Here is a 226,358-nt window from a genome sequence, read left to right as displayed (position 1 = left end):
GGACGGTTGCCCACCTCGATCGTTTCCACACGATCGAGTGATCGGGCTTTGGCCCGGACGTGACCACAGGGAGCCTGCATCCCGCACAACGAGCGGCGTGGCACTTGGGTTACGGACGACGGATGATCGGATCGGGAAGTCAACGGACTTTCACTGAACGTGAGTTGGGTATCGCGGAGAGTGGCGTGCTCAGCGTGCGTCGTCCGGCAGGAGCCGGGCGAGCGTACGCACCGCCCGGTACTGGAGGGTCTTGATCGCGCCCTCGTTCTTGCCCATCACGCGGGCGGTCTCGGCGACGGACAGCCCCTGGAGGAACCGGAGCGTCACACACTCCTGCTGCTGAGGGTTGAGCCGTCGCACCGCGTCGAGCAGGGCGGTGTTCGACAGGGACTCCAGGACGGCGTCCTCGGGCGAGCGCTCGACCTCGTTGGCGTCGAGCATCTCGCCGGTCGTGACCTCCAGCCGGAAACGGCTGGACTTGAAGTGGTCGGCGACCAGGTTGCGGGCGATGGTCACCAGCCATGCGCCGAAGTCGCGGCCCTGCCAGGTGAAGGTCCCGATGCGCCGCAGGGCGCGCAGGAACGTCTCGCTGGTGAGGTCCTCGGCGGTGGCCTTTCCGCCCACCCGGTAATAGATGTACCGGTACACGGTGTCGCTGTACTGGTCGTAGAGACGCCCGAAGGCGTCGGCCTCGCCGGCCTGGGCGCGCTCGACGAGGTCCATCATGCGGGCGCTGTCACTGTCCGCGGCCGGGCGGCGCGCGGTGGTGGCGCCGGTGGTCCGCCCTCGTCTTCCGACGGCGGCGGTGCCGTCGGCCAGTGCGTAGCACGGGCCGACGGGGGTGGTGGCTACGGCAAGGGCGGGGACGGCGTACGCGGTGGGGACGAAGCCGCGCAACAGGTCTTGGACCGTTGCGCGCAGCGTAGCCAGGCCCGAGGCGTCAACCCCGACGTGTGGGTACACGGGACTCCCAGAGGCAGAGCTTCCATCACGTGCAGTGCGGGACCGTTCACCCGTCGTAGCGACGGAGGGGTACCGGTTTGCGTCTGAGGAGAATAACGCTTCGTGCAGGCGCTGCTACACCCAGTTGCTCAAATCATCGATTACGTCGCTTCTGTAACCGATTGACGCACGATCAAGTACCGCAGAGTGACCGGTTGTTGATCGAATGCGTTCATGTTCAGTCAGGGAACGGGGCGTGTTGTGGCCGTGTGCAGCCAACGTGACTGGACAGAGGGTTACGCGGGTAAGACCCGTGGATTGGCTGCGTTTGCCCTGTTACCGGCGCCGACGGCTCAATGCGATCGCCGCCGCCGTGCCGCCCGCCACCGCGCCGACGCCGGCCGCCGCCGGGATGCCGACCTTCGCCGCCCTGCGGGCCGTGCGATAGTCGCGCAGCCGCCAGTCCAGCTTGCGGGCGTGCTTGCGCAGCTTGCTGTCCGGGTTGATGGCGTAGGGGTGGCCGACCAGCGAGAGCATCGGGATGTCGTTGTGCGAGTCGCTGTAGGCGGCGCAGCGGGACAGGTCCAGGCCCTCCGCCGCGGCCAGCGCGCGCACCGCCTCCGCCTTCGCGGGGCCGTGCAGCGGTTCGCCGACCAGCTTGCCGGTGTAGACGCCGTCGACCGACTCGGCGACCGTGCCGAGGGCGCCGGTCAGGCCGAGGCGGCGGGCGATCACCGTGGCGATCTCCACCGGAGCCGCCGTGACCAGCCACACCTTCTGGCCCGCGTCCAGGTGGGCCTGGGCGAGGGCGCGGGTGCCGGGCCAGATCCGCTCGGCCATGTACTCGTCGTAGATCTCCTCGCCGATCGACTGCAGCTCGGCGACGCGGTGGCCCTTGACGATCGACAGTGCCGAGTCGCGGGCGTCCTGCATGTGCTCGGGGTCCTCGGAGCCGGCCAGTCTGAACCAGGCCTGCTGCCAGGCGAACCGGGCGAGGTCGCGGGTCTCGAAGAACTTCCGCTTGTACAGGCCGCGGCCGAAGTGGAAGATCGACGCGCCCTGCATCACGGTGTTGTCGAGGTCGAAGAAGGCGGCGGCCTTGTCGTCGCCGAGCACCGGGAACTCCGGCTCCTCCACCGCGAGATCGGCGTCGGTGGCGTCTTCAGCGTGCTGGGCGTCCTGCGAGGACTTGCGGGCTGCCTCCGCCGAGGCCTCGCCTGCCAACACGCTTCGTGCCGTGGCGGAGCGCCTACGGGGGGTGAGCCATCCGAGAGCGGCCATGGCGTGAGCATAGCCAGTTTGTTCGGTGGCTTCGGAGTCGCGAGGTTTGGAGGCTGTGAACTCTCCGCGACCGGTCCGTTAAAGAGGGGTCACAATGGCCGACATGAGTCCCCTCTTCCGGCGCAAGGCCGATCCCGGCGACCGTTTCGTCACGCTTGTCCGCAAACCGGGTTGCCATCTGTGTGATGACGCACAAGTGGTGGTCGAGAAGGTCTGCGGCGACCTCGGCGTGCCCTGGGAGGCGAAGAGCATCGAGGCGGATCCGGAGCTGCACGACCAGTACTGGGAGCAGATTCCGGTCGTCCTGATCGACGGCGCGCAGCACACGTTCTGGCGTGTGAACGAGGAACGTTTGCGCAAGGCACTGACCGAGTAGTCCAAAGGCCCCGCGAAGTCGCTTAGGATCGACGGCGAACGGGTCTTGGGGGCGGGATTAGCGAGGAGCGTGTGCTGTTTTGCCTCCAAGAGAGAAGCGCGTGACGCCGGTCACGTTGGCCGGGCAAATCGGACACCATCTTTGTGCACGCGTTCACAAAGACATAGCCTGCTTTCGACGGGGCGGTCTGGGTTCGCGTGACCGCCTACAGCCCCGCTCTACCCGCAGGAGCACCGTGGCAACTGGCCGAACTCACCGACCGGCGACCCGAAGCCGAGGGATTCCCGAGGCCACCGTCGCCAGGCTTCCGCTGTACCTCCGAGCGCTGACCGCACTGTCGGAGCGCTCGGTACCCACGGTCTCCTCCGAGGAGCTGGCGGCCGCCGCGGGGGTCAACTCCGCGAAGCTGCGCAAGGATTTCTCCTACCTGGGCTCCTACGGAACGCGTGGTGTCGGCTACGACGTCGAGTATCTCGTCTACCAGATCTCCCGCGAACTGGGCCTCACCCAGGACTGGCCGGTAGTGATCGTCGGTATCGGAAATCTCGGTGCCGCGCTCGCCAACTACGGTGGTTTCGCCTCCCGCGGGTTCCGGGTCGCCGCGCTGATCGACGCCGATCCGGCGATGGCCGGCAAGCCGGTCGCGGGCATTCCGGTGCAGCACGCGGACGAGCTGGAAAAGATCATCGAGGACAACGGCGTGTCCATCGGGGTGATCGCCACCCCCGCCGGTGCCGCCCAGCCGGTGTGCGACCGGCTCGTGGCCGCCGGGGTCACGTCCATCCTGAACTTCGCGCCGACCGTGCTGACCGTCCCGGACGGCGTCGACGTGCGCAAGGTCGACCTCTCCATCGAGCTGCAGATCCTCGCCTTCCACGAGCAGCGCAAGGCGGGCGAGGAGCGCGCGGCCCAGGAGGCCGGACCGGCCGCCGCCACCCGCGGCAAGGCGTCCGCGAAGCAGGGGCCCGACGGGGACGTCCCCGCCGTGATGCCGGCATGAGTCTTCTCGTCGTCGGGCTGAGTCATCGCAGCGCGCCGGTCAGCGTCCTGGAGCGGGCCACGCTGCACGCCGACGCGCAGATCAAGCTCTTGCAGGACACCGTCGCCGCCGAGCCGGCCACCGAGGCCGCGGTCCTCGCCACCTGCAACCGCATCGAGCTGTACGCCGACGTGGACAAGTTCCACGCGGGGGTCGCCGAGCTGTCCACGCTGCTGGCCCAGCACAGCGGGGTCGGCCTGGAGGAGCTCACTCCTTATCTCTACGTGCACTACGAGGACCGGGCCGTCCACCATCTCTTCTCGGTGGCCTGCGGGTTGGACTCGATGGTCGTCGGCGAGGGCCAGATCCTCGGCCAGATGAAGGACTCGCTGGCCAAGGCGCAGGACCTGCACACCGCGGGCCGGCTGCTCAACGACCTCTTCCAGCAGGCCCTTCGGGTCGGCAAGCGCGCCCACTCCGAGACCGGCATCGACCGTGCGGGCCAGTCCCTGGTCACCTTCGGCCTGGAGCAACTGGCCGCCGGCGGCGACGTGCGGGACTGGGCGCGCGGCAAACGGGCCCTGGTGATCGGCGCGGGCTCGATGTCCTCGCTCGCCGCGGCCACGCTCGCCCGGGCCGGGGTCGCCGAGATCGTCATCGCCAACCGCACCGCCGACCGTGCCGAGCGCCTCGCGCAGATCCTCACCGAGGCCCCCGACCTGGACGTGGCGGCTCGCGCGGTACCGATGGATTCGGTGCCGCACGAGCTGACACGTGCCGACGTCGCGGTGTCCTGCACGGGCGCGACGGGCCTGGTCCTGGCCACCGAGACGGTCACCGGGGCGCTGGCGGGGCGCGGATTCGGAGGGCCGGCCGCCGTCGTGCCGGATGCCGTCGATGGTTCGCCGGCCGTGGAAGGCGCGGGATCCGGGGGTACGGCCTTGTCGGCGGCCCCCGTCGAGACCGGCCCGTCGGTGTCCGCCGAAGCAGCCCGCGAACTTCCGCCCACCAGCCTCGGTGCCGAGGACGGGTGTCCGCTCGACCTTCCCGGTGCGCCGGTCGATCTTCCCGCTGTGCCGGCGACCGCCGGGTTCTCCGTGCTCGGGGAAGCGGCCGTGGTCGGGATGGGCGCCGCCGAGCTGGAGCAGCATGCCGCCTGGGTGGACAACGCGCCTCGGCCGCAGAGCAGTTCCGCCCCCGGGCCGCAGGGCATCGTGCTCGACCCCGCCCGGGACGCCGACGCCATCGCGGCGCTCGCGGCCACGGCGGCACTGGTCGGACGGATCCCTGAGCGCCGTAAGCCCGAACCGGTCGTCGAGCCGCCGCGGCCCGCGCCCGTCCTCTTTCTGCTCGACCTCGCGATGCCCCGTGACATCGACGCGGGCGCGCACCGGCTGGCCGGGGTGCGCCTGGTCGACATCGAGTCGCTCGCCGAGGCCTCCGCGGACGCGCCGATGGCCGCCGACGTCGACCAGGTGCGGCGGATCGTTTCGGACGAGGTCGAGGCGTTCGGCGCGGCGCTTCGGGCCGCGCACATCACGCCGACCGTGGTCGCCCTGCGCACCATGGCCGCCGATGTCGTCGCGAGCGAGGTCGCGCGGCTCGAAGGACGGCTGCCCGGGCTCGACGAGCGGCACCGCGCCGAGATCAACCAGACCGTGAAACGCGTCGTCGACAAGCTGCTGCACGCGCCCACCGTGCGGGTCAAGCAGCTCGCGGCCGAGCCCGGCGGCGCCGGATACGCGGACGCGCTGCGCACCCTGTTCGACCTCGACCAGGAGACGGTGGCCTCCGTCTCCCGCGCCGACGAAGGCGCCGACGACGACCCCCAGTACAGCAAGAACCGAGGGCCAGCATGACTGACAAGGCACTGAGGCTCGGGACCAGGCGAAGCAGACTCGCCCTGGCCCAGTCCGGGCAGGTTGCGGACGCCGTGAGCCAGGTGACCGGACGGCCCGTCGAACTCGTGGAGATCACGACCTACGGCGACACCTCCCGCGAGCACCTCGCGCAGATCGGCGGCACGGGAGTCTTCGTGACCGCCCTGCGGGACGCGCTGCTGCGCGGCGAGGTCGACTTCGCCGTTCATTCGCTCAAGGACCTGCCGACCGCGCAGCCCGCGGACCTGGTCCTGGCCGCCGTACCCGAGCGCGAGGACCCGCGTGACGTGCTCGTCGCCCGGGACGCGCTGAAGTTCACCGACCTGCCCCGCGGGGCCCGCATCGGCACCGGTTCGCCGCGTCGCATGGCGCAGCTCAACGCGTACGCGCGCAGCCACGGACTGGACATCGACACCGTGCCGATCCGCGGGAACGTGGACACACGGATCCGATACGTGCACGACGGCGAGCTCGATGCCGTCGTCCTGGCCGCCGCCGGGCTCACCCGGATCGGCCGCATCGACGAGGCGACCGACTTCCTCTCGATAGACACGGTTTTGCCCGCTCCCGGCCAGGGAGCACTCGCGATCGAGTGTGCCGCGGACAACGCGGACCTCGTCGCGACGCTCGGCGAGCTCGACGACCCGTTCACCCGGGTCGCCGTGACGGCCGAGCGGTCACTGCTCGCCGCCCTGGAGGCCGGCTGCAGCGCACCTGTGGGTGCGTTGGCCGACCTTCTGGCCGACGGGCAGATTGTCAAGGAAATGCGCCTGCGCGGGATAGTCGGCACGACCGACGGTTCGCGTACGGTGCAGCTGTCCACCACCGGTCCCGTGCCCGAGACGCACGACCAAGCACTGGCGCTGGGTCGCGAACTCGCCGCCGCGATGCTTGCCCAGGGCGCGGCCGGTCTCATGGGGGAGCAAGCCAAGTGAGCCCCACCACTCTTCCCGCCGGTCCGGAACACGGGCACGTCACCTTCCTTGGTGCCGGACCCGGGGATCCGGGACTGCTGACTCTGCGCGCCGTAGAGGCGCTGACGCACGCGGACGTCCTGGTGGCCGAGCACGAAGTGCTGGCCGTGGTACGCACGCACGCCAGACAAGGCGTGGCCGAAGTGCACACGGACGGGGGTCCTTCGTCGGACCCGTCGCCGGGCACGGGCACGCCTCAGCTCACGGTTGTTGACAGTGCGTCAACAACCGCTGGGGTCCCCGCGGTACGGGATGCCGCACATCTTGTCATGGAGGCCGCACGGGGCGGCAGGCGGGTGGTACGTGCGGTGTCCGGGGACCCCGGACTTGATACGTACGCCGCCTCCGAAATGCTCGCCTGCGCCGCGGCCGGTGTTCCCTTCGAGGTCGTGCCGGGTGTCGCGACGGCCGTCGGCGTACCCGCGTACGCCGGTGTCCCGCTGCGCGACGCCGAGGGCGCGGACGTCCGGTTCGTGGACGCCCGCAGCGCCTCCGACCGGTGCTGGACGGAGGTGGGTGCCTCCGACGGGACCGTGGTCGTGTCGGCGACGCTCGACTCCGTCGGCGCCGCGGCCGGCGAACTGGTGTCCGCAGGCCGCAAGCCGGACACCCCGATGACGGTCACGATCGCCGGTACGACCACCCGGCAGCGGACCTGGTCCGCCACCCTCGGCACGATCGCGCAGACGCTGAAGCAGGCCAAGGCGCTGCCCTCGCCGGAAGGCGGGCGGCCGGTGATAGCCGTGGTCGGTGAGCGGTCCGCCGCCGCGCAGCGCGACCAGTTGTCGTGGTTCGAGTCCAAGCCGATGTTCGGCTGGAAGGTGCTCGTGCCGCGGACGAAGGAGCAGGCGGCTTCGCTCTCCGACCAGTTGAGGTCGTACGGGGCCGTGCCGTACGAGGTGCCGACGATCGCCGTCGAGCCGCCGCGGACGCCGCAGCAGATGGAGCGGGCCGTGAAGGGGCTCGTCACCGGGCGGTACGAGTGGATCGCGTTCACCTCGGTCAACGCGGTGAAGGCGGTGCGGGAGAAGTTCGAGGAGTACGGGCTCGATGCCCGTGCTTTCGCGGGGATCAAGGTCGCCGCGGTGGGGGAGCAGACGGCCAAGGCCCTTGTCGCCTTTGGTGTGAAGCCTGATCTCGTGCCGAGTGGTGAGCAGTCCGCTGCCGGGTTGTTGGAGGACTGGCCTCCTTATGACCCGGTCTTCGATCCGATCGACCGTGTTTTTCTGCCGCGTGCCGATATCGCCACCGAGACGCTGGTCGCCGGGCTGATCGAGCTCGGGTGGGAGGTGGACGACGTGACCGCGTATCGGACCGTGCGGGCGTCGCCGCCGCCGGCGGAGACTCGGGAGGCGATCAAGGGGGGTGGCTTCGATGCCGTTCTCTTCACGTCGTCGTCCACTGTGCGGAATCTGGTGGGGATCGCCGGTAAGCCGCACAACGTGACGGTGATCGCCTGTATCGGGCCGGCCACCGCCAAGACTGCGGAGGAGCATGGGCTGCGGGTGGATGTGATGGCTCCTGAGCCGTCTGTTCACAAGCTGGCTGAGGCGCTTGCCGAGTTTGGGTTGCGGCGTCGGGCGGCTGCTCTGGAGGCCGGGGATCCTGTTACCCGGCCCAGTGAGCGGCGGCCGGGGGCCAGGCGTCGTCGGACGACTTGAGGTGAGTGGGGGCGCGCGTCCGTGGGGGCTGCGCCCCCTCACCCCCATCGGCCCTGAAGGGGCCTCGTCCTCAAACGCCGGACGGGCTGGATTCGGCGGGCCTGCGCCGAGCAGCGCCGTGCCCGGCGGCTGGGGCGGGTGGGGAGGCGTGGCCCGCAGCTCGGTACGGATGTCGACTGGGCGTTGGCAAAGGTGCTCCTGAGCCCGGCGTAGCGTAGGAGTTATGACGAAGTACGGCTCTTTTCCCGGTGCCCGTCCTCGGCGGTTGCGTACTACGCCCGTCATGCGTCGGATGGTCGCTGAGACCCGGTTGCATCCCGCGGACTTCATTCTTCCGGCGTTCGTGCGGGAGGGGGTGAGTGAGCCCGTGCCGATCGGGGCCATGCCCGGGGTCGTGCAGCACACGCGGGACAGTCTGAAGAAGGCCGCCGCCGAGGCCGTTGAGGCGGGCATCTCCGGGATCATGCTCTTCGGCGTGCCGGAGGAGAGCAAGAAGGACGCTCTCGGGACCGCCGGGACCGATCCGGACGGGATTCTGCAGGTCGCTCTGCGGGACGTGCGGGCCGAGGTCGGTGACGAGTTGCTCGTGATGTCCGATCTCTGTCTCGATGAGACCACCGATCATGGGCATTGCGGGGTGCTCGATGCCGAGGGGCGCGTCGACAACGACGCCACCCTTGAGCGGTACGCCGAGATGGCTCAGGTGCAGGCCGATGCCGGGGCTCATGTCGTGGGCCCCAGCGGGATGATGGACGGGCAGATCGGGGTCATCCGGGACGCGCTCGACCAGATCGGGCGGGAGGACGTCGCCATCCTCGCCTACACCGTGAAGTACGCCTCCGCCTTCTTCGGGCCCTTCCGGGAAGCCGTCGGGTCGTCGTTGAAGGGTGATCGGAAGACCTATCAGCAGGATCCCGCCAACGCGCGTGACTCGTTGCGGGAGTTGGCCCTTGATCTGGAGGAGGGGGCCGACATGGTGATGGTGAAGCCGGCCGGGCCCTACCTCGACATCCTCGCCCGGGTCGCGGACTCGGTGGACGTGCCCGTCGCCGCGTACCAGATCTCCGGTGAGTACTCGATGATCGAGGCCGCCGCCGAGAAGGGCTGGATCGATCGTGATCAGGCCATCCTGGAAGCACTGACCGGCATCAAGCGGGCCGGGGCGCAGAACATCCTCACGTACTGGGCCACCGAGGTGGCGCGAAAGCTGCGTTGAGCAACGGATCGAGATCGTCCCGGCCTCGAATCGGTGACCGACCGGCAACGGAATGTGCTCGGTTGGGACACGAGGGGAACTCGGGTGGGGGTCGGAGAGGGCTCGGGTAGGGCTCGGGATGGGGAACCGTTGGTGGATCCATGGTGGAAGGCGATGGATCTGTCCTGAAATCGGTCAACCAAAGGGGGGTTGGGCGGGGTCGCGGACCCTGTTCGGCCCCTCCGGTCGTGGTGATCAACCGAATTGACGTGAAGTCAACGCCCTCCATACCTTCTGCGCCTGGCCTGATCCATTTCGGACGGCACGGACGTCGATCCCAGGGGGACGCAATGAGTTGGTTCATCGAGGCGCTGAAGAAGTACGCGGTGTTCAGCGGTCGCGCGCGCCGCAAGGAGTACTGGAACTTCGCCCTGTTCGTCGGGATCATCTACGTCGTGCTGCTGGTGATCGCCCTCGCCTCCAAGCAGTCGGCCCTCCTCGGCCTCGCGGGCCTCTTCTACCTCGGTGTCCTGATCCCCAGCCTGGCCGTCGCCGTGCGCCGGCTGCACGACACCGGCCGCTCCGGCTGGTGGATCCTGATCGGGCTCGTGCCGCTCGCCGGCGCCATCGTCCTGCTGGTCTTCACCGTCTCGGACTCCACCCCGGGCCCCAACCAGTACGGCCCGAACCCGAAGGAAGTCGCGCAGGGGTACGCCGCCGTCTGATCCTCACTCAGCGCCCAGAGGCCGTCCGGTTCATCGACCGGGCGGCCTCCTGCGTGTGCGGTGCCGGGTCCAGCCTCATCGAGGACTGCTCGGCCGAGCGGGACCTGGCCGGGCCCTCGTCCCGGATGCCCTCGCCGTCCCGGCAGCCCGTCAGCGTGAACGCGGTGAACGCGGTGAGCACGAGGGCGGTGGCGGCGAGACGGTGGGTGCGGTGGGCTCGGACGGACATGGCGGTACGGGCCTCCTGGGCGGTGGACTCGGGCTGAGCCCCCAGCCGGGGGGAGTCGGCTGGGGGAACTCCAGACTGCGTGGTGATCGGCCCCCGGCGCCATGATCCGCGGGCAACTCGGGACGCCCGAGCGGCGGGACGGGCGCTGACCTGCGGAGATGTCATGTCCCGGCGGTGCGGTACGGGACGCGGGAGACGGTGGGAGCCGGCGGGAACCTGTGAGATCCGGTGGGATTCGGCGGCGGGCACCATCAAGTGCCGGGCCGAGTTAGGTTGTTGACCGCTGACCGTCCGTGAACGTGTTGGACAACTGGAGACTCTCATGCCCGGTGACGCCCTCAGCCAGGACCCCGCGGAGCTGAGAAGGAGGATCGACACCACGAAGGCGCACTCGGCCCGCGTCTACGACGTCTTCCTCGGCGGCAAGGACAACTACGAGGTGGACCGCGCCGCCGCGGCCGCCGCGCTCGCCGCCAACCCGCGCGGCTACCTCGACGTACGGCACAACCGCGACTTCATGCGCCGCGCGGTGACCCACCTGGTCGAGGAGCGGGGCGTACGGCAGTTTCTGGACATCGGCACCGGTCTGCCCACCGGGGAGAACGTCCACCAGATCGCCCAGGGGATCGATCCGGGTGCGCGGGTGGTGTACGTCGACAACGACCCGGTGGTGCTGACGCACGCGCGGGCGCTGCTCACCAGCGGGCCCGAGGGGCGTACGGACTATGTCGACGCCGATCTGCGCGATCCGGCCCTGATTCTCGAACAGGCCGCCAAGACGCTGGACTTCGACCAGCCGATCGCCCTCGTGCTGGTGGCGATCCTGCACTTCATCGAGGCCGAGGAGGCCTACCCGCTGGTGCGGGACCTGGTGGCGGCGCTGCCGTCCGGGAGTCAGCTGGTGATCAGCCACCTCACCGACGAGATGCACCCGGAGCCGACGCGGGCGGTCCAACGGACGTACACCGAACGGGGTTTCACCTTCGTGTTCCGCACCAAGGACGAGGTCGAGCGGTTCTTCACCGAGACGCCCGGCATCACCCTGGAGGAGCCCGGTGTGCTGCCGGTCCACCAGTGGCACCCGAGCCCGGCGCCCGCCCCGCTGGCCGTGGACCCCGTGTTCTTCGAGGGGCTCGACGACATCGAGAAGATCCGCTACCGGGACATCAACGACGTCACCGACGACGACATCAATGTGTACGGGGCGATCGGCCGGAAAGACTGACGGGACGCCGTTGAACCGGGCCGCGGGGCCTCGCGTCGGTGCTGCGTGACAGCGAGTTGGATGTATTTGATCACGCAAACATATACTCGCGAGGCCATGCGGTCGGCGAGGGGGTTGCACACGCCGTTCCGTAGGGGTTTTGCTGTTTCCGCAGCGATATCGATGTCATCCACCCTTGGAAGGAAGTGCCGTGGCACCGGTGCTCGTTGGACTCGAAGGTCTGCTGGCGGGAGAGCGCATCCCGGTACTCGACACCCGCGTCACGTTCGGGCGCAACGCGGGCAACACCGTGGTCATCTCCAGCCTGAGCGTCTCTCGTTTCCACGCCGAGATCGTCTTCGACCAGGACAAGGGATACGTGCTGCGGGACCTCGGCAGCAGCAACGGCACGCTGGTCAACGGCGATGAGGTGGACTCCCGGCTGCTGCAGCCCGGTGACGCGATCACCATCGGCGACCAGGAGTTCCGCTTCGAGGTCGCGGACGCCATGCAGACCCTCATGGCGCTCAACCTGCCCCGGGCCGTGACGCATCCGGAGGAGAACGACGGGTCCGTCCTGCGGGTCACCGTCGTCGGCGGCGGCCCGGTCGGCCTGTCCATGGCGCTGCTGCTCGAACACTTCCTCGGGGCCCAGGTGCAGGTCACCGTCTACGAGGGCCGGTGGCGCAAGCAGGGCCGTACCGTCGTCTGGAAGGGCCAAGACGAGGGCAACGTACGGCGCCAGCAGGTCGTGACCGTGCAGAGCCGGCAGTACCTTGCGTGGCCCGAGGAGGTCCAGGAGCGGCTCTTCGTCCCGGAGCACTACACCGAGATGTGGCCGTCGGGCCCGGACTCGATCGGCGACCACCACCCGCGCAACATGCGGATCGCCTACATCGAGGACCGGCTGCTCGAACTGGCCAACGAGAAGCGGGACCGCATCCGCCTGATACCGGCCCGGTTCGACCCGGTGGAACAGCAGGAGGCCCTGGCCACCCAGCATGTGCTCGCGATCTGCGACGGCGGGCGCTCGCGCACCCGGGACCACTTCGCCGCCCGCTTCGGCAAGGCCGACGAGTCCATCTACTCCCTCGACGGTGTCCACCTGCGGGACGTCGTCCTCGGTCTGCGCGTGAAGTCGGGTCTGTCCGACCCGATGGCGATCCTGTTGACGGTCGCGCAGAACCGGTTCCTGCTCAACTCGCTGCGCGGTGAGGGCTTCCTCAACATGCGGCTGACGGACACCGAGTTGTCGGAGGTCATCGGCATCGACCCGGTCCGCCGGGTCTTCGAGGAGTGCATCGCCTCCCGGCCGTGTCTGATGAACCGCGACGAGCACGGCGACTTCCAGTGCTCCACGCACGGCACGCTGTTCCTGCCCGCGCTGGTCAAGGGCTCCGCGCTGTGGAAGCGCGTGCACGAGGGGCTGCGCCTGTTCGCCGTCGAGGACGGGGACCTGAGCGCGGTCACCAGCTTCCGGCTCGACATGGTGCAACGGCCGCGCTTCTCCGCGGAGTTGCTGCCGCCGACCACCAACACGCCTGGCACGTACGGCTTCCTGCTCGGGGACGCGGCCAACTCCATCCACTTCTGGCCGGGCCGCGGCCTCAACAGCGGTCTGGCGTCCGCCGTTTCGCTGGCCCGCTCGCTCAACAGCGCCTGGAACGGGCGGCCCTTCCGGGACGCGGACTTCCTGCGCCACGAAGCGGCCATGTCGATGCTCCAGTACCGGCACAAGAGCCGGGCCTGGAAGGCGATGGTCACCACCGACGACCAGGGTGTCACCTGGGCGATCAAGGACATCATCAACCACGGCATCGACGGCATCTCCGAGGAGCCGGACCGCGAGGCGGACACCAGGATCCTGCTGGAGCGCATGAGCACCATCCGCGACCGGCTCGCCCCGCGCCTGCCCGGCATGCCGGACGACGAGGCGATCCTGGAACGGCTCCAGACCCTGGAGTCCAAGACGCTGCGCATGCTCGTCCTCAGCGGCGCCTGGGACACCCTGACCATGGGCGGCGAGGAGGTCGACATCGACATCTTCTACGGCCAGGACTCCTCGGCCGCGGCCGCGGCGGTGGAGGCGCTGGAGCCGGCCGCGCAGCCGTGATCGGGTTCCGGCGGGTGGTTCCGTAGGCTGGAGACATGTCCGACAGCGGCGTCTTCGACCTTGACCAGTACCTCGCGCACATCGGGTGGGAGAGGGAGCGGCGGGCCGACCTGGCGACGCTGCGGGGTGTGCATCTCGCGCACATGCGGGGCATCCCGTTCGAGAACCTGGACGCGCTGCGGCGGACCGCTCCCTCGCTCGAACTGCCCGATCTGACGGCCAAGTTGCTGCACAGCCGGCGCGGCGGCTACTGCTACGAGCAGAACACGCTGCTCGCCGCCGCGCTGGAGGCGCTGGGCTTCGGGGTGACCCGGCTGACGGCCCGGGTGGTCGTGGGCGCGGGCCGGATCGAGGACCGCCCGCGCACCCACATGACCCTGCTCGTCGAGGTGCCGGGCGACCCGCAGCCGTACTTGGCCGATGTCGGGTTCGGGGCGATCGGGGCGCTGCTGGAGCCGGTGCCGCTGGTGATCGGCGTGGAGTCGCACGATGCCGGGCGCCGGCACCGGTTCGTGCACGTGCCGCACCGCGGGCCGCTGGAGCTGTGGATGCTGGAGGCGTACGTCGGGGAGAAGGGTGGCGGTTCGGAGGGCGAGGGCGGTTCGGAGGGCGGGGACGGTTCGGAGGGCGGTGCCTGGCAGGCGCAGTACGCCTTCACCCTGGAGCCCTTCGAGCGCGTCGACTTCGAGGTCATCAACTGGCACATCGCCACGAATCCGCGTTCCCCCTTCACCCAGCGCCTCTTCGTCCAGCGCGTCACCGCCGACCGCCATCTCCTGCTCCACGGCAGCCTGTTGACCGAGACGCGGGCCGACGGCGAGGTGAGCGAGCGGGAGGTGACGGACGAGGGGGAGGCGCGGAAGGTGCTGGAGGAGGAGTTCGGGATCGAGGCGCCGGACGGGATGACTCTGCTGAGCTGAGCTGAGCTGAGTTGAGCCGATCCGGTCGGCGGCTCAGCTCAGTCCCACAAGAAGCGCCAGGTCGGACGGTCGATCAGCTGCCGGGCGTAGGTCTCCAGGTCGCCGCTGTCGTCCGGGCAGAAGGCGAAGTGTTCGGCGGCCACTTCCTCGGCCTCTTCGAGGGTGGTGGGCGGGGCCGCCACCGACACGAGGAGCGAGGCGAAACCGAGGGCGACGAGCCGGACGCCGAAGCGGTCCTCCCAGGAGCGGAGGACGGCGCAGAGGCGGGCCGTGTCGTTCTCGTGGTTGGCGGGGCCCATCCAGCCGATGGCCGCGGGGATGTCGGCGCTGCGGCGGGCCGGTACGAGGGCGAGGTGCGGTTCGTGGACGACGGGCTCACCGTCGACCACGGACTCACCGTGGAGCACGGGCCCGCCGTCCGCCAGGGAGTCGGCGATCTCGGCGGCCCGCTCGTCGGGGTCGGCGGTCGGGGTGAGCGGTTCGGCGAGGCCGGGCCACTCGTCGCCCTCCTCGGTGTACTCCTCCCAGAGTTCCTTTAGCACCTCGTCGGCGTCGTGGTCTCCGGGGTAGGACATCTCGTCGGGCGCCAACTCCCACTTCTCCGGCCCGCCTTGGCCGCCGCCCAGGTCGAGGACGACCGGAAGCAGACCGGCCGACGGTGCCGTGCGCCGCAGTGCGGACCAGGCGCCCGGTATCGCCCGCTCGTCCGCGAGCCACAACAGCGGCTCGTGCCAAGGACCTTGGTCCGTCTCGTCGACCAGTCGGCCGGGCGGGAGTTCGAGACCGAGGGACGCGAGCCTCGGCAGCGGGTTGGGAAGTGTCGCCATGCCACCGACTTTAGAGCCGGCCACTGACAACGGGCCCCGAGGCCCGTGGACAGGGGGTTCGGCAGACCGGTGCGTGAAGGCTCGTGCACCGGTCTGCCGTGTTCCCCCGTTCCCCCGTAACGACCGGACCTGTTCGCCGCGTAGCGGGATCCGGTCGCTCTGTCCATAGTCCGTGGGGCGGGCGCGAGTCGCGATGGTTTCGGTTCTGGCCGAATCGTGTGGGATCCGGATGCCTACGTGTCCCGCAGCGCACCCGCGACGACCGCCGTCACCGTCCGCCGCACGGCCGCGCGCTCCGGGGGGCCCGCCTCCCGGTCGGCGAAGAGGAGGTGGGCGGCGCCCAGCAGGGTCGGGGCGAGGGTGGTGACGTCGGCGTCGGGGGCGAGCCGGCCCAGGTCGCGTTCCGCGGTGAGGTAGGCGGCGAGCAGCGCCGAGGCCTCGCCCATGAGCGGGATGCCGGTCGAACCGGCCGCACGCAGGCGGGCGCGGAGTTCGTCCCGCGAGATCACGAGGCTCACGACCGCGATCCCGACCGGGTCGAACACGTCGATCAGCGCGTCGGTGAGGTGATCGACCACGGAGCCGGAGCCGGAGCCGGAGCCGGAACCGGTGCTGGTGCCGGCGGCGGCTTGCAGGGTGTCCGACAGGGCGTCCAGCCGCGCGATCCGGTCGAGCACGAGGTCGGCGAGGAAGGCGTCGAAGTCCGCGAAGTGCCGGTGCAGGACGCCTTTCGCGCAGCCCGCCTCCGTAGTGACGGCCCTGCTGGTCAGCGCGGTCGGGCCGTCTCGCAGCAGGATGTGCTCGGCGGCGTCGAAGAGTTGTCGGCGCGGATCGCGCATGGCCACGCCTGTCGGCATACCGGATTCCGTTTCCTCGACGTTGACGAGTGGGCGCGTGCCCACCCATAGTGGGCGCATGCCCACTCTACCGTCTTCACCGTCTTCGGGGGATCAGCCTCATGCCCGCCGGGACATCGCGGAGTCCTTCGGCACGGATGCGGAACGCTATGACCGGGCAAGGCCGCGCTATCCCGACGCGCTGATCGATCGGATCGCCCTCGCGGGGGTGCGCGTGCTCGACGTCGGCTGCGGTACGGGGATCGCCGCGCGGCAGTTCCAGGCGGTCGGTCGCACTGTGCTCGGTGTGGAGCCGGATGCCCGGATGGCCGACCTCGCGCGGCGGCACGGAGTCGAGACCGACGTGTCCACCTTCGAGGAATGGGAGCCTGGGGGGCGGGAGTTCGACGCGGTGGTCGCCGGGACGGCCTGGCACTGGGTCGATCCCGTCGCCGGGGCGGAGAAGGCGGCGCGGGTGTTGCGGGGCGGGGGGTTGCTGGTGCCGTTCTGGAATGTCGCCCTGATTCCGTCCGACCTGGCCGAGGTCATCGCGAGCGCGTGTGAACGGGCCTTGCCGGAAGTGCCGTTCGACTTCCGGGCCGCCATGTCTCAACAGGCCGCCGAGCCGTATCAGCCGCTGCTCGACAAGGCGGCGGACGGTATGCGGGCTGCCGGTGGGCGGTTCGGGGAACCTGAACAGTGGCGGTACGACTGGGAGTTCACGTATACGCGGGACGCGTGGCTGGATGTCATGCCGACGCAGGGGGCGTTCACGCGGTTTCCTGCGGAGCGGTTGGCGCCGGTGCTTGAGGCGGTGGGTGCGGCGATCGATGTGCGGGGCGGGGCGTTTTCGATGCCCTACGCGACGATGGCGGTCAGTGTGCGGCGCAGTCGGCGGCGGTGAAGGCGGCCCACGCGGTGGGGGTGAGGTGGAGGGTGGGGCCGGTGTCCGCGGGGTTCTTGGAGTCGCGGATGTGGATGGTGTGGGGGCACGTGGCTACCTCGACACATTGGCCGCCCTCGCTGCTGCTGTAGCTGGACTTCCGCCAGGTGTACGCGACTTCCAAGCATGCGCCGCCTTCGCTGCTGCTGTAGGTCGACTTGAACCACTGACGTGCGGTGTTCATTGCTCTCCTACCAGACGGCCCAGCAGGCTTTGGGAGTCCTCGGTCGTGAGGGCCTGCGTTCGCAGCATCGCATACTTGCGGGCCAGGATGGACACCTCCTCTGGGTCGGAAACCCACTGGCTGCCGCGCTGCGACTCGGTGTACGCGAGCTGCTGGTGGTCGGGTGTTTCGAGCAGGGTGAAGGACCCCGCGTCTCCCGCGTGCGAGGTGCGATTCAGGGGCAGAATCTGCAAGGACAAGCCGGGGAGTTCGGACTGCTCGCGCAGAAATCGCAGTTGGGCCAGGTGCGTTGCGCGGCCGCCGGTCGGCATGAGTAGTGCCGGTTCCCAGATGACGAAACTGAGTGTCGGCGGGACCTTGCGTTGCAGGATCTCCTGGCGGCCGAGACGGGCCGCGATCTTCATGTCCAGCTCGTCGGGGTCGTACGCGGGGACGCGGCCGCTCAGCAGCGCGCGGGCGTACGCCTGGGTCTGGAGCAGGCCGGGGACGACCAGGGTGTCGTACCAGGACAGGGCGATTGCTTCGCGCTCGTGCTGCACGTACAACTCGGCGAACATCGGGAACTGGTCGATCTCCGGCAGGTTCTCCAGGCCGATGACCAACATGCCCTTCGCGTCCAGGATTTCCTCCAGCAGCACCGCGAGGTCCGGTTTCAGTGCTCGTCGGCCCTGCTCGATGGAGGCCATCGTCTCCTCTTCGACCCTCGCCAGGGCCGCCAGCTCACGCTGCGTAAGACCCGCCGCACGGCGCGCCGCGCCCACCTGCGCGCCCAGCATCTTCATCGCCGAGAGGTTCTTCTTCCGCGGAAGTTTCCTGGAGTTCATGCCGGTCAACTCCCCCTGCGTTCTCGTACACGACCTCGCACGAACCCGTACAAAAAATCTGTACGGGTTGACGCAGTGATCCACAGTAGTGACTCTGCGCGACATTCGTCCCGTGAATGCCGCAACCGAACTCCCCTACCAGCGCGATCAGTTCTACGCCCGCCATCGCCGCTCCGTCCCCGCCGCCCGGCACTTCGCCCGCTGGTCCCTGATCCACTGGGGTCTCGCCGCCTGGGCCCGCGCAGACGACCTCGTGCTGTGCGTCAGCGAACTGGCCACCAACGCCGTCCTGCACGGCGCCCCGCCCGGCCGCGGCTTCCTGCTGCGCGTGCGGTACGACGGTGACGTACTCCGGATCGAGGTGCACGACTCCGGGACCGGTGTACCGAGGGTCGCGGACGAGCCCGACGAGCCGGACGAGGGAGGCAGGGGGCTGTTCCTCGTCGCCGCGCTGTCGGACAAGTGGGGGGTGGGGCAACGGGATCTCGGCAAGGTGGTGTGGTGCGAGTTCGCGTGCGCGGGCTGAACGGGAGTTCCCCTGCGTACCCGCCTGCTTACTCGCCGCACCCTCGCGTCCCGATACCGTGGAGGCGTGGACGGACGAGGGGGACGGGGAGCGGGTGCCGGGATGGCCGACGGGCCGTTGCTCGAACAGCTGCACTTCGGGCGCGAGGATGCCGAACGGGACGTGACGGACGGCCTGTTGCTGCGCGGCGGGTTTCTGCCCAACGCCGCGTACCGGGGCGCGCTCAGTGGGCGCAAGATGCTGATCATCGGGCGCAAGGGGTCCGGCAAGAGCGCCATCTGCATGCAGCTCAAGGCGGACGGCGCCGGCCACTACGCCGGGACCGAACTGATCCCGCCGGACGAGACCGCGGGTGAGGAGATCCGGCGCTTCGAGTTGCAGGGGCTGCCCGGGGACTCGGCGAAGGCGCTGATCTGGCGGTACCTCTTCGCCGTATACGCGGCACGGCACTTGGTGGCCCACGCGAAGGACGTGCACGGGTACCGGCCCGACTCGGTGAAGGCGCTGGCACGGTTCCTGAAGCAGAACGGCGAGTCGGCGGACGGACGGTTCGGAGACCGACTCGCGCAGGCCGCGCGGGGGTTGCAGACCTCGCTGTCGCTGGAGGCGTTCGGGTTCAGGGCGGGGCTGGATCTCGCGCAGTCGCCGTTGTCCGAAGGGGCGCAGGCCACGCGGCAGTTGGACGTCGTCGAGCAGGGCGTGGCGCAGGCCTTCGCCGACCTGGGCTGCGGTGATCCCGACGGCGGCGCTGTCGACGACGGCGCCGAAACGCACGGACCGCTGCTGCTCATGGTCGACCAGCTGGAGTTGGTGTGGTCGGCCGAGACGGACAGCAACTCCATGGTGATCGGCCTGCTGTTGGCGGCCAAACACGCGGCGAGTCTCTACGGTCCCGCGGTGCGGGTCCTGCTGTTCCTGCGCGCCGACATCTATGACTCGCTGCACTTCGGTGAGGGCGACAAGTTCCGCGGCGACGAACTGCGGATCACCTGGACCGAACAGGCCCTGCGGGACCTGGCGTTGGCCCGGGCGCGGGCGTCCGCCGGGGCGGGGCTGACGGCCGAGGTGTTGTGGGGCGAGCTGTTCCCGGCGGAGGTGGCGGGGGAGGAGACGGCGGGCTACCTCTTCCGGCGGTGTCTGCCGCGCCCCCGGGACGCGATCCAGTTCCTCAACCTCTGCCAGGAGACCGCGTCGCTGCTCCACGGCCGGGACCGGATCACGGAGGCGGACGTCGTCCAGGCCGGACGGCAGTTCTCCGACTGGAAGTTGAAGGACCTGGCGCTGGAGTACTTGGTGGCGCACCCCTTCCTCAAGCACCTGTTCCCCCTCTTCCAGAACACCGGGTACGTGGTGACCCGGGCGGTCCTCGGGACGCGTTTCTCGGCGGCGGCCGAGTCGTTGCACCGGCTGTTCCCGGCGTACGCCGAGGCGTTGACGGCGCCGGGTGTCGTGGACGTCCTCTACGCGGTGGGCTTTCTCGGGGTGCGGCGGGGCGAAGACGTGGTGTTCGCCGGGGGCGACGACCTGCCGGCGCAGTTCCACGAGACGGAGTTCCACGTCCACCCCTGCTTCCGGGCGGCGCTCGGCGCCAACAGCGCGGTCGTCCTACGGCACTTCGAGCTAGGCGCGGCGGTCGACCGGGTCGTCCAGGGCGGCAACCAGGGTGGCGTCAACGACGGCGGGTTCACCTCCACGCCCACTCGTGACTACCGGCTCGTCGAGGAACTCCGCCGCTCCTGCCACTCGATCCTCGCGCAGACGAGCAGGGCGGTGAGTCTGGCGCAGGGGGCCCGGGACGAGATCACCCAACAGATCAACCGGGTTCTCGACGAGGTCAACGTCCTGCCGTCGGGGGCGGGTTCGGCTTACGACTTGGAAGACCGGGTCCTGGTCACCGCCCACTACTTCGACACGCTCGCTGCGCAGCTTCTCGCGGGTGGGCTGGACGACTCCACGGGGGCGGGGGATGTGGTGCGGCGGGTACGACAGGAGGCGGGGCGGTTGAGGCGTCAGGCGGGTGGGGCGTATGGGAGCTCGGGCAGTTCGGACGGGCCCTGACGGAACACCACGTGAGGCGGTTCGGCGGGCAGACCGGGCCGCCCGCCGAACCGGCCCACCGTCAGAGCTTCTCGGGCGTCCTGATCCCCAGCAGCGCCATCCCCCGCTGCAGCGTCCGCGCCGTGAGGTCCACCAGGAACAGGCGGTTTTCCACGACCTCCGGGGAGTTGTCCGGGGACAGTACGTGGCACTGGTCGTAGAACGTCGTCAGGACGGATGCCAGTTGGTAGAGGTACGCCGTCAGTTTGTGGGGGGCGTACTCCTTCGCCGCCTCCGCCACCACCTCGCTGAACTGGTCCAGGTGCAGGCCCAGCGCACGTTCCGCCGGGGCCAGTTCGAGTTCCGGGTGGGCAGACGGGCTTGCCTCGCCCGCCTTGCGGAGGATCGATTGGATTCGGGCGTACGCGTACTGGAGGTACACCGACGTGTCGCCGCTCAGGGAGACCATCTGGTCCAGGTCGAACTTGTAGTCCCGTACCGCGGACGTGGACAGGTCGGCGTACTTCACCGCGCCGATGCCCACGTAGCGGCCGTTGTCGATGATCTCCTGTTCCGTCAGGCCGACCTTTTCCGCTTTGTCCCGGACGACCGTCGTGGCGCGCTGAACCGCCTCGTCGAGGAGGTCCTCCAGCTTCACCGACACGCCCTCACGCGTCTTGAACGGCTTGCCGTCCTTGCCGAGGATCGTGCCGAAGGCGAGTTGGAACGCCGTGACGTCGTCGTTCAGCCAGCCTGCCCGTCGTGCGGTCTCGAAGACCATCTTGAAGTGCAAGGACTGGCGGACGTCGACCACGTAGAGCAGGCTCGTTGCCTTGAGGTTGAAGACCCTGTCCCTGATCGCCGAAAGGTCCGTCGCCGCGTAGCCGTAGCCGCCGTCCGACTTGCGCACGATCAGTGGGGTCCGGTTGCCGTCCGGGCCCTTGATGTCGTCGAAGAACACGCACAGCGCGCCGTCCGAGATCTCCGCGACCCCGGACTCCTCGAGGAGGCGGCACGTCTCGTCCAGCATGTCGTTGTAGCCCGACTCGCCGACGATGTCCGCGTCCCGGATCTCCATGTCCAGCTTCTCGAAGACGGAGAAGAAGTAGATCTTCGACTCGTCCACGAACTTCTGCCACGCGGCGAGTGTCTGCGGCTCGCCCGCCTGGAGGTCGACCACCCTGCGGCGCGCCCTCGTCTTGAACTCCTCGTCGGAGTCGAAGAGTTTGCGCGCGGCCTTGTAGAGGCGGTCGAGGTTCGACATCGCCTCCTCACCGGTGACCTCACCGTCGGCGTGGTCCAACTCGCCCGGGTGCTCGTCCAGATACTGGATCAGCATGCCGAACTGCGTTCCCCAGTCGCCGATGTGGTGCCTGCGCACCACCGACTCGCCGGTGAACTCCAGGAGTTGGACGAGCGCGTCGCCGATCACCGCGGAGCGGAGGTGGCCTACGTGCATCTCCTTCGCCACGTTCGGCTGGGCGTAGTCGATGACCGTCGTGCCGGGGTGTGCGGTCAGGGGCACGCCGAGGCGGGTCTCGTCCGCGTAGCGCGCCGCGAGGTTCTCGGTGATCGCCTTGTCGGTGATCGTGATGTTCAGGAAGCCGGGGCCGGAGACCTCGATGTCCTTGATCACGTCACCCGACTCGACACGTGCGACGACCTGTGTGGCCAGCTCCCGAGGGTTCGCCTTGGCCTTCTTCGCGAGGGCGAGGATGCCGTTCGCCTGGAAGTCGGCGCGGTCGCTACGTCGCAGCAACGGGTCCGCGTCCGCCTCCGGCAGGGTGGCCGAGAGGGCGTTCGCGAGGCGCTGGTGGACTAGGTCGGTGAGCGACGTGACCGAGGTCATGGGGTGGGAGCCGTTCTCCTCGTGGGATGCGTAGACACAGTCAGTATCCCATGGGGGGTAAAGCGGGTTTTCGGGTGCGGGCCCGGTGGGGGCTGGTCGCGCAGTTCCCCGCGCCCCTTGAAGGCGGCTGCGCCGCCATCCAAGCCTCAGCCCAGCGAGCCTTGAGAGGTGGCTGCGCCGCCATCCAAGCGTCAGCCGCGCGAGCCTTGAGAGGCGGGTGCGCCGGCATCGAAAAGGCGTTTTCGCGGATGTCGGGTCGCCTGGGACAATGGGGCGGTCAGCCGTGCGACCGTACCGGCTACCCCGCGCCAGAAAGAAGGACGTGCCGATCGTGGCTCAGAGCACCGAGACCACCGACTGGGTCTCCCGTTTCGCGGATGAGGTCATCGAGGAGTCGGAGCGTCGGGCCCCCGGCAAACCTGTCGTCGTCGCGTCCGGGCTGTCCCCCTCCGGTCCCATCCACCTGGGCAACCTGCGTGAGGTCATGACCCCGCATCTCGTCGCCGACGAGATCCGGCGGCGGGGGCGGGAGGTGCGGCATCTGATCTCGTGGGACGACTACGACCGGTACCGCAAGGTGCCGAACGGTGTCCCCGGGGTCGACGAGTCCTGGGCCGAGCACATCGGCAAGCCGCTGACGTCCGTGCCCGCGCCGAAGGGGTCCGCGTACCCGAACTGGGCCGAGCACTTCAAGGTCGCGATGGCCGAGGCGCTGGCCGAGCTGGGTGTGGAGTTCGACGGGATCAGTCAGACCGCGCAGTACACCTCCGGGGTGTACCGCGAGCAGATCCTGCACGCCATGAAGCACCGCGGCGACATCGACGCGATCCTCGACCAGTACCGGACCAAGAAGGCGCCGGCCAAGCAGTCCCAGAAGGCGGTCGACGAGGCCGAGTTGGAGGCCGCCGAGGGCTCCGGCGCGGCGAGCGAGGACGACGGGGCCTCCGGCTCCGCCGGCTACTTCCCGTACAAGCCCTTCTGCGGCGCCTGCGGCAAGGACCTCACCACCGTCACCGCGTACGACGACGACACCACGGAGCTGACGTACGTCTGCACCGAGGACGGCTTCACCGAGACCGTCCTGCTCAGCGAGTTCAACCGCGGCAAGCTGGTCTGGAAGGTCGACTGGCCGATGCGCTGGGCCTACGAGGGTGTCGTCTTCGAGCCCAGCGGGGTCGACCACTCCTCGCCCGGGTCCTCGTTCCAGGTCGGCGGCCAGATCGTCGGCATCTTCGGCGGCAAGCAGCCGATCGGGCCGATGTACGCGTTCGTCGGTATCTCCGGAATGGCGAAGATGTCGTCGTCGAGGGGCGGGGTGCCCACCCCCGGCGATGCCCTGAAGATCATGGAGCCGCAGCTGCTGCGCTGGCTCTACGCCCGGCGCCGGCCCAACCAGTCCTTCAAGATCGCCTTCGACCAGGAGATCCAGCGGCTCTACGACGAGTGGGACAAGCTGGACGCGAAGGTCGCCGACGGCTCCGCGCTGCCCGCCGACCTCGCCGCGCACGCCCGCGCGGTGCGCACCGCGGGCGGTGAGCTGCCGACCACCCCCCGGCCGCTGCCGTACCGCACGCTCGCGTCCGTCGCCGACATCACCGCCGGCAACCAGGACCAGACGCTGCGCATCCTCGGCGAGCTGGACCCGGCCAACCCGCTGGCCGACCTCGACGAGGTGCGGCCCCGGCTCGACAAGGCCGAGGCCTGGATCAACACGCACGTCCCCGCCGACCAGCGGACCATCGTGCGCGCCGAGCCCGACGCCGAGCTGCTGAAGTCCCTCGACGAGGCGTCCCAGCAGTCGCTGCGGCTGCTGCTCGACGGGCTTGAGTCGCACTGGTCGCTCGACGGTCTCTCGCACCTCGTGTACGGCGTCCCCAAGGTCCAGGCCGGCTTCTCCGCCGACGCCGGGCCCAAGGAACTGCCCGCCGAGATCAAGACCGCCCAGCGCACCTTCTTCGCCCTCCTCTACCAGCTCCTCGTCGGCCGCGACACCGGTCCGCGCCTGCCGGCGCTGCTGCTGGCGGTGGGGCAGGAGCGGGTACGGGCCCTGCTCGGGGAGTAGGCGGTACAAAAAGAGGCCCTCTCGGTGAGAGGGCCTCTTTTTCATGTGCTCAGCGCGGTTCAGGCGATGTGCTCGTCCGCCATTTCGGTGTTGAGCCGGTTGGTGAAGCGGGTCACCATGCGCTTGGCGTCGGCCTCGCCGAGCGTGACGGCGTGGGTCGCGTGGACGTCCTCGATGAAGCCGCGCGGGGTGGGCGCGCCGTTGCCGCCCTTTATCGACTCGCGGAAGACCAGGTAGTAGTCGTCCTCGGTCGGCTCGGTGCCCCCTCCCGCACCCATATCACGGGTACGACCAGGACCGGCCGGGATCGGGAACGTGCCGGTGTCCTCGGGCGAGGGCTCAGGGGCCGGGGGCTCCTCGATCATCTGCTGCTCGAAGAGCCGGCGCTCCTGGAAGCGCTGCTGCTCCTCGAAGCGGCGCTGCTCCTCGTACTGCTGCTCCTTGTACCGCTGTTCCTCGTCCCACTGGGCGTCCGGGTCGAAGTTCGGGTCGTAGCTGCCCTGGTAGGCGATGGACTGCGGGTCGCGCGAGTGCAGCCACGGGTTCTGCTGCTCGGGGGCTGCCCCGTCGGCGTAGGCCGGCTGCTGCGGCTGTTCGGGAGCGGGGAGTTCCTCGCGTACCGGTGCCTGGTTGTTCTGCACGACCGCCGGGGGCGCCGCCGCCTCCAACTGCGGGGCCGGTGGCAGGAGTACGGGCTCGATGCCGGCCGCGGCCAGACCCGCGGGGGCGGTCTCGGCCAGCGGGACGCCGTAGCGGGCCAGGCGCAGGGGCATCAGGGACTCGACCGGGGCCTTGCGGCGCCAGGCGCGGCCGAAACGGGAGTTGAGGCGGGCCTGGTAGACGAGGCGGTCCTGCTCCAGCTTGATGACCTGCTCGTAGGAGCGCAGCTCCCACAGCTTCATCCGGCGCCAGAGGAGGAAGGTCGGGATGGGGGAGAGCAGCCAGCGGGTGAGGCGGACGCCCTCCATGTGCTTGTCGGCCGTGATGTCGGCGATGCGGCCGATCGCGTGCCGGGCCGCCTCGACCGAGACGACGAACAGCACCGGGATGACCGCGTGCATGCCCACGCCCAGCGGGTCGGGCCAGGCCGCCGCGCCGTTGAAGGCGATGGTGGCGACCGTCAGCAGCCATGCCGTCTGGCGCAGCAGCGGGAACGGTATGCGGATCCAGGTCAGCAGGAGGTCGAGGGCGAGCAGGACGCAGATGCCCGCGTCGATGCCGATCGGGAACACGTACGCGAAGTTCCCGAAGCCCTTCTTGAGTGCCAACTCGCGGACCGCCGCGTACGAACCGGCGAAGCCGATGCCGGCGATGATCACAGCGCCGAACACGACCACGCCGATGAGAACGCGGTGCATCCGAGTCAGCTGCATTGGCGCGGCCACCCGTACTCCCCTCCCAGTGCGTGTTGTTGCGCGCAACAGAGTGGCACATGTGTGCGGCGCACGGGTTGCCGGTGGCCCCCGTCAGCTCTTCTTCGCAGCAGACTTGGACGGGGTTGCGGACTTCGCGGTGGACGGAGAGGCCGAGGTGGACGCGGACTTGGAGGGAGCCGGGGTCGTCGTTGCAGAACCGGAATCTGAGCCGGAGCCCGAACCGGTGCCCGTGCCCGCGCCGTTGGCCGCCGACACCGCGCCGACCGCCTCCGCGGCCGCCTTCTGCGCCAGCTTGGCGAGCGTGTCCGCGTTCGGCGTCTTCTCGCCGGCCAGACCCGCGCCGTTGTAGTCGAGCGTGACGACGACGTTCTCGACGCGCGTCACGATCGTCTGCTGCTTGAAGGCGCCTTCCTTCTTCTTCAGGTCGTAGCGCACGAGGGTCGCCGCGTCACCGATCCCGGTCACCGGCTGCGCCTTCGTGTTCTTCGCGCCCGGCGTCGCCTGGGCGTCCTTGACCTGCTTGTCGAAGTACGTCTGCGCCAGCTTGTCGCCCTCGCCGCGCGTGACGTCCGACTCGAAGCGCAGCAGCGAGACGTTCAGCCAGCGGAACTGCGAGCCCTTCACGCCGTTGTTGTCCAGGCTGTTCCAGGAGCAGCTCGCCCGCGTGCCCGTGTCGCTCGACGTGCCCTCCTTGCCGGACTTCGCGCCCTTGGGCACGAGCGAGGTCAACGTCTTCTTCGACAGTACGGCGCAGGAGTCCGGCAGCTTCTGGTACGCCGCCGCCTGCACGGTCGGTGCCGCGCTCGCGGAGGCCGAGCCGTCCCCGCCCGCCGCGCTGCTGCCGCCGCCGTCACCGGAGTCGGAGGAGCAGCCGGCGGCGAGCAGCAGTGCGGGGAGGGCGGCCGCGCCGACAAGGACACGGTGGCGCCGCTTCCCCCGTCGGTCTCGCTCGTTCCGTCGGACTGGCTGTGCTGGTCGCTGCATGGTTCCTTCACTCATGACGCTTGTGGTTCCTGCCGTCGGATCGGGTCCGAGGGGCCACGGTAGTCGGTGAAGAAGCTGTGCGGTTCGGCTTCATCCGCTTTGCGAACGGGCACGTGGGGGCGCCCGGAGGGGGTCAGCCGCTCAGTGTGTCGGCCAGTTGAGAGGCCAGTTTCCGGGCCTTGTCCTGCATTTCCTTGCTGTCCGGGGTGCTGCCGCCACCGGCCGGCTGCTCCTCGTACTCGATCGTCACGATGACGTTGGACGTGCGGAACACCACAGTCACCGTGCGCGGCTGGGCCGCTGAGGCGGAGCCGCTCAACGCGTCGTCGAGGTACGCCTCGTCGCCGAGGCCGTCCAGGACGCGGGGCTGGAGATCGGAGGGCGTGACGGAGCCGGAGGGGGAGCCCGAGGCGGAATCCGAGGGGTCGGCGGTGGCGGTGGCGGAGGAACTCGCCGTGGGGGACGCGGTGTCGCTCGCGCTGTCCTCGGCACCCGGGCTGGAGGTGGCCGGTTCAGGAAGGTCGGCGGCGACCTCCTTCTCCGCGAAGCGCTCCTTCGCCTGTGTGTCGTCGCTCACGGCGTTGTCGTAGGAGACGACCCGCTCGAAGTCGACGTGGAGGTGGTCGGTGGCGTCCGCGGACTCGACCTTCCAACGGCAGCCCACCTTGCGGTCGGTGTCGAAGGTCTGCGTGGCCTCGCCCGCGTAGGACTTGGTCCGCTGGTCCTCGTCGGTGATCTCCTTGGCGCCCGGCAGCAGCGAGTCGAGGTTGCCCTGGCTGACCGCGCCGCAGGCCTCCGGGAGGCTGTTGTACCGGCCCGGCTGGGCCGAGACCGTCGGCGCGTTGGGGTCACCCGGGTTGGAGTTGTCCGTGGAACCCGTGTCCCCGGACCCGCCGGTGCAGCCGGCCAGCAGCGCCGCGAGTAGCGCGGCGGCGCCGGGTACGTATGCCTTCCGCTGCACGGACGGGCTCCTCTCGACGGCGGCCCGGTGGCCGTAGACATGCCAGGTCTTCCAGTGTCCCCGCTGGTTAATCGCTTGCCGCACCGGGGCGTCCCCTGGAGACAATGTCTATCGCACGCATGGCCGTGGACGCCGGTCCGTTGTCTCTTTTGGCCCACCTGGCGTCGCTAATGCGATTCAAGACTTTCACTTGCTTTTGTTGCCATTCCGGGGGAATGAGGACGAGATGTCGTACGTAGAGCTGCCGGGGGCGAAGGTTCCCATCCGCATGTGGACCGACCCCGCCTCGGTCGACGAGGGCGCGCTCCAGCAGCTGCGCAACGTCGCGACCCTTCCGTGGATCAAGGGCCTCGCGGTCATGCCGGACGTCCACTACGGCAAGGGCGCGACGGTCGGCTCCGTCATCGCGATGCACGGGGCCGTGTGCCCGGCCGCGGTGGGCGTGGACATCGGCTGCGGGATGTCGGCGGTACGGACCTCACTGACGGCGAACGACCTTCCCGGGGACCTGTCGCGGCTGCGGTCGAAGATCGAGCAGGCGATTCCGGTGGGGCGGGGGATGCATGACGATCCCGTCAAGCCGGGGAGCTTTCATGGGTTCGCCACTGCGGGGTGGGACGAGTTCTGGGGGCGGTTCGACGGAATCGCCGACACGGTCAAGTTCCGTCACGAGCGCGCCGGAAAGCAGATGGGAACGCTCGGATCCGGAAACCACTTCATTGAGGTTTGTACGGATACGACCGGTTCTGTCTGGCTGATGCTGCACTCCGGTTCCCGGAACATCGGCAAGGAACTGGCCGAGCACCACATCGGCATCGCCCAGAAGCTCCCGCACAACCAGGGCCTGGTCGACCGCGACCTCGCCGTCTTCGTCGCGGACACCCCGCAGATGGCGGCGTACCGCAACGACCTGTTCTGGGCGCAGGAGTACGCCAAGCGCAACCGCTCGATCATGATGGCGCTCCTGAAGGACGTGATCCACAAGGAGTTCCGGAAGGCGAAGCCGACCTTCGAGCCCGAGATCAGCGCGCACCACAACTACGTGGCGGAAGAGCGCTACGAGGGCATGGACCTGCTCGTCACCCGCAAGGGCGCGATCCGGGCCGGCTCCGGCGAGTTCGGGATCATCCCCGGCTCCATGGGCACCGGCTCGTACATCGTGAAGGGCCTCGGCAACGCGAAGGCCTTCAACTCGGCGTCCCACGGCGCCGGTCGGCGCATGAGCCGTACGGCGGCCAAGCGGCGGTTCTCCACGAAGGACCTGGAGGAGCAGACGCGGGGCGTGGAGTGCCGTAAGGACTCCGGCGTCGTGGACGAGATCCCGGGCGCCTACAAGCCGATCGAGCAGGTCATCGAGCAGCAGCGGGACCTGGTGGAGGTCGTGGCGAAGCTGAAGCAGGTCGTGTGTGTGAAGGGCTGACGAGCCGGAGGTCCGGGGGTCGGTGGCTCAAGGCTGAACTGCGCGGTGCCGCACGCCGGTTGGCGTGCGGCACCGCGCGTCACAGTTCCCGGTGGACCTTCGTGTTGGAGGCCTGGGCGCGGGGGCGCAGGACCAGGAGGTCCACGTTGACGTGGCTGGGGCGGGTGACGGCCCAGGTGATCGTCTCGGCGACGTCGTCCGCGGTGAGGGGCTCGGCCACGCCCTGGTAGACCTTCGCCGCGCGCTCCTCGTCGCCGTTGAAGCGGGTCAGCGCGAACTCGTCCGTGCGGACCATGCCGGGCGCGATCTCGATGACGCGGACCGGCTGGCCGACGATCTCCAGGCGCAGGGTCTCGGCGAGGACGTGGGCGCCGTGCTTGGCGGCGACATAGCCACCGCCGCCCTCGTACGTGCCGTGGCCCGCGGTGGAGGAGACGACGACCACCGTGCCGTCACCGCTCGCGACGAGCTTGGGGAGCAGGGCCTGGGTGAGGTTCAGGGTGCCGATGACGTTGGTCTCGTACATCGTGCGCCAGTCGGCGGGGTCGCCGGTGGCTACCGGGTCCGCGCCGAGTGCTCCGCCGGCGTTGTTGACCAGTACGCCGATTGATTTGAAGGCCGTCGCGAACTCGTCCACCGCGGCTCGGTCCGTGACGTCGAGCTGGTACGCCGTCGCCGCGTGGCCCGCCGCGGTGATCTCTTCCGCCAGCGCTTCGATGCGGTCCTTGCGGCGGGCGGTGAGGACTACGCGGTAGCCGGCAGCCGCGAGTTGCCTGGCGGTGGCCGCGCCGATGCCGCTGCTTGCGCCGGTGACGATCGCGATTCGGGATGCCGTCGACGGGGCTGCGGTGGGCATGGGGTGCTCCTTGGGCGTGCGGTTGCGTGGCCTCGCCAGGATAGGTGGGGGCCTGGACGGGTCTCGCCGTGGTGGTGCCGTTGTATGCCGGGTGCGCGCGGTCTGTGGCTGGTCGCGCCCACGCGGCGGAGCCGCATATCGATACAGCCCCGCGCCCCTGGAAGCAGGTTGGTCAGCGAGCCCCTAATTCCTCGGTGCCCACATGATCAGCGCCATGCCTGCCAGGCACACCAGGGCCCCCGTGATGTCCCAGCGGTCCGGGCGGTAGCCGTCCGCCAGCGCGCCCCACGCCAGGGAACCCGCCACGAAGATGCCGCCGTATGCCGCGAGGATGCGGCCGAAGTGGGCGTCGGGCTGGAAGGTGGCCACGAAGCCGTAGGCGCCGAGGGCGAGGATGCCGCCGGTGATCCACAGCCAGCCACGGTGTTCGCGTACGCCCTGCCAGACCAGCCAGGCGCCGCCGATCTCGAAGACGGCGGCGACGACGAAGAGGGCTGCGGAACGGACGATCAGCATGTCCACCAGCTTGGCACGGGCGCTGTCACCTGTTGGACGGCGCCTGCCGATGGCGTGGCGGGGGATACATGCGTACGTCCGTGGCGAGTGAGGAGTGGGTATGCGCAGGGTTCTCGCGGTGGGGTTGGCCGCGCTGGCGGCGGTTGGAGCAGGGGGCGTACCCGCTGGTGCGGTGGGTGGGCCCGAGGCCGATCTCGCTTATCACGGGGCCGCCTCCATGGCCGACGGGCGCGTCGACGTCCGGTTCACCCCGCGCAATCACGGGCCGTCCGCCGTGCCGGACGCGACCGTGCGGCTGCGCTGGTCGGCGCCGCTCGCCAACGGGCAGGTGCTGCCGGGCGGGTGTGCGCGGTCGGGGCCGCGGGTGGTGTTGTGCCGGGTGGGGGCCCTGGCCGCGGACGATCTCGGGGCGCCGATCAGCATGCGGGTACGGCTGCGGGGGGCGCCGAGCGAGGTGCTGCTGGAGCTGGACACCGTCTGGAGCGGGGGCGCGGTGGACCACAACCGGGCCAATGACCAGCAGCGGGTGCTCGTGCTGGACAGTGGGGACGAGTACTACTTCTGAGGCACCGTCGTCTTCTCCGCCTGACCCTCCGCCTCGGCGTCGTAGCGGTCCCGCGCCTCGTGCACCTCCTCGATGTGCGTCTCCGCCCAGGCCTTCACCGCGGTCATCAACTGGGCCAGGCTGGCGCCCAGTTCGGTGAGTTCGTAGTCGACGCGGACCGGGACGGACGGGGTGACGGTGCGGGTGAGGATGCCGTCGCGTTCCAGTGAGCGGAGGGTCTGGGTCAGCATCTTGGGGCTGACGCCGGCGAGTTTGCGGCCGAGGTCGCTGTAGCGCATGGGGCCGGTCGAGAGCGCGGCGACGACGAGGCTGACCCATTTGTCGCTGAGCCGGTCCAGGAGCTGGTTGGTGGGGCAGGACCGGATGAACGCGTCGTACTGGACGCGGGCCTGCTCGCGTCGCTGAGCTGCGGTCGTGGTCGGCATGGCGGGCTCTCGCTCACTTCCGGGGTAGGTAGGCACTTTCAGGTAACTACTTACGAATCGATAGTAGCTCTTCCTAGGGTTGCTGACAGCTGCGGGGATACCCCGGCTGACCAGTAGGTATAGGGAGACAGTCGTCATGCGTGCAGTAGTCGTGAACCGTTTTGGTGGGCCCGAGGTCGTGGAGGTCGTGGAGACGGACGTGCCCGAGCCGGCGGCGGGGCAGGTGCGGATCAAGGTGGCCGCGGCCACGCTGAACCAGGTGGACGAGGGCGTGCGGGGCGGCTTCTTCGGGGGCGAGGGGGAGCGGATCGGGTTCGGGTGGGACGTGGCGGGGACGGTGGACGCCATCGGCGACGGCGACGGCGACGGCGGCGGCGGCGAGTGGAGCGTGGGTGACCAGGTGGTCGCGATGACCCCCGGCATGGTGCGACCGCTCGGCGCCCACGCCGAGTACGTCGTCGCGGCGGCCGACGCGCTCGCGAAGGCGCCGGTGACGGTCGACGCCGTGCACGCCGCGACCCTGCCGCTGAACGGCCTCACCGCCGTACAGGCCCTGGATCTCCTGGAGTTGGAGCAGGGGCAGTCCCTTCTCGTCACCGGTGCGGCGGGCGCCGTCGGTGGGTACGCCGTCCAACTCGCCGCGCACCGGGGTGTGTTGGTGACCGGGCTCGCTCGGGAGGGCGACGCGGAGCTCGTACGGTCGCTGGGGGCCGCGCACTTCACGAGCGGGTCCGTCGAGAACGGGAGCTTCGACGCCGTACTGGACGCGGCGATCCTCGGCGAGACGGCGCTGGCGACGGTGCGGGACGGGGGCGCCTATGTCGGGTTCCGGCCGGGCGGGCAGCCGGCCTCCGTGCGCGGGGTGCGGACCACCGCCGTGGAGGTCGCCGCCGACGGGGCGCGGCTCGCGGAGTTGGTGGCGCTGGTCGACGCGGAGGTGCTGAGCCTTCGGGTGGCCGAGACGTTCCCGCTGGCGGAGGCCGCCAAGGCGCACGCCCGGCTCGCGGAGGGCGGGGTGCGGGGGCGGTTGGTGCTGGTCCCGTAGGGCGGGCCGGCTCCTTGGGTCCCGGGGTGTCGATCAGGCCGGCGGTTGTGTGTCCGTCGTCTGGGCGTACGTCTTCGGCGGGACGCCCACCGTCGCCGTGAAGTCCCGCACCAGGTGGGCCTGGTCGGCGTAGCCGAGGTCCGCGGCGAGCGCGGCCCAGTCGACCTCGCGTCGGGTGCCGGCGAGTTCGAGGGCCTCGTGGATGCGGTAGCGGAGGATGACCCATTTCGGGGCGACACCGACGTACGCCGAGAAGAGCCGTTGCAGCGCCCGTACGGAGAGGCCGGCGGCCTGGGCGAAGTCGTCGACGCGGCGGATCGCGCGGTCGGTGCGGGCGCGTTCGACGAGGTCCACGGCGAGGTCGGCCTGGGGGTCGGGGGCAGGGGCGAGGGGGAGCAGGAAGGCGTCGAGGGCGGCGATGCGGGTGGCGTCGTCGGCCGGGTCCACGACGGCGCGGGCGGTGGCCGGCGATGCCTGTGCGAAGACGTCCCGGGCGTCGAGCACGCGGCCCGTCCAGTGGGAGGCCGGCAGTTCGGGGGCGTACGGCCGGAAGCCGCCGGGGCGGAACTTCACCCCGCACACCCGGCCCTTGCCGGTGATCTTCCTGGTGTAGAGGCCGTGCGGGATGCCGGTCAGTTCGGCGTAGGGCGGGGTGTCGTCCGTGTCGATGCCGTCCCACTGGAAGGTGAGGTTGACGGACGGGTGCGCGACGACGTGGGAGGCGTAGGGCTCGGGCAGGTCCCAGTCGATGAACCAGTACCGCTCGACGTACCGGCGCAGCGGCTCGGCGGGCTCGTGGCGGCGGAACCTCACCCGGGTCAGCAGCCCGGAGGGGTCGACGATCCCGCGGGTGTCGCGGCGGCGGGGGGCGGCCATGGCCGGATCGTACGACGCGCCGCGCCGAGCGGCGCGGGTCTTCGGGCGTCGCGTTTCTTCAAGAAGGGCCGGCCCCGGCGTCCGTACGGTCGAGGCATGGACACGAAGAGTGTGGCTACGTACGGCATCGGTGAGCTGCTGGCCATGGCGCGTGGGCGGGCGGTGGCGGTGGTGGCCGGCATTTCCGACGCGGCGCTCGTCGCGCCCACGCCCTGCGCGGAGTACGACGTGAAGGCCCTGGTCAATCACCTCTTCCAGGTGGTCGTGCAGTTCCAGTGGCTGGCCGTGAAGGAGGCGTCGGACTTCGGCGAGACGCCCGACCGGGTCGGCGAGGGGCCGGACTGGCGCGAGCGGTTCGCGGGCGAGGCGGACCGGCTGGTGGCGGCCTGGTCCGCGCCCGGCGCCGAGGAGGGCACCACCGGCGCGATGGACATGCCCGCGCGACTGGTGGGCTCGATGGCGCTGCTCGATCTCACCGTGCACGTGTGGGACCTGGCACGGGCGACGGGCCAGGAGTACCCGGACGCCGACGACGCGATCGTGGCCCAACTGACGGACACGGTGGCCCAGTTGGCCCCGACGGCCAAGAAGATGGGCGTCTTCGGGGAGCCGGTACGGGCGCCGGAGGGCGCGTCGGCGTTCGAGCGGTTGCTGGCGGGGACGGGACGGGATCCGGGGTGGGACGGAGGCGCGGTCGCCGGGTAGGGCGAGCCGTCGGACCCCCGGCCCCCCGGGGCCGACGTCAGGCCGTCGGTACAGGTGCGTCCGGTGCGATCAGGTCCTCCTCGCGCAGGTCCGTCCAGAACGCCGCCGGGATCCGCTCGCCGAGGGCCGCCACGTCCTCGGCGATGCGGCTGGGCCTGGTGGCGCCGGGGATCGCGGCCGCCGTCGCCGGGTGGGCGAGGGAGAACTGGAGGGCGGCCGACTTGATGCCGATGCCGTGCCGGTCGGCGAGCGCCCTGATCCGCGCGACCTTGTCGATGATGTGCGCGGGCGCCTGCTGGTACTCGAAGTGCGTGCCGCCGGCGAGGATGCCCGAGCTGTAGGGCCCGCCGACCACGATGTCGACGTCCTGCGCGGCGGCGGCCGGCAGCAGGCGCTGGAGGGCGCGGTCGTGGTCGAGGAGCGTGTACCGGCCGGCGAGGAGGAAGGCGTCGGGCTTCGGTTCGTCCAGGTCGAGGGTGAGTTCCAGGGGCTCCACGCGGTTGACGCCCAGGCCCCAGGCCTTGATGACGCCCTCTTCGCGCAGCCGTTGCAGCACACGGAACGCGCCGGTGCGGGCGCTCTCGTACACCGCCAGCCACTCGTCCCCGTAGAAGTCCTGGGCCACGTCGTGCACCCACACGATGTCGAGGCGGTCGGTCCGCAGGCGCTTGAGGCTGTCCTCGACGGAGCGGAGGGTGGCGTCGGCGGAGTAGTCGTTGACCATCTTGTTCGGGCGCCCGTGTTCGAAGAGGCCGCCCTTCTCGCCGAGGTCGCGGGCGGCCGGGTCCTCGATCTCGTCGAGGATGACGCGGCCGACCTTCGTGCTGAGGACGAACGCGTCGCGCGGGTGCCGCGCCAGAACCTCGCCCAGCCGGATCTCGGCGAGCCCGGCGCCGTAGAAGGGCGCGGTGTCGAAGTACCGGATGCCCTGGTCCCAGGCGGCTTCGACGGTGGCCGCGGCCTCCTCGTCGGGGATCGCGCGGAACATGTTGCCGAGGGGCGCGGTGCCGAAGCCGAGGGTGCCGGGGCGGACGCCGGGGGAGTGGGCGCCGGGAGTGCCGGGGGCGCCGGGGAGGGCGCCGAGGGTGCTGGGCAGGAGGTTCTTGATGCTCATGGTTCGAGGCTAGGATCCAGGGATGAGACTGTCCAAGACTCACTCGGACACACTTGAGTCCTCCGAGGTCCTACATGCTTGACCTGCGCCAACTCCGCTACTTCGTCGCCGTCGCCGAGGTCGAACACGTCGGCCGGGCCGCCGAGCAGCTGCACATCTCCCAGTCGCCGCTCAGCCGGCAGATCGCCCAGCTGGAGAAGAACCTCGGCCTGACCCTCTTCGAACGCAGCCAGCAGCGCATCCGGCTGACCTCCGACGGCCGCGTCTTCCTGACCGAGGCGCACGCCCTGCTGCGGCACGCGGACCGCCTGGAGAACCTGGGCCGCCGGCTCGGCCGGGGCGAGGAGGGCGGTCTGTGCATCGGTTACGTCGCCGACGCGATGTACACGGGCGTCCTGCCCACCGCGTTGCGCACCCTGCGCGATCAACACCCGGGCATTCACGTCGCGTTGTACGACCAGGAGTCGGCCGACCAGTTCGAGGGTCTGCGCCAACGCAGCCTGGACATCGCGCTGGTGCGGACGCCTCCGTCGGAGGACGACCCGGACCTGGACGCGGCCCCGTTGCTGAGCGACCCCCTGCTGCTCGCACTGCCGGCCGGGCATCCCCTCGTAGGGCAAAGGGAGTTGACCCCTGCCGCCCTGGACGGTCAGCCCTGGATCGCCGTGGGCGACGACTCCCGGGACGCGGCCTGGCGTGACACGTTCGTCGCGTCCTGCGTGGCCTCGGGCTTCACCCCGGACATCCGCCTCGACGCGGCCGATCCCCTCACCGCCCTGGGCCTGGTCGCCTCCGGCCTCGGCCTCGCGCTGATCCAGAAGAGCATGCTGCGCGGCACGACGGACGGCGTCGCGGTGCGCGAGCTGCCCTGGTACGGCGGGTCGGTCCAGCTGTGGGCGGCCTGGCACCGGGTGGATCTCCGCCCGGTGGTGGCCTCGTTCCGCGGAACGGTCCTCGCGGGCCGCGAAACGGCCATCGAGGGCCGGGGCGCCACCCCGGACCACTGACGGGAATAGCCGTACGCGGGCGACCGTTCTGTGGGTATAGTTGAACAGTCAACAACATGGAGGATGAGCGACCATGCAGTTCGGGATCTTCAGCGTCGGCGACGTCACGCCGGACCCGACGACGGGCCGGACGCCGACCGAGCGCGAGCGCATCAAGGCCATGGTCGCCATCGCGCTGAAGGCGGAAGAGGTCGGCCTCGACGTCTTCGCGACCGGCGAGCACCACAACCCGCCCTTCGTGCCGTCGTCCCCGACGACGATGCTCGGCTTCATCGCCGCGCGGACGGAGAAGCTGATCCTCTCCACCTCCACCACGCTCATCACGACGAACGACCCGGTGAAGATCGCCGAGGACTTCGCGATGCTCCAGCAGCTGGCCGACGGCCGCGTCGACCTGATGATGGGCCGCGGCAACACCGGCCCGGTCTACCCCTGGTTCGGCCAGGACATCCGCCAGGGCATCAACCTCGCCATCGAGAACTACGCCCTGCTGCACCGGCTGTGGCGCGAGGACGTCGTGGACTGGGAGGGCAAGTTCCGCACGCCGCTCCAGAGCTTCACGTCCACCCCCCGCCCGCTGGACGACGTACCGCCCTTCGTCTGGCACGGCTCGATCCGCTCGCCGGAGATCGCCGAGCAGGCCGCGTACTACGGCGACGGCTTCTTCCACAACAACATCTTCTGGCCGGCCGACCACACCAAGCGGATGGTCGAGCTGTACCGGGCGCGGTACGCCCACTACGGGCACGGCACGCCGGAACAGGCGATCGTCGGGCTGGGCGGCCAGGTCTTCATGCGGAAGAACTCGCAGGACGCGGTGCGCGAGTTCCGCCCGTACTTCGACAACGCGCCGGTCTACGGCCACGGGCCGTCCCTGGAGGACTTCACCGACCAGACCCCGCTGACCGTCGGCTCCCCGCAGGAGGTCATCGAGAAGACCCTCGCGTTCCGGGACTACGCCGGCGACTACCAGCGCCAGCTGTTCCTGCTGGACCACGCCGGACTCCCGCTGAAGACCGTCCTGGAGCAGCTCGACCTGCTCGGCGAGGAGGTCGTGCCGGTCCTGCGCGAGGAGTTCGCGAAGGGCCGCCCGGCGGACGTCCCGGAGGCCCCGACGCACGCGTCCCTGCTCGCCGCCGCCCAGAAGTCCCAGGAGTCCGAGAAGGAGACCGTGGCATGAAGCTCGTAGTCGTATCGGCGGGGCTGAGCGTGCCGTCGTCGACGAGGTTGCTGGCGGACCGGCTGGCGGCGGCCACGGTGGGGCGTACGTCGGCGGAGGTACAGGTGGTGGAGTTGCGCGACCTGGCCGTGGAGATCGCGCACAACTTCACCAACGGTTTCCCGGGCAAGGCCCTGTCTGCCGCCCAGCGGGCGGTGACCGACGCCGACGGCCTGATCGTCGTCACGCCGGTGTTCTCGGCCTCGTACAGCGGACTCTTCAAGTCCTTCTTCGACGTGCTGGAGAAGGACGCGCTGGAGGGCAAGCCGGTACTGGTTGCCGCGACGGGCGGCACGGCTCGGCACTCGTTGGTCCTGGACCACGCCCTGCGCCCTCTCTTCTCCTACCTGCGTGCCGTGGTCGTTCCGACCGGGGTGTACGCGGCTTCGGAGGACTGGGGAGCGGAGGGCTTGGAGGGCCGGATCGACCGGGCGGCGGGAGAGCTGGCGGCACTGATGACGGGCCTGACGGCGACGAGGCCGACGCCGAAGGCGGACGCTTTTGAGGTAGTTCCGTTCGCAGACCAATTGGCGGCGCTCGCGCCTACCAGCCCGTCCGGCGTTTGAGGACGAGGCCGTCCAGGCCGACAGCGGGGGTCTGGGGGCGGCAGCCCCCAGAGGACGGCACCCCAAGGGTGAGATCCGGGTAAAAAGGCTGATCGTAGGCCCACACACTCCGCCGATCCGCCGGAGGCATTGGCAGACTGGGGGACGTGTCCCAAACTGTGCTGCTCGCCGAAGACGACCGCGCCATCCGCCACGCCCTGGAGCGCGCCCTGAGCCTGGAGGGCTACCAGGTCACGGCGGTCGCCGACGGCGTGGAGGCGCTGGCGCAGGCCCACCGCACCCCACCGGACGTGCTGGTGCTGGACGTGATGATGCCCGGCATCGACGGCCTCCAGGTCTGCCGGGTGCTGCGCGCCGAGGGCGACCGCACCCCGATCCTCATGCTCACCGCCCTGGTCGAGACCGCGGACCGGATCGCAGGGCTCGACGCGGGCGCCGACGACTACGTGGTGAAGCCCTTCGACGTGGAGGAGGTCTTCGCGAGGCTGCGCGCCCTGCTGCGCCGCACCAGTTCGGGCAACGGCGCCCTGGTCGACGTACCGAAGGAGCCGCAGCACAGTGACCGGCAGATCGAGGCGGCCGGGCTGCGGATGGACATGCAGGCGCGGCGGGCCTGGCGGGGCGGGCGGGAGCTGGAGCTGACGCGCACCGAGTTCGAACTGCTGGAGCTGCTGGTCCGCAACGCGGGGATCGTGCTCGACCACTCCACGATCTACGACCGGATCTGGGGCTACGACTTCGGGCCCGGTTCCAAGAACCTGGCCGTGTACGTCGGCTACCTGCGCCGCAAGCTCGACGATCCGGGGGCACCCGCGCTGATCCACACGGTGCGCGGTGTGGGTTACGTGCTGCGGGAGGACTGAGTGGGGCGGCTGCGGCGCCTGCTGGTCAGACGGCGGCCCGGCCTGGTCTCCCTGCGCACCACGTTCGCGGTGTCCTTCGCGGCGGTGACCGCGGCCGTCACGGTGCTGGTCGGCGTGCTGTCGTACAGCGCCGCCGCGCGGCTGGTCCGGGTCGACCAGGAGTCGGTGTTCGACCAGGTCGTGCAGGATCTGCGCGACGAGGTGCGCCAGCACAAGATGACCCCCGCCGACTTCTCCTCCTCGGCGCCGGGGCACGACATCGTGCGCCCGGCCCGGACCGATGTGCAGGTGCTGGGGCCTGACGGTTCGGTCGTCGACTCCGGCAGTCCTGCGCTGCCGGTCACGGCCGCCGACCGGGGGATCGCGGCCGACCGGGCGGCCGGGACGATCGCCGAGCACAAGGAGGTCGACGTCGGCGCCGACGTCTACCGTGTCGCGACCGTCTCGCTGGGCGAGCGGCAGGGCGCGGTGCAGGTGGCGCAGGAGTTCAGCGACACCGAGGACCTGCTGCGGGCGTTGCAGCAGCGGACGCTGATCCTGATGGCCGCGGTGGTGACCGGCGCGGGTCTGGTCGGCTGGTGGCTGGCCCGGCGCATCACCCGCCGCCTGATCGTGCTCACCTCGGCGGCGGAGGACGTGGCCCGCACGCGCCGGCTCGGCATCGTCGTGCCCGTCGCCGGCTACGACGAGGTGGGCCGCCTCGGCCGCGCCTTCGACCGCATGCTGGGCCGCCTGGCCCAGTCCGAGGAGGACCAGCGCCGGCTGGTCCAGGACGCGGGCCACGAACTCCGCACGCCCCTCACCTCGCTCCGTACGAACATCTCCCTGCTCCGCCGCATCGACGAACTGCCCCCCGCCACGCGCCTCGAACTGGTCGCCGACCTCTCCCAGGAGGCGCGCGAACTGACCGACCTGGTCAACGAACTCGTCGACCTCGCGGCCGGCCAGTCCGACACCGAGCCGCCGCAGCGGGTGGACCTCGCCGACATCGCCGAGGACGTCGCGGGCCTGGCCCGGCGCCGCACCGGCCGCGAGATCACGGTCCGCGCGAGCGGCGACACGACCACCGACGGCCGCCCCGGCGCGCTGACCCGGGCGATCTCCAACCTTGCGGAGAACGCGGCGAAGTTCGACCGCGACGGCACGGAACCGATCGAGATCAACGTCGCCGGCCCCGCGCGCCCCGGCACGGTCCGCGTCGAGATCCTCGACCGCGGTCCGGGCGTCGCCGAGGCCGACCTCATCCGCATCTTCGACCGCTTCTACCGCGCCGCCGACGCCCGCTCCCTCCCCGGCTCGGGCCTCGGTCTCTCCATCGTCCGAGAGGTGGCGATGGCCCACGCGGGCGCACCGTTCGCCTACCGGCGGGAGGGCGGGGGATCGGTGATCGGGTTCACGGTGGGCGGGGCACCGACGGGTCCTACGAGGTGATGGGCAGGCGTGACGCAGGGACCGACGGGTCTTACGAGGTGACGGGCAGGAATGACGACGGGACCGACGGCCACCTGATCTGGGCCGCCCAGTTCCGCCCCGACGGTTCCCCGGCACCCGGCGTCCGCATTCACCGCCACGGCTCCGCTACGGCGGTGGCGAGCCCGGACCTCTCGGGGCGGGACCGGATCGCGGTGGCTGGGACGGAGGGCGACGCGCTGACCCTCGTACGGGATGTGCTGCGGGAGGTCGGACCGACGTATCGGCCTTTCGGCGAGGCGGAGTTGATCGACGGGCTGGTGCGGGGGATTCCCGAACTGGGGCGTGGGGGTGGGCCGTTCCTGTGGATGGAGACGGCGGTGCCGCCGGTGGTGACCGGTCCGGGAGACGCCGGCTGGCTGGACGCGCGCGGCGAACGGGACGCCGGGAACCTCATCACCCGCCACTTTCCCGACTCCTACGCCCAACCCGGCCGCCTCGGCGTCCGCCGCTGGGCGGGACTGCGCGACGAGGCCGACGGACGGCTGGTCGCCGTGGCCGCGGACGCGTGGTCGGGGGTCGGATGCGGGTTCCTGGCCGGAGTGGTCACGCATCCGGCGGCGCGGGGGCGGGGGTTGGGCGGCGCGGTGTCGGGGTTCGTGGTGGGGGCGCTCGTACGGGACTACGGGCGGGCCGCGTTGATGGTGGACGCGGGGAACGCGGGCGCGGTCGGGGTGTATGAGCGGGTCGGGATGAGGGGGCGGGTGTTCGGGGCGGCGGGGGTAATGGGGTTGGGGGCGACAGGGTCAACGGGGTTGGGAGCGGCGGGGGTAACTGGGTTGCGAGCGCCCTGAGTTGGCGGCGGTGCTGCTGTGACCGTCGTGGCCGCCGGAGTCGTATGTGACGCACGTCACGGGAACTCGGCGCTCCGGACGGTCAGTTGAGAACGTGACCACAGATATGCGAACCCGGATACGGGCCGGAGATCCGGACGCCTTCGCGGAACTCTTCGACGACTGTGCCCGCGCGGTGTACAACCACGCCTTTCGGCTGACCGCCGACTGGTCGGTGGCCGAGGACGTCATGTCGGCGACGTTCATGGAGGCTTGGCGGCGGCATGCGTCGATCGAGGCCGAAGGGGGCTCCCTGCGGCCGTGGTTGCTGGGCATCGCCACCAACGTCGCCCGCTCCCACTACCGCAGCAACCGGCGGTACCGGGCCGCGGCCACCGCCGCCGCGGCGGCGGGCGCGGGGGAGACACAGGTCGCCGACCACGCCGAGGAGACCGCCGGGCGGCTGGACGACCGGCACCGGATCACCGCCACGCTGACCGCCCTCGGTGCCCTCAGACGCCCCGAACGCGAGGTGTTGGTGCTCTGCCTGTGGGAGGGCATGGAGTACGCCGACGCGGCCCACGCCCTCGGCATCCCGATCGGAACCGTCCGCTCCCGCCTGTCCCGCGCCCGCGGCAAGCTGCGCAAGCTCGCGGACGCCGAGCTGAAAAGAAAAAGCGGAAAGAATCGGGAACTCACCTCCACGAACCGGCAGATAACAGGTGATCGCGGATACGCGGTCCGGTCCGCACAGGAAGGAAACCGATGAACGCCAGCCCCTCCCAGCCGCACCCGGCTGAGTGGACGGAGACCCAGGACCTCCTGCCCTCCGTCGAACGGGATCTGCCGGCGGGCCGCCACCAGTTCCACAAGGAGCAGATGATGGCCCAGATCCACGAGGACCTCCGCACCGCAGCCGACGCGCGTCCGGCCGCCCCGACGGCCGCCCCGCAGCGCCGCAACCCGTTCCTGCGCCGCGCGATCCTGCTGCCCGCCATGGCCTGCGCGTTGGCCGGCGCGGTCGTCGGCGGGCTCGCCCTGGCCGGCGGGAACGGCGACGGCAAGATGCCCCTCGCCACCGGCCCCGCGCTGACCACCACGATCGGCACCGCCGACGCCAAGGGCGCCCCCCAGCTGCTCGACCGCATCTCGCTCGCCGCCGCCGACACCTCGGGATCGGCCGTGCACGACGGCCAGTTCGTCTACATCGCCTCCAAGGTGGCCAGCACCTACCCCAAGACCGTCGACGACAAGACCACGATCGTCAGCCAGGAACTGCACGACCGGCAGACCTGGATGTCCGCCGACGGCAAGGACGGCTGGCTGATCGAGGCGGGCGAGACGAGCGACGAGGGCATGACCCTGGCCAGCAAGACCCCGATGAGCGGTGCGCACGACGCCCTGGTCAAGCTGCCCACCGACCCCGACGTGCTGCTGCGACAGATCTACAAGGAGTCGGACGCCGTCCGGGACCCCGAAGTCCCGAGCGACCAGGCGGCGTTCGTGGCCATTGGCGATCTGCTGACCGAGAGCTACCCGCCCGCGGACGTCGCCGCCGCCCTCTACAAGGCCGCCGCCAAGATCCCGGGGGTCGTCGCGGTGGACGACGCGGTCGACGCGGAGGGGCGCCACGGGATCGCGATCGCACGGCAGGACAACACCGGCGAGCGCACCGAGTGGATCTTCGACAAGAAGAGCCTGCGACTGCTCGGCGAGCGCGTCGTGGTGGTCGAGCCGCTGGCGGACAGCGAGTTCAAGGCCGGCACCGTCCTCTTCACCAGCGCGATCACGCAGCGCGCGGTGGTGGACGGGATGAAGCAGACGCCGGGCGGCACGGCGAGCTGAGCGACGAGGAGGGCGACGAGGAGAGCGCCGGGTCCCGAACTCCGGGGCCCGGCGGGCTCATTGTGCGAGGTCGTTGTGAGCGAGAGGCTGGGCGGATGAATCATGCGCACTCCGGCAGGCACCTCCGTTGATACCGGACCCGCCGCCCGAGCCCCTCGGTCCGTCGTCGTTGGTGTGGCGCTACTTCAGCGACTGGCGGAGCCTGCTGCTGAGCCTGTGGGCCGGGTCGATGCAGAACATGCACCCCGGTCTGGGCGCGGGCGTTCAGGAGCACTCGCACTTCTTCGAGGAGCGCTGGCAGCGGCTGTTCCGCTCGCTCTACCCGATCGCCGGTGTGGTCTACGACGGCCCGGACGCGGCCCGTACCGCCCGCCAGGTCCGCGACTACCACCTCGGCGTCAAGGGCGTGGACCGCCACGGCCGCCCCTACCACGCCCTCGACCCCGACACCTTCTTCTGGGCCCACGCGACCTTCGTCATGATCCCGGTGCTCGTGTGCCAGTACTTCGGCCGCCCCCTGACGACGGAACAGAAGGAGCAGCTCTACGCCGAGAGCCTCCAGTGGTACCGCCTGTACGGCGTCAGCGACCGCCCCGCCCCCGCCAACTGGCCGGACTTCTGCGCCTACTTCGACCGCATGTGCACCGAGGTCCTGGAGGACAACTGGCCGACCCGCGCGGTCCTGGACATCCGCCACATAGCCAAACCTCCCGCCCTACGCCGCCTGCCGGACCCCCTCTGGAAGCTCCTGCGCGTCCCGGTCACCCGCCCCATGATCTGGCTCACCGTCGGGATGTACCCACCGACGATCCGAGCCCGACTGGGCTACCGCTGGTCCCGCCGCAGCGCCCTCGCCCTGTGGCTGCTGGGCCGCACGGTCGCCCTCGGCTGGCATCTGGTCCCGTTCGAACGGCGCTACCACCCACGGGCGCGGGCGGCGTGGCGCCGTACCCGCGGCCTGTCGGTGGCGCGAGTGGAGACACCCCGCCGGAACCTGCCTAGTTGAGGTCGTAGGAGTCGCCAGAGTCGCCAGAGTCGCCAGAGCCGTCGGAGTCGTCAGAGTCATCGAGGTCGGTCAACAGGCTGTCGAGAGCGGTGTTGAGGGAGTCGACGTTGGCCCTGTCGAACCAGGTCGTACGGATGCGTTCGTTGCTCCCCCTCGGCGTCTCGTGATCGGCCGCGAGTTGGTGCAGAGTGCGGGTCTCGTCGCTGAGGGATCGGCCAACTCCCTGGAAGAGACCGCGGACGTAGCCGTCCGCCTCCTCGGAGGGGATGCCGTGGGCGACGGCCCATGACGTGAGCGTGGCGAGATACCAGTAGTGGGTGGTCAGGGTCCCCGTCAGCGCGGAGAAGACGTTGAAGGCCGCCTCGTCCGCGACCGGGAGCACCCCGCCGAGGCGCTCGAACAGGGCGTCCACCGCCGGGTGCGAGGGGTACGTGACGGTGACGGAACGACGTTCGCGTACGGCGGGCAGGGGGATGGCCCGTACGAAGGGGGCGTCGGTGCGCGCCAGCGTCGCGCGCAGGTCGTCATTGCCGACGCCCGCCATCACGTTGACCACGACCTTGTCCCCGCCCACCCGCAGACCGGCGAGCGCCTCGTGCCGATCCTGCCGCCGCACGGCGATGATCACCAACTCCGAGCGGTCGACGACCTGTTGGTTGTCGGCGCAGACGTGTACGCCGTCGTAGCGCGCAGCCAGCTCGGCGGCGACGCGGGCGCCCCGGGGCGAGAGGAAGACCTCCGGCGCCGCACCTTCCCCGTCACACAGACCTGTCACGAGGGCGCGCCCGATCTCACCTACTCCGATGACACCGACGCGTTTCACAGCAGCGACCTCACTCATACCGTCTCCCTACCCGTTGCCGTCGAAGGGGTCTTCCAGTTTCGGGACACACGGAGACAGCAGCCCCTCCGTGTGCTCGGTGACCGCGCCCCGAGCGAGCCTGAACACCCGTACCTCGTTCTCATGGCCCAGGTCCTCGTCATCGCGGACGTGGAGGAGCCCGTAGGAGCCGGGAGCGACCTCCGCCACATGCTCGAACAGGCCGACGACATCAGGCGATGAGCGGTGATTCGAGTGGCCTCCCAGGTGAATGAAGGGCTCGCCGTTCATCCACCTGAGGTCGAGGAGGTAGGGGCTGGCCATCTGGGCGATGCGAAGCCGAAGGTCATCGACGATCTGCCGCAGCCGGCTCTCGTTGTGGTCATCGACCGCGGTTTCCCTGAGGGTGATCCAGCCGTGGTACTCGAACACATCGCGATCTTAGTGAGGTTGGTCGTCTGGTCGTCTGCCAAAGCAGCTTCGTACCCAGCACCGAAGTCCGCCTCGCCGACGGCTCGTCCAAACCGATCAACAAGATCAAGGCCGTCGACACGGTCCTGGCGACGGACCCACAGACGGGCGTCACGGCCCCGGAGAAAGTCCAGAACATCATCGTCACGAAGACGGACAAGGACTTCACGACGCTGACGTTCGACACGGCGCCGGAGCGGGGACCGCCCTAGCACGGGAAGACCTGGACGGACGCCCACGACCTCACGGCAGGCACCGAGCTTCGTCAGCCGGACGGTACGACGGTCGTCGTTCGGGGGGTGCGCAATTTCCATCAGCAGAGCACTACGTACGACCTCACCGTTGGCACCCTCCATACGTACTATGTGCTGGCGGGTGCCACTCCGGTCCCTGTCCACAACTGTGGAACTTCCTCGGATGACCGCGGAGGAATGAATTTCACGGACAATGGGCGGCATGAAGTATACGATGCCGACTTGGAGAAGAATGACGAAGTCCTCAAGTGTGAATCGGCGAAGGCTGTTGCGCAATGGGACGATGAACTCCGAGAGTTCCTGGATCCGGAGGAATAGCCGTGACCGAGCCGAATGAGCGTCCCACCTCCGCGAGTGGTGCCAAGTTGTTCAAGGTTGCCTTTGATCTCGAGGTGGAGCGGCCTAACTGGCCTCCTGTGTCGGTCGAGCGACTCTGGGGAGAGAAGACGGACGTCAAGTTCGAGATCCGTGTAGTGAATACTCCTTTCTTTGTTCGTGGAATCGCGTTTGGTGACCTCATTCAGGTTCGCCCTGACAATGAACGACGCGACCTTGTATTTGAGAAGTTCACGCAAGAATCTGGGCATTCCACTGTGCGCGTCATCATCATGCGGGAAGACTCGCGTGAGAGGGTAGAGATCAAACTTCGAGAATCTGGGTGCGGTTGGGAATTGGCACGCGGCTTCGACAACTATTTGGCTGTTGATATTCCCCCGACGGTTGAATATCGGGAGATGCGTGATTGGCTCCAGGGGCGGTTCGCTGCCGGGGAAATCGAGATCCAAGAGAGTGCAATCTCAAAGGTGCACCAACGGCAACTGCCTCGATTTCCGTAGGTATCCGATGAGGTAGGTGCGACGCGGGTGTCGGAGCGGTCGTGCATCTGCCGACTGCCGCGCGTCGAGAAGGCGTCTCGACCTCCTCGACGAGCGGCAACCTGGTCGACACCGCCTACCCTCCGCGGTCGGTCTGACCGCGGAGGCGGTCGGCGGCTACTTCAGATGCCGGGCGAAGAACTCCGCCGCCGCGTCCCCGGCGAACCCCGGAACCCCGGTGTGGCCGCCCATGTTCGCGTGCAACGTCTTCTCCTTCGAGCCGAAGGCGTCGAACAGGTCCAGGGCTGCCTGGCGGTCGTTCCCCTCGTCGTCCCACTGGAGCAGGACGTGCAGCGGGATGGTGACCTGGCGGGCCTCCTCAAGGATGACGCGCGGCACGAAACTGCCCGCGAACAGCACCGCCGCCGAGATGCGCGGTTCCACCACCGCCAGCCTGGTGCCGATGGCGATCACTCCCCCCGAGTAGCCGACCGGGCCGTCGATCTCGGGCAGCGCAAGCAGCGCGTCCAGGGTGGTTCGCCATTCCGGGACCGACTGTTCGACCAGCGGGAGGACGAGGCGGTCCACGATGTCGTCGGTGACTGGTTCGCCGGCCTGCAGTGCGCGGCGCATGTCGGTGCGGGCCTGTTCAGCGGCGGGGAGACGGGGTCGGTCACCGCTGCCGGGGAGTTCGATGGTGGCCGAGGCGTAGCCCTGGGACGCGGAGTGCCGGGCCCGGCCCACCAGTCGGGCGTACATCTTGGGCAGTCCGCCGGGGTGGCCGAGCAGGATCAGCGGTGCCGGTGTGGATGCCGACGCGGAGGCAGGCGTCCACAGGGTGCCGGGGATCTCGCCGAGGGTGAAGTCGCGTTCCAGGACGCCGTCTTCGAGGTGTCGTTCGGAGGTGAAGTGCATGGTCGTGCCCTTTCGGGAGTGCGCAGAACGGCGCTCCCGGACGACCTATCGCCCGACCGTGACCCCGGAGGAGAGCACCCACGTCGATACTGTGATCACGGGTACCACCTCCTCGTTCTCTCGCACGGCCTCCGGAAAAGTAGCAGGGGGTGCCGTGGGCCGCCAACGGGTTTTGCGGAGGCGCCGGGTGGCGGTCAAGGTCGGCTGCCGGCCCATTCGCCGATCCGTGCCGCCTCCGCCTCCGGCTCGGGTGTCGGCTCTGTCTCGAGCGCCTCGGCATCCTCGAAGTGTTCCCCCGGCGGGGTGGCGTAGCCGGCGTACTCCACCGGGCGTCGTTCGGTGCGGTTGAGGAGGAGGCGGGTGACGTCGGGGCGGGCGTAGTGGCCGACCGGGTCGGCGGCGGCCTTGGCGAACGGGATCGCGGTCAGGTCGATGTCGGCGTACAGGATGCCCTCGGTGTCCTCGGGCAGCGGGTCGGCCAGGGGGCGGCCGTCGGGGCCGTAGATCCGGGCGAAGCCGCCGCCGGGCTGGAGCAGTTGCTGCTTGACGGGGGTGTCGCAGAACAGGTCGATGGCTGTCTCGCCGACCACGGCGCACGGGGCGAGGACGAAGACCTGGCCCTCGGCGGCGTAGATCTGGGAGGCGGCGGTGTTGACCTCCGGGCCGAGCGCGTAAGCCGCCCCCTTGTACACCGAGAAGCTGGGCCAGGCGGCCACGTGCACCTGCTCGTGCTGGCTGAACATGGCGTACTTGGTGAGCGGTTGGAGGTGCTCCCAGCAGCACAGGGCACCTACGCGGCCGAGTTCGGTGTCGTGGACCACCAGGTCGGAGCCGTCGCCCTCCCCGAACATGGTGCGTTCCACGTGGGTGGGCTTGAGCTTGCGGCGGGCCCCGACGAGCTTGCCGTCGGCGGAGATGAGCGCCTGGCCCATGTACAGGCTGCCGCCGCCGCGTTCGCTGAATCCGAGGGCCACCGCGATGGAGTTCGCGCGTGCGGCGTCGAGGAGGCGGTGGAAGCGCGGGCCTTCCAGGGTGAGGGAGTTCTCGTGGTAGCGGCCGACGAACTGCATGCCAGCGGCGGGGGAGTCCAGCCACAGCCACCAGGGGTAGCCGGGGACGAAGGTCTCGGGGAACGCGATGAGTTGCGCCCCCGCACGGGCCGCCTCCTCGATCAGGCCGATGCTCTTGTCGATCGTGGCGTCGGCGTCGAGCCATACCGGCTCGGCCTGGACGGCGGCCGCCTTGAACGCCCCTGTGTACTCGACCATGGTCAACTCTCCTCTGTTGTCAGGTGGTTGGGGACAGCGGCAGGAAGCCGGTGCGCGGGTCGCAGTTGATGTACTCGGCTGTCACCGAGCCGCTCGGCAGTACGGAGACCTCGTGCCAGAAGGCGACGTCCAGCGGGCCGTCGCCGCCGCCGACCATCCGGAAGAAACTGGCGTAGATGTCCAGATGCGTGCGGTGCGACCGGCACCAGGTCATCAGGTGTTCGAGCGAGGCGAACCAGGCGATGGTGCAGGCGCGGTCGAGCGGCGAGCCGTCGGCCGCCTCCTCGGTGAGGTTGCGGGCGGCGATACAGCCGGATCCGGCGTTCTCCGCCAGGAAGTCGACGCCCCGGTCCTTGACCGGTTTGACGTCGGCCAAATACGTCTCGCGGTAGAGCGTGCTGGCCGACCAGTCCTGGGCGGTGCGGATCAGCGCCACGTTTCCCGGTACGTCGACGCCGACGCGGCGGCCACGGGTCTCCCGGGCGGCGGGATCCTGCGGTTCGAAGGTCGGCAGCTCGGTCTCCAGCGCCTCGGTGGCCGACGCCGTGATGCGGTCACGGGCTGCGCCCCAGTAGTCGTGCACCTGCGTCTCGGGGAGTTCGAGGGCGCCGGACTGCGAAAGACCGCTGGTCGCGTAGTCCTCACTGCGGTGGGTGTGCAGTGTCTCGTTCCGCTCGACGGGGATCACCGACTCCTCGCGCCAGTGCCCGACCGGGCCCTGCACGGGCAGGCCGTCCCAGGTGGCGCGGACGGCCTCCGACTCCCGCCAGCGCCGGTGGCGACTCGGGTCGTACCAGTACGCCAGCAACGCGACGTTGTGCGCTCCGGCGGTGTCGTAGAACGATCCGCGGTCGACCAGGTCGGGTCCGTCCGGCCCGGTGAACAGCGCGGCGAGGCCCGCCGCGCCCCGCTCGGCCTCCTCCCGGGTCGGCGCCTGGCAGCCGTACTGCGCGAAGACGAAGGCGTCCGTGCCCTGCGGGAACCGGGCGCTGTAGGCGGTGAAACGAGGGGTGTGCCCCGGCGGGGCCGTTCTCGGCATGGCGCGCTCCTTCGACGAATTCGACGAACTGGACGAACTGTCCGTGACTCGAAGCGTGGGCCGCCCGGCGGCCGCGACTTGACCGCCGGCGCACCGGAACTTGCCCGAGAGGGAACTCGCGGGTTCGCGGGATCCGGGGTCGTAGGTTCGCGGGCCGGTGGGTCACAAAACCGATACGCGCACGTGACCTCGGAGAAGCGCTGGGCGAGGCTATATAGGACGAGCACATCGGTCATCCGGTGGAGGAGGCGCCGTGAGCCTTGTCCTTTCCACGGACTCCGTGCCCGCGGGCGAGCGGCGGGCCTACTGGCACGATGCCGTCTGGCGCACGTTCGTGCCCCTGGACGTCTCCACCCCGAAGGACCCCGCGGACGCGCCCTTCTCCGGAGCGGTCAGGACCGACCGCCTCGGCCACCTCCAGATCTCCACCGTGGACGCCGACCCGGAGCGGGTCTTCCGTACTCCGCGGCTGATCGCCCGGGACAGCGCCGAGTACATGCTCATCGGCCTGCAGGGGTACGGCCCCGCCGTCATCACCCAGGACGGCCGGGACGCCGTTCTGCGGCCGGGTGACTTCGCCTTCTACGACACGACCCGGCCGTACACGCTGAGCTTCCCCGACCGCTTCCAGATGAAGGTCTTCCAGCTGCCGCGACAGGCGCTCGGACTCCGGGAGTCCGACCTGCGGCGCATCACCGGCATCACCCTCCGCGGCGACGAGGGACCGGCCGCCCTGGTGGCCCCCTTCCTGGCCGGTCTCGCCGCCGGAGCCACCTCCTGCCGCCCCCCGGTCGGCGACATGCTCGCGCGCAACGCCGTGGACCTGCTCACCACCCTCATCGCCGAGCACCTCGGCCGGGACACCGCCGATACGGACGCCGCCCACCGTGCCCTGCTGGTGCGGATCCGGGCCTACATCGACCACCACCTCGCCGATCCCGACCTCTCGCCGGAGTCGATCGCCGCTGCCCACCGCATCTCCGTCCGCTACCTGCACCGGCTCTTCCAGGACGAAGGCCCCACCGTCAGCCGCTGGATCCAGCACCGCCGCCTGGAGGAATGCCGGCGCGAACTGAGCCGCCCCGGCCGAATGAGCCCGACCGTGACCGCCGTCGCCCACCGCTGGGGCTTCGCCAACCCCGCGCACTTCAGCCGGGTGTTCCGGGCGGCGTACGGGATGTCCCCGCGGGAGTGGCAGGGCAGGAGTGGCGGGGGCTGACACGTCGGCCGGCGCCGCCCAGTTCCACGACGTACCGCCAATGCGACCGGCAACCGTCAAGTGGCGGGAAGCAGGGGGCCGTTGCCGGTAGCGTCCCGTATCGACCGGGTCAATTGGGTCAATCGGGTCAATGGGCGTGGAAAACGATCAATGATCGTGGAAGTCGGATCACGGGGGCGGGAGCACATGACAAACCAGCCGGTATTCGTCCTGGGCGACGAACTACAGGCCCTGGAGCGGGCTGAGTTCGAGACCGAGGCGGAGTTCCAGGAGCTGCTCGCGCGTCATCCACGGGTGCTGGACTTCGGCTCGCTGGCCGATGGCCGACCGCTGCGGTTGGTGCTGGTGGCCCGGGAGATGGGGGTGCCGACGGGCACGGACAGTGCCCCGGCGTACTGGCTGGATCATCTCTTCGTCGACGCCGACGGCGTACCGACCCTGGTCGAGGTCAAGCGGGCCACGGACACCCGCATCCGGCGCGCGGTCGTCGGCCAGATGCTCGACTACGCGGCGAACGCCGCCCGTTACTGGCCGGCCGCACTGCTCCGGCGTTCCTTCGAGGACACCTGCGCCAAGGACGGCCGGTCGCCGGCGGAGGCGTACGGGGAACTCCTCGGCGACCAGGGCGACCGGTCCGCGGAGGAGTTCTGGACGACGGTCGAGGAGCGGCTGGCCGCCGGGCAGATGCGGCTGCTGTTCGTCGCCGACCAGATTCCGCTGGAGCTGCGGGCGATCGTCGAATTTCTGAACCGGCAGCTGCGGCAGACCGAGGTGTACGCGGTCGAGTTGACCCAGTACCGCGGTGGCGGCGACCTCCGCGTCCTCGTCCCCCGCGTGCACGGCGAGGTCGCCACCGCGGCGAAGTCCCCCTCGGGCCAGCGCACCACGCAGCGGACCACCCGCGCCGACATGGACGAGGCGATCGCGTCGCGCCCCGACCCGGACGTACGGCGGACCGCGACCGCCCTGCTCGATCACGCGGCGGCCGCGGGACGGCTGGAGTGCGGTACGGCCAAGTACCGGAGCATGCGCATCTATTACCGCGTCTCCGGACGGGACGTACCGGTCGCGACGCTCTCCCTGCGCGAGGACCCGGCGAAGGACGACCTCTCCTTCGCCTTCGGCTCGATCACCTATCACCTCGGTCATGAGCGGGCGGCGGCGTTCGCCGCGTCCCTGCCGACGCTCCCCGGCCTGGCGGAGAGGCTGGAGGCGCTGCCGGCGAAGGGCTACAACGGCTGGCCGTCCGTCCTGCTGACCGCCCTCGCCGCCGAGCCCACCGCCGTCGAGGAAATCCTCTCCGCGATTCAGCAACTCATCGACGGTCAGGAGTCGTCCGTCTGATCGTGTGCGCAGAACGGCGCCGACCACTTCCTACGGCGCAGCCGTCCTCATCGGCGCCCCCGTCAGCGCAGCGCCCTCCCGTCCGCGTGCAGCGGTGCCGACAGGCGGATGGTGATGAACTCGTCGTTGTCCGGCTGTCCTGGCGTGCGGGCCGAGGAGAACGGGAAGTTGTTGTCGTTCAGGACGGCCAGCGTGCGGTCGTCGAGGAGGACGACGTCCTCGATCGTCTGGAACGGGAAGCGGAACGTCGTACCGAAACCGCCCAGGCCCTTGGGGTTGGCGAGGTTCAGCAGGTCGGCGACCAGGGTCTTGTCGACCACTCCGTCGCCGTCGCGGTCACGGGTGTCGACCAGGTAGAGCCGCTTGAACTTGGCGGTGTCGCCCTGTCCGCCGTCGCGCTCGATGACCAGGAAGCGCTGCTTGTCGACGGCTATGGCGTCGCCGATCGCATTGTCGGTGGACTCCAGGCGGTACACGAAGCGCTTGCCGGTGTAGCTGCCCTTGCGTACGTCGAACTCGCTGAAGCGCAGGTCACCGGGGGTGTCGCCGACGACCGTGCCCTCGGTGAGCGGGTAGAGGTGACGGCCGTCGACGCCTCGGACCAGGCCCTCGAAACCCTTGCTGCTGTTGAGGGTGGGCTGGGCGCCGTTCAGGTACGGGTTCTCCGGCGCCTGTACGCCCGCCAGCGGGATCGGCGCCTGGAGCAGGCGGCCGGACTTGGAGAAGTGCAGCAGGAAGGGGCCGAACTCGTCTCCCGTCCAGTACGTGCCGTCGGCGGTCCGCACGATCGACTCGACGTCGAAGTCGGCGCCGGTGAGCACCCGGTCGGCCCGCGTCAGCGGGAACGCGACGCGGTGGTCCGGGTCGCTCAGGTCGAACCCGCCGACCACGGTGACCTTGCCGGTGCGGGTGTCCGGCTTGACGCGGTGGACCCGGAGCAGGAAGTCGGCGCTGTTGGCCTTGTTGCCGTAGCCGTTGTCGGACAGCACGTCGTAGGTGCCGTCGTGCCGGTTCACGGCACCGCTGAAGCCCTGCACGGGCTGGTGGGCGAACGGCGCCGTGACCCCGTTGAACGGGCCCGTGCCGATGGCGGAGCCGGACGGCTCGCTGCCCGGTACGAAGGTCGCCGCGGGCAGGGAGGCGAAGCCGGTCAGGGTGGCCTGGCCGTATGTGGGCCGGCCGTACGTGGCCCGGTCATGCTCCGTGGGCTCTCGGTCAGCCATCGCGGGGGAGGCGAGGCCGAGGGTCAGCGCCGTGGCGGTGACCATGATCGAAAGTCTTCTCATGGCGCGCACAGTAGGGATACAGGGTGACGGGGGCGCCAACGGCGGGCGACCGGTCAGTGCCCCGGCTCCGGTTCACGTGTTCTCGACGGCACCAAAAGGGCGAGGCCCGAAGACCCCGCCCGCTACAACCGAAAAACCCTCGCTCAGGGCCACACCAAGCAGTACGGCTGATGCCCCGCCTCGTGCAGGCGGTGGCTGAAGTCCTGCCATTCGTGCAGCAGTTGGTACACGTTGAACGCGTCCCGCGGACCGCCCCGGTCCGGGACCGTCGACCAGATGAAGGCCGCCGCGCCGACCGCTTCCTCGCCTATGCCGCGCAGCGGGTCGACGACGGTCATCGGGAGTTTGACCACGGCGTAGTCGGGGTGGAGGACGACCAGTTCCAGCGGCGGCACCTTGTTGAGGGGGACGCCCTCGATGCCGGTCAGGACCATCGCCGCCATCGTCTCCGGCTTGATCTTGGTGAACATGCCGTTCATCCCGAGCTCGTCGCCGCCCAGTTCCTCGGGGCGCATCGAGATCGGGACACGGGCCGCGGTCGCACCGTCCGGCGCGCCGAAGTACTTGTACGTCACCCCCACCCGACCACCATTCCTGCTCCCCGCCCTGAGGCGCTCACTGTGTGCCTGACGTGCGTCCGGCAGACGTGCTTCGTTCGAATCCTCCGCCTCGCGTCGGTGCTTTCCCCCTCGGGCACGTCGAGGACCCAGGTCGTCGGTCCCCTCGCCCAGTCCGCCACCGCGATGCATATCTCCACCCGACTGCTTTTCTAGGACGCGTGGCCCCCGCCGCGCAACCCGATCATCGTGTCAGTGACCTCCCCCACGGCCGCTCGCCGAAACGTGCGTTGAAACACCTGTCCGCAGGATCTTCGCAGCCCCCGTACACGATGGCATCTGTGAGCTGTGTGTATCACGTTCCAGTCTCGCAGATGGTCCGGGGGCGGTGGCCTGCCGATGGTCGGGGCATGGTCGGCCGATGGCCGAATAGTGGCCCAAGGGTGGCGGACCGGATCGTCGATCAGGTGGCCTGGCCTGCGGTGCGCGGGCGCGCCCCCGAGGCCCCACGCCCCCTGGCCTACCCTGAGGAGGCCACAGGCAAGCGGAGTCCGTGAAGTCGGAGAAAGACGGAGAAGGTCGGAGAAGTCGCAGGTCATGAGCGAACTGCCCTATTCATACGAAGCGCCTGTCTCACAGGCCCTGTTCGACCGTGCGGCCGTCGTCACACCGGGCGGCGTGAACTCGCCGGTGCGCGCCTTCCGCGCCGTCGGCGGCACGCCCCGGTTCATGGTGTCCGGTACCGGTCCGTACCTGACGGACGCGGACGGGCGGGAGTACGTCGACCTCGTGTGCTCCTGGGGGCCCATGATCCTCGGGCACTCGCACCCCGAGGTGATCGCCGCCGTGCAGCGGGCCGTCTCGCGCGGCACCTCCTTCGGCACGCCCGGTGAGGGCGAGGTCGCGCTCGCCGAGGAGATCGTCGCCCGGGTGGAGCCGGTGGAGCAGGTCCGTCTCGTGAGCAGCGGGACCGAGGCGACCATGAGCGCCATCCGGCTCGCTCGCGGGTTCACCCAGCGGGCCAAGGTCATCAAGTTCGCCGGGTGTTACCACGGTCACGTCGACTCGCTGCTCGCCGCGGCCGGGAGCGGGGTCGCGACCTTCGCCCTGCCCGACACCCCCGGCGTCACCGGTGCCCAGGCCGCCGACACCATCGTGCTGCCGTACAACGACCTCGAAGCCGTCAACGAGGCCTTCCACCGGCACCCCGGCGAGATCGCCTGTGTGATCACCGAGGCCTCGCCCGGCAACATGGGCGTCGTCCCGCCGAAGCCCGGCTTCAACCAGGGGCTGAAGGACGCGTGCGCGAAGAACGGCGCGCTGTTCATCTCCGACGAGGTCATGACCGGGTTCCGGACCAGTCGGAGCGGGTGGTTCGGGATCGACGGTGTCCGGCCCGATCTCATGACCTTCGGGAAGGTGATGGGCGGTGGGTTTCCCGCCGCCGCCTTCGGAGGGCGGGAGGACGTCATGGCGCGGCTCGCGCCCGCCGGGCCCGTCTACCAGGCCGGCACCCTCTCCGGAAATCCCGTCGCCACCGCGGCCGGCCTCGCGCAGTTGCGGCTCCTCGACGACGCGGCCTACGTCAAGGTCGACGCCGTGTCCGAGCAGATCCAGGCGCTCGTGACCGAGGCGCTCAGCAAGGAAGGCGTCGCGCACCGCGTGCAGAACGCCTCCAACATGTTCTCCGTCTTCTTCGTGGACCGTTCGGTGCGCGACTACGAGGACGCCAAGGCGCAGGAGTCCTTCCGCTTCACCGCCTTCTTCCACTCGATGCTGGCGCAGGGCGTCTATCTGCCGCCCTCGTCCTTCGAGTCCTGGTTCGTGTCCACGGCCCACGACGAGCGAGCCGTGCAGCGCATCGCCGACGCCCTCCCGGCGGCGGCCCGAGCGGCGGCGGAGGCCACCTCAGCATGAGCGACAGCAACAACACGGCCGGCAGCGACCTCACCGTCGTACACCTGATGCGGCACGGCGAGGTCGCCAACCCCGACGGGGTGCTCTACGGGCGGCTGCCCGGGTACCACCTGTCCGAGCTCGGGCGGCAGATGGCCGACCGGGTCGCCGAGCATCTCGCGCCGCGCGATGTGACGTACGTCGTCGCCTCGCCGCTGGAGCGGGCGCAGGAGACGGCGACGCCGATCGCCAAGGCGCACGGGCTCGACCTCGCGACCGACGAGCGGCTCATCGAGGCCGACAACGTCTTCCAGGGCAAGACGTTCGGGGTCGGGGACGGGGCGCTGCGCAAGCCCGAGAACTGGAAGCACCTGGTCAACCCGTTCCGGCCGTCGTGGGGTGAGCCCTACGTCGACCAGGTGGTGCGGATGATGGGCGCGCTGGACGCCGCCAAGGACCGGGCGCGCGGGCACGAGGCCGTCGTCGTCAGCCACCAGCTGCCGATCTGGATCGTGCGGTCGTACGTCGAGAAGCGGCGGTTGTGGCACGACCCGCGCAAGCGGCAGTGCACGCTCGCCTCGCTGACGACCTTCACCTACCAGGGCGACAAGATCGTGTCCGTCGGCTACAGCGAGCCGGCCCGCGACCTCGTCCCGGCCCATCTCCTGGCCGGCGCCAAGCCGGTGAAGGGGAAGAGCAAGGCCTTCGGCGCCTGAACCCTCACCGCGACCCGGGTACGTACGGAATGCCCTTTGCGTTCCATCACACGCCCGTGACATTTGTTTCGGAACGCGGATCGTCCACTCCGAACTTTCCCGTCCGACGCGTCCTCTCACAGGTTGACCACAGAGGACGCGACGGATGGGGAAGCAATGTCGAATCTCACGCGACGGGGAATGCTCGGGGTCGGTGCGGGCGCGGTGGCCACACTGGGACTCGCGGGATGCGGCTCGGTGACGTCGGACCCCTTCAGTCCCTCCGGCGGTGCCGGCGGGACCAAGAACAGCGGCACCAAGAAGCCGACGACCCACCCCGTCCGCCCTCTCGGTGACGGCTCGACCTCCTTCACCGGCAAGCAGCCCCACCAGCCGGCCAAGCCCGAGCCGTTGGAGCCCGGCCAGACCCCGCCCCAGTTCGTGATCTTCTCCTGGGACGGCGCCGGCGAGGTCGGCAACGGCCTCTTCCCGCGCTTCCTCGACCTCGCCAAGCAGCACGGCGCGTCGATGACCTTCTTCCTCTCCGGCCTGTATCTGCTGCCCGAGTCGAAGAAGCGTCTCTACAACCCGCCGAACAACCCGCAGGGCGCCTCCGACATCGGCTACCTCACCGACGAGCACGTCAAGGCCACGCTGACCAACGTCCGCCGCGCCTGGCTCGAAGGGAACGAGATCGGCACCCACTTCAACGGCCACTTCTGCGGCGGCAACGGCACCGTCGGCAACTGGACGCCCCAGCAGTGGAAGAGCGAGATAGACCAGGCGAAGTCGTTCGTGAAGGAGTGGCGCACCAACAGCGGGTGGACCGACCTGCCGAGCCTGCCCTTCGACTACGAGAAGGAGCTCGTCGGCGGTCGTACGCCCTGTCTGCTCGGTCAGGACAACCTGCTGCCCACCGCCAAGGCACTCGGCTGGCGCTACGACGCCTCCTCGCCCGGCGGCCGCCAGGTCTGGCCGCAGAAGAAGCAGGGCGTCTGGGACCTCCCGTTGCAGGCCGTCCCGTTCCCCGGGCACAGCTTCGAGGTCCTGTCGATGGACTACAACATGCTCGCCAACCAGTCCGTCAACTCGACCAACGCGCCCGCCTACAACTACCCGGGCTGGCGCACCCAGGCCGCGCAGGCGTACATATCGGGCTTCAAGCGGGCCTACGAGAGCAACCGCGCGCCCTTCTTCATCGGCAACCACTTCGAGCAGTGGAACGGCGGCATCTACATGGACGCCGTCGAGGAGGCGTTCAAGCACATCGCCCGGGAGAAGGAGAAGGGCGAGGACGTACGCATGGTCTCCTTCCGGCAGTTCGCCGACTGGATGGACGTGCAGAAGCCGGAGGTGCTGGAGCAGCTGCGCACTCTCGATGTCGGGCAGGCGCCGGCCAGTGGCTGGAAGAACTTCATCACCGCTCCCTCGGGCACCCCGTCCTCGAACAAGGCCGCCTGAAATGCGGGTTTCCGCCCGCAAGGCGCCTGTGAGGGGGGTGGGCAAGATCCCCAGAACGGGCATGCGAAACTTTTCACATGAGTGCCGCCAGCCGCGTCCCCCAGTGCTCGAACCGTAGCCGTGCCACCGCGATCGGCGCTGTGGCCGCAGCTGCCGCGCTGACCCTGTCCGCGTGCGGTTCCGGCGGCACCTCCGGCGGAGGCGGTGACACCAACTTCGTCATGGGCAAGGACGGCATCTCCACCGCCGAGCAGGGCAAGCGGGCCGACGCGCCCGACCTATCCGGCAAGACCGTCGACGGCAAGCAGCTCGACGTCGCCTCCTACAAGGGCAAGATCGTCGTACTGAACCTGTGGGGCTCCTGGTGTGCCCCCTGTCGTGCCGAGGCGCCGAACCTGGAGAAGGTCTACCAGGACCTCCAGACCAAGGGCGTCGCCTTCGTCGGCATCAACACCCGCGACCCCTCGACCTCCAACGCCATCGCCTTCGAGAAGCAGCACGGCATCACCTTCCCCAGCCTGTACGACCCGACGGGCAAGCTGATGCTCCGCTTCAAGAAGGGCACCCTCAACCCGCAGGCCATCCCCACCACGCTCATCCTGGACCGGGAAGGGAAGATCGCCGCCCGCTCGCTGGCCGCGCTCAGCGAGGACAAGCTGCGCAAGATGATCGCCCCGGTCCTCGCGGAGAAGTGACGTGAGCGCGGTCACCTCGGGCGCGAGCGCGGTCACCACGCTCGCCGCGACCGGATACAACGGCACGGTGCTCAACGGCGCCCTCCTCGTCGCCCTGCCCGTCGCCCTGCTGGGCGGGCTCGTCTCCTTCTTCTCGCCGTGCGTCCTGCCGCTGGTCCCCGGTTATCTGTCGTACGTCACCGGCGTCACCGGCACCGACCTCGCCGAGGCCCGGCGCGGTCGGATGGTCGCCGGCGCCTCCCTGTTCGTCCTCGGCTTCACCGCCGTGTTCGTCTCCAGCGGCGCCCTGTTCGGCTACTTCGGCGACACTCTCCAGGACAACAAGGGCGTCCTGTCGAAGGTGTTGGGCTCGCTCATGATCCTCATGGGCGTCTTCTTCATGGGCCTGATGCCCTGGATGACCCAGCGCGAGTTCCGCTTCCACCGGCGGCCCGTGGCCGGTCTGGCCGGCGCCCCGCTGCTCGGCGCGCTGTTCGGCATCGGCTGGACGCCCTGCATCGGTCCGACCCTCGCCTCCGTGCTCGCGCTGTCCTCGCAGCAGTCGAGCGCCGGCCGCGGCGCCATACTGACCGTCGCCTACTGTCTCGGCCTCGGCGTGCCCTTCGTGCTCGCCGCGGTCGCCTTCCGCAAGGCGCTGGGCGCCTTCGGCTGGGTCAAGCGCCACTATGTCTGGGTGATGCGGATCGGCGGCACGATGATGATCGTGACCGGTCTGCTGCTGCTCACCGGCGCCTGGGACAGCCTCGTGCAGGACATGCAGTCCTGGTCCGCCGGCTTCACTGTGGGGATCTGATCGATGAGCACGCCTTCCAAGACCCGGTCCGGCGCGAACCCCGAGCGCCCCGACGAGGACCTCGGCGCCGCCGGCTCCCAGCTGTCCACCGCGCCCAAGGAGGAGCTGCCCAACCTGCCCTCCCTCGGCGTCATCGGCTGGGCCCGCTGGTTCTGGCGCCAGCTCACCTCGATGCGGGTCGCGCTGCTGCTGCTCCTGCTGGTGTCGCTCGGCGCGATCCCCGGCTCGCTGATCCCGCAGAGCGGCACCGACGAGACCAAGGTCGCCGACTTCCGCAAGGCGCACACCTTCGTCGCGCCGATCTACGACCGGCTCGGGCTCTTCCACGTCTACAGCTCGGTGTGGTTCTCCGCGATCTACATCCTGCTGTTCGTCTCCCTCATCGGCTGCATCATCCCGCGCACCTGGCAGTTCGTCGGCCAGCTGCGCGGCCGGCCGCCGGGCGCGCCCAAGCGGCTGACCCGGCTGCCCGCCTACACCACCTGGCACACCCAGGCCGAGCCCGAGCAGGTCCGCGAGGCCGCGCTCACCCTGCTGAAGAAGCGCCGCTTCCGCGCCCACCTCGCCGGTGACGCCGTCGCCGCCGAGAAGGGCTATCTGCGCGAGATCGGCAACCTCGCCTTCCACGTCGCCCTCATCGTGATGCTGACCGCCTTCGCCTGGGGCCAGCTCTTCAAGTCCGAGGGCAACAAACTCGTCGTCGAGGGCGACGGCTTCTCCAACACCCTCATCTCCTACGACGACTTCAAGTCCGGCAACCTCTTCAGCTCCGACGACCTGGTGCCGTTCAGCTTCAACCTGGACAAGTTCACCGGCACCTACGAGACCAGCGGCCCCAACAAGGGCACCCCGCGCACCTACCAGGCGGCCATCACCTACAGCGAGGGCGCCTACGGCAAGGACCGCAAGACGCTCGTCAAGGTCAACGAACCGCTGACCATCGGCGACGCCAAGGTCTACCTCACCGCCCACGGCTACGCCCCCGTCATCACCGTCCGCGACGGCAAGGGCAAGGTCGTCTACAACGACGCCGTGGCCATGCTCCCGCTCGACTCCAACGTCACCTCCACCGGTGTGATCAAGGTCCTCGACGGCTACAGGAACGCCAAGGGCGTCACCGAGCAACTGGGCGTCTCCGCCTTCCTCCTGCCCACCTACACCAAGGGCAACGAGACGGCCTCGACCTTCCCGGCGCTGAACAACCCGGTGCTGAACCTGACGCCGTACCACGGCGACCTCGGCATCGACTCCGGTATCCCGCAGAGCGTGTACCAGCTCGACAAGTCGCACGTGAAGGAGTTCAAGGACGCCAAGGGCGCCCAGCTCCGGGAGAACCTGAAGCCCGGCGAGACCATGCAACTCCCGGGCGGCGCCGGGTCGATCACCTACACGGGCACCAAGCAGTGGGCCAACTTCCAGGTCGTCCAGCAGCCCGGCACCGACTGGGCGCTCGCCGCCGCCCTCACCGCGATCTTCGGCCTCGCCGCCTCCCTGTTCATCCAGCGCCGCCGGGTCTGGGTGCGGGCCGTGCCGGGCCCCGACGGCGGCACCGTCGTCGAGATGGCCGGCCTCGGCCGCAGCGAGTCCGCCAAGCTGCCCGAGGAGCTCGGCGACCTCGCCGGGATCCTGTACGACCGGACGCCGGGCCCGCCCGAGCCCCCGTCCGGCGACGGCGACAAGGCCGTCGCCGACTCCGCAGACCGACAAGACCCCACCACCCCCGAACCCGAAGCCGTACCTGCCGAAGGGGCTGAGACGTGACTCTCGCCGCCGGAACCGAGTTGGCCACCGCGACCAACGAACACCTCGCGAACCTCAGCAACACGCTGATCTACTCCGCGATGGCCGTCTACACCCTGGCCTTCTTCGCGTACATCGCCGAATGGCTCTTCGGCAGCCGCAGCCGGGTCGGCCGCACGGCCGCCGCGCTCACGCCGGAGGCCAAGGCCGCCGCCAAGGGCCGCCCGGCCGTGACCGTGCAACAGGCCGGCGGCACCGCCGTGCTGGAGCGGCCCACCGTCGTCGTACGCTCCGAGGCCGGTGCGCGGGACGTGCCGGACGGGCCCGGGGCGCACGGCGGGGACGCGCAGGGCGATCTCTACGGACGTATCGCCGTATCGCTCACCGTGCTCGCGTTCCTGATCCAGCTCACCGGGGTGATCGCCCGCGCGGCCTCGGTGGAGCGGGCGCCGTGGGGCAACATGTACGAGTTCAACATCACGTTCTCCACCGTCGCCGTGGCCGTGTACCTCACGCTGCTCGCGCTGAAGAAGAACGTCCGCTGGCTCGGCCTGTTCCTGATCACGACGGTCCTCCTCGATCTCGGCATCGCCGTCACTGTCTTGTACACCGCCAGCGACCAGTTGGTTCCCGCCCTTCACTCGTACTGGCTGTACATCCACGTCTCCACCGCCATCCTGTGCGGCGCGGTGTTCTACGTGGGCGCGGTCGGCACGGTCCTCTACCTCTTCAAGGACTCCTACGAGACCAAGCTGGAGAACGGCGGCAAGCCCGGCACCTTCGCCACCTCCGTCATGGAGCGGCTGCCCGCGTCCTCGTCCCTGGACAAGTTCTCCTACCGCGTCAACGCGGCCGTCTTCCCGCTGTGGACGTTCACGATCATCGCGGGCGCGATCTGGGCCGAGTCCGCGTGGGGCCGCTACTGGGGCTGGGACCCCAAGGAGACCTGGGCGTTCATCACCTGGGTCGCCTACGCCTGCTACCTGCACGCCCGCGCCACGGCCGGCTGGAAGGGCCGCAAGGCCGCGTACCTCGCGCTGATCGCGTTCGGCTGCTGGCTGTTCAACTACTACGGCGTCAACATCTTCGTCTCCGGCAAGCACTCGTACGCGGGGGTGTGAGCCGGGGAGCGGTCAGGACGGGGGCAGGCACTCCTTGCCGGGGGGCTTGCCCTCGGGCCAGGCGATCCTGACGAACCGTGAGTCGCCCTCGGGCGTGAGTTCCACGATCGGCACGGCCTTGTCGTACGGGTTGCCGTGCACGTCCAGGCAGATCCAACCGCTCGCCCCGCTCACCCGCAGCGAGCCCTTGACCTGCGGCCACTGAAGCCCCACGTCCGCGAGCGGCGGCGCCGTCCGCCCGTCCGGCGTCGCCTCACGGATGCCGTGCACCACCAGGGTCATGGCGTCATAGCCGATGATCAACTGCCCGTCGTCCAGGGCGACCGAGCCGATCGGCCCGATCGGCGCCCGCTCGCTCCTGGCCAGCAGATCGCTCAGCACCTTGGCGTCCCGCGCCGAGCCGCCCGTCTTCACGGTGTCCTTCGCCCAGGCGTCCGGGTGGGCGAGGGAGGTGTAGCGGACCGAGAGGTTGTGCCTCAGGGCACTGCGGTCCAGGGCCTTCTCGCCGGTCAGGTAGGAGCCCTCGTCGCCGGTCAGCAGCGTGAACTTCCGGTCCTGGCAGCCGCGTCCGCCCAGCGCGTTGATGAACTGCCGCAGCTGGGTGTGGCGTCCGGCGAACAGGATCGTGTCCGTCTCCTTCGAGGTGTCGCACACGAGGTGGGTGATCTGCCGGAAGGTGTTGGCGGTCGTGCCCTCCTGGGTGCGGTCGGCGGGCGGGGTGAACGGTTGCGGTTCGTAGGGCGAACCCTTGATCAGCTTCGCGAACGACGCCTGGAGCGTGCGGGTGTAGGGGTCGCCCGGCTTGTCGTACACCAGCAGCGCCCGCCCGGCACTGACCTTGGCGAAGGAGGCGAGAGCGCGGGCCTCGTCCGTGTTGGTCGGGGAGACACGGGCCAGCCCGGGGAACGGATCCTTGCCGCCCTGCCCGTTCGCGAGGTCGTCCGCGGTGATCGACGAGCCGACCACCGGGATGCCCCGCCGGGTCAGTTCGGCCACGGCCTTCTTGTTGTTGTCGGTACTCATGCCGACCCCGGCGACCGCCCGCAGCCGGTCGGCACTTCTCGTCATCGGCTCCAACTGGTCCACCAACCGCTTCCAGTGATCACTGGTCGCCCCCGGGTTGGCGAGCACCAACCGGATCGACGGGGACTGCCCGTTGGCGGCGTGATTGGCCTCCCACTGCGCCAAGTAGGCGCCCTGCAACTCGTGTTGTATGTCGCTCAGCGTGGAAGGGGTGGACGCCGTGTACGGCAGCATCACCGCGACAGTGACGTAGGTGCCCGCCTTGAGCGAGTCGTTCTCCCGGTCGATCGCCCGCACCGCGTCCCGGAGTTGGGGCCGCCCGAAGTCGTACGCCGTCGTCGAGACCCCCACGCAGTCGTCGCTGTCCTCCGGGTGGACCACTCCCGGGGCGCACGCCCGATCGTCGTGCGTGAGCGCGCGGACGGCGAGGACCAGGCCCACCACCAGCGCGGCGCTCACCACCACCGCCAGATACCGCCGCAGCGGAATCTCCCACACACCCTCCCGCAGCCACCTCCCGAAGCCTCCGCCGGCCATCACGCCACCCCCTCGTCATCGGCATCGGCCTCGTCGTCGTCCGGCACCCGCAGGGCCCGGCCCGCCGCCGCGTCCTCCGCCCAGTCCCGCGAGGCCCGCCACAGCAGCGCGTTACCGGCCGGGCGCAGGTTGGACAGCTGCTCCAGCTCGAACCGCAGCCGGTCGGCCACCTTCGGATCGGGCAGCGCGAGCGGGTCGGTCAGCCGCCACACGGCGTGCAGCAACCGCCGTACCCGCAGATGCAGTACGCCGTCCACGCCCGCCGGCGGTGGATGACCCGCGTCCGTGCGGCCGAGCGCCACGTTGGCCCGCCGGTCGTCCCGGCCGGTGAAGTCGTGGCCGTCGGCGTCGTGCGCGTGGAAGTAGGGCGCCGAGGCGATGAAGCGCAGGGAGCGCAGCCAGGTCGCGGCGGGCAGGGAGGGGAAGGCGTCCCGCAGGTAGGCGACCGCCGACTCGGCGTCGCCCAGGGCGAGTTCGTGGTGCAGCCGGTAGCGGGCGCGGACGGGATCGTCACCGCCGTCGCCCTCTCCGTCACCGCCGTCGTCGCCGGTCTCGGGTGGCGCGTAGTGCGCGATCAGCGTCTCGTGCGCCGTACGCCACTGGCCGTGGTCCGCGTCCCGGTGGTGCAGGGCGAGCAGCAGCAGGGTGCGGACGAAGGCGTCCCCGACGAACTGGCCCGGCACTTCGGGCAGTCCCTCCCGGGCGAGCCGGGTCTGGAGGGAGCGGATGTCCGCCGGGCCGAAGTCGTCCGGGAGCAGGGCCTGCGCGAGCGCGACCGCGGAGTCGTGGTCGTGGGCGGCGGCCAGCACCGTCAACTCCTCGCGGCGGTCGGTGGGGACGAGCCGGTCGAGGAGTTCCAGGTACGTCGGCGCGCCGTCGCTCTCCTCGTGCGGGCGGACGTCCGCGGTGAGCAACTCGCCGAGGGAGGCGGCCTCGGGGAGGTTCTGCGCGGCCGACTCGGCGAGCAGGGTGATGCCGAGCGGGTTGCCGCCGGTCAAGCGGTGGGTGGCGTGGGGGAGTTGGGGCGGCAACGGGAGGTCCGCGCAGGCCGCGCCGACGATGTGCAGGGTGTCGTCGGGGCTGAGCGGCGGCAGCGCCACGAGTAGCGCCCGGGAGGTGGGGGCCGCCGGATCGGGCGTCCAGCCGCTGCGCCGGGTCACCTCGGGCAGCGCCCGCCGTACCGCGTTGCGCAGGGCGGGGCGGCCGTCGCCGCGCAGGGCGCCGACGAAGACGACCTGGTCGGCGATGCCGTCGGCGCGGTCGCGCAGGACGGCGTCGGTGAGCCCGGGTCCCGGCGCGGACTGTGCGTTGTCGAGCAGCACCAGCGGCCGGCCCAGGCGCTGCATCCGCGGCAGCATCCCGGCGTACGCCTCGGTGAGGTCGGCGAGCAGGGCGCGCACCAGGTGGCGCTCGGCGTGCTCGCGGGAGGTGCCGCCGGCCCTGAAGTGGCCGGAGAGCAGCATGAGTCCGCGCCGGGCGTTGCCGGAGGCGTTCGGATAGTCGCGGTACCAGGTCGCGGCCTTGGCGTGCCGCCGGTGCACGAAGCTGTCGGAGATGGACTCCAGGGTCGCCTCGATGGACGCGGAGACCAGCGGCCCGGTGCCGGTCGCGGCGGCGACCACGTTGGCGGCGACCCGCCCCGCCCACCGCCCTGCGAACCCGGCGATCCACGACCCGCCCTCGTTCAGCAGCAGGATCCGCTCCACCTCGCGCCGGATCCGCTCCGAGTCGGCGTGGCTCCAGCCCCCGGCGGCCACCGCGACCAGGCCCGACATCAGCCGTGGGAAGACGATCCGGCCCGCGCCCGTCACCGGCTCCGCCAGCTGCTCCGCGATCACCAACAGCGCCTGCGACACCGGCGACCAGGCCTCGGCGGGCCGCCCGGCCGAGGGCACCGCGAACTCGGCGCTCGCGCAGTCGATCAGCGCGACCGGGGTGTGCCCCTTGTAGGCGGCCCGTAACTCGTCGAGGACCGCGGTCTTGCCGAGCCCGCGCGCGCCGGTGAGCAGGACGAACGGGAGCTCGCGCCGATGCTCGTACGGCGTGGTGCGGTGCTGGTGCGGGCGCAGACCCACGAGCCGCGGAACGAGACCGGCCGGATCGGCGTCGAAGAGCGCGCCGCGCCCGTGCAACCGTCTGCCCACCGCACCGCTCCCCCCGGAGGTGTCCCCAACTCAAGAGTAAGGAGGGTGAGTTGGTTCGGACTAGATCGCATGGTGACCGTTGGGTCACAAAAAGTGGCGACCGGTCACTCGCTGAACTCCGCCCGCTCAGTCGACGGTGATGGAGTCCAGCTTCTCCCGCAGGTAGACGTGCGAGTCCACGGCCTCGTACGCCACCCGCCCCACCGGCGCGGGCACGGACTCCACCACGGTCCCCGGGGTGCACTCTCCGAAGTAGACGAGGGACATCAGCTCCTCGGCCGGCGCGTCCGCGGGCGGCGGCAGCACGCGGTGCCTTCCCGAGCGCCACCGGTCGCCGGTCCAACGGGCCATCAGATCACCGATGTTGATGGTGAACGCCTCGGGATCGAAGGGCGCGTCCTCCCACCCGCCCTCGTCGGTGAAGACCTGCAACCCGCCCTTGCCCGCCTGCCGGTCGAGGATCGTCACCGTCCCGAAGTCGGTGTGCGGCCCGATCCGGAACTGCCCCGGCTCCGGCTCCCCGACCACCTCCACTCCCGGATACCAGTTGATGTTGAAGCCGTACGTCGGATGGTCCATGTGCCGGGAGAAGAAGTCGGGTTCGAGCCCGAGGGCGTCGCCGAGCAGCACCAACAGCTGCTTCTCCAGCTCGCTCATCCGGTCCAGGTACTCCTCGCACAGCGCCTGCAACCCCGGCACTTCACCCGGCCACACATTGGGCGCGTACCACTCCGCGTTGATCACGGGGTCCGCGAAGGGCCGGTGCGTGGCGAAGGTCAGCGACTCCTTCAGGTCCGGCGGGGTCTCGGTCCCCTCCGAGTACCCGTTGGCCTCGGCCCCGGGCCCGAGCCACCCCCGCCCGCCGACCTTGGCGGAGTAGGGCTCCTTGACGTCGACGGGAAGGGCGAAGAAGTCCCGCGCGGCCTCCCGGATCCGCGACCGCAGCCCGGGGTCCACACCGTGCCCGGTGACCAGGAGGAATCCGGCGGTCTGGAGGGCGCTGTCGACGGTACGGGCGATGTCCTCGCGGGTCTGCTCGTCGCCGTCGAGCCAGGGCCGCAGGTCGATGGTCGGAATACGCGGGGCGGAGGTGTCACTCACCAATGTCCTCGTTCCAGAGTGCCGGGTTGTTCTCGATGAAGTCGCGCATCAGGGAGATGCACTCGGAGTCGTCGAGGACGACGATCTCCACGCCGTGCTCGGCCAGCCAGTCGTGGCCGCCGTGGAAGGTGGCGGCCTCGCCGACCACGACCCGCGAGATGCCGAACTGGCGGACCAGCCCCGAGCAGTACCAGCACGGGGAGAGGGTCGTCACCATGGTGGTGTTCCGGTACGACCGCTGCCGTCCCGCCGCCCGGAAGGCCGCCGTCTCCGCGTGCATCGAGGGGTCGTCGTCCTGGACGCGCAGGTTGTGGCCGCGCCCCAGGAGGGTGCCGTCGGCTCCGTAGAGCGCGGCGCCGATCGGGATGCCGCCCTCGGCGAGGCCCGCGCGGGCCTCCTCGACGGCGGTGGCGAGCCAGGTCCGCGCCTGTGCCTGATCCATGAGCTCCATGGTTCTCACTCTCCAGTGGCCGAAACACGAGGGCAACGTGCGGAAAGTACTCTCCGGACATCCCGCCCCCGGACGAACTGTCCACGCCCCTGGAGGAGCCCGTGCCCGCACTCACCCTCCGTGAGGTCCTGGACCTCGATCCCGTACGGGCCGCCGAGCCCGAGCTGCTGGCCGGCGAGAGCGCCCTGGACCGCCCGGTGCGCTGGGTGCATTCGAGTGAGGTCTACGAGGGCGCCAACTTCCTGGACGGCGGCGAACTGCTGCTCACCAACGGTTTCGGTCTGATGGACGCCGAGGAGGAGGACCGGCGGCGGTACGTCCGTGAGGTGGCCGCCCGCGGCGCCGCCGGGCTCGCGGTGGAGATCGGCCGCTCCCTGCCGAGCATGCCGCCGGAGGTGACCGACGAGGCCCGCCGCCTGGGCCTGCCCCTGCTGGCCATGCGCCGGGTGGTGCCCTTCGTGCGCATCACGGAGGCCGCCAACCGGGCGATCGTGGCGCGCGGTCTGTCCGGGCGTTCGGTGGTACGTCCGTGGGGCGACGACCATACGGCGGCCCTGCTCGCCGACCTGGCCGACCGGGCCGCCCTGAACCAGCCCGAGGTGGAGGCGCGGTCGGCGCTCGCCGGGTTCCATCCGGGGCCGGGGGCGCGGCTGATCGGCGTATCGCTGCACGGGACGCGCGAGGTGGGGGCGGTGGACCGGGCGGTACGGCTGCTGGGCGGGGCGGGGTCGCTGCGGGCCGCGTTCCCGGGCGACGTACTGGCCCTGCTGGCCCTCCCCGACACCCGGGCCGGAGACCCCATCCGCGCGGTCCAGGAGGCCTTCCGCACGGCCGCCGAACCGGGGCTCACCGTCGCGGTCGGGCTTGCGGTCGCGGGCGGCAGCGGCTGGCTGCGCTGGAGCGACACGCTGCGCGCGGCCCGTACGACCCTTGAGCTGGCGCTCACCGTGCCGGCCGCCGAGCCGGGCGTCCCCGACGGCCCGCTGGTCACCTCCGCCCGCGCGCTCGCCCTGGAACGGGAGCTGACCCGCGGTGGCGTCGACGCCAACCGCGACCGCCTCGCCCGCCTGGTCCAGCACACCCTGGGCCCCCTCCTGGCCTGGGAGGCGGCCCACCCCAGCGACCTCGTCCGCACCCTGGAGGTCCACCTCCGCCACGGCTGCTCCCCGACCCGCACGGCGGCCCTGCTCCACATCGGCCGCCAGTCCCTCTACCAACGCCTGGAACGCATCGAGTCGTTGCTCGGCCTGGAGATCGACGACCCTGATCTGCTGGGGGAGTTGCTGGCGGCCGCCTGCGCGCATCGGGTGGTGCGGGGGATGGGAGCGGGACAGGTGCGGGGGCTGCGGACGGTGGCCTGATGGCCGGTCAGCGCAGGGTGACGCGGCTCGGGCCGTTGAACGGGGCATAGGACGTCACGGTGTCGGGCGTGCGCAGGCTGTCCTCCTCGGCGAACAGTTCGCGTGCGGCGGTGAAGGAGACGTCACCGCTCACGACCGGGGCGACACGGTCGAAGAACGCGCGTGCGGAGTCCGGGAGCGGCCCCCCGAGCTCGTCCCCTTCGTCCTCCGTTCCCCATACGTCCCACAGGAGCGTCTCCACCTTGTTGAGCGCGGCGAGGTCGAGCCGGATGTTGCCGGCGACGAACCACTCGCCCCAGAAGGGGCCTTCGTGCGGCGGGTGGAGTCCGAAGGTCTCCTGGTCGGCGCCGCCCTCCCGGATCGCCCGCCAGGCCTCGCCCGCGACGAGGAAACGGTCACGGGGTACGTCCATCGGGTCGAAGTCGATCTTCCAGTGGGCGGTGACGAAGGGGTCGGCGAGTTCGGCGTCGGCGAGGAGCCAGCCGCGCCGCTCGTCCCAGTACTCGGTGACGACGTGGTCGTTGTGGAAGGCGCTCGGACCGTTCGGGTCGAAGTAGTCGGCGAAGCCGGAGCGGATGCGGGCGGGGACGCCTATGTGGCGCAGGAACGAGCAGTGCAGGAGGGAGAAGTCACGGCAGGTCCCGACGAACCGGTCGGCGGGCTCGCGCCGTTGGCCGAGGGGGGCGTCGTTGCGCTCCACGATGATCCGCAGGATGTCGTCGACGTAGCGGGTCTCGGCGTCGTTGTGCAGGCGGTCGGTGGGGTGGGTGTGGGCGAAGAGCTCGCCCTCCATGCGGTGGATCACCAAGTCCCTGGATATGCGCGCGAGTTCGGTGGGGTCGTGCGGCAGGTCGGCGTAGTGGTGGGCCAGTTCGCCGGGGTCGGAGAACGTGCTCTGGGCCGCGTAGAAGTCGAGGGGCATGTCGCGTCACGCTGCCAAATTTCGGGGCGAATTGTCCAGAGGGTGGTCATGGCCGGGGGGCCGGAGGCCGACGGTGGCCCGGCGGGCGACTAACCTGTGCCGATCACCGTCGCGTGTGCGGCAGTTGAACCCCAGGTGTGGTGTGGAGGAACGGTCATGGTTGCTGCTCCGGTACTGGAGGAGCTGCGGGAGGTCTGCCAGCCGCAGGCCAAGCTGGCTAGCCGTAACGGCGAACACTGGGCGGGCCGGCTGTACATGCGGAGCGTCTCGCTGCGGTTCACCCGGCAGCTGGTGCGCACGCCGGTCACGCCCGACCAGCTCACCTGGACGATGGTGGCGTGCGGGGTGGCCTCCGGGGCCGCGCTGATGATCCCGGGTCTCACCGGTGCCGTACTCGCCGTGATCCTCATGCAGTTGTTCCTGCTCTTCGACTGCGTCGACGGCGAAGTCGCCCGCTGGAAGGGGCAGAACAGCGCGGCCGGCATCTACGTCGACCGGCTCGGCGCCTATCTGGCGGACGCGGCCCTGATGGCCGGTGCCGGCTACCGCGCCGCCGAGTCCGGCGTCGGCGGCTGGCTGTCGATCGGCATCGCCACCGCGCTGGGTGTCGTGCTGCTGAAGGCCTCCACCGACCTGGTGGACGTGGCCCGCGCCCGCCGCGGTCTCGGCGTCGTCGACGACGAGTCCACCCGCCCCCGCTCCCAGGGCGTGGCGAACGTCCGCCGCCTCGCCGCCGCCTTCAAGATCCACCGCGTGACCAACGGCATCGAGGCGTCCCTGGTCCTGCTCGTGGCCGCCGTCGCGGACACCCTGACCGACGGCATCGAACCCACCCGCTGGGCCCTGGGCGCGCTCGCCGTCATCACCTGGGTGATGGTCCCGGCCCACCTGCTGTCGATCCTGTCGTCCTCGCGACTGCGCTGACTCGGCCTCGGGTGGCGGGAGTTCAGCCGGCCACCCGCAGCAGCAGCTTGCCCGTGCTGGTCCGCGTCCCCATCAGGCGGTGCGCCTCCGCCGCCGCCTCCAGCCCGAACTCGGCGGTGACCGGCAGGACGACCGTCCCGTCCGCCACCTTGGCGAAGGCCCGCCCGGTCAGCTCCCGCAGCGCCGCCGGGTCGGTCTGCGCGAGGGTGAGGATCGAGAAGCCCGCGACCGAGAGGGCGTGCGGGTACAGGTCGGGCTGGCCGACCGTCCAGGCCGGTTCGCCGCTCGCGTTGCCGAAGGAGACCAGGCGGCCGAAGACCGCGAGGGAGGCGAGGGAGGAGCGGAGGGTCGCGCCGCCGACGGGGTCCAGGGCGAGGTCGACCCCGCGCCCGCCGGTCGCCTCCCGCACGGCCGCCTCGAAGTCGCCGACGAACACCTCGTCGTAGCCGTACTCCCGCGCGTACGCCGCCTTCGCCCCACTCGACACCACGCCGTACACCGCACCGGCGCCCGCCGCCTTCGCCAACTGCCCCACCACCGTGCCGACTCCGCCCGCCGCGCCCTGCACGAGCACCGTCTCTCCGGGCTGGAGCCGGCCGACCGCGTGCACGAGGGCGTACGCCGTCGGCAGCACCGTGGGGAGCGTGGCCGCCGTCCGCAGGTCGACGCCCGACGGGAGCGGGAAGACGGTCGCCGCGTGCGCGACGGCCACGTCCGCGTAGCCGCCGCCCTCGGTCAGGGCCGTCACCTCCTGGCCGACGGCGAGGTCCGTGACGCCCGCGCCGACCGCCCGTACCCGCCCGGAGACCTCGAGGCCCGGCCGGAAGGGCAGCGACGGCACCCGGTATCCCGTCTCCCGCGCCTTGAGGTCGGCGAAGTTGATCCCGGCGTACGCCACGTCGACGCTCACCTGGCCGGGGCCCGGCTCGGGGACCTCCGTCTCCACGACCTTGAGGACCTCGGGACCGCCGTACTCCTGGATCTCGACCGCGCGCATGCCACCACATCCCTCGTTGAGTGTTCGACGGTAGGCGAACACTCGGGAGTGTATGGTTTTCATCGAACACTCGGCAAGCGGGCACGGGAAACAGGAGGCGGGTGAGGGCATGACCGGCACCAGTCACCGCGCCGCCCCGGAGCACACCCACCCGGACGACGTCTCCGTACCGGCCGCCTTCGCCGCGCTGGCCGATCCCGTACGCCTCACCCTCGTGAGGGAGTTGGCGAACTCGCCGGAATGGGCGCGCAGTTGCGGCAGCTTCGACGTGCCCGTCGGCAAGGCCGCCCTCAGCCACCACTTCGCCGTCCTGCGCGCCGCCGGCCTGGTGGAGCAGCGTGACGAGGGGCCGCGGCGCGTCAACCGGCTGCGCCGCGCCGAGTTCGAGGCCCGTTTCCCGGGGCTGCTCGCGCTGGTCCTGCGCGACGACATCCGGCAGGGCTGAACCTCCCGCCCCCGTCCGGCGTCACAGTGGCGAGTCGGACGGAGTCGGACGGAGGGGGACGGACATGAGGAATCGTGGGTGGGCGGGCGTGGCCGCCGTGCTGGCGCTGGGCGCGGTCCAGGCCTGCGGCGGCGAGGGGCTGCGGGTCTCGACGGCGCCGGAGGCCGACGACCTCACCGTGTGCGTGGGCCACCGACCCGTGAACAGCCTTCCCGACCGGGACGACGGCACGCCGCTGATGCGGGTCGTCGTGCACGTCGAAGACCTCGCGCGGAAGCGGTACGGCGCCGTCTACACCGGCCTCTCGGTGGACGAGGACGACTCCGCCGCCGACATCTGGCGCATCCCGTCCGACGCCTTCGACACCGCGGTCTGCGAGGCGGCCGTGCAGGGGGTGACCCTCCGGCTGCACGACACCGACGTCAACGGACGGACGCTGACCAGGCTCGGGGACCGGATCGTCGACGACATGGACCGCTGGGACGGCAGGTTCCAACTGCGCGAAGTCGGCTCGGACGAAAGGGGGTTCGTCATGGTCGGCGTCGACGACCCCGCCACGGCCGAGCCGATCCTCAAGAAGGCGTACGGGGCGAAGAACGCCCCGTACATCAGGGTCGAGTACGCCGATCAGGCCGAACTGCTCGACGAGGGCTGAGACTTCGGCCGCCGCAGCACCGCGCACAGCCCGGCGTACACCGCCGCGCTCAGCACGAAGCCGACGACCGGCGTGATGTCACCGAACGACGGCCAGTGCTTCGGTACGTAGCCGACGTAGTCCTCCTGGTTGGAGAAGAGCGGGACGGACACCGCGACGCCGATCAACAGGGCTGCTACGCCGGGCCAGTTGGTGAAGGAGCGGTCGGTGAGGCGGGGGGCCAGTTCGGCGTCCGGGGTGCCGGAGCGGAGTCGGCGTTCCACCAGGACCACGCCCAGCCAGGGCGCCACCCAGTACGCGATGACCAGCAGGAACGCCTCGTAGGCCGCCCCCGCGTCCGACAGCGACGCCCATGCCGCCGCCGTACCGGCGATGCCGGAGACCACGACCAGGACGCTGCGGCTCAGCCACGGCGGGAGGTTCAGGCCGAGCGCGGTGATGGAGATCGCGCCGGAGTAGACGTTCAGGGCGTTGGCCGAGACCGCGCCCAGGATGATGGCGATCAGCACCAAGTCGCCGAGCCAGCCCGGGAGATGGCCGGTGAACGCAGCCGTCGGGGTGGCGTCCTTCGGGGCGATCAGGGTCGCCGAGGCCGCGCCGATCACCGCGACGAGGGTGACGGACACGAAGAGCCCGACGGCCGGGTAGAGGACGGTCTTCAGCCTGTTCGCCGTGCGCGGGAGGTAGCGGGAGTAGTCCGTGGCGTACGGGTTCCAGCCGGCCGCGTAACCCCAGGCCGCGCTGAACGCGAGCAGGAAGCCGCCGATGCCGCCGCCCGTGCCGCCCCCGGTGAGGTCCGCGTCCTTGAACGTCCACACGCCCGCGAGCAGGAAGATCAACGCGAGGGCGGGGAAGGCGTACTTCTCGAAGGTGTGCACGAAGTTGTGGCCGATGAAGCCGATCAGGATCTCGGCGACGACCACGAGGAGCAGCGAGGGCAACGGGCGCAGTCCGGTGAGGGTGTTGAGCGCGAAGGCCGCGCTCACGCTGTTCACCGCGAACCAGCCCACGCCCGCGACCAGGCCGTTGGCCGCCGACGGCAGGATGTTGCCGCGGAAGCCGAAGGAGAAGCGGCCGATCACCATCTGCGGGACGCCGAACCGCGGCCCGTCCAGGGAGAGGAAACCCTGTGTGATCGCGCCGAGCGCAGTGCCGAGCACGATCGCGCCGGTGGCCTGCCAGAAGCTCAGCCCGAAGAAGAGGACCGCGATCACGCCGATGTAGACCGTCGCGAACTCGATGTTCGGGGAGGCCCAGGTCCACAGCAACTGGAGCGGGCTGCCGTGGCGTTCGGCGTCGGGGATCGGTTCGGAGCCCGCCGTCTCGACGGCGATGACCTTGTCACCGTATTCGGGGGCGAGGGTGCCGGTGGAGTCGGCGGGTGCTGTCGTCATGCGAGGTAAGTGTCCGGTTCCGACCGGTCCGGGCACAGGGGCGCATTGTCCGCTTCGAGGGGCTCGGCGGCGTACAACCTGTAGGTCAGTCCGTCCGGCGGTCGTCCTTCTTCTGGTCGTCCTCGTCGAGCGACTTCAGGAACTCCGGGTTGTCGTCCGGCGCCACCCAGCGGCCCTGCGCGGGGCCCGCGCCCGGCGCGGTGCGCTTCTTGCCGGCCACCAGCCAGGCGACCGGGCCGACCAGGACCTCGCCGAAGAGCAGGATGACGATCACCCACGCGACCTTCGGCAACGGCTTGCGCACCTGGTCCTCGGGCGTGTTCAGACAGTCGATGAAGGCGTAGATCCAGAGCGCCAGGACCAGCAGGAAGGGCAGATACCTGAGCATGTTCGAGCGTTCTCCCTACGGGTGGGGCGGCCCCGGTGACGGGGTCAGGGTAGCGGGTGGCCGATACTGGGACGCATGGCTTACGACGATCTTCGCTCCCTGCTCAGGGCACTGGAACGCGAGGGCGACCTCAAGCGCGTCAAGGTCGAGGTCGACCCGTACCTGGAGGTCGGGGAGATCGTCGACCGGGTGCAGAAGGCGGGCGGCCCCGCGCTGCTCTTCGAGAACGTGAAGGGCTCCGACCTGCCCCTCGCGATGAACGTCTTCGGGACCGACCGGCGCCTCCTGAAGTCGCTCGGGCTGAAGTCGTACGCGGAGATCAGCGACAAGATCGGCGGACTGCTGCGGCCCGAACTGCCGCACGGGTTCGTCGGGGTGCGCGAGGCCTTCGGGAAGCTCGGCGCGATGGCGCACGTACCGCCGAAGAAGGTGAAGGACGCGCCGGTGCAGGAGGTCGTCCTGACCGGTGACGACGTGGACCTCGACCGGCTCCCCGCCCTCTTCACCTGGCCGCAGGACGGCGGGTCCTTCTTCAACCTCGGGCTCACCCACACCAAGGACCCCGCGTCCGGGATCCGCAACCTCGGCCTCTACCGCCTCCAGCGCCACGACAAGCGCACCATCGGCATGCACTGGCAGATCCACAAGGACAGCCGCAACCACTACCAGGTCGCGGCCCGGCGCGGCGAGCGGCTGCCGGTCGCGATCGCCTTCGGCTGCCCGCCGGCGGTGACGTACGCCTCCACGGCTCCGCTGCCCGGTGACATCGACGAGTACCTGTTCGCCGGGTTCATCGCGGGCAAGCGGATCGAGATGGTCGACTGCAAGACCGTGCCGCTCCAGGTGCCGGCGCAGGCGGAGGTCGTGATCGAGGGCTGGCTGGAGCCGGGGGAGATGCTGCCGGAGGGGCCGTTCGGCGACCACACCGGGTTCTACACCCCGCAGGAACCCTTCCCCGCCCTGAAGATCGACTGCGTGACGATGCGGAAGCGCCCGCTCCTTCAGTCGATCGTCGTAGGCCGCCCTCCGACGGAGGACGGACCGCTGGGGCGCGCCACGGAGCGCTTCTTCCTCCCCCTCCTCAAGATCATCGTGCCGGACATCGTGGACTACCACCTGCCGGAAGCGGGCGGTTTCCACAACTGCGCGATCGTCTCGATCGACAAGAAATACCCCAAGCACGCCCAAAAGGTGATGCACGCTGTCTGGGGGGCCCACATGATGTCCCTGACGAAGCTGATCGTGGTCGTGGACGCCGACTGCGACGTCCACGATCTGCACGAGGTCGCCTGGCGGGCCCTCGGCAACACGGACTACGCCCGCGACCTCTCGGTCGTGGAAGGCCCCGTCGACCACCTCGACCACGCCTCCTACCAGCAGTTCTGGGGTGGCAAGGCGGGGATCGACGCGACCAGGAAGTGGCCCGAGGAGGGCTACACGCGCGACGGGGGTTGGCCCGAGATGGTGGTGTCCGACCCCGAGACGGCGGCGACGGTCGACCGCCGGTGGAAGGAGTACGGCCTGTGAGCAGCGCCTCCGCCGCGATCCCGCAGCCAGGACGCACGAAAGCCTTTCTGCGGCTGGTGATGATCGAGCATTCGGTCTTCGCCCTGCCCTTCGCCTACATCGCCGCGCTCACCGCGATGTTCGAGACGGACGGCAACATCCACTGGGGCCGGCTGCTGCTGGTGACCATCTGCATGGTGGGTCTGCGGACCTTCGCGATGGCGGTGAACCGGATCATCGACCGGGAGATCGACGCCCGGAACCCGCGCACGGCACACCGCGAGCTGGTGACCGGTGCGATGTCGGTGAAGCACGCGTGGACGGGCGCGCTGGTCGCGGTCGTGGTCTTCCTGGGCTCGGCCGCTCTCCTCAACCCCCTCTGCCTGGCCCTCGCCCCCATCGCGGTCGTGCCGATGGTGATCTACCCCTACGGCAAGCGGTTCACGAACTTTCCGCAGGCCATCCTCGGCCTCGCCCAGGCCATGGGCCCGATCGGCGGCTGGCTCGCGATCACCGGTGAGTGGTCCTGGGACGCGGTGATCCTGGGCCTGGCCGTCGGCATCTGGATCGGCGGCTTCGACCTGATCTACGCCTGCCAGGACGTCGAGACCGACCGCGAGATCGGCGTCATGTCGGTCCCGGCCCGCTTCGGCATCCCGGCCGCGATCCACGGCGCCCGCGTCTGCCACGCCCTCACCACCGGCCTCCTCATCTGGTACGCCGTCGCCACCGAAGCCGGCGCGTTCTTCTGGATCGGCCTGATGATCGTCGCCGGCGCGTTCGTCTACGAGCACTCGATCGTGCGCCCGCACGACCTGTCCCGCCTGAACAGGGCGTTCTTCAGCGTCAACGGGTTCATCGGGATCGCGCTGTTCGTGTGCGCGCTGCTGGATCTGCTGGTGCGCGGGCTCACCGTATAAGCGCTGGAGTGGTGCGGGTGCGGCCACGGCGGCCCAGCCAGAACGCCGTGCCCACCCCCGACACCAGCCCGATCAGGTGCGCCTGCCAGCTGACGCCCGACTGGGTCGGGGCCAGGCCCAGCAGGATCGACGTGCCCCAGATCGCGCCTATGACGAGGCCGACCAGGATGCCCAGGGGCTTGCGCTCCACGAAGCCGGTGACCAGCAGGAAGCCGAAGAGGCCGAAGATCAGGCCGGAGGCGCCCGCGGTGTTGGTGTGGGCCGGGGCCACCAGCCAGACGCCGAGGCCGTCGGCCACGATGATCACCGCGCAGATCGCGGCGAACCGGCGCAGGCCGCCCAGCGCGGCGAGGAAGCCGAACACCAGCAGCGGCACACTGTTCGCCGCCACGTGGGCGAAGCCGAAGTGGATGAACGCGGCCGGTACGACGTCGATCAGCTGGGAGGGCTCGCGCGGCACGATCCCGAGGCTGTCGAGAGCATGGCCGGACGCCACGTCCACCACTTCCAGCAGCCACAACAGCGCGACCCAGCCCACCATCAGCTTCGCCGCGGTCTTCGCGCGGTCGCCCCGCGACCACTCCAACCCCGTACCGGACATGGCACCCCCACGGTCCGCTAGTCCCCACAGAACAACGCCCCAGCCCCCTTGGCCGGTTCCCGACCCGCGGTGCCGGATAGGCTCGGGGGCGTGAACCCAGTCAAGCCAGGAGAAGCGCCGCGTACGCCTTGGATCGTAGGGGTGTCCGGCGCCTCCGGCACCCCGTATGCCGCGTCCGTGCTGCGCGCACTCCTCGCGGCCGGCGAGAGCGTCGACCTGGTGGTCAGCCGGGCCTCGCGGCTCACGCTCCTGGACGAGACCGGGATCGCCTTCCGGGACGCGCACTGGCGGGACGACCTGCGGGAATGGCTGGCGCGGGGGGCCGACGGGAAGCCGGGTGTCTTCGACGCGGACCTGGAGCGGGTGCGGTACTGGGCCGCCGGGGACCTCGCCGCCGGGCCCTCGTCGGGGTCGTACCCGGTCAAGGGGATGCTCATCGTGCCCGCCTCCACCGCGTGCGTCGCCGGTGTCGCGCTGGGCCTCTCCAAGGACCTGCTCCAGCGGGCGGCGAGCGTCACGCTGAAGGAGCGCCGGCCGCTCGTCGTCGCCGTACGGGAGACTCCTCTGAACGGGCAGACCCTGCGTCATCTGGTGACCCTGGACGACCTGGGCGCCGTCGTGGTCCCCACCTCGCCCGCCTTCTACGCGGGCGCCACCCACATCCAGGACCTGGTGGACTTCGTGGCCGGACGGGTGCTCGACGCGGCGGGCGTCGGACACCAGCTGTACCGCCGTTGGGAAGGCGAGCTGGGCGGCGGGGGCCGTACCGGCTGAGCGACCCGCGGCGCGCACGTGGCAGTACCTCTCATCACTTCAGGAACTTTTCAGTGGAAGGCTTCGATCGCATGGACGCGGTGGACAGGCAGCTCATCCAGGCCCTGAGGGAGAACGGCCGGGCCTCGTACGCGGAGCTGGGGCGCCTCGTCGGACTGTCGGGACCCAGCGTCACCGACCGCATCAACCGGCTGGAGGCGGCCGGCGTCATCACCGGCTACCGCGCCACCGTCGACGCCGCCTCGCTCGGCCTCGGCGTGATCGCGCTGATCGGCATCTCGCTGTCCGACGCGGCCGACCACGAGGACGTGGCCCGGCGGCTGAAGGACCTCTCCGAGATCGAGGACTGCTGGTTCATCGCGGGCGACGACTCGTTCATGCTCAAGGTGCGCTCCACCAACGTGGACGGCCTGGAGAAGACCATCCGGCGGCTCAGCGGGACCAAGGGCGTCTCCCGCACCCGTACCACCATCGTGCTCTCCACCAAGTGGGAGAACCGGGTCGGAGAGCTGCCCGAAGAGGTGTGAGCGAGGGCGTGATCGGGGTGGGCGTACGGTTGGTTCGGGATTCTGAGAAAGGTGTGGGTATGGACGTCGGGCTCAAGCGCGAGCTGGAGGAGAAGGTCCGCTCCGGCGAGCGGCTGTCCCGTGAGGACGGCATCGCGCTGTACGAGTCGGACGACCTGGCATGGCTGGGCGGCCTCGCGCACGAGGTGCGGACGCGGAAGAACGGCGACGTCGTCCACTTCAACGTCAACCGCCACCTCAACATGACCAACGTGTGCACGGCGTCCTGCGCCTACTGCTCCTTCCAGCGCAAGCCGGGCGAGAAGGACGCGTACACGATGCGCATCGAGGAGGCGGTGAAGCTCGCCAAGTCGATGGAGGGCGAGAACCTCACCGAGCTGCACATCGTCAACGGCCTGCACCCGAACCTGCCGTGGCGCTACTACCCGCGCTCCCTGCGGGAGTTGAAGGCCGCGCTGCCGGAGGTGTCGCTCAAGGCGTTCACGGCGACGGAGATCCACCACTTCGAGACGATCAGCGGTCTGTCCGCCTCCGAGATCCTCGACGAGCTGATCGACGCGGGTCTCGAATCGCTGACCGGCGGCGGCGCGGAGATCTTTGACTGGGAGGTCCGCCAGCACATCGTGGACCACCGCACGCACTGGGAGGACTGGTCGCGGATCCACCGGCTGGCGCACGAGAAGGGGCTCAAGACCCCGTGCACCATGCTCTACGGCCACATCGAGGAGCCCCGCCACCGGGTCGACCACGTGCTGCGGCTGCGTGAACTCCAGGACGAGACCGGCGGTTTCCAGGTCTTCATCCCGCTGCGCTACCAGCACGACTTCGTGGACATGAAGGACGGGAAGGTCCGCAACCGGCTCCAGGCGCGGACGCAGATGGCGACCGGCGCCGAGGCCCTGAAGACCTTCGCGGTCTCGCGGCTGCTCTTCGACAACGTCCCGCACGTCAAGGTCTTCTGGGTCATGCACGGCGTCCAGACCGCCCAACTTGCCCTCCAGCACGGCGCGGACGACATGGACGGCTCGGTCGTCGAGTACAAGATCACGCACGACGCCGACAACTACGGCACGCCGAACAAGCTGACCCGCGAGGACCTGCTGGACCTGATCCGCGACGCGGGCTTCCGGCCGGTGGAGCGGAACACGCGCTACGAGATCATCCGCGAGTACGACGGTCCGGACCCGGAGCGTCGGGAGGCACCGCAGCCGATGCGGGTCTGAGCGGGAGCCCCACCCGCTGCAAGATCGCCCTGGGGGCGTGCTTCACTGAATGGTGCCCCCTTTGGGACGCCTTTTGGGACGGTCGGACAGTTCGAATCGGAAGAGTGGATTGAGATGTTCCGCTACACGTTGATGCGCCTCGGAGTCTTCGCGAGCTGCCTCGTGGTCGTCTGGGGCCTCGTCTACTTCGGCGTCTTCCCGCGCGGGCTCGGTGAGTCCAACGGCATGTGGGTCGTCCTGCTCGCCCTGCTCGTCTCCGCCCCGATCAGTTTCGTGGTGCTGCGCAAGGAACGGGACCGCGCCTCCATCCAGGTCGTCCAGCGGGTGGACCGGATGAAGGCCAACCTGGACGCGAACCGCAGCCAGGAGGACGTCGAGGACGACTCGGCGCCGGCGCAGGGCGCGCAGGGTCAGGCACCGCAGGCTTCGTAGGTCTTGTTGCGAGGCTCGCGGGAGGGTTGCCCGGCGCCGCCGCCAACTAGTGTGTGATGCATGGGTGCCGTGAAGACCAAGCGGATGCCGCGAGCGGTCCGTGAACAGCAGATGCTGGACGCCGCCGTTCGGACCTTCGGGCAGCGCGGGTACATGGCCGCGTCGATGGACGAGATCGCCGAACTGGCGGGCGTCTCCAAACCGTTGGTGTATCTGTACCTGAACTCCAAGGAAGACCTGTTCACCGCGTGCATCCGCCGGGAGGCGAAGGCACTGGTGGAGGCGGTACGGGCCGGAGTGCGGCGCGATCTGCCCGCCGACCGCCAACTCTGGGAAGGGCTGCGGGCGTTCTTCACGCACACCGCGCAGAACCCGGACGGCTGGTCGGTCCTGCACCTCCAGGCCCGCACCCACGGTGAGCCGTTCGCGGCCGAGGTCACGGCGATGCGCGAGGAGATCGTCGTGTTCGTCACGCAGCTCATCGTCGTCGCCGCCCGCGAGGCGCACCGTGACCCCGACCTGCCCGAACGAGAGGTCGCCGGTCTCGCGGAGGCCCTCGTCGGCGCCGCCGAGTCGCTGGCCGCCTGGGCCAACGCCACCCCCGGCGTCACGGCCCGCCAGGCCGCGGCCACGCTGATGAACTTCGCGTGGGCGGGCCTGGGCAACCTGATGGAGGGACGGCCCTGGCAGCCGCCGGCGGGCTCCACGGCTCAGTAGCCCCGTTCGCTCAGGACCCGAGCGGGGTCACCGTCCCCGACACATGCACCCGCTCCTCGTCACCCCGCAGCTCGAACCGCCCGCCCTCGGCCGCGTACGTCACCGTCCCCGGCAACAACACCGGCGCCCGGAACTCGGCCCGCACCCGCACCGCGTCCGGTGTCCCGTGCGCGGCCAGACAGCGGGCCACCGTCCACATGCCGTGCGCGATGGCGCGGGGAAAGCCGAACAGGCGGGCGGTGAGCGGGTGGAGGTGGATCGGATTCCGGTCCCCGGACACGGCACCGTAGCGACGGCCGACATCCCCGGCGAGCTGCCACTCGGCGACGGCGGGCAGGGGCTCGGCAATCGGGCCCTCAGCCGTGGCGCCGGCGGACGGCGCCCGGCCCTGCCCGGAGCCGGTGGCGGGCAGCGGCTCGCGCGCGTCCGGGGCGTCGTCGAGGGACCGGCGCCGCTCGCCGGCGGGCAGCGGCTGGCCAGGCCCCCGCGCGTACGGCGCCCGGTCGCCCGAGGCGCGGCCCTCGCCGTCCGCGCGCGACGCCGTCCGCTCGACCTTCTCCCCGTCCCCGCCGGAGCCCCGATGCCGGGCCAGGTACGTGCTCCGTGACCCCCACACCACCTCCCCGCCACCCCGCAACTCCGTCACCACCGTCGCCTCTGTGCCGCGGCGGTGCGGGGCCAACCCCTCGACGCGCACGGCGAGTTCGTACTCCCCGGTGGCCAGGAGGGGCCCGGGGCGGGTGATGTCGATCGAGGTGTGGACGAGGCCGAGCAGCGGCAGTGGGAAGTCCCGGCGGCTCATCAGGCGCATGGCCAGCGGGAAGCCCAGGACGTGCGGATAGGTGAGGGGCAGCGCGTCGTCGCCGGTCGCGAAGCCGCACACGCGCTCGTACGCCGCAAGGCGGGCGAGGTCGATGCGTGGGGCGGCCAGCACGAGGCGGTCGTGGGGGAACTCCGCGTCCGGGCGCGGCCGTTTGAAGGGGGACAGCAGGGCGCCCCGGGCGAGGAGCGGCGTGAGCGCGGGGGACTGCGCGAGGACTACGGACATCACGCCCCCAACAGGCTCTGGCCGCAGACCCGGACGACCTGTCCGTTGACCGCGCCGGAGGCCGGGTGGGCGAGCCAAGCCGTGGTGCGGGCGACGTCGACGGGCAGCCCGCCCTGGGCGAGGGAGTTCATGCGGCGGCCCGCCTCCCGGATGAGGAGCGGGACGGCGGCCGTCATCTTCGTTTCAATGAAGCCCGGCGCGACCGCGTTGACGGTGACCCCGTGCTCGGCGAGCGCGCGCGGCGCGAGGGAGCGGACCAGGCCGACGATGCCCGCCTTGCTGGCGCCGTAGTTCGTCTGGCCCGCGTTGCCCGCGAGGCCGGCGATCGACGCGGTGGCGACGACACGGCCGCCCTCGCGCAGGGTGCCCGCCGCGAGCAGCGCGTCCGTCGTCCGCAGCACGCTCGCCAGATTGACGTCGAGGACCGAACTCCATCTCTCCGCCGGCATGTTGACCAGTCGCCGGTCCCGCGTGATGCCCGCGTTGTGGACGAGGACGTCGAGACCGTCGGGGAGTGCTTCGGCGATCCGCTCGCCGGCGTCCGGCGCGGTGATGTCGAGCAGGAGCGCGCTGCCGCCCAGCCGTTCGGCCACCCGTCGCGCGTCCTGTTCGGCCTGCGGCACGTCGAGTACGACGACCTCGGCGCCGTCCTCGGCCAGCGTCTCGGCGACCGCCTCGCCGATCCCGCGCGCGCCGCCGGTGACCAGCGCGGTGCGCCCGCCCAACGGCCGCTGCGCGTCCGCCGGTTGGGTCACCGGGCGCGCGTCGACGGCGATCACCTGGCCGCTGACGTAGGCGGACCCGGGGGAGAGGAGGAAGCGCAGGGTCGACTCGGCGGCTGGGGCGTCGGTGAGGCGGACGAGGTTCACGGTCCTGCCCCTTCCGATCTCCTTGCCGAGCGAGCGGACGAAACCCTCCAACGCCTGCTGGACGGCGGCCTGGTGGTGGTCGTCGGCGTCCAGGGGCGCGCCCAGCACGACGATCCGGCCGCTGCTCGCGACCGACCGGACGACGGGGTGGAGGGCCGCGTGCACCTCGGCGAGGGTCTCGATGTCCCGTACCCCGGTGGCGTCCAGGACGACGGCGGCCGGTTCGTCGGCGGGGCCGGCCGCGGGCTCCGTACGGGCGAGGACCGGTTCGAGGTCGAGGTCCGACTTGCCGGCGGTGAGGTGGCGCAGGCCGCCGGTGAAGGCGGGGGCCGTGGGGGACCAGCGGCGCAGCGGGGCCGGTTGCGGCAGCCCGAGGCGGCGGGTCAGGAAGCGGCCGGGTGCGGTGCCGGTGAAGCTCAGATAGCGGTCCGCCATGTCCATCTCCCCATTCGGGACCGCACTGGGTCCACCGTCAGGTCCACGTTGCTTACTCTGAAGTAAGGTTACCGTAGGTAAGCCTACGTCACAGGTGAGGAACCGGTCGAGATGAGCCCCCTTGAGCAGCCCCTCGCACTCCCGCGCACGCGCCGCGTGGCGATCATCGGCGGCGCCCGGATCCCGTTCGCGCGCTCCGACGGCCCCTACGCCACCGCGTCGAACCAGGAGATGCTGACCGCGACCGTGGACGCGCTGGTCGACCGGTACGGGCTCGAAGAGCCGGGCGCCGTCGGCGAGTTCGTGGCCGGCGCGGTGCTCAAGCACGCCCGGGACTTCAACCTCGCGCGCGAGACGGTCCTCGGTTCCCGGCTGGACGCCCGCACACCGGCGTACGACATCCAGCAGGCCTGCGGCACCGGGCTCCAGGCGGTGATCGCCGCCGCCAACAAGATCACCCTCGGGCAGACCGAGTCGGCGATCGCGGGCGGCGCCGACACAGCCAGCGACGCGCCCCTCGGCGTCAACGACGCGCTGCGCCGGATCCTGCTGGAGACCCGGCGTGCGAAGTCGGCCGGCGCCCGGCTGCGGGCCCTGTCCCGGATCCGCCCGGGCCACCTGGTCCCCGACATCCCGCGCAACGCCGAGCCGCGCACCGGTCTGTCGATGGGTGAGCACGCGGCGGTGACCGCGCGGGCCTGGGGCGTCGCGCGCGAGGCGCAGGACGTGCTGGCGGCGGCGAGTCATCAGCGGTTGGCGGCGGCGTACGAACGGGGCTTCTTCCAGGACCTGGTGGTGCCGTTCCGGGACCTGGCGCGCGACCAGAATCTGCGGCCGGGCTCGACCGTGGAGAAACTGGCCTCCCTGAAGCCGGTGTTCGGCCTCGACGCGCCCAACCCGACGATGACGGCAGGCAATTCGACCCCGCTGACCGACGGGGCGGCGACCGTGCTGCTGGCGTCCGAGGAGTGGGCGCGGGCGCGCGGCCTGGAGCCGCTGGCCTATCTCACGGCCTACGAGACGGCGGCCGTCGACTTCGTGGCGGGCGATGTCGTGGGTGGCGAGGACGGGCTGCTGATGGCACCGGCGTACGCGGTCCCGCGGATGCTGGAGCGCGCGGGGCTGACCCTGGCCGACTTCGACCTCGTCGAGGTGCACGAGGCGTTCGCCTCCCAGGTGCTGGCGACCCTCGCGGCCTGGGAGAAGCGCGGGCTCGCGCCGGTCGACCGGGCCCGGCTGAACGTGGCCGGGTCGTCGCTGGCCACCGGCCATCCCTTCGCGGCGACCGGGGCCCGTATCGTGGCGACCCTGGCGAAACTGCTGGCCGAACGGGGCGGACCGGGGCGCGGGTTGATCTCGGTGTGCGCGGCGGGCGGCCAGGGGGTGACGGCCGTTCTGGAGCGAACGTGAACTCTTGTCACATAACCCCCGAGGTTGCACAAGCCCGGCCCCGGATCGCCGTGGAACCCTTACCAACCCCCCACGTGGGCCCCGTACGATCGCCAACCTGACCGCCGGTAACTCCTTCCGCCGCAGGCCGCCGGTGAACGACTTGGTATGCGAAATCCGTACCAAAGCAGCAGAGCGGTACCGAGCTGCGCGCCCCAGGAGCTGCCATGTCCGTGCCCTACCCGTCCGCCGCCGACTACGACGGCGTGCCTCAGCTCGTGGAACCCGAGATCGTGCGGCTGGACGGGGTGGTGCGGGAGGTGTCCGTGCCCGCGTTCGTCATGCCGTCCACGCACGGCTCGCTCGCGGACCTGCCGTTCGACAACGCGGCCGCCGCCCCCGGGGCGCGCGTGCTCAGCCGCCGTACGCAGGACGGGGATTGGGCCGATGTCACCGCGGCGGAGTTCGCGGACGAGGTGCTGGCCCTGGCCAAAGGGCTGATCGCGGAGGGGCTCGTGCCCGGCGACCGGATCGCCGTCATGGCCCGGACGATCTACGAGTGGACCCTGCTCGACTTCGCCGCGTGGGCGGCCGGCCTGGTCACCGTCCCGATCTACCCCACCTCCTCGGTCTTCCAGACCCGGTGGATCCTCCAGGACTCCGGCGCGGTGGCCCTGGTGACGGAGACCGCGGGACAGGCCTCGGCGCTCGGCCCGGAACTCAACCGGCTGCCCGACCTGCGCCACATGTGGGTCGTGGAGAAAGGCCACTTGGACCGGCTCGCGGAGCTCGGACAGCCGGTCCCCGACCAGGAGATCTCCGTACGCCGGGGCATGCTGGTCCCCGACACCCTCGCCACCGTCATCTACACCTCGGGCACCACGGGCCGCCCCAAGGGCTGTGTGCTCACGCACGCCAACTTCCTGGCCGAGGTCGACAACGCGGTCGAACTCCTCTACCCCGTCTTCAAGTCGAAGACCTCGGACGAGCCCGCCACCCTCCTCTTCCTGCCCATGTCGCACGTCTTCGGCCGCATGGTGGCCGTGGCCTGCATACGCGCCCGTGTCCGCCTCGGCCACGCGCCGAGCCTCCAGTCCGAGGACCTCATCGCGGACCTCGGCAGCTTCAAGCCGACCTTCCTGCTCGCCATCCCCTACATGCTGGAGAAGGTCTACAACAGCGCCCGCGCCAGGGCCGAGAGCAGCGGCCGGGCCTCGTCCTTCGACCGCGCCGCGAGCGTGGCCCAGCGCTACGGCGAGGCCATGGAGGCCCGGCACGCGGGCACCGGGTCCGGCCCCGGCACGGCCCTGAAAACGGCCCGCACCTTCTACGACCCGCTCGTCTACCGCCGTATCCGCAACGCCATGGGCGGCCGCATCCGCCAACTCATCTGCGGCGGCTCGCCGTTGGGCCGCCGTCTCGCCGCGTTCTACGCGGGCGCGGGCATGGAGATCTACGAGGGCTACGGCCTCACCGAGTCCACCGGCGCCGCGACCTGCACCCCGCCGCTCAAACCCCGTCTGGGCACGGTGGGTTGGCCCATGCCGGGCACGAAGGTGCGGATCGCGTCCGACGGCGAGATCCTGCTCAGCGGCGGACACGTCTTCCGCGGCTACTGGGACCCGCACGCGGGCGGTGTGGTGCCCGCGTCGACGGACGGCTGGTTCGCGACCGGTGACATCGGCCAGTTGGACGACGAGGGCTATCTGACGATCACCGGCCGCAAGAAGGAGATCCTGATCACCGCGGGCGGCAAGAACGTGGCCCCGGCCCCGCTGGAGAACTGGCTGCGCCAACACCCCCTGATCTCCCAGTGCATGGTCCTCGGCGACCGCCGCCCCTACGTCTCCGCGCTCATCACCCTCGACCTCGACGGGATCACCCACTGGCGCCAGATGAACGGCAAGCATCCGGTTCCGGCCGAACTTCTGGTCAATGACGAGGAGTTGCGCCAGGTCCTCCAACGCGCCGTGGACGAGGCCAACAAGATGGTCTCCCGCCCCGAGTCGATCCGCCGATTCACCGTCCTGCCCCGCGACTTCACCGAGGCGGAGGGCCATTTGACGCCCTCCATGAAGCTCCGCAGGGAGTCGGTCATGAAGGACTTCGCGGCGGATGTGGAGGGCTTGTACACGAAGTAGGGAGCTCCCTCGCCTTGTTACGACAACATCTTGACGTAACACACGTGTGACGGTTGGCTGTCGGCCACTCGGGTATCCACGCGTCCCCCGCGGACCCTCGAGAAACCGCTTCCCCCCACGCCCCGCCCGCTCGGAAGGCCCCGTCGTGAACGCTCCCCTCCGCCGGACCGCTGTGCGCCGCTCAGCCACGGTCCTGGCCGCCTTCAGCACCGCCCTCTCCCTCACCGCGTGCGGTGCCGTCGACGCCATCAGCGGGGGCGGCAGCTCCTCGTCCCCGACGAAGGGCGACGACGTCACGGTGGGTCTGCTGCTGCCGGACAAGGACACGGCACGCTTCGAGAAGTTCGACTACCCGATCATCAAGCGGCAGGTCACCTCCCTCACGAACGGCAAGGGCAAGGTCGTCTACGCCAACGCCGAGGCGAGCGTGGCCAAACAGAGCAGCCAGTTCCAGAAGATGATCGACGACCAGGTGGACGTCGTCCTGGTGGACGCCCTGGACTCCAAGGCCATCTCCGCCGAGGTGCAGAAGGCCAAGGACGCCGGGATACCGGTCATCGCCTACGACCGGCTCGCGCAGGGCCCGATCGACGCCTACGTCTCCCACGACAACGAACTCGTCGGCGAGGTACAGGGCCGGGCCGTCGTCACCGCCCTCGGCGACAAGGCGGCGACCAGCAAGATCGTCATGATGGACGGCGACGTCAACGACCCCAACACGGGCAGCTTCAAGGCCGGCGCGCTCAGCGAGCTCAAGGGCAAGGTCGTCATCGCCAAGGAGTACGAGACCCCGCAGTGGCTGCCGGCCACCGCCAAGGCCAACATGCTCAAGGCGATCCAGTCGGTCGGGCTCGACAACATCGCCGCCGTCTACTCCGCCAACGACGGCATGGCCGGCGCCGTCATCGACGCCCTCAAGGAAGCCGGCGCGGACAAGATCCCGCCGGTCACCGGGCAGGACGCGAACCTGGACGCCGTCCAGCGGATCGTCTCGGGCGAGCAGTACATGACCGTGTACAAGTCCTTCCTGCTGGAGGCCACCGGCGCCGCGAAGCTGGCGGTCGCCCGGGTCCAGGGCCGCGACATCGAGTTCGACGCGCTGACCCAGGACCGGGTCGACAGCCCGACGCAGAAGGACATCCCCGCGAACCTGGTGCCGGTGGTCGCCCTCACCAAGGACAACATCAAGCAGACGCTGATCGCGGACGGCGTCTACACCGTCAAGGACATCTGCACCCAGGCCTACGCGGCGGACTGCGCGCAGATCGGCCTCAACTGAGCCACCGGGCCACACCTGACCCACAGGGTCAACTCGCTTACAGAGCAGGGTATTTCGGCTCCGATAGTTATTGACTTCACAAGACCCTCGCGCGACATTCCGGTCTCCTTGTCCTCGTTCGGCAGGAGGAACCCGAGATGTCCACGAGCACGTACAGGGAGCCCGGCAGACCCATCGGGCTGCCGACCCGCAGACAGGTGCTCGGCACCTCCGCGGCGGCCGGCGTCGCCCTCGCGACCGGCGCCGGTACGGCCACCGCCGCCGACCCGCCGCTCCTGGGCACGTACGACGTCGTCGTGATCGGCTCCGGGGCGGCCGGCATGACCGCCGCGCTCACCGCGGCCAAGGCGGGCCTGAGTTGTGTGGTCGTCGAGAAGGCGGCCACCTTCGGCGGCTCGGCGGCCCGGTCCGGGGCCGGCATCTGGATCCCCAACAACCCGGTGCTGCTGGCCGCGGGCGTCCCGGACACGCCCGCCAAGGCCGCCGCCTACCTCGCCGCGGTCGTCGGCCCGGACGTCCCGGCCTCCCGGCAGCAGGCCTTCCTCGCGCACGGCCCGGCGATGATCTCCTTCGTCATGGCCAACAGCCCGCTGCGCTTCCGCTGGATGGAGGGGTACAGCGACTACTACCCCGAACTCCCCGGCGGCCTCCCGAACGGCCGCTCCATCGAACCCGACCAGCTCGACGGCAACGTCCTCGGCGCCGAACTCGCCCACCTCAACCCGCCCTACCTGGACGTCCCGGCCGGCCTCGTCGTCTTCAGCGCCGACTACAAATGGCTCGCCCTCTCCGCCGTGAACGTCAAGGGCGCCGCCGTCGCCGCCGAGTGCCTGGCCCGCGGCACCAAGGCCGCCCTGCTGGGCCAGAAACCGCTCACCATGGGCCAGTCCCTGGCCGCCGGACTGCGCGCCGGGCTCCAGAGCGCCGGCGTCCCGGTATGGCTGAACACCCCGCTCACCAGCCTGTACGTCGAGGGCGGCGCCGTCACCGGGGCCGTCGTCACACGCGCGGGCGCCGCCGGTCTCCTGCGCGCCCGGCGCGGTGTCGTCGTGGGTTCCGGCGGCTTCGAGCACAACGCGGCCATGCGGGCCCAGTACCAGCGCCAGCCGATCGGCACCGACTGGACCGTCGGCGCGAAGGAGAACACCGGCGACGGCATCCGGGCCGGCCAGCAGGCCGGCGGCGCGCTCGCCCTGATGGACGACGCCTGGTGGGGCCCGGCGATCCCGCTGCCCGGCGACCCGTACTTCTGCCTCGCCGAACGCACCCTCCCCGGCGGCCTGATGATCAACGCGGCCGGCAGCCGCTTCGTCAACGAGGCCGCCCCCTACAGCGACGTCGTCCACACCATGTACGACCGCAACCCCACCGACCCCGACATCCCGGCCTGGCTGGTCGTCGACCAGAACTACCGCAACCGCTACCTCTTCAGGGACATCGCCCCGACCTTCGTCCTGCCCGCCGACTGGTACGGCTCGGGCGCCGCCCACAAGGCCTGGTCCTTCGACGCCCTCGCCGCGTCCATCGGCGTCCCCGCGGCCGCCCTGCGCACCACGGTCAGCCGCTTCAACTCTCAAGCCCTGCTGGGAAAGGACCCCGACTTCCACCGCGGCGACAGCGCGTACGACCACTACTACACGGACCCCGCCGTCCTCCCCGACTCCTGCCTCGCGCCCCTGTGGCTGCCCCCGTACTACGCCTTCAAGATCGTCCCCGGCGACCTCGGCACCAAGGGCGGCCTGGTGACCGACGCCAGGGCGCGCGTGCTGCGCTCCGACGGCTCGGTCATCCCGGGCCTGTACGCCGCCGGGAACGCCAGCGCGGCGGTGATGGGCCACAGTTACGCGGGCGCCGGCTCGACGATCGGTCCGGCGATGACGTTCGGGTACATCGCGGCGCGGGATCTGGCGGGGGTGCTGTAGGGGCGCTCAGGGCGTTTCCGAGGGGCTCTTGCGGACGAGGAGGATGGCCTGGGGGGTCGACTCGTTGGGCCAGGGTTCACGCACGGTCTGGGAGACGGGCGCGAACCCGGCGGCCAGCAGCAGCGGGAGGACCTGCTCGGGCCGGCGCCGCAGGAAGTCCAGCTGTACGTCGTGTCCGAAGGGCCGGTCGTGGCGGCGCGGCTCGTCGCCGACCTGGAAGGCGAGGAGCAGATACCCGCCGGGGGCGAGCAGGCGCAGGAACTCGGCGAAGAGCGCGGGGAGTTCGTCCACAGGGGTGTGGATGGACGAGTACCAGGACACGGCACCCGCGAGCGACCCGTCGGGCAGGTCCACCGCCAGCATCGAGCCGTGCTCGAAGCGCAGCTCGGGATGCTCCCGCCGGGCGATCGCGAGCATCGACTCCGACAGGTCGAGCCCGAGGACGACGGACAGGCCCAGGGAGGCGAGGTGGGCGGTGATCCGCCCCGGCCCGCAGCCCAGGTCGGCCACGCGCGCGCCGGGCCCCACCAGCTCCGCGAAGGCGGCGAACATCGCCCGGTCCACGGGCTTGGTCAGCTCGGTACGGAAGAGGTCTGCGTAGTCCTCGGCGATGGTGTCGTAGAACGTGCGGGTCGCTGCGACGAAGTCGGGTTCGGTCATGCCCCCGGACGCTACCGACGACCACTGACAACGTGCCCGACCTGCGAAGACCCCACCACCTCCGCCCGCGCAGCACAAAGGCAGGAGCCCCGTCGCCTTGCGGCACGGGGCTCCTTGGGTAGTGCAACTCGTACTCAGATCGCCGGGCCGACGGCCCAGGTCACATCAGACCGGCGTGACGTTCTCCGCCTGCGGGCCCTTCGGACCCTGGGTCACGTCGAAGGAAACCTGCTGGTTCTCCTCGAGCGAGCGGAAACCGGACGCGTTGATCGCGGAGTAGTGAACGAAGACGTCGGGGCCTCCGCCTTCTTGGGCGATGAATCCAAAGCCCTTTTCGGCGTTGAACCACTTCACGGTTCCGGTAGCCATAAGCCCTCCTTGGGCCCAAAGGGTCGCCCTGCTCCAGAACCCTGCACGTGTGAAAACAAGTCCCGCACTACTGCATACGTCTGAAAACGACTAGAGCCCGCGGTTACATGCTCCGCAGGCTCTGTACTGCAAGGGAAACCAAACTGCAACTTGCGGCGAGCCTAGCATGCAGGCACCCGAAAGCAATAGAGGCCAAGATCACGTCACCGGAACGTTTGATCTCGGGCGTGTCGCGTTGACGGTGGGGCGGCGGGGGCGGTCGCCATACCACGTGCCGCAGGGTCTAGCCTCGCGATGTGGACAATTCTCGCACCCGGCCGCGCGTCGGACACATCCAGTTCCTGAACTGCCTGCCCCTGTACTGGGGGCTCGCGAGGACCGGCACCCTCCTCGACATCGAGCTCACGAAGGACACCCCGGACAAGCTCAACGAGAAGCTGGTGCGGGGCGACCTCGACATCGGTCCCATCGCCACCGCGGAGTTCCTCAAGCACGCGGACGACCTGGTCGTCTTCCCGGACATCGCCGTCGGCTGCGACGGTCCCGTCCTGTCCTGCGTCATCGTCTCCCAGGTCCCGCTGACGGAGCTGGACGGCGCCCGGGTCGCCCTCGGGTCGACCTCCCGCACCTCCGTCCGCCTCGCCCAGCTGCTCCTCGCGGACCGCTACGGCGTGACCCCCGACTACTACACGTGTCCGCCCGACCTCAGCCTGATGATGCAGGAGGCGGACGCGGCGGTCCTGATCGGGGACGCGGCGCTGCGGGCCTACTTCCACGACGGCCCGCGCTACGGCCTCCAGGTGCACGACCTCGGCGCGCTCTGGAAGGAGTGGACCGGACTGCCCTTCGTCTTCGCCGTCTGGGCGGCCCGCCGCGACTACCTGGAACGCGAGCCGGAGATCACCCACAAGGTCCACGAGGCCTTCCTCGCCTCCCGCAACCTCTCCCTGGAGGAGGTCGGCAAGGTCGCCGAGCAGGCGGCCCGCTGGGAGGTCTTCGACGAGCAGGTCCTGGAGCAGTACTTCACGACCCTCAACTTCGACTTCGGCGCCCCCCAGCTGGCGGCGGTCGAGGAGTTCGCCCGCCGGATCGGACCGACGAGCGGTCTCCCGGCGGACCTGAAGGTGAATCTGCTCCAGCCGTAGCCGATCCGTGGGCGATCCGTAGCCGGCGGGGAGTCTTCCGACGGCCGTCGGCGCACTAACCTTCTACTCGTTACGGGGGAGGGGTGGACGTCATGCAACCGCTCGGAGTCGACGAGCCCACCGTCGTGGGGCCCTACCGCCTGCTCGGCCGGCTCGGTTCCGGCGGGATGGGCCGGGTCTACCTGGGCCGCAGTGCCGGGGGCCGCACGGTCGCGGTGAAGATCGTGCACCCGCACTTCGCCCTCGACGAGGAGTTCCGCGCCCGCTTCCGGCGCGAGGTGGACGCGGCCCGGCGGGTGGGCGGCGCCTGGACCGCGCCGGTGCTCGACGCCGACCCGCAGGCCGCCGTCCCCTGGGTCGCCACGGCGTACGCGGCCGGCCCGTCCCTGACCGGCGCGGTCACGGACGGCGGCCCGCTGCCCGCCCCTTCGGTACGGGTCCTGGGTGCCGGTCTCGCCGAGGCGCTGACGGCCGTGCACGAACTGGGCCTGGTCCACCGGGACGTCAAGCCGTCCAACGTCCTGCTCACCCTGGACGGCCCCCTGCTCATCGACTTCGGCATCGCCCGCGCCACCGACGGCACCGCGTCCCTCACCTCGACCGGCGTCTCCATCGGCTCGCCCGGCTACATGTCCCCCGAGCAGATCCTCGGCAAGGGCGCCACGGCGGCGGCCGACGTCTTCTCGCTCGGAGCGGTACTGGCGTACGCGGCGACCGGCGAACCCCCGTTCCCGGGCGACTCGTCGGCCGCCCTGCTCTACCGGGTCGTCCACGAGCCGCCCGAACTCGGCTCGCTGGAGGGCGAGTTGCGGGAGGTGGTCGAGGCGTGCCTGGTCAAGGACCCGACCGCCCGGCCGACCCCACCCGAACTGGCCCGCCGGCTCGCTCCCGAGGGGACGGCCCGGCTGGTGGCGGGCGGGTGGCTGCCGGGGGCGCTGGTGGAGCAGGTGAGCCGGAGTGCCGTACAGCTGCTGAATCTTGAGGCGGTGCTGGGGGAGACGGGGCAAGGGGGAACGGGGCTGAGGGAGGCGGCTTCCGGGCCGGTGGGGTTCAGCAGTCCGTCGGTCGATTCGAGTGGTTCCGTGGGGCAGTTCGGGCCGCCGCCGACGATGGCTCCGCCCATGCCTGCGGCCACGCCGACATCCACGCCCGTCTCCGCGCCCACCGGCGTTCCCGAGCCGCGTGACGCCACTCCGCAGGAGACGACGGGGGCGTCCGGCACCGGGAACGAGCGCCCCGGCAAGCTGTCCGTGTCCGTCGCCGCGTCGTCCGCGCCGGGGAACGGGGGGCGCGGGCGCCGGATGAGCTGCACCGTGGCGCTGGCGGTCGCGGGGGCGTTGGCGGCGGTGACGGTGGGGTCGGTGTTCCTGTTCGACCTGATGCCGAACGGCGGCAACAACAACGACGCGTCGGGCGACACGGGCGCCAAGTCCTCGGCGCCGGCGGCCACTTCGGGGAACGAGCCCGGCTCCTCGGCGAGCCCGAAGCCCAGTTCCGGGCCCAGCGGCAGCAAGGAGCCGAGCCCCGGCCCGACGAGCGCGGGTCAGACCGCCGGGTCCGCCGTCCCCGCCTCCTACCTCGGCACCTGGGAGGGCTCGGCCCTCGCCCTCGACGGCACGCTCCCGGTCGGCACCTTCCGGCTGACCGTCCGACAGGCCGCCGTGGGCGAGGCGTTGGGCACCCTGCGCCAGACCGACCAGCTCGGCGGCACCTGCGACGACAACCTCACCGTGAAGTCGGTGACCAAGAAGGAGATCGTCGCCACGTCGACCGGCGCCGCGTCCAACCACGACGGATGCAATCCGACACCGCACACGGTGCGGTTGTCGCTGGTGGGCGACGATCTCAAGTACGTGTCGGACAGCGAGGCGGAGGGGAATCCGACGTCTCGGATGTCGCGGGCCAACTAGTGCTGTGACCGGGATGGCTCACCGTGGTCGGGAGACGGTTCACGGGACGAGCGCGGTCCGCGAGGCGGCTGGTATTACTGGTGCATGCAGGAAGAGACCGCACGGTCCGCGATCGACACGTTCATCTCCGCGTTCAACGCCTCGGACGACAGCTATGTGACTGCGCTGCTCTCCCAGGCCCTCACCTCGGACGTGGTCTTCTGGGGACCGTTGGGCCGCAGCGAGGGGATCGAGGCGGTCGAGCGGTTCGTGCTGGACATCCGGCGCCACCCCGCGGGGACCGGCACGATGGTGCGCTGTTCGGCGGTGGACATGCCGGACGAGTGGGCCCGGTACCAGTGGGTCTTCACGACGCCGGACGGAGGCCCCCGCCTGGCGGGAACGGACGTCGTCCATCTGCGGCGGAGCCTCATCGACCAGGTCATCGTCTTCGCGGGGGAGATCGAGCCGTCCGCCTCCTGAGTCGCTCTCCTCCGGCGCCGTCCTTCTCCTGAACCGGCCCCGTTCGGGGCTCCGGGTCTGCCCGGCCTCCCGCTCACGGAGGGTCCAGGCAGGCCAGGCCGATCTCGTTGAACCGGTGGATGCGGTCACAGCACTGGCCGCGGGCCGACCGGAGGTCGCCCCTCCTCGCTACAGCGGCGTCGTCACCGTGACGTGGTCCCCGCCGCCCAGGTGGAGCATGCCCTTGCCGGGGGTGACCGGGCCGCCGACCATGCTGCGGTTGGTGCGGATGCCGATGAGTTCGCCGGAGCCGGACTCCTGCGGGGAGAGCAGGATGCCGCGGCGGGCCTTCTTCGCGTCCACCTGCCAGCCGGAGAAGCCGTCACAGATCTCGTCCTCGTCACCGGCGATCACGACGGCGAGGCCCTCCTCGACGCCGCGTTCGACGATGCGCTTGAAGACGTCCTCGGCGTCGCAGTCGTCCAGCACCTCGGCGTCGTCGACCAGGACGACGATCGGCTCCGCCGGGCTGGCCGTCCCGACCAGCTCCTCCAGCTCGTCCTCGTCGACGTCCCGCCCGGTGAAGACCTTCAACACGCCCTCCTGGCCGTCGAGTTCACGGAGCGGGGAGGGACGCGGGGCGGCGACGACGAGCCGTACACCCTGGGTGAGGTAGGAGCGGGCGAAGTTCAACAGCACCATGCTGCGGCCGGACTTGGCGGGGCCGCCGATCACGAACGCCGGGACGCCCTGCGCGAGGTCGGGGCCGAACGCGGTGAGTTCGTCGCCGCCGACGCCCGCGATCGCCCACAGCGGAGTACCGGCCGTCGCCGGGTCGCGCATCGCCCACGCGTCCTCGAAGGAGATCCGGCTCGGCAGCACGTCGACCCGGAACGGCCGCCGCTCACGCGGGACTTGGGCGTCCCGGGCGGCCGCCGCCTCGCCGATCGCCACCAGCGCGGCGTTCTGGCCCTGCCCTGTGGTGTCCTCGGAGAGCAACGCGAACTGGGTCTCCGCGGCCGTCTCGTTGCGGAAGGCGCGGCCCGGCGGGATCTCCTCGGGCACCTTGCGGGAGTTGATGTCCAGCATCGAGAAGTCGGCACGGTCGGCGAGCCGCAGACCGAACTTGTCCTCGGTGAGCGACGAGATACGGCCCGCCAGCAGCTGTCGGTCACCGGTGATCACGACATGGATGCCGACGCTCGCGCCTTCCCGCATCATCACCATGACCTGGTCGGTCAGTTCACCGTGGTTGTGCTCGCCGAGCGTGGGCAGCCAGCCCTCCCAGCGATCCAGCAGCAGCACGATGTGCGGCAGCCGCTCCTCCTCGGTGACGGCGGCCCGCTGCTCGCCGATGTCGGCGAACCCCTTGTCGGCCAGCAGATCCTGACGACGGGTCACCTCGCTGCCGAGCCGCCCGATGAGCCGCTCCACCCGCTCCAGCTGGTTGCGGCCGACGACCGCGCCGCAGTGCGGCAGCCGGGTCAGCGCGTTGAGCGCGCCGTTGCCGCAGTCGATGCCGTAAAGGTGCACGTCCGCACAGGAGTTGGTGCGGGCCAGCGAACCGGCGATGGTCCGCAGCAGCTGCGAGCGGCCGGTGCGCGGGGCGCCGGCCACGATGAGGTGCCCGAAGGTCGCGAAGTCGACGGCGACCGCACGCCGGGCCTGGTCGGCCGGCAGGTCCTCCACACCGTACGGGGCGGCGGGCAGCGAGCCCTGGGCCTGCACCGCCGGGACGTCGTCGAGCAGCAGCGAGTCGTCAAGGGCGGGCAGCCACGGCGAGTGCTGCGCGGGGATGCCGAGGGCGGTGTTGGCCTCGCGTACGACGTCCACCAGCACCTTGAGGTCGGTGATCTCGTCATCCTCGCGGGCCTCGGACTTGGGCTTCTGCAGCGCCCCGCGCCCCAGGTCCTGCCAGGTCAACGGCCCGGCCCAGGGCGCGAGCGTCGCCGGATCGGCGGCACCGGGACGCCGGCCACCGACCCGCCCCGACTGGAAGGGCACCAAGGAGGCGTGACCGAGGCGGACGTACGCCCGTCCCGGTGTGCTCTTCGCGATGTGCCCGGCGTCGGGCGCGTCGATGACGTCCGTGGACTCACCGGCGTCGGTCACGCGCAGTGCGATGCGGAGGTTGGTGTTGGCGCGAATCTCCGGGGAGACCACACCACTTGGCCGCTGGGTGGCGAGCAGCAGATGGATGCCGAGGGAACGCCCTCGCTGGGCGATGTTCACCAACCCGGCGACGAAGTCGGGCAGGTCACGCACCATCGACGCGAACTCGTCGATGACGATGAGGAGTCGGGGCACCGACGGATGACTCGGCTCCCGCCGCACCAGGTCCTGGTAGTCCTCGATGTCCTTGGCGTCGGCGGCGGCGAGGATGTGCTCGCGCCGCTTGAGCTCGGCGCCCAGCGACTCCAGCGCGCGCTCGACGAGGTGGGCGTCGAGGTCGGTCACCATGCCGACGGTGTGCGGGAGTCGGACGCAGTCCTTGAAGGCGGCGCCGCCCTTGTAGTCGACCAGGACGAACGTCATGTTCTCCGGCGTGTTCGCGACGGCGAGCGCCGCCACGATGGTCTGCAACAGCTCCGACTTGCCCGAACCGGTCGTACCGGCGATCAGCCCGTGCGGGCCGTCCCGCCGCAGGTCGATGCCGAACGGACCGTCGTACGACTCACCGATGACGGCCATCGTCGACTGCCCGCCCATCCGCCACCGCGCGGCCACCGCGTCCCGCGTGGGCGGCTCCAGTTGGAGCACGTCCAGCAGCCGGCTGGCGCCGGGCAGCGCGGAGTCCTCGGTCTCGCCGCTGATGTCGCGCAGGGGGGAGAGGGAGCGGGCCAGCCGGGCGCACCAGGCGGCGGAGACGAAGTCCGGCCGCACGTTCCGCTTGCGCAGCGCCCCGCTCTGCTCGACCCGCAGCCGCAACTCCAGTACCTGCTCGGCCTGTTGGTCGTCCTGCTGGGCGTTGGGGTGCCAGGCCTGGAAGGAGGGGAAGCCACCGGCGGACTGGGCGGCGGCGGGCACGGCGGCCGGGGATTCGTCTTGCCGGTGCGGCTCGGCGACGACCACGGCCTGGCACTCGCCGGGCAGGAACCGCTCCTCCTCGTCCAGGCAGACCGACCGGATCGCGACCCCCGGACCCTCCCGCAGCAGTCGTACGACACCGGGCATGGACCGCAGCCGCCGCGAGCCGTCCCATACGACGACGATGTCCGGGTCGGTGAAGGCGGGACCGTCGGCCTTGTTGCGGCCGCCCTGCTGGAGGGCCTTCTGGCGGCCGTCGAGCAGCTGGGTCAGCTCGCCGACGCGGGCCGCGACGGTCTCGGCGTCGGTGCCGATGAGGACGTTGACGTCCTGGCCGCCGGTCGGGCGGGAGTGCGGCAGCCAGCGCACCCAGTCCCAGCGGTCGTGGGCGTCGTTGTCGGTGAGGACGTAGAACTGCACGTCCATCGGGCTGTGCAGGACGGCGGTCTGGGCGACGGCCCAACGCCCCAGCGCGTGCGCGGAGTCACCGGGCCCGGCGACTCCCACGACCCCGAGGTCGCGCAGCGAGAGCGCGACCGGCGCGTCCTCGATGTACCAGCGGACCTTGCGCTTGTGCTCGTCCTGCTCGGGGTCGTCCAGTTCGACCTCGGAGGGCAGGCGGCCGGTGCCGAAGCGGAGCAGCAGATGGTCGGCGTCGGTGCGCCGGCGCTCCCACAGCCGGGTGCGCGGGCCGGTGCCGAAGGTGAGCACGGCGGCCGGATCGGGCACGGCCTGCCGCCGGTCGGACCGCTCGGTGACGAGAGCTTCTTGCGCGTCCTTCTCGATCCGAGCCTTGTGCTCCTTGTATTCCTTCTGCTGTTTGGCGTGGGACTTGCGGCCGTGCTTCTTGTCCATGAAGTAGTTGCCGAAGAGCATGAGCGGGCTCATCAGCGCCATGATCAGGTAGTACCAGCGCCCGAACATCATCACCGACACCACGGCGCCGACCAGCGGCAACACCGCCATCAGCCAGGGCAGCGGCCGGGCCTCGTAGTCGCTGGGCGGGTTGGGCAGCGAGAAGCTGGTCTGCCGGTCGGCGGGCCGCAGCCGCGGGGGCCGGTTGTAGTCGAGCGCGGAACCGTCCTCGGACCACTTCAGTGCGGCGTTGGGCGGGGCGTACGCGTTGATCTCCAACAGGCTGTTGCCGAGGGAGAGTTGAGAGGAGAGGGGCCATTCGCCGCCGGTGAAGTCCTCACCGTCGAGCCGGGCTTGGTCTTCCGCGTCTTTCGTCTCTTTACCTGCGTGGAGGGCGAGTTGGCAGGTGCCGTCGATGGCGATGGAGAGGGTGGCGGCGCGGGCGGGGAGTTCGGGGTCGTCGACGCGGAGGTGTGCGGCCGGTCCGTTGCCGATGTCGTACTTCCCCACCCCGAGCCGGTGCACGGCCCCGGCGGCGGGACCGCCCACCACCCGGAACTCCACGACACCGGTGGGCTCACCGAGCAGACACCCGGCCGGATCGTGCAGGCTGACGACGACACCGTCGCGCAGGGGAGAGCCGACGACGTCGGCGGCGGGATCGAGGGCGTACCCGTCGACGTAGGCGAGAGGGGAGCCGCCGGCGCCGAGGCCCCGCTGCGCGCCGATCGGAATGATCTGCGCACTCCCGCTCAAACCGACATGCTTCGCCAACTCCCCGGTGATGTCACCGACGGTGGACTCCGGATCGGCGTCGAGCACCACGTCGGCACTGGCACCGCCGAGCGGGTCGACGACGGTAAGACTCAGGCGCACGCTAGGTCCCCCAACAGACTCAACACAGACTGGGAGCGACCTTAGCCCGAGAGCCTTTGCCGTACGCAACGGGATGTGCGACGGTTCACGATTCCCTTGCACGAGGCCCCTGTGGCCCCACGGGTCGCACCCGTAAGATCTTTGCTCGTGCGGACTACCGCCGTACCGAGGTACGGGTGGGACGGTTCGCACGAACGGTGCCACGGGGGAAGGCCCTGAGGCCACACCAACGGGAGGGAGCCGTCATGGGCAAGGGCAAAGACGCAGACCTTACTTATGCCGAGATGGAGAAGGTCGCGGGTGACCTGATCAAGGACATGCACGACCTGGAAGACAAGATCAAGTCGGTCGAGAAGCGGGTCTCGGCACTGGTCGAGAACGGCTTCTCCACCCAGAAGGCCTCCGGAGCGTACGACGACTCCATGAAGGACTTCACCAAGGGTGCGACGAAGACGATCCAGGGGCTGCACGGGCTTTCGGACTTCTTGAAGAAGGCGAAGGAAGCGTACGAGCAGCTGGACGATCAGTTGGCTAAGTCGGCCAAGGGCTGATCGACGCGGCCGTTGCGCGTCCGTGCGATGGGGGCACAGGCCTTGTGCCCCCATCGCACCCGCGTCTCATGCCTCGGTGCTCTGGCCCTCACCGGTGTCCGGGTGACGCATCAGGTACTTGTGCAGGTCGCTGCGCCATTCCTCGGAGGTCAGGGTCAGCCAGGTGTCGTCCTTGAAGCGGATCCGCAGTTTGTTGCTCTCGTACGCGGGGAGCGGGTCCTCGAGGACGGCTTCGCCGGCAGGGATCTCGGCGACGACACGCATACGCTCGTCCCTGCGGACGGACACCCGCTTGGGCGGCGAGGCCAGCAGGATGCGGCCCTGGGCCAGCAGCACGAACCGCTGGTGGTGGGAGGAATGGCTGTACCAACGCAGCAGGAACTGGGCAGCCGCTCCATGCCAGTTGCCGTCGAAGGTCTTGTCGAGGCCGAGTTCGACGATGGCTTTGTCCCGTCGCTCGACATCGAGGTCCGCGGCGCGGGCACGGTCGCGTTCTTCTTTCGTCGACAGCAGGCGCTTCAGGGCCTCCTCGCCTGAGGCCAGGAGGCTGAACAGCATGGCGATCGGCATGAAGGGCGCGACCAGCACGGCGCCGAGCATGCCGAGAGGCCTCAGGAACGCCGGCCGCAAGGGGCCGGCCCCAGAAGCCTCGTACACGTCCGCGGGCGGCTCGGGAATCTTGCCGATGGTGCACCATGCCCCGGCGTCCGTGGCCACGCCGAGGCGGTTCCGTATGGTGCGGTCGGTGCTCCTGGACAAACCCGTCTCACCTTCCTTGCTGCTGCAGGGGACGCCGTGCAGCAGTGTCTCATGTTCACGATGGGGGAAATTCTTCAATGGCCGACAGAATCGCGTACGACCTCGACATGATCAAGGGGTGTTCGCGTGCTCTGGGAAAGATTCAACGTGAGTTCGAGGAACACGGGAATCCTGCGGACGGTTATGAGGACGATCTGGGGCACGGTGGCCTGAAAGATGCCTTCGACGACTTCGGCAGCACGTGGAAGAAGACACGGAAGAAACTGTCGAAGGAACTCAAGAAGCTGGCCGAGTACACAGGGGCCGCGGCCCAGAAGTACGAAGAGATCGACCACGAGTTGGCCAAGGCCATCGCTGACGCTACGGGGAAGGGCAAGAAGTGAGCAGGCGATCCGGTGACTGGCCGCCGCTGTGGGACGAGGATCCCACGCCGGGTGATCCCGATGAAGTGGCGGCCCTGGGGCGCAAGTTGCGCAAGATGGCCGACATGATCGATGAACAGGCGCGGGCCATCAAGGCGTTGTCCTCGGTGGAGGGCTGGGACAGCGACGCGGGACGCGCTTTCAACGAGATCGCCGACGGTGCCGGTGACCGGCTCAAGAAATCCTTCGAGCGATACGACGAGGCGGCCAAGGCGCTGGGAACCAAGGTGGCCGAGGGCGAGTCGAAGGAATTCGCCGGTGAGCTGCACCGTGCCCAGAAAAAGGCCGACAAGGCGTTGGTGAACTACCTTGAGGCGAAGTCGGATCATGACCTCGCCGACCGGGAAGTGAAGAAGTTCACCGACAAGTATCTCGTGAGTCAGATACCCGAGGCCGACAAGCCCGAGTACGAACGCTGGGTGAAGAAGCGCGAGGATGCGCTGCACCGGATAGGTCAGGCACGCAAGGACGTCAAAGACGCGAGGGACATTTTCGACGACGCGGGGGATCGCGCCGCCCGGCACATCAAGGATGTCGTGCACCACGACGCGGTGCGGGACCCGGGTGGGTTCATGAACTGGCTCGCCGACTGGGCGGACCGCTTCTCCAACATCTCCGCGATCCTGTCCGTGCTCGCGGTCATCTGCGCGTTCATTCCACCCTTGCAGTTCCTTGTTCCTATCTTCGCCACCCTCGCGGTCCTCTCCAGCGCGGCCGCCCTGGCCGGCCACGCCTACGACATGTCGGTGCGCGGCGGAAAGGTCAACTGGCTGAAGCTGGGTACCGACTTCCTGGGTGTGCTTCCCGGGCTGGGGGCGATGAAGGGATTCAGGGCACTCGTCGGCCTCAAGGGTGTCTCCAAGCTCAGCGCTTTCGGGAAGCTCGGCACCTGGGGCTCGTTCAGGGGTATCGCCGCCGTCGACGGGATCGGGCACAACTTCCTCAACGGCCTCAGCGTCGGCCTGACGAACAAGGTCCTGGAAGGAGGACTGAAACTCGGCAACAGGCTCGCCGTTTCGAGGGTCGGAGCCGTTGTTCCCGAGCTTCCCGAAGTGTTCAAGCCGCTCGGCGGAAAGCAGATCACCGCAGCCATCAAGGGCAGCGGACTCGCGAGCGCGCTCCACCGGATGTTCAGTGGGGAGAACGGTGGGTCGACCGGTTACCAGGAGCCTGAGCAGTCGCCTGCCGCGCCGCCCACGCCGAACCCGTCCCCCGGGCCGTCGCCGCAGCCGTTCCACGCTGCGCTGGCCGCATAGCGGCAACGATCCGACTACGGATGGAAGCTCCATGGAAGGGGGCCGGACGGCATGAGTGAAGCAGCGGACCTCGGCGAATGGGAATTCGTCGGCCGCAGGGGAACCGATCCCACGAAACTCGTCCCCGGCGAGGTGATTGCCGCCGTTCCCGCAGCGAGGACACTCGCGGAGCGGTCGGCCGAGGAACTCCGCTTCGACTTCCTCGACGACCGGGGTGTACTTCGTATGCTCCGGCGCCGGCATCACGACGAGATCGAGATGTTCAACGCGGGATTCAAGACCGGGGTCCCTCTGGCGATCATCGGTTTCGGTGCCGCTGTGTACTGGGGCGGCGTGGTGCAGTACTGGGAGTCGAGTGCGACCCGTACCGGCTATGCCGTCGTTGCCGTCGCCGTCGTACTGATACTGCTGGCCCTGTTCGTGCGAACCGCCATGGCTCACTGGGGCGATCCCGTCCGGCAGAATCTCCGGGCCCGGGCTCGCAGGTACCGCGAGCTGGCGCACCTGGCCCGCAGAGAAGGCGCAGACATTCCCGCCCACTATCCGCACTACGGCCCGTATCCGTTCGCGGCCGGTTTCCACCCCGAAGTGGACGAAGCGGAGTTCGCCGATGGAGAAGGCCTGTCGTGAGTGCGATCGCAGCTGAGGAGAACCGCCAAGGCATGGCCGGAGGTCCGGGCATCGACGTCCGGTGGATCATGCCGGAGGGATTCTTCGAGATCCCGATGGACGCAGAGGATCTGGACGCGACGGCCGAACAGCTCATAGAGATGTCCCGAGCGGTGATGCCGGAGGCGACATTCGAGGTGCAGTTGCAGTGGGCGGTGATGGTCGCCGCTCACTACGACTCGTTCATCGAGGCCGGGATCCAGTACTCGGGTTTCGTGCTGACCGAAGTGGACGACGAGCGCTGCACGGCGACGGTCACCATCAGCATGATCGACCTGGATGAGCGGGCCGGAGCTCAGCCTGTGGGATTCCTCGCCTCGACCATGCGTCACCTCGGCATCGGGCAGGTCGGCGAGATCGCTCTTCCCTGTGGTCCGGCCGTTTCCTGCATAGGTACTCGTAAGGGAACACTCGACGGAAGTCTCACGGCCTCCGGCAGCGACGAGCCGGTCGTGACGTCCTTCATCCAGGTTCAGATACCACTCGACAACGGCACGGCTCTGGTCCTGGAGATGAGCACTCCCACGCCGAAGGGCTGGGACGTCTTCTCGGCCATGTTCGCCGGCGTGGTGAAGAGCGTCCGCCTGTTCAACGAGTCGGGCAAGTCGATTGTGATGCCTGGATGATTCCGCACTCCGACGCGACAGCCCCGCCCAGCGACTACCGGCTCCTGGTCCCCCGGGACTGGTTTCGAATCGACCTCACACAGGACCGCTGGCGCGCACAACTGAAGACCTTCGTGGACCATCAGGCCGAGGGCAGGGGCGCTCCGGCCGAGACCAAGCAGGAAGTCTGGGTGACCCTTCGCAACACCGCGGAAGCCGGTGTCAGGAACGGCGCCTTGGAGTTCTTCCTCAAGCCCGAGCTGGACGACGGCGGGATTCTCCCTGCTTCGCTCATCGTTTCCCTGATCCCTCGCACCGGGTCTCTGACCCCCGATGGCCTACGAGCGTCTTTCGAGGCGAGGGGAGGGACAGACGCACAGGACACCGAGGTGTCGATCATCGGGCTCCCGGCGGGAGAGACCGTACGAATCCGCACTCCGACCACCATGGATCTGTACGTCCAGATGCCCGGAGCTGTCGGTTACCTGGTCCTCGGGTTCGCGATACCTCTCGGTGGGACGACAGGGCCGATGTACCGGCTGTGTTCGGCTATCGGTGAGTCTTTGCGCTGGATCGTGTGATGCGTTCAGGCCGTCCTGAAAGGCCCTCGGGCGATGCCCACAGGAAAGGACAGAGCATGACCGCACCGGGCGACGGCGCTCCGCTGGAGGAGACCTTCGAGTGCGCTTTCGACTTCCAGCCGGGCTGGATCGATCTGACACTGCGCGAAGGCACGACGGCTGAGGCCATGGCGCTGGCCACCGAGGTGGTGAACAACCTCAACCCCCTCGCCCTGGAGATCGAGAAGAGTGCGGTCATCGACGACATGGTCGAACGGGCCGTCGACCTCAACGAGGACGTGCCCACCCTCGCCGCGGCTTACTACTCAGAGGCTGGGGAGGCTCTGGCCAACCTGATGGTCGATTCCTACGGTGATGAGGGCGTGCCGCGCCCAGGGGCGGACGAGGTCACGCCGCTGCTTCTGGAGTGGGGGAACGCCCAGATCACGGGGGTTCCGCAGATCTCCCATCTCGAAGTGACCGCCGGGCCGGCCGTGCGCGTACAGGCCATGCTCCAGGTGAAGCGCATGTGGGGCTTCGGCCGGAAGCTCACCGAGTTCGTCAGGTACGCCGTCTTTCCGGCCGATCTGCAGAGCCTCATCGTGGTCACGGTGACCTGGGAGGAGGTCGCTCTTACCGAGCAGATCACGGAACTGGCCGATGAGGCGGTTCGGACCCTGCGCATTGCTCCGCTCGTTGCGGGAGGTAGCGCGGCCCTCGTCGATGGAGGCACTGAATGAAAACCGCCGACCAGTTCGGCTCGCTGCCCACGGCCTACTGGGTCGGCGGCACCTGATGGCCAGAAGTCTCTTGTCGCCGTTCGTCGGACAGTCCGGCGGTGCCTGTCCGTAGCTCTGTGGTGGATTTCTACTGGGCTTCGGTCAAGGGAGAGCCGAAGCTGGTGAGTTCCGCGATCTGTCGGAGGATCGCGCGGTACTGGTCACGCCGCTCCACCGCGGTTGTGCTCAGCATGAGGACCGCCAGGCGTCTGCAGTCCGGGTGGGGCAGGTAGGCGTAGATCTGGAGCAGAGGGGTCGTCGGGAGTCCGGCTTCCGGAGATGGGCTGCGTACGGTTTCGCCCATCGACGCAGGGCCGCTGGCCAGGTCCAGGTACTCGATGTGCGTGTGTTCCTCCGTCGACGCGACTGCTCGCGCCGCGCTCACCGCACGCGGGGACCAGGCAACGTCGCGCCATGACACGGTGAAGAGGGAATGCAGGGTTCTGCCGCAGTCTTCGCCTGCGTCGTCTCGGTGCACTCCGAGTGAGCAATGAACCGTGCCCACCTCGCGCAGGGCACGAAGGAGTTGTTGTCCTGACGCCAGCTGGGCGATGAACTGTTGGCGGGTGACGCCGTCCGGAATGGCCTCCAACAGTGGGGCGAGCGCTTCTTTGAGTCGGTTCGCCTCGGTGGACGAGGGAGGGGCGAGCAAGACGTCCATCGGCATCTCGGTGAAACCGCCGGGTACGGCGAACCAGATACCGGCGCCCGGGTCATTGACGGAATCGGCGATGGTGATGGCGATGCGGGAGTGCATGACGGTGAGATCTCGTTGTCGTCGAGGAGGTCAGGGACGGGCAGGCCGAATCCCGGCGCGGTGCCCTCGTTCGATGTCCTCGACGGTGGCGCCCCAATCGGTGACAGAGATCCGACCTCCGTCCGCACCCGTCTGCTGATGCAGGAAGCGGAACCGCCGAGGCGTGGAACCGTCGGACGAGGGCGCGGCGAGCACGCCGATGAAACGGGGGTCTCCCGCCAGCCACACCACACCGATCTGGGCCTTCAGCTCAGGAGTCGCGCGCGGAGCCATACGCCGGCTCCACCAGCCCACCCCCCAGTGGCGGGGAAACACCATGGGCAGCCGCTCCTCCGGCCGGGCCGGGTTCGGGAACTCGAACCAGCCGTACTGCCTGCCGACGACGTCGGTTCTGTCGGCGAGACCACGCGGGGCGTCGCTGTGCAGGTGCCACGGGTACACCTGCAGAGTGCGCCGCATTCGGAAGATCGCGGGGAAGACGAACACCTGAAGGAAGGCTCGGTAGAAGGCGTACACGAGGAACGGTGCGATGGCGATCGCGTACCCGGGGGACAGGAAGATCGACAGGACGGCAAGAAGCGCGAACCACAGAGCGACCCAGCCGACGAGACCGAGCGCGTTCACCGCCAGTTGCCTCAGCCAGGCCCGGCGGGTCGGTGGGTGCTCCCATGCCACGGGGTGGTCTGCGGGGCTCATATCGGTTCTCTCTCGTCCTCTCAGTCAGAAGGCGTGCCGGGCGAGGTCGATCAGGGCACCGCCGTCCAGGACGCTTCTTACGCCGTCGACACCCGTGCTGCCATCTGTGACACCGTCGTTGTCCAGCTCATCCACCGCACTGGAGACCAGACCATACCCGGCGGTCACGACACCGAGTGAAGCCGAGCTGATCTCCACGATCTCTCCGGCGCGCGCGGAATCGCGCGCGCCGCGCACTACGAGATCCAGAGCGGGATTCCCCAGGTCGGAGATCGCCTTCGCCTCGCTCATCGTCTTACTGCCGAACGTCGTCACGACCTTTCCGAGGGTCACTGCCTCCTCGCCGGCGCGCAGAGTGTTCACCGTTGCGCGGACACCTGTGCTCACCACTGTCACGCCCGGAACGAGCCCCAAGACATCACCTCCGAGGCTGACGATGTTTCCCCAGAAATCGGAGTCGAACTCACCCTCGGTGAAGCCGTCCTTCAATGAGGCGAGTACTTCAGGATCAAGCAATCGTTCGATGAGGGCGTAGGCGCTCAGTGCGGCGGCCGCGAGCAGCAGAACGGCCGCAGCTGTTCCTCCCGTCGCCACGAACAGAGCCACCAAGCCGATGACACCCGCGGTGAAGCTCAGGATGTCAGGCAGATTTTCGGTGAACCAATCGGCGAAGTCCTCGAGCCAGCCCGGTTCGTGCGGCGCCAGCTTCTTCGTGGCGTCACGAATCTTTCCGGCCCGGTACCGGGACTTCTCCTCGTGCTCCGCTGCGAGCTTCTTGGCCCTTCCGATGACCTTGTCGAGCTCGGCCTGAGCCTGTTGCACCGCTGTGTCGGCGGTGGTGAGGGTCTTCTGCGCCTTGTCGTGCCGACTCCCCTTGGCGTCAAGGCCCGGATCCTTCTTCGCCGTTGAGGCGTGTCCCTTTGCCGTGTCTACGAGGTTCTGCGCATCCTTGGCGTCCTGTTCGAGCCTGTTGGCTCGTCGTTGAAACTCCTCGAGTTCACCCTCCCAACTGTTGAGCTGTCGGGCGGCCTTGCGGATGGAGTGCGCTGCGTTCTTCAGGTTGAGCGGGAGGGGACCGCCTTCGAGTTGTTCACGGAAGGCTACGGCGGCGTCGCCCTTCCAGTAGCTGCCGTCCATGAGCTTGGTGACGATTCCGTGCGTCTCTTCCAGGACCTTGGCACAGTTGCTCAGTTTCTTGTACAGCTCGTGGACCGTATCCGTGTCACCCGGGGTCGGATTGAAGCCCAAGTGTGGATAGTTGGGGTTCGGGATGGTGGGGGAGGATTTCAATCCTTGAGGCAGGGCGCCGTTTCGGGCGGCGGGAGAACTACCGTACGGGGACGGTTCCAAGCCTGGCGTAACAGTCACTTCTTGCCTCCCGCGCTCCCGTTCCCGGACTTCCGCAAGGCTTCTTCCAGTGCCTTGTCCACTTCTTCGTAGCTCTTCTTGTTCTGGCCGATAATCTTGGCCAGGCCCTCGGTCTGCTCGGCAATCTCGTCGGTCCCGTACTTCCAGTCCTCCTGGAAGTCCTCGCATGCCGAGTCCAGGTCGTCCGTACCCAGTCCTGTGACGCTCGCATCGCCCAAGGCTTTACACAGCCCCTTCAATGAGGTGCTGGATTTGTTCAAGAGCTTCATGAAATGCGCGAGTTCGCCGCCGTCCACGGCGAGCCGGTCAGCCATGTGCCGGGTTCCTCTTCCCGTTTGATCTGTCGCCGTCTGAGTCGGCAGGAGCTGCCGGTCCACTGCCCCGGCGGTCGGTCCGTGCTGCCGCGTCAGCGGTTGACGGCCTGGATCTCCTGGACGACAACGTCCTGGTCCGTGCCGAAGGCACCATTCGGGAGCCTCCCTCGCTCGCCGTTGGACCCCTCCCAGGAGATCTCCCACGTGATCGTGGCTCTGAGTTGATACGTGCCTCCGTCGGACGAGCGGAGGTAGGCCACACCGCAAGGAGGCGTTTCGGTGGCCTTTCCCTTTGCATAGGGCTCGCCGATGGAGCCGTCGGGGTTGATGGCGCACTCGCCGTCGGACGGGTATGTCGTCGCGTCGGCTGTGCCTGGGTCCAGCTTGAGAGAGACGGGCCTGGCGGTCGTCGTGGCCGAGGCCCTCCAGCCGCCGACGCTGAGGGATGCGGTCACCGACACGCTGTGGAAGTCGGTCTTGTCGAGCCAGGCCCACGTGGGGAGGTTGACCTTCGTGGGCCCTTCCGGGGCGAGGGATACCTCGGTGTCGGGAACCAGAATTCGGCTGTAGGCCAGTCCGGCAAGCGTTTCGGCGTCGATGGCGTTCGCGACCGGAGGAGTCTCGCCGTTGGCCACCCAGAAGTCCGGCTCGCGGCATTCCCAGATGCCCGGGTCCGTGGGCCGGCTGTTGTCACGGGCCGAGGTCCAGAACAGACCGGTGCCGGTCTTCTTCTTGTTGAAATCGGTATAGGGGTGGCCGTCCTTGAAGCGGTACTCCATCCCCTCGACAGCCTCTTTCTTACCGGAGAAGAGAGGGGAACCGAGCAGATCCCTGTACTGCTGCTCCTTCTCCTCCGGGGTGTCCTTCGGCTCGTACCAGCACGCAGGGGGACTCCATATGCCCATGGCTGTGACTGTTCCGGTGGACTCCCCGCGTCCGTTCTTCGACAGGCCGAATCTCACTCGAGAGGCGATTGACTGATTCTGGGAGTCGGCGCTGGTGTCGACGGCCCCAGGAGGCTCGCTTCCACCTCTGATCGCGTGTGCCGAGCCCGCGCTGAGAACGCAGAGCGTCGACAAGGTGCAGATAGCTGCTCGGTTCTCCAACACCCTTACTGAATGCACGACTTGTGTCCCCGCTGCGAGACGATGCCCGCCGTCCGCCACACGCCCTTGCCGTCCTTCTCGAGGTGCGTGTTGTGAAGGACGTACGCCTTGCTGGTTGCAGCGGTGATATCGACCTTCCCAGTCGTCTTGTCCTTGTTGTACGCCTTGCTCTCGTCCGAGCAGTAGACGGCGGCGGCGGACGACTCGCTGGAGACGGTCACGTTCGCGTCGTAGTAGCGAACGGTTCCGACGTACGTGGAGTTGTTGTCGACGAACCACTTCACCCAGTGGACGGCTTCCGCCAGTGCGTCGCCCTTCCAGTAGAAGCTCATGGCGGGTTCCTTGGTGTTGCCCTGGGCGCCGGCGTAATCAAGGGCGAGACGCGCCTGGCCGGCATCGGAGAGGATCGCGTCCTTCGTGGTGTCACCCGTCTTCCAGCCCTCGAAGTCGTCCTTGACGCCCTCCGGCAGCGTGATCTTCGGCCGCTCGGCGTTGTCCCGCCGAACGGCGCTCGGTGGGGTCGACGCCGAGCGGCGGCCGGCGTCGACCCCCGCGATCTTGTCGTTGGCCCGGGAGCTGTCGTCCCCGCCCCCGCAAGCCGTCAGCAGCAGGCTTGTGGCTGCGGCCAGCGCGACAGCGGTGGGCAAAGTGCGGCGCTTCACTGTGGACTCCCCGTGAGACTGAAGATCAGCAAGAGAGCAAACGGTATCGGTGGGGTTCTGGACTTCACCAGCGCGAACCCGAAGGCGAAGCTGGGCAATTGTGGGCGTAACGGTCTCTCATGGTTGAGTGAGGTGCCCCTATCGTGCAAGAGCAGCGGTCGGTGACAGACACGATCGAGTGGACACCGGAGCCCGCATTGCCAGGGGTTCCGTATCGCGATTGCAGTGCCCCACCCCGCAGCGCCCGTCCACGCTCCCGCTTTTGCGACCGCACGCCCGGAAACCTGTTCTAGGCACGTACTTTGCAGTTCATTGGTTGCCCGGGACCCCGACCGCGACGGCATGGGCGCGGCGCTGGAGACCTTCGCGTACGGGATCGTCGCTCGGCACGTCGTTCGTCTATCTCTGAGGGCACAAAGCGTTGATGCCAACCGCGCGACGGGGGACGGTCGCGGCCGGTCTTCTCGTTGCTTTTGCCCTCTCTGCGATCGGTTGCGGTAGCGACTCGGGCAACAGTCCGACCGATGCCGCCACGCCGTCCGCGTCTAGTGTGGCCGAGAGGAGCACTTCGCCAAGGGGGTTGGCCAGACCGCCAACATGAACTGCTACTTCGCCGCGCCCGCCCTCGCATACCTTGTCGACCGAGTCGCGACGGTCAGGAACGACGGGCTCACCCCCAGCCGAGCGACAAGGACTTCATCCGGTTCGCCGTTCAGGCGCAGAGGGACTCCGTCGGCGACTGGCAAGTGAAGCAGATGAGTTGGAAGAAGGCGGACGCTGCGTGCGTGCGGGGTTGAGGCCTGCCTCAGCACCCCCTGTCGCCGGTCGGCGACATTCCGCTCATGGCGTGAGCCCCGCTCGCGAGCCAAGGTCATGCCACGACGCCCCCTCAGCCTCGTGAGTGATTCGTGCAGGCCTCATGGCCACCCCGTGACGAACGCCCCGCTACGGAAAGGATGTCGGGGCGGGCGCGGATTCGCGACCGCACAGAAGGTGGAGGGTCGCAAGGGGCGGGCGTAACCGGGGAAGATGCGCCTCTAGTTGCAGATGGATAACGGCGGGGCCGGGGCGGAGCGAGGGCTGGGATGCGCCTTGAGGGGCTTATGTGTGGCTGATACGGTGCGATGGCTTGACACTCACCCCCGGCGATGGCATTCGCCCAGGTCGCAAGGGGATCTGGTGAAGTGTCCGGTTTTATAGAGAGTTTGGCAGGCGTGGCAGACACCATCGTGGTGGCAGAAACCATCTGGGGCGTACGGGGAGCGGTTGCGTGAAGATCCAAGAGCGTACGGGGGCGGGCGCGGGACGTTCCGCGGTTCCGGCTCAGGCGGGGGTCGGTGACCGGCTTCCCACCCCTCCTCGCGAGCGCAAACCCGCGCTGGCCGCGTTGGCGGTGCTGTTGATCCTGGTCGGTGCGCTGGGTGCAACGATGCTTGTGCTGCAGGCCGGCGATCGGATCGAGGTCGTCAAGGTGACCAAGGAGATCCAGGCCGGCGAGTCCGTCAAGGACAGTGACGTGACCTCCGTGATGGTGGCCAAGGACGACAGCATCAACTACGTCGAGTGGTCACAGCTGGGCGGTCTCAGGGGCTACAAGGCGAAGTCCACGATCTATCCCGGCACCGTCGTGATGGGTCAGATGTTCACCAAGGGCACCGGCCTCCCGGCCGGCAAGGCCGCCGTCGGTGTCGCCCTCAAGGAGGGCCAGTACCCGTCGGATATCAAGCCCGGTGACACCGTCGCGGTCTACAACGTCGACACCAGCAGCTCCAGCGGAGACAAGACCGGCTCGTCGACCTCCACGTCTTCCGGCGGTCTCATCGTCGACAACGCGAAGGTCAACACCAAGGCCGAGGACAACGACTCCACCGTGACCACCGGCAACCTCTCGCTCACGCTGCTCGTCGATCAGGACGACGCGGCCGCCGTGACGCGGGCCGCGTCCGCCGGCTCGGTCGCCATCGTGCACGTCCCCGGCAACTAGAAGGCGACCCCCAGAAAATGGCCCTCATCGCCCTCGCCGCCGACAAGGGTTCCCCCGGCGTCACCACCGCGGCCGTCGCCCTCGCCGCGGTGTGGCCGCGTCGTGTCCTGCTCGCCGAGACCGATCCGGCGGGTGGGGACCTGGTGTACCGCAGTGCCGCCGCGCACGGTGGGCCGCTGAATCCGAATACCGGGATGCTGTCCATCGCCGCCACCGCTCGGCGTGGGCTCGTGCCCGATCAACTCTGGGACCACGTACAGCCGTTGAGCGGTGGGCTCGAAGTGCTCGTCGGGCTCGGGATAGCCGAGCACGCCGCCGGGCTCGCCGGGCTGTGGCCCACCCTCGGGCACGCCTTCTCCGCGCTCGCCGACTCCCCGAACGCGCCCGCCGACGTCATCGCCGACTGTGGGCGGATCAGTGGGGACACGCCCGCTGTCGAGCTGTTTCCGCATGCCGCGCTCGTGCTGCTGATCAGCCGTACCGAGCCCGAGGCCATCGCCCGGGTGCGGGACCGGGCCGCCGCTCTCACGAACAAGCTGCACGGCGGGCCCCGTGGTGCCGCGAGCCTCGGGACGCCGCTGATCGGTGTCGTCCTCATCGCCGACACGAACAACGCCGGCAAGCTCGCCAACCAGGTCAACGACATGCTCGTACACGCCCAGACCGGCGCCCGAGTGGTCGGCACCATCGCCGACGACCCGGCCGGCGCCGACCAGTTGGCCGGGCGCAAGCGCGGGCGGCTCGAGAAGTCGTTGCTCATCCGGTCCGCCCGCAAGGTCACCGCCGATCTGTACCAGCAGTTCGGCGCCAGTTGGTCCGCGTCCACCCACGGTCATGTCAACGGGCATGCGGGGGCCGGGACATGACGGCTGTCGACCATCAACTGGTCAAGCGGTTCCGGCAGGACGCCGGTGACCGGATCGCCGAACAGCGTCGCCTGGACCAGACCGACGGCGTCACGCCGATGTCCAACGAGGACGAACGGCAGTACGCCCGCGCGGTCATAGCCCAGATGCTGGAGGAGTACGCGCGGACGGAGATCAACGCCGGCCGTACGCCTCTGGACGCTGAGACCGAGGAGCAGTACGCCGCCGCCGTGCACGCCGCGCTCTTCGGTGTGGGGCGGCTGCAGCCGCTGCTGGACAACCCCGAGGTCGAGAACATCGACATCAACGGGTGCGACCAGGTGTTCGTCGGATACGCCAACGGGCAGGAAGTGAAGGCCGATCCCGTCGCCGAGAGCGACGAGGAACTCATCGAGCTCATCCAAGTGCTGGGCGCCTACTCGGGGTTGTCCTCCCGGCCCTTCGACTCCGCCAACCCGCAACTCGACCTGCGGCTGCCCGACGGTTCGCGTCTGTCGGCCGTCATGGACGTGGCCCGTCGGCCCGCGCTCTCCATCCGTCGCGCCCGCATGGGCAAGGTCTTCATCTCCGACCTCGTCGGCAACGGCACGGTCACCCCTGAAGTCGCCCACTTCATGGCCTGCGCGGTCCGCGCCCGCAAGAACATCATGATCGCCGGTGCCACCAACGCCGGTAAGACCACCTTGCTCCGAGCCCTGGCGAACGAGATTCCGCCGCATGAGCGGCTCATCACCGTCGAGCGGGCCCTTGAGCTCGGGCTCGACACCTTTCCCGAACTCCACCCCAACGTCGTGGCGTTCGAGGAGCGGCTGCCCAACTCCGAGGGGCAGGGCGCCATCGCGATGGCGGAGCTGGTCCGCCGATCCCTCCGTATGAACCCCTCCCGCGTCATCGTCGGTGAGGTGCTCGGCGACGAGATCGTGACCATGCTGAACGCGATGTCGCAGGGCAACGACGGTTCGCTGTCCACGATCCACGCCAACAGCTCCAGCGAGGTCTTCAACCGTATTTCCACCTACGCCCTCCAGGCCAACGAGCGACTGCCCATCGAGGCCAGCCAGATGCTCATCGCCGGCGCGGTGAACTTCGTCGTCTTCATCCAGCGGCGCAACGAATTCCAGACGGGCGGCCGGCTCCAGCGCATGGTCACCTCCGTCCGCGAGGTCAACGGCGTCGACGGACGCGTGCTGTCCAGCGAGGTGTTCGCCGAGACCCCGGACGGCCGGGTCGTCCCGCACGCGCCGCTGGCCTGCCTGGAGGATCTGATCGCACAGGGCTACCGGCCCACGGGATGGGGGTGACATGACCTACGAGGCTCTCGGCTCGCTCGGTTCCCTGGGCGGCCTGTTCTCCACGACCGTCCTGTACTCGGTGGGCAGCGGTGTCGCCGTCGGCGGCGGACTCGCGCTGTTCGTCGTCGCCGTACGCGGACTGCCCGCGAAGCCCGCCCACGAGAAGCAGAAGGCGGCCGAACGCGCCGGCGAGCTGATCCGGTTCGCCGGACAGCGCGGCTCGCTCGCGGCCATCGTCGGACTCGTCGTGCTGCTGCTGACCCGCTGGGCGGTGGCCGGTATCGCGGCCGGCATCCTCGTCTTCTTCTGGGACCGCCTCTTCGGCGGCGCCGGGGAGGAACGGGCCGCCATGAAACGGGTGGAGGCCCTCGCTTCCTGGACGGAGTCGCTGCGCGACACGATCGCCGGCGCGGTCGGCCTGGAACAGGCCATCCCCGCGTCCGCGCGCGCCTCCGCACCCGTCCTGCGGCCCCATCTCGACGCCCTGGTCGACCGGTTGCGCTCCCGCACCCCGCTGCCCGAGGCGCTCCAGCACCTCGCCGACGAGATCAACGACGCGTCCGCCGACATCATCGTCGCCGCCCTCATCCTCAACGCCCGGCTGCGCGGCCCCGGTCTGCGCCAGGTCCTCGGCGCGCTCGCCAAGTCGGCGCGCGAGGAGGTCGACATGCGCCAGCGCGTGATGGCCCAACGGGCTTCCACCCGCCGCTCGGTGCAGATCGTCGTCGCCGTCTCGATCGCCTTCGTGCTCGGACTGTCCATCTTCAACCGGGAGTTCGTCGAGCCCTACGGGACGCCCGTCGGCCAGCTCGTACTCGCCTGCGTCTGCGGCCTGTTCGCGCTGGGCTTCTGGTGGCTGCGCAAGCTGTCGACCATCGAGACACCCGAACGCTTCCTGGTCCGCGACGAGTCGGCCGTGCAGTTCGTCCGGCCGCGCACCCCGGCAGGGCCTGCCGGCACGCCGGGTGCGGCCGGGCCGGGTCACCAGGAAGAGGGGGTACGACGGTGAACCTGACGATGCCGATCGTCGTCGGCGCGGTCCTGGGCCTGGGTATCTACGCCCTCGTCCGCGCCCTCATGCCGTCCAAGCGCAGCGCGGTCGCGCAGGTCGCGCGGATCGACGCGATGCGGGTGCGCGGGGCGGCGTACGAGTCGTCCCGAACGGCGCCCGACGCGGGCCGGATCGGCTCGCTGCGGGCCCAAGTCGGCGCGCGGGTCTCCGAGTTCTACATGCAGCAGGGGTGGGAACAGCGCTCCCTGCGCGCGGACTTGGCCGTCCTGGACCGGAGTTGGGAGAACTTCCTCGCGACGAAGGTGCTGCTGTCGGTGGCGGGGCTGTTCTTCGGACCGTTCCTGTTCGCGGTGGTCTGGACGCTGGGTGTCGGCAGCAGCCCGATGATCCCGGTCTGGCTGGCGCTCGCGTTCGCACTCGTCTTCTTCCTCCTGCCCGACCTTGAGGTGCGGCGCGATGCCGCCGAGAAGCGGCGGGACCTGCGGCGCGTGATCGGGGCGTATCTGGACCTGGTGTCCATGAGCCTGGCCGGCGGCCGCGGTCTGCCCGAGGCGCTGATGGCCGCAGCCGAGGTCTCCGACGGCTGGGCCACCCAGCGCATCCGCAACGCGCTGGCCGACGCCCGCATCACCGGCATCAGCCAGTGGCAGGCGCTCGGCCACCTCGGCGAGGAGATCGGCGTGGAGGAGCTCAAGGACCTCTCCGCCTCCCTCGCCCTGGTGGCCGACGACGGCGCGAAGGTCCGGGAGTCCCTCGCCTCCCGCGCCGAGACCATGCGGCACCGCGAACTCGCCGAGATCGAGGGCAGCGCGGGCGAGAAGTCGCAGTCGATGCTCGTCGCGCAACTGCTGCTGTGCGCGGGCTTCCTGGTGTTCCTGATCTTTCCGGCGGCGATGCGGGTGTTCCAGGTGTCATGACGCGAGCCGCGACGGCAGGCGAGAGCCGAGCAACCAGCGACAGAGACCTTTTGAGAGGACAATTCACCATGAACACAAGGAACTTCAGCACCGGCATCCCGGCCATGGACTTCCTGGTCACGTTCCTTCAGGGCCGCGTCCAGCGGGCCCGCTCCGGCGAACTCGACCGTGGCGCCTCCGCGGTGGAGTGGGTCATCATCTCCGCCGTCGTGGTGGCGATCGTGGGCGTGGTCGCGGCGATCATCAACGCCGCCCTGAGCGACGGAGCCAACAAGGTCGGCAACTGCATCAAGGGCGCCGACGCCGGCAAGACCTGCTGAACGCCCGTACAGAGCCTGCCAGTTCTGTACATACGTCGATTTCTGCAACGGGGATGAACGGGGATGTCGGTGCGCGTACATCGCTGGGTACGCCGACGGGTGGAGGCCGCCTCCACCCGCGGTGAGTCCGGCATGACCGCGATCGAGTTCGTGCTGCTCACACCAGTGCTGTTCTTCATGATCTTCGCCACGGTCCAGTTCGCGCTGTACTTCTTCGCGGACCACGTGGCCCAGGCGGCGGCCCAGGCCGGCGCCCGCAAGGCCCGCGCCACGGCGCACGACCAGCCGGGCGCCTGGCGGGGCGAGGCCCAGGACGTGGTCGACAGCTACATCCGCCAACTCGGCCCGCAACTGGTCCTGTCGCCGCGCGTGACGATGCTCCAGCCGGAGCAGAACACGGTCGGCGTGGAGATCACGGCACGGGTGCCCTCGGTCTTTCCCGGGCTGGATCTGACGGTCCACGCGCAGTCGGAGGGGCCGGTGGAGAGGTTCGTGCGGGAGGGGGAGAACTGATGCGACTCCCCATCCGGGGCAGGATCCGGGGCAGGCTCCCGCACCGGGACGACGACCGGGGTCTGTCCACCATCGAGGTCGTGATCCTGGCGCCGGTGATGATCCTGTTCATCCTGGTGCTGGTGGCGTTCGGCCAACTGGTCGACGGGCGGGGCGCGTTGGACGGTGCCGCTCGGGACGCCGCCCGCGCCGGTTCGATCCAGAAGGACCACGGGACGGCCATGGCCGAGGCGAGGAAGGCGGCTTCGGCGGACCTGGAGGACGTCTGCTCCGGGCCGGTGACCGTCGTACAGACCAGTCAGGGCTTCGCGCCGGATACCATCTTCACCGTCGAGGTCAGCTGCGAGGTACGAGGTCTGGCGATGCTCGGCCTGGACGTGCCGACGCGCCTGACGGCGAGCTTCAGTTCGCCGCTGGATCCGTTCCGGAGGACGGTGTGAGCCGATACGTGCGTACGTGGCTGTCGTCCCGCCGGGCCCGGATGGACGACCGGGGTTCGGGTGCCGGCGCGGTCATCATCTTCGCGCTCGTCTTCCTCTCCCTGTCGGCCTTCGTCATCGACGGCGGCCTGTCCATCTCCAAGCGCGAACGCGCCGCGGACATAGCGGAACAGGCGGCCCGGTACGCGGCCCAGGACATCGACCTCGACGCGCTCTACGACGACGAGGGCGGCCCCGCGCCGATCAACTACCAGGACTGCGACGCCCGGGTGAAGACCTTCGCCCGCCAGATGGACATGCGGGGTGCGGACATCGCGGCGACCCACTGTGTGCAGGCGGATGCCGAACAGGTCGAGGTCGAGGTGCAGTTGACGTACTCGCCCGTCTTCAGTGGCATGTTCTACGGCGGGGACGTGGTCGTGCACGGGCAGGCGGTGGCGCGGAACGAGGTGGGGTGAGAGCGGTTCCGGTCCCCCGGGAGGGGTCGGTTCCCCGGCAGGGGCCGGCTACTTCTGCTCCTCCTCCTTGACCCCGTCCTTCACCTTCTTCTCCAGGTCCAGGTCCAGTTTCCGGAACTCCCGGACGACGGCGTCGGACATCTCCGCGAGGGAGTCGAGCTGCTGGGTGATGTCCTCGCGGCCGTCCTCCCAGTTGGACTCGAAGTCGCCGAGGGCGTCGTTGACACGGCCGTCGCCAATGTCGTCACGGTAGGACTCGAAGAGCTTCTTGGTGTGGTCGAGCCGGGTCTTGAGGGAGCGCAGTTTGCCCCCGTACTCCTCCAGCTCGCTGAGCGGCAGCGCGAGATCGCTCTTGCCTTTGCCCATGTGACCGTCCCCCGATCCCGATCTCGTAGTCTGGCGGCACCGTACAACGGAAGGGAGGCCGACGTCATGGCCCGATACATGGAGGCGCTCACGATCGAGCGCGGAGGGTTCCTGATCAAGGTGCCCGAGTCCTGGTGGGAGTTCGACGTACGGCCCGAGTCGCGGAACGACTCGATCCACCGCATGGTGACCGAACGGGTCGAGCAGCAACCGGAGTTGGCGCCGTACCGGGACACGTACACGGCGTTCCTCCAGAAGGCCGCCGGGGAGGCGTGGAAGTCCGGTGCGCTGTACTGCGGTTGCATGGCGGACACCTTCGGCGGCGCGACCCCGGTCACCGCGTCGGTGACGGTCTCGATGGTCGGTGGCCGTACGCGCGACGGCGCCCCTCTCTCGACCGACCCGGCCGCGATGGCCGCGGGTCTGTCGTCCAAGGAGGCGAAGAAGGAGGGCGACTCCTGGCGCAAGGTGACGACGGTCGACCTGCCGGGGGTGGGGGCAGCCGCCCGTACGTACGGCATCGAGGACATCGTCGTACCGGACGACGCGCTGAACCGCACGGTGCGTGCTGTGCTGATGCAGACGTTCATTCCGGTGCCGGGGCAGGAGGGCAAGGCTGCGTTGGTGGCGGGGAGCAGTCAGGTGCTGGATCTTGCCGACTCGTTCTTCGACATCTTCGACGCGATCACTTCTACGTTCCGGTTCACGGGCTGAGCCCGTTTCACCTGGAGTATCTGCCCTGTTCCGCGCACGGACGAGGTCTGTATGAGGGGATTGTGTGCGAGCGCGCCGGCCGTGCACATGGCGACCTTCACTTCGAACGCGGGTGCCGTGTAAGTTCGCGTGTGCATACGGGTGTTGATGGTGTTGTACGCGTGACGGGGGTTGCGGGATGGCGGGGTATCGGCCTTCGGACTGGCATGTGCTGGATCTGGACAGGGATCCGACGCCGGGTGACCCGGACCGGGTGCGGACGTTGGCCAAGACCCTGCACGACTTCGCCGATGACGTCTCCGAGGCGTTGCGTCTGGTCAAGGGGATGGCTGAGGACGATGCGACGTTGCAGTGGGCGGGGAAGTCGGCGGAGGTGTTCCGGGATCAGTTCTCGGGTGTGCCGAAGAATCTGAAGAAGCTGAAGAAGTCGTACGAGTTGTGCGGGAGCGCACTGACTGATTTCTGGCCGAAGCTGGAGCGGGCGCAGGCGCTGGCGGACAAGGCGTTGGTGAAGGCGCGGGAGGCCCGCAGCAACCTCTCGTCGGCTCAGTCCCGGCTTTCGTCCGCCGACTCTTGGGTGACGCGGGCGTCGAAGGAGTCGGACAAGTACAAGGACGATCCGACCGGCAGCAAGTCGGATGCGGACAAGCCGGATGAGGCGAAGGTCCGGGCGGCTACACGTGATGTGCAGAACGCCAAGTCGGCCCACACCAAAGCCCAGTCGGACGTCTCCGATGCGCAGGATGCGTTGGCCGCGGCGAAGAAGATGGCGGCGGATGCGCGTCAGATGCGGGATGAGGCGGCGGGGGACGCGAAGCGGAAGATCGACGAGGCGTCGGACGCGGGTATTCAGAACCGGTCGTGGTGGGAGGACGTGGGCGACTGGTTCGAGGACAACTGGGACACCATCGTCACGGTCTGCAAGGTGGTCGTGGCGGTGCTCGGCATCGTCGCGATGATCATCGGTGGGCCTATTCTCGGGGCCATCGTGCTCATTGCCGCGCTCGTTGTGCTTGCGGACACGCTCTACAAATACTCCAAGGGACAGGCGTCCCTATGGGATGTGGGCTTTGCCGCGCTGGACTGCATACCCGGCATGAAGGGCCTGACGACTCTGGGCGGTCTGGCCAAGGGGCTCAAGGGCGGGCTGGCCGCGGCGAAGGATCTCAAGACCGTGGGGCTCGGCCTGCGCGGGCTGGGCAAGAACGCGCGCGGCATGCTCGCCGACGGTGCGGAAGGCGCGTACAACCGCGTCAAGAACCTTGTGCGTTCCAAGGGCAGTGACCCCATCGACATGGCGTCCGGCGCGATGTACCTGCCGCAGACCGACGTCACCCTGCCCGGCGTCCTCCCGCTCGCCTTCACGCGACGCGTCGCCTCGGACTACCGCAGCGGCTGGTGGTTCGGCCCCACCTGGGCCTCGACGATCGACCAGCGCCTCGAAGTCGACGCCCACGGAGTGGTCCTCGTCACCGAGGACGGGCTGCTGCTGGCCTACCCGCATCCCGAGGGGCCGCAGGCGTCCGTACTGCCGGAGCAGGGACCGCGCCGACCGCTGTCGCGTCTGGCCGACGGCGGCTACCGCGTCACGGACCCGCTGACCGGGCACAGCCGGCTGTTCGCGGCCCCGCGTGACGGAATCTGCCTGCTCACGCGGATGACGGACCGCAACGACAACACCATCGACTTCGACTACGACGCCGAGGGCACCCCACAGGCCATCCGCCATTCCGGTGGCTACCACCTCAAGTTGACCGTGGACGAGGGACGTGTCACCTCGCTCGCCCTGGTGGGCGCGGCCGAGGACGGCTCGGACCTGGCGGTCAAGCAGTACGGGTACACCGAAGGCAATCTCACCGCGGTCACCAACTCCTCGGGGCTGCCGCTCCAGTTCACCTACGACGAGCGACTGCGTGTCACCGCGTGGGAGGACACCAACCACAGCCGCTACCACTACGCCTACGACGACCAGGACCGCTGCGTCGCCGAGGGCGGCGAGGCCGGGCACATCGCGATCACCGTCGCGTACGACGGGACCGATCCCACCCGCCCCGACTGCCGCGTCACCACTGTCACCACGGTCGAGGGCGCCACCTCTCGCTTCGTCGTCGACGGCCAGTGCCTGGTCGTCGCCGAGACCGACCACCTGGGCGGCACGGTCGTCACCACCTACGACGACCACCAGCACGTCATCGCGACGACGGATCAACTCGGGTACCGCACCACCTTCGTGAACAACACGGTGGGGCAACCGGTCGAGGTGACCCGGCCCGACGGATCGGTCGTCAGCGTCGCGTACGACGACCGGCACATTCCCACCGACGTGACCCTGCCGGACAGTTCCTCCTGGCAGTACGCCAACGACGAGCGTGGAAACGTCACCGCCATCACCGACCCCGTCGGTGCGACCACGCACTACACCCGGGGGACGGACGGCAGTCTTGTCGCGGCCCAGGACGCGTCCGGCCGTTCCGCCACCTACGTGAACAACGCCGCCGGCCTTCCGCTGACAGCGACCGACGGCCTCGGCAACGCCACGCGATACGTGTACAACTCCTTCGGTCTGACGACCGCGGTGACCGACGCGCTCGGCCATGAGACCCGCCTGGATTGGACGGTCGAGGGCCTGCTCGCCGGCCGCACCGACCCGGACGGGTCGCACGAGAGCTGGGAGTACGACGGCGAGGGCAACTGCGTTCGCCATGTCGACGCCGTCGGTCGCGCGAGCACATTCGAGTACACCCACTTCGACCGGCTCATCGCGCGCACCGGTCCGAGCGGCGAACGCCACGCCTTCACACACGACGCCCAGCTTCGCCTCACCCAAGTGACCAACCCTCAGGGGCTGTCGTGGGACTACACCTACGACCCGGCCGGTCAACTCCTCGCCGAATCCGATTTCGACGGACGCACCACCCGGTACACCTACGACGCCGCGGGCCGTCTCGCCACCCGGACCAACGCTCTTCAGCAGACCGTCCGGTACCAGAGGGATGCGCTGGGGCAGATCACTGCCAAGGACGCGGACGGCACGACAACCCGCTACACGTACACGGCGAACGGTTCGCTGACCGGGGCTGTCGGCCCGGACAGCAGCGTGCACGTGGAACTCGACGCCGCCGGCCGTCGCGTCAAGGAGACCGTCGACGGCCGGACCATGAGCTTCGCCTACGACGCAGCAGGCAACCGGACGCTGCGAACCACCCCCTCGGGCGCGCGCAGCACCTGGGCGTACGACTCCGCAGGACGTGGCGTCCAGCTTGCCACGGCAGGTCACGTCATCGACTTCGAGCACGACGCGGCGGACCGCGAAGTCACCCGCCGGCTCGACGGCGCCTTCACCCTCACCCATGGCTACGACAGCCTTGACCGACTGATCACGCAGGCGACCGCTGCTCCCGGAGAGCACCGGAGCGCGGAGCGCTCCTACGCCTACAGCCCTGACGGCTATCTCGTCGGTGTCCAGGACTCCCGGACGGGCAGCCGGAGCTTCGACCTCGACACCCAGGGCCGCGTCACGGCGGTACACGCGGCGGGCTGGAGCGAGCGCTATGCCTACGACTCCGCGGGCAACCAGACCGAGGCCTCGTGGCCGGCCAAGCACCCGGGCCACGAGGCCACCGGGTCGCGCGACTACGCGGGTACGCGGCTGACGAGGGCCGGCGGCGTTCACTACGAGTACGACGCTCAGGGACGCGTGGTCGTACGCCGTAAGACCCGGCTCTCCCGTAAACCGGACATCTGGCGGTACGAATGGGATGCCGAGGACCGGATCACCGCCGTCACCACACCGGACGGCAGCCGCTGGAACTACACGTACGACCCGCTGGGCAGACGAACCGGAAAGCTCCGAATCGGGGCCGACGGGAAGACCGTTCTGGAGCGCACCGTCTTCACCTGGGACGGCAACACGCTCTGCGAACAGACCACGGAGCAGGGCGACACAGACGTACGCAACACGCTGACCTGGGACCACGACGGGCTCTCCCCGCTGAGCCAGGCCGAACGCATCTGGGCTGCCGAAACGCCCCAGGAGACCATCGACGAGCGGTTCTTCGCCATCGTCACCGATCTTGTGGGCACCCCGACCGAACTGGTCTCTTCGGACGGAGAGGTCGCCTGGCGCACCCGGTCCACCCTCTGGGGAAGTACGGCCTGGAACCGGGAGGCGACGGCATACACCCCGCTCCGTTTCCCCGGTCAGTACCACGACCCGGAAACCGGTCTTCACTACAACCATCACCGTCACTACGACCCCGAGACCGCCCGCTACACCAGCCCCGACCCCCTCGGCCTGCTCCCGGCACCGAACCCCGTCGCCTACGTCCACAACCCCCACAGCTGGTCCGACCCGCTGGGTCTGGCCCCTCTGTGCCATCAGCACGGCGGCGACACAGGCAGTCCCGAGGGCCTTGGAATTCTTCCCGGCCCAGCGCCACGACACGCCTCGGACATGCTGGACCAGGTCAATGCCCGGCCCGGCGGAATCGGGAAGGTCGACGGATACCATGGCAACGCCAACTGGGGTAACAACAAATCCGTCCTGCCCGGGGGCAAGTACAAGGAATGGGACGTCAACGCCAAGGTCGACCTCCCGCAGTGCAGTGCGCCAGGCTGTGGCAAGGAGATCAGAGGCACCGAACGCCTCCTCACTCCCAAGGACGGTCCCGGCCCCGCGTACTACACACCGGACCACTACGGAACCTTCTACTACGTCGGAGAATTCACGGGGTGAGCCAGGAATGACCAGCTTCGACATCACGGGAACCTCGGAACCTTGGGCCATCTTCGTTCCCCAGGGCGCGGCCGAGGTTCAGCGGCAGTTGTCGGCCTTGGAGGCGAAGGGCGGGCAGGTCCACCGCTTTGACTCGCGCGATCTGACAACCGAGCAGGGTATCTACCGTTCGTTCGCTCAAGTCCTGCAATTCCCGGCTTATTTCGGCAGAAACTGGGATGCTCTGGTCGACTGCCTGGACGACCTGTGCGGTGCGGTCACGGGGGGCGTGGGAATCGCGGGCGTCATCCGTGACGCGGATCAACTCCTGGAAGCGGAATTCTTCCCCCTGTTCGTGTCGGTTCTCTGCCAGGGGGCGGATCGCGCGAACTCCGCGGTGGACCTCGATGGCTTTCCCTTGGACCGGCCCGCCCTCGTGGAGCATTTCGTGCTCGAGTTCCATGATTTCGACCCCGAGAAGATCGCACTGCGAATTGGGCAACCCGACCTCACCGTCACCGTCGGGGACGGGTTCGTCGGTGCCGCTCTCAATCCCGAGGAGTGGCACTGAAGCCGGCCGAGCCGCGCACACGTCGCCGAATGGGGTTTTCGTACGACTGGCAGAGCGGCGAAGGGCTGTCCGGGATCGACGACCCCGCCGCGGTGGACGCCGCTTTCGAACGCGGCGAGGAGCATCTTGGCGCGGCGGTGATCGGGCTGGCGCTGACGTGTTCGCCGGACGTGGCATCGCCGCGCATCGTGCGGGCAATGCGCGTGCTGGACACCTCTCGCCGGGAGTTCGCGTTCACCGCGGCGGGGATCGTCGCGCGAACTCATGGCGACCTGACGCCGGAGCTGTACGCCGCGCTGCGAACCGAGGGTCCTGGGGGCGTCGCCGCGAACGCGATCAAGGACACCCTGACGTTCGTCCCCTTCCGGAAGCTGCCGCTGTGGTTCAAGTGGCGATGGCTGCGGGCGACGGTGGGGGACACGTTGGAGGGCTGGTGGCTGCGTGCTGAGGACGTGGTCGGGGACGCGTGGAGGGTTGTGCGTGGGCGCCGGTCCTGACGTGAGCGTGGAACTGGATCGCTTGACCCGTCTTGACGGGCTCACCGGGCCGGCCGTGGACGCGGTTCTCGCCGAGATGGGGTGGACGGGGGAGCGGAGGAATCCCGCGAAGGCGTGGGCCACGACCTGGAGTCGTGGTGACGCCACGGCGTGGATTCAGGGTGACGGGCCGTCCGTGCAGGTGGAGTTCACGGTGTGGTTCCGCGAGGTCGAGGAGGAGTGGCCCGACCCGGACACGTACATCGACGGTCTTTACGACGCCGCTTCCGCCGAACTCCCTCGCGTTGTCTTCCAGTTGGAGTCCGGGGTAGTCGGAGGGCGGCTCGAGACTGTCGGCGTCGGCGAGGAGGACCTGACCGACGGTGCGGACTTTGTCGACCACACCGCGTGGAGGGTTTGGGATACCGGGAAGGTCGTCCTGGCCGGCGTCAAGCACGATGATGTCGAGGCGCCGGTGCAACTCGTTGTGGTGGTGCGGGAGTTCGGCGAGAACTCGTAAGAGTGGTTTTCGCCGGCCTCAGCGGTTGACCGACTGGATCTCCTGGACGTTCATGTCCTGGGTCGTGTCGAAGGTGCCGTCGGGGAGGTTGCCGTTGGTTCCGTCGCTGCCCTGCCAGGTGATCTGCCAGGTGATGCTCGCCTTCAGACGGTAGGGGGCTCCGTCCGTGGCGTGGAGGTAGGTGATGCCGCACGGTGGGGTCTTCTCGGCGCTGCCCTTGGTGTATGGAGTGCCGATCGAGCCGTCGTCGTTGATCTTGCAGTCACCCGAGGCCGGGTACGTGGTGGCGTCGTCCGTGCCGGGCTCCAGGTGGAGGGACACGGGCTTGGCGGTCGTTTCCGCCCACAGGCCCGTGTTGGGGAGCGACGCGCGGACCTTGACCTCCTGGAACGTGCCCTTGTCCAGCCAGACCCAAGTCGGGAGGTTCACCGTGGACTTGGCTTCCGGCTTCAGCTCCACCTCGGTCTCGGGGACCTTCACCTTGTTGTAGGCGTATTCGGCGAGAGTCTTCGGGGTGGGAGTGTGCGGGTCGTTCGGGATCTGGCCCGCGGGGACCCAGAACATGATGCGGCCGCAGTCCCAGGAATCGGGGTCCTGGGCGTCGGGGGCCACGCCTCGCCAGAAGTAGCCGTTCTTGCCGAGGTTGTAGTCCTTGTATCCGTCGGCACTGCTGTTGGTCGGCGAGTTCATGTCGAAGTTGTCCGCCGGCTTGCCGTCCTTGTAGTGGTCGGTCCACAGCTCCTTGCCGAACCACGCTTCGTGGATGCCGACGTCGCCGCCGCCGTCCGAGTCCACGAAGTCCTTGAGCGCGGCGGGCGAGAAGGCGGGCTCGTACCAGCAGGCGGGAGGCTTCCAGTTGGGATCGACCGTGCCGAGGTTGCCCTGTTTGCCGTGGCCGTTCCCGCCGCTCACGTACTTGATCTGGATGTGGGAGACCGAAGCCTTGAGCGTTCCCTTGCCGTCGGTGGTACCGGTCGGTTGATCGGCCGGCGGCTGGGTGGTGTTGTCCTCCGGACCCGCGGCGTACGCCGTTCCTCCGGACCACAGGAGACTCGCGGCGGTCAGGGCCGCGGACCAGCGCAGAACAGTTCGCGCGGACGTCATCGCTGGCACTCCTTCACACGCCCCTGCACCTCGATCTGCAGCACCTTCCAGATCTTCTGGGATCCCTTCGGCGGAGCCATGAGGAGCCGGAACTCCTGGTAGTCGTTGAGGCTCGCCTTCGTGTACTTGGTCTTCTGTGTGTCGACGTTCTTGCCGTAGAACTTGCCCTGGTCCCGGCACATCGTGACGAGAACACCACCCGAACTGGCGACGTCGTCAGTCCGGGTCTTGTAGTAGCTGTCGACTCCGGTGGCGGTCCACTTGTCGTCCACCCACGCCTGGATCTGCTTCTTGGCGTATTTGGTGGCATTGCCGAGCGAATAGAACTGGTACGCCGGGTCGTTTGGGTCCTGGGCGGTGATGCCGTGGTTCAGGGCCAGGATGTAGTTCTTCGCGTTGCCGAGGGCCGCAGCGTGACGGGTGTCCGACGGCTGTGTCGCGTCGAACTCGACCTTCAGGTCGCCCGGCAGGCTCAGATCCGGTCCCTTGGAGTCGCCTGCCGCCGAAGCCGACGGGCTCGACGACCCCGTGTCCGCCCCCTTGATGTCCCCCGAAGACGAATCGTCACCCCCACCACACCCCGTGAGCAGAAAGCTCGCCGCGATGGTGAGTGCGGTGGCGGTCGTGGTCAGAGCGCGGCGGGCCACGTTTGATCTCCCCCGAGGTTGGCGTGTGTGCAACAGAGAACGAAGCTATCAGGGGTGGGTCAGGGGGCCTTGGGGCCGGTGGGGGGATTGTGTGGGGAACGTGGGGGGTGAGTCGGGCTTTTGGGGCGGGCGGTGCGGTATCGGGCGAGGGTGAGTCTCACCTCCGTATCAGACCTTCGACGATGCAAATAAGAGTCAATAGGATCTCTGTAGGCTCACTAGCCGTCCCGCTCCACCCTGCTTACCGCTCCACCCTGCTTACCGCTCCACCCTGCTCCCCACCCGACGCGCACCCGCTCGACCCACCCACTCGACACGACCCAGGACTCCCGCCATGCCGCGACGCCGCACCGAAAGCTCTTCAAGCTCGACGGGCAACTCGTCGGGGCCCAGGAATCGGACGCCTCAGCCCGTCCGGATCCGGCGGCGTAGTTTCGGGGACTTCGTGAAGGCGTTCTTCGCGTTCGCGGCGCTGCTCGTGCTGGTCGTCGGGGTGCCGTGGGCGCTCGCGATGTTCGTCGGGTGGCCGTTCCCCAGCGGGGCGCCGAAAATGGCCTGGTTGCAGAGCGAGATCACCGTCGACACCTTCCTCAACATCCTCACGGTGATCGTCTGGCTGGCCTGGGCGCAGTTCACCGCCTGTGTGCTGGTGGAAGTGAAGGCCGCGATGTCCGGCGTCGGCGTGCCGGGGCGGGTGCCCGGGTCCGGGCCCAGTCAGTTGCTCGCCCGGCAGCTCGTCGCCGCGCTGCTGCTGGTCGGGGCCACCGCCGCCAGCCTCACCCCCGGGCTCTCGCAACTCGGGCAGCACAGCATGGACGGGAACCAGAGGCCCACCGTCGCCGCCGCCCAGCAGACCCCGGGGCTCTTCGCGCAGCAGCAGGAACAGGCGGCCGGAACCGCCGCCGCGCTCGCCGAACAGGCCACCCACGCGGCCGCGCAGGCCGACGCCGGCGGCACGGTCAAGCAGGCCGACACGAAGTACTACCGGATCCAGCCGCCCGAGGGGCGCCACCACGACTCCCTCTGGGAGATCGCCCAGCGGCACCTCGGCGACGGCCGCCGGTACAAGGAGATCTACCAGCTCAACAAGGACCGCGTGCAGCCCGACGGGTCGAGGTTGTCCGAGGCCAGTCTCATCCGGCCCGGCTGGATCATGGAGATGCCCGGCGACGCCCACGGCGGCGAACTCGTCGAGATGCCCGACGCCAACGCGTCCGACGCGTCCAGTACGTCCAACGCCTCGGATCAGCTTCAGCAGCAGATCCACGACTACGCGAAGAGCGGCGACCAGGCCCAGGGCGGGGGGCAGCAGGCCCAGGGTGGTGGCGAACACGGCACCGCCCACCTCACCGTGCCCGCGCAGCGACCCGCCGCCGACGCCGGACAGCAGCACGCCTCCGACCCCGCCTCCCACTCCGCCGGCAGTGATTCCTTCGGGCTCCCCGAGGCTCTCCTCGGCGCCCCCCTCCTCGCCGCCGGTCTCCTCCTCGCCCTCGGGCGCCGGCGCCGACAGGCCCTGTGGCAGTCGGCGTTCGGTGCCGTCGGCGGGCGGCGCGGGATGGAGCCGCCCACGCCCACGGGCGACGCCGCCGACGCGCAGGACGCCCTTCTCGTCGGCGCCGACCCCGAAGGCGTACGACTGCTCGACCGGTCGTTGCGTGGGTTGTCCGCGCAACTCGCCGCCGAGTCACGGGCGTTGCCGACCGTGTACGCCGCCTGGCTGACCAACGGTGATCTGCATCTGCAACTCGCCCAGCCCGCCGGCAAGCCCCCGGCCCCCTGGCAGCTCGGGCAGGATCAGACCTTCTGGATGCTGTCGCGCACGGACGGCGAGCGGTACGAGGATGTCGACACCGCCGCTCCCTACCCCGGGCTCGTCAGCCTCGGCACGATGGACGACTCGCGGCTGCTGCTGAACCTGGAGTCCGTGCCCGGCATCGTCTCGCTGAGCGGGCGGGAGGCCGACCGGGCCGCCGTGTTCGCGTCCGTGGCCGCCGAGTTGGCGACCAACGGGTGGTCGGACCGCATGACCATCACCCTCGTCGGCTTCGGCGAGGACCTCACCCCGCTCGCGCCGAACCGGCTGCGCCACCTCGACGGCATCGACGACCTGATCGAGACCATGGAGGCCGAGACCCGGCAGCGGCGCGGAGCGCTCGGCGCGGCGGGGCACCACTCGGTACTGACCGGCCGTACCGGGCCCGCTCAGCACACCCGTTGGGCCCCGCATCTCGTTCTCCTCGCCGCCACCCCGTCCGCCGAGGACGCCGTCAAGCTGGCCGAACTCGCCTCCGGAGCAGGCCACTTGGGCATCGGCTATCTCGTCGGCACCGAGACCGGCGAACTGCCCGGCGCCGCTTGGGAGATGGAGATCACCGGCGAGGGCAAGCTCCTCGCCCCCCTGCTCGGGCTCGAACTCGACGCCCAGATGCTGCCGGCCGCCCAACAGCGCGCCGTCGTCGACCTGTTCGTCGAGGCCGACCCCGAGCGTGACCCCCAAGGGCCCACGACCACACCGCCGTTCCTCGTCGACATCAGCGAGCAGGGACGGCCCGCGGTGTACGCGCGGCTCGTCGGCCCGTACGAGATCATCGGCCTCGACACCCCGGACGGCGAGCGCAGCGCACTGCTGCACGAGGCGCTCGCGCTGCTGCTTCTGCACCGTGAGGGCGTTCACCCGCGCGTGCTGTCCTCCGCGTTGTGGCCGCGGGGCGTCACCGCGGACGTGCGGGACGCGCTCCTGGAGCGGCTGCGCGCCTGGCTCGGCGCCGACCCCGACGGCACCCCGCGGCTCAGCTCCGACTCCACCGGACGGCTCGTGCTCGCCAAGTCCGTCGTCTCCGACCTCGACGTACTGCGCTCGCTCTACCACGAGGCCACGCAGGGCAAGGGAGTCGACAGCCGGGCCGTGCGCGGGCGCCTGCTCACCGACGCGCTCGTGCTGGTGCGCGGGCCGCTGCTCGCCGACCGGCCCGAGGGCCGCTACCGCTGGCTCACCCACGAGATCATCGACGCCCAACTCCCGCTGCTCGTCGCGGACATCGGCCTCGCCCTCTCCGCCTTCCACCTGGAGAAGAACCGCGCCGAGAAGGCCATCGAGGCCCTCAACGCGGCCCTCAACTCCGCCCCCGGCGACGAGCGCCTCTGGAACGAACTCCTCCGCGCCACCCACGCCACCGCCGACACCGCCCGCCTCCAGTCCGTCGCCGCCGACCTCGTCGACCGCAGCGGCGCCCGCGGCCTCCCGCCCCGCACCGAGGCCCTCCTCGACGAACTCCTGCCGACGTGGCGCAACGGCGTCGCAGCGGTGGGTTGAGCAGCGCGGTGAGCGGCGGAGTGAGCGACGCGGTGGGTTCGGAGTGAGGGCGGAGTGAGAGCGCAGTGAGTACGGGGGTGCTGATCGCCGTCGCCGCGCTCTGGGGCGCGGTGGCGGGGGCGTTGCTGCCGCGAGCCGCCTACCGTTTCTCCGCGCCGATGGGGGAGGCCTGGCGGGACACGTGCCCGCGCAGGCACGCGATCAGCGGGGGGATCGGTGGGTGGCTCGGCGGGTGGATCGGGCCGGCGCGGTGCGGGGAGTGCGCCCCGACGGAGACCCGCTACGGCTCCCGTACCCCCGTGACCGCCGCGTCCACCGCCCTCGTCTGCGCCGCCCTCGCCGCCGCCACCGGTACCCGGCCCGAACTCGGGGTGTGGCTGCTGCTCGCGCCGGTCGGGGTGCTGCTGACGCTCGTCGACTTCCGGGTGCAACGGCTGCCCGACCCGCTGACCCTGCCCCTCGCGGGTGCCGCGCTCGCGCTGCTGGGGGCCGTGGCCTTCGTACCGGAGCACGCGGGGGACTGGTTGACGGCGCTGTACGGCGCCCTCGCGCTCGGCGGCGGGTTCTTCCTGCTGTTCCTGATCAACCCCGGTGGCATGGGCTTCGGCGATGTGAAGCTGGCGCTCAGTCTTGGGGCGGTGCTCGGGTGGTACGGGTGGGCGACGGTCATGCTGGGCACGTTCGCCGCGTTCCTTTTCGGCGGGTTGTACGGCGGTGCGCTGGTCGTCGGGCGGCGGGCGGGGCGCAAGACGGCGATCGCGTTCGGGCCGTTCCTGATCGCGGGGGCGTTCGTGGGGCTGCTGATCGGGGCCTACGCCGCCTGACGTCGGGCTTGTCGGAGGGCTGGCGTACGCTGGCTTGGTCCGTCCACAACCCTTGACGAAAGGGACGCCCCGGTGACCGAGAAGGCCGACCTCGCATCTTTTGATGTCACAGCCGTGCTCGACCGTGCCGCCGCCGGTGGGCGGATCACCCCGGAAGAGGCCCTCGTCCTCTACCGCGACGCCCCGCTGCACGCGCTCGGCGCGGCCGCCGACGCCGTACGCCGCCGTCGGTACGCGGGCACCGAGCACATCGCGACCTACATCATCGAGCGGAACATCAACTACACGAACGTGTGCGTCACGGCGTGCAAGTTCTGCGCCTTCTACGCCGCTCCCAAGGACACCGCCAAGGGCTGGACGCGGGACCTGGACGACATCCTGCGCCGGTGCGCGGAGACCGTCGAGCTCGGCGGCACGCAGATCATGTTCCAGGGCGGTCACCACCCGGACTTCGGCGTCGAGTACTACGAGAAGCACTTCGCGGCGATCAAGGGCGCGTTCCCGCAGCTTGTCATCCACTCCCTCGGCGCGTCCGAGGTCGAGCACATGGCCCGGATCAGCGGGGTGTCGGTCGAGGAGGCCATCACCCGGATCCACGCGGCCGGTCTCGACTCCTTCGCGGGCGCCGGCGCCGAGCTGCTGCCCGCACGCCCCCGCAAGGCGATCGCGCCCCTCAAGGAGTCCGGCGAGCGCTGGCTGGAGATCATGGAGGCGGCGCACAACCTGGGCGTCGAGTCCACGTCGACCATGCTCATGGGCACCGGCGAGACCAACGCCGAGCGCATCGAGCACCTGCGGATGATCCGTGACGTACAGGACCGGACGGGCGGCTTCCGCGCCTTCATCCCGTACACCTACCAGCCCGAGAACAACCACCTGAAGGGCCGCACGCAGGCCACGCTCTTCGAGTACCTGCGCATGATCGCCATCGCGCGCCTGTTCATGGACAACATCGCCCACATCCAGGGCAGTTGGCTCACCACCGGCAAGGAGGTCGGCCAACTCTCCCTGCACTACGGCGCGGACGACCTCGGCTCGATCATGCTGGAGGAGAACGTCGTCTCCTCCGCCGGCGCCAAGCACCGCTCCAACCGCATGGAGATCATCGACCTGATCCGCAAGGCCGGGCGCGTGCCGGCCCAGCGGGCCACGACGTACGAGCACCTCGTCGTCCACGACGACCCGGCGAACGACCCCGTCGACGAGCGGGTCATGTCCCACATCTCCTCCACCGCGATCGCGGGCGGCACGGCCCACCCCGAGCTGAAGCTCCTCGCGTCCAACTGACGAACTGAAGCTCCTGTGCTGACGATTCACACGGCGGACGCAGGCGACGCGGTCGCGGTCGAGGGCAGCCGGATCGCGGGCGTCGGCACACTGGCGGAGGTCCAGAAGCGGTTCCCTGACGCCCGCGTACGGAACTGGCCGGGCACCCTGGGCCCGGCCCGCATCCACGAGGGCCCACTGCCGGAGGCTCCGAGCCCACGGGAACGCATCCACGGGGTCTTGAAGTTGGGGGCGACGGCGGTTTTGGAGCGGTACGTCGACTCACCTGACCTGCGGGCGGCGGCGAACCGGAACGACGTGCTGGTTCTTCCGGCGCCGGGTCCGACGGCCATCGCAGAGGGCGAGCGAGCTGATTTGGCCGTACGGGACGAGACGGGCGCGTGTATCGCCACGGTGTGCGCCGGGCGCCTGGTACATAGGCGCCGCTAGCAACGCCCCTGCGTTTTTGGCCTGTAGGGGCGCGGGGAACTGCGCGACCAGCCACGTACAACCCGCACGCACCCACTCACCCCGCGAACGCTTCCCCAAACGCCCCCGCACTCTGATCAACCCCACTGCAATCGGTCGCCGCATCATCCGCCCCGGCGGACCCGTCCTCACACTGCTGATCCCGAAACGTCGACCACATGGAAACCCACGCGATCTCCTTCTCCTCGGCGAACGCCCGAACATCCGCCGCGTCGGACAGAGTCAGCGTCTCCCCGTCCACGTCATTGACGCCGATCATCGAGGTCAACGCCATCCCCCGCCACGCATCCGCGTCGGACAACCCGAACACCTTCTCCAACTGCGCATGCGCGGCCTTCGCCGAAGTCACCGCATAGTCGCCCATGTCCCCGTCGTACGACTCCCCGTAGTTCATGGTCATGAGATTCACCGAGGACACCTGAACGTCGTACTTGTTCGCCGACTCCAGCAACGCGACCCCGTCGGAGTCGAGCCCCGACGGCATCACCGGCAAAGTGAACGTCACCTGGAGATCGCTCCGTTCCTTCTGCAGCAACGCGATCGCCTCGGACCGCAGAGCAACCCCGTCGGAGTCGGTCAACTCATCGCCCTCGATGTCGAAGTCGGCCTCGGAGGACCCGGCCGCATCCAACGCCTTCCCGTACGCGGCGGCCAGCGCAGACGCGCTGTCGCACGTGGACGCCAGTTCCTTCCCGGAGGCCCCGCCGAAGGACACCCGAACACTGGCACCGTCACCCTTCAGCCCAGAGATCCGAGACGTCACCGCCGAATCGCCGACGGCCTCCGTGCCGTTCCACTTGGGCGTGCACGTACTGCCGGAGGCGATCACGAAGGCCAGGTTGTACGTCGTCGGGGAGCCGGCCGAGTCGTTGTCGGACGCCTCCGTCGCGCTGACGTAGGGGGCGTACGAGGTACTGGACGTCGCCTCCGCCTCCTGCGAGGCGCTCGCGCTGGGGGTCGTGCTCTGTTTCGGGGGATCCGACGCCGCGTCCGAGGTGTTGTCGGAACCGGCGGAGCACCCCGTCGTGGCCAGGGCAAACAGACATGTGACCCCGACCGCCGGTTTCAGGAAACCCTGCATTGAAGATGCACCCGCTCTCGTGATTTCTGTCTCAGGCGTGAAACAAAGTCCCATTCAAATAGAGAACGTCTCACACGAGGCCGCTGTTCATGAAGACGGCCAACGCACAGGAAGCGCATGGGAGATGTGGTGCGAATCGTATCAACCGGGCGGAATAAATGGGGCATTGGGCTCCTGCTCCCTCGTGTGTCACCGTGCAGGCGTTCATGGAATCTCATAGCCAAGAGACAGGTTAAGAGGTCTCTCATATGCGCCTCACAAGAAAACTGGCCCCGGACACATAAAGGCTCTCTAATGTCCGGGGAATGCATTCCGAGCCTGCCATCGAAAACCGCGTGACCGCACGCGGTCGCCGCCGCAAACGCGGCAACGAGTCCGCCGAGGGACCCGTGTTCGTTGACAACTCCGGACGCCGCTCGAAGCTGCTGCGCCGGATCGGTCTCTTTGTCAGCGTCCTGTGTCTCGGGTACGCAGCCGTGCTCGTCCTGGCCTTCATGGGCATCGGCACGTCGATCAACCCGTCCTCGCTGCTGCCCTTCGGCAACGGCCAGGCGGGACCCGGGAACGGCAACGTCCCCGCCGGCTACCGCCAGCAGAGCGGCCTCGGCCACCAGGTGGGCAGCCGCCCCAGCGGCCTCCCCTCCGCACCGCCCTCGGGCCTCCCCACCACGTCCCCTTCCACGTCCCCCTCACCGTCCTCGTCCTCGTCCGCCGCCGCGAACGCCAACTGAGGGGAACGGCACACCCACATGTCCACGACGACGTCCTCACGCGGCCGTCGGCGTGCCCCCTCCCGCATCGAGCGGGCGGCGGGCAAGGCCGCGGCGCTGCAGAAACCGCGAGTCATCCTCGCCCTGCTGCTCCTTCTCGCGCTGACCTGCATCATGCTGCTCGACGGCTATCTGCGTGCCGAGGTCGGCGGCGACCAGCGGGTGCGCGACGGGGCCAGTTCCAGCAAGGTCCCCGACAAGGTCCTCAACGGCGGGCCGATCGTCAGGTTCCAGGGCGGTCAGGCCACGACGATCTCCGTACCGAAGAAGACGATCGCGCTCACCTTCGACGACGGCCCGAACCCCACGTACACGCCCCAGGTCCTCAAGATCCTGGAGGAGAACGACGTCCCGGCCACCTTCTTCGTGGTCGGCTCGATGGTCTCGCGCTATCCGAGCATCGTGAAGGACATGGTCCAGCAGGGCAACGAGGTGGGGATCCACACCTTCACCCACGTCGACCTGTCGTACCAGAGCGACTCCCGCATCAAGCGGGAGATGGAGCAGACCCAGCTCGCGCTGGCGGGCGCGGCCGGCATCACGACCACGCTCTTCCGCGCGCCGTACTCCTCGGAGACGGACGCCATCGACAACTACAGCTGGCCCGTCTACAAGAAGCTCGGCGCCGACGGGTACATCAGCGTCTTCGTCGACACCGACAGCGACGACTGGAAGAAGCCGGGCGTCTCGAAGATCGTCGACTGGGCCACGCCCAAGGGCACGACGGGTGCGGCGGTCCTCATGCACGACGCGGGCGGTGACCGCGAGCAGACGGTCGAGGCGCTGCCGACGTACATCAAGAAGATGAAGGCGAAGGGCTACACCTTCACCACCATCAGCGGGGTCGTGGAGAAGGACAGCGCCAGTGACCGCCGGGCGGGGGCGACCGGTTCGGCGACGGGGACGGTTCCCGGTGCGAGCGGGCAGGCCGCGGACGGGCCGAACGGCGCGGAGGGCAACGCCGGTTCAGGCACCCAGGGCACGCAAGGCACCCCGGGGAACGGCAACGGAAATGCCGCCGCCCTGGCCCAGGCCCGCCTCCAGGCCGCCCACCGCACCGCCACCGGCGCAACCCTCTACGAGGGCAAGGCACTTGTGATGGCCGTCGCCGTCGCCGAGTGGACCGTACCCGCGCTCTCGGTCGGGCTGATCATCGTGGGCGTGGCCGTCATGGGCCGCTTCGGGATGATGCTGATCCTCGCCCGGCGGCACTACAGACAGCGCAACAAACACCGGTTCAGCTGGGGGCCGACCGTCACCCGGCCGGTGAGCGTGATCGTCCCGGCGTACAACGAGAAGGAGTGCATCGCCAACACCCTCAAGTCGCTGGCGAAGAGCACCCATCCGATCGAGGTCATCGTGGTCGACGACGGTTCGACCGACAACACCTCCGAGATCGCCCGCGACGCGGCCAGGGAACTGGGCATGACCAACGTCCGGGTCATCCGCCAGGAGAACGCGGGCAAGCCGGCCGCTCTCAACAACGGGGTGCGCAGCGCCAGTTACGACATCGTCGTGATGATGGACGGCGACACCGTCTTCGAGCCGGAGGCCGTCCACCAGCTGGTGCAGCCCTTCGCCGACCCCGAGGTCGGCGCGGTCGCGGGCAACGCGAAGGTCGGCAACCGCGACACGATCATCGGCGCCTGGCAGCACATCGAGTACGTGATGGGCTTCAACCTCGACCGCCGCATGTACGACCTGCTGCGCTGCATGCCCACGATCCCGGGCGCGATCGGCGCGTTCCGCCGGGACGCGGTGCTCCAGGTCGGCGGCATGAGCGAGGACACCCTCGCCGAGGACACCGACATCACCATCGCGATGCACCGCGCGGGCTGGCGGGTCGTCTACCAGGAGCACGCCAGGGCCTGGACGGAGGCGCCCGGTTCGCTCAAGCAGCTGTGGTCGCAGCGCTACCGCTGGTCGTACGGCACCATGCAGGCGCTGTGGAAGCACCGCAAGTCCCTTACGGACAAGGGTCCTTCGGGCCGCTTCGGCCGGGTCGGCATGCCGCTCGTGGTGATCTTCCAGATCGTCACGCCGGTCTTCGCCCCGCTGATCGACGTGTTCACGGCGTACTCGATGATCTTCGTCGACTTCCAGGCGGCGCTCTACGCGTGGCTCGCGGTCCTCGGCATCCAGCTCTTCTGCGCGGCGTACGCCTTCCGGCTGGACCGCGAGAAGTACCGGTACCTGCTGATGATGCCGCTGCAACAGCTGGCCTACCGCCAGATGATGTACCTCGTCCTCATCCACTCCTGCATCACCGCCCTCACCGGCGGCCGCCTGCGCTGGCAGAAACTCAAGCGCACGGGCGAGGTCGGGACTCCGGCGGGGGTGAGCTGAGGTGGGTTCGCACAGAAGAGGGGCGCCGGCGAACACGGCTACGGCTGCCCCTGTTGCCACGGCTGGGCCTGCGGCTGCGGATACGGCTGAACCGGACATCCGGAGCACCGCCCCGCTCCCGCTCCCTCAACCCCCCGCCCGCGACCGCTACTTCGACACCCTGCGCGCGGTCGCCCTCATCCGGGTCGTCACCTATCACACCTTCGGGTGGGCCTGGTGCGGGATGGTCTTCCCGTCCATGGGCATCATGTTCGGCCTGGCCGGCACGCTCATGGCCAAGTCGCTGGAGCGGCCCGCGGCCAAGGTGCTGAGGAGCCGGCTGCGCAGGCTGCTGCCGCCGTTCTGGTTCTGGGGCGTCTTCGTCGTCCTCGCGATGCTCGTGCACGACTGGATGCCGGGCTGGGAGATCGTCTACTGGGTCGTGCCGCTCGGCGACCCGCCGGGCAACGCGTGGGGCGAGCAGGCCTGGGAGATCCTCTGGTACCTGCGGACGTACCTGTGGTTCGTACTCCTCTCCCCGCTGCTCCTACGGGTCTTCCGGCTCGCCCCAGTCTTCGTGCTGTTGCTGTCCCTGGCCCCGATCCTGGTCCTCACCTACCTGTGGGCGGGGCCCGACAACCGCTTCGGCAGCGCCCTGTGGGACCTGTCGACGTACCTCTTCTGCTGGCTGCTCGGCTTCGCGCACCGCGACGGCGTGCTGGAGCGGCTGAAGCCCGCCCTGGTGGTCGTCCTCTCGCTCGCCGCGCTCGGCTACGGCGGCTGGTACGCCTTCTCGCAGCAGGGCGAGGTCGGCACCTACGACCTCGACGAGATCCCGCTCGCCCAGGCCTTCTGGTCGGCCGGGTTCGTGCTGCTGCTGATGTGGGCCAAGGCGTACTTCCGGATCGACTTCGCCTGGCTGACCCGGTTCCGGCGGACGGACCGGGTGGTCACGATCTTCAACGCGCGTGCCGTCACGATCTACCTCTGGCACGAGATCGCGCTGATCCTGGCGGTGCCGCTGATCGACCAGTTCTGGAACGTGCCCGCGTTCGAGAAGTGGCTGCCGCTGGACAGTCAGTGGTTCATGTTCGGGATCGGCTGGATCCTGATCGCGGTGTTCGTGCTGGCGTGCGGCTGGGTGGAGGACGTGGCGGCGAAGAAGCGGCCGCGGCTGCTGCCCTCCTGAGCGGCCGGCGGGGGCCGTACTGCAAGAATGGCCCGGTGACCCGCGCCTCCCTGAACAAGCAGCCGCACGAAGTCGCCTCGATGTTCGACGACGTGGCGGAACGGTACGACCTGACCAACGACGTGCTGTCGCTGGGCCAGGACCGGGTGTGGCGCAAGGAGGTGGCGAGGGCGGTCGACGCGCGGCCCGCGCAGAAGATCCTCGACCTGGCCGCCGGTACGGCGACCTCGTCGCTGCCCTTCGCCCGCACGGGCGCGTACGTCGTCCCGTGCGACTTCTCGCTCGGCATGCTCAAGGTCGGCAAGAAGAACCACTCCTGGCTGCCGTTCACCGCGGGCGACGCGACGAAGCTGCCCTTCCGGGACGACGTGTTCGACGCCGTCACGATCTCCTTCGGGCTGCGCAACGTGCAGGACTACGACTCCGCGCTGCGTGAGATGTACCGGGTGACCAAGCCCGGCGGACGGGTCGTGATCTGCGAGTTCTCGCACCCGACCTGGGCGCCCTTCCGCACCGTCTACACCGAGTACCTGATGCGGGCGCTGCCGCCGGTGGCCCGCGCGGTGTCCTCGAACCCGGACGCGTACGTCTATCTCGCCGAGTCCATCCGCGCCTGGCCCGACCAGCCCGCGCTCGCCGGCCACCTCCAGAAGGCCGGCTGGTCGAAGGTGGCCTGGCGCGACCTCACGGGCGGCGTGGTCGCCCTGCACCGGGGCTTCAAGCAGAGCTGAGGGCCCTTCCCGGGGCTGCGGACGGGGCTTCAGGCCGAGCTGACGAAGGCGTACGGGTCGCCGCCGCCGGGCTCGTTCAGTTCGCGTTGCAGTCCGCCGCCGGGCGGCCTGGGCAGGCGCGGCTCGCGCACCCCGCCGCCGCCGTCGCCCTCACCGAAGTCGAACCACACGTACACCACGGAGTCCCGGGGCACCTCGGCATTGGGCTGCGGGTACTGCCGTACGACGTACTCGACCACGGTCTGGTGGAAGTCGGGCCGGTCCGGCGCGTTCAGGAAGAGGCCGGTGTCCTCGGCCGTCCTGCGCGCGTCCATGGCCATCAGACCGACCAGCCGTGGCACTCGCACTTCGGGTGTTTTGGGTGTTAAGCGCACAGATGTCACCCCCAGCGGTACTGGCAGAGTAACCGCCGGGGGGTGGCGATCGGAAGGTCCAAGTGTCTTTCTGTAGCAGTCGGTTACTGTGGGTGACTTTTCCCGATCATCTACGATCACGGATCGCGCCGGCACCTCACGTGTCGCGCCGGCGCCTCACAGGTCGAGCCGGTAGCAGTGGCCCTCCCGGTCGCTCGACGGCGTCCGGAAGACCTCGTCGAGCCGCATGCCCAGCCGCCGCGTCACCGCGATGGACCGCTCGTTCTCGGCGATGACCATGGCCACCACCGTCGGCACGCCCGCCGCCCGCAGCCGCTCCAGGGTCATCTGTGCGGCCGTGGTCGCGTACCCCTTGCCCCAGAACTCCCGGCCGAGGCGCCAGCCGATCTCGATCTCGCCCTTGGGGCCCCAGTCCTGCGGCCAGGGCTGGGCGCCGGTGAAGCCGATCACCCGGCCGGTGTCGTCGACCATGGTCCACAGGCAGAAGCCGTGCTCGGCGTCGTGCCGGCGCTGGCGGGCGGTGAGCTCCTCGTAGACGGACAGCTCCGCGGTCCGGCCGCCGTGGAACTCCATCACGTCCGGGTCGTCGAAGATCCGGTGCCAGGCCACCGCGTCCTCGTCGGTGGGGACGCGCAGCCGTACGACGGGCAGAGCTCGGTTCACGTTGGCAGCCCTTCAGCTGGGTGATCAATTCTGCTGAATAGACTGCCCTTGTCCAGTGCCCGTCGGCACGCAGATTCCGAACTTGGGGAGATCCCGCCGTGACCGTCGTGACTGAGCCGCTCTCCGAAAACACCGCCGATGTGATCGTCGTCGGCGCGGGGCCGGCCGGCTCCACGACCGCGTACCACCTCGCCAAGTCCGGACTCGACGTACTCCTGCTGGAGAAGACCGAGTTCCCGCGCGAGAAGGTGTGCGGCGACGGCCTCACCCCGCGAGCCACCAAGCAGCTGGTGGCCATGGGCATCGACATCTCCGAGGAGGCCGGCTGGCTGCGCAACAAGGGGCTGCGCATCATCGGCGGCGGCGTCCGCCTCCAGCTCGACTGGCCGGACCTCGCCTCGTACCCGGACTACGGTCTGGTCCGCAAGCGCGACGACTTCGACGAGCAGCTCGCCCGCAACGCCCAGAAGGCGGGCGCCCGGCTGTACGAGCGCTGCAACGTCGGCGCCCCGATCGTCGACGACCGCACCGGCCGCATCACCGGCGTGCACGCCAAGCTCGGCGAGGACAAACGCGAAGTCACCTTCCACGCGCCGCTGGTGGTCGCCGCCGACGGCAACTCCACGCGCCTGTCCCTGGCGATGGGCCTGCACCGCCGCGAGGACCGCCCGATGGGTGTCGCGGTGCGCACGTACTTCACCTCGCCCCGCCACGAGGACGACTACCTGGAGTCCTGGCTGGAGCTGTGGGACCGCCGCGGCCCGGGCGAGGACCGGCTGCTGCCCGGCTACGGCTGGATCTTCGGCATGGGCGACGGCACCTCCAACGTCGGGCTCGGCGTGCTCAACACCTCCGACTCCTTCAAGGAACTGGACTGGCGCGAGGTGCTGAAGGCCTGGTGCGCGTCCATGCCCGAGGACTGGGGCTACACCCCCGACAACATGACGGGACCGATCCGCGGCGCCGCGCTCCCCATGGCCTTCAACCGCCAACCGCACTACACGCGCGGGCTGCTGCTGGTCGGCGACGCGGGCGGCATGGTCAACCCCTTCAACGGCGAGGGCATCGCCTACGCCATGGAGTCCGGCCAGATCGCCGCCGACGTCATCGTCCAGGCTCACGCCCGCCCGACGCCCGCGAGCCGCGAACTGGCCCTGCAGCGCTACCCGCGCGTCCTCAAGGACACCTACGGCGGCTACTACACGCTCGGCCGCGCCTTCGTGAAGCTCATCGGCAACCCGAAGGTCATGAAGATCGCGGCCCAGCGCGGCCTGACCCACCCCCTGCTGATGAAGTTCACCCTCAAGATGCTGGCCAACCTCACCGACCCGACGGGCGGCGACGCAATGGACCGCATCATCAACGGCCTGAGCAAGGTGGCCCCGAAGGCGTGAGCGCCGCCCCGGTCGCCGCCGCGAGTGACGCGGGATGATTGCGGCGGATTCCGGGCATGACGATCTCCCTCGGGTGCCATATTCGGGGTGAGCGCACACCGACGGCGGACTCGCGCGAACCGGTGGCGCCCCAGGGGGATCGATGACTGTCTCGGCACTGCTGCTGCTCGTCCTGGCGGCCCTGATCGGAGTCATGGCGTGGCGGCTGGTCTTCAGCGTCCGCCGTCTGAACGCCGGTCAGGATCCGGCTCGTCGGGGGCCCGTCCTTCCGGACCCGACCCGACAGGAGCCCCGTCGGCGGGATCCGGGTGCCGGATCCGGAGAGCCACGGCGGCCGATGCTCACCGTGGCCTCCGAACTGGCGGCGATCGTCGGGCTCCTGATCGCTTTCATCGCCCTGCTCAAGAACTGAGGGCTGTCGGCCGGTCAGCTGTGGAGCGCCTCGATGTTGGCGGCCCGGCGGGCGTACACCTCGTCGCGGTGTTCTTCCACCTGCCGTAGCGCGTCCCGGCGTTGGCGCTTGGAGAGCCGGTCCAGGTAGACGTGGCCGTTGACGTGGTCGGTCTCGTGGGCGAGGCAGCGGGCGAAGTACCCCGTGCCCTCGACGACGATCGGCTCGCCGTCCTTGTCGAGGCCGCGCACCACGGCCAGGTCCGGGCGGGGCAGTTCCATGACGGCGCCCGGCACGGACAGGCACCCCTCGTTGTCGTCGAGCAGCCGGCGTCCGGTCGGGTCGAGGGCTTCGAGGACCGGGTTGACGATGTGCCCGACGTGCCGGACCCCGTCGTCGTCGAGGCAGTCGTAGACGAACAACCGCAGATCGACGCCGACCTGGTTCGCCGCAAGGCCGGCTCCCTCGGCGACGTACATGGTGAGGAACATGTCGTCGATCAGCGCGGCGAGGTCGGGTCCGAACTCGGTGATGTCCCGGCAGGGCTTGTGCAGCACCTCTTCGCCGACCTCGGTGATGCGCCGCACCGACCCGCGCCGGGCCTCGGGCGCGAGCGGCGGATACGAGTCGACGGGCTTCCCCTGGACGAACACACTGGGCATGGCTGTCTCTCCTGTCGTGTGAGGACGCTGTGGCGGGGCAGGAGAGGGCCCTACGGGCCTTGGGAGCCTCTTCCCGCCCCCCAGGAGCCATGACAACAGAACGCGCCCGACAGCCGCAGGAGAACACCGGCCACACTCACGGACGTCCCGCACCGGCGACCGGCGGGCGGACGCCGGGAGGGCCGCTGCCCCCGAGCGGCTGCGGCCCTCACAAGCTGTCCGGATGCTCCGAGGTTCAGAGCACCCGCACCGCGCCGGTCGGCGGGTCGTACGACAGCGGCCGCTCGACGACACCCGTCGAGGAGTTCTGCGCGCCGACGAACATGCCGCCACCGACGTACACCGCCACGTGGTACGCGCTGCCCGCGCTGCCCCAGTACAGGATGTCGCCCGGCTGAAGGTTGCTCAGCGACACCTGGGTGCCGGCCGTCGACTGGTCCTGCGAGACGCGCGGCAGGCTGATGCCCACCTGCTTGAAGGCCGTCTGCACCAGACCGGAGCAGTCATAGGCGGACGAACCGGTCGCGCCGGACACGTACGCCTTGCCGACCTGTGCCTTGACGAAGTTGACGATGGTGGCCGCCGAACCGGTCGCCGTCGACGAACTCGTCGTGGTGGTCGAGGGAGTTGAAGCGGCGAGCGTGGTCCGCTGGGTGCTGCGGCTGGCTGCCTCCTCAGCGGCGGCCTTGCGGGCCGCTTCCGCCTTCTTCTTGGCCTCCGCCTTCTTCTTGGCGTCCGCGAGGTCGACCTTGGCCTGCTTCGCGGCCTTTGCGGCGGCCGCGTCACGCTCGGCACGCAACTGGTAGTTCGCGGCTGTCTGCTGCGTGGCATCCGCGGACTGGGCGACCTGAGTGGACAGGTCGGCGGTCAGGGTGGGCAGTTCGAGGGTCTGGGTCACCGGCTCGGCGGCGCTCGCCGAGGCCGACGCGCCCGCCGCTGCCAGACTGAGTACGCCACCGGCGACTCCGGCACGCACCGCGATCGAACTCGTCGCGTTGCGGCGGGGTTTCCGGTGGCTGCGTATGTGAGCGGTGTGGGACATGAGTCCAACCGGTATCAGGGGCTCCTCCATACCTTCAAGAAACGTGTGGTGCGCCACATTTACTCAATGGGTCCCCACAATCCCGGGCGTGGCGTTCTTTATTGACGCCGTAACGGACATTGCGGGCAGAGCCCGATCGGCCCGTGATCACGCCCTTTCGTCGTTACGCCCGAATTGCCCTTGACCTACCACCGGTTGAGACAAGTGGCCAAGCCCCGCTCTCAGACGCCTCTCATGGATGTGGCGGAGGTCACGCAACGGTCACAGCGGCGGCTGCGTCATGCGCGTGCCTCGGTCCTCACTCGCTCGTGAATGTGTGCACGTGTCCACATCGCGCCGTGCGACTCCCTCCGATGTGTGAATGCCGTCCTCTAGCAAGGCACCCCGTCCAGCACCAATTTGCATGCAAGGGAAGTCTCTTGATATGGAGACACCTCGTCCGAACTGCGCCGACGAGCGCAAATGTCACCTCTGGTGATCACTCGGACGCTTCACGTGCGAAGATCACCGGCCATCCGACTTCATGATCCTTCGTCAGGTGGTGGAGATCACAAAGCTTGTGCAATACCCCGTGTCGCAGATCACAGAGCGCCGGGCATAAGATGCGAGGCAGTTGGGCTTGTGACCTGCTTCACATGTTCTCGATCTTCGCTGGGACGCGAGGTGTTCGGGGATCCGGTGGGGCAGCAGCGGGCCCGGTGCCATCGCCAGCAGTCAGTGCCGACTGAGAGGAGCGAGGAGCGGTGAACGCGTATGCGCCCATCCTCGTACTGGGAGCCCTCGGGGCAGGCTTTGCGATCTTCTCCGTGGTCATGGCCACGCTGATCGGTCCGAAGCGGTACAACCGGGCCAAGCTCGAGGCCTACGAGTGCGGGATCGAGCCGACCCCCACGCCGGCCGGCGGCGGGCGTTTCCCCATCAAGTACTACCTGACGGCGATGCTCTTCATCGTCTTCGACATCGAGATCGTCTTCCTCTACCCCTGGGCCGTCACCTTCGACTCCCTGGGGATCTTCGGGCTCGTGGAGATGCTGCTCTTCGTGCTCACCGTCTTCGTCGCGTACGCGTACGTATGGCGGCGCGGCGGCCTGGAATGGGACTGAGGGGCCTTTAAAACATGGGACTCGAAGAAAAGCTGCCGAGCGGCTTCCTGTTGACCACCGTCGAGCAGGCCGCGGGCTGGGTGCGCAAGTCGTCCGTCTTCCCGGCCACGTTCGGCCTCGCCTGCTGTGCCATCGAGATGATGACCACCGGCGCCGGCCGCTACGACCTGGCGCGCTTCGGCATGGAGGTCTTCCGCGGTTCGCCCCGCCAGGCGGACCTGATGATCGTCGCGGGCCGGGTCAGCCAGAAGATGGCGCCCGTGCTGCGGCAGGTCTACGACCAGATGCCGAACCCCAAGTGGGTCATCTCCATGGGGGTGTGCGCCTCGTCGGGCGGCATGTTCAACAACTACGCGATCGTCCAGGGCGTCGACCACATCGTGCCGGTCGACATCTATCTCCCGGGCTGCCCGCCACGGCCCGAGATGCTGATGGACGCCATCCTCAAGCTGCATCAGAAGATCCAGACCTCCAAGCTCGGCGTGAACGCCGAGGAGGCGGCCCGCGAGGCCGAGGAAGCGGCGCTCAAGGCCCTGCCCACGATCGAGATGAAGGGGCTGCTGCGGTGAGCGACGCGAACGGCACCGGCGGTGCGAACGGTGCGTCGAACGGCGTGAACCCCGAGAAGGACATCGCCGCCGACAACCTTCCCGGCCAACGCGGCCAGGGCGGTGAGGAGATCCGCGTCCAGCGCGGCATGTTCGGCGCCAACAACGGCGGCGACACCTCCGGTTACGGCGGCCTGGTCCGCTCGGTCCGCCTCCCGGGAGCGTCCAACCGCCCTTACGGCGGCTGGTTCGACGAGGTCGCCGACGAGTTGGAGGGCGCCCTGGAGGAACAGGGCCTGCTGCCCGACAACGCGATCGACAAGACGGTCGTCGACCGCGGCGAACTCACCTTCCACATCGAGCGCGAGCACCTGCTGCGCGTCGCCCAGACCCTGCGCGACGACCCGGCCCTGCGCTTCGAGCTCTGCACGGGGGTGAGCGCGGTCCACTATCTCCACGACAAGGGCCGCGAGCTGCACGCCGTCTACCACCTGCGCTCGATCACCCACAACCGGCTGATCCGCCTCGAAGTCAGCGCCCCCGACAGCGATCCGCACATCCCGTCGCTGGTCTCGGTCTATCCGACCAACGACTGGCACGAGCGCGAGACCTACGACTTCTTCGGAATCGTCTTCGACGGTCACCCGGCGCTGACCCGGATCATGATGCCGGACGACTGGCAGGGCCATCCGCAGCGCAAGGACTACCCCCTCGGCGGCATCCCCGTCGAGTACAAGGGCGCCCAGATCCCGGCTCCGGACCAGCGGAGGTCGTACTCGTGAGCACACAGTCCCCATCCGCGGCCGCCGCCGCCTCGGCCCGCGAGACCACCGAGGGCACCGTATATACGGTCACCGGTGGCGACTGGGACGAGGTCGTCCAGTCCGCCGCCCGCGCCGACGACGAGCGCATCGTCGTCAACATGGGTCCCCAGCACCCGTCCACCCACGGAGTGCTCCGCCTGATCCTGGAGATCGAGGGCGAGACGGTCACCGAGGCCCGCTGCGGCATCGGCTACCTGCACACCGGCATCGAGAAGAACCTCGAGTACCGCACGTGGACGCAGGGCACCACGTTCGTGACGCGCATGGACTACCTGACGTCCTTCTTCAACGAGACCGCCTACTGTCTCGCCGTCGAGAAGCTCCTCGGCATCGAGGACCAGATCACCGAGCGGGCCAAGATCATCCGGGTGCTCCTGATGGAGCTGAACCGGATGTCCTCGCACCTGGTGTGCATCGCCACCGGCGGTATGGAACTCGGCGCCACCACGATCATGATCTACGGATTCCGCGATCGTGAAATGATTCTCGACATCTACGAGCTCATCACGGGCCTGCGGATGAACCACGCGTACATCCGCCCCGGCGGACTCGCCCAGGACCTGCCGCCCGGCGCGGTGGACCAGATCCGCGAGTTCGTGAAGAAGATGAAGAAGAACCTCCCCGAGTACGACAAGCTCGCCACCGGGAACCCCATCTTCAAGGCCCGTATGCAGGACGTCGGTTACCTCGACCTGGCCGGCTGCATGGCCCTCGGCGCCACCGGCCCGATCCTGCGCTCCACCGGTCTGCCGCACGACCTGCGCAAGTCGCAGCCCTACTGCGACTACGAGACCTACGACTTCGAGATCCCGACCGCCGACACCTGCGACTCCTACGGGCGCTTCCTCATCCGCCTGGAGGAGATGCGCCAGTCGCTCGCGATCGTCGAGCAGTGCCTGGACCGGCTGCAGCCCGGCCCGGTCATGGTCGGCGACAAGAAGATCGCCTGGCCGGCCCAACTCGCCCTGGGACCGGACGGACTGGGCAACTCCCTCGACCACATCAAGCAGATCATGGGCACCTCCATGGAGGCCCTGATCCACCACTTCAAGCTGGTCACCGAGGGCTTCCGCGTCCCGCCGGGACAGGCGTACGCGGCCGTCGAGTCGCCCAAGGGCGAACTCGGGGTGCATGCCGTGTCCGACGGAGGCACCCGCCCCTACCGGGTCCACTTCCGGGACCCGTCCTTCACCAACCTGCAGGCCATGGCGGCGATGTGCGAGGGCGGCCAGGTCGCCGACGTCATCGTCGCTGTCGCCTCCATCGACCCCGTGATGGGAGGCGTCGACCGGTGACCACCAGTTCCTCGGAGCAGAGCGTCAGCCTGGGCATGCCCGAACTGCCCGCGCCCGCCTACCCGGACGACGTCCGAGCCCGGCTGGAGGCCGACGGGCGGGAGATCATCGCCCGCTACCCGGACTCCCGCTCCGCGCTCCTGCCGTTGCTGCACCTCGTGCAGGCGGAGGAGGGTCATGTCACGCGCACGGGACAGCAGTTCTGCGCGCAACTGCTGGACCTGACGACGGCCGAGGTCGCCGCGGTCGTGACCTTCTACACCATGTACCGGCGCAAGCCGAGCGGCGACTACCAGGTCGGCGTCTGCACCAACACCCTGTGCGCGGTGATGGGCGGCGACGCGATCTTCGAGGAGCTCCAGGAGCACCTCGGTGTCGGCAACGGCGAGACCACCGGCGACGGCAAGGTCACCCTGGAGCACATCGAGTGCAACGCGGCCTGCGACTTCGCGCCGGTGGTGATGGTCAACTGGGAGTTCTTCGACAACCAGACCCCGGCCAGCGCCAAGCGCCTCGTCGACGACCTGCGCGCGGGAGCGGACGTCCGGCCCACGCGCGGGGCGCGCCTGTGCACCTTCAAGGACACCGCCCGCATCCTGGCCGGCTTCCCCGACGAGCGGCCCGGGGCCGTCGAGGAGAGCGGTGGCGCGGGCCCCGCCTCGTTGGTGGGCCTCCGCCTGGCCAGGGGAGAGGCCGCACCTGCGCGCGTGGTGCACCCGCGTGCCGGCCGGCCGCAGGACGAGCCGCAGGACGCGGCGGCGCACGACCCGTCGCCGTCGGAGCACCTCAGTTCACACGATGCGCCACAGGACACGTCGGCCTCCGACCCGGCCCATCCGGCCGGGCCCGCCGCCGAGGAGGGGGAGTGATGACCTTGGCACCCGAACTGAAAGACACCAGCCCCGAGAAACTGCTCGCACCCGTGCTGTCGGCCTTCTGGGACGAGGACAAGTCCTGGTCGCTGGACGTCTACCGAAGGCACGAGGGATACGAGGGTCTTCGCAAGGCGCTGGCCATGTCGCCGGACGACCTGATCGCGTATGTGAAGGAGTCCGGACTACGGGGCCGCGGCGGTGCGGGATTCCCTACGGGAATGAAATGGCAGTTCATTCCCCAAGGGGATGGAAAGCCGCACTATCTAGTTGTCAACGCCGACGAATCGGAGCCCGGGACCTGTAAGGACATCCCGCTCCTCTTCGCGAACCCGCATAGCCTCATCGAGGGCATTGTCATCGCGTGTTATGCCATCAGGTCGTCGCATGCCTTCATCTATCTGCGTGGTGAAGTCGTCCCCGTGTTGCGGCGGTTGCACGAAGCCGTGCGCGAGGCCTATGCGGCCGGCTACCTGGGCGAGAACATCCTCGGTAGCGGCCTCGATCTCCAGCTCACCGTGCACGCGGGCGCCGGCGCGTACATCTGCGGTGAAGAGACCGCACTGCTCGACTCGCTCGAAGGCCGTCGTGGTCAACCGCGGCTGCGTCCCCCCTTTCCTGCGGTGGCGGGCCTCTATGCGTGCCCGACTGTTGTGAACAACGTCGAGTCGATCGCGTCGGTTCCCGCGATTCTCAATCGGGGCAAAGAATGGTTCCGCTCGATGGGCAGCGAGAAGTCCCCGGGCTTCACGCTCTACTCGCTCAGCGGTCATGTCACCAGCCCCGGCCAGTACGAGGCGCCGCTCGGCATCACACTCCGCCAGCTCCTTGAAATGAGCGGCGGGATGCGGGCCGGGCACCGGCTCAAATTCTGGACGCCGGGCGGTTCTTCGACGCCGATGTTCACCGACGAACACCTCGACGTGCCCCTCGACTACGAGGGCGTCGGCGCCGCCGGATCCATGCTCGGCACCAAGGCCCTGCAGTGCTTCGACGAGACGACCTGCGTGGTCCGCGCCGTCACCCGCTGGACCGAGTTCTACGCCCACGAGTCCTGCGGCAAGTGCACCCCGTGCCGCGAAGGCACGTACTGGCTCGTGCAGTTGCTGCGTGACATCGAGGCCGGCATGGGCGTCATGTCCGACCTCGACAAGCTCAACGACATCGCCGACAACATCAACGGCAAGTCGTTCTGCGCCCTCGGCGACGGTGCCGCCTCGCCGATCTTCTCCTCGCTCAAGTACTTCCGCGAGGAGTACGAGCAGCACATCACGGGCCGCGGCTGCCCCTTCGACCCGGCCAAATCGACGGCCTGGGCCGACCGCACGGAGGTGAACGCATGACCGTGACCACCAACGCTCCCTCGGGAGGGGGAGAAGCGGCGGTCCCGCCGGAGGACCTCGTCTCCCTGACGATCGACGGCGCCGAGATCAGCGTGCCCAAGGGCACCCTGGTGATCCGGGCCGCCGAACAGCTCGGCATCGAGATCCCCCGGTTCTGCGACCACCCCCTCCTCGACCCCGTCGGCGCCTGCCGCCAGTGCATCGTCGAGGTCGAGGGCCAGCGCAAGCCGATGGCGTCCTGCACGATCACGTGCACGGACGGCATGGTCGTGAAGACCCAACTCAGCTCGCCCGTCGCCGAGAAGGCCCAGCACGGTGTGATGGAGCTGCTGCTCATCAACCACCCGCTGGACTGCCCGGTCTGCGACAAGGGCGGCGAGTGCCCGCTGCAGAACCAGGCGATGTCGCACGGCCAGGCCGACTCCCGCTTCGAAGGAAAGAAGCGGACGTACGAGAAGCCGATGCCGATCTCGACGCAGGTGCTGCTCGACCGCGAGCGGTGCGTGCTGTGCGCCCGCTGCACCCGCTTCTCCAACCAGGTCGCGGGCGACCCGATGATCGAGCTGCTGGAGCGCGGTGCGCTGCAGCAGGTCGGCACCGGCGAGGGCGACCCCTTCGAGTCGTACTTCTCCGGCAACACCATCCAGATCTGCCCGGTCGGCGCGCTGACCTCGGCGGCGTACCGATTCCGCTCCCGCCCCTTCGACCTGGTGTCCTCGCCGTCCGTGTGCGAGCACTGCGCCGGCGGCTGCGCCACCCGCACCGACCACCGGCGCGGCAAGGTCATGCGGCGCCTGGCGGCCAACGAGCCCGAGGTCAACGAGGAGTGGATCTGCGACAAGGGGCGGTTCGGCTTCCGGTACGCACAGCAGCGCGACCGGCTGCAGACGCCGCTGGTGCGCAACCCCGAGGGTGAACTGGTCCCGGCCTCCTGGCCGGAGGCGCTGGAGATCGCCGCCCAGGGGCTGCTGGCCTCGCGCGGCCGGACCGGCGTGCTGACCGGCGGCCGGCTCACCATCGAGGACGCCTACGCGTACAGCAAGTTCGCGCGCGTGGCGCTCGACACGAACGACGTCGACTTCCGCGCGCGCGTGCACGGCGGCGAGGAGGCCGACTTCCTGGCGGCCCAGGTCGCCGGACGCGGCCGTGACCTCGACGGTACGGGCGTCACGAACACCTTCCTGGAGAAGGCGCCCGCCGTCCTGCTGCTCGGCTTCGAGGCCGAGGAGGAGGCGCCCGGCGTCTTCCTGCGGCTGCGCAAGGCCTGGCGCAAGCACGGCCAGAAGGTCTTCTCGCTGGCCACGCACGCCACGCGCGGGCTGGAGAAGGCCGGCGGCACGCTGCTGCCGGCGGCTCCGGGCACCGAGACCGCCTGGCTGGACGCGCTCACGAGCGGCGTCGGACTGGACGAGCCCGGCGCGCGGGCCGCGGAGGCGCTGCGCGCCGACGGCGCGGTCATCGTCGTCGGCGAGCGGCTGGCCGCCGTCGCGGGCGGGCTCACCGCCGCCGTACGGGCCGCGTCCGCGACCGGCGCCCGGCTGGTGTGGATCCCGCGCCGGGCCGGCGAGCGCGGCGCCGTGGAGGCGGGCGCGCTGCCGACGCTGCTGCCGGGCGGACGCCCGGCCACCGACCCACGCGCGCGTGAGGAGGTCGCCGCGGTCTGGGGACTCGCCGAACTCCCGCACCGCTACGGCCGCGACACGGGCCAGATGATCGAGGCCGCCGCCGCGGGCGAACTGCAGGCCCTGCTGGTCGCCGGCGTGGAGGTCGCCGACCTGCCCGACCCGGCACGCGCGCGTGCCGCGCTGGACGAGGTCGGGTTCCTGGTCTCGCTGGAACTGCGTCCCAGCGAGGTCAGCGAGCGGGCCGATGTCGTCCTTCCGGTGGCCGCGGTCGCCGAGAAGGCCGGCACCTTCCTCAACTGGGAGGGCCGGGTGCGGTTCTTCGAGGCCGCGCTCAAGCCCGAGCAGCTGACCCGCCACCTCTCGCCCACCGACGCGCGCGTGCTTCAGATGCTGGCCGACGCCATGGACGTACACCTGGGTCTGCCCGACCTGCGGACCGTGCGCGCCGAGATCGACCGGCTCGGCGCCTGGGACGGGCCGCGGGCCACCGAACCCCTGGAGACCGCGGCCCAGTTGCCGCGGCCCGCCGCCGGGGAGGCCGTACTGGCCGGGCACCGGCTGCTGCTCGACCAGGGTGTTCTCCAGCAGGGCGACGAGGCGCTCGCCGGAACGCGGCACGCCGCCCACGCGCGCGTGTCGCTCGCCACGGCCGCCGAGGCCGGCGTCAAGGACGGCGACACCCTCGCCGTGACCGGACCCGCCGGAGCCGTCGAACTCCCGCTGCGCGTCACGGAGATGCCCGACCGGGTGGTCTGGCTCCCGCTGAACTCCGTCGGCGGGGGCGTCGCCTCCGACACCGGGGCGCGTCCCGGCTCCCTCGTCCGCATCGGCCCGGCGACGTCCGTCGGCGAGGCCCCCAAGGAGGTGGAGTCATGAGCCCCCACGGCATGAGCTCGTACGGCGTGAGCCAGTACCTCGCCGCCGAAGACCTCTCGCTGTTCGGCCGCGACCCCTGGTGGCTGGTCGTCGTCAAGGCCGTCTTCTGCTTCGCGTTCCTGATGATCACCGTGCTGTTCTCGATCGTCTGGGAGCGCAAGGTCGTCGCCTGGATGCAGCTGCGCATCGGCCCCAACCGGCACGGCCCCTGGGGCATGCTCCAGTCGCTCGCCGACGGCGTGAAGCTGATGCTCAAGGAAGACCTCATCGTCAAGCGCGCGGACAAGGTGGTCTACGTCCTCGCGCCGATCATCGCGGCCATCCCGGCCTTCATGGCGATCGCGGTGATCCCCTTCGGCCCGTCCGGCAACGAGGTCTCGATCTTCGGCCACCGCACCACGATGCAGCTCACCGACCTGCCGATCGCGATGCTCTACATCCTCGCGGTCGCCTCGGTCGGCATCTACGGCATCGTGCTCGCGGGCTGGAGTTCCGGATCCACGTATCCGCTCCTGGGCGGTCTGCGGTCCTGCGCGCAGATGATCTCCTACGAGATCGCGATGGGCGCCGCGTTCGCCTCGGTGTTCCTCTACTCCGGGTCGATGTCGACGTCGACGATCGTCGAACAGCAGCACGACCGCTGGTACATCGTCCTGCTGCCGGTCTCCTTCATCCTCTACATCATCACGATGGTCGGCGAGACCAACCGTGCCCCCTTCGACATGCCCGAGTCCGAGGGCGACCTGGTCGGCGGCTTCAACACCGAGTACTCGTCCATCAAGTTCGCGCTGTTCATGCTCGCCGAGTACGTGAACATGGTGACGGTCTCGGCGGTGTCGACCACGCTCTTCCTCGGCGGCTGGCGGGCCCCCTGGCCGATCAGCACCTTCTGGGAGGGCGCGAACCACGGCTGGTGGCCGATGCTCTGGTTCGTGATCAAGGTCCAGCTGCTGCTGTTCTTCTTCATCTGGCTGCGCGGCACGCTCCCGCGCGTGCGCTACGACCAGTTGATGAAGCTCGGCTGGAAGGTCCTCATCCCGGTCTCCGTGGTCTGGCTGATGCTGGTCGCGACCGTGCGGGCGCTGCGCAACGAGAACTACGACTTCGCCGACATCGCCCTCTACATCGGCGGCGGCGTCCTCGCCCTGCTGCTTCTGTCCTTCGTCGTGGACATGTTCCGCGAGAAGGCGCAGACGGCCGAGGCGTCTGCGGCGGAACCCGCCGGATTCGACGCGATGGCGGGCGGATTCCCCGTGCCGCCGCTGCCCGGACAGGAGTTGCCGCCGGTGCCCAGGCGCAGCCCGCGACGGGAGCGGGAGCTCATTGTCAGTGGCGGGTCGGATACTGCCAGTGACGGACCTACGGATGGAAAGGAGGCGTCCGATGGCTGAGGAACCCAAGGAGACCAAGCCCGGTTTCCAGAACCCCGTGGCCGGCTTCGGCGTGACCTTCAAGGCCATGTTCAAGAAGCGGCTGACCGAGCAGTACCCGGAGCAGCAGAAGACCACCGCTCCCCGCTTCCACGGACGGCACCAGCTCAACCGCCATCCGGACGGCCTGGAGAAGTGCGTCGGCTGCGAGCTGTGCGCCTGGGCCTGCCCCGCCGACGCGATCTACGTCGAGGGCGCGGACAACACGGACGAGGAGCGCTACTCGCCGGGCGAGCGGTACGGCCGCGTCTACCAGATCAACTACGCCCGCTGCATCCTGTGCGGCCTGTGCATCGAGGCGTGCCCCACGCGCGCGCTCACGATGACGAACGAGTTCGAGCTGGCCGACAGCAGCCGCGCCAACCTCATCTACACCAAGGAACAGCTGCTGGCCGGCCTCGAAGAGGGCATGGTCGACAGCCCGCACTCGATCTTCCCGGGGACGGACGAGCAGGACTACTACCGGGGTCTGGTCACGGAGGCAGCGCCCGGCACCGAGCGCCAAGTGGCCGTCTCCAAGGGCGAGAAGCCGACGGACGAGGAGGTGGACGCATGAGCGCCCAGCTCGCCGCCCACTCCACCGCGCAACTCGCCGCCTACTCCACCTCCACCGGCGAGGCGTTCCAGTTCTGGGTCCTCGGCACGGTCGCGGTGATCGGCGCCCTGGCCACCGTCCTCATGAAGAAGTCGGTGCACAGCGCGCTCTCGCTCGCCGGGACCATGATCATCCTGGCGGTGTTCTACCTCGCCAACGGGGCCTACTTCCTGGGGATCGTGCAGATCGTCGTCTACACGGGCGCGATCATGATGCTGTTCCTCTTCGTGGTGATGCTGGTCGGCGTCACGGCCGCCGACTCCCTGACGGAGACCATCAAGGGCCAGCGCTGGCTGGCCCTTCTGTGCGGTCTCGGCTTCGGCATCCTGCTGATCGCCGGCATCGGCAACGCGTCCCTCACGGAGTTCAACGGCCTCGGCCAGGCGAACGCGAACGGCAACGTGGAGGGCCTCGCGAAATTCATCTTCACCAAGTACGTCTTCGCCTTCGAGATCACCGGCGCCCTGCTGATCACGGCCGCCGTCGGCGCCATGGTGCTCACCCACCGGGAGCGCACCGAGCGCGCCAAGACCCAGCGGGAGCTGTCCGAGGAGCGCGTGCGCGGCAACCACCTGCCGCCGCTGCCGGCGCCCGGTGTGTACGCGCGGCACAACGCCGTGGACATCGCGGGCCTGCTGCCCGACGGCACCCCGTCCGAGCTCACCGTCAACAAGACGCTGCGCGAGCGCGGTCAGATCCGTGACGTGTCCGCCGAGGCGCTCAACGACCTCAAGGCCATCGAGCAGCGCTCCGAGGAGCGGCTGGAGCGGACCGAGGTCGAGCCGGCGCACTTCCATCGGACCGAGGAGGCGTCGAAGTGAACCCGGTCAACTACCTGTACCTGTCCGCCCTGTTGTTCACGATCGGCGCGAGCGGTGTGCTGATCAGACGCAACGCGATCGTCGTGTTCATGTGCATCGAGCTGATGCTGAACGCCTGCAACCTCGCGTTCGTCACCTTCTCCCGCATGCACGGCAATCTCGACGGCCAGATCATCGCCTTCTTCACGATGGTCGTCGCCGCCGCGGAGGTCGTGGTCGGGCTCGCGATCATCGTGTCCCTGTTCCGTTCCCGCCACTCGGCCTCGGTCGACGACGCCAGCCTGATGAAGCTCTGAGGGGTCGCTGAATCGTGGAGAACCTGATTGCGCTGCTGGTGGCGGCGCCACTGCTCGGAGCGGCCGTACTGCTGTGCGGTGGCCGGCGTCTCGACGCCGTCGGCCACTGGATCGGCACGGCACTGGCGGCCGCCTCCTTCGTGATCGGCGTCGTGCTCTTCGCCGACCTGCTCGGCAAGGACGCCGAACACCGGACCCTGCTCCAGCACCTGTGGACCTGGGTCCCGGTCGAGGGCTTCCAGGCGGACGTCGCGTTCCGCCTCGACCAGCTGTCGATGACGTTCGTCCTGCTGATCACGGGCGTCGGCTCGCTGATCCACCTGTACTCGATCGGGTACATGGAGCACGACGAGCGCCGCCGCCGCTTCTTCGGCTATCTGAACCTGTTCCTCGCGGCGATGCTGATCCTGGTCCTCGCCGACAACTACCTGCTCCTGTACGTCGGCTGGGAAGGCGTCGGTCTGGCGTCCTACCTGCTGATCGGCTTCTGGCAGCACAAGCCCAGCGCGGCGACCGCGGCGAAGAAGGCCTTCCTGGTCAACCGCGTCGGCGACATGGGCCTGTCGATCGCCATCATGCTGATGTTCACGACGTTCGGGACCTTCGCCTTCGGGCCGGTGCTCGACAGCGTCGGTGACACCTCGGAGGGCAAGCTCACCGGCATCGCCCTGATGCTGCTGCTGGCCGCCTGCGGCAAGTCCGCCCAGGTGCCGCTGCAGTCCTGGCTCGGCGACGCGATGGAGGGCCCGACCCCGGTCTCCGCCCTCATCCACGCGGCGACGATGGTGACCGCGGGCGTCTACCTGATCGTCCGCTCCGGAGCGATCTTCAACGCCGCGCCCGACGCGCAGCTCGTCGTCACCGTGGTCGGTGCCGTCACGCTCCTGTTCGGTGCGATCGTCGGTTGCGCGAAGGACGACATCAAGAAGGCCCTCGCGGGCTCGACGATGTCGCAGATCGGCTACATGATCCTCGCCGCGGGCCTCGGCCCCATCGGCTACGTCTTCGCGATCATGCACCTGGTGACGCACGGCTTCTTCAAGGCCGGGCTCTTCCTCGGCGCCGGTTCGGTCATGCACGGCATGAACGACGAGGTCGACATGAGGAAGTACGGCGGCCTCCGGAAGTACATGCCGATCACCTTCGTCACCTTCGGCCTCGGCTACCTCGCCATCATCGGCTTCCCGGGTCTGTCCGGCTTCTTCTCCAAGGACAAGATCATCGAGGCGGCGTTCGCCAAGGGCGGCACCGAGGGCTGGATCCTCGGCGGCGCGGCCCTGCTGGGCGCGGCCATCACGGCGTACTACATGACGCGCGTGATGCTGATGACCTTCTTCGGCGAGAAGCGCTGGCAGCCCGACGAGAACGGCAACGAGCCGCACCCGCACGAGTCCCCGAAGACGATGACGATCCCGATGATCGTGCTGGCCTTCGGATCGGTCTTCGCCGGCGGCATCTTCGGCATCGGCGACCGCTTCCTGCACTGGCTGGAGCCCATCACCGGGCACGAGCACGGAGACTCACCGGTCAGCGCCCTGACGGTCACCCTGGCCACGATGGTGGTCCTGGTGATCGGCGTGGGCATCGCCTGGGCGCAGTACGGCCGTCGGTCGGTCCCGGCCGTCGCCCCGCGCGGGTCGCTGCTCACCCGGGCCGCCCGCCGCGACCTGCTCCAGGACGACTTCAACCACGTGGTCCTGGTGCGCGGCGGCGAGCACCTCTCCCGCTCCCTGGTCTACGTCGACCACACGCTGGTCGACGGGGTCGTCAACGGCACGGCGGCCTCGATGGGCGGCCTCTCCGGAAGGCTGCGCAAGCTGCAGAACGGCTATGCGCGGTCGTACGCGGTCTCGATGTTCGGCGGTGCGGCCATCCTCGTCGCCGCGACCCTGCTGATGAGGGCGGTCTGATACCGATGTCCTTTCCCCTCCTGACAGCGACGGCGGTGCTCCCCGCGATCGGGGCGATCGCCACGGCGGCCGTGCCGGCCGCGCGGCGCACCGCCGCCAAGTGGCTCGCGCTGGTGGTGTCGCTCGCCACGCTCGCGCTCGCGATCGTCGTCCTGGTCCGCTTCGACCCGGACGGCGACCGCTACCAGCTCACCGAATCCCACGCCTGGATCAAGGACTTCGGGGTCCGCTACGAGCTGGGCGTGGACGGCATCGGGGTGGCGCTGCTCGCGCTGACCGCGCTGCTGATCCCGTTCATCATCCTCGCGGGCTGGCACGACGCCGACCCGCTGGAGACCGGCAACAAGCGGTGGCGGCCCACCCAGGGCTTCTTCGCGCTGATCCTGGCCGTCGAGGCGATGGTGATCATCTCCTTCGAGGCCACCGACGTCTTCCTCTTCTACATCTTCTTCGAAGCCATGCTGATCCCGATGTACTTCCTCATCGGTGGCTTCGGGGACCGTGCCCACGAGCACGGCGAGGAGGCCGCGTCGACGCAACGGTCGTACGCGGCCGTGAAGTTCCTGCTCTACAACCTGGTCGGCGGTCTGATCATGCTGGCCGCGGTGATCGGCCTCTACGTGGTCGCCGGGAACTTCAGCCTCCAGCAGATCGCCGAGGCCCGCGCGAACGGCTCGCTGCACATGGCGACGAGCACCGAACGCTGGCTGTTCCTCGGCTTCTTCTTCGCCTTCGCGGTGAAGGCGCCGCTGTGGCCGCTGCACACCTGGCTGCCCAACGCGATGGGGGAGGCCACCGCCCCGGTCGCCGTCCTCATCACGGCGGTCGTCGACAAGGTGGGCACCTTCGCGATGCTCCGCTACTGCCTCCAGCTGTTCCCGGAGGCCAGCAAGTGGGCGACGCCCGCGATCCTCGTCCTCGCCCTGATCAGCATCGTCTACGGCGCGCTGCTCGCGGTGGGCCAGCGGGACATCAAGCGGCTTGTGGCGTACGCGTCGATCTCGCACTTCGGCTTCATCATCCTGGGCATCTTCGCGATGACCAGCCAGGGCCAGTCGGGCGCGACGCTGTACATGGTCAACCACGGCATCTCCACCGCCGCGTTGATGCTGGTGGCCGGCTTCCTGATCTCGCGGCGCGGCTCGCGGCTCATCGCGGACTACGGCGGAGTGCAGAAGGTCGCCCCGGTGCTCGCCGGCACCTTCCTGATCGGCGGTCTGGCGACCTTGTCGCTGCCGGGCCTGGCGCCGTTCGTGAGCGAGTTCCTGGTCCTGGTCGGCACCTTCGCGCGCTACCCGGCGATCGGCATCATCGCCACCTTCGGCATCGTCCTCGCCGCGCTCTACGTCCTCGTCCTCTACCAGCGGACGATGACCGGGCCGGTGAAGCCGGAGGTCTCCACGATGCCGGACCTGCGCGCGCGTGAACTCGTGGTCGTGACGCCCCTGATCGTCCTGCTGATCTTCCTGGGCGTCTATCCCAAGCCGGTCACCGACATCGTCAACCCGGCGGTGAAGTCGACCTTGTCCGACGTACACAAGAAGGACCCCCAGCCCGAGGTGGAGGCCGCCAAGTGAGCGCAGCAGCCGTCCACAGCCTGTGGACAACCGCGGCCGACCCGATCTCCAAGATCGACGCGCCGAAGATCGAATACGGGCAACTGTCGCCCACCCTGATCATCCTCGGCGCGGCGATCGTCGGCGTGCTGGTCGAGGCCTTCGTGCCGCGCAAGTCCCGTTACTACGCCCAGGTGTTCGTCTCCGCCGTCGCGCTCTGCGCCGCCTTCGCGGCGGTCGTGGCGCTCGCGGCGGACGGATACGGCACCACCAAGGCGCACATCGCGGCGATGGGCGCGATCGCCGTCGACGGACCGGCCCTGTTCCTCCAGGGCACGATCCTGCTGGTCGGCCTGGTGGGCCTGTTCACCTTCGCCGAGCGGCGCCTGGACCCGGAGGCGCACGGAAACCGCGTCGACTCGTTCGCCGCGCAGGCCGCGTCCGTGCCGGGCAGCGACAGCGAGAAGGCCGCCGTCAAGGCCGGGTTCACCACCACCGAGGTCTTCCCGCTGCTGCTCTTCGCGGTCGCCGGAATGCTCGTCTTCCCCTCGGCGAACGACCTGCTGACCCTCTTCATCGCCCTGGAAGTGTTCTCGCTCCCGCTGTACCTGATGTGCGCGCTGGCCCGCCGCAACCGGCTCCTGTCGCAGGAAGCCGCCGTCAAGTACTTCCTGCTCGGCGCGTTCGCCTCCGCGTTCACACTGTTCGGCATCGCGCTGCTCTACGGCTACGCGGGCTCGGTGTCCTACGCGACGATCGCCCAGGTCGTCGACGGCACGGTCACCAACGTGAACCCGGCGCTCGCCGACACCATGGGCAACGACGCGCTGCTGCTCATCGGCGCGGCGATGATCGTCATGGGCCTGCTGTTCAAGGTGGGCGCGGTGCCGTTCCACATGTGGACGCCCGACGTCTACCAGGGCGCGCCGACCCCGGTCACCGGCTTCATGGCGGCGGCCACCAAGGTCGCGGCGTTCGGCGCGCTGCTGCGCCTGCTCTACGTCGTCCTGCCGGGCCTGCGCTGGGACTGGCGGCCGGTCATGTGGGCCGTCGCGATCGTCACCATGCTGGGCGGCGCGATCGTGGCGATCACCCAGACCGACATCAAGCGGCTGCTGGCGTACTCGTCGATCGCGCACGCGGGCTTCATCCTCGCCGGTGTCATCGCGACCACGCCCGACGGCGTCTCGTCCGTCCTGTTCTACCTGGGCGCGTACTCCTTCGTGACCGTCGGCGCCTTCGCCGTGGTGACGCTGGTGCGCGACGCGGGCGGGGAAGCGACCCACCTGTCCAAGTGGGCGGGCCTGGGCCGTCGTTCACCGCTGGTGGCGGCCGTGTTCGCGGTGTTCCTGCTCGCCTTCGCCGGCATCCCGCTGACCTCGGGCTTCTCCGGGAAGTTCGCCGTGTTCAAGGCGGCGGCGGAAGGCGGCGCGGCCCCGCTGGTCGTGGTCGGTGTGATCTCGTCCGCGATCGCCGCGTTCTTCTACATCCGCGTCATCGTGCTGATGTTCTTCAGCGAGCCGCGGCCCGACGGCCCCACGGTCGCCGTGCCGTCACCGCTGACGATGACGACGATCGGGGTCGGCGTGGCGGTCACGCTCGTCCTCGGTGTGGCGCCGCAGTACTTCCTGGACCTGGCCAACCAGGCGGGAGTGTTCGTGCGCTGACGCGCGGTACGCGAGCGGCGGGCCCCGGTTCCCTTCGAGGGAACCGGGGCCCTTCGCGCGCAGCCAGCACTCAGGTCGTCGGGCAGACGACCAGGGGGTTCCAGGGCGCGAACAGACCCTCGGAGTTGGGCTTGTAGATCCAGGCGTGGAGGGTGAAGAAGCCGGGGAGCTGGTCCTTCTGGAAGGTCTGCCCGAACAGGGTCGGCGCGTCCTGACCCTTGTCCTCCACCACCCACTCCACCGCGACCAGCTTGCGCCCGCCGGTGAAGTCGGACACGTCGGCCCACGCGTTCCTGGACCCCTCCGAGTACAGCAGGGCCGCCGGCTTCTCCGGATCGACCGAACCGATGTTCGCCTTGTTGAGGTAGTGGTAGCCCATGCCGCCCTCGACCGGGTCGGCGACGCAGTCGTCGGTGCGTACATAGCCGCCGGCCGCGGCGGACGCCTCGTACCCGTACTTGGAGGTGGCCTGGTACGTCTTGCTCAGCTCGGTCCACGCGGACGGGTCGGGATCATCGGGCGCGGCGTGGGCCGGGGCGGCGGTCAGCGCGAAGGCCGCGGCCGTCGCCACCGCGATGGCGGCCTTGACGGCGCCCTGCAGGGACCGAGGGGACATGGTGGGGCTCCTTGACTTGGGAGGCGTCCGCACGCACGGCGCGCCGTCCGTTCGGTGGCGTGGCGGACCTCCCCCGTCCCGCACCGGCAGCATGTCCCGGCCGCATCGGTCGCGCCATGTGACGGAGCCATTCGAATGACCACACCCCGTAACCGTCACCAGCCTGTGGATAACTCCATGGCTGTCAGTCCGGGCCCCTATCGTGGACGCAGTGGTCGAGGGACGACGTACGGGGGACGGGACGATGCGTGGGATGGGCGGGATCAGCGAGATGCCAGGGGTCACGGAGAGCGAAGCGCTCTCCACCTTGCACCGGGTCTTCGGATACGAGGCCTTCCGCGGCGAGCAGGAAGAGGTCATCGACCATGTGGTGGCCGGCGGCGACGCCGTGGTCCTCATGCCGACCGGCGGCGGCAAGTCGCTGTGCTACCAGATCCCGGCCCTGGTCAGACCCGGCACGGGCGTCGTGGTCTCGCCGCTGATCGCGCTGATGCAGGACCAGGTGGACGCGCTGCGGGCCCTCGGGGTCAACGCGGGCTTCATGAACTCCACGCAGGACTTCGACGAGCGGCGCGTGGTCGAGGCCGAGTTCCTGGCCGGCGAGCTGGACGTGCTGTACATGGCGCCGGAGCGGCTGCGCCTCGACTCCAGCCTGGACCTGCTCTCCCGCGGCAAGATCTCGGTCTTCGCGATTGACGAGGCGCACTGCGTCTCCTCATGGGGCCACGACTTCCGCCCCGACTACCTGACCCTCTCCGTCCTGGGCGAGCGCTGGCCGGACGTCCCGCGGATCGCGCTCACGGCGACGGCCACGCACGCCACCCACCAGGAGATCACCGAGCGGCTCGGCATGCCGACGGCCCGCCACTTCGTGGCGAGCTTCGACCGGCCCAACATCCAGTACCGGATCGTCCCCAAGGCCGACCCCAAGAAGCAGCTGCTGAGCTTCCTGCGCGAGGAGCACCCGGGCGACGCGGGCATCGTGTACTGCCTCTCGCGCAACTCGGTCGAGAAGACGGCGGAGTTCCTCTCCCGCAGCGGCGTCGAGGCGGTGCCGTACCACGCCGGTCTGGACGCGGGCACCCGCGCGGCGAACCAGTCCCGCTTCCTGCGCGAAGAGGGCCTCGTGGTCGTCGCCACGATCGCCTTCGGCATGGGCATCGACAAGCCGGACGTCCGCTTCGTCGCCCACCTCGACCTGCCCAAGTCCGTCGAGGGCTACTACCAGGAGACGGGCCGCGCGGGCCGTGACGGTATGCCCTCCACGGCCTGGATGGCCTACGGACTCAACGACGTCATACAACAGCGCAAGATGATCCAGTCCAGCGAGGGCGACGAGGCGTTCCGCCGCCGCGCCGCCGCCCACCTGGACTCGATGCTGGCCCTGTGCGAGACGGCCGCGTGCCGCCGGGGCCAACTGCTCGCCTACTTCGGCCAGGACCCCGACGCGAGCGGCTGCGGCAACTGCGACACCTGCCTCACCCCGCCGGAGACCTGGGACGGCACGGTCGCGGCCCAGAAGGTGCTGTCCACGGTGGTGCGGCTGCAGCGCGAGCGGGGGCAGAAGTTCGGCGCGGTGCAGATCGTCGACATCCTCATGGGTAAGCGCACGGCCAAGGTGATCCAGTTCGACCACGACCAGCTGTCCGTGTTCGGCATCGGCGAGGACCTCGCGGAGGCCGAGTGGCGGGGCGTCGTACGGCAGTTGCTCGCGCAGGGACTGCTGGCGGTCGAGGGCGACTACGGCACGCTGGTGCTGACCGAGGCCAGCGGAACGGTGCTGCGGCGCGAGCGGGAGGTGCCGCTGCGCAAGGAGCCGAAGAAGCCGGCGGGCACCAAGTCGGGCTCCTCGTCCGGCAGCCGGGGCGACCGCAAGGCCAAGGCCGCCGCGGCGGAGCTGCCGGAGGCACTCCAGCCGGCCTTCGAGGCGCTACGGGCCTGGCGTGCCGAACAGGCCCGCGAACAGGGCGTCCCGGCCTACGTCATCTTCCACGACGCCACCCTCCGCGAGATCGCCACGGTCTGGCCGACGTCGGTAGCCCAGCTCGGCACGATCAGCGGGGTCGGCGAGAAGAAGCTGGCGACGTACGGGGAGGGCGTGATCGGGGTGCTGGCGGGGCTGGGGGACGCGCCGGAGGTGGCTCCTACGGCGACACCGGCCCCGACACCGGCGGCAGCGGCTACGGCGGCGCCGAGATCGACGGCGGCGCCGAAAACGACGGCAGCGGCAAGAGCGACGCCGACAACCGCTGCCGATCCGGGTGCCGACTACTGGCCCGAGATGGACATGGAGCCGGAGCCGGAGGACTGGATATAGGGGACTGGCCGGTCGGCGTCGGCTCAGTGCGGAGGGCGCCTCGCAGCAAAGCGCCCCGCACCGTCACAGCGCCCGTGCCGCGTACGCCCTGACGTCCGCGTCGGTGTCCGTCGTGGCCGTGGCGAGGGCTGCTCGGGCGTCCTCGGTGGCGCCGTGGCGGGTCAGGGCCAGCACGGCGGCTTTGCGGACGTCGGCGTTCGGGTCGGCGAGGGTCTTGGCGAGGGCGGGGACGGCCACGTCGGAGTCAGCGGCGGAGAGGGCGGTCGCGGCGCCTGACCTGACCTGCCAGGCACTGGCGGCCAGGGCGGTGACGGCGCGGGCGGCGAGAGGCGCCGGGCAGCCGGTCGTGCCGAGTGCGCCGTAGGCGGCGCCCTGGACCAAGGGGTCGGCGTCGGCGGCGAGTTGGGCGAGGGCGGTCAGGATGACGTCGGCCTCGTCGGGGTCGCCACCCACGTGAGTGTCGGGCGCCTCGTGCGTGCCGTGGCCCCCGTCCGCGCCCTGGACCTGCGCCCGCCGCGTCGCCGTCACCGTCGCCAACGCCTTCGCGATGGTCACGCGGACCTCGCGGGACGGGTCGTCGGTGGCGTGGGCCAGTTCGGGGGCGGCGTCGACCGAGACCAGGGCGCGTACGGCCTCGATGCGGACGGGGATGTCGGTGTCGGAGAGGGAGGCGGAGAAGAGCGCGGCGTCGCCGAGGTGCAGGGCGCGCAGGACGTCGAGGGAGGCGGCGCGGACGACCGGGTCGGACTCGGCCAGGGCGGCGACCAGGCCGTCGCGGAGGGCGGGTTCGGGCGGGAGTGTCTCGACGAGTTCGCGCAGGGAGGCGGCGGCCGCGGCCCGTACTTCCGGGGCGGTGTCGCGGAGGGACGCGGCGAGGGCGGGGCCGGTGCCCGGTGGGACCGTCTCGGTGAGGACGGCGACGGCCTCGCGGCGGACGGCGGCGGCCGGGTCGGTCAAGTAGGGCCGCAGGGAATCGAGTTCGGGCTGCTCGTCGGCGAGGGCGACCAGTTCGAGGAGGCGTCGGGAGGACTCCTCGGGGCGGGGCTCGGGGGAGTTCGGGGTGGAGGCGTGGTCCGCGCCCTCTGTACCCCCCGCACCTTCCACGCCTCCCGTACCGGTCGCGACCGGGGCCAGGTCCCGGGAGCCGGCGGTGGCGACGTCCTCGGCGTGGACCTCGCCGAGGTGACGGGAGGGACCGCCGACGGGCGTGAACTCGTCGATGGGGACCAGGTAGGGAGCCACGGGACGGGCCGTGAACTCCATCGCACCAGAGGGGGACTTGTGCAGATCGAGGTGGTGGAACCAGGACGCGTCGTCGCGATGAGGGTGGTCGAGACGGTCGTGGTAGAGGCCCCAGCGGGATTCCGCGCGGGCCAGGGAGGCGCGCGCGGCCATCTCCGCGCAGTCGCGGATGAAGGAGACCTCGGCGCAGCGCATCAGTTCGTGCGGGGTGCGCGCGCCCATCTCCGCGATGTCGGCGTGCATGCGCTCGAACGCCTCGAGGGCCAGGGAGAGTCGGGCGCCGGACTTGGGCGGGGCCACGTAGTCGTTCACGAAGCGGCGCAGTTTGTACTCGACCTGGGTCTGCGGCGGGCCGTCCGGGTTGCCCAGCGGGCGGTAGATCAGCTCGTGCGCCTCGCGGAGCTGGTCGGCCGGCAACTCCCCTTCGTACGCCGCGTACTGGGACGCGTCCGCGCCCGCGAGGTCGCCGAAGACGAACGCGCCGATCATGTAGTTGTGCGGCACGCAGGCCAGGTCGCCGGCGGCGTACAGGCGGGGGATTGTCGTGCGGGCGTGGTCGTCGACGCGGACGCCGGAGGCGGAGTGGCCGCCGCACAGGCCGATCTCGGAGATGTGCATCTCGACGTCGTGGGTGCGGTAGTCGTGGCCCCGGCCGGAGTGGAAAGTCCCCCGGGTCGGGCGCTCGGTGGAGTGCAGGATCGACTCCAGGGCGGAGATCGACTCCTCCGGGAGGTGGCTCAGCTTCAGGTACACGGGCCCGCGGTCCGACGCCACCTCCGCCGCGAACTCGGCCATCATCTGGCCGGACCAGTAGTCGGAGTCGACGAAGCGTTCGCCGTGCCGGTTGACCTGGTAGCCGCCGAACGGGTTGGCGACGTAGGCGCAGGCGGGGCCGTTGTAGTCCTTGATCAGCGGGTTGATCTGGAAGCACTCGATGCCGGTGAGCTCGGCGCCCGCGTGGTACGCCATCGCGTAGCCGTCGCCCGCGTTGGTCGGGTTCTCGTAGGTGCCGTAGAGGTAGCCGGAGGCGGGCAGACCGAGCCGGCCGCAGGCGCCGGTGGCCAGGATCACCGCACCCGCGCGCACCACCACGAACGCGCCGGTGCGCGTGTTGAAGCCGACCGCCCCCACGGCCCGCCCCTCGACGGTCAGCACCCGCACCGGCATCACCCGGTTCTCGATCCGGATCCGCTCGCGCATCTCGCGCCGCCGCAACTGCCGGTACAGGACCTTCTTGACGTCCTTGCCCTCCGGCATCGGCAGCACGTACGAACCCGAGCGGTGCACCTGGCGGACCGCGTACTCGCCGTGCTCGTCCTTCTCGAACTTCACGCCGTACGACTCCAGGCGCTGCACCATGCCGAAGCCGCGGGTGGCGGTCTGGCGGACGGTGGACTGGTCGACGATGCCGTCGTTGGCGCGGGTGATCTCGGCGACGTAATCGTCGGGCTCGGCGCGGCCGGGGATGACCGCGTTGTTGACGCCGTCCATGCCCATGGCGAGGGCGCCGGAGTGCCGGACGTGGGCCTTCTCCAGCAGGATCACGTCGGCGCCGTGCTCGGCGGCGGTCAGCGCGGCCATCGTGCCGGCGGTGCCGCCGCCGATGACGAGGACGTCGCAGGTCAGTTCCTCGGCGTCGGCGAGCGCGGGGATCTCCAGGGGAGTGGTCGCGCGAGTCGCCGGGGGCGTGTTCACAGGAGTCACCGGGGGAGTGGTCACGGGGGTCACCGGAGGGCCTTTCAGGTACCGGGTCAGGCACCGAATCAGGAACCGAGTCGGGTACCGGGTCAGGTACCGAGCGAGGTGAGGACTTCGCGCCGCAGCGCGGTGCGCGCCGGGTCGTCGTGCGCCGTACGGTCGCGCGGGCGCGGCACCTCGCGTACGGCGGTCAGCCGGCCGGCGCCGAGGAGGGCCACGCGGTCGCCGAGGAAGAGCGCCTCGTCCACGTCGTGGGTGACGAAGACGACGGTCGCGCCCGTGCCGCCCAACACCTCCACCAGCAAGTCCTGCATGCCGGCCCGGGTCTGGGCGTCGAGGGCGCCGAAGGGTTCGTCCATGAGGACGGCCCGCGGCGCGCCCGCGAGGGCACGGGCGAGTTGGGCGCGCTGGCGCTGCCCGCCCGAGACGCGGTGGGGCAACTGCCGGGCGAGCGGGGCGAGTCCGACGCGGTCGAGCCAGGAGTCGGCCTGGGCGCGGCGTTCGGCGCGCGGCAACCCCTTGATGGCGAGGGGGAGTTCGACGTTGGCGCGCAGGGAGCGCCAGGGCAGGAGGGCGTCCTCCTGGAAGATCAGGGCACGGTCGGTGGCGGGGCCCGTCAACGGACGTCCGTCCTGGGTGACTTCACCGGCGAGCGGCGACAACAGCCCGGCGAACGTGCGCAACAGGGTCGACTTGCCGCAACCGGAGGCGCCGACGACGGTCAGGATCTCGCCGGGAGAGACGGCGAGGTCCACGGCGTCGAGCACGGGCGCGCCCGGTCGGCCGAGGGCGGCTTGGCGCAGGGCGAGTGCGGCGCCGGTGCGGGGGGATGCCGGGCGGGTGCCGGAGGAGTCTGCCGGGCGGCCACCGGACGAGTCGGCTGGGCGACCCCTCGACGAGTCGGCTGGACGGCCGCCGGAAGAGCCTGCCGTGCGGACCTCAGACGAGCTGGTCATGGGACACGTCCTCCTTGCTCCCGCTGCTCCCGTTGCCCCCGCTACTCCTGTTGCTCCTGGGGGCGACCCGCGCGGGCGCGGTGCCAGTGCCCCTCACTCGCCGCGAAGGGCGTCCACCCGCCACGTACGACGCCCGCGGCAACCACCGCGTAAGCCGCCGCCCCAGCAGCTCGACCGCCGTGGACGTGAGCCAGCCGAGGATGCCGATCGTGACCATGCCCACGAAGACGCCCGGGTAGTTGACGATCGTGTAGTCCTGCCAGGTGCGGTAACCGACGCCGTACTGGCCGGAGATCATCTCGGCGGAGATCACGCAGATCCACGAGACGCCGATGCCGACCGACAGGCCGCCGAAGATGCCGGGCAGCGCGCCCGGCAGGACGACCGAGCCGAGCACGCGCCACCGACTGCCGCCCATGGTGCGAACCGCCTCCTCCCACACGGGAGTCAGGGCGCGGACGGCGTGCCGGGTGGAGACCAGGACCGGGAAGAAGGCGGCGGTGCAGGTGATGAAGACGATGCCCTGTTCGTTGGAGGGGAAGAGGAGGATCGCGACGGGGACGAGGGCGATGGCCGGGATCGGGCGCAGGACCTCGAAGACCGGACCGAGCAGGTCCTCGGCGAGCCGCGAGCGCGCCACGAGCACGCCGGTGGCCACGCCCAGGACGGCGGCGAGCAGCAAGCCCGTGAGGATGCGGGTGAGGCTGTCGGTGAGGTCGGTCCAGTAGTCGGGGCCGGACACCCGGTCGGCGAAGGCGTGGGCCACGTCGGCGACCGTGGGGAACTGCGAGAAGCGCAGCCACAGATCGACGTCCAGGCTGGTCAGCAGCTGCCAGATGCCGAGGGCGGCGGCCGGCGAGCCGAGCCGCAGCGCGTACCGGCCCACCTGTTTCGGACGCCCGCTCACGAGGCTTGCTCCAGCGCATCGGCGTACGTGATGACACGGGCGCCCCCGTGCCCGGCGATGTACGCCTGCGCGGTCGCCGGTGCCACGAACGGCAGCAACTCCTCGCCATCAGCCACCCACACCGCCTTGTCGGCGAACCAGAGGGTGCCGGTGGTGGCGTCGGGGACGTAAGCGGCGCGGATGCCGTTCCGGTGCTTGGCCACGTAACTCAGCAGCTCGGCCGGGGACTTGAAGGCGAGCGTCTTCTCGGAATCCGTCGAATCCGTCGAACCCGTCGAACCCGTCGAGCCCGTCGAACCCGCCGCTCCCGTCGCCCCCTTCGGCCACACCTCGCTCGCGGCGGCAGCCGGCCTCGCGGCGAGTTGCGTGGCGTAGTCCGCGCCGAGGGCCTTCTTGACGTACTGGTCGTCGACGAAGGAGTCCACGTCCACGTCGCCGGTCAGCTTCGCGGCCTTGAGGACGGAGACGTCTTCCTTCAGGGCGGCGACGAGTTGGGGCTTGACGGCCGGGTCGAAGGTGGCGATGCCGTGGGCGCCGTTGTAGAGGTAGACGACCTCGGCGGGCAGTTCGGTGGCCTTGGCGACCTTCTCGGCGGCGGCGACGGGGTGGGCGTTCAGGTAGTCCGTTGCCTCGGACTGGGCCTTGAGGAAGGCCTCCAGGACGGCGGGGCGCTGCTGGGCGAAGTCCTGGCGGGCGGTGACGCCGTGGAAGGTGGGGAGGTTCAGCTGGGCGCCGTCGTACAGGGCCTTCGCCTTGCCCTGGTAGGTGAGCAGGCCGGGCCAGGCGACGAACTGGGAGAGTGCGTCCACGCTGCCGGCGGCGAGGGCCGAAGCGCCCACCGCGGGCTGCTGGTTGAGCTTCTCGATGCCCTTGTCGGGGTCGATGCCGGCCTCTTGGAGGGCGCGTACGAGGGTGCCGTCGGCGGCCGAGCCGATGCTCGTGGAGACCTTCTTGCCCTTCAGGTCCGTGAGGGAGGTGAGTGTGGAGTCGGGTGCGGTGACGACGGTGTTGAGGCCGCCGCGGAGGTTGTAGCCGGTGACGGAGACCAGGCGGGTCGGCTTGCCGAGCTGCTTGCCGCGGGCCGCGTTGATGAGCAGCGGGAAGTCGCCCATCGAGCCGATGTCGATCTTCCCGGCGGTCATCTGCGCGGTGATGGGGGCGCCGGTGGCGTAGTCCTGCCAGTCGACCTTGTAGGTGTGGCCGTCGTGGAGGGCGTCGAGGTCTCTCTCGAAGTAGCCGAGGGAGCGCAGGAGGGTGCCCGCGGTGACCGTGTTGATGGTCTTGGACTGGTAGCCGACGGTGATCGTCACCGTGGAGCCGCTACCGGCCTCCGCGCTGCCGCCGCAGCCGGAGAGCGGGAGCAGCAGGGCGGCCGTGGCCAGGGCAACTGCCGTGCGTTTCATAGGGGTTCGGGCCTCTCACCGGAGCAGATAGGGCATGTTGACCGTCACGGCTCCGGTGGGACAGCGAGCCGCGCACGGGCCGCAGTACCAGCACTCGTCGACGTGCATGTAGGCCTTGCCGTTGCTCTCGTCGATGGCGAGGGAGTCCAGGGGGCACATGTCGACGCAGAGGGTGCAGCCGTCGATGCACTTCGACTCGTCGATGGTCACGGGCACGTCGGCCCGCTGGGGCGCCAAGGGCATGGCTGTCTCCAGGAAGGTCCAGCAAGTCAGGGAGTGGGGTGGGGAAAAGGGGCGGAGTCAGAGAGGCGCTGTCACAGCGAGCGGTGCAGGAGGCCGCTCATCGTGATGCGGTCGCCGCGGAAGCGGATGAACTCCAGGTCGACCGGGCGGCCGTCGTCGAGATACGTGAGGCGTTCCAGCATCAGGACGGCCGCGCCGCGCGGGGCCTCGAGTACGGCGGCGGAGTGGGTGTCCGCGTTCACCGCCTCCAGGGTGATCTCGGCGTGCCCGAGGGAGTGGCCGGTGATGGCTTCCAGGAGGCGGAAGACGTCGGTGTTCTCCAGGTCCGCGCCGAGCAGGGCGGTGCCGATGTCGAGCGGGATGTAGGTGAGGTCGAGCGAGAGGGGAAGGCCGTCCAGGCGGCGCAGACGTTCGATGTAGAGGACGTCCGAGCCGGGCGGGACGTGCAGGCGTTCGGCGACCGGGGCGGGTGCTGAGGCGGGGCCCATCGTGCGGACCTCGTTGGTGACCCGGCCGTGTTCGCGGAGGGTCTCCGCGAGGCCCATCAGCCGGTCCAGGCCGTGCGGGAACTTCTCGGCGACCACCACGGTGCCGACACCGGGGAGTCGTTCCACCAGCCCCTCGGCCCTGAGCAGGTCCAGGGCCTCGCGGACCGTGTTGCGGGTGGCGCGGTAGTCGGCGGCGAGGGTCGTCTCGTGCGGGAGCGTGCCGTCCGGGAACCCGCCGGCCAGCAGCTGGTGGCGGAGCAGATCGGCGAGCTGCCGTGCCTGGTCGGCGCGCAGCCGACGCCGCGCACGGTGGGCGGCGACGGTGGTCGCACCCTGCCCTGCGTGGTCCCGGACGCGGTCGCTGGATGGCATGTTTCGAACCATAGCGAGCCGGTAGGGAATGGAGTGTTGCGGGAGTGTTGCGCCACCGGGGGCTCCGCCGGTGAGGCGGTTGAGCTGGGGGAACGGCGGCTGTCGGGCTACATCTGCCACTGCCGACCAGGTCGGTGCCTCGTACTGCCGGTCGGCGCAGCGCTGTCAGCTCAACGCCGTCAACCCGGGAGCGAACGTGATCAGCAGGGGGAGCAGCGGCACCAGCGTCGCCACCGTCGCAGTCAGAGCCCGGTGACGGCGCCCGAGGCGAGCCGGAGGCTGTAGCAGCCGGTCCACCCGCTCACCCAGCAGCCGGTGACTGGAGGCGCAGGAGAGGACACCCCGGTGCTGGTTCAGCTCGATCAGGGCCAGCGCGGTGGTGAGGTGACCGCAGCGACGGGACGCCGTGTCGTCCGCGGCCAGCTCCACCAGCCGGTGCGTCTGGTCGCAGAAGTGGGCGAAGAGCGGCACCCGGGGAAAGCCCGTCGCGAGCGCCGTCGACAGATGCAGCAGCCAGTCGTGGTGAGCACGAGCGTGATCGCGCTCGTGGGTGAGGACCGATTCCAGCTGGGGGTCGGTGAGGCGGTGCAGGGCGCCGGTGGTGACCACCAGCTGGGGCGGGTGACCCGGCATCCACCAGGCGTCCGGGTACTCGTCCTCCAGCACCAGGAGCGGCCCGCGTGCCGCCTCCTCCAGGCCGCCGGGCAGTTCGGGCGCCCGCTCGCGCAACTGGGCCCTGGCCTGGCCGCGGTGCCGGCGCGCCTCGACCAGCTCGCGGGCGAGCATCGCCGTCGTCCAGGCCGCGCCGCAGGCCAGCAGCAAGGTCAGGGCGGCGGCCCAGACCGGCGCGGCGGACAGGTCATAGGCCGCGGTCACGGCCGGTGGCGCCGGTGCGAAGACGTGGTCGCGGACCGTGTGGAAGACGGCCGCGGCGCCCAGCACGAGCGCCGTCAGACAGCACAGCAGGACGGTCGCCACCAGGCACTGCCACACCCACAGCGCGACCACGGGTTCCCGGTCGGGCCACGCGGCCCGCACCAGGGCGCGCGGCACCGGCACGGCGGCCGTGAGGGCGACGACGCTCAGCAGGAGCAGGCAGACGGTCATGCCATCGGTCATGCCATGGGCTCCGGATCCTGGTCGGAGGAAGGAGAGGTGCGGTACGGGGCGAGGGGCTCGGCGCGTGGTCCGCCCGCGGCCGCTCCGCCCGTCGCCAGTATGCCGGTGCCGGAGCCGGACGTCAGGACATGAGAAAGACCCACTACGCCCCGTAGAACCGCCGTCACACCCGACTCGCCTTCACCCCGGGACGCACCCGACCCCCGTCCTCCCGGCCCTCCCCTTACTCCGCCCCCGCCACGATCCGCCCGGTCACCTCGCCCAACCCCACCCGGACCCCGCCCGGTCCCGGTGCCCATGCCGAGAGCGTGACGACGTCCCCGTCCTCCAGGAACGTCCGCTTGCCGTCGGGGAGTTCCAGAGGTTCGGTCCCGTTCCAGGTCAGTTCAAGCAGGGACCCGCGCTGCGACCGCTCGGGCCCGCTCACCGTGCCGGAGCCGTAGAAGTCCCCGGTGCGCAGGGAGGCGCCGTTGACGGTCATGTGGGTCAACTGCTGGGCGGCCGTCCAGTACATGGTGGAGAAGGGCGGCTCGGAGACGACATGGCCGTTGATCGCGACGGAGATCCGGATGTCGTAGCCGCCCGGGTCGATCCCGGCGGCGCCGTCGTCCAGATACGGCAGCAACGCGTGCGTGCGCTCCGGCGGCGCCACCGCGGCCTCCTCCAGGGCGTCCAGCGGGGTGATCCACGCCGACACCGAGGTGGCGAAGGACTTGCCGAGGAACGGGCCGAGGGGGACGTACTCCCAGGCCTGGAGGTCGCGTGCGGACCAGTCGTTGAGCAGACAGAGCCCGAAGACGTGGTCCCGGAAGTCGCCGAGCGCGACCGACCCGCCCATCGGCGAGGGCGCGCCGACCACGAAACCGACCTCCGCCTCGATGTCCAGGCGGACGGAGGGGCCGAAGACGGGTGCCGGGTCGGTGGGCGCCTTGCGCTGCCCCGAGGGTCGTACGACATCCGTGCCCGAGACCACCACCGTGCCCGACCGGCCGTGGTAACCGATGGGCAGGTGCTTCCAGTTGGGGGTCAGCGGGTCGGGGGCGTCCGGGCGGAAGATCTGTCCGACGTTCCGCGCGTGGTTCTCGGACGCGTAGAAGTCGACGTAGTCCGCGACCTCGAAGGGGAGGTGGAGCGTGACCGACGCCAGCGGGTACAGGAAGGGCGCGATCGTCTCCTGGTGCGCGGGGACCGTCACCCAGCCCGTCAGCGCGCGCCGGACGTCCGACCAGGCCGTGGGGCCGGCCGCGAGCAGCGGGTTCAGCGAGGGGCGGGCGAGCAGGGCAGCGTACGGCGAAGCGAGCGCCCGCGCCGCCGCGCCCGCGTCGAGGACGTGGTCGCCGAGCCGGACGCCCACCGTCCGCCCGTCGGATCCCGCGCGCGAGAAGACGCCGTACGGAAGGTTGTGGACACCGAAAGGGTCGCCCTCGGGGACGTTGAAGGGGGGCATGCGGTACTGCCTCACTCTCACCATGTGTCGCGTTCTGACATGCGGCCGTGCCACACGTTACGGCCGAGTTGCCTGTCCTGACAGTGTCTAAAGAGTTTGCAATGTCCGAATTGGCCTTGTCGGACGCCCCAATTCCGGCTTAGCGTCCTTTGGGGGACACGGACGGGGTGGGTCCGGTCCGTAGAGGGGGACGCGTGGGGGGACCCGTGGCCAAAAGCGCTGCCAGTGTGCCGTTTGAGGCTGATCGTGAAGTGCCCGGACTGATCGTGAAGTTCGGCGACTATCCGCTGCACCACGGCGGCGTGGGCGCGATACGCAGCCTCGGCCGTCTCGGCGTGCCGATGTACGCGATCACGGAGGACGCCTACACGCCCGCCGCCGCGAGCCGCTATCTCAAGAAGGCCTTCGTCTGGCCGACCACCGGCACCGAGGACCCCGATCACCTGGTGGAGGGCTTGCTGCGGATCGGACGCCGCATCGGCCGCCCCACCGTGCTGATTCCGACGGACGAGGAGGCCGCCGTCCTGATCGCCGAGCACCAGGACGGACTCGCCGGCCACTTCCTCTTCCCGCGCGTGGAGCCCGCCCTGCCCCGCCAACTGGCCAGCAAACAGGGCCTGCACGAACTGTGCGTGGAGCACGGCATCCCGAGCCCGACGGCCGGGTTCCCGCAGTCGTACGAGGAGATCGTGGACTTCGCAGAGAAGGCCACCTTCCCGGTGGTGGCCAAGAACCGCGAGGCGTTCCTGCGGCGCAAGCGGCCCGCGGTGAACGGCACGACGAGGATCGCCACCCGCGAGGGCCTGCTCACGCTCGCCCGCGACTGGGGCGAGCACCCCGGCGTGATCCTCCAGGAGTACCTCCCGCGGGAGGAGGCCGAGGACTGGATCGTGCACGCCTATTTCGACCAGGACGCGACCCCGCGCGCGATGTTCACAGGAGTGAAGGTCCGCTCCTGGCCGCCGCACGCCGGAATGACCGCGAACGCGTATGTCGTCGACAATCCGGAACTCGCTGATCTCGCCGCACGTTTCATCAAGCAGATCGGCTTCACCGGCATCATCGACCTCGACCTGCGCTTCGACCGGCGCGACGGACAGTACAAACTGCTCGACTTCAACCCCCGCATGGGCGCCCAGTTCCGGCTCTTCGAGAGCGAGTCGGGAGTGGACGTCGTCCGCGCCATGCACCTGGATCTGACCGGCCGCTGCGTCCCGGAGGGGGAACAGCGCGCAGGCCACCGGTACATCGTGGAGAACATCGACCTGCCCGCCCTGCTCGCCTACCGCCGCAGCGGCTATACGACGCCGCACGCACCGGCGCGCGCGAGCGGGACGGAGCTGGCCTGGCTCGCGGGTGACGACCCGCTGCCGTTCCTCACGATGCTCACCCGCTTCGTGCGACCTGGCGCGAAGCACCTGTATCAGCTGTGGCGCACCAACCGCCGCGGCAGCACGACCGGTTCGGGCGGCTAGCCGGCGCCTGGCCGGTATCCGGCCAGGAGTACCGACCGCCCGAGCCGGCCACGAAGTGACGAAGAAAGACGTCCTGGGGAGGGACTTCGTGTTGCAACCGGTAGCTGTCATCGGCGCCGGGCCGTTCGGCCTGTCGACCGCCGCCCACCTGCGAGCCCGCGGTATTCCGGTGCGCGTCTTCGGCGACCCCATGGTCAGCTGGCGCGACCACATGCCCGTCGGCATGCTGCTGAAGTCGACCCCGGTCGCCTCCAACTTCGATGCCCCGCAGCCCGGGCACGACCTCGTCGACTACTGCGACGCGGCGGGCATACCCCGCCTGGTCACCGACGAGGACATCATCCCGGTCGAGACCTTCATCGCCTACGGCGAGTGGTTCCGGCAGAAGCTCGTGCCCGAGCTGGAGCAGGTGCGGGTGGTCTCCGTCGACCGGCGGGACGGCGGCGGCTTCGACCTGAAGCTGGACTCCGGCGAGTCGTTCACCGCCCGCGCGGTCGTCGTGGCCACCGGCCTGTCCGGCCTCGAGCAACTGCCCCCGGAGCTCGCGGCCGCCGCGCCGGACGGACCGACCCCCGTGGGCCCGGTCTCGCACAGCTCCCAGCAGCACGACCTCACGCGCTACGCCGGCAAGGAACTCATCGTCGTCGGCGCGGGCCAGTCCGCGCTGGAGACGGCGGCGCTGGCGGCGGAGGCGGGCGCGCAGGTGCGGGTGGTCTCCCGCGGCCGCGGCCGGGTCGCCTTCGGGGCGCCGCCCTGGCAGCAGCCGAAACTGCGCCCCGAGTCGCCGTTCGGCCGCGCCTGGTCCCTCTGGGCGCTCAGCTACTACCCGCAGCCCTACCGCCACCTCCCGGCCCAGACCCGCCACTATCTCGTCCGGCGCGTCCTCGGCCCGCTCGGCGCCTGGTGGCTGCGCGACCGCTTCGAGGGCAAGGTCCAGGTCAGCGAGGTGGACCGGATAGTCGGCGCCGACGCGACCGACGGCAGCCCCACCCTCACGGTCCGCACCCACGCCGGCGGCACCGACCGGCTCACCGCGGACCATGTCATCGCGGCCACCGGATACCGCGTCGACATAGCGGCCATGGACTTCCTCGGCCACGAACTGCGCACCCACCTCGCGGTGAGCCGCGGCGCGCCGAAGCTGGGCGCGGGATACGTCTCGTCGATCCCGGGCCTGTACTTCACGGGCCTGCCGGCCGCGTCCTCGTACGGCCCGGTGATGCGGTTCGTGTGCGGCACGGAGTTCGCGTCACCGCGACTGGCGAAGCATCTGGCGGCGGCGCACGGGTAGTCGAGGGTCCGGCCGGGTGAGGACGGTCCGACTCGTCCGCTCACCCGGCCGACAGTCCGCTCACCCGGCCGGCGATCGCACTACGAATCTCCCCGGTACCGGCCCAGGGTCCGCAGTCCCGGCAGCGCCCTGTCCTGGAAGTCGAACAGCGCCAGGTTCTCCCACGCGTTGCCGGACGTCGGGTCGGTCGGGTCCCAGCCGTCGCCGGCCCGGTAGGTCCAGACGCCTTCCCAGTAGCAGTAGCCCAGCCCCTTGCCGCCGGGCACGCCCGCCATCAGGTCGGCCACCGTGCGCAGCCAGGCCGCCTGTCCCGCAGGCGTCGCCGGATACCCCTCCGTCAGCTGCGACGGGTCGTACAGGATGTCGTTCGTCGCGTCCTCGCTCTCCAGCGTGAACGGGTACGCCGTCTCCGCGATCACCACCGGCTTGCCGTAACGGGCCGCCAGATCCGCCAGGTTGGCCGCCGCTGCCGCCGGGGTGCCGTGCCAGAACGGGTAGTACGACTGGGCGATGACGTCGAAGTCCACCCCGTCGGCCACCACGTTGTCGAACCACCAGCGGGACGTGCCGTTGTCGCCGCCCGAGGCGATGTGGAGCAGCGTGCGGACGCGGGGCGTGGTGTCGCGGGCCGCGCTGAGGCCGGCCTTGAGGAACGTCGTCAGGTTGCCCCAACCCCCGGCGTCGTCACCCCAGTTCTTGCCGGTGGGCCAGAGCAGGCCGCCGTTGATCTCGTTGCCGATCTGCACGAGGTCGGCCGGGGTGCCCTGGCGGCGCAGGGCGCCCAGTACGTCGGCGGTGTGGTCGTAGACGGCCCTGGTCAGGCCGGCCACATCCAGGTCCGCCCAGGCGGCCGGCTTGGACTGGTGCGCCGGGTCCGCCCAGGTGTCGGAGTAGTGGAAGTCGACCCAGATGCCGATGCCCGCCCGGCGCAACCGCCTGGCCAGCGGCAGGATCCGCTTCTTGTTGTTGTAGCCGTCGGCCGGGTTCACCCAGACCTTGAGGCGCGCGTGGGTCACACCGGCGTCCGCCAGGATGCGGATCGGATCGTCCCGGCGGCCGTCCGCCCGGCGGTACACGGCCCCGAACGCCTCGTCCTTGGGGAGGGAGGAGATGTCCATCCCTCGTATCTCCAGCCGGCGCCGGTCCGTGGCGACCGCCGGTGCCGCCGTCACCACCGGGATCGACAGTGCCACCGCACCCGCCGCCGTCAGCACACTGCGTCTGCGCATCACGAAGCTTCCTTTCACCAAGTAACCGAAGAAACAAGCGAGTTGAGCAGAGGATCAGCGCGGGTCCCGGAACACCTCCACCCCGCCCGCGGGCACCGCCGCCCGGCTCCCGTCCGGCAGCACCACCTTCACCTCGCCCCCGGTGTGGTTCACGTAGAACCGGAACGTCCCCGACTCGCCCTCCCGGACGACGAGTTCGACATCGCGAGGCAAGTCACCGGGGGCTATTCCGGCGTCCGCGAGGGCGAGATCGACCACGGCCGCCAGGTCGGCGCCGGTCAGCCGCGTCGCCAGGTACCACGCCGCCCCCGACCCCACCGCGTGCCGCGTCAGCGCCGCCCCGCCCGCCGTACGACCCTCGGCGAAGACCGCGACGACCTCGCAGCCGTCGCCCGGCACCACCACCTCGGACCACAGGTCGGCCTCGTACGACTCGGACTCGCCGCCGCCCCCGACCCGCCGCACGCCCACCGTCTCGCCGGGCAGCAACGGATCGAACTCCTCGACCGTCAGCCCGAGCACATCCCGCAACGCCCCCGGATACGCCCCGGGATGCAGCGTGTCGTTCTCGTCGACGATCCCCGAGAAGAACGACACCAACAGCGTCCCGCCCCGCGCCACGTACCGCTCCAGATCGGCCCCCACCCCGACCGGCGCCGCGTACAACTGCGGTACCACCAGCAGCGGATACCGCGCCGGGTCCAGATCCCCCAACCCCGTCGGCGGCAGGAAGTCCACCGTCAAGTGCCGGTCGTACAGGGCCTCGTAGAAGGAATCCAGCCGCTCCCGCGCGTCCAGGTCCTGGCTCGGCCGCCACTCCAGGCTCTGCGCCCACCAGGAGTCCCACGACCACACCATCGCCACGTCACCCCGGGTCCGCGTGCCGTGCAGGCCGGCCAGGCCCAAGTCCGCGACACGGCGGCCGAGTTCGGTCACCTCGCGCCAGCCCCGGTTGTCCGTCCCGGCGTGCGCCAGCATCGCGGTGTGGAACTTCTCCGCGCCCGACCGCGACTGCCGCCACTGGAAGAACATCGCGCCCTCGGAACCCCGGGCCACGTGCCCGAGTGAGTTGCGCGCCATCTCGCCGGGGCGCTTCGCGGGGTTGTACGGCTGCCAGTTGACCCCGGACGTGGCGTGTTCCAGCAGCAGCCACGGGCCGCCGCCGGCCACCGACCGCGTCAAGTCCGCCGCCAGCGCCAGGTTCACGTGGGTGCGGCGGCCGTCGGTCATCAGGTAGTGGTCGTTGGTGACGAGGTCGACCTCCTTCGCCCAGGCCCAGTAGTCGACGGTCTGGCCCTGGCTGGGCGCGACCATGAAGTTGGTGGTGACGGGGACGCCGGGGGAGAGCCGGTGCAGGATGTCCCGCTCGGCGACGAAGTTGGCGCGGGCCTGGGCGTCGGCGAAGCGCCGGTAGTCCAGTTGCTGGGTCGGGTTGCACACGGACGGGGTCGCGCGGGGCGGGGTGATCTCCTCCCAGTCGCCGTACTGCTGGCCCCAGAAGGCGGTCCCCCAGGCTTCGTTGAGGGCGTCGAGCGTGCCGTGCCGGTCTCGCAGCCAGCCCCGGAAGGCCGTCGCGCAGGTGTCGCAGTAGCAGGCGAGGACGGGTGCGCCGTACTCGTTGTGGACGTGCCACAGGACCACCGCGGGGTGGCTGCCGTAGCGCTCGGCCAGCGCGCGAGTGATCGTGGCCGCCGCCGCCCGGTACTCCGGGTTGGAGTGGCAGATCGCGCCGCGTGAGCCGAAGGACAGGCGGACGCCCTCGCGGGTCACGGGGAGGGCGTCGGGGTGTGCCCGGTAGAACCACGCCGGCGGTACGACGGTGGGCGTGCCGAGGTTCACCGAGATGCCGGCCTCGTGCAGCAGGCCGATGACCGTGTCGAGCCACTCCCAGTCGTACGCGCCGGGGCGGGGCTCCATGCGGGCCCAGGAGAAGACGCCGAGGGAGACCGTCGTGACCCCGGCCTCACGCATCAGCCGTACGTCCTCCGCCCACACCTCCGGTGGCCACTGCTCGGGGTTGTAGTCACCCCCGAAAGCGAGCGGCGGGCGGTCGTGCGGGGCGGGGGACGGCATGAAGTTCGCTCCTGTTTCTGTGATCGTGCACATAGCCAATCGAGGGTGTCATCCGTCGACAACAGGTAGGTAACCCCACGCTTCATCCATTGACAAGGGTCCGAAACGCTTCTCTACTGTGCACGATCACAGAGCCGTTCAGTCAGGGGAGATGAAGATGTCGATCCACCGCCACCAACTCAGCAGGCGCAGCATCCTTGCCGGGGCAGCAGCTGTCGGCCTCACCGGCACCCTCGCCGCCTGCGGCGGTTCCGACGACGACTCCGGCGAGAGCAGCGGGCCCGTCAAGCTGACCTACTGGACCTGGGCGCCGAACATGGAGAAGGTCGCCGCGATCTGGAACAAGAAGAACCCGGACGTCACGGTCACCGTCTCCAAGCAGGCCGCCGGCAAGGACATCGTCTCCAAGCTGATCACCGCGAAGAAGGCGGGCAACGCCCCCGACCTGATCCAGGTCGAGTACCAGTCGCTGCCGACGCTGGTCTCGAACGACGTGCTCGCCGACATCTCGAAGTACGCGAAGTCCGCCAAGTCCCAGTTCGCCGAGGGCCTTTGGGGCATGGTCACGCTCGGCACGGACGCGGTCTACGCGATACCGCAGGACTCGGGCCCGCTGATGTTCTTCTACCGCGAGGACCTGTTCAAGAAGCACAACCTCACCGTCCCGACCACCTGGGACGACTTCGCCAAGACCGCCCGCGCCGCCAAGAAGGCGGTTCCGGACGCCTACTTGACGACGTTCTCCTCCAACGACCCAGGCCTGTTCGCGGGGTTGGCGCAGCAGGCCGGCGCCAAGTGGTGGACCGTGGGCGACGGCGGCAAGTGGACCGTCGGCATCGACGACGCGGCGACCAAGAAGGTCGCCGACTTCTGGGGCGGCCTGGTCCAGGAAGGCGCGATCGACAACCAGCCGATGTACACGCCGGCCTGGAACAACGCCCTGAACAAGGGCACCCACCTCGCCTGGGTCTCCGCCGTGTGGGCGCCGGGTGTGCTGGTCAGCTCGGCCCCCGACACCAAGGGCAAGTGGCGGATGGCGCCGCTGCCGCAGTGGAGCGCGGGCGAGGACGTCACCGGCAGCTGGGGCGGCTCCTCCACCGGTGTCTCCACCGACTCCAAGCACGCCGAGGCCGCGACCAAGTTCGCGAACTGGCTGAACACCGACCCGGAGGCGCTGGCCGCCCTGGTCAAGGAGGCCGGCATCTACCCGGCGGCCACCAAGGGCCAGTCCGGCTCGGTGCTCACCCCGCCCGCGTTCTTCCCGAACCAGACCGACTTCTACGACACGGCCGCCAAGATCGCCGCGACCACGGCCGCGTCCGCCTGGGGCCCGAACGTCCAGGTCGCCTACGACACCTTCAGCGACGCGTTCGGCAAGGCCACCAAGGCGAAGAAGGCCGCCCAGTTCGACACCGCGCTCGCCACCATGCAGTCGTCGACCTTCACCGACATGAAGAAGCAGGGCTTCAAGGTGACCGAGGCATGACCAGCACGCCGCTCAAGGGCACCGACCGGCTGACGGCCGGGCCCTTGGCGGACGGCACCGCCACCTCCGTCCGCCCCCGCCGCCTCCGTCGTGGCCGCAGCGCGCCGTACTGGTTCCTCGTACCGGCCGTGCTCCTGTTCGCCGCCTTCACCGTCGTGCCGATCGGGTACGCGGTGTGGCTCAGTCTCCACAAGGTCCAGGTCAAGGGCATCGGCCTCGGCAAGGGCGCCCGCGAGCAGGTGTGGAACGGCATCGGCAACTACACCGCCGTCTTCGAGGACTCCGAGTTCGGGCACAGCGTCCTGCGCGCCTTCGGCTACGGCCTGATCGTCATCCCCACGATGCTCGGTCTGGCGCTGGTCTTCGCGCTGATGCTGGACACCCCGCAGGCGCGCAGCGCCAAGTTCGCCCGCCTCGCGATCTTCCTGCCGTACGCCGTCCCCGGCATCATCGCCGCCCTGATGTGGGGCTTCCTCTACCTGCCGACGGTCAGCCCCTTCTACTTCCTCCTGCGCGAGTTCGGTCTCCCGCAGCCGGACCTGTTCGACGGCGGCAACCTGTACCTGTCCTTCGCGAACATCGCGGTGTGGGGCGGCACCGGCTTCAACATGATCGTGATCTACACCGCTCTGCGCTCGATCCCGCAGGAGATCTACGAGGCCGCCCGCATCGACGGCGCGTCCGACCTGAAGATCGCCCTGCGGATCAAGATCCCGATCGTGATGCCGTCGCTGGTGCTCACGTTCTTCTTCTCGGTCATCGCCACGCTCCAGGTCTTCACCGAGCCCATGGCGCTCAAGCCGCTGACCAACGGCCTCTCCAGTTCCTGGAGTCCGCTGATGGCCATCTACGACGCCGCCTTCCTCAGGTCGGACATCTACGGCGCCTCCGCCACCGCCGTGGTGCTGGCCCTGGCGACCTTCGCGCTCTCCTTCACGCTGCTGCGCGTCTCCGACCGCTACACCCGGGAGGACCGGGCATGACCCCCCTCACCCTCACCGCCGACACCAACCAGGGGCTCAGCAAGCCGAGGCGCACCGCCTGGGTGCCCACCGTGGTGCTGATCATCGGCTCGCTGTACTGCCTGATCCCCGTGGCCTGGGTGGTCATCGCGGCGAGCAAGGGCCAGGGCGAACTGTTCTCCACCTTCACCTTCGCCCCCGGCACCGGCTTCCTCGACAACCTCAAGGAGCTGAGCTCCTACCGGGACGGCATCTACTGGGAGTGGATGGCCAACTCCCTTCTCTACGCGGGCGGCGGCGCCCTGCTCTCCGCCGCGGTCTCGGCCGCCGGCGGCTACGCGCTGGGCCGGTTCGCCTTCAGGGGAAGGGAGTTCGTCTTCAAGCTGATGCTGGCCGGCGTCCTGGTCCCGAGCATCGTGCTGACGGTCCCGCAGTACCTGCTGCTGTCGAAGCTGGGCCTGGCCGACTCGTACTGGTCGATGCTCCTGCCGTCGATCCTCTCCCCGTACGGGGTCTATCTCGTCCGCATCTACGCGGCCGCCTCCGTGCCCGCCGAACTCCTGGAAGCCGCCCGCATGGACGGCGCGAGCGAGTGGCGGATCTTCTCGCGGATCGCGGTGCCGATGATGATGCCGGGCCTCATCACGGTGTTCCTGTTCCAGTTCGTCGGCATCTGGAACAACTTCCTGCTGCCGTACGTGATGCTCGCGGACGACACCAAGTTCCCGATCACGCTGGGCCTTTACACCCTGCTCAACCAGGGCGCCTCGCAGCCCGCGCTCTACACCCTGGTCATCATGGGCTGTTTCCTCGCGATCCTGCCGCTGATCGCGCTCTTCCTGGTGAACCAGCGCTTCTGGTCCCTCGACCTGCTCAGCGGCTCGGTCAAGGCGTGAGGCGCAAACCGCCCACCATCCACGACGTGGCCCGGGAGGCAGGGGTCTCCCGGGGGACCGTCTCCCGGTTCCTGAACGGGGGCCACTACGTCTCGCCGGCCGCGCGCGGCGCGGTGGAGTCGGCGATCAGGAAGACGGGGTACGTCGTCAACCGGCATGCCCGCAGCCTGAGTACGGGCCGGTCGGACTCGGTGGCGTTCCTCCTGACCGAGCCGCAGGAGAAGTTCTTCGAGGACCCCAACTTCAATGTGCTGCTGCGGGGTTGCACCGAGCACCTGGCCCGGCACGACATCCCGCTGCTGCTGATGCTGGCCTCGTCCGAGGACGACCGTCGCCGGCTGACCCGGTACATCACATCGGGCCATGTCGACGGCGTCCTGCTCGTCTCCAACCACGGCGGAGACCCGGTCGCCGCCGAACTCCGCGACGCGTGCATCCCGTTGGTGGCCTGCGGCAAGCCGGTCGGCATCGGTTCCAAGGTCAGCTACGTGGCGGCGGCCGACCGCGAGGGCGCCCAGGAGATGGTGCGCCATCTCATCGCGCGCGGCCGACGCCGTATCGGCATGGTCACCGGACCGCTCGACACGGCGGGCGGCCCCGACCGGCTGGCCGGCTACCGCGACGTCCTCACCGAGGCGGGCCTGCCCTACGACCCGGCGCTCGTCGTCGAGGGCGACTACCGCCGCACCGGCGGCGAGGAGGCGGCCCGCCGGCTCCTCAGCCAGGCCCCGGACATGGACGCGGTGTTCGTGGCCTCCGACCTGATGGCCCTCGGGGTCGTCAACACCCTTCAGCAGTCCGGCCGTTCGGTCCCCGATGACATCGCTGTCGGGGGCTTCGACGACTCGGCCGCGGCCACCGCGGGCACCCCGGCCCTCACCACCATGCGCCAGCCCTACGACCGCATCAGCGCCGAGATGGTCCGCATGCTGCTCGCGCAGATCGCCGGGGAGGACACGGCGGGGGTGCTGCTGCCGACCGAGTTGGTGATCCGCGAGTCGGCGTGAGCGCGGCGCGAGTGGCGTGCGCGGAGCACCGTCCGCCCCTCAACGCATATGTAGGCAGCAACCGTCCGGTTCGCGTCGAGTTAGCCGGGCTTTCCATCCGTATTCTCTGATCATGGCCGCACCCCTCGCATATTCACTCATCGCCACGGACCTGGACGGCACCCTGCTCCGGGGCGACGACACCCTCTCCGACCGGTCTCTCGCCGCGCTCGCGCGGGCGGTCGGCGCCGGGGCCCGCCATCTCGTCGTGACCGGACGGCCGGCCCCGAGAGTGCGCCCGCTCCTCGACGACCTGGGCAGCAAGGGGCTCGCGGTGTGCGGGCAGGGCGCGCAGGTGTACGACGCCGGCGCGGACCGGCTGCTCTGGTCGGTCACGCTGGACCGGGAGTTGGCCGAGACCGCGCTCGGCAAGATCGAGGCGGAGGTCGGGCAGGTGTACGCGGCCGTGGACCAGGACGGCGTGGACGGACTCACCCTCATCGAGCCCGGCTACCTCATGCCGCACCCCACGCTGCCCGCCGTCCGGGTCGGCCGACGCGACGACCTGTGGCACGAACCGATCAGCAAGGTGCTGCTGCGCCACCCCGACCTGTCCGACGACGAGTTGGCGACAACCGCCCGCACCGTGGTCGGTTCACTGGCCACCGTCACCATGTCGGGACCCGGCACCGTCGAACTCCAGCCATGCGGAGTCACGAAGGCGACGGGCCTGGCTCTGGCCGCCCGTCACCTGGGCCTGGGCCCGCACGAGACGATCGCCTTCGGCGACATGCCCAACGACATCCCCATGTTCGACTGGGCCGCCCACGGAGTGGCCATGGCCAACGCCCACCCCGAACTCAAGGCGGTGGCGGACGAGGTGACGACATCGAATGAGGAAGACGGCATCGCCGTAGTCCTGGAACGACTGTTCAGCTGAGCGCAGCGAGGCCGAACGCCCCCAAGGCCCGAAGGGCCTCAGGGGCGCGGGGCTGTGTCAATTTGCGGCTCCGCCGCGTGGGCGCGACCAGCCACGACGGCGCCGCAGCCGCAAACGAACACATCGCGGCACTACCCATCGCGACCGATCCGACGGAGTCAGTACGCCCCGTACACGTTGTCGATGGAGCCGTACACCGCCGCCGCGTAGTTGCACGCCGCCGTGATGTTCGCGACCGGGTCGTAGGGGTCGAACGACGTGCCGGCCACGTGGTACGCGGCGAAGGTCGGGTCGATCACCTGGAGCAGGCCCTTGGACGGGGTGCCGGCCGCGGCGTTGGAGTCCCAGTTGTTGATGGCGTACTGGTTGCCGGACGACTCACGGATCACGTTGCGGTAGATGCCGTCGTACGTGCCCGGGATCCCGTTCTGCGCCATGACCTGGAGCGAGGCGCGGATCCAGCCGTCGAGGGTGTTGGAGTACCCCAGCGACGCGGCGGTCACCGTCGACGAGGGAGCCGCGGACGCGCTGGTCGCGCCGATGACGGGGAGGGCGAGCACCGCGGCCCCCGTGCCGAGCACGGCGAGCTTGCGGACGAGGCGGGAGTTGCGGCTGCGACGGTGCTGAGCGGATGCAGGCATGACGAGGTTCCTCTCCGTCGCCTGCGAGGTGAGCTGTCGGGTTCGGGCTGGGAGGTGCCCGGCCACGCCCTTGCGGACGTGACTTAACCCCGAGCCGTCCCGGTCGTGCTGACCGGTCCGGCGACTTACCTGGGTCCCCCGCTCCTGCCGTGCGGTGAGTTCGTGACTGGGATGCCGGGCGGCGGCAGGATTCGGCGTTCCACCCGACAGGGCGGGAACGTATGCGAGAGCACATGTCCGGAACAAGTACCGGATTCACGCATCAACCCTATTGACCTTGGTCTGAGGCCTATGAGGCGCTTGATCCTTTGCGCCTGCCAAGGGTCAACTGGCAAGCGGCGAAAGGCGAAACGCCGACATGTCGGGGCACAGGCCGCGCACAGATTCGCGTGACCCAAGTCACGGCAGGATGAAGAACGGCAAAACGGGCATTCATCCTCAACTGGCAGTTCTCGGAACCCTCTTCTCCCAGGTCCGGTGAAAGATCACCTCGCCGCCCTCGGTGCAGATCACCTCATTCGACGTAATAAAGTCCGTTTCGTCGCAAGTAATCTCCGGCCGGGTGCGCACGGTGGTGTCCCAGGCCTGCTCCGGCCGGTGCAGCCGGATCGACCAGTCGGATCGGGCGCGCGCCGACAACGGATCCGTCTCGTCGATCGTGTACGTCTCCAGCGCGTCCTCGGTGAACTCCAGGCCGTCCGGATACACGCGGGTGCCGCCGTACCGGGGATCCACCTCCAGCCGCCACTCACCCTTCGCGACATCGCGCACGACCAGCCGCTCGGGCCGCGACTCGTCCAGCGTGGCCGGGTGGTTGACCCCGAGCGGCTCGGCCTCCTCGGGCTCCTCGAAGCGAATGCCGTCCGTCGACTCCCGCTCCCGCACCGGGAGTTCGAGCGCGCTGCCCTCCGGGTCCATCGTGAAGCCGGCCGCCGACTCCGGCTGGGGCCAGATCCACGGCCAGTACGCCGAGGACACCGCGAGCCGGATGCGATGCCCGGCCGGAATGGCGTACCCGATGCCGTTCAGCTCGAAGGTCACGTCCTCCACCGCGCCCGGCGTCCAGGGCACCGCCCGCTCCCGCCCGAACCGCGCCGACAGGTTCAGCGCCCCCCGGGTGACCAGCGTCGACGAACCGTCCGGCGCCACATCGCACAGCCGGGCGATCACCTGCCCCCGCGCCACCTCCGAGGTCAGCCGCAACCGCACCCTCGGCCGCCCCAGCACCCAGGTCTCCGCCGGCACCTCGAACTCGAAGCACGCCGAGCGCGCGTCCTCGTCCCGCTGGTCCGGCGGCAGATCGGCGTCGTTCCCGAAGGGGAAGAACCGGCCCGCGTCCACACCGGTGTGCATGGGCGACCGGACGATCGCGGGCGCGCCCCGCAGCCCGTACGTCGTCGTCTTGACGTGCGGCGAGGGCCAGGCCGGCTCGCCGACCCAACGGCCGGGCAGGGTGTCGTAGACCGTGGCCGGCGGGTGCGAGTCGCTGACGTAGGAGCGCAGCAGGGGGTCGGCCATGACGCCGGTGTCCTTGCCCTTGAGCCAGTGGTCCCACCAGCGCAGGGTCTCCTGGAGGAAGCCGATCGCCGGTCCCGGCGGCAGGCCTCGGTCCGGGTACTGGTGGGACCACGGGCCGATCAGCCCGCGTACCCGGTCCGCCGGGAGGTGCTCGACGAGCCGCAGCACGGTGTCGCGGTACGGGTCGTGCCAGCCGCCCACCGCCAGGACGGCCGCGTCGATCGCGCCGTAGTCCTCGCAGACGCTGCCGTGCCGCCAGTAGTCGTCCCGGGTCTGGTGGGCCAGCCAGGTGTGGATGAAGGGGTCGACCGCTTCCAGGCGCTTGAGCCACATGTCCCGCCATTCCTCGCCCACATGGAGCGGGTCCGGCGGGCGGGAGACGAAGGCGAGCATGGTCGCCGCCCACGCGTGCATGTCGACGGCGAGGACGGAACCACCCATGTAGTGCACGTCGTTGTCATAACGGTCGTCCGTCGAGCAGACGGTGACGACCGCCTTGAGCGGCTCGGGCGCGAGGGCCGCGAGCTGGAGGGAGTTGAAGCCGCCCCAGGAGATGCCGAACATGCCCACCTTGCCGTCGCACCAGGGCTGCGCGGCAAGCCAGTTGACCACCTCGACCCCGTCGGCCAGCTCGGTCGCCGAGTACTCGTCACTGGGCATGCCCTCGCTGTTGCCGTGCCCGCGCACGTCGACCCGGACGGAGGCGTAGCCGTGCCCGGCGTACCAGGGGTGCCGCTGGGCGTCGCGGGGCGCGGTCCAGTCGGTCAGGCGGTACGGCAGGTACTCGAGGAGCGCGGGTACGGGCTCCTCGGTGAGCGGTCGCCATACGCGGGCGTACAACCGCGTTCCGTCGGGCAGCCGGACACGGAGGTCCTCGTGGGTCGTCTCGTAAGGGAAGGACGTTCGGATGCGCATGAGCGTGACCCCTGTGGCTGCGTGGGCTTCAGTGGACCGGGTGCATCGTGCGGCGCAGCCAGGGCGCCGCGGCGATCACCGCGAGGCCCGCGGCCACCGCGATCGCGCCGTTGACGCCGAAGTAGGCCGGCTTGGAGACGTCGTCGTAGAGCTTCACCGTCTGGGCCTGGATGCCGTTGGCGAGCGCGAGGGACAGGAACCAGAGGGACATGGTCTGGCTGGAGAAGGCGGCCGGGGCGAGCTTGGTGGTGGCGGACATGCCGGAGGTCTCCAGGAGGATGTCGCCGAGGCCGAGCAGCAGGTAGGAGCCGACGATCCACCAGACGGACATCAGGTAGTCGTCGCCGCTGTGCCCGCTGGTCGGCAGGACCATGAGCAGGAAGGACAGGCCGCCCAGCACGACCCCAATCGCGATCTTGTTGGAGGCGTGCGGCTGGCGCGGTCCCATCCGCACCCACAGCGCGGCGACCACGGGCGCGAGCCCGACCTCGAAGGCGCCGAGCGCGGAGGCGTACCAACCGGCCGGGAAGTCGAAGCCGAGGATGGACGTCTCGGCGTTGGTCGAGGCCAGCAGCATCATCGTCGAGTACGCCTGGAAGAGGATGAAGTTGAAGACCGTCGAGGCGAGGATCAGCACGATGTACGGGCGCAGCCGGCCGCGTTCCCCGGGCGTCACCCGCGGGCTCATGAACATCACCGCGAAGTAGACGACCGGGGCGATCACGGAGACCACCGTCAGCAGGTCGACGAAGCGGTCCATGGTCAGCCAGCCCACCCCGGCCAGCAGTACGGCGAGCGCGGCGGCGACCAGGATCCCAACGACGATCAGCCGGACCGCCCGGCGCATCCCGTCCGGTGCGAGCGCGAACTCCGCGGTGTTGCTGCGCCCGGCCAGGTGACGGCGGCCGGCGACGTACTGGATCAGCCCGAAGGTCATGCCGACCGCCGCCGCCGAGAAGCCCCAGTGCCAGCCCTTGTGGTCGCCGAGCCAGCCGGTGATCAGCGGGCCCGCGAAGGCGCCGACGTTGATCGCCATGTAGTAGAGCGCGAAACCGGCGTCCCGGCGCTCGTCGTCGGTCCGGTACAGCTTGCCGACCATGGTGGCCACGTTGGGCTTGAGCAGTCCGGTGCCCCCGCTGATCAGCCCGAGGCCGACCCAGGTCATGGTCCCGGTCGGCACGGCCATCGCGTAGTGGCCGCAGGCGATCAGGACGCCGCCCCACAGGACCGAGCGGTACGAGCCGAGGATGCGGTCGGCGAGCCAGCCGCCGGCGACCGAGACCAGGTAGACGAGGGTGCCGTAGGCGGCGGAGACGGAGGCGGCGGTGCCGTCCGACATGCCCATGCCGCCGTGGGCGACGGAGTCCGCGAAGTAGAGGACGAGGATCGCCTGCATGCCGAGGAACGAGAAGCGTTCCCAGACCTCCAGGCCGGAGAGGGTGAGCAGGCCTTTGGGCTGGCCGAAGAAGGCGTGGTCGTCCTCGGGCGGCGGCCGGTCCTCGGGTTCGACGTCTGCCTCGGTTCGGGACACGCTCCACTGCTTCCTGGTAAGTCGCTACATGTCCATCCTTATCAAGTGATCAAAAACATACCCGTCGTGATCGGATATCGCCCGGGCTGCACAGGTGGGTGGCATAGGTGCCCGCCAGGGCAGCACGCGTGGGCGGCATCGGTGATCGAAACTTGACCGGATACGCTGACTTGAGTGATGGCAGCGACCTATCGACAAACCGTGTAACCACCCGTGGACACCAGCAGACAGGAGATCCCTCGTGACCGTCGTCGGGCCGTTCGGGCTGAGCGTGCGGGACCAGGCTCTGGAAGCCGATGTCCAGGCGGGGATGGCCGCTGTCGAGGAGGGACTGCTCGAAGCCACCAAGAGTGAGGTCCCCTTCATCACGGAGGCCGCGCAGCATCTCGTGCGGGCCGGCGGCAAGCGGTTCCGCCCGCTGCTGGTCATGCTCGCCGCGCAGTTCGGGGACCGGTACGCGCCGGGGATCGTGCCGTCCGCGGTGGTGGTGGAGCTGACCCACCTCGCGACGCTGTACCACGACGACGTCATGGACGAGGCGACCGTGCGGCGCGGGGTCGACAGCGCCAACACCCGCTGGGGCAACTCGGTGGCCGTCCTCACGGGTGACTTCCTGTTCGCCCGCGCCTCGCACATACTGGCCGACCTCGGCCCCGAGGCGGTCCGGGTGCAGGCCGAGGCGTTCGAACGCCTGGTGACCGGCCAGATCCTGGAGACTGCGGGTCCGCAGGACGGACGGGACCCGATCGACCACTACCTGGACGTGCTGGCCGGCAAGACGGGCTCCCTGGTCGCGGTCTCGTGCCGGTTCGGCGCGCTGATGTCCGGTGCCGACGAGACGGTCGTCGACGTGCTCACGCAGTACGGCGAGCGGCTCGGTGTCGCCTTCCAACTCGCGGACGACGTCCTGGACATCGCGTCCGACTCGCACGAGTCGGGCAAGACGCCGGGCACCGACCTGCGCGAGGGCATCCCGACCATGCCCGTGCTGCGGCTGCGGGAGCGGGTCGCGCGGCTCGGCCTGGCCGAGGACATCGCCCTGTGCGAGCTGCTGGACTCCGACCTGACCGACGACGCCCGGCACGCCGAGGCGCTGGCGGGACTGCGGGAGCACCCCGCGCTGGAGCAGGCGCGGCGGGACACGGTCCGGTACGCCGAGGACGCGCGGGCCGCGCTGGCACCGTTGCGGGAGTGCGACGCGAAGTCGGCGCTGGTGGAGCTGTGCGACGCGGTGGTGCACCGCGCCGGCTAGGTGATACACGTCACAGACCTGGACTAAATCCAATCTGAGATCCGCTCCGTATTCATTTCCAGAAGCTGACGCAGGGGGCGTCGGCTTGGATACGGGGAGAAAACAGAATCATGGGCATGAACACGACGTTCTCCAAGCGCCGTAAGAGCATCGTCGTCACCGCGGTCGCGGTGGCAGCCGCCGGCGGGATCTCCGCCGCGGTGATTCCCGCCTTCGCCGCCGGAGGGACCCACGCCGACCACGCGGGCCACTCCGTCGACATGGGCGGCATGCACGACCCGTCCGGCGCGAGCCAGGACATCGTCACGCAGAGCGGCAGCGTCTCCGGCGGCACCGGGGGAACCCTGCTCGCCGCCGGCCTGCGCGGCGGCAACGAGGTACCCGTGGCCGGCGGTCCCGCCGTCGGCGACAAGGACGGCGCCGCCGTCGAGTTCATCAAGGTCAAGGGCGACAAGGTCGCCGTCGCCGTGACCTGGCGCGGCACCGGCAGGCCGACCATGCTCCACATCCACCAGGGCGCCAAGGGCACCAACGGCGGCGTCAAGGTCGACTTCACCAAGCTGCTCGACAAGATCAAGGGCCACAGCGTCACCGGCACCGTGAAGGTCAAGGACAAGGCCCTGCTCAACGCCCTCAAGTCCGACCCGAACTCCTTCTACGCCAACCTGCACACCGCCCGGTTCCCGGGCGGCGCCGTCCGCGGCCAGCTCCACAAGGTCACGGTCGCCGACTTCGACTTCCGCGACGCCCTGCACAACTTCCAGGCCTCCGTGGTCAAGGGCAAGCAGATCTACGAGTGCAAGCCGACCGCCGGCGGCGGGTACGCCTTCGCCCAGCGGGACGTCAGCGCCCTGCTCGGCGGCGGCATCAAGCACACCTTCGTCAAGCCCAACTCCGGTACGCCGCAGTGGATCGCCCCCGACCGCAGCGCGGTCACCGGAGCCGTCATCAGCAAGACCGCGAACGGCGCCACCAACATTCCCGAACTCGACCTCAAGGCCACCCGGTCCGGCAAGCACCGCGGCCTGCTCGCCCACACCACCGAGATCCTGCGCCTGAACACCGTCGGCGGCGTCGCCCCGGCCGGATCCTGCACGCCCGGCACCATCGTGGGCGTGCCTTACAAGGCGGACTACGTCTTCCTCCAGAGCTGAATCGCCGTCCTCCGGAGCCGGCACACCAGTTGACGCGAGAGCGTCCGGGCGGCGCCTCCCCGACACGACCCCTACGGGTCGGGGGAGGCGTCGCCTCCTCATGTCATCCCGCAGGTGTACATGGAGTTGAGTCCGGGGTCTGACGCTTACCTCCCGTCGATTTGGTCAGATGGAAACCACGGAAAACACCACTCCTCACCGATTCGGGTGAGAATGGCGGCACGGGGTGGAAAGCGAGTGCAGCTGGACAGCCGCCGCCGACGACGGAGGTAAGGCACACATGGCACCGTACGAAACCGACGACAGCACGTCCGCCGCGGAGGCAGACGACCTGCGCGCCGGCCGCCGCAAGGCCGCGCGCTACGTCGTCCCGGTCGCGGTGTTGGGGGTGGCGGCGGCGACCATCGGGCTCGTCCCCGCGCTCGCCGACTCCGGCGACCCCGACCTGCCGAAGATCACCGCGCAGCAGCTCATCGAGAAGATCGCGAAGTCGGACGTACAGCAGATGTCCGGCACGGTGAAGATCACCACGGATCTGGGGCTGCCGAACCTCGGCGGTCTGGAGAGCAGCCTGACGCAGGGCGCCACCGGCTCGGGCGACGGCTCGTCCGCCGACCCCTCCGCCAAGCTCACCGAACTCGCCACCGGCACGCACACCCTGCGCGTCGCCGCCGACGGTCCGGACCGGCAGAAGGTGTCGCTCCTGGAGAGCGCGGCCGAGTACAGCCTGATCCACGACGGCAAGGACGTCTGGGGCTACGACAGCGGGACCAACGAGGTCTACCACGCCACCGCCGACGACAGCGCGAGCGCCAAGGAGAAGCAGGAGGAGACGCCCGCGACTCCCCAGCAGCTCGCCAAGGACGCCCTCGCCGCGGTCGACGACACGACCTCCGTGACGGTCCAGGGCACCGCACAGGTGGCCGGCCGGGACGCCTACCGCCTGGTCATCAAGCCCAAGGACGACGGCTCGACGGTCGGTCAGATCACCGTGGCCGTCGACGTGAAGACCGGCCTGCCGCTGAAGTTCACGCTCACCCCGGCGAGCGGCGGCGCGGCCGTCGTCGACGCCGGCTTCACCAAGATCAGCTACTCCAAGCCCGCCGCGTCCACCTTCGACTTCACGCCGCCCAAGGGCGCGAAGGTCACCGAGGACGGGAAGGTCGACGGGGCCAGCGGCAAGGCGAGCGGCGACAAGAAGACCGACGGCAAGACTCCTGAGGACCTCGGCGGGGACCTCGGCAAGGGCTCCGACGGCCTGAACGTCATCGGTGACGGCTGGGACTCCATCGCCACCTTCGACACCGGTGGCCAGGGCGTCCCGTCCGGCTCCGAGGCCGGCGCCTTCGGCGGCTTCCTGGACTCGCTCGGCGACAAGGCGTCCGGCAAGTTCGGCTCGGGCACGGTCTTCAAGACGCGTCTGATCAACGCCCTGATCACCGACGACGGCAAGGTCTACGTCGGCGCGGTCACCAAGGACGCGCTGGTGAAGGCGGCCAACGCCGCGCAGTAGCACCGTAGGAATCAGCAGCACGACGAGCACTGCGCACGACGAATGAGGGAGCCGATGGGCGAAGCGTCCGCCACGGAGCCGGAGGACCCGGGTGACAGCGTCATCGCCACCCGCGGCCTCACCAAGCGCTACCGCGGCGGACAGCTCGCCGTGGACGGTCTCGACCTGACCGTCCCGGCGGGCAGCGTCTTCGGCTTCCTCGGTCCCAACGGCTCCGGCAAGACCACCACCATCCGCATGCTGATGGGCCTCATCGAGCCCACCTCCGGGATGGCGCGCGTCCTCGGGCGGCCCATGCCGCGCGCGACCCGCGCCGTCCTCCCGCACGTCGGCGCCCTGATCGAGGGCCCCGCCCTGTACGGCTTCCTCTCCGGCCGCGACAACCTCCTGCGCTACGACGCCGCCGACCCGACCGCCGACCCGCGCACCCGGCGCGCCCGCGTCGCCACGGCGCTGCACCGGGTGGGCCTGACGGCCGCGTCCGGCAAGAAGGCGAAGGCGTACTCGCTCGGCATGAAGCAGCGCCTCGGCCTGGCGGCGGCGCTCCTGCAACCCCGCAAGCTGCTCGTCCTCGACGAGCCGACCAACGGCCTCGACCCACAGGGCATGCGCGAAATCCGTTCCTTGGTCCGGGAGTTGGCCTCCGAGGGCACGACCGTCTTCCTCTCCTCCCACCTCCTCGACGAGATCGAGCAGGTCTGCACCCACGTGGCCGTCATGGCCCAGGGCCGCCTGATCACCCAGGGCCCGGTGGCCGACCTGGCGGCGGGCGCGCGGGGCCGCCTGGTCGTGACCACGCCCGACACCGGGGACGCGGCTCGGGTGCTGAAGGAGCAGGGGGCGGCGGACGTCGTCATCGCGGAGGACCGCGTGACCGCGGAGCCACCGGACCGCGAACTGGCGGACATCAACGCCGCGTTGGTGAAGGCAGGCGTGAGGGTGCGGGGCTTCGGCGTCGAACGGGCGTCGCTGGAGGACGCCTTCGTGGCCTTGACAGGGGAGGGCTTCGATGTCGCAGGCTGAGTTGGACGCCCTTAAGGGGCGCGGGGAACTGCGCGACCAGCCACGAACTACGGCCAGCCGCCGAACAACCTTCTACGGCACCCTCTTCCGCAATGAACTACTCACCACCTTCCGCCGCTGGCGCACCCTAGCCCTCCTCGGCGTGCTCGCGGCCGTACCAATCCTGGTCGGCATCGCCGTCAAGATCGAAACAGGCGACGGCGGAAACGCAGGCCCCGGCGGAGCCAGCGGCGGCGGCCCCGCGTTCATCTCCCAGATCACCAACAACGGCCTCTTCCTGGTCTTCACCGCACTCGCCGCGACCCTCCCGTTCTTCCTCCCGATGGCGATCGGCGTCATCGCCGGCGACGCCATCGCGGGCGAGGCCAACGCCGGCACCCTGCGCTACCTCCTGGTCGCCCCCGCGGGCCGCACCCGCCTGCTGCTCACCAAGTACGCGACGGTACTGACCTTCTGCCTGGTCGCCACCCTCGTGGTAGCCGTGTCGGCCCTGGCGGTGGGCGCGATCCTGTTCCCGCTCGGCGGCCTGACCACGATCTCCGGCACGCAGATCAGCTTCGCCGAAGGCCTCGGCCGGGCCCTGCTGATCGCCCTGGTGGTCGCCGCGTCCCTGATCGGCATGGCGGCCCTGGGCCTGTTCGTGTCGACGCTCACCAACAGCGGCATCGCGGCGATGGCGACCACCGTGGGCCTGCTGATCACCATCCAGATCCTCGACCAGATCCCCCAACTGCACACGATCCAGCCGTACTTCTTCTCCCACTACTGGCTGTCCTTCGCCGACCTCATGCGCGACCCGATCTACTGGGACGACCTGACGAAGAACCTGGGCCTACAGGCCCTGTACGCGGTCGTGTTCGGCTCGGCGGCCTGGGCGCGCTTCACGACCAAGGACGTCACGGCGTAGCCGTGAGCCGCGCGAGCACCGCCGTCTCCTTCGGAGGCGCCCCGCCGAAGTCACCGAGACGCCAGGCGGGCACCCACGGCACCCGGTACACGTCGATGATCGACTCCAGCAGCCGCACATCCCGGTCGAGCGGCTTGGGCAGGCGCCCCGGTGCGTCCGCGACCAGCACGACACCGTCGAGGTACAGCTCAGGCGGCGCCTCCCCGCGCCGGAACATCTCCAGCGTGGCGAGCAGCGAGGCCAGCCCCGACGCATGCGTACGGCCCACCAGCAGCACCGACCGGGGGGCCTCGGGGCCGGGCCAGTCGCGCCCGCAGTCGTGACCGCCGTACACGGTGGAGAGGGTGGAGACACCGGCGCCGCCGTGCGTGCCGACCCAGGAGTAGCGCCGTGCGCCGGCGGAGCCCTGCTCCTCCGGTACGGCGACCGGTCCGCGGATCCAGATCTCCGGTCCCTGCTGCACATCGGTCCGCATGCCCGCGCTCCTCCTTCGCCACGCCTACCGGTACGCACGGCTCCGGGACAGTTCCGGGAACGGACGGTTCCGCGACGGGACGCGGGCTCCTGGGACGAGTCTGTGACGTCCCGGTGACCTGGAGAACAGGAGCGACCGGAGAGACTCAACAGTACGTGTACGACCGGACCACAGCAGGACCGGATCTTGCCGCCGGGGGAGCGCGACCCGAGGCCGGGAGGGAGCACCATGGAACCCGAACGCCTCACCCGCCCGACCCCGACGCATCCGAGTGAGGGAACCGATGTCTCGACTCAGCCGTGAGAAGAAGCGTGAACAGCAGCGCGCCGAGCGGTCGGCGGCCCTCATGGCGGCGCCGATCGACGTCCACGTCCCCGGCACCGGCCCCGCGACGGTGGGCGGCGTACCGATCACGGCGGCGCCCGGCGAGGAACTCCAGCTGACCGTCTTGAACCACCTCCACCGCATCGCCCTCACCGCCGGCCACCCCGTCCACGCCACGGTCCGCGACGAGCGCATCGGCTACGTCGTCCAGCTCCAGGTGGCCCCGGACGGCTCCAGCGACTTCACGGGGGAGCCGGTACCGCTGGCTCCGCCGGTCCAGCAGGGGGCGCAGCCGGAGGCGCCGGACGCGTTCCGGGCACCCGAAGGACCGCAGCAGGAGTGGCCCGGCGTGCCGGACGACTCGCAGGAGAGCCCCGGGGCAGCCACGCCGGTGCTCCCGCCCGCCTCTCCGACCGCCCTTGCGCCCAGCCCTGCGTCAACGCGTCCGCCCGCGTCCGTCCCCGCACTCCCGCCCGCGCTGCCGTCCGCCCCCGCATCCGGGGTCCGGTCGACGCCCGCGTCCGCGTCAGTGTTCCCTCCCGCACCCGGCGGACCCGCCCCTGCCCCCGCGCGCCCCGTCGCCCCGGAGTCGCCGCAGCCGCGACCGCAGGCGCAGCGGCCCCGGAGTGACTCTCCGGCCGACAAGCCCACGCACGTCTTCCCTCCCGTCGCGGAGCCCGGCGCCGAGCCGCTCGCGGACTCCCCGCCGACCTTCCGGATGAAGGCCGTCTCGGAACCGTTGCCGCTCGGCGAGAACGTGCCCACCTTCCCGCTGCGGGCCGTGCCGGAGTGGGTCGAGGACCGCGTCCCCGGGACGGTCGTCCCGCCGCTGGGCGAGTTCGGGCCGCCGCCGCAGATGGACGCGATCCCGCTCCCCGCGCTGCCGCCCGAGCCGGAGCCCGACCCCGACTCCCGGCAGACCCCTGCCCGGGGTTTCGACGCGGTGGCGGAAGCCGTGTTCGACGACGCCCCCTCGACGGTTCCGCCGATCCTCGCGGAGCCGATGACTCGTATCAACGAGGCCGTGAAGGACGGCCGGATCGACGCGGCGGCCGAACTGGCGGAGCGCACCGTGGGGGAGGGCGCCCGGGCGCTCGGCCCTGAGCATCCCGAGGTGCTCCGGCTGCGCGAACTCACCTCGTACATCGCCTACTTGGCCGGCGACCCGGTCCGCTCCTTCCACCTCTCCCTGGACCTCGCCCGGATCCGCCGCCACACGCGGGACGCGGAGGCGGCGTACGGCAACATCCAGAGCGCGGCCTCGGCCTGGCGGGCGGTCCGCGACCCGGAGCAGGGCCTGTCCCTCGGCCGCGAACTGATCGATCTGTGGACGGAGTTGACGGCGGAGGACGGCCCGGCCGCCGAGGACATCGAACAGCTGGAGGCGGCCCGGGCCCGCATGGGCCGCCTCACCGAACGAGCCCGCCGCGACTGACAGCCGTACACGGAGGGCCTGTTGACGATCTGCTGAGCCCTACGACGAGAGCGACCACACCGCGTAGGCGATCGCGTCGCTGTTCCGGTCGAGGGCCGTGTCGTTGATGTTGGCCGTCGTGTCGCAGGACGCGTGGTAGCACCGGTCGAAGGCGAGCCCCGCGGTCCCGCCCCACTTGGCCGCCTGGGCGGTCGTCTTGATGTAGTCGGCGCCGCTGAACAGCCCGCCGACGGGGATGCCCACGTTCTTGAAGGGCGCGTGGTCGGAGCGCCCGTCGCCCTCGGTCTCGATCTCGGTGGGGACGCCGATGCCGGTGAAGTAGTCCTTGAAGGTCTTCTCGATGGCCGGGTCGTCGTCGTAGACGTAGTAGCCGGGGTTGGGCGAGCCGATCATGTCGAAGTTCAGATAGCCGCTGATCTTCTGGCGGTTGGCGGTGGTGAGGCTGTTGACGTAGTAGCGCGAGCCCACCATCCCGAGCTCCTCCGCGCCCCACCACGCGAACCGGAGGTGCTTGGTGGGCTGGAAGTTGGTCCGTGAGACGGCGAGCGCGGTCTCCAGGATGGCCGCGGAGCCCGAGCCGTTGTCGTTGATGCCGGCTCCGGCGGTGACGCTGTCGAGGTGCGAGCCCGACAGCACGACCGAGTTGGTGTTCCCGCCGGGCCAGTCGGCGATCAGGTTGTAGCCGGTGCGGCCGGAGGACGTGAACTGCTGGATGGTCGTGGTGAATCCGGCCGCGTCCAGCTTGGCCTTCACATAGTCCAGCGAGGCCTTGTAGCCGGTGCGGCCGTGCGCGCGGTTGCCACCGTTGGCGGTGGCGATGGACTGGAGCTGGGCCAGGTGGGCCTTGACGTTCGCCACGGGGATGTCGGGCGCGGCGGCAAGGGCCGGGGCGGGCGCGGGCGCGGGTGCCGCGCCGACTATGGATCCGCCAGTCAGGAGCATGACAACAGAGACACCGGCGGCGAGCTTGATGCGAGGGGTCAGTGCGGGGGCCATGTGGGGGGCTCCGGCTTCATCGGGAATCACAGGGATTCCACAGTGGATGGGGTCCCAGGATGGTGAAGCCTTGACCATTTCCCCGTCAAGAGCGGTATCAGGACAGCGAGTTCACATAACGGATATCCGGGTGAACTCCGAACTCCTCCTGCCCACGGGGCTCCTGCGGCACACGAGAACTCTTCCTGCAACTCCTACTGCACGCAGAACTCGTTCCCCTCCGGATCGGCCATCACGACCCACTCCCCGCCGTTCTCCTTCACCCGCCGCAGCACGCTCGCGCCGAGCCCCTCCAGCCGCTCGACCTCGCCGTCCCGCAGCTCCGGGCCGGGATGCAGGTCCAGATGCAGCCGGTTCTTGACGCTCTTGACCTCCGGCACCCGCTGGAACAGCAGCCGGCGCCCGAGCCCCGTACCGCTGCCCTCGTCGTACGGGTCCGCCGGATGCCGTACGGCGATCAGGTCCCGGAACGCGGCCCGTCCGTGATGCTCGACGGTCGCCTCCTTCGGCAGCGCGCCGAGCCCCAGCAACCGCTCGACGAGGGCGCTGTTGTCCTCGACCGAGTAGTGCAGGGCGGCGGCCCAGAAGTCGGCCTGGGCGTGCGGGTCACCGGAGTCGACGACGAGCTTCCAGTGGAGGGGCGTGGGGGTGGCTGCGGGCGTCTGAGTCATGACACCCACTATCCAACGAGGGTCTGACAATCACAGCCCGACCGTCCTTCGGGGACGAGATCAGACATCCACCGGAGCGGTCGCCGGCACTTCCGCCGCCCGGGCGAGCTCCAACCGCCGCCGCCCCGCCGCAGCCGTCCGCCAGACGTCGAAGGTGAGCAGGCACAGGGCCAGCCACACCAGCGAGAACCCGGCCCACCGCTCCACCGGCATCTCCTCGTGGAAATACAGCACCCCGAGCAGGAACTGGAAGACGGGCGCCAGGTACTGGAGCAACCCGAGCGTCGACAGGGGCACCCGTATCGCCGCCGCCCCGAAACAGACGAGGGGCAGCGCGGTCACGACCCCGGTCGAGGCGAGCAGCGCGGCATGCCCGGCCCCCTCGCTCATGAAGGTCGCGTCGCCCCGCGCGCCCAGCCACACCAGATACCCCACCGCGGGCAGAAACTGGATCGCGGTCTCGGCCGCCAAGGACTCGACGCCCCCGAGATTGACCTTCTTCTTCACCAGCCCGTAGGTGGCGAAGGAGAACGCGAGCGTCAACGAGATCCAGGGCGGCTGCCCGTACCCCACCGTGAGCACGACGACCGCCGAGAACCCGACCCCGACCGCCGCCCACTGAAGGGGCCGCAGCCGCTCCTTCAGCAGCAGCACGCCCATGGCGATGGTGACGAGCGGATTGATGAAGTACCCGAGGGACGCCTCGACCACGTGCCCGCTGTTGACGGACCAGATGTAGACGCCCCAGTTGACGGTGATGACGGCCGCGGCCACCGCGACCAGCGCCAGCCGGCGCGGCTGCCGCAGCAACTCGCCGGCCCAGGCCCAGCGCCGTACGAAGAGCAGCGCGACCCCGACGAAGACGAGCGACCAGACCATGCGATGGGCGAGGATCTCGATCGCTCCGGCGGGCTTGAGCAGCGGCCAGAAAAGGGGAACGAGCCCCCACATCCCGTACGCGGCGAAGCCGTTCAGCAGTCCTATGTGCCGCTCACCCTTCGGCTTCCCGCTCACGGGCCCTCCCCCTCACCTGATCGCACACGCGCGCAGGCACGAAGGTAACGCCGAGGACCCGCACCTGTCATGCCCGTATCGCCATACGGTCATGACAGGCCGGGTCCACGTCCCTGACCTGGGCGTCAGCCCTTGAGGGCGAGCGCGATCGACTCGGCGATCGGCGTGGTCGGACGGCCGGCGAGGCGGGACAGATCACCGGTGGCGACGACCAGCTCGCCCTTCTCGATGGAGGCGTCGACGCCGGCGAGGATCGCGGCGAACGGCTCGGGCAGCCCGGCGCCGGTGAGGATGCCGATGAGGACCTCGCCGGGAACGTTGTTGAAGGCGATCTCCTTGCCGGTCTGCCGGCTCAGCTCGGCCGCGTACTCGGCGAAGCCCCAGGCCTCGTCGCCACCGAGTTCGTACGTCTGGTTCTCGTGGCCCTCGCCGGTCAGTACGGCGACGGCGGCCGCGGCGTAGTCGGCGCGCGAGGCGGAGGAGACCCGGCCGTCACCGGCGGCGTTCACGACGGCGCTGTGCTCCAGGACCGGGGCCAGCTGCTCGGTGTAGTTCTCGTTGTACCAGCCGTTGCGCAGCAGGGTGTAGGGCAGGCCGGAGGCGAGCAGGGCCTCCTCGGTGCCGCGGTGGTCGTCGGCCAGGGCGGCGGTGAGGGAGCCCGGGGCGCTGGTGTAGGCGAGCAGCGCCGCACCGGCGGCCTTGGCGGCGGCGATGACGACCTTGTGCTGCTCGACCCGGCCCTTGTCGAACTCGTTGCCGGAGATGAGGAGCACCTTGTCGCCGGCGGCGAAGACGGAGTCGAAGGTCTCGGGGGAGTTGTAGTCCGCGACCGCGATCTTCACGCCGCGCTCGGCGAGGTCGGCGGCCTTCTCCCGGGTGCGCACCACGGCGGTGACCTGGTCGGCCGGAACCTTCTCCAGCAACTGCTCCACGACGAGGCGGCCGAGGTGTCCGGTGGCTCCGGTGACGACGATGCTCATGATGACAACTCCTTGTGGGGTGCGGTGACGCTAACCCTAGGGGGTGCACTAACCTTCCGAAAGTACCCACTTTGAAGTAAGGTACCGACATGGCAGTAAGCAGCGAGGTGACAGGCAAGTACACCGTGGGTGAGGTGATGTGCCCGTACCGCCTGGTCCTGGAGCACGTGACGTCCCGCTGGGGCGTCCTCGTCCTCATCGAACTCCTCGACCGCCCGTACCGGTTCAGCGAACTCCGCCGGGCGATCGGGCGGGTGAGCGAGAAGATGCTGACCCAGACCCTCCAGACACTCGAACGAGACGGCCTGGTCCACCGCGACGCCAAGCCGGTCATCCCTCCGAGGGTCGACTACTCCCTCACGGACCTGGGCCGCGAGGCGGCGGAACAGGTACGGGCGCTGGCGCTGTGGACCGAACGCCGGATGCCGGAGGTGCAGGAGGCGCGGGAGGTGTACGACACCCGGAAAGCGGCCGCTGAGCAGGGATGACGCGCGCGTAGCGGCTCCACCGAACGAATGCGGGAGGCGCTCGCTGGGCACACACATGTCAGGGCGTCGAATGACACGAGCGCCACGTCCACCCGTGCGCCCCCTCTCCGCCTCCCGCGCCGACTTGAGTCGCCCGGCATCCTGGGGGCGGGGCGCAGTGCCCAACCGCGCACCGGCCCTCGTGCCGCCCACGAGGACTTCGACCGGCGTGCGGACGCCTACTCGGGGGTCGCATGGCCAGACAGAATCCGGATGCGCGAAGGATCGGTTCTGCATCGCGAACGAGGAGCGGCCGGGTGCGCACCCCCTTTCCCCGCCAGGCCTGGCGCCGGCGACAGGAGGAACTGGCACTGGCCGTGCTGCACCAACTCACCTGTGTCGCCGAGGAGATCAGGAACGCCAACCTGCTCATGCTGCACCGCATCACGGCCGAGCAGGTGGACCGCGCGATCGCCGACCCCGCGCTGGCCGCCGCCATGAGCACCCTGCGCGAACTCTCGGACCACAAGCGCCGCCAAGTCCTGTTCGTCAACCGGGAGTACAGCGCGATCCTGCTGGGGCATCGCATCGGTGCCTACGGCTGGGAGGAGCTGATCGGACATCTGCGGGTACTGGCTCGTAACCCGGTCTTTGCGGAGTATTGGGAAACGACTCGGGAGCACCGCCTGAGCCTGCCGCGCCATTCATTAGAGGCTCGGGTGAGCGACGTCGTCAATGTAATTGTCGATGAATTGGCGGACGATCCGGACGAATGGTGGGTTGTCGGCTCGGAGGATGAGCCGAATTCGTGAAGTGATGCAATCCATAAGTCGACAGAGGCGATTTATGGATTCGCTCTTACTACCTCTGGGTAATCGGGTATCCTTCTGCTTGATCGGGTATTCTCGCGCGCAACGTGTTGCGTCCGGCCCCTGGTCACGTGGGGTCGGACCTTCATTTGTGTCCGGCCGTAGAAAGTAGAAAAGGGCCCCCGCGTGCACAGCGAATTCCCTGTCGTCAGCATTCTTCGCCGAATCGGCGACTCGCCCCGCCAGCGAGGATCAATGACCGGCGAGACGTGTCCCGATTTGTTCGAGCTGAGCGACGGAAATTTTGCGGTCATCGGCACCGACCGAACCGAGGAACTAGACGGACTTCTGCCCGCGGATGCTGCCAGAGCCGACTACGAGCGCATCGTCGTCATCACCCGTGACACTCTCCTCCGAGCCAAGCGGGATATCCCCGAAGCCTGACTCGACCGACGTAAAGGCCCGGATGACCACCCACCTCGTCCGGGCCCTTCCGCATGTCCGTCGCCGTCAGCCCACAACCGTCCAGGTATCCCCGCCCGCCAACAGCGCCCCCAGATCCCCCTTGCCGTTCTGTTCGATCGCCGCGTCGAGTTGGTCGCTCATCTGCGTGTCGTAGACAGGTCGATCCACCGATCGCAGGATGCCGATCGGGGTGTGGTGGAGGGTGTCCGGGTCGGCGAGGCGGGAGAGGGCGAATGCCGTGGTCGGGGACGCCGCGTGTGCGTCGTGGACCAGGATCTGGGACTCGTTGTCCGGGGTGACCGTGACGACCTTCAGGTCACCCGTCGTCACATCCCGCACCACACCCCGCGAGCCGTCCGCCCCGAAGCGGATCGGGCGCCCGTGTTCGAGGCGGATCACCGCTTCCTCCGCCTGCTGGCGGTCCTTCAGCGCCTCGAACGCCCCGTCGTTGAAGATGTTGCAGTTCTGGTAGATCTCGATCAGCGCCGTGCCGGGGTGCGCGGCCGCCTGCCGCAGCACCTCCGTCAGATGCTTGCGGTCGGAGTCGATCGTCCGCGCCACGAAGGACGCCTCCGCGCCGATCGCCAGCGACACCGGGTTGAAGGGGGCGTCCAGCGACCCCATCGGCGTCGACTTCGTGATCTTGCCGACCTCGGAGGTGGGGGAGTACTGCCCCTTCGTCAGGCCGTAGATCCGGTTGTTGAACAGCAGGATCTTGAGGTTGACGTTCCGGCGCAGGGCGTGGATCAGGTGGTTGCCACCGATCGACAGCGCGTCCCCGTCACCGGTCACCACCCACACGCTCAAGTCCCGCCGGGAGGACGCCAGTCCGGTCGCGATGGCGGGCGCCCGGCCGTGGATGGAGTGCATCCCGTACGTGTTCATGTAGTACGGGAACCGGGACGAGCAGCCGATGCCCGAGACGAAGACGATGTTCTCCTTGGCCAGCCCCAGCTCCGGCATGAAGCCCTGGACGGCCGCCAGGATCGCGTAGTCACCGCAGCCGGGGCACCAGCGCACTTCCTGATCGGACTTGAAGTCCTTCATGGACTGCCTGCCCTCGGCCTTGGGGACGAGAGAAAGCGCCTCGATCGTGTCCGAACCTTCCGTGGACGTCTCAGCCATCGATGGCCTCCTTGAGAGCCGTGGCGAGCTGCTCAGCCTTGAACGGCATGCCGTTGACCTGGTTGTACGAGTGGGCGTCGACCAGGTACTTCGCCCGGATCAGCGTGGCGAGCTGACCGAGGTTCATCTCCGGGATCACGACCTTGTCGTAGCGCTTCAACACCGCGCCGAGGTTCTTCGGGAACGGGTTGAGGTGCCGCAGATGCGCCTGCGCGATGGCCTCCCCGGCCCCACGCAGCCGCCGCACCGCCGCCGTGATCGGCCCGTACGTCGATCCCCAGCCCAGCACCAGCGTGCTCGCCCCGTGCGGGTCGTCGACCTCCAGATCGGGCACGTCGATGCCGTCGATCTTGGCCTGCCGGGTGCGGACCATGAAGTCGTGGTTGGCGGGGGAGTACGAGATGTTCCCGGTCCCGTCCTCCTTCTCGATGCCGCCGATGCGGTGTTCGAGACCGGGCGTGCCGGGGATCGCCCAGGGGCGCGCGAGGGTCTGCGGGTCGCGCTTGTAGGGCCAGAACACCTCGGTGCCGTCGTCCAGGGTGTGGTTCGGTCCCTGCGCGAACTGCACGGTCAGGTCCGGGAGTTCGTCCGTCTCCGGGATCCGCCAGGGCTCCGACCCGTTGGCCAGATAACCGTCGGAGAGAAGGAAGACGGGAGTGCGGTACGTCAGCGCGATCCGCGCCGCCTCCAGGGCCGCCTCGAAACAGTCGGCCGGCGTCTTCGGCGCGATCACCGGAACCGGCGCCTCGCCGTTGCGGCCGAACATGGCCTGGAGCAGGTCGGCCTGCTCGGTCTTGGTGGGCAGACCGGTGGAGGGCCCGCCGCGCTGGATGTCGATGACGAGCAGCGGCAGTTCGAGGGAGACGGCGAGCCCGATGGTCTCCGACTTCAGCGCCACACCGGGACCGGACGTCGTGGTGACCCCCAGCGAACCGCCGAAGGCCGCGCCCAGCGCCGCGCCGATGCCCGCGATCTCGTCCTCGGCCTGGAAGGTCCGTACACCGAAGTTCTTGTGCCTGCTGAGTTCGTGCAGGATGTCGGAGGCCGGGGTGATGGGGTAGGAGCCGAGGAAGAGGGGCAGGTCGGCCAGGCGGGCGGCGGCGATCAGACCGTAGGCCAGGGCGAGGTTGCCGGAGATGTTGCGGTAGAGGCCGGGCGGGAACGCGGTGGCGGCCGGGGCGACCTCGTAGGAGACCGCGAAGTCCTCGGTGGTCTCGCCGAAGTTCCAGCCCGCGCGGAACGCGGCCAGGTTCGCCGCGGCGATCTCGGGTTTCTTCGCGAATTTGGCCCGCAGGAACTTCTCGGTCCCCTCGGTCGGCCGGTGGTACATCCACGACAACAGGCCCAGCGCGAACATGTTCTTGCTGCGCTCGGCCTCCTTGCGGCTGAGGTCGAACTCCTTGAGCGCCTCGACCGTCAGAGTCGTCAGCGGCACCTCGTGGAGGCTGTACCCGTCGAGCGAGCCGTCCTCCAGGGGCGAGGCCGCGTACCCGACCTTCTGCAGGGCCCGCTTGGTGAACTCGTCCGTGTTGACGATGATCTCCGCGCCGCGCGGCACGTCGGCGATGTTCGCCTTGAGCGCGGCGGGGTTCATGGCGACGAGCACGTTGGGCGCGTCGCCGGGGGTGAGGATGTCGTGGTCCGCGAAGTGGAGCTGGAAGGAGGAGACCCCCGGCAGGGTGCCGGCAGGGGCGCGGATCTCGGCGGGGAAGTTCGGCAGTGTCGAAAGGTCGTTTCCGAAGGACGCCGTTTCGGAGGTGAAGCGGTCGCCGGTGAGCTGCATACCGTCGCCGGAGTCTCCCGCGAACCGGATGATCACCCGGTCCAGCCTGCGTACGTCCTTCTCGCCCGTCGGTTTGCGCTGCTCTCCCAAGACGGCTTCGTCGGCCTGTTCCGCTGTCCTGCTGACCTGGCTGGTCACTGAACTGGACCTCCTTCGAGGCGGCTGTCGGGGACCGGCCTTCCCGCAGGCCTTCCCAGGATCAACCCTACGTCCGGCAGGGTCGCCTTCCCTTGGCCATTCGCATGATGGACGCGGTTTTGAGACGGTGCGCCGCCCTGACTTGTCATGATTTCTCGCCCCGGCGCCTCCTTGTGGAGACGCCCCGGATGCCTCCGCGGTTTCTGACCAAGTGTCAGCCCGTCAGGAGTTCAGATAGGTGAGCACCGCGAGAACGCGCCGGTGATCCCCGTCACTCGGAGACAGCCCGAGCTTCAGAAAGATATTGCTGACGTGCTTCTCGACGGCACCGTCGCTGACCACCAACTGCCGGGCGATCGCGGAGTTGGTCCGCCCCTCGGCCATCAACCCCAGGACCTCCCGCTCCCGCGGGGTGAGCCCGGCCAGCACATCCTGCTTACGGCTGCGCCCCAGCAGCTGCGCGACAACCTCGGGATCCAGCGCGGTACCCCCCTGGGCGACCCGCACCACGGCATCCACGAACTCGCGCACCTCGGCGACCCGGTCCTTCAGCAGATAGCCCACCCCATGGCTGGAACCGGCCAAAAGTTCGGTGGCGTACCGCTCCTCCACATACTGTGACAGCACGAGCACACCGAGTCCCGGATGGGCCTTCCGCAGCTGTACGGCGGCCCGCACCCCCTCGTCCGTGTGCGTCGGCGGCATCCGCACATCGGCGACCACCACGTCCGGCAGCTCGCCCTGTTCGTTCAGCTCCGTAATGGTCTTGACCAACGCGTCCCCGTCCCCGACCCCGGCGACGACCTCATGCCCACGGTCGGTCAACAACCGGGTCAGGCCCTCCCGAAGCAGCACTGAATCCTCGGCGATGACCACCCGCACCCTGTCCTCCACGATCTCCGGCCTCCCGAGCCCGACTCCGCCCGCCGCACCGACCAGGTCGGCCCCCACGGCGGCTTCGGTGGTCCAGCATTCCAGCAATCCCATCCCACTGCGCCCGCCGAACACGAATCAACGGGAAAAGACGCATGGTAGGGCGGGTTTCGGGGGTCCATTTCAGGCCGGGTACCCACAGAAACACCGAAACGCCGGCGAGCAGCTTCCAGCCGGTCCGGGTGTCTGTCTTTCAGCTCGTCCGGCGTTCGAGGCCAAGGCTCTGCCATCCCCACCCCCCACCCACCCCCACCGGGCTGCGCCTCCTGAACTCCGGTCCGTATCTTTCAGCCCGTCCGGCGTTTGAGGACGAGGCCCCTTCAGGGCCGATCGGGGTCCGGGGCGGAGCCCCGGCGGGGGCGAGGGGGCAGCGCCCCTGGGGATGGGACGGGTAGGGGCGGCGGGGGCGAGGAAAGCCCAGGTCAGCGAACCGCCCGCCAAGGCAGCTCCGCCGTCACCCGAGTAGGCCCACCCACCGGCGAATCCACCACCAAGATCCCATCAACCGCGTCCAACCGCTCAGCCAACCCCCCGAGCCCCGACCCCCCGGACGTATCCGCCCCACCCACCCCGTCATCCACAACCTGCACCATCAACCGATCCTCCACCCGCCACACATCCACGGAAGCCCACGTCGCCCGCGAGTGCTTACTGATGTTCTGCAGCAACTCGGACACGGTGAAGTAGGCGATCCCCTCGATGGCCGGCGCGGGCCGCGCCGGCAGATCCACCTCCACCTGCACCGGCACCGTGCACCGCGACGCCACCGAAGACAACGCCGCGTCCAGCCCCCGATCCGTCAACACCGCCGGATGAATCCCCCGAGCCAGATCCCGCAGCTCCTGCAACGCCGTCTTCACCTCCCCGTGCGCCTCGCCCACCATCCGAGCCGCCGCCTCCGGATCCTCCGTCAGCTTCTCCTTCGCCAGCCCCAGATCCATCGCCAACGCCACCAACCGCGCCTGCGCCCCGTCATGCAGATCCCGCTCGATCCGCCGCAGATCCGCCGCCGCCGTGTCGACCACGACCCCCCGGTCCGACTCCAGCTCCACCACCCGCGCCGACAACCGCGTCGGCCCGAGCAACCCCTGCACCATCACCTGGTCCACCGTCGTGAGCGCCCGCACGATCCACGGCGTGGCCAACGTGAACAACAGCCCCACCAACGCGGTGACGGCGATCTCGAACGGGTTGTCGAGGTACACGCTGTGCGTCCCGTCGCTGAACAGCTGAACCCCGCCCTGACCGACGTACACCGGAAAGACCCAGAACCACAGCGGATACGTCAGCAACGCCCAGCCGTACGCCCAGAAGTTCAGCGCGACGACGAACGAGAACACCGACCACGGGAACTGAAGCACCGCGTACAGCAGCGACCGCCACGACGTGCCGCTCTTCAGCACCGCGCCCACCCACGCCAGCACGCCGGGCTTCCGCATCCGCAGCGGCTCCGGGTCGGCCACCTCCACGCCCAGCAGCCCCCGCGCCCGCGCCCGCTCCATCGCCCCGAACCCGCGGCAGCCGGCCAGCCCCGCCGCCAGCACCGGAACCCCGAGGAACGTCACCAGGAGACCCGCCCCGAGCGACACCATCGTGACCGCGTACGTGAAGAGAAGGATGCTGATCGGCAGGCTCAGCAGCACATACGCGAAGGCCCGCCAGGTGCGTGCCTCGAACGGCGCTCGCAGCCCGGCGGGCAGCCGGTGCCGGCGCTCGCCGGCAAGAGGGAGACCGCTGTCGTAACCGTGCCCGTCCCCGTAGCCCTGTCCGTACTCCGTGGCCATCGACGTCGTCCCGTTCTACTCGTCCTGCGGCTGTCCCGCCGTACCTCCACCCTCCTGCGTCGCAGCGCCGCGAACCATGGAGTCCGTAGGCCTCTTCGACGGGGGGTTTTCCCTACCTCCGCGGGCGCCCTGCCGCCCCTGCGCGCCAGGCCGGTCCAGGTCCTACGGCTGACCCGGCGTGCGGTCCCGCCAGGGCAGTTCCGCCGTGACCGTGGTCGGGCCGCCCACCGGCGAGTCCAGGATGAACAGCCCGTCGACCGCACCCAGCCGGTCCGCGAGCCCCCGCATCCCCGTACCGCCGTCCAGCCGCGCGCCCCCGCGGCCGTTGTCCTCGACCTGGATCAGCAGCCGGTCCGCCGACCGCCACACCTCCACCGAGGCCGTCCGCGCGGCGCTGTGCTTGCTGATGTTCTGCAACAGCTCGGAGACGGTGAAGTAGGCGATGCCCTCGATCGCCGCGGCCGGCCGGGCGACGAGATCGACCGTCACCTTCACCGGCACCGTGCAGCGCGAGGCGACCGACGACAGCGCGGCGTCCAGGCCCCGGTCGGTCAGCACCGCCGGATGGATGCCCCGGGCGAGATCTCTGAGCTCCTGCAACGCCAGCTTCACCTCGCCGTGCGCCTCCGCGACCATCTCCGCGGCCGTGTCCGGGTCCTCCAGGAGCTTCTCCTTGGCGAGCCCGAGACCCATCGCCAGATTGACCAGGCGGGCCTGCGCCCCGTCGTGCAGATCGCGCTCGATGCGCCGCAGATCGGCGTTGGCCGTGTCGACCACGACCCCCCGGTCCGACTCCAGCTCGGCGATCCGCTGCTCCAGCTCGTCGGACGGCGACAGCAGACCGCGCACCATCGCCCGGTCGGCGTTGGCCAGCCCCCGCGCGATGAACGGCAGCACCGGCCACAGCACGAACAGCGAGGTCAGCGTGATGGTGAAGGTGAGAATGCCCCAGGGCAGCCGGATGAAGTCGTACAGAATCGTGCGCCAGCCCACCGGGTCCTTCAGAGTCATCCACAGCCACGGCAGATAGCCGTCTCGACGCTTGGGCAGCCGGCTGGGCTCGTCGATCCGCACCCCGAGCAGCCTCCTGGCCCGCGCCCGCTCGAACCGGCCCAACTGCCGTGCCCCCAGCAGCCCGAGGGTCAGCAGCGGGAACCCGATCACCGTGAGGGCCAGCATGCCGCCGGTGAACAGGACCACCACCGTGTAGGTGAAACCGACCAGCGACACCGGAAGGTTCGCCAGCAGATGCGCGATCTCCTTCCAGGTGTGCCGGTCATAGGCGAAACGGGCGGGCGGCAGACGGTCGTCGTCTTCCGGCCGCGCGGCTTCCCGATCGGGCGTCGGGAACAAGAGGCGTTCGGTCATATGGGCCAGCGTGCCGCGCCCGGGGCCGCCGCGCCATGAGGAGGGCCGCCAGGATCCCCTGGGGAAAACCCCACCCCTCGGCACGGCCTTCGGTCCGGCCCCGGCATATCAAGCAGATCTCAAGCCCGACGGGCTGCTTACCGTCCCTTTAACAGGGCCTAGACTCCCGTCCGTACAGATCGCAGATCGCAACTCGGTGATCGCGGATTGCCGAACCGCAGCGATCGCCGAGCAGCCAGCGAAGGGACGGACGCGGACGTGCGGGAACCGACTGTCCTCGATCCGACCGTCGTAGCGGCGGACTACTTCGAGTCGTACTCGGTCGTCGGACTGCTCGCCGTCGTCGGCGTGCTCTTCGTCGCCGTCGCCTTCGGCGCCGGCCGCCTGCTGCGCCCGGTGGTCCCCACCCCCGAGAAGCTCCTGACCTACGAGTGCGGTGTCGACCCCGTCGGCGAGGGCTGGGCCCACACCCAGGTCCGCTACTACGTCTACGCCTTCCTCTACGTCATCTTCGCCGTCGACTCGATCTTCCTGTTCCCCTGGGCCACGGTCTTCGCCGCCCCCGGCTACGGCGCGACGACCCTCGTCGAGATGTTCATCTTCCTCGGCTTCCTCGCCGTCGGCCTGCTGTACGCCTACAAGAAGGGCGTCCTGGAATGGACGTGACGCCAGAAGTGACCTCGCCGCAGCTGACTCCGGAGGCGGAGCCGGTGTACCTCCCCGAGCCGAAACGGCTGGGCGCCCTCGCCCGCCTCGCCCCCGAGCCGATGAAGGTGGTCCTCAACTGGGGCCGCCGGTACTCCCTCTGGGTCTTCAACTTCGGCCTCGCCTGCTGCGCCATCGAGTTCATCGCCGCGTCCATGGCCCGCCACGACTTCATCCGCCTCGGCGTGATCCCCTTCGCGCCCGGCCCACGCCAGGCCGACCTGATGGTCGTCTCCGGCACGGTCACGGACAAGATGGCCCCCGCCGTGAAACGCCTCTACGAACAGATGCCGGAACCCAAATACGTCATCTCCTTCGGTGCCTGCTCCAACTGCGGCGGCCCCTACTGGGACTCCTACTCCGTCACCAAGGGCGTCGACCAGATCATCCCGGTCGACGTGTACGTCCCCGGCTGCCCGCCCCGCCCCGAGGCCCTCCTCCAGGGAATCCTCAAACTCCAGGAGAAGATCGCCCGGGAGTCCCTGGCCGAGCGCTACGGCACCGCCCCGGCACGCCCGTCGACAGCGGCCCTGCAGAGCGGCCTGGTGAAGCCCCCGCCGACTCCCTCGAACGGATCGACTCCTTCTGCCGGGTCGCCCGAAGGGGACGCCCGATGACGACGATCGGCTGGCTCCCCGCCCCCGCCGAAGAACTCTTCGGTACGGAGGCCACCGCCGAGGAGTCCTACGAGGTCCTCACGGTCGACGTCCCGCCCACCACCTGGCTCACCGCCCTGCGGGTGGCCCGCGACGAACTGGGCTGCACCTACTTTGACTGGCTCAGCGCCGTCGACGAACCCGGCACCGGCTTCCGCGTCTCGGCCCACGTCGTGGCCCTGGCCCCGGTCCGCCGCCTCCTGGTGCGCACCACCGTCCCGCACGAGTCGCCGACCCTGGCCTCCGCCGTCGACGTCTACGCGGGCGCCGCCTGGCACGAGCGCGAGACCCACGAGATGTTCGGCGTCGTCTTCGACGGCCACCCCGCCCTGGACCACCTCCTCCTCCCGGAAACCTTCGAAGGCCACCCCCTGCGCAAGGACTTCGTCCTGGCGGCCCGCGTCGCCAAGGCCTGGCCCGGCGCCAAGGAACCGGGCGAGTCCGACCACGGCGGCCCCAAGCGCCGCCAGACTCTCCCTCCAGGCGTCCCCGACCCCAACGAGTGGGGCCCCCAGAAGGGCCAGTTGCCCCCGGCTCCGGCCCGCCCCGCCCGAGCGGCCGGCCGCGCACCGGGCCGAGCGGCGGTCGAACGTCCCGCCGGTGCCACAGCCGACCGCCCGGCCCGAGCCACAGGCGACCGCCCACCCCGTCGGACCCGTACCGCCGGCGACGGCTCCGCCGGCCAGACGGGGTCCGGTCCGGCGGAGGGGCCGTCGACACCGGCAACGGAGGGCGCTTCGGCGGGTGCGACTCCGGCAGTCGGTACGCCGGGGGAGACCCCGACGCCCGGGTCGGCCCCTGCCTCGCCCTCCTCGCCACGGCGCAACCGCACCGCGTCCGAGGGCTCGGCCAGCCAGACGGCACCGGGAGTTGAGGCCACGGGCAACGCCCCCGCCGGCCCCCGCCGGAGCCGCAGCGCCTCGCAGGGTTCCGCCAGCCAGCAGCCCGCGACCACTCCGGAGCCGGAACCGTCGTCGGACAACCAAAGCAAGGGCGAGGACAAGGGCCAGGACAAGGACAGGGGCGAGGCTGCCGCACCGCCCAAGGCACGCACGGCCCCCCGCAGTTCGGACGCCCCGTGGCACCACGCCCGCCCGGCCTTCGACGCCCCGGAATCCGGCCCAGAACCAGCCTCGGAAGCCACCTCGGAACCCACCTCGGAATCCGCGGAATCTGTCCCGGCGGCGGGACAAGCCTCCAACCCCGAGGCGCCCCAGAACCCTGACGCTCCCGAGGACTCTGGACGGAATCCCGGAGCCACCCCCCAAGCCCAAGCACCCGAAGACCCCGCAGGAGGCCCGCAGTGAACGACGCTCTCGACGTCGCCCTGCGACTCCTGATCGTCTTCGTCGTCTTCCTCACCTTCCCCCTCATCGTCGGTCAGACCGAGCACAAGGTCATGGCCCACATGCAGGGCCGCCTCGGTCCGATGTACGCCGGTGGCTTCCACGGCTGGGCCCAACTCGTCGCGGACGGCGTCAAGTTCGCGCAGAAGGAAGACGTGGTCCCGGCGGGTGCGGACCGCCGCATCTTCCAACTCGCCCCCGCCGTGGCCCTCCTCCCGTATCTGATCGTTCTGCTGGCCATCCCGATCGGCCCCGGCGAGGGCGCGGTCGGCCAGGTCCTCGACGCCGGCATCTTCTTCGTGCTCGCGGTGATGGGCGTGGGCGTCCTCGGCTCGCTCATGGCCGGTTGGGCCTCCGCCAACAAGTTCTCCCTCCTGGGCGGCCTGCGCACCGCCGCCCAACTCCTCGCCTACGAACTCCCGATGCTGCTCACCGCCGCCTCCGTGGCCATGGCGGCCGGCACCGTCTCCCTCCCCGGCATCCTCGACGCCTTCGAGTGGTGGTGGCTGCCCTGGCAGATCGTCGGCGCGATCGTCTTCTTCGTCGCCGGCCTCGCCGAACTCCAGCGCCCGCCCTTCGACATGCCCGTCGCCGACTCGGAGATCATCTTCGGCGCCTACACCGAGTACACCGGTCTGCGCTTTGCCCTGTTCCTCCTCGCCGAGTACGCCGGGATCATCGTCCTGTGCGGCCTGACCACCGTCCTTTTCCTGGGCGGTTGGCACGGCCCCTGGGGTGCCGACGGTCTCGGCTGGGTCTGGACCCTGCTGAAGACGGCGCTCCTGGCCTTCGTCGTCATCTGGCTCCGCGTCACCTACCCTCGCCTGCGCGAGGACCAGTTGCAGAAACTCTCCTGGACCCTCCTGGTCCCCCTCTCCCTCGCCCAGATCGCCCTCACCGGCATCGTCAAGGTGGTGATCTCCTAACCATGGCCGAGCCCCTCCCGCCCACCCGGCCCCGCTTTCCCGGCTCCGGCCTGGCCAAAGGTCTGGCCGTCACCCTCCGCACGATGACGAAGAAGACCGTCACCGAGCAGTACCCGGACGTTCAGCCCGACCTCCCGCCCCGCACCCGCGGTGTGATCGGCCTGTTCGAGGAGAACTGCACGGTCTGCATGCTCTGCGCCCGTGAGTGCCCCGACTGGTGCATCTACATCGACTCCCACAAGGAGACGGTCCCGGCGGCGGCCCCCGGCGGCCGCGAGCGCAGCCGCAACGTCCTCGACCGCTTCGCCATCGACTTCTCCCTGTGCATGTACTGCGGTATCTGCATTGAGGTCTGTCCTTTCGACGCGCTGTTCTGGTCACCTGAGTTCGAGTACGCCGAGACCGACATCCGCGAGCTCACCCACGAGCGGGACAAGCTCCGCGAGTGGATGTGGACCGTCCCGGCCCCACCCGCCCTCGACCCCCGCGCGGAGGAACCGAAAGAGATCGCCGCCGCCCACAAGACCGCCGAGAAGCTGGCGGCTGCGCAGGTGACTGAGGCTGCGCAGGACGAGTTGAGCGAGCCGCCCGCGAAGCCCGAGCCGCCCAAGTCGTCCGAAGCCGGGGGAGGCACACCGTGACCCTCGCCGCAGCCGCCGCCACCGCGGTGCACGCCCTGTCCGTGCCCGCCACCGCCGCGCACCCCACGCTCACCACCACCGCCGCCGAAACGCACGGCTTCCTCTCCCCGACCGGCGTCGAGGTCGCGTTCCTCCTCGTCGGCCTGGTCACCTTCGGCGCCGCCCTCGTCAGCGTCACCACCCGGCAGCTGGTGCACGCCGCCCTGTGGCTGGTGGTCACCCTCGGTGGTCTCGCCGTCGAATACCTCCTGCTCACCGCCGAGTTCATCGCCTGGGTGCAGGTCCTCATCTATGTCGGTTCCGTCGTCGTCCTCCTTCTGTTCGGTCTGATGCTCACCAAGGCCCCCATCGGCCGCTCCCCGGACGCCGATTCCGGCAACCGCTGGGCCGCCCTCACCGTGGCCGTCGCCGCGGCGGCCGCCCTGGTCTGGGTCGTCGTCGACGCTTTCCGCGCCACCTGGATCGATCTGGACGGCCCGGCCGCCGGCACCACCGCCGTCACCGGAGCGAGCCTGTTCCAGAACTGGGTGCTCCCCTTCGAGGCTCTCTCCGTCCTTCTCCTCGCGGCCCTGGTCGGCGCGATCGTCCTGTCCCGCAAGGCGAAGGCGGAGTCGAGTTCTCCCCCTGTGAACTCCCGGGCGATCACGGAGAGTTCCCCATCTGTCCCGGATTCCCGGAATAACCCGATCGAGGGAAATGGGCCGGAATCGGGAACCAGCCCGGTTGAGGGCACCGGCTCGGTCGAGAGAACCGGCTCGGTTGAAGGAACCAACCCGGCCAGGCAGGAAGGCGCCCGCTGATGCACCTCGCCTATCCGGCTGTCCTCGCCGCTCTTCTCTTCTGCACGGGCATCTACGGCGTCCTCGCCCGCCGCAACGCGATCCTCGTCCTGATGTCGGTCGAGCTGATGCTCAACGCCGTCAACCTGAACCTCGTCGCCTTCGACGTCTGGCTCAGCAGGACCGCCCGGGACACCCTGCACTCCGGACAGGCCCTGACCCTGTTCACCATCGCCATCGCCGCCGCGGAGATCGGCATCGGCCTGGCGATCGTCCTCGCCGTCTACCGCAACCGCGGCACCTCGGACATCGACCGGCTCCGCGACACCGCCGAGGGCCACGAGTCCGACGGACCGGAATCCGATGGGCCGGCTCCCGGGGGTTCCGACTCCGACGGCTGGGACTCCGACGGTTCCGACAGTGACGTCCGCACGGCCGGGTCGGCCGGTCGGGCCGGGAAGGCTGAGGCCACCGCGTGACCACGACCAACCTCGCCGTCCTCGTCCCCCTCCTGCCGTTCCTGGGCGCGGCGGCGGGCCTGCTCCTGGGTCGCACGGCCGCCGGGTTCGTCCGCCCGCTGGCGATCCTGCCGCCCCTCACCTCCCTCGTGCTCGCCGTGCTGGTCGCGGTGCGCCAGGGCGGCGACCGGGCCGTCGACTCCGCCACGGAGCTCACGCCCACCGGCTCGGTCCCGATCGAACTCGCCCTGCACATCGACGGCTTCGCCGCTCTCGTCGCCGTACTGGTCGCCTTCGTCGCGTCGTGCGTGCAGATCTACTCGACCGGCTACCTGCGGGACGACGCGCGCTACCCCTCCTACGCCGCCCTCGTCTCCCTCTTCACCTCCGCGATGCTGCTCGTCGTCTACTCCGGCGACCTGATCGTGCTGCTGGTCGGCTGGGAGATCATGGGCATCTGCTCGTACTTCCTGGTCGGCCACTACTGGGAGACCCCGGAGGCCCGCGCCGCCTCCATCAAGGCCTTCCTGGTGACCAAGCTCGGTGACGTTCCCTTCCTCATCGGCCTGTTCGCCCTCGCCACCGACGCCGGCTCCTTCCGGATCACCAAGGTCCTCGGCACGGTCGCGAGCGGCGGACTCGACCACCCGACCCTGATCGCCCTGCTGCTCCTGGCCGGCGTCGCGGGCAAGTCGGCACAGTTCCCGCTGCACACCTGGCTCCCCGACGCGATGGCCGGCCCGACCCCGGTCTCGGCGCTGATCCACGCCGCGACGATGGTCGCCGCCGGTGTGTACTTCGTGGCCCGTCTCCTCCCGGTGTTCGAGGCCTCGCAGGCCGCGATGGTCGTCCTCGCCGTGATGGCCTCCGTCACGATGGTCGGCTCGGGTCTCGCCGCGCTCGCCCAGGACGACATCAAGCGCGTCCTCGCGTACTCGACGATCGGTCAACTCGGCTACATGACCGGAGCCCTGGCCGTCGGCGACCGCGGTGCCGCCGTCTTCCACCTCCTGTCCCACGGCGCCTTCAAGGCGCTGCTGTTCCTCGCGGCCGGCGTGATCATCCACGCCGCCGGCACCAACTCGCTGGCCGCCATGTCCCGCATGGGCAACCTGCGCGACCGCGTCCCCGACGCCTTCTGGACGATGACCGTGGCGCTCCTCGCGCTCGCCGCGATCCCGCCCTTCAGCGGCTTCTTCTCCAAGGAGTCCGTCCTCGGCGCCGCCGAACACGTCGCCACCGGCCACACCGAGCACGCCCCCGGCGCGGCGGGCTGGACCGTGCTCGTCGCCGGCCTGCTCACGGCCCTGCTCACCGCGGCCTACGCCACCCGCCTGTGGCTGCTCGCCTTCCGCGGACACGGCGCCGAAGCCCCCGACCACGGCCGCCAACCCCGCACCATGACCGTGGTGCTGTGGGTGCTCGCCGTCCCGTCCCTCGCCCTCGGCGGAATCGCCTACCGCTCGCTGCCCGGCTGGTTCGACGGCCGCGACCTCACCCCGACCCTCACCACCTCCGTGCTCGGCACGGGCGTGGCCCTGGTCGGCGGCATCGTCACCTACGCCGTCTGGCGGCACACCAGCGCACTCGCGGCCCATGTCCCGCTGGGCGCGGTCGCCGCCCACCCGGACGGCGACGCCGGACTCGTCGAGGCCGAGGCGATCGCCAGCCACGCGCCCGCGTACGGGGACGTGGCCTCAGCACCCGACCCGGCGGATCCCGGACGGATGCTGCTCGGCCCGCTGCACCGGCACGCGGCCGTCGGCTTCCACCTGGACGCCGTGTACGCGGCCCTCTTCGTCCGCCCGGTCCTGGCCGGCGCGAGTCTCGTCCGGTTCCTCGACCGCGAGGTCGTCGAGACCTACGTACGCGGTGCGGGCACCCTGCCCCGCCTGCTCGGGTCGGCCGTACGGCGTGCCCAGACCGGCAATACGCAGACCTATGTGAGCGCGCTGCTCGCCGGCACCGTCGTCCTGGCGGTCGCCGCCCTCCTAGTCGCCACGGGAGCGTGAGCAGGCGTGATCGATATCAGCGAGTCCGTGATGCAGTTCCTTCTGGCGTTCGTCGTCGTCGCGCCGCTCCTGGGCGCCGTCGCCGCTCTGCTGCCCGCCCCGCCCGGACTGAAGGGGAAGTCGCCCGAACAGGCCGTGCTGCGGCACGGCGTGACCGTGACCGGCGCGGTGCTCATCGCCGCGATCGTCCTCGCGCTCGGCTTCGACCATGACCACCCGTCGAAGATGCAGGCCACGACCGACATCAGCTGGATCCCCGCACTCGACGTGCGGATCCACCTCGGCATCGACGGCATCTCCCTCCCCCTTCTGGTCCTGACCGCGCTGCTGACCTTCCTCTGCGCGCTCTACTCCTACTTCAAGATGCCCGCGGGCCCGACCCCGAAGGCCTTCGTCGCGCTGGTGCTCGTCCTCGAGTCCGGCACCCTCGCGAGCTTCGCCGTCCTCGATCTGCTGCTGTTCTTCCTCGCGTTCGAGATGGTCCTCGTCCCGATGTACTTCCTCATCGCCCGCTGGGGCGGCGCGGACAGGACCCGGGCCGCCTGGCGGTTCATCCTCTACACACTGCTCGGTTCGGTCGTCATGCTGCTCGGCCTGCTCCTGATCGGGATCAAGGCGGGCACATTCGACATGGTGGCACTCGCCACTGACAACGGTCGGTCGCTGAGCACATCCGTGCAGGTCATCGCCGTTTTGGCGATCGGGATCGGGCTCGCGGTCAAGACGCCGATGTGGCCGCTGCACAGCTGGCTGCCCGACGCCCACACCGCGGCCCCGACCGTCGGCTCGGTCCTGCTGGCCGGTGTCATGCTCAAGATGGGTACGTACGGGTTCGTTCGAATTCTGCTGCCGATCGCCCCCGACGGCTTCCGCACTTTCGCGCCCTACCTCGCCGCCTTCGCCGTCGTCGGGATCATCTACGGATCCCTGGCCTGCCTGGCCCTCGCCAGACAGGGCGCCAAGGGCGACCTCAAGCGCCTCATCGCCTACTCTTCCGTCGGCCACATGGGCTTCGTCCTGCTCGGCATCTCGACCATGACCCCGACCGGCGTGAACGGCGCCCTGTTCGCCAACATCGCCCACGGCCTCATCACCGGCCTCCTCTTCTTCCTGGTCGGCGCGCTCAAGGACCGGACCGGCAGCACCGACCTCGACACCCTCGCCGCGGAGACCGGCGCCGCGCTGTACGGCAAGGCCCCGCGCCTCGGCGGCCTGCTCGCCTTCGGCGCGGTCGCCTCGCTCGGTCTGCCCGGACTGGCGGGATTCTGGGGCGAGATGCTGGCACTGTTCGGTGCCTTCAAGCCTGCCGCCGACCTCAGCCGCCCGGTGTTCCTCACCTTCATGGCGATCGCGGCCTTCGGCACGCTCCTCACCGCCGCGTACATGCTCGTCGTGGTCCGCCGCGTCTGCATGGGCGCCGTACCGCAGGAAGCCCCGCGACTCGCCGACGTGCAGTCCTACGAGTTCGCGGCCTGGGCCCCGCTCGTCGTCCTCACCGTCGTCGCCGGGCTGTGGCCCAAGGCCCTCCTCGGCCTCACCGACCCGGCCGTGCAGCAGCTCCTCGCAGGAGGCACCCGATGAGCAGCCCGGTCCAGCCGTTGGCCGCGAACCTCGTCCAGTCCGTCGACTGGCTCGCCATCGCACCGCCCACTCTCGCGGCGGTCGTCGCACTCGTCGTCCTTGTCGCCGACCTGTTCGTCGGCGAACAGAAGAAGGCGCTCCTCGGCTGGCTCTCGGTGGTGGGCCTCGCCGCCTCCGCACTCCTCCTGCTGCCCCTCCTGGACGGCGACCGCTCCACCTTCTGCCTGAACGGCAACGCCGACGTCTGCAGCTACACCGCGGACCGCTTCACCCTGGTCATCCAGTTCCTGGTCCTGGGCGGCGCCCTTCTCGCCGCCCTCCTGTCGGTCACGGCCCTCAAGGACGCCGACAAGGGACTCCCCGAAGGGGAGTACTGGTTCCTGCTGCTGTCCTCGGCCGCCGGAGCCGCCCTGCTCCCGGCCTCTCGCGACCTCGCGACCCTGATCGTCGCCCTGGAGGTCGCCTCCCTGCCCGCCTTCGCTCTCGTGGGCCTTCGGCAGGGCGACCGCAAGTCCTCCGAAGCTGCCCTCAAGTTCTTCCTGTCGTCGGTCACCGCGACCGCCGTCAGCCTCATGGGCATCAGCTTCGTGTACGCCTCCACCGGCACCCTCTACCTCACCCAGGTCGCCGACCGCATCCAGCACGTCGACGGACAGCTCCACACCCTCGCCCAGACCGGCGTCGTCCTCACCCTGGTCGGCTTCGCCTTCAAGGTCGCGGCCGTCCCCTTCCACTTCTGGGTGCCCGACACCTACGTGGGAGCGCCCCTGCCGATCGCCGCCTACCTCTCGGTCGTCGGCAAGGCGGTCGGCTTCTCCGGCCTGATCCTCGTCACCGTCGTCGCCTTCCCCTCGTACGCCGACGTCTGGGGCCCCGCGCTGGCGGCCCTGGCCGCGCTCACCATGACCGTCGGCAACGTCGGCGCCCTGCGCCAACAGGCCACGCGCGCGTACAGCGCGGTACGCCTCCTCGCCTGGTCGTCGGTCGGCCAGGCCGGCTACCTCCTCGTACCGATCGCCGCGGCCGCCTACTCCGACGACGCCGAGCACTCGATCGGCTCCACGGTCGCCTACGCCCTCATGTACGCCGCCGTGAACCTCGGCGCTTTCGCGGTGGCCGCACTGGTGGGCCGTACACGAGCCCTCAACCGCATCTCGGACTACCGCGGCCTGTACGCCAAGAACCCCCTTGCCGCCGTGCTCCTGGCCTTCTTCCTGCTCTGCCTGGCCGGACTGCCGCCGGGCATCATCGGTCTCTTCGCCAAGGTCACCGTGTTCGCGGCGGCCGTGGACGCGGGCCTCGGCTGGCTGGCCGTGGTCATGGCCGTCAACGTGGTGATCGCCCTCTTCTACTACCTCCAGTGGACGGCACTGCTTTTCCGCTCCCCCGAGGGCGAGCCCGTCAAGCACCGCCTGCCCGCCCCGCTCACGGCGGCCATCACCCTCACCGGCCTCCTCGCCGTCGCCCTCTCCGGCGCTCCGCAGCTGGTCCTGCGCTTCGCGGACACGGCACTCTTCTAGAACCGGCACCGCGTTCTTCCGGGCAGAAGCAGGCAGCAGAGGCCGCCATCACCCGGTCGGCCCACGCCCGGCGCCGCACGCACAAGGGAACTAGAGGCCCCCGCCTGGCGTTGACCAGTGAGGGAGGGTCCACTGGACGTGACACCACGGCACCGGTGGCATCGGAGACAACACGCAGGATCAGCAAGCAAAGGGTTCCCCTGCTGCGCGATTTGGAGGGCGTACCGTGCACCGCCGGCACAACGGGCTAAGGACCGCAGTACTCCTCGGGGGACTGTCCGCCCTCATCATCGTCATCGGCAGTTTCTTCGGCCGCATGGGGCTCGTCGTAGCGGTCCTGGTAGCACTGGGCACGAACGCGTACGCGTACTGGAACAGCGACAAGCTGGCGCTACGCGCGATGCGCGCCCGCCCGGTCAGCGAGTTCGAGGCCCCCGCCCTCTACCGCATGGTCCGCGAGCTCTCCACCCAGGCCCGCCAGCCCATGCCGCGCCTCTACATCTCGCCGACGGAAGCACCGAACGCCTTCGCGACCGGCCGCAATCCGCGCAACGCCGCCGTGTGCTGCACGGACGGCATCCTGCGCCTCCTCGACGAGCGCGAGCTGCGCGGTGTCATCGGCCACGAGCTGAGCCACGTCTACAACCGCGACATCCTCATCTCGTCGGTCGCCGGCGCACTCGCCTCCGTGATCATGTTCCTGGTCAACTTCGCCTGGCTGATCCCGATCGGCCGCTCGAACGACGACGACGGACCCGGCATCCTCGGCATGCTGATGATCATGATTCTGGGCCCGCTCGCGGCCACCGTCATCCAACTGGCCATCAGTCGTTCCAGGGAGTACGAGGCCGACGCGTCCGGAGCCCAGCTCACCGGCGACCCCCTCGCGCTCGCCAGCGCCCTGCGCAAGCTCGAAACCGGCACGAAGCAACTGCCGCTGCCGCCCGAGCCCCGGATCGAGACGGCGAGCCACATGATGATCGCGAACCCCTTCCGCCCAGGCCAGGGACTCTCCAAGATGTTCTCGACACATCCGCCGATGGCGGAGCGCATCGCCCGTCTCGAGAAGATGGCAGGTCGACCCCAGTGAAAACCATCCTGAACGTCATTTGGCTCGTCCTGAGCGGCTTCTGGCTCTTCCTCGGATACCTGCTAGCGGGCGTCCTCCTCTGCATCACGATCATCGGCATCCCATTCGGCATCGCGGCCTTCCGTATCGGCATCTACGCCCTGTGGCCCTTCGGGTACACGACGGTCGAGCGCCGCGACGCGGGGGCGCCCTCCTGCATCGGCAACGTGCTGTGGCTGATCCTCGCGGGATGGTGGCTGGCCCTGGCGCACATCGTCACCGGCATCGCCCTCTGCATCACGATCATCGGTATCCCGTTCGGCATCGCCAACTTCAAGCTCATCCCGGTCTCACTGCTGCCCCTCGGCCGCGAGATCGTGCCGACGGACCAGCCGTTCGCGGCACGCTGAGCACATAGAACACACGGCCCGGGTTGGGGGTTGACGATCGGGTCGCCCCCTCGCCCGGCCGACGTGTTGTCCACAACCCGGTAGTTGTCCACAGCCCGGCTCGATTGTCAGTGCCGCCTTGCATCATGAACCCATGACCGAGAACGAGCAGTTGCTGGCACGGGTGGCCGCCAAGGCACGCAACACCCATCCGTGGGGCTGGACTTCCCTGCCCGAGCCCGTCGACGCCGCCACCCTGGCCCGCGCCGAGGCCACGCTCGGTTTCTCCCTGCCGCCGCTGCTCGCCGACCTCTACCTGCGGATAGGGGACGGTGGATTCGGCCCGGAGTACGGCCTGTTGCCCCTGCTCGACAGCCCGCCCGCCGGCGAGCCCGCCGCCGTCGTGCAGTACCTCGCCAACCGCAAGGACGGCCGCAAGGACCCGGAGTGGCCCTGGCCCGAGGGCGTCCTGCCGATATCCCACTGGGGCTGCGCGATGTACGCCTGCGTGGACTGCCACACCCCACAGGCCACCGTCCTCCTCTACGAGCCGAACGCCGCCGAGGCCGACCACGCCTGGTTCATCGACGCCCCCGAACTCACGGACTGGCTGCGCGCCTGGGTCGACGGGACCGGCTGGTACGAGGAGATGAACGAGGAGCTGGAGATGGCTCCTTGGGCCGACTTCCGCATACGCACGACGGCCGGGCGGGCGTCCTGACCGAACTGGCTCCAGGCCCTCGCCCCCGACTCCTATCGCGAGGCCAACCGCCGCCGCATGCCGTACGTCAGCACCCCCAGGACCAGTACACCCGCACCCACGACCACCGATACCCCCGGCAGAGAGAAGGCCAGGACCACGCACCCGACAAGTCCCAGCGCCGGCATCGCACGGGCGGTCGGAGCCGAATCGAGCGTCCAGGCCGAGGCGTTGGCGATGGCGTAGTAGGCCAGCACACCGAAGGAGGAGAACCCGATCGCGCCCCGCACGTCGACTGTGGCGGCCAGGACGGCAACCACCGCGCCCACGGCCAGCTCGGCCCGGTGCGGCACTTGAAAGCGCGGGTGCACGGCCGCCAGCGCGTTCGGCAGATGCCGGTCCCGGGCCATGGCCAGCGTCGTCCGTGAGACGCCCAGGATGAGCGCGAGCAACGACCCAAGTGCGGCCACCGCGGCACCCACCCGCACCACGGGCACCAGCCCCGGCACGCCGGCTGCCCGCACTGCGTCGGCCAGCGGAGCGCCCGCTCGACCGAGTTCGTCAGCCCCCAGCACCGAAAGGACGGCCACCGCGACACACACGTAGACCGCCAGCGCGATGCCCAGGGCGAGCGGAATCGCGCGGGGGATGGTGCGCGCCGGATCCCGCACCTCCTCACCGAGGGTCGCGATGCGCGCGTACCCGGCGAACGCGAAGAACAGCAGCCCGCCCGCCTGCAACACCCCGCTCACCCCACCCGAGACCCCGACGTCCAGGCGCCCCGCGTCGGAGGCGCCCGACCCCAGACACACGACCACCACGGAAGTGAGGACAGCGAGGACGACCGCCACGATCGCCCGCGTCAGCCAGGCGGACTTCTGGACGCCGCCGTAGTTCACCGCGGTCAGCGCCACCACGGCCGCGACCGCCACGGCATGCGCCTGCCCCGGCCAGACGTACGCCCCGACCGTGATCGCCATCGCCGCGCAGGAGGCCGTCTTGCCGACCACGAACGACCAGCCCGCGAGATAGCCCCAGAACGGCCCGAGCCGCTCGCGTCCGTACACGTATGTGCCACCCGAGGCCGGATACCGGGCGGCCAGCCGGGCCGACGACGTGGCGTTGCAGTACGCGACGACGGCGGCGACCGCGAGGCCGAGCAGGAGTCCGGAACCGGCGGCGCGTGCCGCGGGCCCGAGGGCGGCGAAGATGCCGGCCCCGATCATCGAACCGAGCCCGATGACCACGGCGTCCCCGACCCCCAGAGTGCGCCGCAGTTCGGGCGGATCACAACTGGGCGAACTCGAACCGAACGGATCCGGACCGGACGATGTCATGGCCGAAACCTTACCGATCAGTTGCAACCGAGAAGTGCCGTCAAGACGTCCCATCCATCAACAGAGCATGAGCACCAGGCACGAGCAAACGCGCCCGAAATCACAGTGCCCGGACAGTGCGGGCACAGCGCGGAAGGGCAGGTTCACGGCATGACCATCATCAGCTGGATCATTCTGGGGCTGTTGGCCGGAGCCATCGCCAAGTTCCTGCTGCCGGGCCGCGACCCGGGCGGTTTCATCGGCACGACGCTGATAGGGATCGCGGGCGCGTTCATCGGTGGCTGGATTTCGGCCCGTTGGCTGGACCACCCGATCTCCAAGGACTTCTACGACGGCGCGACCTGGGCCGCGGCGATCGGCGGCTCGCTGGTCCTCCTGATCGCCTTCCGCCTGCTGTTCGGCAACTCGCGCGACTGAGTACACCGCACCACCCCTGGACTGCGGCCGGCAGACGAGAAGGGTGGGCACCGTCGGTGCCCACCCTTCCTCGTACAACGGCCGAGCAGCCGGGCCGCCATCTACCGGTAGTTCACGAACTGCACGGCGAAGTCGAAGTCCTTGCCCTTCAGCAGGGCGATCACGGTCTGCAGGTCGTCGCGGCTCTTGGAGCTGACGCGCAGTTCGTCGCCCTGAACCTGGGCCTTGATGCCCTTGGGGCCCTCGTCGCGAATGATCTTCGCCACCTTCTTCGCGTTGTCCTGGGAGATGCCCTCCTCGATCGACGCGAAGAGCTTGTACTCCTTGCCGGAGAGCTGGGGCTCACCCGCGTCCAGGGACTTCAGCGAGATCCCGCGCTTGATCAGCTTGGACTGGAAGACGTCGAGGATGGCCTTGACCCGGTCCTCGGAGTTCGCCTCCATCAGGATCTTCTCGCCGGACCACGCGATCGAGGCACCCACACCCTTGAAGTCGTAGCGCTGCGAGATCTCTTTGGCGGTCTGGTTGAGGGCGTTGTCGACCTCCTGCCGCTCGACCTTCGAGACGATGTCGAAACTGGAGTCGGCCATGTCCTGTGGCTCCTTGTATCGGGGTGCTTGTCAGGTGCGTGTCGGCGGGCGTGGGGGTGGCCGCCGAGCCCGGCGTCGATCCGGGCCGCATCCGCACAAGCCTAGCCACCCCATGTCCCCCGGGCGCAGATCAATCGGGTGGCGAAGCACCCCTCCGTATCGGGTATTGTTTACGTCGTTGCCAGCGAGCACCGCCGAAAAGCGGTTCGAACGGCAGCAACCCCCGGCGGTGTGCCCGAGCGGCCAAAGGGAGCAGACTGTAAATCTGCCGGCTCAGCCTTCCCAGGTTCGAATCCTGGCGCCGCCACACGTAAAACAAGGGGCCCGTGACCAGCCGTTTCGGCTGGTCACGGGCCCCTTGTCGTATGTGTCGGCGATCGAGCCTCTGTCTCGCTCTGTCTCGCGTTCGAACGTCCCGTCTCGAACTCTGTGGCCCAGACGTGGACGGGGATTCTGTCCCTAAGAACGTCCCTCCAGGCGGGCAGAGATCTTGATGTTCGCGGCCTCGTCTCCGTCGCTGAGGAACTTCGCGTACACGCGGAACAGGACGGCGACACTGTGGCCGGCTCGCTTCGCCACGAGCTGAGGTTCCACACCAGAGCTGAGCCAAGTGGAAACGGCTGCGTGACGAAGGTCATAAGGACGCTTGGCCAGTGCCGACGCGTGCTGAGCGGGGGTTAGGGCGCGCGTTCGAGCCTCAGCCCAGACCTCGCCGTATCCGGTGTCCTGGATCAGCCCGCCGCGCTGCGTACGGAACACCCGCCCGTCCGGTGCCGTCCCGTACGCCGTAACATGCCACCGGAGCAGGGCGACCAGCTCCGGCGGGATGGGGACTTCCCTGACGGCCTTCCGCGGGCGGTGCTTCAACCCCCGCTTGTCGTGGGCTTCACCGCTGTCCGTCCATGCTGAGCCGGACCGCGGTCGCGTCTCTCTGAGCCGCAACTTCCCCCACCCGCGGCGCGGTAGGTCACAGTCCTGGAGCCGCAAACCGATGACTTCGGCCGGCCGCGCCGCGGCGTAGTACATGCAGCCGAAGAACGACATCAGGCGGCGGCCCCGGGGACTTTGATCCCGTACAGCGGTTAGAAGCTTCGCGGCCTGCGCTGGTTCCGGCACGCACGCCGGGTCTACTTCCTCCTCCACCTGTTCGGGGGCCTTCCACTGGACGCGCGGAAGGGGGTTCTCCGTCAGGAGTTCAGCGTCTACGGCATAC

Annotated in this window: 210 protein-coding genes, 1 tRNA gene and 1 riboswitch (1 of these 212 cut by a window edge); of the genes, 132 read left to right on the top strand and 79 right to left on the bottom strand. The window is 69.7% G+C overall.

The annotated features are described in order from the left end of the window. Window positions 1–189 precede the first annotated feature (189 nt). Window positions 190–963, bottom strand: coding sequence for an ECF subfamily RNA polymerase sigma factor, BldN family (locus ACIP6U_RS08945; protein ID WP_401714382.1), 774 nt, complete (start codon window positions 961–963; stop codon window positions 190–192). Between the two features lie 315 nt (window positions 964–1,278). Continuing rightward, a complete protein-coding gene (locus tag ACIP6U_RS08940; protein ID WP_280883215.1) occupies window positions 1,279–2,223 on the bottom strand; it encodes an HAD family phosphatase in 945 nt (314 codons plus the stop codon). Between the two features lie 94 nt (window positions 2,224–2,317). Here ACIP6U_RS08940 and ACIP6U_RS08935 point away from each other — a divergent pair, with 94 nt between their 5' ends. The 7 genes from ACIP6U_RS08935 to ACIP6U_RS08905 all read left to right on the top strand — a co-directional run bounded on the left by ACIP6U_RS08935 (window position 2,318) and on the right by ACIP6U_RS08905 (window position 10,013). After that, window positions 2,318–2,599, top strand: coding sequence for a glutaredoxin family protein (locus tag ACIP6U_RS08935; RefSeq protein ID WP_185146082.1), 282 nt, complete (start codon window positions 2,318–2,320; stop codon window positions 2,597–2,599). 235 nt (window positions 2,600–2,834) lie between these two features. After that, window positions 2,835–3,599, top strand: a complete 765-nt coding sequence (locus ACIP6U_RS08930; protein ID WP_401714381.1) for a redox-sensing transcriptional repressor Rex — start codon at window positions 2,835–2,837, stop codon at window positions 3,597–3,599. Then, on the top strand, window positions 3,596–5,437 hold the full coding sequence (locus ACIP6U_RS08925; protein WP_401714380.1) for a glutamyl-tRNA reductase: 1,842 nt from the start codon (window positions 3,596–3,598) through the stop codon (window positions 5,435–5,437). Before ACIP6U_RS08930 ends, ACIP6U_RS08925 begins: the two co-directional genes overlap by 4 nt. Further along, on the top strand, window positions 5,434–6,393 hold the full coding sequence (gene hemC, locus ACIP6U_RS08920) for a hydroxymethylbilane synthase (RefSeq protein ID WP_401714379.1): 960 nt from the start codon (window positions 5,434–5,436) through the stop codon (window positions 6,391–6,393). The genes ACIP6U_RS08925 and hemC overlap by 4 nt, the downstream gene beginning before the upstream one ends. Further along, window positions 6,390–8,093, top strand: coding sequence for a uroporphyrinogen-III synthase (locus ACIP6U_RS08915; RefSeq protein WP_401714378.1), 1,704 nt, complete (start codon window positions 6,390–6,392; stop codon window positions 8,091–8,093). Before hemC ends, ACIP6U_RS08915 begins: the two co-directional genes overlap by 4 nt. Before the next feature lie 223 nt (window positions 8,094–8,316). Continuing rightward, window positions 8,317–9,309: a porphobilinogen synthase gene (hemB, locus tag ACIP6U_RS08910; RefSeq protein WP_401714377.1), complete on the top strand. Its 993-nt coding sequence runs from the start codon at window positions 8,317–8,319 to the stop codon at window positions 9,307–9,309. Between the two features lie 329 nt (window positions 9,310–9,638). Next, the gene (locus tag ACIP6U_RS08905; protein WP_401714376.1) at window positions 9,639–10,013 is read left to right on the top strand and encodes a DUF805 domain-containing protein; all 375 of its coding nucleotides are present in this window, start codon (window positions 9,639–9,641) and stop codon (window positions 10,011–10,013) included. Between the two features lie 7 nt (window positions 10,014–10,020). Here ACIP6U_RS08905 and ACIP6U_RS08900 read toward each other — a convergent pair whose 3' ends face one another. Then, window positions 10,021–10,242 carry a hypothetical protein gene (locus tag ACIP6U_RS08900; protein WP_401714375.1) on the bottom strand — a complete coding sequence of 74 codons (222 nt, stop codon included), beginning with the start codon at window positions 10,240–10,242 and terminating at the stop codon, window positions 10,021–10,023. A 322-nt stretch (window positions 10,243–10,564) separates the two neighbouring features. On the opposite strand from ACIP6U_RS08900, the gene ACIP6U_RS08895 reads away from it, so the two are divergent. The 3 genes from ACIP6U_RS08895 to ACIP6U_RS08885 all read left to right on the top strand — a co-directional run bounded on the left by ACIP6U_RS08895 (window position 10,565) and on the right by ACIP6U_RS08885 (window position 14,479). Continuing rightward, window positions 10,565–11,467, top strand: a complete 903-nt coding sequence (locus ACIP6U_RS08895; protein ID WP_401714374.1) for an SAM-dependent methyltransferase — start codon at window positions 10,565–10,567, stop codon at window positions 11,465–11,467. A 190-nt stretch (window positions 11,468–11,657) separates the two neighbouring features. Further along, window positions 11,658–13,559: an FHA domain-containing protein gene (locus tag ACIP6U_RS08890; protein ID WP_401714373.1), complete on the top strand. Its 1,902-nt coding sequence runs from the start codon at window positions 11,658–11,660 to the stop codon at window positions 13,557–13,559. A 35-nt stretch (window positions 13,560–13,594) separates the two neighbouring features. Further along, window positions 13,595–14,479, top strand: coding sequence for an arylamine N-acetyltransferase (locus ACIP6U_RS08885; RefSeq protein WP_401714372.1), 885 nt, complete (start codon window positions 13,595–13,597; stop codon window positions 14,477–14,479). Window positions 14,480–14,517: 38 nt separating this feature from the next. On the opposite strand, the gene ACIP6U_RS08880 is transcribed toward ACIP6U_RS08885, so the two are convergent. Both ACIP6U_RS08880 and ACIP6U_RS08875 read right to left on the bottom strand, forming a co-directional pair. Continuing rightward, window positions 14,518–15,306, bottom strand: a complete 789-nt coding sequence (locus ACIP6U_RS08880) for a DUF4253 domain-containing protein (protein WP_401714371.1) — start codon at window positions 15,304–15,306, stop codon at window positions 14,518–14,520. A 233-nt stretch (window positions 15,307–15,539) separates the two neighbouring features. Further along, the gene (locus ACIP6U_RS08875; RefSeq protein WP_401714370.1) at window positions 15,540–16,163 is read right to left on the bottom strand and encodes a TetR family transcriptional regulator; all 624 of its coding nucleotides are present in this window, start codon (window positions 16,161–16,163) and stop codon (window positions 15,540–15,542) included. 58 nt (window positions 16,164–16,221) lie between these two features. Between ACIP6U_RS08875 and ACIP6U_RS08870 the strand changes: the two genes are divergently transcribed. Beyond that, the gene (locus tag ACIP6U_RS08870) at window positions 16,222–17,046 is read left to right on the top strand and encodes a class I SAM-dependent methyltransferase (protein WP_401714369.1); all 825 of its coding nucleotides are present in this window, start codon (window positions 16,222–16,224) and stop codon (window positions 17,044–17,046) included. Here the strand turns inward: ACIP6U_RS08870 and ACIP6U_RS08865 are convergent. Together ACIP6U_RS08865 and ACIP6U_RS08860 are read right to left on the bottom strand one after the other, a co-directional pair. Continuing rightward, the gene (locus ACIP6U_RS08865) at window positions 17,018–17,269 is read right to left on the bottom strand and encodes a DUF397 domain-containing protein (protein WP_401714368.1); all 252 of its coding nucleotides are present in this window, start codon (window positions 17,267–17,269) and stop codon (window positions 17,018–17,020) included. The genes ACIP6U_RS08870 and ACIP6U_RS08865 overlap by 29 nt on opposite strands. Further along, window positions 17,266–18,093: a Scr1 family TA system antitoxin-like transcriptional regulator gene (locus ACIP6U_RS08860; protein ID WP_401714367.1), complete on the bottom strand. Its 828-nt coding sequence runs from the start codon at window positions 18,091–18,093 to the stop codon at window positions 17,266–17,268. Before ACIP6U_RS08860 ends, ACIP6U_RS08865 begins: the two co-directional genes overlap by 4 nt. A 112-nt stretch (window positions 18,094–18,205) precedes the next feature. Between ACIP6U_RS08860 and ACIP6U_RS08855 the strand changes: the two genes are divergently transcribed. Both ACIP6U_RS08855 and ACIP6U_RS08850 read left to right on the top strand, forming a co-directional pair. Next, a complete protein-coding gene (locus ACIP6U_RS08855; protein ID WP_401714366.1) occupies window positions 18,206–18,619 on the top strand; it encodes an ATP-binding protein in 414 nt (137 codons plus the stop codon). A 102-nt stretch (window positions 18,620–18,721) separates the two neighbouring features. Beyond that, on the top strand, window positions 18,722–20,677 hold the full coding sequence (locus tag ACIP6U_RS08850) for a P-loop ATPase, Sll1717 family (RefSeq protein ID WP_401714444.1): 1,956 nt from the start codon (window positions 18,722–18,724) through the stop codon (window positions 20,675–20,677). A gap of 61 nt (window positions 20,678–20,738) precedes the next feature. Here the strand turns inward: ACIP6U_RS08850 and argS are convergent, their stop codons facing one another. Next, a complete protein-coding gene (gene argS, locus ACIP6U_RS08845; RefSeq protein ID WP_401714365.1) occupies window positions 20,739–22,505 on the bottom strand; it encodes an arginine--tRNA ligase in 1,767 nt (588 codons plus the stop codon). A gap of 322 nt (window positions 22,506–22,827) precedes the next feature. On the opposite strand from argS, the gene lysS reads away from it, so the two are divergent. Then, complete coding sequence (gene lysS / locus ACIP6U_RS08840; RefSeq protein WP_401714364.1) at window positions 22,828–24,567, top strand: lysine--tRNA ligase; 1,740 nt, start codon at window positions 22,828–22,830, stop codon at window positions 24,565–24,567. Between the two features lie 59 nt (window positions 24,568–24,626). Here lysS and ACIP6U_RS08835 read toward each other — a convergent pair whose 3' ends face one another. From ACIP6U_RS08835 to ACIP6U_RS08825, 3 genes are all read right to left on the bottom strand, one after another. Next, a complete protein-coding gene (locus tag ACIP6U_RS08835; RefSeq protein WP_401714363.1) occupies window positions 24,627–25,940 on the bottom strand; it encodes a DUF2637 domain-containing protein in 1,314 nt (437 codons plus the stop codon). 93 nt (window positions 25,941–26,033) lie between these two features. After that, the gene (locus ACIP6U_RS08830; RefSeq protein WP_401714362.1) at window positions 26,034–26,942 is read right to left on the bottom strand and encodes a DUF3558 family protein; all 909 of its coding nucleotides are present in this window, start codon (window positions 26,940–26,942) and stop codon (window positions 26,034–26,036) included. 118 nt (window positions 26,943–27,060) lie between these two features. Then, window positions 27,061–27,888 (bottom strand): DUF3558 domain-containing protein, encoded by an 828-nt coding sequence (locus ACIP6U_RS08825; protein WP_401714361.1) that lies wholly within the window; start codon window positions 27,886–27,888, stop codon window positions 27,061–27,063. Window positions 27,889–28,114: 226 nt separating this feature from the next. Between ACIP6U_RS08825 and ACIP6U_RS08820 the strand changes: the two genes are divergently transcribed. Beyond that, complete coding sequence (locus ACIP6U_RS08820; RefSeq protein WP_401714360.1) at window positions 28,115–29,308, top strand: RtcB family protein; 1,194 nt, start codon at window positions 28,115–28,117, stop codon at window positions 29,306–29,308. A 79-nt stretch (window positions 29,309–29,387) separates the two neighbouring features. On the opposite strand, the gene ACIP6U_RS08815 is transcribed toward ACIP6U_RS08820, so the two are convergent. Together ACIP6U_RS08815 and ACIP6U_RS08810 are read right to left on the bottom strand one after the other, a co-directional pair. Further along, window positions 29,388–30,164 (bottom strand): SDR family NAD(P)-dependent oxidoreductase, encoded by a 777-nt coding sequence (locus ACIP6U_RS08815; RefSeq protein WP_401714359.1) that lies wholly within the window; start codon window positions 30,162–30,164, stop codon window positions 29,388–29,390. 183 nt (window positions 30,165–30,347) lie between these two features. Further along, window positions 30,348–30,680, bottom strand: a complete 333-nt coding sequence (locus ACIP6U_RS08810) for a YnfA family protein (protein ID WP_401714358.1) — start codon at window positions 30,678–30,680, stop codon at window positions 30,348–30,350. A gap of 100 nt (window positions 30,681–30,780) precedes the next feature. Here ACIP6U_RS08810 and ACIP6U_RS08805 point away from each other — a divergent pair, with 100 nt between their 5' ends. Next, the gene (locus tag ACIP6U_RS08805; RefSeq protein ID WP_401714357.1) at window positions 30,781–31,245 is read left to right on the top strand and encodes a hypothetical protein; all 465 of its coding nucleotides are present in this window, start codon (window positions 30,781–30,783) and stop codon (window positions 31,243–31,245) included. Here the strand turns inward: ACIP6U_RS08805 and ACIP6U_RS08800 are convergent. Further along, window positions 31,236–31,670 carry a winged helix-turn-helix transcriptional regulator gene (locus ACIP6U_RS08800; protein ID WP_401714356.1) on the bottom strand — a complete coding sequence of 145 codons (435 nt, stop codon included), beginning with the start codon at window positions 31,668–31,670 and terminating at the stop codon, window positions 31,236–31,238. The two genes, ACIP6U_RS08805 and ACIP6U_RS08800, sit on opposite strands and share 10 nt — an antisense overlap. 136 nt (window positions 31,671–31,806) lie before the next feature. Here ACIP6U_RS08800 and ACIP6U_RS08795 point away from each other — a divergent pair, with 136 nt between their 5' ends. Continuing rightward, complete coding sequence (locus ACIP6U_RS08795) at window positions 31,807–32,715, top strand: NADP-dependent oxidoreductase (RefSeq protein ID WP_401714355.1); 909 nt, start codon at window positions 31,807–31,809, stop codon at window positions 32,713–32,715. 33 nt (window positions 32,716–32,748) lie between these two features. On the opposite strand, the gene ACIP6U_RS08790 is transcribed toward ACIP6U_RS08795, so the two are convergent. Further along, the gene (locus tag ACIP6U_RS08790) at window positions 32,749–33,591 is read right to left on the bottom strand and encodes a DUF6597 domain-containing transcriptional factor (RefSeq protein ID WP_401714354.1); all 843 of its coding nucleotides are present in this window, start codon (window positions 33,589–33,591) and stop codon (window positions 32,749–32,751) included. Window positions 33,592–33,687: 96 nt separating this feature from the next. Here ACIP6U_RS08790 and ACIP6U_RS08785 point away from each other — a divergent pair, with 96 nt between their 5' ends. Further along, a complete protein-coding gene (locus ACIP6U_RS08785; protein ID WP_401714353.1) occupies window positions 33,688–34,296 on the top strand; it encodes a TIGR03086 family metal-binding protein in 609 nt (202 codons plus the stop codon). A gap of 37 nt (window positions 34,297–34,333) precedes the next feature. On the opposite strand, the gene ACIP6U_RS08780 is transcribed toward ACIP6U_RS08785, so the two are convergent. Then, window positions 34,334–35,410 (bottom strand): aldo/keto reductase, encoded by a 1,077-nt coding sequence (locus tag ACIP6U_RS08780; RefSeq protein WP_401714352.1) that lies wholly within the window; start codon window positions 35,408–35,410, stop codon window positions 34,334–34,336. Window positions 35,411–35,484: 74 nt separating this feature from the next. Between ACIP6U_RS08780 and ACIP6U_RS08775 the strand changes: the two genes are divergently transcribed. The 9 genes from ACIP6U_RS08775 to ACIP6U_RS08735 all read left to right on the top strand — a co-directional run bounded on the left by ACIP6U_RS08775 (window position 35,485) and on the right by ACIP6U_RS08735 (window position 44,159). Continuing rightward, window positions 35,485–36,417, top strand: coding sequence for a LysR substrate-binding domain-containing protein (locus ACIP6U_RS08775; RefSeq protein WP_401714351.1), 933 nt, complete (start codon window positions 35,485–35,487; stop codon window positions 36,415–36,417). A 73-nt stretch (window positions 36,418–36,490) separates the two neighbouring features. After that, window positions 36,491–37,597, top strand: coding sequence for an LLM class flavin-dependent oxidoreductase (locus tag ACIP6U_RS08770; RefSeq protein WP_401714350.1), 1,107 nt, complete (start codon window positions 36,491–36,493; stop codon window positions 37,595–37,597). After that, window positions 37,594–38,202, top strand: coding sequence for an FMN reductase (locus ACIP6U_RS08765; RefSeq protein WP_401714349.1), 609 nt, complete (start codon window positions 37,594–37,596; stop codon window positions 38,200–38,202). Before ACIP6U_RS08770 ends, ACIP6U_RS08765 begins: the two co-directional genes overlap by 4 nt. A 158-nt stretch (window positions 38,203–38,360) precedes the next feature. Then, the gene (locus ACIP6U_RS08760; protein ID WP_401714443.1) at window positions 38,361–39,065 is read left to right on the top strand and encodes a response regulator transcription factor; all 705 of its coding nucleotides are present in this window, start codon (window positions 38,361–38,363) and stop codon (window positions 39,063–39,065) included. Next, entirely contained in the window at window positions 39,066–40,496 is a 1,431-nt protein-coding gene (locus tag ACIP6U_RS08755) for an ATP-binding protein (protein ID WP_401714348.1), read from the top strand. It begins immediately after the preceding gene. 38 nt (window positions 40,497–40,534) lie between these two features. After that, window positions 40,535–41,329, top strand: a complete 795-nt coding sequence (locus tag ACIP6U_RS08750) for a GNAT family N-acetyltransferase (RefSeq protein ID WP_401714347.1) — start codon at window positions 40,535–40,537, stop codon at window positions 41,327–41,329. 94 nt (window positions 41,330–41,423) lie between these two features. Next, complete coding sequence (locus tag ACIP6U_RS08745; protein WP_401714346.1) at window positions 41,424–42,077, top strand: RNA polymerase sigma factor; 654 nt, start codon at window positions 41,424–41,426, stop codon at window positions 42,075–42,077. Continuing rightward, window positions 42,074–43,153 carry a CU044_5270 family protein gene (locus tag ACIP6U_RS08740; RefSeq protein ID WP_401714345.1) on the top strand — a complete coding sequence of 360 codons (1,080 nt, stop codon included), beginning with the start codon at window positions 42,074–42,076 and terminating at the stop codon, window positions 43,151–43,153. Before ACIP6U_RS08745 ends, ACIP6U_RS08740 begins: the two co-directional genes overlap by 4 nt. A 127-nt stretch (window positions 43,154–43,280) precedes the next feature. After that, on the top strand, window positions 43,281–44,159 hold the full coding sequence (locus ACIP6U_RS08735; protein WP_401714344.1) for an oxygenase MpaB family protein: 879 nt from the start codon (window positions 43,281–43,283) through the stop codon (window positions 44,157–44,159). Here ACIP6U_RS08735 and ACIP6U_RS08730 read toward each other — a convergent pair. Both ACIP6U_RS08730 and ACIP6U_RS08725 read right to left on the bottom strand, forming a co-directional pair. Next, a complete protein-coding gene (locus ACIP6U_RS08730) occupies window positions 44,152–45,000 on the bottom strand; it encodes an NAD(P)-binding domain-containing protein (RefSeq protein ID WP_401714343.1) in 849 nt (282 codons plus the stop codon). The two genes, ACIP6U_RS08735 and ACIP6U_RS08730, sit on opposite strands and share 8 nt — an antisense overlap. A gap of 9 nt (window positions 45,001–45,009) precedes the next feature. After that, a complete protein-coding gene (locus tag ACIP6U_RS08725; protein ID WP_401714342.1) occupies window positions 45,010–45,411 on the bottom strand; it encodes an Imm7 family immunity protein in 402 nt (133 codons plus the stop codon). A gap of 613 nt (window positions 45,412–46,024) precedes the next feature. Here ACIP6U_RS08725 and ACIP6U_RS08720 point away from each other — a divergent pair. Then, entirely contained in the window at window positions 46,025–46,540 is a 516-nt protein-coding gene (locus tag ACIP6U_RS08720; protein ID WP_401714341.1) for a DUF4265 domain-containing protein, read from the top strand. A gap of 156 nt (window positions 46,541–46,696) precedes the next feature. Here ACIP6U_RS08720 and ACIP6U_RS08715 read toward each other — a convergent pair whose 3' ends face one another. From ACIP6U_RS08715 to ACIP6U_RS08705, 3 genes are all read right to left on the bottom strand, one after another. After that, window positions 46,697–47,434, bottom strand: coding sequence for a dienelactone hydrolase family protein (locus tag ACIP6U_RS08715; RefSeq protein WP_401714340.1), 738 nt, complete (start codon window positions 47,432–47,434; stop codon window positions 46,697–46,699). Window positions 47,435–47,628: 194 nt separating this feature from the next. Next, window positions 47,629–48,702 (bottom strand): carbon-nitrogen hydrolase family protein, encoded by a 1,074-nt coding sequence (locus ACIP6U_RS08710; RefSeq protein WP_401714339.1) that lies wholly within the window; start codon window positions 48,700–48,702, stop codon window positions 47,629–47,631. 19 nt (window positions 48,703–48,721) lie between these two features. Continuing rightward, the gene (locus ACIP6U_RS08705; protein ID WP_401714338.1) at window positions 48,722–49,741 is read right to left on the bottom strand and encodes a phenylacetaldoxime dehydratase family protein; all 1,020 of its coding nucleotides are present in this window, start codon (window positions 49,739–49,741) and stop codon (window positions 48,722–48,724) included. 253 nt (window positions 49,742–49,994) lie between these two features. Here ACIP6U_RS08705 and ACIP6U_RS08700 point away from each other — a divergent pair, with 253 nt between their 5' ends. Together ACIP6U_RS08700 and ACIP6U_RS08695 are read left to right on the top strand one after the other, a co-directional pair. Next, window positions 49,995–50,960 carry a helix-turn-helix domain-containing protein gene (locus tag ACIP6U_RS08700; RefSeq protein WP_401714337.1) on the top strand — a complete coding sequence of 322 codons (966 nt, stop codon included), beginning with the start codon at window positions 49,995–49,997 and terminating at the stop codon, window positions 50,958–50,960. A 186-nt stretch (window positions 50,961–51,146) separates the two neighbouring features. Then, window positions 51,147–52,304, top strand: a complete 1,158-nt coding sequence (locus tag ACIP6U_RS08695; protein ID WP_401714336.1) for a hypothetical protein — start codon at window positions 51,147–51,149, stop codon at window positions 52,302–52,304. A 62-nt stretch (window positions 52,305–52,366) separates the two neighbouring features. On the opposite strand, the gene ACIP6U_RS08690 is transcribed toward ACIP6U_RS08695, so the two are convergent. Further along, window positions 52,367–53,590, bottom strand: a complete 1,224-nt coding sequence (locus ACIP6U_RS08690) for an esterase-like activity of phytase family protein (RefSeq protein WP_401714335.1) — start codon at window positions 53,588–53,590, stop codon at window positions 52,367–52,369. 143 nt (window positions 53,591–53,733) lie between these two features. After that, window positions 53,734–54,171, bottom strand: coding sequence for a hypothetical protein (locus tag ACIP6U_RS08685; protein ID WP_019061278.1), 438 nt, complete (start codon window positions 54,169–54,171; stop codon window positions 53,734–53,736). Between the two features lie 573 nt (window positions 54,172–54,744). Here ACIP6U_RS08685 and hemL point away from each other — a divergent pair. The 7 genes from hemL to ccsB all read left to right on the top strand — a co-directional run bounded on the left by hemL (window position 54,745) and on the right by ccsB (window position 62,548). After that, window positions 54,745–56,064, top strand: a complete 1,320-nt coding sequence (gene hemL, locus ACIP6U_RS08680) for a glutamate-1-semialdehyde 2,1-aminomutase (RefSeq protein WP_401714334.1) — start codon at window positions 54,745–54,747, stop codon at window positions 56,062–56,064. After that, window positions 56,061–56,759: a histidine phosphatase family protein gene (locus tag ACIP6U_RS08675; RefSeq protein WP_401714333.1), complete on the top strand. Its 699-nt coding sequence runs from the start codon at window positions 56,061–56,063 to the stop codon at window positions 56,757–56,759. The genes hemL and ACIP6U_RS08675 overlap by 4 nt, the downstream gene beginning before the upstream one ends. A gap of 156 nt (window positions 56,760–56,915) precedes the next feature. Then, on the top strand, window positions 56,916–58,199 hold the full coding sequence (locus tag ACIP6U_RS08670) for a hypothetical protein (protein WP_401714332.1): 1,284 nt from the start codon (window positions 56,916–56,918) through the stop codon (window positions 58,197–58,199). Window positions 58,200–58,276: 77 nt separating this feature from the next. Beyond that, a complete protein-coding gene (locus tag ACIP6U_RS08665) occupies window positions 58,277–58,894 on the top strand; it encodes a TlpA family protein disulfide reductase (RefSeq protein ID WP_401714331.1) in 618 nt (205 codons plus the stop codon). Window position 58,895: 1 nt separating this feature from the next. Further along, window positions 58,896–59,687 (top strand): cytochrome c biogenesis CcdA family protein, encoded by a 792-nt coding sequence (locus ACIP6U_RS08660; RefSeq protein ID WP_401714330.1) that lies wholly within the window; start codon window positions 58,896–58,898, stop codon window positions 59,685–59,687. A gap of 3 nt (window positions 59,688–59,690) precedes the next feature. Further along, window positions 59,691–61,448: a cytochrome c biogenesis protein ResB gene (locus ACIP6U_RS08655; protein ID WP_401714329.1), complete on the top strand. Its 1,758-nt coding sequence runs from the start codon at window positions 59,691–59,693 to the stop codon at window positions 61,446–61,448. Next, window positions 61,445–62,548, top strand: coding sequence for a c-type cytochrome biogenesis protein CcsB (gene ccsB, locus ACIP6U_RS08650; RefSeq protein ID WP_401714328.1), 1,104 nt, complete (start codon window positions 61,445–61,447; stop codon window positions 62,546–62,548). Before ACIP6U_RS08655 ends, ccsB begins: the two co-directional genes overlap by 4 nt. Window positions 62,549–62,560: 12 nt before the next feature. On the opposite strand, the gene ACIP6U_RS08645 is transcribed toward ccsB, so the two are convergent. The 4 genes from ACIP6U_RS08645 to ACIP6U_RS08630 all read right to left on the bottom strand — a co-directional run bounded on the left by ACIP6U_RS08645 (window position 62,561) and on the right by ACIP6U_RS08630 (window position 67,804). Beyond that, window positions 62,561–64,108, bottom strand: coding sequence for a hypothetical protein (locus ACIP6U_RS08645; RefSeq protein WP_401714327.1), 1,548 nt, complete (start codon window positions 64,106–64,108; stop codon window positions 62,561–62,563). Then, complete coding sequence (locus ACIP6U_RS08640; RefSeq protein WP_401714326.1) at window positions 64,108–66,252, bottom strand: hypothetical protein; 2,145 nt, start codon at window positions 66,250–66,252, stop codon at window positions 64,108–64,110. Before ACIP6U_RS08640 ends, ACIP6U_RS08645 begins: the two co-directional genes overlap by 1 nt. 126 nt (window positions 66,253–66,378) lie before the next feature. Beyond that, window positions 66,379–67,353: an isopenicillin N synthase family dioxygenase gene (locus ACIP6U_RS08635; protein ID WP_401714325.1), complete on the bottom strand. Its 975-nt coding sequence runs from the start codon at window positions 67,351–67,353 to the stop codon at window positions 66,379–66,381. Continuing rightward, window positions 67,346–67,804: a nucleoside deaminase gene (locus ACIP6U_RS08630; protein ID WP_401714324.1), complete on the bottom strand. Its 459-nt coding sequence runs from the start codon at window positions 67,802–67,804 to the stop codon at window positions 67,346–67,348. The genes ACIP6U_RS08635 and ACIP6U_RS08630 overlap by 8 nt, the downstream gene beginning before the upstream one ends. A gap of 101 nt (window positions 67,805–67,905) precedes the next feature. On the opposite strand from ACIP6U_RS08630, the gene ACIP6U_RS08625 reads away from it, so the two are divergent. Continuing rightward, window positions 67,906–69,165 (top strand): PucR family transcriptional regulator, encoded by a 1,260-nt coding sequence (locus tag ACIP6U_RS08625; protein WP_401714323.1) that lies wholly within the window; start codon window positions 67,906–67,908, stop codon window positions 69,163–69,165. Between the two features lie 7 nt (window positions 69,166–69,172). Here the strand turns inward: ACIP6U_RS08625 and ACIP6U_RS08620 are convergent, their stop codons facing one another. After that, window positions 69,173–70,087, bottom strand: a complete 915-nt coding sequence (locus ACIP6U_RS08620; protein ID WP_401714322.1) for a transglutaminase-like domain-containing protein — start codon at window positions 70,085–70,087, stop codon at window positions 69,173–69,175. A gap of 156 nt (window positions 70,088–70,243) precedes the next feature. Between ACIP6U_RS08620 and ACIP6U_RS08615 the strand changes: the two genes are divergently transcribed. Further along, window positions 70,244–71,011: a CDP-alcohol phosphatidyltransferase family protein gene (locus tag ACIP6U_RS08615; protein WP_401714321.1), complete on the top strand. Its 768-nt coding sequence runs from the start codon at window positions 70,244–70,246 to the stop codon at window positions 71,009–71,011. 22 nt (window positions 71,012–71,033) lie between these two features. Here the strand turns inward: ACIP6U_RS08615 and ACIP6U_RS08610 are convergent, their stop codons facing one another. Next, window positions 71,034–72,008 carry a zinc-binding alcohol dehydrogenase family protein gene (locus ACIP6U_RS08610; protein ID WP_401714320.1) on the bottom strand — a complete coding sequence of 325 codons (975 nt, stop codon included), beginning with the start codon at window positions 72,006–72,008 and terminating at the stop codon, window positions 71,034–71,036. A gap of 109 nt (window positions 72,009–72,117) precedes the next feature. Here ACIP6U_RS08610 and ACIP6U_RS08605 point away from each other — a divergent pair, with 109 nt between their 5' ends. Then, window positions 72,118–72,453: an ArsR family transcriptional regulator gene (locus tag ACIP6U_RS08605; protein WP_123999344.1), complete on the top strand. Its 336-nt coding sequence runs from the start codon at window positions 72,118–72,120 to the stop codon at window positions 72,451–72,453. Between the two features lie 64 nt (window positions 72,454–72,517). After that, complete coding sequence (locus tag ACIP6U_RS08600) at window positions 72,518–73,108, top strand: hypothetical protein (protein ID WP_401714319.1); 591 nt, start codon at window positions 72,518–72,520, stop codon at window positions 73,106–73,108. On the opposite strand, the gene ACIP6U_RS08595 is transcribed toward ACIP6U_RS08600, so the two are convergent. Then, entirely contained in the window at window positions 73,081–74,502 is a 1,422-nt protein-coding gene (locus ACIP6U_RS08595) for a purine-cytosine permease family protein (protein WP_401714318.1), read from the bottom strand. The genes ACIP6U_RS08600 and ACIP6U_RS08595 overlap by 28 nt on opposite strands. A gap of 85 nt (window positions 74,503–74,587) precedes the next feature. Further along, window positions 74,588–74,890 carry a PLD nuclease N-terminal domain-containing protein gene (locus tag ACIP6U_RS08590; RefSeq protein WP_401714317.1) on the bottom strand — a complete coding sequence of 101 codons (303 nt, stop codon included), beginning with the start codon at window positions 74,888–74,890 and terminating at the stop codon, window positions 74,588–74,590. A 75-nt stretch (window positions 74,891–74,965) separates the two neighbouring features. On the opposite strand from ACIP6U_RS08590, the gene ACIP6U_RS08585 reads away from it, so the two are divergent. Then, on the top strand, window positions 74,966–76,417 hold the full coding sequence (locus tag ACIP6U_RS08585) for a menaquinone biosynthesis decarboxylase (RefSeq protein ID WP_401714316.1): 1,452 nt from the start codon (window positions 74,966–74,968) through the stop codon (window positions 76,415–76,417). Next, entirely contained in the window at window positions 76,414–77,316 is a 903-nt protein-coding gene (mqnP, locus tag ACIP6U_RS08580) for a menaquinone biosynthesis prenyltransferase MqnP (protein WP_401714315.1), read from the top strand. The genes ACIP6U_RS08585 and mqnP overlap by 4 nt, the downstream gene beginning before the upstream one ends. Here the strand turns inward: mqnP and ACIP6U_RS08575 are convergent. After that, window positions 77,306–77,917 carry a rhomboid family intramembrane serine protease gene (locus ACIP6U_RS08575; protein WP_401714314.1) on the bottom strand — a complete coding sequence of 204 codons (612 nt, stop codon included), beginning with the start codon at window positions 77,915–77,917 and terminating at the stop codon, window positions 77,306–77,308. The genes mqnP and ACIP6U_RS08575 overlap by 11 nt on opposite strands. 90 nt (window positions 77,918–78,007) lie before the next feature. Between ACIP6U_RS08575 and ACIP6U_RS08570 the strand changes: the two genes are divergently transcribed. From ACIP6U_RS08570 to ACIP6U_RS08550, 5 genes are all read left to right on the top strand, one after another. Beyond that, complete coding sequence (locus tag ACIP6U_RS08570) at window positions 78,008–78,691, top strand: UbiX family flavin prenyltransferase (protein WP_401714313.1); 684 nt, start codon at window positions 78,008–78,010, stop codon at window positions 78,689–78,691. Window positions 78,692–78,762: 71 nt separating this feature from the next. Beyond that, window positions 78,763–79,218 (top strand): Lrp/AsnC family transcriptional regulator, encoded by a 456-nt coding sequence (locus tag ACIP6U_RS08565; RefSeq protein ID WP_401714442.1) that lies wholly within the window; start codon window positions 78,763–78,765, stop codon window positions 79,216–79,218. A gap of 59 nt (window positions 79,219–79,277) precedes the next feature. Continuing rightward, entirely contained in the window at window positions 79,278–80,441 is a 1,164-nt protein-coding gene (mqnE, locus tag ACIP6U_RS08560; RefSeq protein ID WP_401714312.1) for an aminofutalosine synthase MqnE, read from the top strand. A gap of 114 nt (window positions 80,442–80,555) precedes the next feature. After that, a complete protein-coding gene (locus ACIP6U_RS08555; protein WP_401714311.1) occupies window positions 80,556–80,873 on the top strand; it encodes a DUF4229 domain-containing protein in 318 nt (105 codons plus the stop codon). 60 nt (window positions 80,874–80,933) lie between these two features. After that, complete coding sequence (locus ACIP6U_RS08550; protein ID WP_401714310.1) at window positions 80,934–81,590, top strand: TetR/AcrR family transcriptional regulator; 657 nt, start codon at window positions 80,934–80,936, stop codon at window positions 81,588–81,590. 10 nt (window positions 81,591–81,600) lie between these two features. Here ACIP6U_RS08550 and ACIP6U_RS08545 read toward each other — a convergent pair whose 3' ends face one another. Together ACIP6U_RS08545 and ACIP6U_RS08540 are read right to left on the bottom strand one after the other, a co-directional pair. After that, the gene (locus ACIP6U_RS08545; protein WP_401714309.1) at window positions 81,601–82,638 is read right to left on the bottom strand and encodes a MaoC family dehydratase; all 1,038 of its coding nucleotides are present in this window, start codon (window positions 82,636–82,638) and stop codon (window positions 81,601–81,603) included. Continuing rightward, window positions 82,638–83,942, bottom strand: coding sequence for a 3-oxoacyl-ACP reductase (locus ACIP6U_RS08540; protein ID WP_401714308.1), 1,305 nt, complete (start codon window positions 83,940–83,942; stop codon window positions 82,638–82,640). Before ACIP6U_RS08540 ends, ACIP6U_RS08545 begins: the two co-directional genes overlap by 1 nt. A 111-nt stretch (window positions 83,943–84,053) precedes the next feature. Between ACIP6U_RS08540 and ACIP6U_RS08535 the strand changes: the two genes are divergently transcribed. The 4 genes from ACIP6U_RS08535 (at window position 84,054) to kstD (ending at window position 90,673) form a co-directional block, all read left to right on the top strand. Then, window positions 84,054–85,352, top strand: coding sequence for an acetyl-CoA C-acetyltransferase (locus tag ACIP6U_RS08535; protein ID WP_401714307.1), 1,299 nt, complete (start codon window positions 84,054–84,056; stop codon window positions 85,350–85,352). Window positions 85,353–85,558: 206 nt separating this feature from the next. Further along, window positions 85,559–87,472 carry an AMP-dependent synthetase/ligase gene (locus tag ACIP6U_RS08530; RefSeq protein WP_401714306.1) on the top strand — a complete coding sequence of 638 codons (1,914 nt, stop codon included), beginning with the start codon at window positions 85,559–85,561 and terminating at the stop codon, window positions 87,470–87,472. A gap of 172 nt (window positions 87,473–87,644) precedes the next feature. Further along, window positions 87,645–88,751 carry a sugar ABC transporter substrate-binding protein gene (locus ACIP6U_RS08525; protein WP_401714441.1) on the top strand — a complete coding sequence of 369 codons (1,107 nt, stop codon included), beginning with the start codon at window positions 87,645–87,647 and terminating at the stop codon, window positions 88,749–88,751. 137 nt (window positions 88,752–88,888) lie between these two features. Next, the gene (gene kstD / locus ACIP6U_RS08520; protein WP_401714305.1) at window positions 88,889–90,673 is read left to right on the top strand and encodes a 3-oxosteroid 1-dehydrogenase; all 1,785 of its coding nucleotides are present in this window, start codon (window positions 88,889–88,891) and stop codon (window positions 90,671–90,673) included. 6 nt (window positions 90,674–90,679) lie between these two features. Here kstD and ACIP6U_RS08515 read toward each other — a convergent pair whose 3' ends face one another. Both ACIP6U_RS08515 and ACIP6U_RS08510 read right to left on the bottom strand, forming a co-directional pair. Next, window positions 90,680–91,333: a class I SAM-dependent methyltransferase gene (locus ACIP6U_RS08515; protein WP_401714304.1), complete on the bottom strand. Its 654-nt coding sequence runs from the start codon at window positions 91,331–91,333 to the stop codon at window positions 90,680–90,682. A 165-nt stretch (window positions 91,334–91,498) separates the two neighbouring features. Beyond that, window positions 91,499–91,702, bottom strand: a complete 204-nt coding sequence (locus tag ACIP6U_RS08510) for a cold-shock protein (protein WP_003992177.1) — start codon at window positions 91,700–91,702, stop codon at window positions 91,499–91,501. Between the two features lie 296 nt (window positions 91,703–91,998). On the opposite strand from ACIP6U_RS08510, the gene ACIP6U_RS08505 reads away from it, so the two are divergent. The 3 genes from ACIP6U_RS08505 (at window position 91,999) to ACIP6U_RS08495 (ending at window position 95,219) form a co-directional block, all read left to right on the top strand. Continuing rightward, the gene (locus tag ACIP6U_RS08505; protein ID WP_401714303.1) at window positions 91,999–92,847 is read left to right on the top strand and encodes a menaquinone biosynthetic enzyme MqnA/MqnD family protein; all 849 of its coding nucleotides are present in this window, start codon (window positions 91,999–92,001) and stop codon (window positions 92,845–92,847) included. 92 nt (window positions 92,848–92,939) lie between these two features. Continuing rightward, the gene (locus tag ACIP6U_RS08500) at window positions 92,940–94,757 is read left to right on the top strand and encodes a serine/threonine-protein kinase (RefSeq protein ID WP_401714302.1); all 1,818 of its coding nucleotides are present in this window, start codon (window positions 92,940–92,942) and stop codon (window positions 94,755–94,757) included. A gap of 84 nt (window positions 94,758–94,841) precedes the next feature. Beyond that, window positions 94,842–95,219 carry a nuclear transport factor 2 family protein gene (locus ACIP6U_RS08495; RefSeq protein ID WP_024757633.1) on the top strand — a complete coding sequence of 126 codons (378 nt, stop codon included), beginning with the start codon at window positions 94,842–94,844 and terminating at the stop codon, window positions 95,217–95,219. Between the two features lie 168 nt (window positions 95,220–95,387). Here ACIP6U_RS08495 and ACIP6U_RS08490 read toward each other — a convergent pair whose 3' ends face one another. Beyond that, window positions 95,388–99,956, bottom strand: a complete 4,569-nt coding sequence (locus ACIP6U_RS08490; protein WP_401714301.1) for an FtsK/SpoIIIE domain-containing protein — start codon at window positions 99,954–99,956, stop codon at window positions 95,388–95,390. A 245-nt stretch (window positions 99,957–100,201) separates the two neighbouring features. On the opposite strand from ACIP6U_RS08490, the gene ACIP6U_RS08485 reads away from it, so the two are divergent. Continuing rightward, window positions 100,202–100,507, top strand: coding sequence for a WXG100 family type VII secretion target (locus tag ACIP6U_RS08485; RefSeq protein WP_401714300.1), 306 nt, complete (start codon window positions 100,202–100,204; stop codon window positions 100,505–100,507). 66 nt (window positions 100,508–100,573) lie between these two features. Here the strand turns inward: ACIP6U_RS08485 and ACIP6U_RS08480 are convergent, their stop codons facing one another. After that, window positions 100,574–101,266: a hypothetical protein gene (locus tag ACIP6U_RS08480; protein ID WP_401714299.1), complete on the bottom strand. Its 693-nt coding sequence runs from the start codon at window positions 101,264–101,266 to the stop codon at window positions 100,574–100,576. 77 nt (window positions 101,267–101,343) lie between these two features. Between ACIP6U_RS08480 and ACIP6U_RS08475 the strand changes: the two genes are divergently transcribed. The 6 genes from ACIP6U_RS08475 to ACIP6U_RS08450 are packed head-to-tail and all read left to right on the top strand — an operon-like array spanning window position 101,344 to window position 105,518. Continuing rightward, window positions 101,344–101,649, top strand: a complete 306-nt coding sequence (locus tag ACIP6U_RS08475) for a hypothetical protein (protein WP_401714298.1) — start codon at window positions 101,344–101,346, stop codon at window positions 101,647–101,649. After that, on the top strand, window positions 101,646–102,944 hold the full coding sequence (locus ACIP6U_RS08470; RefSeq protein WP_401714297.1) for a putative T7SS-secreted protein: 1,299 nt from the start codon (window positions 101,646–101,648) through the stop codon (window positions 102,942–102,944). Before ACIP6U_RS08475 ends, ACIP6U_RS08470 begins: the two co-directional genes overlap by 4 nt. Window positions 102,945–102,995: 51 nt before the next feature. Beyond that, window positions 102,996–103,574 (top strand): hypothetical protein, encoded by a 579-nt coding sequence (locus tag ACIP6U_RS08465; RefSeq protein ID WP_401714296.1) that lies wholly within the window; start codon window positions 102,996–102,998, stop codon window positions 103,572–103,574. Continuing rightward, the gene (locus ACIP6U_RS08460) at window positions 103,571–104,239 is read left to right on the top strand and encodes a hypothetical protein (RefSeq protein ID WP_401714295.1); all 669 of its coding nucleotides are present in this window, start codon (window positions 103,571–103,573) and stop codon (window positions 104,237–104,239) included. The genes ACIP6U_RS08465 and ACIP6U_RS08460 overlap by 4 nt, the downstream gene beginning before the upstream one ends. Further along, window positions 104,236–104,799, top strand: coding sequence for a hypothetical protein (locus tag ACIP6U_RS08455; RefSeq protein ID WP_401714294.1), 564 nt, complete (start codon window positions 104,236–104,238; stop codon window positions 104,797–104,799). Before ACIP6U_RS08460 ends, ACIP6U_RS08455 begins: the two co-directional genes overlap by 4 nt. A gap of 56 nt (window positions 104,800–104,855) precedes the next feature. Continuing rightward, a complete protein-coding gene (locus ACIP6U_RS08450; RefSeq protein WP_401714293.1) occupies window positions 104,856–105,518 on the top strand; it encodes a hypothetical protein in 663 nt (220 codons plus the stop codon). Window positions 105,519–105,645: 127 nt separating this feature from the next. On the opposite strand, the gene ACIP6U_RS08445 is transcribed toward ACIP6U_RS08450, so the two are convergent. The 6 genes from ACIP6U_RS08445 to ACIP6U_RS08420 all read right to left on the bottom strand — a co-directional run bounded on the left by ACIP6U_RS08445 (window position 105,646) and on the right by ACIP6U_RS08420 (window position 110,460). Then, window positions 105,646–106,314 carry a hypothetical protein gene (locus tag ACIP6U_RS08445; RefSeq protein ID WP_401714292.1) on the bottom strand — a complete coding sequence of 223 codons (669 nt, stop codon included), beginning with the start codon at window positions 106,312–106,314 and terminating at the stop codon, window positions 105,646–105,648. A 30-nt stretch (window positions 106,315–106,344) separates the two neighbouring features. Further along, a complete protein-coding gene (locus tag ACIP6U_RS08440; RefSeq protein ID WP_401714291.1) occupies window positions 106,345–107,010 on the bottom strand; it encodes a hypothetical protein in 666 nt (221 codons plus the stop codon). 24 nt (window positions 107,011–107,034) lie between these two features. Then, entirely contained in the window at window positions 107,035–108,258 is a 1,224-nt protein-coding gene (locus tag ACIP6U_RS08435; protein WP_401714290.1) for a putative T7SS-secreted protein, read from the bottom strand. Window positions 108,259–108,374: 116 nt separating this feature from the next. Next, window positions 108,375–108,692 (bottom strand): hypothetical protein, encoded by a 318-nt coding sequence (locus ACIP6U_RS08430; protein ID WP_401714289.1) that lies wholly within the window; start codon window positions 108,690–108,692, stop codon window positions 108,375–108,377. A gap of 92 nt (window positions 108,693–108,784) precedes the next feature. After that, complete coding sequence (locus ACIP6U_RS08425; protein ID WP_401714288.1) at window positions 108,785–109,597, bottom strand: hypothetical protein; 813 nt, start codon at window positions 109,595–109,597, stop codon at window positions 108,785–108,787. A gap of 206 nt (window positions 109,598–109,803) precedes the next feature. Continuing rightward, window positions 109,804–110,460, bottom strand: a complete 657-nt coding sequence (locus tag ACIP6U_RS08420; RefSeq protein WP_401714287.1) for a hypothetical protein — start codon at window positions 110,458–110,460, stop codon at window positions 109,804–109,806. A gap of 1,270 nt (window positions 110,461–111,730) precedes the next feature. On the opposite strand from ACIP6U_RS08420, the gene ACIP6U_RS08415 reads away from it, so the two are divergent. The 9 genes from ACIP6U_RS08415 to ACIP6U_RS08375 all read left to right on the top strand — a co-directional run bounded on the left by ACIP6U_RS08415 (window position 111,731) and on the right by ACIP6U_RS08375 (window position 118,262). Beyond that, complete coding sequence (locus tag ACIP6U_RS08415; protein WP_401714285.1) at window positions 111,731–112,444, top strand: RcpC/CpaB family pilus assembly protein; 714 nt, start codon at window positions 111,731–111,733, stop codon at window positions 112,442–112,444. A gap of 17 nt (window positions 112,445–112,461) precedes the next feature. Further along, window positions 112,462–113,310 (top strand): hypothetical protein, encoded by an 849-nt coding sequence (locus ACIP6U_RS08410; RefSeq protein ID WP_401714283.1) that lies wholly within the window; start codon window positions 112,462–112,464, stop codon window positions 113,308–113,310. Next, a complete protein-coding gene (locus tag ACIP6U_RS08405; protein ID WP_401714281.1) occupies window positions 113,307–114,611 on the top strand; it encodes a CpaF family protein in 1,305 nt (434 codons plus the stop codon). The genes ACIP6U_RS08410 and ACIP6U_RS08405 overlap by 4 nt, the downstream gene beginning before the upstream one ends. Window position 114,612: 1 nt before the next feature. Then, window positions 114,613–115,611 (top strand): type II secretion system F family protein, encoded by a 999-nt coding sequence (locus ACIP6U_RS08400; protein WP_401714279.1) that lies wholly within the window; start codon window positions 114,613–114,615, stop codon window positions 115,609–115,611. After that, entirely contained in the window at window positions 115,608–116,531 is a 924-nt protein-coding gene (locus ACIP6U_RS08395) for a type II secretion system F family protein (RefSeq protein WP_401714277.1), read from the top strand. Before ACIP6U_RS08400 ends, ACIP6U_RS08395 begins: the two co-directional genes overlap by 4 nt. A 68-nt stretch (window positions 116,532–116,599) precedes the next feature. After that, window positions 116,600–116,851, top strand: coding sequence for a hypothetical protein (locus tag ACIP6U_RS08390; protein ID WP_280878613.1), 252 nt, complete (start codon window positions 116,600–116,602; stop codon window positions 116,849–116,851). Between the two features lie 63 nt (window positions 116,852–116,914). Further along, the gene (locus ACIP6U_RS08385; RefSeq protein WP_401714274.1) at window positions 116,915–117,364 is read left to right on the top strand and encodes a TadE family protein; all 450 of its coding nucleotides are present in this window, start codon (window positions 116,915–116,917) and stop codon (window positions 117,362–117,364) included. Then, window positions 117,364–117,804 (top strand): TadE/TadG family type IV pilus assembly protein, encoded by a 441-nt coding sequence (locus ACIP6U_RS08380; RefSeq protein ID WP_401714272.1) that lies wholly within the window; start codon window positions 117,364–117,366, stop codon window positions 117,802–117,804. Before ACIP6U_RS08385 ends, ACIP6U_RS08380 begins: the two co-directional genes overlap by 1 nt. Window positions 117,805–117,845: 41 nt before the next feature. Beyond that, the gene (locus tag ACIP6U_RS08375; protein WP_401714440.1) at window positions 117,846–118,262 is read left to right on the top strand and encodes a TadE/TadG family type IV pilus assembly protein; all 417 of its coding nucleotides are present in this window, start codon (window positions 117,846–117,848) and stop codon (window positions 118,260–118,262) included. Between the two features lie 48 nt (window positions 118,263–118,310). Here the strand turns inward: ACIP6U_RS08375 and ACIP6U_RS08370 are convergent, their stop codons facing one another. Continuing rightward, window positions 118,311–118,628 (bottom strand): hypothetical protein, encoded by a 318-nt coding sequence (locus tag ACIP6U_RS08370; RefSeq protein ID WP_401714270.1) that lies wholly within the window; start codon window positions 118,626–118,628, stop codon window positions 118,311–118,313. A 66-nt stretch (window positions 118,629–118,694) separates the two neighbouring features. Here ACIP6U_RS08370 and ACIP6U_RS08365 point away from each other — a divergent pair, with 66 nt between their 5' ends. From ACIP6U_RS08365 to ACIP6U_RS08345, 5 genes are all read left to right on the top strand, one after another. After that, on the top strand, window positions 118,695–119,342 hold the full coding sequence (locus ACIP6U_RS08365) for a hypothetical protein (RefSeq protein WP_401714268.1): 648 nt from the start codon (window positions 118,695–118,697) through the stop codon (window positions 119,340–119,342). 208 nt (window positions 119,343–119,550) lie between these two features. After that, the gene (locus ACIP6U_RS08360) at window positions 119,551–124,077 is read left to right on the top strand and encodes an RHS repeat-associated core domain-containing protein (RefSeq protein ID WP_401714266.1); all 4,527 of its coding nucleotides are present in this window, start codon (window positions 119,551–119,553) and stop codon (window positions 124,075–124,077) included. Window positions 124,078–124,084: 7 nt separating this feature from the next. Continuing rightward, window positions 124,085–124,627 carry a barstar family protein gene (locus tag ACIP6U_RS08355; RefSeq protein WP_401714264.1) on the top strand — a complete coding sequence of 181 codons (543 nt, stop codon included), beginning with the start codon at window positions 124,085–124,087 and terminating at the stop codon, window positions 124,625–124,627. Further along, entirely contained in the window at window positions 124,618–125,124 is a 507-nt protein-coding gene (locus tag ACIP6U_RS08350) for a hypothetical protein (RefSeq protein ID WP_401714262.1), read from the top strand. The genes ACIP6U_RS08355 and ACIP6U_RS08350 overlap by 10 nt, the downstream gene beginning before the upstream one ends. A gap of 1 nt (window position 125,125) precedes the next feature. Next, window positions 125,126–125,623 (top strand): hypothetical protein, encoded by a 498-nt coding sequence (locus ACIP6U_RS08345; protein WP_401714260.1) that lies wholly within the window; start codon window positions 125,126–125,128, stop codon window positions 125,621–125,623. Between the two features lie 18 nt (window positions 125,624–125,641). Here the strand turns inward: ACIP6U_RS08345 and ACIP6U_RS08340 are convergent, their stop codons facing one another. Together ACIP6U_RS08340 and ACIP6U_RS08335 are read right to left on the bottom strand one after the other, a co-directional pair. Continuing rightward, window positions 125,642–126,727 carry a hypothetical protein gene (locus ACIP6U_RS08340; RefSeq protein ID WP_401714258.1) on the bottom strand — a complete coding sequence of 362 codons (1,086 nt, stop codon included), beginning with the start codon at window positions 126,725–126,727 and terminating at the stop codon, window positions 125,642–125,644. Beyond that, window positions 126,724–127,374, bottom strand: a complete 651-nt coding sequence (locus ACIP6U_RS08335; protein WP_401714256.1) for a hypothetical protein — start codon at window positions 127,372–127,374, stop codon at window positions 126,724–126,726. The genes ACIP6U_RS08340 and ACIP6U_RS08335 overlap by 4 nt, the downstream gene beginning before the upstream one ends. A gap of 334 nt (window positions 127,375–127,708) precedes the next feature. Between ACIP6U_RS08335 and ACIP6U_RS08330 the strand changes: the two genes are divergently transcribed. From ACIP6U_RS08330 to ACIP6U_RS08315, 4 genes are all read left to right on the top strand, one after another. Then, a complete protein-coding gene (locus ACIP6U_RS08330; RefSeq protein ID WP_401714254.1) occupies window positions 127,709–130,690 on the top strand; it encodes a BTAD domain-containing putative transcriptional regulator in 2,982 nt (993 codons plus the stop codon). A gap of 65 nt (window positions 130,691–130,755) precedes the next feature. Further along, window positions 130,756–131,514, top strand: a complete 759-nt coding sequence (locus tag ACIP6U_RS08325) for a prepilin peptidase (RefSeq protein ID WP_401714252.1) — start codon at window positions 130,756–130,758, stop codon at window positions 131,512–131,514. A gap of 72 nt (window positions 131,515–131,586) precedes the next feature. After that, window positions 131,587–132,801 carry a cyclic dehypoxanthinyl futalosine synthase gene (gene mqnC, locus ACIP6U_RS08320; RefSeq protein ID WP_401714250.1) on the top strand — a complete coding sequence of 405 codons (1,215 nt, stop codon included), beginning with the start codon at window positions 131,587–131,589 and terminating at the stop codon, window positions 132,799–132,801. Window positions 132,802–132,816: 15 nt separating this feature from the next. Continuing rightward, window positions 132,817–133,230: an imidazolonepropionase-like domain-containing protein gene (locus ACIP6U_RS08315; RefSeq protein WP_401714248.1), complete on the top strand. Its 414-nt coding sequence runs from the start codon at window positions 132,817–132,819 to the stop codon at window positions 133,228–133,230. Window positions 133,231–133,306: 76 nt separating this feature from the next. On the opposite strand, the gene ACIP6U_RS08310 is transcribed toward ACIP6U_RS08315, so the two are convergent. Further along, the gene (locus ACIP6U_RS08310; protein ID WP_401714246.1) at window positions 133,307–134,350 is read right to left on the bottom strand and encodes a hydrolase; all 1,044 of its coding nucleotides are present in this window, start codon (window positions 134,348–134,350) and stop codon (window positions 133,307–133,309) included. 335 nt (window positions 134,351–134,685) lie between these two features. Between ACIP6U_RS08310 and ACIP6U_RS08305 the strand changes: the two genes are divergently transcribed. From ACIP6U_RS08305 to ACIP6U_RS08290, 4 genes are all read left to right on the top strand, one after another. Next, on the top strand, window positions 134,686–135,081 hold the full coding sequence (locus ACIP6U_RS08305; RefSeq protein WP_401714245.1) for a hypothetical protein: 396 nt from the start codon (window positions 134,686–134,688) through the stop codon (window positions 135,079–135,081). Between the two features lie 18 nt (window positions 135,082–135,099). Next, window positions 135,100–137,466, top strand: a complete 2,367-nt coding sequence (locus ACIP6U_RS08300; RefSeq protein ID WP_401714243.1) for a bifunctional polysaccharide deacetylase/glycosyltransferase family 2 protein — start codon at window positions 135,100–135,102, stop codon at window positions 137,464–137,466. 97 nt (window positions 137,467–137,563) lie between these two features. After that, window positions 137,564–138,634: an acyltransferase gene (locus tag ACIP6U_RS08295; RefSeq protein ID WP_401714439.1), complete on the top strand. Its 1,071-nt coding sequence runs from the start codon at window positions 137,564–137,566 to the stop codon at window positions 138,632–138,634. 35 nt (window positions 138,635–138,669) lie between these two features. Then, complete coding sequence (locus ACIP6U_RS08290; RefSeq protein ID WP_401714241.1) at window positions 138,670–139,365, top strand: demethylmenaquinone methyltransferase; 696 nt, start codon at window positions 138,670–138,672, stop codon at window positions 139,363–139,365. Between the two features lie 29 nt (window positions 139,366–139,394). Here the strand turns inward: ACIP6U_RS08290 and ACIP6U_RS08285 are convergent, their stop codons facing one another. Both ACIP6U_RS08285 and ACIP6U_RS08280 read right to left on the bottom strand, forming a co-directional pair. After that, a complete protein-coding gene (locus ACIP6U_RS08285; RefSeq protein WP_401714239.1) occupies window positions 139,395–139,712 on the bottom strand; it encodes a PASTA domain-containing protein in 318 nt (105 codons plus the stop codon). Window positions 139,713–139,895: 183 nt separating this feature from the next. Continuing rightward, window positions 139,896–140,402 carry a GNAT family N-acetyltransferase gene (locus ACIP6U_RS08280; RefSeq protein WP_401714237.1) on the bottom strand — a complete coding sequence of 169 codons (507 nt, stop codon included), beginning with the start codon at window positions 140,400–140,402 and terminating at the stop codon, window positions 139,896–139,898. Between the two features lie 98 nt (window positions 140,403–140,500). Here ACIP6U_RS08280 and ACIP6U_RS08275 point away from each other — a divergent pair, with 98 nt between their 5' ends. Both ACIP6U_RS08275 and ACIP6U_RS08270 read left to right on the top strand, forming a co-directional pair. Continuing rightward, window positions 140,501–141,796: a geranylgeranyl reductase family protein gene (locus ACIP6U_RS08275; RefSeq protein WP_401714235.1), complete on the top strand. Its 1,296-nt coding sequence runs from the start codon at window positions 140,501–140,503 to the stop codon at window positions 141,794–141,796. A gap of 142 nt (window positions 141,797–141,938) precedes the next feature. Then, the gene (locus tag ACIP6U_RS08270; RefSeq protein WP_401714233.1) at window positions 141,939–142,208 is read left to right on the top strand and encodes a hypothetical protein; all 270 of its coding nucleotides are present in this window, start codon (window positions 141,939–141,941) and stop codon (window positions 142,206–142,208) included. Between the two features lie 14 nt (window positions 142,209–142,222). On the opposite strand, the gene def is transcribed toward ACIP6U_RS08270, so the two are convergent. Beyond that, window positions 142,223–142,849 carry a peptide deformylase gene (def, locus tag ACIP6U_RS08265; RefSeq protein ID WP_401714231.1) on the bottom strand — a complete coding sequence of 209 codons (627 nt, stop codon included), beginning with the start codon at window positions 142,847–142,849 and terminating at the stop codon, window positions 142,223–142,225. A 235-nt stretch (window positions 142,850–143,084) separates the two neighbouring features. Continuing rightward, on the bottom strand, window positions 143,085–143,891 hold the full coding sequence (locus tag ACIP6U_RS08260; protein ID WP_401714229.1) for a C40 family peptidase: 807 nt from the start codon (window positions 143,889–143,891) through the stop codon (window positions 143,085–143,087). Between the two features lie 743 nt (window positions 143,892–144,634). Here ACIP6U_RS08260 and ACIP6U_RS08255 point away from each other — a divergent pair. The 14 genes from ACIP6U_RS08255 to nuoN are packed head-to-tail and all read left to right on the top strand — an operon-like array spanning window position 144,635 to window position 160,652. Continuing rightward, window positions 144,635–144,994, top strand: a complete 360-nt coding sequence (locus ACIP6U_RS08255; protein ID WP_030379754.1) for an NADH-quinone oxidoreductase subunit A — start codon at window positions 144,635–144,637, stop codon at window positions 144,992–144,994. A gap of 14 nt (window positions 144,995–145,008) precedes the next feature. Then, window positions 145,009–145,563, top strand: a complete 555-nt coding sequence (locus ACIP6U_RS08250; protein ID WP_010041554.1) for an NADH-quinone oxidoreductase subunit B family protein — start codon at window positions 145,009–145,011, stop codon at window positions 145,561–145,563. Further along, complete coding sequence (locus ACIP6U_RS08245; RefSeq protein ID WP_401714227.1) at window positions 145,560–146,324, top strand: NADH-quinone oxidoreductase subunit C; 765 nt, start codon at window positions 145,560–145,562, stop codon at window positions 146,322–146,324. The genes ACIP6U_RS08250 and ACIP6U_RS08245 overlap by 4 nt, the downstream gene beginning before the upstream one ends. Continuing rightward, complete coding sequence (locus ACIP6U_RS08240; RefSeq protein ID WP_401714225.1) at window positions 146,321–147,661, top strand: NADH-quinone oxidoreductase subunit D; 1,341 nt, start codon at window positions 146,321–146,323, stop codon at window positions 147,659–147,661. The genes ACIP6U_RS08245 and ACIP6U_RS08240 overlap by 4 nt, the downstream gene beginning before the upstream one ends. Then, window positions 147,658–148,530, top strand: coding sequence for an NADH-quinone oxidoreductase subunit NuoE (gene nuoE / locus ACIP6U_RS08235; protein WP_401714223.1), 873 nt, complete (start codon window positions 147,658–147,660; stop codon window positions 148,528–148,530). Before ACIP6U_RS08240 ends, nuoE begins: the two co-directional genes overlap by 4 nt. Continuing rightward, window positions 148,530–149,876, top strand: coding sequence for an NADH-quinone oxidoreductase subunit NuoF (gene nuoF, locus ACIP6U_RS08230; protein WP_401714221.1), 1,347 nt, complete (start codon window positions 148,530–148,532; stop codon window positions 149,874–149,876). Before nuoE ends, nuoF begins: the two co-directional genes overlap by 1 nt. Further along, window positions 149,873–152,377 carry an NADH-quinone oxidoreductase subunit G gene (locus ACIP6U_RS08225; protein ID WP_401714220.1) on the top strand — a complete coding sequence of 835 codons (2,505 nt, stop codon included), beginning with the start codon at window positions 149,873–149,875 and terminating at the stop codon, window positions 152,375–152,377. Before nuoF ends, ACIP6U_RS08225 begins: the two co-directional genes overlap by 4 nt. Before the next feature lie 26 nt (window positions 152,378–152,403). Then, window positions 152,404–153,768 (top strand): NADH-quinone oxidoreductase subunit NuoH, encoded by a 1,365-nt coding sequence (gene nuoH / locus ACIP6U_RS08220; RefSeq protein WP_401714438.1) that lies wholly within the window; start codon window positions 152,404–152,406, stop codon window positions 153,766–153,768. After that, complete coding sequence (gene nuoI, locus ACIP6U_RS08215) at window positions 153,761–154,363, top strand: NADH-quinone oxidoreductase subunit NuoI (RefSeq protein ID WP_401714218.1); 603 nt, start codon at window positions 153,761–153,763, stop codon at window positions 154,361–154,363. Before nuoH ends, nuoI begins: the two co-directional genes overlap by 8 nt. Further along, complete coding sequence (locus ACIP6U_RS08210; RefSeq protein ID WP_401714216.1) at window positions 154,360–155,223, top strand: NADH-quinone oxidoreductase subunit J; 864 nt, start codon at window positions 154,360–154,362, stop codon at window positions 155,221–155,223. The genes nuoI and ACIP6U_RS08210 overlap by 4 nt, the downstream gene beginning before the upstream one ends. Then, window positions 155,220–155,519: an NADH-quinone oxidoreductase subunit NuoK gene (gene nuoK, locus ACIP6U_RS08205; RefSeq protein WP_123998414.1), complete on the top strand. Its 300-nt coding sequence runs from the start codon at window positions 155,220–155,222 to the stop codon at window positions 155,517–155,519. The genes ACIP6U_RS08210 and nuoK (ACIP6U_RS08205) overlap by 4 nt, the downstream gene beginning before the upstream one ends. A 14-nt stretch (window positions 155,520–155,533) precedes the next feature. Beyond that, window positions 155,534–157,429, top strand: a complete 1,896-nt coding sequence (nuoL, locus tag ACIP6U_RS08200) for an NADH-quinone oxidoreductase subunit L (RefSeq protein WP_401714215.1) — start codon at window positions 155,534–155,536, stop codon at window positions 157,427–157,429. A gap of 5 nt (window positions 157,430–157,434) precedes the next feature. Further along, window positions 157,435–159,006 carry an NADH-quinone oxidoreductase subunit M gene (locus ACIP6U_RS08195; protein WP_401714214.1) on the top strand — a complete coding sequence of 524 codons (1,572 nt, stop codon included), beginning with the start codon at window positions 157,435–157,437 and terminating at the stop codon, window positions 159,004–159,006. Then, on the top strand, window positions 159,003–160,652 hold the full coding sequence (gene nuoN, locus ACIP6U_RS08190) for an NADH-quinone oxidoreductase subunit NuoN (RefSeq protein WP_401714213.1): 1,650 nt from the start codon (window positions 159,003–159,005) through the stop codon (window positions 160,650–160,652). The genes ACIP6U_RS08195 and nuoN overlap by 4 nt, the downstream gene beginning before the upstream one ends. Window positions 160,653–160,722: 70 nt before the next feature. Here nuoN and ACIP6U_RS08185 read toward each other — a convergent pair whose 3' ends face one another. Continuing rightward, the gene (locus ACIP6U_RS08185; RefSeq protein ID WP_401714212.1) at window positions 160,723–161,268 is read right to left on the bottom strand and encodes a hypothetical protein; all 546 of its coding nucleotides are present in this window, start codon (window positions 161,266–161,268) and stop codon (window positions 160,723–160,725) included. Between the two features lie 244 nt (window positions 161,269–161,512). Between ACIP6U_RS08185 and recQ the strand changes: the two genes are divergently transcribed. Then, complete coding sequence (gene recQ / locus ACIP6U_RS08180; RefSeq protein WP_401714437.1) at window positions 161,513–163,585, top strand: DNA helicase RecQ; 2,073 nt, start codon at window positions 161,513–161,515, stop codon at window positions 163,583–163,585. A gap of 63 nt (window positions 163,586–163,648) precedes the next feature. On the opposite strand, the gene ACIP6U_RS08175 is transcribed toward recQ, so the two are convergent. The 8 genes from ACIP6U_RS08175 to fahA form a co-directional block, all read right to left on the bottom strand. Next, a complete protein-coding gene (locus tag ACIP6U_RS08175; RefSeq protein ID WP_401714211.1) occupies window positions 163,649–166,546 on the bottom strand; it encodes a fumarate reductase/succinate dehydrogenase flavoprotein subunit in 2,898 nt (965 codons plus the stop codon). A gap of 68 nt (window positions 166,547–166,614) precedes the next feature. Further along, window positions 166,615–167,481, bottom strand: a complete 867-nt coding sequence (locus tag ACIP6U_RS08170) for an ABC transporter ATP-binding protein (protein WP_401714209.1) — start codon at window positions 167,479–167,481, stop codon at window positions 166,615–166,617. Beyond that, window positions 167,465–168,367: an ABC transporter permease gene (locus ACIP6U_RS08165; protein WP_401714436.1), complete on the bottom strand. Its 903-nt coding sequence runs from the start codon at window positions 168,365–168,367 to the stop codon at window positions 167,465–167,467. Before ACIP6U_RS08165 ends, ACIP6U_RS08170 begins: the two co-directional genes overlap by 17 nt. 17 nt (window positions 168,368–168,384) lie before the next feature. Beyond that, window positions 168,385–169,791, bottom strand: a complete 1,407-nt coding sequence (locus ACIP6U_RS08160) for an ABC transporter substrate-binding protein (RefSeq protein WP_401714207.1) — start codon at window positions 169,789–169,791, stop codon at window positions 168,385–168,387. Window positions 169,792–169,806: 15 nt separating this feature from the next. Then, the gene (locus tag ACIP6U_RS08155; protein WP_010986276.1) at window positions 169,807–170,034 is read right to left on the bottom strand and encodes a ferredoxin family protein; all 228 of its coding nucleotides are present in this window, start codon (window positions 170,032–170,034) and stop codon (window positions 169,807–169,809) included. A 71-nt stretch (window positions 170,035–170,105) separates the two neighbouring features. After that, window positions 170,106–170,894: a GntR family transcriptional regulator gene (locus ACIP6U_RS08150; protein WP_401714204.1), complete on the bottom strand. Its 789-nt coding sequence runs from the start codon at window positions 170,892–170,894 to the stop codon at window positions 170,106–170,108. Window positions 170,895–171,059: 165 nt separating this feature from the next. Next, window positions 171,060–172,001, bottom strand: a complete 942-nt coding sequence (locus ACIP6U_RS08145; protein ID WP_401714435.1) for a M56 family metallopeptidase — start codon at window positions 171,999–172,001, stop codon at window positions 171,060–171,062. 235 nt (window positions 172,002–172,236) lie between these two features. Then, entirely contained in the window at window positions 172,237–173,460 is a 1,224-nt protein-coding gene (fahA, locus tag ACIP6U_RS08140; protein WP_401714202.1) for a fumarylacetoacetase, read from the bottom strand. A 227-nt stretch (window positions 173,461–173,687) separates the two neighbouring features. Between fahA and ACIP6U_RS08135 the strand changes: the two genes are divergently transcribed. Together ACIP6U_RS08135 and ACIP6U_RS08130 are read left to right on the top strand one after the other, a co-directional pair. Further along, window positions 173,688–174,935 carry an ATP-grasp domain-containing protein gene (locus tag ACIP6U_RS08135; RefSeq protein ID WP_401714200.1) on the top strand — a complete coding sequence of 416 codons (1,248 nt, stop codon included), beginning with the start codon at window positions 173,688–173,690 and terminating at the stop codon, window positions 174,933–174,935. 88 nt (window positions 174,936–175,023) lie between these two features. Next, window positions 175,024–176,226: an FAD-dependent oxidoreductase gene (locus ACIP6U_RS08130; protein WP_401714199.1), complete on the top strand. Its 1,203-nt coding sequence runs from the start codon at window positions 175,024–175,026 to the stop codon at window positions 176,224–176,226. An 80-nt stretch (window positions 176,227–176,306) separates the two neighbouring features. On the opposite strand, the gene ACIP6U_RS08125 is transcribed toward ACIP6U_RS08130, so the two are convergent. After that, on the bottom strand, window positions 176,307–177,455 hold the full coding sequence (locus ACIP6U_RS08125; protein WP_401714197.1) for an arabinogalactan endo-beta-1,4-galactanase: 1,149 nt from the start codon (window positions 177,453–177,455) through the stop codon (window positions 176,307–176,309). Between the two features lie 54 nt (window positions 177,456–177,509). Then, a complete protein-coding gene (locus ACIP6U_RS08120) occupies window positions 177,510–179,528 on the bottom strand; it encodes a beta-galactosidase (RefSeq protein WP_401714195.1) in 2,019 nt (672 codons plus the stop codon). Window positions 179,529–179,679: 151 nt separating this feature from the next. Here ACIP6U_RS08120 and ACIP6U_RS08115 point away from each other — a divergent pair, with 151 nt between their 5' ends. The 5 genes from ACIP6U_RS08115 (at window position 179,680) to ACIP6U_RS08095 (ending at window position 184,798) form a co-directional block, all read left to right on the top strand. After that, the gene (locus tag ACIP6U_RS08115) at window positions 179,680–181,014 is read left to right on the top strand and encodes an ABC transporter substrate-binding protein (protein ID WP_401714193.1); all 1,335 of its coding nucleotides are present in this window, start codon (window positions 179,680–179,682) and stop codon (window positions 181,012–181,014) included. Next, window positions 181,011–181,997: a carbohydrate ABC transporter permease gene (locus ACIP6U_RS08110; RefSeq protein ID WP_401714192.1), complete on the top strand. Its 987-nt coding sequence runs from the start codon at window positions 181,011–181,013 to the stop codon at window positions 181,995–181,997. Before ACIP6U_RS08115 ends, ACIP6U_RS08110 begins: the two co-directional genes overlap by 4 nt. Next, a complete protein-coding gene (locus ACIP6U_RS08105; RefSeq protein ID WP_401714190.1) occupies window positions 181,994–182,872 on the top strand; it encodes a carbohydrate ABC transporter permease in 879 nt (292 codons plus the stop codon). The genes ACIP6U_RS08110 and ACIP6U_RS08105 overlap by 4 nt, the downstream gene beginning before the upstream one ends. After that, on the top strand, window positions 182,869–183,879 hold the full coding sequence (locus ACIP6U_RS08100) for a LacI family DNA-binding transcriptional regulator (protein ID WP_401714188.1): 1,011 nt from the start codon (window positions 182,869–182,871) through the stop codon (window positions 183,877–183,879). Before ACIP6U_RS08105 ends, ACIP6U_RS08100 begins: the two co-directional genes overlap by 4 nt. A gap of 112 nt (window positions 183,880–183,991) precedes the next feature. Next, window positions 183,992–184,798: an HAD family hydrolase gene (locus tag ACIP6U_RS08095; protein WP_401714186.1), complete on the top strand. Its 807-nt coding sequence runs from the start codon at window positions 183,992–183,994 to the stop codon at window positions 184,796–184,798. 158 nt (window positions 184,799–184,956) lie between these two features. Here the strand turns inward: ACIP6U_RS08095 and ACIP6U_RS08090 are convergent, their stop codons facing one another. The 3 genes from ACIP6U_RS08090 to ACIP6U_RS08080 all read right to left on the bottom strand — a co-directional run bounded on the left by ACIP6U_RS08090 (window position 184,957) and on the right by ACIP6U_RS08080 (window position 189,403). Next, a complete protein-coding gene (locus ACIP6U_RS08090; RefSeq protein ID WP_401714184.1) occupies window positions 184,957–185,439 on the bottom strand; it encodes a transglycosylase SLT domain-containing protein in 483 nt (160 codons plus the stop codon). Between the two features lie 3 nt (window positions 185,440–185,442). Then, a riboswitch (cyclic di-AMP (ydaO/yuaA leader) is annotated at window positions 185,443–185,646 on the bottom strand. A 231-nt stretch (window positions 185,647–185,877) separates the two neighbouring features. After that, entirely contained in the window at window positions 185,878–187,872 is a 1,995-nt protein-coding gene (locus ACIP6U_RS08085; RefSeq protein ID WP_401714183.1) for a CocE/NonD family hydrolase, read from the bottom strand. 28 nt (window positions 187,873–187,900) lie between these two features. Further along, window positions 187,901–189,403: a peptide MFS transporter gene (locus tag ACIP6U_RS08080; protein WP_401714181.1), complete on the bottom strand. Its 1,503-nt coding sequence runs from the start codon at window positions 189,401–189,403 to the stop codon at window positions 187,901–187,903. Between the two features lie 241 nt (window positions 189,404–189,644). On the opposite strand from ACIP6U_RS08080, the gene ACIP6U_RS08075 reads away from it, so the two are divergent. From ACIP6U_RS08075 to ACIP6U_RS08055, 5 genes are all read left to right on the top strand, one after another. Beyond that, window positions 189,645–190,655: a polyprenyl synthetase family protein gene (locus tag ACIP6U_RS08075; protein ID WP_401714180.1), complete on the top strand. Its 1,011-nt coding sequence runs from the start codon at window positions 189,645–189,647 to the stop codon at window positions 190,653–190,655. Window positions 190,656–190,771: 116 nt separating this feature from the next. Then, window positions 190,772–191,809, top strand: coding sequence for a CHRD domain-containing protein (locus ACIP6U_RS08070; RefSeq protein WP_401714178.1), 1,038 nt, complete (start codon window positions 190,772–190,774; stop codon window positions 191,807–191,809). Between the two features lie 280 nt (window positions 191,810–192,089). Next, complete coding sequence (locus ACIP6U_RS08065) at window positions 192,090–193,322, top strand: outer membrane lipoprotein carrier protein LolA (RefSeq protein ID WP_401714177.1); 1,233 nt, start codon at window positions 192,090–192,092, stop codon at window positions 193,320–193,322. 54 nt (window positions 193,323–193,376) lie between these two features. Beyond that, window positions 193,377–194,345, top strand: a complete 969-nt coding sequence (locus ACIP6U_RS08060) for an ABC transporter ATP-binding protein (RefSeq protein ID WP_401714176.1) — start codon at window positions 193,377–193,379, stop codon at window positions 194,343–194,345. Further along, on the top strand, window positions 194,332–195,252 hold the full coding sequence (locus ACIP6U_RS08055) for an ABC transporter permease (protein ID WP_401714174.1): 921 nt from the start codon (window positions 194,332–194,334) through the stop codon (window positions 195,250–195,252). The genes ACIP6U_RS08060 and ACIP6U_RS08055 overlap by 14 nt, the downstream gene beginning before the upstream one ends. Here ACIP6U_RS08055 and ACIP6U_RS08050 read toward each other — a convergent pair. Continuing rightward, window positions 195,242–195,727 carry a hypothetical protein gene (locus tag ACIP6U_RS08050; RefSeq protein ID WP_401714172.1) on the bottom strand — a complete coding sequence of 162 codons (486 nt, stop codon included), beginning with the start codon at window positions 195,725–195,727 and terminating at the stop codon, window positions 195,242–195,244. The genes ACIP6U_RS08055 and ACIP6U_RS08050 overlap by 11 nt on opposite strands. A 283-nt stretch (window positions 195,728–196,010) precedes the next feature. Between ACIP6U_RS08050 and ACIP6U_RS08045 the strand changes: the two genes are divergently transcribed. Then, window positions 196,011–197,486, top strand: a complete 1,476-nt coding sequence (locus ACIP6U_RS08045; RefSeq protein WP_401714170.1) for a tetratricopeptide repeat protein — start codon at window positions 196,011–196,013, stop codon at window positions 197,484–197,486. A gap of 39 nt (window positions 197,487–197,525) precedes the next feature. Here ACIP6U_RS08045 and ACIP6U_RS08040 read toward each other — a convergent pair whose 3' ends face one another. The 4 genes from ACIP6U_RS08040 to ACIP6U_RS08025 form a co-directional block, all read right to left on the bottom strand. Beyond that, window positions 197,526–198,482: a M28 family metallopeptidase gene (locus tag ACIP6U_RS08040; RefSeq protein ID WP_401714168.1), complete on the bottom strand. Its 957-nt coding sequence runs from the start codon at window positions 198,480–198,482 to the stop codon at window positions 197,526–197,528. Between the two features lie 194 nt (window positions 198,483–198,676). After that, window positions 198,677–199,153, bottom strand: coding sequence for a VOC family protein (locus ACIP6U_RS08035; RefSeq protein ID WP_401714167.1), 477 nt, complete (start codon window positions 199,151–199,153; stop codon window positions 198,677–198,679). Between the two features lie 60 nt (window positions 199,154–199,213). Continuing rightward, on the bottom strand, window positions 199,214–200,167 hold the full coding sequence (gene rarD, locus ACIP6U_RS08030) for an EamA family transporter RarD (protein ID WP_401714165.1): 954 nt from the start codon (window positions 200,165–200,167) through the stop codon (window positions 199,214–199,216). 125 nt (window positions 200,168–200,292) lie between these two features. Further along, window positions 200,293–201,147 carry an SDR family oxidoreductase gene (locus ACIP6U_RS08025; RefSeq protein WP_401714163.1) on the bottom strand — a complete coding sequence of 285 codons (855 nt, stop codon included), beginning with the start codon at window positions 201,145–201,147 and terminating at the stop codon, window positions 200,293–200,295. 89 nt (window positions 201,148–201,236) lie between these two features. Here ACIP6U_RS08025 and ACIP6U_RS08020 point away from each other — a divergent pair, with 89 nt between their 5' ends. From ACIP6U_RS08020 to ACIP6U_RS08010, 3 genes are all read left to right on the top strand, one after another. Next, window positions 201,237–201,635, top strand: coding sequence for a winged helix-turn-helix transcriptional regulator (locus ACIP6U_RS08020; protein ID WP_401714161.1), 399 nt, complete (start codon window positions 201,237–201,239; stop codon window positions 201,633–201,635). A 296-nt stretch (window positions 201,636–201,931) separates the two neighbouring features. Beyond that, a complete protein-coding gene (locus tag ACIP6U_RS08015; protein ID WP_401714159.1) occupies window positions 201,932–202,426 on the top strand; it encodes a DUF6082 family protein in 495 nt (164 codons plus the stop codon). Window positions 202,427–202,678: 252 nt separating this feature from the next. Further along, a complete protein-coding gene (locus ACIP6U_RS08010) occupies window positions 202,679–202,867 on the top strand; it encodes a hypothetical protein (protein WP_401714157.1) in 189 nt (62 codons plus the stop codon). 66 nt (window positions 202,868–202,933) lie between these two features. Here the strand turns inward: ACIP6U_RS08010 and ACIP6U_RS08005 are convergent, their stop codons facing one another. The 5 genes from ACIP6U_RS08005 to ACIP6U_RS07985 form a co-directional block, all read right to left on the bottom strand. Continuing rightward, the gene (locus ACIP6U_RS08005; RefSeq protein ID WP_401714155.1) at window positions 202,934–204,013 is read right to left on the bottom strand and encodes a 2-oxoacid:ferredoxin oxidoreductase subunit beta; all 1,080 of its coding nucleotides are present in this window, start codon (window positions 204,011–204,013) and stop codon (window positions 202,934–202,936) included. Beyond that, a complete protein-coding gene (locus tag ACIP6U_RS08000; protein WP_401714153.1) occupies window positions 204,006–205,934 on the bottom strand; it encodes a 2-oxoacid:acceptor oxidoreductase subunit alpha in 1,929 nt (642 codons plus the stop codon). Before ACIP6U_RS08000 ends, ACIP6U_RS08005 begins: the two co-directional genes overlap by 8 nt. 222 nt (window positions 205,935–206,156) lie before the next feature. Further along, window positions 206,157–206,828, bottom strand: coding sequence for a LuxR C-terminal-related transcriptional regulator (locus ACIP6U_RS07995; RefSeq protein ID WP_401714434.1), 672 nt, complete (start codon window positions 206,826–206,828; stop codon window positions 206,157–206,159). 461 nt (window positions 206,829–207,289) lie between these two features. Further along, window positions 207,290–208,651 carry a sensor histidine kinase gene (locus ACIP6U_RS07990; RefSeq protein ID WP_401714151.1) on the bottom strand — a complete coding sequence of 454 codons (1,362 nt, stop codon included), beginning with the start codon at window positions 208,649–208,651 and terminating at the stop codon, window positions 207,290–207,292. A gap of 162 nt (window positions 208,652–208,813) precedes the next feature. After that, entirely contained in the window at window positions 208,814–210,019 is a 1,206-nt protein-coding gene (locus ACIP6U_RS07985) for a sensor histidine kinase (protein WP_401714149.1), read from the bottom strand. Between the two features lie 258 nt (window positions 210,020–210,277). Here ACIP6U_RS07985 and ACIP6U_RS07980 point away from each other — a divergent pair, with 258 nt between their 5' ends. The 13 genes from ACIP6U_RS07980 to ACIP6U_RS07920 all read left to right on the top strand — a co-directional run bounded on the left by ACIP6U_RS07980 (window position 210,278) and on the right by ACIP6U_RS07920 (window position 222,822). Next, window positions 210,278–210,685: an NADH-quinone oxidoreductase subunit A gene (locus tag ACIP6U_RS07980; RefSeq protein WP_401714147.1), complete on the top strand. Its 408-nt coding sequence runs from the start codon at window positions 210,278–210,280 to the stop codon at window positions 210,683–210,685. Further along, on the top strand, window positions 210,676–211,341 hold the full coding sequence (locus ACIP6U_RS07975; RefSeq protein WP_401714145.1) for an NADH-quinone oxidoreductase subunit B: 666 nt from the start codon (window positions 210,676–210,678) through the stop codon (window positions 211,339–211,341). The genes ACIP6U_RS07980 and ACIP6U_RS07975 overlap by 10 nt, the downstream gene beginning before the upstream one ends. Beyond that, window positions 211,338–212,687, top strand: coding sequence for an NADH-quinone oxidoreductase subunit C (locus ACIP6U_RS07970; RefSeq protein ID WP_401714143.1), 1,350 nt, complete (start codon window positions 211,338–211,340; stop codon window positions 212,685–212,687). Before ACIP6U_RS07975 ends, ACIP6U_RS07970 begins: the two co-directional genes overlap by 4 nt. Continuing rightward, window positions 212,684–213,652 (top strand): NADH-quinone oxidoreductase subunit H, encoded by a 969-nt coding sequence (locus ACIP6U_RS07965; RefSeq protein WP_401714141.1) that lies wholly within the window; start codon window positions 212,684–212,686, stop codon window positions 213,650–213,652. The genes ACIP6U_RS07970 and ACIP6U_RS07965 overlap by 4 nt, the downstream gene beginning before the upstream one ends. A 2-nt stretch (window positions 213,653–213,654) precedes the next feature. Then, complete coding sequence (locus tag ACIP6U_RS07960; protein ID WP_401714139.1) at window positions 213,655–214,293, top strand: NuoI/complex I 23 kDa subunit family protein; 639 nt, start codon at window positions 213,655–213,657, stop codon at window positions 214,291–214,293. A 35-nt stretch (window positions 214,294–214,328) separates the two neighbouring features. Continuing rightward, window positions 214,329–215,093, top strand: a complete 765-nt coding sequence (locus ACIP6U_RS07955) for an NADH-quinone oxidoreductase subunit J (RefSeq protein WP_401714433.1) — start codon at window positions 214,329–214,331, stop codon at window positions 215,091–215,093. Further along, window positions 215,093–215,551 carry an NADH-quinone oxidoreductase subunit NuoK gene (gene nuoK, locus ACIP6U_RS07950; protein WP_401714137.1) on the top strand — a complete coding sequence of 153 codons (459 nt, stop codon included), beginning with the start codon at window positions 215,093–215,095 and terminating at the stop codon, window positions 215,549–215,551. Before ACIP6U_RS07955 ends, nuoK (ACIP6U_RS07950) begins: the two co-directional genes overlap by 1 nt. Beyond that, complete coding sequence (locus ACIP6U_RS07945) at window positions 215,548–217,542, top strand: NADH-quinone oxidoreductase subunit L (protein WP_401714135.1); 1,995 nt, start codon at window positions 215,548–215,550, stop codon at window positions 217,540–217,542. Before nuoK (ACIP6U_RS07950) ends, ACIP6U_RS07945 begins: the two co-directional genes overlap by 4 nt. 6 nt (window positions 217,543–217,548) lie before the next feature. Beyond that, window positions 217,549–219,123: an NADH-quinone oxidoreductase subunit M gene (locus tag ACIP6U_RS07940; RefSeq protein WP_401714133.1), complete on the top strand. Its 1,575-nt coding sequence runs from the start codon at window positions 217,549–217,551 to the stop codon at window positions 219,121–219,123. Continuing rightward, window positions 219,120–220,643: an NADH-quinone oxidoreductase subunit N gene (locus tag ACIP6U_RS07935; RefSeq protein ID WP_401714131.1), complete on the top strand. Its 1,524-nt coding sequence runs from the start codon at window positions 219,120–219,122 to the stop codon at window positions 220,641–220,643. Before ACIP6U_RS07940 ends, ACIP6U_RS07935 begins: the two co-directional genes overlap by 4 nt. Window positions 220,644–220,869: 226 nt before the next feature. Further along, window positions 220,870–221,733, top strand: a complete 864-nt coding sequence (gene htpX, locus ACIP6U_RS07930) for a zinc metalloprotease HtpX (protein ID WP_401714129.1) — start codon at window positions 220,870–220,872, stop codon at window positions 221,731–221,733. Continuing rightward, window positions 221,730–222,122, top strand: coding sequence for a YccF domain-containing protein (locus ACIP6U_RS07925; protein WP_401714127.1), 393 nt, complete (start codon window positions 221,730–221,732; stop codon window positions 222,120–222,122). The genes htpX and ACIP6U_RS07925 overlap by 4 nt, the downstream gene beginning before the upstream one ends. Window positions 222,123–222,255: 133 nt before the next feature. Then, a complete protein-coding gene (locus ACIP6U_RS07920; RefSeq protein ID WP_401714125.1) occupies window positions 222,256–222,822 on the top strand; it encodes an SMI1/KNR4 family protein in 567 nt (188 codons plus the stop codon). Window positions 222,823–222,854: 32 nt separating this feature from the next. On the opposite strand, the gene ACIP6U_RS07915 is transcribed toward ACIP6U_RS07920, so the two are convergent. Then, window positions 222,855–224,138 (bottom strand): APC family permease, encoded by a 1,284-nt coding sequence (locus ACIP6U_RS07915; RefSeq protein WP_401714123.1) that lies wholly within the window; start codon window positions 224,136–224,138, stop codon window positions 222,855–222,857. Window positions 224,139–224,288: 150 nt separating this feature from the next. On the opposite strand from ACIP6U_RS07915, the gene ACIP6U_RS07910 reads away from it, so the two are divergent. Next, window positions 224,289–224,555 carry a GlsB/YeaQ/YmgE family stress response membrane protein gene (locus tag ACIP6U_RS07910; protein WP_123998348.1) on the top strand — a complete coding sequence of 89 codons (267 nt, stop codon included), beginning with the start codon at window positions 224,289–224,291 and terminating at the stop codon, window positions 224,553–224,555. Window positions 224,556–224,656: 101 nt separating this feature from the next. Here ACIP6U_RS07910 and ACIP6U_RS07905 read toward each other — a convergent pair whose 3' ends face one another. Next, window positions 224,657–225,145 (bottom strand): YajQ family cyclic di-GMP-binding protein, encoded by a 489-nt coding sequence (locus tag ACIP6U_RS07905; protein ID WP_401714121.1) that lies wholly within the window; start codon window positions 225,143–225,145, stop codon window positions 224,657–224,659. A 225-nt stretch (window positions 225,146–225,370) separates the two neighbouring features. On the opposite strand from ACIP6U_RS07905, the gene ACIP6U_RS07900 reads away from it, so the two are divergent. After that, window positions 225,371–225,452 (top strand) — tRNA-Tyr (locus ACIP6U_RS07900). A 152-nt stretch (window positions 225,453–225,604) separates the two neighbouring features. Here the strand turns inward: ACIP6U_RS07900 and ACIP6U_RS07895 are convergent. Further along, window positions 225,605–226,358: the 3' portion of a tyrosine-type recombinase/integrase gene (locus ACIP6U_RS07895; protein WP_401714119.1), read on the bottom strand. 614 nt of this gene lie beyond the right edge of the window; 754 of the gene's 1,368 nt are visible here — the last part of the coding sequence; the start codon falls outside the window, past its right edge; its stop codon occupies window positions 225,605–225,607.

Source organism: Streptomyces sp. NPDC088794, assembly GCF_044750545.1.
In the GTDB taxonomy this organism is placed as follows: Bacteria; Actinomycetota; Actinomycetes; order Streptomycetales; family Streptomycetaceae; genus Streptomyces.
The sequence above is the reverse complement of the archived record's forward strand: the minus strand, read 5'-3'. Positions and strand labels throughout refer to the sequence as shown.

Excerpts from the sequence above, each read along its gene's own strand:
- ACIP6U_RS08940 (WP_280883215.1), bottom strand. The coding sequence starts at position 2,223 with ATGGCCGCTCTCGGATGGCTCACCCCCCGTAGGCGCTCCGCCACGGCA.
- ACIP6U_RS08935 (WP_185146082.1), top strand. The coding sequence starts at position 2,318 with ATGGCCGACATGAGTCCCCTCTTCCGGCGCAAGGCCGATCCCGGCGAC.
- ACIP6U_RS08925 (WP_401714380.1), top strand. The coding sequence starts at position 3,596 with ATGAGTCTTCTCGTCGTCGGGCTGAGTCATCGCAGCGCGCCGGTCAGC.
- hemC (WP_401714379.1), top strand. The coding sequence starts at position 5,434 with ATGACTGACAAGGCACTGAGGCTCGGGACCAGGCGAAGCAGACTCGCC.
- hemB (WP_401714377.1), top strand. The coding sequence starts at position 8,317 with ATGACGAAGTACGGCTCTTTTCCCGGTGCCCGTCCTCGGCGGTTGCGT.
- ACIP6U_RS08905 (WP_401714376.1), top strand. The coding sequence starts at position 9,639 with ATGAGTTGGTTCATCGAGGCGCTGAAGAAGTACGCGGTGTTCAGCGGT.
- ACIP6U_RS08900 (WP_401714375.1), bottom strand. The coding sequence starts at position 10,242 with ATGTCCGTCCGAGCCCACCGCACCCACCGTCTCGCCGCCACCGCCCTC.
- ACIP6U_RS08895 (WP_401714374.1), top strand. The coding sequence starts at position 10,565 with ATGCCCGGTGACGCCCTCAGCCAGGACCCCGCGGAGCTGAGAAGGAGG.
- ACIP6U_RS08885 (WP_401714372.1), top strand. The coding sequence starts at position 13,595 with ATGTCCGACAGCGGCGTCTTCGACCTTGACCAGTACCTCGCGCACATC.
- ACIP6U_RS08880 (WP_401714371.1), bottom strand. The coding sequence starts at position 15,306 with ATGGCGACACTTCCCAACCCGCTGCCGAGGCTCGCGTCCCTCGGTCTC.
- ACIP6U_RS08875 (WP_401714370.1), bottom strand. The coding sequence starts at position 16,163 with ATGCCGACAGGCGTGGCCATGCGCGATCCGCGCCGACAACTCTTCGAC.
- ACIP6U_RS08870 (WP_401714369.1), top strand. The coding sequence starts at position 16,222 with ATGCCCACTCTACCGTCTTCACCGTCTTCGGGGGATCAGCCTCATGCC.
- ACIP6U_RS08865 (WP_401714368.1), bottom strand. The coding sequence starts at position 17,269 with ATGAACACCGCACGTCAGTGGTTCAAGTCGACCTACAGCAGCAGCGAA.
- ACIP6U_RS08860 (WP_401714367.1), bottom strand. The coding sequence starts at position 18,093 with ATGAACTCCAGGAAACTTCCGCGGAAGAAGAACCTCTCGGCGATGAAG.
- ACIP6U_RS08850 (WP_401714444.1), top strand. The coding sequence starts at position 18,722 with ATGGCCGACGGGCCGTTGCTCGAACAGCTGCACTTCGGGCGCGAGGAT.
- argS (WP_401714365.1), bottom strand. The coding sequence starts at position 22,505 with ATGACCTCGGTCACGTCGCTCACCGACCTAGTCCACCAGCGCCTCGCG.
- ACIP6U_RS08835 (WP_401714363.1), bottom strand. The coding sequence starts at position 25,940 with ATGCAGCTGACTCGGATGCACCGCGTTCTCATCGGCGTGGTCGTGTTC.
- ACIP6U_RS08830 (WP_401714362.1), bottom strand. The coding sequence starts at position 26,942 with ATGAGTGAAGGAACCATGCAGCGACCAGCACAGCCAGTCCGACGGAAC.
- ACIP6U_RS08820 (WP_401714360.1), top strand. The coding sequence starts at position 28,115 with ATGTCGTACGTAGAGCTGCCGGGGGCGAAGGTTCCCATCCGCATGTGG.
- ACIP6U_RS08815 (WP_401714359.1), bottom strand. The coding sequence starts at position 30,164 with ATGCCCACCGCAGCCCCGTCGACGGCATCCCGAATCGCGATCGTCACC.
- ACIP6U_RS08810 (WP_401714358.1), bottom strand. The coding sequence starts at position 30,680 with ATGCTGATCGTCCGTTCCGCAGCCCTCTTCGTCGTCGCCGCCGTCTTC.
- ACIP6U_RS08805 (WP_401714357.1), top strand. The coding sequence starts at position 30,781 with ATGCGCAGGGTTCTCGCGGTGGGGTTGGCCGCGCTGGCGGCGGTTGGA.
- ACIP6U_RS08800 (WP_401714356.1), bottom strand. The coding sequence starts at position 31,670 with ATGCCGACCACGACCGCAGCTCAGCGACGCGAGCAGGCCCGCGTCCAG.
- ACIP6U_RS08795 (WP_401714355.1), top strand. The coding sequence starts at position 31,807 with ATGCGTGCAGTAGTCGTGAACCGTTTTGGTGGGCCCGAGGTCGTGGAG.
- ACIP6U_RS08790 (WP_401714354.1), bottom strand. The coding sequence starts at position 33,591 with ATGGCCGCCCCCCGCCGCCGCGACACCCGCGGGATCGTCGACCCCTCC.
- ACIP6U_RS08785 (WP_401714353.1), top strand. The coding sequence starts at position 33,688 with ATGGACACGAAGAGTGTGGCTACGTACGGCATCGGTGAGCTGCTGGCC.
- ACIP6U_RS08780 (WP_401714352.1), bottom strand. The coding sequence starts at position 35,410 with ATGAGCATCAAGAACCTCCTGCCCAGCACCCTCGGCGCCCTCCCCGGC.
- ACIP6U_RS08775 (WP_401714351.1), top strand. The coding sequence starts at position 35,485 with ATGCTTGACCTGCGCCAACTCCGCTACTTCGTCGCCGTCGCCGAGGTC.
- ACIP6U_RS08770 (WP_401714350.1), top strand. The coding sequence starts at position 36,491 with ATGCAGTTCGGGATCTTCAGCGTCGGCGACGTCACGCCGGACCCGACG.
- ACIP6U_RS08765 (WP_401714349.1), top strand. The coding sequence starts at position 37,594 with ATGAAGCTCGTAGTCGTATCGGCGGGGCTGAGCGTGCCGTCGTCGACG.
- ACIP6U_RS08740 (WP_401714345.1), top strand. The coding sequence starts at position 42,074 with ATGAACGCCAGCCCCTCCCAGCCGCACCCGGCTGAGTGGACGGAGACC.
- ACIP6U_RS08730 (WP_401714343.1), bottom strand. The coding sequence starts at position 45,000 with ATGAGTGAGGTCGCTGCTGTGAAACGCGTCGGTGTCATCGGAGTAGGT.
- ACIP6U_RS08715 (WP_401714340.1), bottom strand. The coding sequence starts at position 47,434 with ATGCACTTCACCTCCGAACGACACCTCGAAGACGGCGTCCTGGAACGC.
- ACIP6U_RS08710 (WP_401714339.1), bottom strand. The coding sequence starts at position 48,702 with ATGGTCGAGTACACAGGGGCGTTCAAGGCGGCCGCCGTCCAGGCCGAG.
- ACIP6U_RS08705 (WP_401714338.1), bottom strand. The coding sequence starts at position 49,741 with ATGCCGAGAACGGCCCCGCCGGGGCACACCCCTCGTTTCACCGCCTAC.
- ACIP6U_RS08695 (WP_401714336.1), top strand. The coding sequence starts at position 51,147 with ATGACAAACCAGCCGGTATTCGTCCTGGGCGACGAACTACAGGCCCTG.
- ACIP6U_RS08690 (WP_401714335.1), bottom strand. The coding sequence starts at position 53,590 with ATGAGAAGACTTTCGATCATGGTCACCGCCACGGCGCTGACCCTCGGC.
- hemL (WP_401714334.1), top strand. The coding sequence starts at position 54,745 with ATGAGCGAACTGCCCTATTCATACGAAGCGCCTGTCTCACAGGCCCTG.
- ACIP6U_RS08675 (WP_401714333.1), top strand. The coding sequence starts at position 56,061 with ATGAGCGACAGCAACAACACGGCCGGCAGCGACCTCACCGTCGTACAC.
- ACIP6U_RS08670 (WP_401714332.1), top strand. The coding sequence starts at position 56,916 with ATGTCGAATCTCACGCGACGGGGAATGCTCGGGGTCGGTGCGGGCGCG.
- ACIP6U_RS08665 (WP_401714331.1), top strand. The coding sequence starts at position 58,277 with ATGAGTGCCGCCAGCCGCGTCCCCCAGTGCTCGAACCGTAGCCGTGCC.
- ACIP6U_RS08655 (WP_401714329.1), top strand. The coding sequence starts at position 59,691 with ATGAGCACGCCTTCCAAGACCCGGTCCGGCGCGAACCCCGAGCGCCCC.
- ACIP6U_RS08645 (WP_401714327.1), bottom strand. The coding sequence starts at position 64,108 with ATGGCCGGCGGAGGCTTCGGGAGGTGGCTGCGGGAGGGTGTGTGGGAG.
- ACIP6U_RS08630 (WP_401714324.1), bottom strand. The coding sequence starts at position 67,804 with ATGGAGCTCATGGATCAGGCACAGGCGCGGACCTGGCTCGCCACCGCC.
- ACIP6U_RS08620 (WP_401714322.1), bottom strand. The coding sequence starts at position 70,087 with ATGCCCCTCGACTTCTACGCGGCCCAGAGCACGTTCTCCGACCCCGGC.
- ACIP6U_RS08615 (WP_401714321.1), top strand. The coding sequence starts at position 70,244 with ATGGTTGCTGCTCCGGTACTGGAGGAGCTGCGGGAGGTCTGCCAGCCG.
- ACIP6U_RS08610 (WP_401714320.1), bottom strand. The coding sequence starts at position 72,008 with ATGCGCGCGGTCGAGATCCAGGAGTACGGCGGTCCCGAGGTCCTCAAG.
- ACIP6U_RS08605 (WP_123999344.1), top strand. The coding sequence starts at position 72,118 with ATGACCGGCACCAGTCACCGCGCCGCCCCGGAGCACACCCACCCGGAC.
- ACIP6U_RS08600 (WP_401714319.1), top strand. The coding sequence starts at position 72,518 with ATGAGGAATCGTGGGTGGGCGGGCGTGGCCGCCGTGCTGGCGCTGGGC.
- ACIP6U_RS08595 (WP_401714318.1), bottom strand. The coding sequence starts at position 74,502 with ATGACGACAGCACCCGCCGACTCCACCGGCACCCTCGCCCCCGAATAC.
- ACIP6U_RS08590 (WP_401714317.1), bottom strand. The coding sequence starts at position 74,890 with ATGCTCAGGTATCTGCCCTTCCTGCTGGTCCTGGCGCTCTGGATCTAC.
- ACIP6U_RS08585 (WP_401714316.1), top strand. The coding sequence starts at position 74,966 with ATGGCTTACGACGATCTTCGCTCCCTGCTCAGGGCACTGGAACGCGAG.
- ACIP6U_RS08575 (WP_401714314.1), bottom strand. The coding sequence starts at position 77,917 with ATGTCCGGTACGGGGTTGGAGTGGTCGCGGGGCGACCGCGCGAAGACC.
- ACIP6U_RS08565 (WP_401714442.1), top strand. The coding sequence starts at position 78,763 with ATGGACGCGGTGGACAGGCAGCTCATCCAGGCCCTGAGGGAGAACGGC.
- mqnE (WP_401714312.1), top strand. The coding sequence starts at position 79,278 with ATGGACGTCGGGCTCAAGCGCGAGCTGGAGGAGAAGGTCCGCTCCGGC.
- ACIP6U_RS08555 (WP_401714311.1), top strand. The coding sequence starts at position 80,556 with ATGTTCCGCTACACGTTGATGCGCCTCGGAGTCTTCGCGAGCTGCCTC.
- ACIP6U_RS08550 (WP_401714310.1), top strand. The coding sequence starts at position 80,934 with ATGGGTGCCGTGAAGACCAAGCGGATGCCGCGAGCGGTCCGTGAACAG.
- ACIP6U_RS08545 (WP_401714309.1), bottom strand. The coding sequence starts at position 82,638 with ATGTCCGTAGTCCTCGCGCAGTCCCCCGCGCTCACGCCGCTCCTCGCC.
- ACIP6U_RS08540 (WP_401714308.1), bottom strand. The coding sequence starts at position 83,942 with ATGGCGGACCGCTATCTGAGCTTCACCGGCACCGCACCCGGCCGCTTC.
- ACIP6U_RS08535 (WP_401714307.1), top strand. The coding sequence starts at position 84,054 with ATGAGCCCCCTTGAGCAGCCCCTCGCACTCCCGCGCACGCGCCGCGTG.
- ACIP6U_RS08530 (WP_401714306.1), top strand. The coding sequence starts at position 85,559 with ATGTCCGTGCCCTACCCGTCCGCCGCCGACTACGACGGCGTGCCTCAG.
- kstD (WP_401714305.1), top strand. The coding sequence starts at position 88,889 with ATGTCCACGAGCACGTACAGGGAGCCCGGCAGACCCATCGGGCTGCCG.
- ACIP6U_RS08515 (WP_401714304.1), bottom strand. The coding sequence starts at position 91,333 with ATGACCGAACCCGACTTCGTCGCAGCGACCCGCACGTTCTACGACACC.
- ACIP6U_RS08510 (WP_003992177.1), bottom strand. The coding sequence starts at position 91,702 with ATGGCTACCGGAACCGTGAAGTGGTTCAACGCCGAAAAGGGCTTTGGA.
- ACIP6U_RS08500 (WP_401714302.1), top strand. The coding sequence starts at position 92,940 with ATGCAACCGCTCGGAGTCGACGAGCCCACCGTCGTGGGGCCCTACCGC.
- ACIP6U_RS08495 (WP_024757633.1), top strand. The coding sequence starts at position 94,842 with ATGCAGGAAGAGACCGCACGGTCCGCGATCGACACGTTCATCTCCGCG.
- ACIP6U_RS08485 (WP_401714300.1), top strand. The coding sequence starts at position 100,202 with ATGGGCAAGGGCAAAGACGCAGACCTTACTTATGCCGAGATGGAGAAG.
- ACIP6U_RS08475 (WP_401714298.1), top strand. The coding sequence starts at position 101,344 with ATGGCCGACAGAATCGCGTACGACCTCGACATGATCAAGGGGTGTTCG.
- ACIP6U_RS08465 (WP_401714296.1), top strand. The coding sequence starts at position 102,996 with ATGAGTGAAGCAGCGGACCTCGGCGAATGGGAATTCGTCGGCCGCAGG.
- ACIP6U_RS08455 (WP_401714294.1), top strand. The coding sequence starts at position 104,236 with ATGATTCCGCACTCCGACGCGACAGCCCCGCCCAGCGACTACCGGCTC.
- ACIP6U_RS08450 (WP_401714293.1), top strand. The coding sequence starts at position 104,856 with ATGACCGCACCGGGCGACGGCGCTCCGCTGGAGGAGACCTTCGAGTGC.
- ACIP6U_RS08445 (WP_401714292.1), bottom strand. The coding sequence starts at position 106,314 with ATGCACTCCCGCATCGCCATCACCATCGCCGATTCCGTCAATGACCCG.
- ACIP6U_RS08440 (WP_401714291.1), bottom strand. The coding sequence starts at position 107,010 with ATGAGCCCCGCAGACCACCCCGTGGCATGGGAGCACCCACCGACCCGC.
- ACIP6U_RS08430 (WP_401714289.1), bottom strand. The coding sequence starts at position 108,692 with ATGGCTGACCGGCTCGCCGTGGACGGCGGCGAACTCGCGCATTTCATG.
- ACIP6U_RS08425 (WP_401714288.1), bottom strand. The coding sequence starts at position 109,597 with ATGGGCATATGGAGTCCCCCTGCGTGCTGGTACGAGCCGAAGGACACC.
- ACIP6U_RS08410 (WP_401714283.1), top strand. The coding sequence starts at position 112,462 with ATGGCCCTCATCGCCCTCGCCGCCGACAAGGGTTCCCCCGGCGTCACC.
- ACIP6U_RS08405 (WP_401714281.1), top strand. The coding sequence starts at position 113,307 with ATGACGGCTGTCGACCATCAACTGGTCAAGCGGTTCCGGCAGGACGCC.
- ACIP6U_RS08400 (WP_401714279.1), top strand. The coding sequence starts at position 114,613 with ATGACCTACGAGGCTCTCGGCTCGCTCGGTTCCCTGGGCGGCCTGTTC.
- ACIP6U_RS08390 (WP_280878613.1), top strand. The coding sequence starts at position 116,600 with ATGAACACAAGGAACTTCAGCACCGGCATCCCGGCCATGGACTTCCTG.
- ACIP6U_RS08385 (WP_401714274.1), top strand. The coding sequence starts at position 116,915 with ATGTCGGTGCGCGTACATCGCTGGGTACGCCGACGGGTGGAGGCCGCC.
- ACIP6U_RS08380 (WP_401714272.1), top strand. The coding sequence starts at position 117,364 with ATGCGACTCCCCATCCGGGGCAGGATCCGGGGCAGGCTCCCGCACCGG.
- ACIP6U_RS08375 (WP_401714440.1), top strand. The coding sequence starts at position 117,846 with ATGGACGACCGGGGTTCGGGTGCCGGCGCGGTCATCATCTTCGCGCTC.
- ACIP6U_RS08370 (WP_401714270.1), bottom strand. The coding sequence starts at position 118,628 with ATGGGCAAAGGCAAGAGCGATCTCGCGCTGCCGCTCAGCGAGCTGGAG.
- ACIP6U_RS08365 (WP_401714268.1), top strand. The coding sequence starts at position 118,695 with ATGGCCCGATACATGGAGGCGCTCACGATCGAGCGCGGAGGGTTCCTG.
- ACIP6U_RS08355 (WP_401714264.1), top strand. The coding sequence starts at position 124,085 with ATGACCAGCTTCGACATCACGGGAACCTCGGAACCTTGGGCCATCTTC.
- ACIP6U_RS08340 (WP_401714258.1), bottom strand. The coding sequence starts at position 126,727 with ATGACGTCCGCGCGAACTGTTCTGCGCTGGTCCGCGGCCCTGACCGCC.
- ACIP6U_RS08330 (WP_401714254.1), top strand. The coding sequence starts at position 127,709 with ATGCCGCGACGCCGCACCGAAAGCTCTTCAAGCTCGACGGGCAACTCG.
- ACIP6U_RS08310 (WP_401714246.1), bottom strand. The coding sequence starts at position 134,350 with ATGCAGGGTTTCCTGAAACCGGCGGTCGGGGTCACATGTCTGTTTGCC.
- ACIP6U_RS08300 (WP_401714243.1), top strand. The coding sequence starts at position 135,100 with ATGTCCACGACGACGTCCTCACGCGGCCGTCGGCGTGCCCCCTCCCGC.
- ACIP6U_RS08270 (WP_401714233.1), top strand. The coding sequence starts at position 141,939 with ATGACTGTCTCGGCACTGCTGCTGCTCGTCCTGGCGGCCCTGATCGGA.
- def (WP_401714231.1), bottom strand. The coding sequence starts at position 142,849 with ATGCCCAGTGTGTTCGTCCAGGGGAAGCCCGTCGACTCGTATCCGCCG.
- ACIP6U_RS08260 (WP_401714229.1), bottom strand. The coding sequence starts at position 143,891 with ATGTCCCACACCGCTCACATACGCAGCCACCGGAAACCCCGCCGCAAC.
- ACIP6U_RS08250 (WP_010041554.1), top strand. The coding sequence starts at position 145,009 with ATGGGACTCGAAGAAAAGCTGCCGAGCGGCTTCCTGTTGACCACCGTC.
- nuoF (WP_401714221.1), top strand. The coding sequence starts at position 148,530 with ATGACCTTGGCACCCGAACTGAAAGACACCAGCCCCGAGAAACTGCTC.
- ACIP6U_RS08225 (WP_401714220.1), top strand. The coding sequence starts at position 149,873 with ATGACCGTGACCACCAACGCTCCCTCGGGAGGGGGAGAAGCGGCGGTC.
- nuoI (WP_401714218.1), top strand. The coding sequence starts at position 153,761 with ATGGCTGAGGAACCCAAGGAGACCAAGCCCGGTTTCCAGAACCCCGTG.
- ACIP6U_RS08210 (WP_401714216.1), top strand. The coding sequence starts at position 154,360 with ATGAGCGCCCAGCTCGCCGCCCACTCCACCGCGCAACTCGCCGCCTAC.
- ACIP6U_RS08195 (WP_401714214.1), top strand. The coding sequence starts at position 157,435 with ATGTCCTTTCCCCTCCTGACAGCGACGGCGGTGCTCCCCGCGATCGGG.
- ACIP6U_RS08185 (WP_401714212.1), bottom strand. The coding sequence starts at position 161,268 with ATGTCCCCTCGGTCCCTGCAGGGCGCCGTCAAGGCCGCCATCGCGGTG.
- recQ (WP_401714437.1), top strand. The coding sequence starts at position 161,513 with ATGCGTGGGATGGGCGGGATCAGCGAGATGCCAGGGGTCACGGAGAGC.
- ACIP6U_RS08170 (WP_401714209.1), bottom strand. The coding sequence starts at position 167,481 with ATGACCAGCTCGTCTGAGGTCCGCACGGCAGGCTCTTCCGGCGGCCGT.
- ACIP6U_RS08160 (WP_401714207.1), bottom strand. The coding sequence starts at position 169,791 with ATGAAACGCACGGCAGTTGCCCTGGCCACGGCCGCCCTGCTGCTCCCG.
- ACIP6U_RS08155 (WP_010986276.1), bottom strand. The coding sequence starts at position 170,034 with ATGCCCTTGGCGCCCCAGCGGGCCGACGTGCCCGTGACCATCGACGAG.
- ACIP6U_RS08150 (WP_401714204.1), bottom strand. The coding sequence starts at position 170,894 with ATGCCATCCAGCGACCGCGTCCGGGACCACGCAGGGCAGGGTGCGACC.
- ACIP6U_RS08145 (WP_401714435.1), bottom strand. The coding sequence starts at position 172,001 with ATGACCGTCTGCCTGCTCCTGCTGAGCGTCGTCGCCCTCACGGCCGCC.
- fahA (WP_401714202.1), bottom strand. The coding sequence starts at position 173,460 with ATGCCCCCCTTCAACGTCCCCGAGGGCGACCCTTTCGGTGTCCACAAC.
- ACIP6U_RS08125 (WP_401714197.1), bottom strand. The coding sequence starts at position 177,455 with ATGCGCAGACGCAGTGTGCTGACGGCGGCGGGTGCGGTGGCACTGTCG.
- ACIP6U_RS08120 (WP_401714195.1), bottom strand. The coding sequence starts at position 179,528 with ATGCCGTCCCCCGCCCCGCACGACCGCCCGCCGCTCGCTTTCGGGGGT.
- ACIP6U_RS08115 (WP_401714193.1), top strand. The coding sequence starts at position 179,680 with ATGAAGATGTCGATCCACCGCCACCAACTCAGCAGGCGCAGCATCCTT.
- ACIP6U_RS08110 (WP_401714192.1), top strand. The coding sequence starts at position 181,011 with ATGACCAGCACGCCGCTCAAGGGCACCGACCGGCTGACGGCCGGGCCC.
- ACIP6U_RS08105 (WP_401714190.1), top strand. The coding sequence starts at position 181,994 with ATGACCCCCCTCACCCTCACCGCCGACACCAACCAGGGGCTCAGCAAG.
- ACIP6U_RS08095 (WP_401714186.1), top strand. The coding sequence starts at position 183,992 with ATGGCCGCACCCCTCGCATATTCACTCATCGCCACGGACCTGGACGGC.
- ACIP6U_RS08090 (WP_401714184.1), bottom strand. The coding sequence starts at position 185,439 with ATGCCTGCATCCGCTCAGCACCGTCGCAGCCGCAACTCCCGCCTCGTC.
- ACIP6U_RS08085 (WP_401714183.1), bottom strand. The coding sequence starts at position 187,872 with ATGCGCATCCGAACGTCCTTCCCTTACGAGACGACCCACGAGGACCTC.
- ACIP6U_RS08070 (WP_401714178.1), top strand. The coding sequence starts at position 190,772 with ATGAACACGACGTTCTCCAAGCGCCGTAAGAGCATCGTCGTCACCGCG.
- ACIP6U_RS08065 (WP_401714177.1), top strand. The coding sequence starts at position 192,090 with ATGGCACCGTACGAAACCGACGACAGCACGTCCGCCGCGGAGGCAGAC.
- ACIP6U_RS08060 (WP_401714176.1), top strand. The coding sequence starts at position 193,377 with ATGGGCGAAGCGTCCGCCACGGAGCCGGAGGACCCGGGTGACAGCGTC.
- ACIP6U_RS08055 (WP_401714174.1), top strand. The coding sequence starts at position 194,332 with ATGTCGCAGGCTGAGTTGGACGCCCTTAAGGGGCGCGGGGAACTGCGC.
- ACIP6U_RS08050 (WP_401714172.1), bottom strand. The coding sequence starts at position 195,727 with ATGCGGACCGATGTGCAGCAGGGACCGGAGATCTGGATCCGCGGACCG.
- ACIP6U_RS08045 (WP_401714170.1), top strand. The coding sequence starts at position 196,011 with ATGTCTCGACTCAGCCGTGAGAAGAAGCGTGAACAGCAGCGCGCCGAG.
- ACIP6U_RS08040 (WP_401714168.1), bottom strand. The coding sequence starts at position 198,482 with ATGGCCCCCGCACTGACCCCTCGCATCAAGCTCGCCGCCGGTGTCTCT.
- ACIP6U_RS08035 (WP_401714167.1), bottom strand. The coding sequence starts at position 199,153 with ATGACTCAGACGCCCGCAGCCACCCCCACGCCCCTCCACTGGAAGCTC.
- ACIP6U_RS08025 (WP_401714163.1), bottom strand. The coding sequence starts at position 201,147 with ATGAGCATCGTCGTCACCGGAGCCACCGGACACCTCGGCCGCCTCGTC.
- ACIP6U_RS08020 (WP_401714161.1), top strand. The coding sequence starts at position 201,237 with ATGGCAGTAAGCAGCGAGGTGACAGGCAAGTACACCGTGGGTGAGGTG.
- ACIP6U_RS08010 (WP_401714157.1), top strand. The coding sequence starts at position 202,679 with ATGACCGGCGAGACGTGTCCCGATTTGTTCGAGCTGAGCGACGGAAAT.
- ACIP6U_RS08005 (WP_401714155.1), bottom strand. The coding sequence starts at position 204,013 with ATGGCTGAGACGTCCACGGAAGGTTCGGACACGATCGAGGCGCTTTCT.
- ACIP6U_RS07990 (WP_401714151.1), bottom strand. The coding sequence starts at position 208,651 with ATGGCCACGGAGTACGGACAGGGCTACGGGGACGGGCACGGTTACGAC.
- ACIP6U_RS07985 (WP_401714149.1), bottom strand. The coding sequence starts at position 210,019 with ATGACCGAACGCCTCTTGTTCCCGACGCCCGATCGGGAAGCCGCGCGG.
- ACIP6U_RS07975 (WP_401714145.1), top strand. The coding sequence starts at position 210,676 with ATGGACGTGACGCCAGAAGTGACCTCGCCGCAGCTGACTCCGGAGGCG.
- ACIP6U_RS07970 (WP_401714143.1), top strand. The coding sequence starts at position 211,338 with ATGACGACGATCGGCTGGCTCCCCGCCCCCGCCGAAGAACTCTTCGGT.
- ACIP6U_RS07960 (WP_401714139.1), top strand. The coding sequence starts at position 213,655 with ATGGCCGAGCCCCTCCCGCCCACCCGGCCCCGCTTTCCCGGCTCCGGC.
- nuoK (WP_401714137.1), top strand. The coding sequence starts at position 215,093 with ATGCACCTCGCCTATCCGGCTGTCCTCGCCGCTCTTCTCTTCTGCACG.
- ACIP6U_RS07935 (WP_401714131.1), top strand. The coding sequence starts at position 219,120 with ATGAGCAGCCCGGTCCAGCCGTTGGCCGCGAACCTCGTCCAGTCCGTC.
- ACIP6U_RS07920 (WP_401714125.1), top strand. The coding sequence starts at position 222,256 with ATGACCGAGAACGAGCAGTTGCTGGCACGGGTGGCCGCCAAGGCACGC.
- ACIP6U_RS07915 (WP_401714123.1), bottom strand. The coding sequence starts at position 224,138 with ATGACATCGTCCGGTCCGGATCCGTTCGGTTCGAGTTCGCCCAGTTGT.
- ACIP6U_RS07910 (WP_123998348.1), top strand. The coding sequence starts at position 224,289 with ATGACCATCATCAGCTGGATCATTCTGGGGCTGTTGGCCGGAGCCATC.
- ACIP6U_RS07905 (WP_401714121.1), bottom strand. The coding sequence starts at position 225,145 with ATGGCCGACTCCAGTTTCGACATCGTCTCGAAGGTCGAGCGGCAGGAG.